A 230,686-nucleotide genomic window follows, 5' to 3' on the forward strand; every position below is an offset into this window, starting at 1 on the left:
TTATTCCCTCTATAAATTAAGCGCATGAAAAACCCATGGAGGTTATAATAGATACAAAGAAGAACCGATGTTTGCTAACCAACAGTACAATAGACCCCGTATCTTACGATGGGTGGGGTCTATTTTTTTTGGCGTAAGGCTGTAATGGAAAAATTGTGGAGTCGGTATTATTGAAAGGTGATTTAAATGTTAAAAGCTTATGGTTGGCTCACTTTTTGTGTAGTCGTATGGGGCAGTAATTTTGTGTTTGGAAAGATCTTAGTTGAGGACTTCTCCCCCGGTCTATTAACTTCACTGAGGCTTTTATTTATAGTGTTATGTCTAGTAGGAATAACGGCTAACAAAAAGAATTTTAAGCTGGTGAGTAAATCGGATGTATTCCTAATTTTATCGCTAGGTGTTATTGGTGTGTTTATTAATCAATGGTCCTTTTTTAAAGGGCTGCAAACAGCTGATCCAACAACATCTGCAATCATTTTAGCTATGACTCCTATTTTAACTGGTTTGTTAGCGGCAGTTTTTTTAAAGGAAAGATTAACGATCCGTATGTTGATGGGGGCTATTCTAGCGATCATAGGCATTTATTTTGTCGTTGTAAAAGGGGGATCCTCCTCTTTGCATTTTGATAAAGGACTACTGTGGATTGTTGTAACGATGATAACCTTCGCCATTATGATTATTATGACTAGGGTACTCTCACAAAGAATAGATCCGCTCACGATTACTTTATATTCGAATCTGGTGGGCTTTATTGTATCGATCCCATTTGCCTTCTCGCTAGATACACCTTTACGAATGAGCTCGAATATTACAGATTGGGCTCTTCTGATCGGAACAGCTGTTGTTGTACATGGTGTAGCTACACTGGTTTGGAATAACAATATTCGCCATGTTGATGCTTCAAAAGCGTCTGTATTATCTAATTTAGAGCCTTTTGTAGCTATGATCATGGGATTGATATTACTGCATAAACCGATCACAGGTGTAGAAATATTAGGGTCTTTGTTCATTCTAGCAGGAGTTATGCTATCTACGTATCAACGAAAAATGCGATATAAGCAAACAATAGGCTGATTTTCTGAGTCTTTAGATGTTCTGAAGTTAATCAAGCAAATAAAACCATTTTATGGTATGTTTTTTGCGATGGATGTTATAACTTGGGAGCTGCATAAGGATGATAGGGAATACGACAGGGAATGCGACAGACAAAGAACGGACGATATTTGATCATGCTGGAAATACGATTAAGACAGAAGATCGAGAGATTCGAATTCTTGCCAAGTATGAAGAACCGCTGGTTGTCTTGCTAGGAAATGTGCTTAGCGATGAGGAGTGTAATGAGTTAATTGAATATTCTAGGCAACGATTGCAACGTTCAAGAATTGGTGAAGACCATGCGGTCAATCCGATTAGAACGAGCAGTGGTGTGTTCTGTGAGGAGAATGAGACGGTTACAAGAATCGAGAAACGATTCTCTCAAATTATGAATATTCCTATCGAGCATGGTGATGGCTTACAAGTTCTGCTGTATATCCCTGGCCAAGAGTATTTACCCCATCATGATTTCTTCACTCAAACGAGTCGCGCAAGTAGCAATAATCGAATTAGTACGCTCGTGATGTATTTGAATGATGTGGAGGAAGGTGGAGAAACAGCTTTCCCTATGCTTAATTTAACAGTGAGTCCTAACAAAGGTATGGCGGTCTACTTCGAATATTTTTACGATAATCATGAATTAAACGAGTCCACCTTGCATGCAGGTACGCCAGTGATCAAAGGCGAAAAGTGGGTTGCAACGATGTGGATGAGAAGACAAGTCCTTCGCTCATCATAGAGGTATGAACAGATACTATGTTCCACATGGAGTATCAGTAAAGACACCTTAAAAGGTGTCTTTTTTCATTTTAACGGCAATGTCTACTCCACCAAAACGCCATTAATGAACGTCATAGTTTTATCTTTGAATTCAAGGATAAATTTGTTTGGAAAATCCAGATCGGTTTGAATCTCCGTCCCCAACATAACTTTTTTTCCTACATCATCAAAGGGATTGTGAATCAAGCCTCTAGGGGTATACCTAGTTTCGGAACCGATCACATTATTATTTTCATCGCGGATAAATTTAGTTTTTCCTGAGAACACCAAGTCCTTGCCGTTTTCCAAAGTCAGATGAACCTCCAAATGAGTCTTTGTCTTCTGATAATCGATGGTCACATCTTTAGAGGACACAGGGAAGCCAATCACAAAAAGTCCAATAAGAGCTGCAGCCAGTATGATTACCGATAAGATGGAAAGGACGATTACCTTTATGTTTTTTGATTTCACCTTTTTAAAATAATTAAGATTGTTAACTTCTTCTTTATCAACAATAGGCACGTTTAGATTTGCTGTTGCGGTCATTTCATGATATGACTGAAGGCAGCTTTCGCAGGTTTGCAGATGTTTTTCAATCTCTTCGTTGCTATGTAAAGAGGTTAGCTTTTCGATATAGGAGGGCAATAAATCCTGAATGATCTCGCATTTCATGAAGATCTTCCTTTCATTAATTTTTGTTTTCCACGGTAAAAGGTAACTCTTGCCCAGGTTTCATCCCTTCCGAGAATTTCGCCAATTTCCCGAAAGCTGAACTCTCCGGTCAAACGCAGATACAATACTTCCTTGGTATTTGGATCAAGTAAATGAAGCTGTTTAAATAACTCCATTTTGTCTTGAGCTAAAATGAATTCAGTTTCTGTTGAATTTGTGTTAGAAAAAGGAGGGTCTTCTAATTCACAAGTCTTCCTTTTGTTCTGCTTGTCCAGTTCCTGATACCACACATGCTTAGCAATCTGACAAAGCCATACATATACTTTGCAGGTTCCATCGTATTTGTGTATGGACTTTATAGCTCTATAAAAGGTTTCTTGGGTGATTTCTTCTGCCAGTAAGTGATTATGACAAAAACTAAATACGAATTTATATACTTGGGTTGAATATTCCCTGTATAATTCCTCGTTGTCCTGCATCCGTTCACCTCCTCACTTTATATATCCGTAAAAAGCTATAAACGTTACAGCCTTTCTAAAATAATTATGAGTATAACGAAATAACGCCTCGGGTGTGTAGTATGATAAAAATCCTTAGAAATGTAAAAAAAGAAGGACTGCTTTTCCTCTATAATTAGATGAGATCTTATTGTACAAGTTACAAGGGGGCTCATAAATGACAATAAAGGTGAACCGACAGTTAAATGAAGGTCCTAAAATTCAAAAAGAACAAGATATTGTCACGAAAATGATTCGTATATATTGTAAGAAAAAACATCACCATAAGGGGCTTTGCAACGAATGTCAGGATCTAAACGATTATGCTCTGAAGAGGTTAGCTTATTGTAAGTTCGGGGAAGTGAAAACGGCTTGTGCTAAATGCCCTATTCATTGTTATAAACCGGAGTATCGTCAAAGAATAAAAGGGGTTATGCGTTTTTCAGGTCCATGGATGTTACTGTATCATCCCATTGAGTCAATTAGGCATATTCCATTACCCAATAAGCTGAGGAAATAAGTAAAAAACGGACATCATTTGATGCCCGTTTTAAGATCTAGCATTTTACGTTCTATTTTCCACTTGGCAGTAGTTTATTCAATAAGATCGCTGCCAATGAAGCCGCTAGGATAGGTGAGCCCAATAAATATTGCACGAATGAAGGTAAGGAATGCAAGTAGTCGCCAGGAATGAGTACCAAAGCTAACGTGATAATCATCGGTATTGCGATAATATACATTTCTTTCTCGCCAATCGTTACGTTCTTCATCACCTGTACACCATTAATTGCAATGATCCCGCAGACGATAGCGAAGACGCCGCCGATTACAGCGGATGGAATGGAAGAGATCAGAGCAGCTAATTTACCAGAACAACCGAAGAGGACAAACCATCCTCCTACTGCGAGGAAAACCCGGCGGGAGGCAACACCTGTGATGGAGATAATGCCCGCATTGGTAGAATAGCCTGTAACAGGTGTTGAACCGAGTGCAGAAGCAATAAGACAGCCAATCCCCTCACCGATAACCCCTTTATTAATATGTTCGTCTGTTAAAGGTTTATTGATTACGTTGCTGACAGCAAACCAGGTACCTGTTGTTTCAGCTAGCAGTACGAGATAAATAATAACCATGGTGATAATAGCCGAAAAGTTGAACGAGAATCCGAAATCTACAAAAGCGATACGAGGCATGCTAAACCAGTTCGCTTTGCTAATCGCTGAGAAATCTAACACACCCATCAAGTTAGCAGAGATACATCCAACTACTAACGCCATCATGACGGAAATAATTCGGAAGATCGATCCTTTATTACGGAACATAGAACCGAGAATCACGAATAAAAGGAGTGTACCTGCTGAAATAAGGGCTAACAAAACGTTCTGATTGATTGAAGCGCCTGAAGCTCCATAGATATTGTCTCTTATAGCAACAGGTAATAAAGAAAGACCAACTATGAATATGATCGTACCACCTACAATGGGTGGGATAAAGTTCTTAACGATTTTATTAAAGATCCCCACATAGCCCAAAATAATAACTAGAACCGCACCGATTAAGCTGGCACCTAACACGGAACTCCAACCCAGCTCCCCGCCGCCACTAGCGGCATAAATACTGACAATCGCACCAAGGGGAACATAAGATGGACCTTGCGCGATAGGAAGCTTCATACAGAAATAAGTCTGCACAATCGTTGCAAGTCCAGCAGCAATAAAGGTAGATTGAATCAAGGCGCTTGACTGATTCGGTTGTAAGCCGATTAACATTGCAATCAGGAAAGGAACTACATAAACGTCCATTGCCAATACATGTTGAAAGCCTAGGATGATGGATTTACCGAAGGAAACTTTTTCATCGGGTAGAACGGTTAATAGTTGTGACTTCAATGGCGCTTGATCTTGTACGTTTGCTTGTGTTTCCACTCAGATGCCCACCTTATATTTTCTAGTTTTATCGATCCTTAACGTGAATGAACCTTTTCACCCTGTACCCAGACTTCACGGATATTCTCAGGTCGAGCTAAATACATCATCTTTTGAAACACGTCCTCTAAATCTTCATTCCCATCAAAAATAGGCAATTTAGCCGATGGTAATTTCGTATCAATAATTTGAACATCCCATGTATAGCCTTCTAGTATCCGACCGATAGGTAAGCTTAAACTTTTACCACCGCCAGCAGTAGCAAGATAGAAAGCTTCATCAATCTTAATCCGTGATCCTAGTAATCCACGCTCTTGTGCAGGAAGGGAAGGATTAACGCCATCCTCTAGCATTCTTGAAGACATTACAGCCTGTCTTATGTTATCGAAGAGACTAGGTGAAAAACCGCCAGAAATATCAGACCCTAAACCAATCTCTACACCTTTGGAGTGGAAATGAGCGATAGGGATGACACTATTGGCAAAATAAGCGTTTGATATTGGACAATGCGCAATAGCCGTTCCTGTCTCCGCAAATAACTCTACATCCTCTTCTTCTAAAAAATTACAATGTGCCATTACAGATTTATCACGGAGTAGACCGAAATCATGCAAGGCAAAAGCATCGTTCTTCTGGAATCGTTCTTGTACATAACCATGTGCCCAATCACTTTCACTACAGTGCGATTGAATATGAGTATCATATTTGGCGGCTAAGTCTCCTAAACCTTGCAAAGCCTCATTTGTACAGCTAGGAATGAACCTAGGTGTCACTACTGGATAAACGCCTTGCTTAGTAGATTTGGCTAGTTCTTTTACCGCTAGTATAAATTCTTCTGTATCTTTAATTGCGGTGTCGGTGTCAGTGTCGCGATAGTATTCTGGATTTCCTTGAGGGTCGTCCATTACCACTTTTCCAACGAGTCCGCGTTGCCCTTTATCCGCACATATTTGGGCTAATAGTAAACTGGATTCTTTATGCACCGTTGCAAAATAAAGGGCTGTAGTAGTTCCGTTCGCGAGTAAAGTATCAACCACATCAGAGTAGACCTTTTTAGCAAAATCCAGGTCCGAAAACTTAGACTCCAGTGGGAAGGTGTACGTATTTAACCAATCATAGAGTGGAATATCTAATGCAGTTCCAGATTGAGCCCACTGCGGGGCGTGAACATGCAAGTCGATAAAGCCAGGCAAAAAATACTGACCTTCAGCTAATCGATGGAAGTTGTCTTGGTCTTGATAAGTAGCTAGTAAAGTTTGATAGTCGGGTTCTTCTGGTGAAACGATCTTTTCTATCATTCCATCTGTATTAATGCAGTAGAGATGGTCTTTTAAAATTTGAATTTCCTTTGGTGATTTGCTTGAAAATGAAGTGCCTAGGAATATTTGCATATATTCAGTCATGATTTCCGCCTTAATGTTCGTCTTTTGGTGTTCGTTTGTTATTATAATCCGTAAAAAATGATAAGTCTATACCTAAAGTCGAACGAACAAGGGGGTTAGGCGCTGAATTATGCTCTGATTAGATCAAAATTGTTAGGATTACGTAAAATGTATGCGGTTACTTACTTATGCTATAATACATATAGATAAATAAGGTTAAGCGCTTAAGAAAAATGGGTTAGGAGTGTTACTGAAATGAGAAGATATAACTTTTGGCGTCCGATCATGCTAATTATTGTCGCGTTGCTTACGAGAAGCCTGGTGACTAACGTATGTATTTTGTTTGGTATGCAGACTGAAGTAGCGAGTAGTATAGGTACGCTGGGCATGGTCATCGCCGGTTTAGTGATGTATAATCGCATGAACATTCGTCGTCGAAAATAACGAACAGATTTCTAGAATCCGATCTATTTGGTTAATTAATAAGATATGAAATTAGCGCAGGAGCATTTGCTGACCCGTTATACATAAAAATAAATCCATCGGGATTTGTTTTTAGGACATAGCCAGTATCATAGAAAATAATGAAAAGGACACCCTTAAGGGTGTCTTTTTTGGGTTGTTCAAGTAACTATACAAAATAATTATAGTCATTCTTTCATCTTTACCACTGTAAATATATGTGAGTAAATAGGTGGGTAAAGAAAGGGGAGAAAAAGAATGCCATATGTTGATAAACTTCCCAAGTCTATAGAAATGCAGCTTACGGAACAACCGTTATTCCACTTTGGATCTGATTTAATGAAAGATGGACAGTTCGGTGAGCAATGGCTTGTATTGACAGAGAAGGAAGTGTCCGTTTGGGGAACGGACGGGAGAATGGTTTCGAAGTTTTTTGTTTCGAGCATAACCGATGCTCGAGTAGTAGGTGGGGTAGGAGGCGGTTCGTTACTTGTAGATACTAAAGAGGGTCCAATCATTCTTATACGTTATACCGCATCGCTTACCTCTATATTTGGATATGCGTCTAAATTAATTGCTGCTGTAGCTAAAGGGGAGGAGCGGCCAACGGCTTCTGAAAAAGAATTTCCAAGACATTGTCCGAAATGCCGCAATCCGCTACCTGACGATTCTCAGACCTGTCCGGTGTGTAAAAGTAACGGCAAGGTTCTATTTCGAATGTTAGGTTACGCTAAGCCGTATAAAATCCAAATGATCGCAGCAGCGATTATGCTGATTTTCACTACATTGATAGAGCTTGTTCCACCTTTTTTGACGAAAATGATTGTAGATAACGTGCTAACAAAAAAGGACATGGGTTCAACGTTGCTATGGATTGTAATTGGGCTTGCAGCCACCTCTCTGGTGGTTACTCTAATGCAGACTGTACGTGGACTTATCGGAGTATGGATTGGCTCAAAAATTATGGGTGATCTGCGTCATGATGTGTATCATTCCTTGATGAAATTGTCGTTATCTTTCTTCGATCGAAGACAGTCTTCGCAATTCATTGGACGGGTAAATAATGACTCTGAGGCGATGCGGCAATTCATGACAGATGGCGTAATATGGGTCTCAGGTGAATCATTAAGGGTGATCGCAATCTTCGCCATTATGTTTAGTATGGATTGGAAGCTAACACTGCTAGCCATGCTGCCTATGCCGCTTATGGTAGTACTATCGACTGTATTATGGCCGATGATTGGCAGACGGTGGTACCAGCAGTGGAGATCTATTTTTAGACTAAACGCTCTGGTTGGCGATTCTTTGCAGGGGATTCGTGTGGTTAAAGCATTTGGTCAGGAAACTACGGAAATGTCACGTTATACTGTCGCTAATAAGGAATTGGTGCGGCACAATATCCGGATTGAAGGCTTGTGGCAGGGAATGTTTCCCGCCTTTGCGTTAGTTGCTGGCGTAGGTACGCTATTAATTTGGTATTACGGCGGCAGAACGGTGCTTGATGGACAGTTATCTATTGGTACACTAATCGCTTTGGTGACTTACCTCGGGATGCTCCTCGGACCTTTGCAGTGGGTAAGTCAAATGATCAATTGGGCCAGTCATGCGATTTCAGCTGCAGATCGGGTTTTTGAAATTATGGATACACCATCCGATGTGCCTGATACTACGAACCCAGCTGATATTGGTCGTGTTAATGGTGAGGTAGAGTTTAAACAGGTCACTTATGGATACGAAAAGCATCACCCTGTGCTCAAGAACGTGGATTTAAAAGTAGGTGCAGGAGAGATGATTGGTCTGGTCGGACATTCAGGTGCTGGGAAGTCGACCTTCATCAACATGATTTGCCGATTCTATGACACAGATGAGGGTACCATCACCATCGACGGGGTGGATATCCGAAATATTAGCCAGTCTGACCTTCGGAGTCAGATCGGTGTAGTGCTGCAGGAGACATTCCTGTTCGACGGCACGATTGCTGAGAATATCGCTTATTCTAAACCGGACGCTACAGAGCTGGAAATTATGCGTGCTGCTAAAATTGCCAATGCACATGACTTCATCGTTCAGCTACCTGATGGCTATGACACAAGGGTAGGTGAACGTGGGCATAAGTTATCCGGAGGGGAGAAGCAGCGAGTGTCTATTGCCCGAGCAATAATTCACGATCCGCGGATTCTAATTCTGGACGAAGCAACGGCTTCTGTGGATACAGTGACTGAGCGGCAAATCCAAGAAGCGATCTCGCGTCTGGTTAAAGGTAGAACGACATTCGCCATTGCTCATCGATTGTCCACTTTAAGAAATGCCAATCGGCTCGTCGTGCTGGAACGCGGTAAGATTATTGAGGTGGGTACGCATGAAGAATTGCTAGCAGTAGAAGGGGCTTACTTTAAACTGGTCGAAGCACAGAAAGAAATGTCCCAGATCAAGGGGGTAGAAGTGCATGAGTGATCCAATCAGCGTCAGTGATGAATTGAAAGCTCAAGATAAAGATCCCTATGAAATTAACATTTTTGAACCGGGTCTGATTTCCTTTAGCCGTAGTCAAGGTGGGGTGTTTCAAGGGGTAATAGAAGGTAAGGTTTATGAAGAACTAATCCTTTTTCGTATATTTCCTTTTCAATACAACACCCAGTATATTTCTGTGAGAAATTCTAAGAGTGAGGAGATTGGTGTCATTCGTGACATTGATCAGCTGGATGAGGAAAGTCGGGGGGAAGTGGACAAAGAATTGCAGCTGCGATACTTTCTTCCCGTTGTGACCCGAATTGATTCCATCAAACAGAAGGCAGATATGTGGATTTGGGAGCTACAAACGAATCTGGGGCAGACCCGTATCGTTATGCGTAACCTGCATGAGCATATGCAATACCCGAGTCTTTACCGCATCATTCTTACTGACGTCAACGGAAAAAGATGCGAAATTCGTGATTATTCCACTTTGGATATTCAGAGTCGGAAAAAGCTGAAAGACGTTTTATAGTGGAAGAAGCAAAGTGCTTGGTAGTTTATACTACTGAGCACTTTTTTGAACTGTGTAAACATCCGCGGTTATCCCTTCTTTATGATGAGGAAACGCATTAGATTGGAGCAAATTTGTCACTAAACTTCCAGTATATGTGGTAATATATTACAACTAGATGATTACTATATGGGAGGTATGTGAGTGAAGCATAAATGGATGAACTCGCCGTACACCTTTGCATTAGGGATGTTTGCGATGATGGTTCCCAGTCAGGCTTTTAGTTCTTTTTACAGTTATTTTTATGTGGAGAAATTGGGCTTGGGCATTGGACTTGCTACACTGGCCAGAACAATCTTTCTGATCTGGGATGCGGTGAATAATCCGCTGTTTGGATACTGGTCAGACCGCACAAATACCCGCTATGGTCGGCGTAGACCCTGGGTGTTCGGCTCGATTCCGCTATTTATGCTGGCGTTTGTGCTGGTGTTCTCTCCACCCGGCGGATTATCTGAAAATGGACTCTTCACTTGGTTTCTAGTGACGCTTATTTTTTATGAGGCTGTGGCTACGGTCTTATGGGTGAACTATGGCGCACTGCTTCCGGAGCTCTTCCGTGGAGATCGTATTCGGGCGAAAGCCTCTGCGATTCAGCAAGGGTATCAAGTGGTTGCTCTGTTAATCGGTACGGCTCTAACGCCAATCCTTTTCGCAGCGATTAACTTCTCTAATATGGCTATTGTGTATGCCTGTGTCTTCGGCGTGTTTATGTTTTTATGTATGATGAATGTCCAAGAGAAGAAAGAGACTACTAAGACCGAACCTTTAAAGCTCATTCCGGCTTTTCGGGAGACGATTCGGAATAAGAAGTTCTGGGTGTTTAATATTTCGAACTCTTTTGCCCAAACGGTTAATGGACTTGTAAGCTCGATGATTCCCTTTTATGCAAAATATGTTCTACATATTTCAGAAGCACAGGTATCTATTATGCTCGCGGCTGTCTTTGTCTCGGTCATTCCGCTAGTGTTTGTGTGGTACTGGATCATTCGTAAGATGGATGGGGTCAAGGCATGGCGGCTATCGCTTATCCTATATGCTTTATCTGTCATTCCGCTATGGTTCGGTTATGATCTCGTAAGTGGTGTGGCCGCTGGCATTGTTGTCGGTTTCGGATTAGCAGGATTTCTAGTAACCCCAGCGATCGTAGGTGGCAAAATTATCGATGAGGATGCAGAGAAGACCGGTCTGAGAAGAGAAGGTATCTATACTGCGGTAAGCGGATTCATCACTCGTTCAAGCGGATTAATCTCGGCGTTGGCCTTTTTTATAGTAGGAATGATCTTTGGTTATAAGGGTGGCGATGACCCAGGGTCTGATCCAGAAGCAACGTTCCGGTATTTAATAAGTGTAGTGCCGTTATGTCTACTAGCCATATCTGTTATCATATCTTTTACTATTAAATTTACATTTACGGGGCAATTGAGAGGTGATGCTGACTATGAGCAAAAGATTAATCATCAATTGTGATGATTTTGGGCAAAGCCCTGCCATGAATCAGGCGATTATGCATCTATTAGAAGAGGGAAAAGTATCTTCAGCGACGATAATGGCGGTGGCCCCTGGATTCGAGGAGGCGGCTAGATGGTGTAGCCGTAGGCAACAACGAAATGTGGGCCTTCATTTGACGATGACTAGTGAGTTTGAGGCTTTACGCTGGAGCAGCCTGACGGGGGACTCTTCACTACATGACGATGGCGGGCATCAATATAAGACGGTAAAAGAGTTTGAGCAGGGGGCGCAGACAAAAGCTGTGCTGAAGGAGATTGTTGCGCAGTATGAGAGAGTGAAAAAATCGGGAATAGTGATTAGTCATGTAGACAACCATATGGGAAGTTTATATGGCATGGAAACGGGACGTAGCTTGCTCCCGCAGACGTTGTGGAGAATTTCGCGCTGGGGATTGCCATCACGGTTCTTTCGATACATCCATCCAGAGGATCCTCTTCTGGGATCGTTGAAAAATATTGAACGTCCTGTTGCACTTGGATCCGGGCTGGCCGATACACTTGGAGTCCCGATTCCTGATTACTTGTTGTCGCATCCTTTTGGTGTGGAAGAGGGTGAGACGTACGATCGTTTCAAACAATCCATTATTGCCAAGATGTATTCGCTACCTGATGGTGTTAGTGAAACCTATATTCATCCCGGAATCGACGATCCGTGGATGCTTGCAAATATACCACATTGGGAGAAGCGAGTCTGGGAATACCGTCTACCCTTTGATGATGATTTTACCTATGCGATTCGTGATGCTAGTGTTGAATTAACGGACTATCGCTATGTACAGGAGCATTTGAAGCGCCCACGAGTAAAATCTGCGGGGAGACTGTTGAAGAAACTGATAAGTTCATGAGGAAAATAAAAAGACACCTTGAGGGGTGTCTTTTGACTATCCCATTAAACCCTTCAGTCCATTCAAGAATGGAGAAATAGATTTAATCATATTATAGCCCATTTTCACAACCGGCATGGTTCTTTGGATCATCCCTACGAAGCCCATAATTCTACCGAATCCTGAAGCGCCTGAACTTGCAGCCTCGGCAGCCCCTGCAGCTCCTCCTCCCATTCCAAAAAGTGAGCCGAATAACGGCATGAGTCCTGATACGTTCGCTTTCCGGGAGCGGGAAGAAGTGTGTTTTTTTGATTTTTTGTTTTTATTTTTACGTGGTTTGGAGAGGGTCAATCCATCCTTATCGAGGCCAGTTATCCATCCTACATACGTACGTCCATCATGAAGCGTAACGCACACAGGTCTACCCTTGAGCTGTTCAGCTCGCTTGCGAATTTTTGCTCTGTTTGACATTTGTGGATCACCTCATTGGTCTATTTAATTATATATTACTCAGATATTCCGGTGTTGCTTGTGCGGGTTCATCATTAATATGAAAAGAAAGTCCAAAAAAATGGATGAGAAAAATTTATACACAAATATTGATCTCAAAGGTCTCTTATTATAGTCAAAGCAACAGAAGCTGATAGATCGAATGAATGAACAACGCTATAGTCCCAAGTATCTCTCGTGAAAGTCCATTGCATTTATAAAGGTGTTCTTCCGCTTATACGATTCGAATACCAATTAGTGAAGGGGGTGGAAGGATGTTATCTGCATGGATTGGGAGTATTACTTTTGCGGGAGCGGCGATTCTTTACATATTACTGTCTTTAGGATTACCTTATGGTGAATTTGCAATGGGTGGCAAACATAGAATCATGCCCTTACAGATGAGGATTGCGTGTGCGATCTCAGTTGTTATACAACTGATTGCAATCTTGTACTTGTTGCAGGCAGGCAACGTGATTTCTATTGGATTACCTTTTGATAGAGGCGTATGTTACTTTTTTACAGTCTATCTAATTCTCAATACCGTAATGAATATATTATCGAAGAGTAGAAAAGAAAGACTTGTGATGACACCTTTGTCTTTAATCACGGCAATTTGTTTTGGGTTTACTGCCATCATGAGTGGGTCTTGAGAGAGTTATTATCAGATAAAGATTCGACGTGTTTTGATTTTATGTATGCGCTTTCTTGGGACGCACCTATATAAGGTGTGTTTTTTTATATGTCTAGAGACTCTTGATCTAATAAAATAACAATGTGACCTAGGTCTTTCTTCACACGTTAATATATTTGACACGAATATATATTAATTTTACAATCCTATACTTTTTCGTCATGTTTGTGTGATATAATATCACCGAAATTATGTAAAAACTACTAGGGGGAATAAATCTTTATGGGATGGAAGACACGATGGAACAAGCCTCTCGCTTCTGTACTAGCAACTGCAGTGCTTTCAGCACAGGTACTAGGTGGAGTCGTTTTGGGTACGGTTTGGAGTCCGGATAAAGCCGAAGCCGCATCCGATGCCACAGCCAAACTCCGGTTGATGAGCACCACGGACGTACACACCAATGTCTACGGCTGGGACTATTTTAAGAATGCAGCCTCTACAACTGTAGGACTCGATCGGACAGCTACGTTGGTTACTTATGCTAGAAGCGAATATCCTCTTAATAATCTTCTGCTCGACAACGGGGATCTGATTCAAGGTACACCATTGGGGACTTACATTGCGAACGAAAGTAACCTTATGGAATCAAAGACCAAGCTACACCCTATGATTGCGGCTATGAATATTATGGAATATGATGTTGCGACTTTTGGTAATCATGAATTCAACTATGGGCTGGATTTCTTGAAACGTACTATTAAGGGCAGTGCTAATAATCCATTGAGTGGTGCCGACTTCCCCTATGTAAATGCCAATATATATATTGATGATAAAGATGGTAACCCAGACAATGACGTAAATGCTTTTGAACCTTATGTCATTATCGACAAGACTATTATGGATAGCGATAACCAACCTCAGAAAATTAGGGTCGGCGTGCTTGGCCTTGTAACCCCTCAGATTATGGAATGGGACAAGGTTAATCTGGAAGGTCATGTCATCGTCAAGGACATTGCAGAAACTGCAGCGAAATTTGTTCCTATCCTGAAGAGTGAGAATGTCGATGTAATCGTAGCAATGGCACATACCGGCTTCGATGCAACTGCAGTTGCAGGTACTGATGCAGAAAATGCTATTAATCTTTTAAGTAAAGTTGACGGCATCGATGCGATTACCTTCTCACACACCCACAAAGTGTTCCCGACAAGTGATAATAAATCCCTCGATGCTTCTTTCAAGGACCCACTAACGGGACTGCCGTATAATAGCGCTCAATCTGTTGTTGATAATGTCTACGGCCACATTAATAGTACTCCAGCTGTGCAAGCAGGTTATGGTGGAGGTTATCTGGGGCTGATTGATCTTAACCTAGTGAAGGAGAACGGCAAATGGAAAGTCGACAAAGAAAACTCTAAAGCCTCGACCCGTTCCATAGCCGATACAAAACCAGATCCTGCTATAGATGCTGCTGTTGCAGCAGACCACCAGGCAACTATTGACTACACAGGTCAAGAGCTAGGCGTTACTACTGCTTCGATGAATAGTTATTTTGCAATGGTTCAGGACGATCCTACAGTGCAAATCGTTACCAATGCCCAAAAGTGGTATGTGGAGAAGTATATTAACACTAACCTTCCACAGTATAAAAATCTTCCGATTCTTAGCGTAGGTGCTCCTTTCAAGGCTGGACGTAACGGCCCTTCGGAGTACACGAGTATTGAGAAAGGTCCACTGACGATTCGCAGTGCAAGTGACTTGTATCTGTATGACAACACGCTGAAAGCTATTAAAGTTAAAGGGTCTGTTGTTAAGGAATGGGTTGAAATGAGTGCGGGTGCGTTTAATACCATCAAAGTGGAGAGTGCAGCACCACAAAGCCTGCTTAATGACAAATTTGCTGTATATAACTTCGATGTTATTGATGGCATTAAGTACACAATTGATGTAACCAAAGCTGCAAAATACACTCCTTCTGGTGAGATTAATGATGCCTTATCGAGTCGTGTGAAGCAAATTACTTATAAAGGTAAAACTTTGGATCCGAACCAAGATTTCATTGTTGTGACTAACAACTACCGCGCAAGTGGTGGAGGGAACTTTCCGGGTGTGAAAGGTTCAGAGATTCTAGTCGATTCTCAGGATGAGAATCGTCAGATCCTTATGGACTACATCAGAGAAGTAGGTACCATTGATCCTTCTGCGGATGGTAACTGGTCATTGGCACCTATTTTAAAAGATGTGAATATCACCTTTACTTCATCACCAGAAGCGGCAAAAGTTACTATGCCAGCCAACATTGAAGACACTGGCGAAAAAGATATTAAGGGGTTTAGTATTTATAAGCTTGCTCTCCCAGCTAAGGATGTTGAAGTTCACCTACTCGGAATCAATGATTTCCACGGACAACTGGATACAGTTTCTGTTGTGAATGACAAAAATGTGGGAACAGCTGCAATTCTTGCAACTTATCTGAATGAAGCACAGGCTAAATATGACAACTCCTTGCTCTTTCATAATGGGGATTCTGTTGGTGCGTCAGCTCCAGTATCTTCACTTGAGCGTGATGAGCCAACGATTGAGTGGATGAACATGATGAGATTTGATGTTGGATCATTGGGGAACCATGAATTTGACCAAGGTGTCGATGCATTAATGACACAATTGAACGGCGGAAAAGACCCTAAGGACAGTAATGTTATACACAAGGGTACAAATTTTGACTATGTCAATGCAAACGCGGTGAAAGCCGACACCCGCGAACCGATTATTAAACCTTATGTAATCAAAGAAGTGGGTGGTGTAAAGATCGGCTTTATTGGACTTGTGACGAAGGCTACACCAAGCAAAGTTTCACCTTCCGGCACAGAAGGTGTATATTTCCTCACACCTGATGAGGAAGTAGCGGCTGTTGAAAAATATGCGAAGGAGCTCCAATCTGAGGGCGTAGAGACGATTGTTGTGCTTGCACATGATCCTGCCACTACTAAAAATGGAGTTACTACAGGTGAAGCTGCTGATCTGGCCAGAGCACTTCCTGCTGATTCTCCGGTTGATGTTATCGTTGCTGGTGACAACCATGGTCTGGCAAACGGAACTGTAAACGGTAAGCTGATTGTACAAGCGTATTCTTACGGTATGGCATTTGAAGATATTAAGCTGACCATTGATCCTAAAACGGGTGATGTGAAGGACAAGTCTGCTGTAGTAACGTACACCAATCACGATGGTGTAACACCAGATCCGGAAAGTGTGGCACTGGTAAATGCTTACCTTGAGAAGCATCCTGAACTTACCCAACCAGTGGGTACAACAGACGGAACTATCACTCGTACCGATGCTTACACCAAAGAAAGCGCACTTGGTAATTTGATCGCTGACGCTATGCGTACTGCTGACTTCGATGACAAAGCAGGTGCTGCTGATTTTGCCTTTATGAATCCAGGTGGTATCCGTGCAGATCTTCCGAAAGGCCCTGTAACCTTTGGCGATCTCGCTAAAATCCAGCCATTCGGTAATACACTAGTGAAGCTGACGCTAACTGGAGCACAGATCAAAACATTACTTCAGCAGCAATGGAATGTGACAGCTGACGGAAAACCAGATATCAAGACGTTACAAATTTCCGGACTGAAATATACAGCGAATATGTATCTTCCAGTAAAGGATCGTGTTGCGAATCTTACTTTGACTAATGGAACACCAATTGATCCTATGCAGAAATATACGGCAGTAGTGAATAACTTTATGGCTGCGGGTGGAGATAACTACAAGGTTCTGACTGAAGCGAGTGATTCTCTGGCTGGTCCGATTGATTTGGACGTATTCTACGATTACATTGTGAAGACGTTTGATCGCAAAGAGATCAAGGCGGCAATTGAAGGTCGTATTACTAACAAAGAGAAGGCTGATGATACGGGATCAGGCAATGGCGATGGAGGTTCTAATGTTGTAACTCCAACACCTACTCCAACCGTGAAACCAACAGCAACACCAGCACCAACAGCAACACCAGCGCCAGCGCCAACTACTGCTCCAGCAGCAAGCTTCAAAGATCTGGGTAAGGTAGCTTGGGCGCAAGAAGCTATTCAAGCATTGGCTGCTAAGGGCATTATAAAAGGATTGGATGCAAATACTTTTGCGCCAACTAAAACAGTGACTAGAGCAGAGTTTATTACTATGCTGGTACGCGCACTGAATCTGACGGGTTCGGCAACAACCAGTTCATTCAGCGATGTTAAGCAAGGAGTTTGGTACACGGATTCTATCGCCCTTGCGGTCAAGGCCGGACTTGTAAAAGGCTCTGGAAATGGTAAATTTGAACCGGGTCGTGAAGTGACTCGTGAAGAAATGGCTATTATGATTGCTAATGCATTGAAAGATAAACTACAGCCGATTGATAAGAATGCAGCGCTGGGCAAGTTTGCAGACAAGTCCAGTATTGCTCCTTACGCACAGGACGCTATAGCACAACTGACCCAATTGGGGATTGTTAACGGTGTTGAGGGTGGTAAATTTGCACCTAAGGGCATAGCTAACCGCGCTCAAGCGGCAGTCATTATCTACCGTATGCTTGAACAAGCTTCATAATCCGATAGTTCTTCTAAAAAGTGTATCGATGATCCCTAATAGGGACTCGGTACACTTTTTCTTTTTACATTAGGTATTGCCCTTTGCGCTAATATATGATAATTTAGTTCTGCACTGCATGATTCTTTTATATTTTGTGCGGTCGTGGCGGAATTGGCAGACGCGCACGGTTCAGGTCCGTGTGGGTTAATCCCCGTGGAGGTTCGAGTCCTCTCGACCGCATACCTAAGTGCTTATAAATTAGCTGTACTTTTGAATTGCTCTTCAACCTGAAGAGCCTTTTTCTATTTATAAGGATATTTCAGATTTGGATAACTCTAATGTAAAAGAAGTGAAGCGAAGATGGAACCTAATGTAAATGTCAATACGAAGCGAAGTGTGAGGTTTCTTGAAAAATATTTTTCAGGAGAATCGTTAGATTATCGCCATATGATTGCTTTATTTATCCCTATTCTGGTAGATCAAGCCTTTATAGTGGGGCTAAATCTAGTGAATACGGCTATGATCAGTTCGTCTGGTGTGGCGGCTATCAGTGCGGTGAACATGATTGATTCCCTTAATCTTTTTCTCATTAGTGTGTTTATCGCGGTATCAACAGGTGGTACGGTTGTCGTAGCGCAGTATAAAGGAAGCGGTAATAGTCTTATGGTATCAAAAGCTACCGCAGGCGCGACTTCATCAGTTTCCCTTATGGCTTTTGTTATTGGTATGTTTGGTATTCTTTTTCATAATCCGCTGTTGAACTTACTATTTGGAGCAGCTTCACCCGAGGTAATGCACAACGCCCGAATCTATTTGATTGGAAGCTGTATCTCCTATCTTGGAATAGCTGTGGTAGAGGCAGTGTGTGGTGCTCTTCGGGGAATCGGAAGGACGAGAGCCTCGCTTGCGCTATCGCTCATTATGAATTTAGTTTACGTCCTCTTGAATCTCGTATTTATTAACCTTTTGCATATGGGCGTTCTAGGAATGACCATTTCTATAAATATAGCTCGATATTTGGGCGCGATATGCGCTCTGTATTATCTGTTCCGGATGGACAATGAACTGCATATTCGAATTCGTGACTTACTGGTGGTTCAATTCTCCATGCTCAAAAAAATAATGTTCATCGGTATGCCGTTTGCGGCGGAGCAGATGTTCTTTAATGGTGGTAAGATTCTGACGCAAGTCTTTATCGTCAGTCTCGGTACTTACGCGCTTGCTACAAATGCTATCGCCTCTTCCTTTGCGGGGATTATGCAAATTCCGGGTAATGCGTTGTCTTTGACGATTATTACAGTGGTCGGACAATGTATGGGAAGCAATAATGTTAAGGATGCTCGGAAATTTATTAAATCGTTTCTCGTAGCATCTTCCCTTTCCTTTGTGGTGATGGGATTGTTAGTTATGCCTTTCTTCCATCCGCTAGTGTCGATGTTTCATCCACCTGCGGAGATTGTGAGGGATATTTTCATAATTGTACTTATCAATACAATCGTACAAATACCGCTGTGGTCTGTTAGCTTCATAACACCGTCAGCGCTTAGAGCGGCGGGTGATTCCAAGTTCACATCCATGGTGTCTATGTTAAGTATGTGGTTGTTCCGTGTAGTACTCGGATACATCTTAGGTATTGTTCTTGATTTCGGTCTACTTGGGGTTTGGTTAGCTATGAACTGTGAGTGGGGAATTAGAGGATTCATATTTCTACGGCGCTTCATGGGTAAGAAGTGGGTTCAGCATCGTGTTATATAGTAAAAGTAAAAGACACCCCATGTGGGTGTCTTTTTGTTTGCCATGCATGTAGTATTATTCTTTGATCTGTGAGAACAAATCATTCAAAGCTTCACTCATTGTAGGGTGAGTAAAGATATGATCTCTCAAAAAGGTAAAAACTTGCCCTGTTTGTATTGCCATGCTCACGATATTAATCACTTCGCTAGATTCCGCACAGAACATTGTAGCTCCTAGGATTTTATTGGTTTTTGCATCCACAATTGCTTTTAGGAAGCCCTCGGTTTCGTTAATTAAGCGAGCACGTGGAATAGCTGCTGCAGGCAACTTAGCGACTTTAATTTCAAGTCCTTGTTCGACGGCTGCTTCTTCACTTATTCCTACTCTGGATAGTGGGGGATCAATAAATACACTGTATGGAACAACGTCACGGTCATTTGTGGTATGGGAATGATCGCCGAAGAGATCATTTCTTACAATTCTATAATCATCTAATGAGATGTAGGTAAACTGTAATCCACCTTTGACATCTCCGAGGGCCCATATATGGGGAACGGTGGTTTTTAGGGAAGGGTCCACCTTAATAGCGCCCCGATCTGTAACTTCTACACCGGCTGCTTCTAAATTTAATCCCTCAATGTTTGGTTTTCTACCTGTCGCAACCAGAACAGCATCGACTTTCAATTCTTGAATAGCACCATCTATCGAAAAGGAGATAACTGCTCCATCTTTAACATCCTTCAGTCCTATAACCTTTGCATTCAGTTTGACCTCAATGTTCTTCTTGGTAAAGGTTTGGAGGATGGCGTCCGCGACATCGCGGTCTTCTTTAGGAATGAATTTCGAGGAACTCTCCAGCACCGTAACCTGTGAGCCGAATTGACTGTAGATCGACGCGAATTCCAATCCAATATAACCACCACCAATGATGGCTAGTTTAGTTGGGAGCTCCTTAAGATCCATAATGGATGTGCTGGTATATACGAACTTACTATCTTGTATCCCATCAATAGTAGGAATGATGGTTTCAGCGCCCGTATTAATGAAGATTTTATCGGCGGTCAAGATTTTCGTCTCACCGGCATCCTTTACTTGGACTTCGTGATCCGATAAGAAGGAAGCTTCACCATTGATAACTTCTATATTCTCGTTCTGATTTAGATTATCGTAATTTTTTTGGCGTAGACTTGAAATAAGCTGATCCTTATTATGGACCGCTTCTATATAATCTTCCCCTTGATGGGCTTGATAAGCTAAGGATTTCGTAGGGATACAGGCGATGTTAATGCAAGTTCCACCGTACATTTTCTTAGAGCGTTCAATCACGGCTACTTTCCATTTTCGATTAGCTAGTTCTGTGGCAAGGGTCTTTCCGCCTTTACCGAAACCAATAATAATAGCGTCGAACTTGTTCATTTTAATACCTCCGGGTCACACAGGGTGTTTTAAATTATGCATTAAATAGCATGTTGCTTTATTATTACCCTAAATCCGAAGGCCATTAAACGAACGATAAAGAGATTTGAAGACGAAAAAGAGATCTCCTCTAAATGGAGTCTCTTGATGGTAAATATCGATCTGCCATCGATCATGATTGTTTGACCCGTAATATAGTCGGAATCTTACTATGTCATTTCTTCGATCGAACTCATTCTAGATGCATGTGCATTGCCGCCTTCTTTAACAATGAAAGAACTGAGTTCGAGGTACTCAGGAGGATCGCTTTTTGGTGTTCCGCTCGACATGAAACTGTCTAGGTAGGGGAGAGTGTAGGGAATCCCATGGTGATCACTGCACCGCCATCCTTACGGTTCCCTGCCGAAATCAGACCTCCTGAGCGCTCAACGATCGCACGGGATATGGCTAGTCCTAGCCCTGATTCGCCATCTTTTCCTTTTACAAATCGGTGGAACAGGTATGGAAGCAGATCTTCTGATATGCCAGGGCCATCATCACTAACGGAGAGCAGAACCTGATCATCTTTAACCGAAGCATGAATATAGATATGCTGGTTAGCATAACGAGTTGCATTGGAAACTACATTAAGCAGCGCCTGCAATAGCTTATCTCTATCGGCCCGGATCGTAAGCGGCTCGCAGTCATCGTAGGATACATGTAGGGTCAGTCCCTTTTTCATCAAAAGGGGGTTCATGCGTTCAATTGTTTCTACGACTAAATCGTCCAGAGAAAGCTCGCTAGTTCTAAATATATCCTCCTCACTATCCAGCTTCGCAAGCAGGGTCATTTCAGTAACGAGCTTCTTCAGACGACTACTCTCACTCATAATAATATCCAGACCTTTATCGATCCCTTCCCCCTCGAAGATACCATCCTTAATCCCTTCAGCATACCCAGAGATAGACATTAGTGGGGTCTTTAATTCGTGTGAGGCATTCTGGAAAAATTGCTTCTGTACGTGGTTAAAACGATTCAATTCGCCAGCCATGTCATATACCGACTTAGCGACAGCGCCAATCTCTCCGCCAGCTTTGATTAGCTTAACATCCGAAAAGTGGCGTTCCTTTACCTTTTTCAGCTCTTGCTGCAGCTTCATTAGAGGTTGGATTAGCTTTTTCGTGATAAACAGGCCAAATAGGAGCATGAATGCCCCTGCTGCACCGAAAACGATTAGAAGTCTTTTGAGCAGAGCTTGTTCAATCGTTGTAACTGCGCTCATAGGTGTAAGCAGAGTTAGCGTGCCTATCGGGGTGGACTTCACTTCCGTTATATATCTTGCATCTGTTCCATTCCATATGTTCTGGAGATCCGAGGTTTGACCTGCGACAAACTGCGTATTGGAGTTTACCGCGATTGAACTCATGTTCGATGAGGTGGACAATACTTTTCCTGTCTCATCGCTAAGAATGGCCTCGACGCCTGCAGTACCAACAGTAGAAGGCATGATCACGGGTAACGCATGGAGTTCAGTCCCCATGTCGCCCTTGTACGTGCTTCCCTCAATCATAGTGGCTGACATGGCAGAGCTAATGGTTCGCAATTCTGCCTTTTGTGTACCGACAAAATGATTGAGCAGTACAAAGTGGATCACGACAGCGGTAATAGACAGGAGCAGTACCAATACGATGCTAAAGGCTATATTAATCTGATGTGCTAGCTTCATTGATCTCCATTCCCTCCTCAATTCGCATACGATAGCCATGTCCCCAAACGGCTTCAATCGGCAGCAGGTCTAGTTTTTTCCGCATTCGTTTAATTAAATGGTCCACGGCGCGGTCGCTCCCGAAATAGTCATCTCCCCAAACATAGGTTAACAGCTCATCTCTTGTAAATGCGCGGTTTGGAGAAGCTGCAAAAACTTTTAGAAGGGTGAATTCTTTGCTGGTAAGTTCAATTTCATTTCCGTGCCAGAACACACGTCTTTCCTCCAATAATAACTGTAGGTGGCTAACTTCAATTTGCGTCGATGGGTGTGGGGTGCTAATTGCGGGTTCCACGGGATTACTCATTTTATACCAGCGTTGTAACTGGCGTTTAATGCGAGCAACTAGCTCCCGGGGGCTAAATGGCTTGACCAGATAATCATCACTGCCAAGCTCTAAGCCTAATATTTTATCCACTTCATTATCTCTTGCGGAGATCATAATAATCGGTACCTCGGCTTCATTGCGAATCCGCCGACAAAACTCGTACCCGTCCATGCCAGGCAACATTACGTCGAGCACCCACATATCCGGTGGGCTTGTCTGCCATAAGGTCCATGCTTCCTCAGCGCTGCCAAGGCCGATCGTGCGGTAATTTTCTTTTTGTAAATAGGCTTCTACAAGATTACGTATATGCTGATCATCGTCTACTACGGCAATGAGATAGTTGGTATTCATTTCGTTACCTCCAGAGTATTCTTCTGCAATTATATCAATCCATAGGTGGGTATAGGGGTCTGCCATCGTTTTTCCACAAATTAACCAATGTTATGCCACACCCATTTTGTAAGCTTGGACTTGTAAGATCATTCAAATCGACGAGGAGTGTTGTATTTATGAATCAACAGATGATATTTAAAAAGTTAGCGTTGTCCGCCCTACTAGTGTCCGCAGTTGCCGCACCGACTGCAGTGAACGCAGCTAGTGGAGCAAACGATCAAAGTGCGAAGACAACAGCAGCAGCCGTGGTTACTCCAGCAAATAGTGGATCACTTTCTGCAAGCTTAATAAGCTTTGATTGGGTAGATCCCCTGGAACTGGCTAAAACATACGCACCTAATACTCTGGAAGACTGGAAGAAGACTTTGGATCAATATTATAAGGCTGCTGGATTTAGTATTACCGCAGTTTCTGAGCTTGTACCTTCTGAGCAGGCGGAGGGAGTTAAATTATCGAAAGAGATTGGATCAGCTGAAGCTCTGCCCGTGAGTTACATTGAAGCGGGTCGCAGCGTTGATATCCAATTACCTGAAGCTCAGAAGATGGAGAGTGTTGTCTCTACTTCAATTAAAGGTGTAGCGGCAATTGCGGCTGTAGAAGCGACTGGAGCTACGATTTCAATTCAAGAACTTAGTGAGGCTGATAAAGCCTTCTTCAAAGCCCAAGAGGATCTGAATAGCGCGGCTAAAACCAAAGATTCCACTGTGATTAAGGAAGCTTTAACTAAACTATTGGATCAATATAAAGAGAAAATCAACGCGTTAGAAACGTCGAAGTAACAGTGATAACCGCAGCTTGATACAGAATAGAGAGAATGAAAAGGTAAAAGCAAAAAGACACCTCGAGGGGTGTCTTTTTGTTACGTAAATGTATCTAGTCCAACCCAATTTCGCTTTTTGCTTGAACCCTTGCCCTTTTCCGCCAATTCACTCCGATCACCCCGGCAATGATCATCACCGTGCCGGTCCAATGATACCATTCCAGCTGTTCATTCAGCAGGAGTACACCGCCAAGAATAGAGACAACCGTCGAAAGACTGCCGAAGATACTCACGCGTGAAGCCTCCATTCGGGATAAAGCATAGTTGGAGAGGAAGGAGGTCACGAGGGAAGATAGCACACCGAGATAAATCATGGAGAATATGAATTTTGGCTCCTGAAAAGGTGTGAAATATTGATTCAAGGTTCCTGCCGATCCATGTTTAATGATCGACAATCCATTAAAAAATATAAATCCAAATAAAGTAATCATATAAGTGAGCTCTTTAGGACTCCAAGTTCGTGTCAGCTTTCGGGCCGCAACATTATAGCCGGCAAGGGATAGCGCTGAGATAAGGATGAGTAAGACGCCCCACAGACTGGAGGAAGAAATACTCACGCCCGGAATGGCAAAGATAAGAATGATGCCTGCAACCGAGATTAAGGTGGAGATCTTCTGGAAACCGCTCGTAGTTTCTTTCAAGAACATCGCTGCTAAAATGATGGTGAAGATGGGCATGGTCGCCTGAATAATGCCCGCTACAGCAGATGTTGTATGCAGAAGTCCAAAGGCTTGAAGTGTAAAGTACAACGATGGGTATAGTAGAGCAAGTGGGATTACCACTGCTGCCTTGGAAATACCAAACTTCACCCGCCCCCATCCTGGAAAAGTAAATAATGAAGCGGCAAGGAAAGATAACGTGAAGCGGTGAGCTAACGTATCGAATGGGTCCGAGACGGTTAAAGCCATTTTTACAAATATAAAAGAAAACCCGACAATAATAGCATTCAAGACAGCAGCTACTATCGCTTTTTGAGTAGAAGATGTATTCATCTATAAGACCTCCAAAGTGTTGCGCGCATTTAGGACCGGTCCTGTTATGCTCTTTATTCTAAGGCTAGAACAGCTGTGCTACAATGTAATTATTGTTCATCTGTACCGGTACAAAATAGACTCGGAGGTAGGTGAAGGGCATATATAAGTATTCGGAGTTAATCAACGATCTGGAATTACAAATCGCTGAAGATACATATCGTGAGGGCGACAAGTTACCTTCTATTCGAGAGCTAGCGCTACGTTATGACTGCAATAAGAGCACGGTTATTCGAGCACTCCAAGACCTTCAGGACAAACATCTAATCTATGCCGCGTCAAAGAGTGGATATTATGTCATGAAACGCAGTGGGGAACAAAAAGAAGAGGGGGCGCACTGGATTGATTTTACAGCATCTGCACCGGACCCGGATATTTTTCCGTATCTAGATTTTCAACATTGTATTAATAAGGCGATCGATATGTACCGTAAGGATTTGTTTATCTATGGAACGCCGCAAGGGCTGCCGTCTCTGATCCGTGAAATGCAGCGGCAACTGGCCTCTTATCAGGTATTTGCTGATTCCAAACAGATTTTTATCACCTCTGGTGTGCAGCAAGCACTTGGACTCTTAACCCGTATTCCTTTTCCAAATAGCAGGGAGCGTGTGTTGATTGAACAGCCGAGTTACCCACTGTTTATGGAGTATTTGAAGACGTACGACATCGAGACAGAGGGGATACAGCGTTCGGATGACGGGGTGGACTTGAATGAATTAGAGCGGTTATTTAAGACGGGCCAGTTCAAGTTCTTCTATACCGTTCCACGGTTTCATAATCCGCTTGGCGTTTCCTATACCCGCAACCAGAAGAAGGCGATCGCCCAGCTTGCAGCTAAATACGATGTGTATATCGTTGAGGATGACTACATGGCAGATCTGGAGCAGGATACGAAGCAAGATCCGATTTATTCCTATGACAATACATCACACGTTATCTATTTAAAAAGCTTCTCCAAGATTATATTCCCAGGTCTGCGCGTTGGTGTGGCTGTACTTCCTGAGGTGCTCTGTGAGTCCTTTAACCGATTCAAAAGACTGATGGATATAGATAGTTCTATGCTGTCTCAAGCTGCCTTGGAGTTGTATTTAAAAAGTGGAATGTTCGAGCGCCACCGAAAAAAGATGCGTTCCTGCTACGGAAAAAGGTCCATGCTCCTCCATGATTCGATTATGAGGGAGGCAAATGCAGCGTCTGAACAGCATTATTCCTATGTTCCTGCCAGTCAGCTGGGCGTGCATACGTATCTGAAATTGGAGGATAACTTTAGAACAGAGCAGATGATCAAACGGCTGCAAAAAAAGTTCATTCGAGTGGAGATGGCGGATAGCGGTTACCTTCCCTATTTTGCGAAAAAAGAGAGAATTCTAAAGCTCAATGTATCTAGTGTAAAAGAGCCTGATATTTCTTCTGGCATTGCACAGGTGATTCGAGAAATACGCTGAAGTAGCATCTTATGAATGTTCTATCTTAATAAGATCCATCAGTTGAGAGGCGACCTCCAAGCTGTTATCTTCCCCTCAATTATGCCCCAATCCTCATTTCTCGTAACCCATAGTTTTTCTCTATCCTCCATTCAGTGAATTAAATAGGTGTTTGATTCTCCTCTAACAGGAGGTTTTATACTTGGTTCAGGTCGGCGGCCAGAAGAGAAATCCAAGGAGGATTATAGATTATGAGATGGATTGAGATCATGCTTGTCTTATTTAATGTATTGATGTTGGGTGGGTTAATGCTAGGACGCCCTAAATCACAACGCGGGTGGCTGATAGGCGGCGGAATTTCTGCTGTTTTACTGCTTGTCCACGCTTTCGTGGAAGGATTGCGGTGGCCGATGATCCCAATGTATCTGGTCACACTATGGGCGATTGTAGGAGGGGTAATACCTTTCTTACGATCCACAGCAAGGATAGAAAGAAAGTCGCGACAGCGCTGGAAGACACTAATTATTGGAGGAGTTGGAGTGGTTTATGCTGCTGTGTCCATTGCGCTGCCGCTCCTATTCCCTGTATTTTCTTTTGCGGAGCCCACAGGTCCTTACAAGATAGGAACCATTACCTACCATTGGACCGATTCTGCAAGAGAAGAAAAATTTACGAAAGCATCCGGTGATTCCCGCGAATTAGCGGTGCAAATCTGGTATCCGGCAAGTTCGGAGGCTACTGGAAAAAAGGCGCCCTATTTATCTGATCCTGCTCCCTATATAGAAGGATTGCATGAATTTTTGCACCTGCCGGAGTTTTTATTCTCAGGGTTTAAGCTGGTCAACACCCATGCTATTGCGAATGCCGGATTAGCGGATACAGAATCTAAATATCCTGTGCTTCTATTTTCGCATGGATTTATGGGCTACAAGAATCAGAACATGTTTCAAGTCGAGCAATTGGCAAGTCACGGCTATATTGTCGTAGGGATTGAACATGCTTATAGCAGCGTGGCTTCGGTATTTCCAGATAAGCCTGTGGTGAAGTTTGATTCAGAAGGAAAAATGGGCTATGAGCAAATGAAGTATTCTTTTATGGATCGGCGTAATGAAGTTTGGGTAGAAGATGCGAAGTTTGTGCTTGATCGAATGGAGGCCTTGTCTGCGAACGACCCTAGTGGTCTGTTTACTGACCGGATCGATCTTGAACATATGGGCATGTTCGGGCATTCCTTTGGGGGAGCCGCGACGGTGCAAATGCTGCTGGATGATCAGAGAATACAAGCAGGCATCGATATGGATGGGGTACTTTACGGTGAAAAGCGGATTCCTACAGACGGCCTAAAGAAGCCTTTTCTGCTCATGAGTGCCGATGACACATTAAAAGGAGTAGACCAAACCACTGATGCAGAAATCACCGCGCTTGGGACGAACAGAGAAGAAATTACAGCCTACTATAATGAGCTGTTTGCCCGTTATGAGCCGGTAACCGCAGGTGGAAACTATTGGATGACATTCAAAAAAAGCACTCATATGAGCTTCTCCGATCTATATCTGCTCACCCCGTTGTTTAAATGGATGGAGGGTGTGGATGTGAGCGGAACGCATGAGCTGATTAATGAGTACACGCTTGATTTTTTTGACCATTATTTAAAAGGGCAGTCCTTGCAATATTTGAACATCAACCTGGGAGACCATCCGAAGTTCATACTTCAACAAGGCGCAGAGTGAGAGTTCTCCTGCCCGAGTTTCCATTGTAATCCTTGCATCAGCAAGGTATTTCCTTCTACAATAACATCCCATTTGGGATTGAGAAGCAAGCACAGTTTATTAAAGCGTTCTATCCGTTCGGTAGGAGCAGTGTGCATGCATTGAGCATATTGACGGAAAAAGGCAGCTTTATCGCGGAACTGCTCTGGATCTGCATACAGCATCACAAAATCTTCAACAATAGCCTGTACAACAGCGCTGTCTGCTGATAATTTGTGTTGCAGGGCTGCTTCCACCCGGACTCGGATACTCTCCAGCGTTCTGATCCAGGACGCAGCGGGAACACGAGGGTGTCTGACCATATTGAGGAAGGGCAGTTCGAATCGGACAAGCTCCTCCATGTACTGCGCATCATTCATTAGCGCTTGCAGCTCATTCCAAGCTACGGTTTGCCCAGCTGTCACTTTGACTTCATTGATAATATATTTATTGAACAAATATAAAAAAGTATTCTGCCATTCGGATGGCAATTGACTGAACGGTTGCATTTCTTCTATTTTACTGGAGATGAACTCGTTTCGTTTAGCGGTATTCATGGACAAGGAGTCAGCCAGCTCATTCATGTAATCCATGGAATTGCCTGATGAATCATGCGCTTGGGCTTGGCGCAGAATCGAAATCATATTAGTCAGCGTATTAACCTGCGTCTCCAGTGCTTCGATTTGCCAGTTGAGTGCTGTATTGAGCTGAATCTCTCCAGCGATGACTTGGCGGATCTCGTCAATGCCAAAGTCCAAATAACGCAGTGTTGTGATCAGCCGCAGGCGGGAAATATCTTCGGGAGTATATAACCGATGTCCACCTTCGCTGTGACTCGATGGTTTCAAAAGATCAATGTCGTCATAATAACGGATGGTTTTAATGGTTGTGCCCAGCAGCTTAGCCACCTCGCCGATGGTTTTGGTATCTTTACGCAAGAAATCACCCCTTCTGATGGAATCATACGATGTTGGAATTGATTGTACCGAAAGGAACAACAACTTTCAATTAGAGCTTACATTTGGATGATTGTAGGGCAAACTGGGATTACGGCGTTTACTGCTGGGAGGTTTACCATTCCCATAACGCAAAACAGCGATCCACCAATAACGGGGGAGCGCTGTTTTTTACCGCAACTATTTATCGGTATAGATGATGTCTCTTATTGATCTTCTACTATCTCTGACTGCCAGCCTAACTGTCTGCACATCTCGCTCATTTTGCGAATATTCAGCCTAGCCTCAATCCGGGTTAAGCCCAATCTGATCGAAGTATCCGCAGCCCAGCGAAGCAAATATACCAAGGTATCAGCCTGCGCTTCTTTAGCCGCATAATCTAATAATACAAGGGTATTGTCTACGACACCGGCGCGTACATATCCCCAATAGCTGCCATCAAATTGCCGTATGGTAAACAACTCGCGATCCTCTGTCACTCCAACCTCTTCTAGTGGACTCTCCAGATGCTCCAGCCACTCCTTTTCAGAAGTGAAATGTAGTGTATATTGCGGAATGTTCCACTCAGTTGTCTGGGTCGCGAGGTCGGCAAGCTGCTTACTATTTTCTAAAGGGATCCAATTTTCCAAGGGATGATCTAACTCTGCGGGAACGTCTACGACTATTTTCCAGGGTCTGTGGTTTACTTCTACGCCAATGGACCCAAGGATCTCAGGTATGCCGACACTTTCCAAGCCTCTTTGCTTGGCGATCCGAATAAGTGCTCTCAGTGCATCCGGTGAACCTTTTGCAACATCATTACTATGCATGACTACAATGGTTCCATTCTCAAGCGTAGGTTCAACTCTGGCAACGATCTCTTCAGCAGTAATACCAGACCAATCTCCGCAATCAAGGCCTTCAATATCTAGATAATCGCCCCATTCTGTCAGCCACTCGAGATTTTCTTCCCGGAATGAGCAATATGGAAAACGCATGAAATTGGGAGAAGGGAGACCCGTTGCGTCCTGATAGGCCAGCTCAGTCAGCTTCAACTGCTCTAAGAATACCGCCTTTGGTACTTGGGCCATTCGCCGATGATGATACGTATGCGGAGCAAGCACATGACCCCGGGACAGGATCAATCTCGCCTTCTCTGGATAGCGATCCATCCATTCCCCAGTGAAGAAAAAGGTGCCGACAGCACCTTCCTCCTCCAAAACATCAAGCCATAATTCAACCGGAAGCTGGGAAGGCCCATCATCAAATGTAAACGCGCAGATGGCTTGGTTCACATCGCCTTTCCAAACCGCTTTAGCTGACATATTGACGCCTCATCTCTATGGTTATTTAGTAAAAAAAGTTCGGCAAGAACTCTTTATTGGCTTCCAGCATTTCATCCAGCATACGAACCGCCACATCTACAGATGGAACGAGTGGATGATGCACCATTGCCTGAAGGGCAAGCGCACGGTCACCGGTCACAGCGGCATCAATGGCCAGCTGCTCGTAGGTTTTTACAGCATGAATAAGCCCTTTGGCCATCGGTGGAATCTTAGTCAGTGGTAGAGGTAGTGGTCCGTTCTTGGTGACAACACAGTTCACTTCAATGCTTGCATCATCTGGCAAGAAGTCCAGTATGCCACGGTTAGCAACATTCAAGGTCTGGATGTCGTTTGAACCGTTATAGAGCGATCTCATGAGATTAACTGCTGCTTCTGAATAGAAAGCACCACCGCGTTGTTCTAGCTGTTTCGGTTTCTCGCTCAGCTCTAAGTTGGCGTATAGCTCAAATAGCTCTTCTTCTACGCGTTTGACGACTTCAGCGCGGTTGATACCTTGCTTAAACGATTCCATCTGCTCTTCGAGCATGGCATCCGTCATATAGAAATATTTCAAATAGTAGGAAGGCACGGCGCGAAGAGATTTTAGGAATTCTGGATTCCACTCTCGGGCTGGCACGTTCTTGGCACTGTAGCCCTCTGTGAGCATATCATCCAGCTTATCTTCACCTTCAACGTCGATTCGAGTAATCCAGTGTAAGTGATTCAGACCAACGAATTCGGCATAAACACGGTCGGCAGCTACGTTATATTTGGAGGATACTTGTTTGATCAGACCGATAGGTGCATTACAGAGACCGATACTCTTTACTTTGGAGTATTTCAGAACAGCCTCAGTGACCATTCCTGCAGGATTGGTGAAATTGAGCAGCCATGCGTTAGGAGCCAGCTCTTCGATATCCCGGCATACATCCAGAATGACAGGGATCGTACGCAGTGCTTTCATCATTCCGCCAGGACCTGTCGTTTCTTGACCAATGACACCATATTTAAGAGGAATCGATTCATCACGTGCGCGGGCGTCAAGCATACCGACACGCATCTGAGTGCTGACGAAGTCTGCACCTTCGATAGCCTTCCGGCGGTCTGTTGTAAGATGAACTTCAATCGGAAGCCCGGATTTCTCAACCATGCGTTTAGCGAGATTTCCAACGATATTCAGCTTGCGAAGTCCAGGTTCGATATCTACGAGCCATAGTTCACGAACAGGAAGCTCCTTGTAATGAAGAATAAATCCCTCTACCAATTCGGGTGTATACGAAGAACCCCCACCGATAACTGCGATCTTTAATCCTTGATTAGTTGCCAAGATCAACCACTCCTGTCTTTTTTGTTTGTTGGATCGATTCATAATCTTGAAATTGCCGCATGGTCTCATACGCTTCACTACTAAGGGTCAAACCATCTTGATCCATCGCGGACCAAACGGCACCTACTACGGGCTCTGTGGCAAGAGTCACCACAGTTGCTTGTGGAGCTGCGGCTTGTACAGCTTTCTCAATAGGTCCGCGAATCCAGCCGCGATCCCCACGGGTTAGCAGACTTCCCGCCAGAACCACATCGAAGGTGTCCTGCTCCATCCCAAGCTTGTGGATGACTGCAGCAGCGGACTTCCCTAACTCAACGCCTTGCCGATTTAGAATCTCTAAGGCTACAGCATCTCCTTCAGCTGCTGCCTCGAAGAGCAATCGAGCAGCATGAACAGGGACCCTTTTCCAATGATTGAGGAAATCATTAAACATATCTGCAACTTCCTCATAACCTAGTAAGTTGAGTAGAAGTCCGGTTAAGAGGGTAGGTTGCTCCCGCCCATCCCAAGCTCTTATGACAGAACGAAAGACTTCAATGTTGAGAGCACCGCCACCACCGAAGTCACCGTACATGTAGTCAAAGCCACCACACTGATAGTGCTCTCCTTGCGTGTTTCTGCCTGCCGAATTGGTGCCTGTGCCACAGATTAGTGCAACTCCATAAGGGCGAGTCGTCCCTGCACGTAATCCGATCATGGTGTCACAGTTAATGGTGTAATTGATAAATCCGATCTCGCGAATCATTGGATGGAGAATGAGATAATCGGCCTCTCGGTCAGCACCGGCAAGCCCAAGATAGGTATGTTGGATGTCCTCCAATCGGAGTCCAGCCTCATCTAGTGCCCCGAATGTGGCCTCTCGAATGCTGTTGGCTGCCTCAAGTGCGCCTGTCTGGTGGTTGCCGTTACCGCTCCTGCCCTTACCGAGAACATTGCCATGTTCATCGCATAGCAGAGCATAGGTTTTGGTGCCTCCACCATCGATCCCCAAGTAGTAAGTCAATGGTTGTCACTCCTTGTTTATATGATTTAATTAATTGGAAGTAGTAGATTCCCGTACAATTAACTCTGGGTCAATCTTTACTCCAGCTCCGCGCTTCATCTTTCCAGAGATACGCTTTAAGAGCATTTCGGCAGCTGCTAATCCAATTTTGTCCGAAGGCTGACGGATCGTTGTTAAATATGGATGAAGCTGTGAAGCAATATAATGATCATCATAACCAATCACAGCTACTTGTTCGGGTACCCGAATGCCAGCTTCCATTAACGCGTTGATGACGCCAAGGGCGATATTGTCATCGCCAGCGAATACCGCAGTAGGTAATTGTCCTTCGTTCAGCCAACGCTTGCAGGTTTCGTATCCCATTCCAATTTCGAAATCACCATGTACAATCTCAAATGGAGTAAGACCTTTTTCCTCAAGCGCTTGTAGGAATCCGGCACGCCGCTCCCGCGTACTACGGAACATCTCCTGTCCACATAGATGAGCGATTGACGTATGACCGAGCGCTAACAGATGACTGGTAGCCATGTAGCCACCTTTGAAGTTATCAATCGTGATAGAGTAGGTGTCATTCTCAGGCTTTTGGTTATCAATCAGCACATAGGGGATGCCGCGCCGTTTTAATTCCACAATATAATTATCCTCTTCCATCGGAGAGAGTAGAAATAAACCGTCTACACGATCCTCCTGGATTAAATAATGGCTATCATCCGATTCGATGCCTGCTGAGATGGAGATGGCCAAAAAATAACCATGCATCGCTAAGACTTCATTCAGCTCTTTGACCACTGCGTCAAAAAAAGAATCCTGCAGGGTCGTGACAATAATCCCGATAATTCCCGTCTTACCGCTTGCCAGACTGCGTGCAGCTGCATTAGGGCGATAATCCAGCTCTTTAATGGCCTCCAGCACCTTCTGGCGATTATTCTCGCGTACCGATTCGGCCCCATTTAAGACCCGGGATACGGTTACAACCGATAATCCTGATTTTTTGGCTACATCAAAAATACTCACTTTCATCTCTAGTTCTCCTCGCGGCAGATTTTCCGATCCTGTTTTCTACCTTTAGTATACAGGGTTGGCAGACTGTCCGCTAAACGTATGATTTCAAACAGGTATACCGTCCCTAAAGGGACGGCATATCTGCCAAATATTAACGATGAATGATCTCCGTAACTTTTTTCTGAATCGTCGTCATCACCTCTTCCACCGTCTTATGTCCAGTTTCTACTGGCTGCAATTCATTAATGAACATGTCATTAATTTGCGAGTAGTTGGTGATCAAATGGTTGTAGGATTCGAAGCCATAGTTCACAGCACCCTCGTAGACATTTTTGATATCTTGTGGATCGATGCCATCAAAATGTTTATAGTAAGCTTCAGCAGCTTCGGTGTTGACTGGCGGGTTACCGCCACTAAGCTCAATGGATTTCTCCTGCACTTCGGTAGTGATCAAATATTTGATCCATTCCAAAGCTTCCTTCGGATGTTTGGAGTCCTTCAAGATCAGCAGCGGATCGACGTAAAGTGTGCTGCGTACCTTATCGTTGCCTCCCCATGGTACAGCGGCTACGCCGATTTTGAAGGGAAAGTCATTCGCACCTGCAAGGTTCCATGAGCCACCGATAGACATCCCGATTTTGCCTGCAACAAAGGGATCACCGTTCTGTCCAGCTACGCTTTTGCTCCACTCGGAGGAAGGAGAGACTTTATCTTTGAAGACGAGATCAAAGAGTTTGTTGTAGGCAGCAATCACTTCAGGGGAATCAAAATAAGTCTCGGAAGGCACGCCGCCATTCGTCCATGTATCCTCTGAATAAGGCTGCGCTCCAAAATATAATGGCCGCATATCGCGTTCAGACCAGGTGAAGTCTACGCCATATTGTGTTTTGGCAATATCATCGGAGACGAGAGTCATTTGTTTAGCCTGGTCGACCATCTTTTCAAACGTCCAGCTCTTATCTTCATAATCGCTTGTTGGGTAAGTCAGTTTGGCAGCATCAAACATGTCTTTGTTATAGAGCATCAAGGTGACATACATATTAACTGGGATACCATATGTGTGATCTTTAACCTTATAAATGTTCATCAGGTTCTCTGGGATGTTGTAATCCGCTGCCTTGAAACCATCTTCTTTTAAAAGGTCGGTCAAATCGAGCAGCATATCCTTGTTGTAGTATTCTGCGAAACCTCCATAACCCCAGTGACTTGTCACATCGGGTGATTTGCCACCGGCAATTAGCGTTTGCAGCTTGCTGTCGAACTGCTCATAAGGTGCTTTTTCCACTTTTACTTTAATGTTCGGGTGCTGCTTTTCGAAATCAGGAATTAATTTCTCGACAAATGTCCGGTCTTCTGAATCTATTGTGTAATGGGTGATGGTTACCGTTTCTGCTTTGCCTCCTGAATTAGTCGAGCCACCAGTTCCTTCAGATAGAGTGTTACCTGCCGATTTGCCGCCGCTACAGCCTGACAATGCCAGAACAACAAGCATGGTTGTTGCAAGTAAAAGCGCACTACTTTTCCTGTTCTTGTTCATTAGCTAAACCCCCATGATTTCAAGTATATTTGGCCGCCCGGATGGCGGATTATTACTTAATCCCTGTAAGTACAATCCCTTCGACGAACTGTTTCTGTGCTACAGCAAACAGCGTTACGATAGGAACCATAGCTAGAACCGAAGCGACCATCAGCAAATGCCAAGGTGGAATGCGGAATCTCGATGAGGTGAGAGAAGCCATCCCGACGGGTAGCGTGAACTTCTCTGACGAGCTTAGGTAAAGCACCGGTGTAAGCAGATCGTTCCAGTTGTAGATAAAAGCAAAGATAGCTACAGTTGCAAGGGCGGGTTTGGAGAGTGGGAGTGCTATAGTAGCCCACATCCGTATTTCGCCGCATCCATCAATGCGTCCGGCATCAAACAGCTCTTCAGGCAACGTGGAGAAGAATTGGCGCAGCAGGAAAATGTTATAAGCTGAGCCGAAAAAAGCAGGCACAATCAAGGGTAGGAAGGTGTCGATCCAGTTCATTTGCGAAAAGAGTACGAATTGCGGAATCATAATGGCTGGATAAGGCAACATCATTGTGCTCAACAATAGGATGAACCATATCTGATTCCCTCTACCTCTGAATCTGGCGAATCCATAGGCGACCAGTGCTGAAGAAATCAAGGTGCCTACAACGCTGAGGCCGGCAATAATTAAACTATTTTTGTAAAGCGTACCGTACTGCAGGGTATCAAATATTTCTGTGTAATTACTCCACTGCCAGCTCTCTGGAAGAAAGGTGGGTGGGAACTTCAGCATCTCACGTTTGGACTTAAGTGAAGTGGAGACCATGAAGAACAAAGGAAGCAGCATCAGAAATGTTGTAACTACTAAAGTAATAAAGCTAAAAATCTTAACAGGCTCCACTTTCCGGCGGCGTTTGGTTCCTTTAGTCTGGGGGCTTAGCGCTCTGACTGTACTCATTTGCGTCCGCCTCCTTCGTAGTGAACATAACGGTTAGACAATTTCATAATTAGTGCGGTGCACAGCATAACTACGATGAGGAGCACCCATGCCAAGGCTGAGGAATAACCGGCACGATATTCTTTGAAAGCACTGGTGTAGAGATTATAGACATAGAACCAGGTGGAGTAATTTGGACCTCCTTGAGTCATAACAAAAGCTTGGGTAAAGACTTGGAAGGAATCGATCAGTCCCATAATTAGTTGAAAAAGCAGCACGGGAGAGATCATCGGTAAGGTAATGTTCAAGAAAATTCTGAATCGTCCGGCACCGTCAAGGTTAGCGGCTTCGATCAAGCTAGCTGGTACGCCTTGCAGACCTGCGAGGAATAAAATCATTCCTGAGCCTGCTGTCCAGAACGTCATGATGATCAAGGCATATAGTGCAGTGTCGGGGTTCATCAGCCAAGCCGGTCCATGAATACCGAACCAGGAAAGGATGTAATTGAAGAGCCCGATCTGCGGGTTGAAGATCCAGTACCATAGGAGGGACATGGCCACGCCGGATACCATGCTTGGAAAATACATGGCCGTTCGGAAAAAGCCGCGCAGGGGAATGGTCTGGTGAAGCAATAGCGCAAATCCAAGACCGAGAACAAGCTGGATAGGTACACCGATGAAGGTATATCTCAGCGTGACAACCACCGATTTCCAGAATAGGTCATTGTGAAACATCTCTGTGTAGTTAGCGAGCCCGATAAACTTAGGTGGGTGTATGATGTCATAATCAGTAAAGCTGAAGTAAAGCGATGATAAGATAGGATAAAGGGCGAATACTAGGAAGCCGATAATCCAAGGAGAAATGAACAGATACATGTAGAAAGTCTGCCGCCTGTTCTCGCGATTGATCATGACACACCAACCTCTCATTTTAAAGTATAAGCGCTTTAACTTTTGGTCGTGCTAATACTATTAAGTAGCAATAATAATAGATACCTTGGTATTAAAGTTTAACCGCTTTAACTTTTTTGGTTCGCTTGATAAGCTTATCATAGAGGATGATCACTAAATAATCAATACTTATTTTTAACTATAAGAGCGCTATCAGTCATTAAACATAACATTAACCCTATTATTTTTTTGAAAAGTCCCTCGAAAAAGACTTCTAAGGTTTTTATGATAGTAATTATAACATGTCAATGTTATTTTCGATTGATATTTCTCATGCTATGATTAGGTTTGGTCATATTTTGTTAGAAATGAGGAAACTGAATGACGACTAGACCTTACTTGAAAATGATCCAGCATTCTGTTACAACCTCAGGGATTACCTTTGAGGAAGTTACACCGAATTTCGTATATAGAGCTACGTGTGGATTGAAATCATTTGTGATGGTAGACGCTGAGATCGGACTAAACAACAGTGCTTCTACGATCATTGCTATGAGTAAATCTCTAACTTATGACGTTTTGCATAAGGCGAATATCCCCGCGGTAGAACATATTTATTTGCCACATCCTGACTCCAAATTTAACAACTTAAATCCTTATTCATTGGCTGAACGTTATTTCCAAACGCTCAATGGGGTGGTAGTTATGAAGCAGGATAACGGGGCACAGGGAAATCATGTGTACAAAATTAATGAGATAGCCGATCTGCACGAAAAGCTGGATTTATTATTTTCTTTACAGCTTAATGGGGCAATAGGTCCCTATTATGAAGCGGAGATTGAGTATAGAATCGTAACTTTTAATCACCAGGCGCGTGTATTCCTTGGCAAAAAAAGAGTTCGCTCTTGGAAGCACAATTTGATTAACGGGGCTGTTGCTATTGAGGTTAGCGATCAGGCCAAACGAGCGGCGCTTGCGGCGCTTGCTTCCGAGACCTCTAAAGCGATGGGCCTTGATTTCTGCTCCGTGGATATTTTGGAGACAGATCAAGGCCTCAGGGTGATCGAAGTGAATCATAAGGTTATGCTAGATGAGTATTGTAAGCAGAATCCAAGTGAAGTGCCAGCGCTATCTGATCTTTATCAGGAAGTCATTCTCCAGCGCTTTGAGAAGCTATAAGCCGATATCGAGCAGCGATTGCCCGAATAATCTTTTGGCATTTCCGATAAAGGTTTGCGTGCCGACAATTACAATAATCTCGGAAGACGAGCGAGTTTGTATGTGCGTTAGAGCGTCCTCTAAATAGGGGAACTCGTAACTTTGTTCGATAAATCGGTTGGCAACATGGAGTGCATCTGTAGGAAAAGAAAGATGACTAATATCGGGCTTTGTGATGATTAATTGATCCGAGACCGAACTCATCACTTCGATAACCCCTGGGTAATCTTTATCTTTAGGGACACCGATAATTGAAGTTACAGCTCGGCTGCGGTCAGGATTCACCAGTTGAATAAGCTCAGCCAAATAGCATGCCGACTCTTTATGAATTGCTCCGTCAATTATCGTTAATGGATCATGGCAGATCACTTCACAGCGACCCGGCCATTGCAATTGTGCAAAGCATTTGAGAACGAGTTCCCTATTCAGAGGACCACTTGTAATATCCTCACATAGTGCGACTGCAGTGGCTGCATTTAGAGCTTGAAATTGCCCCAATAACGGAATCGTTAAGGACGGGTAAATTGCTTGATTTGTCTGAACATTAAAAGTAGTTCCAACGGGTGTTATTGCAATAGAGTCAGCCTGGAACTGCTCCTCATAATACTGGACAGTGTTGGAAGTGAGGTTCGCTTTTATAGTCGCAAGTACGCTCGATTTCTGTTTGCTAATATAGACGTTAGTAGCCTTGTTTTTGACGATACCCAGTTTATGTAGTGTAATGCTGTTCAGGTCAGGTCCCAAATTAGCTACATGTTCCTCCATAATCGGAGTAATGACAGCCCAATTATTCTTCAGGACATTCGTGTCATCAAACCTTCCGCCTCTTCCACATTCAATTACATTGAAATCGGTATGATTCTCCTTGAAGTACAACGTCGCAATCGCCAGACCCACCCCAACAGGACCTTGATACTCATCAGCGGCAAGCTGATCTTCAATCGTTTGAAATCCCTCGCGAACCACATTTCCTAATCGTACAAAATCCTCTGCGGATATGGCCCGCCCGTCAATCCGTATTCTTTCGTTGAAATCCACCAGATGAGGGGAGGTAAACAAGCCCACTTTATAGCCTAGGTGACTTAACAAAGAAGAGATAAACCTTGAGGTGGAGCCCTTACCTTTACTGCCTGTGACTAGTATGTATTGTTGATCTCGATCCGGATTTCCGACTAGTTCCAGCAATTCTCTGGTTAATTCCGGTCGTCTAACTTGTCCATCCAAAGTTTCTGTGATGTTGTTAATGGCTCTTAGATAAGAGCTGTAGATCATATCTTCTACCTGGGCTTGTGAAGTGAATTCCACGATCATCGCTCCATTTAGTTAATTTTTGCTCGTTCTTCAGATAGTGTCGTGTAGATGATTATCGGAAGTAGTATCAGAGAAATAGCAACGGTCAGAGCGATGCTCCAGCTCAAATCCTTATACAGCTGTACTACTGTAAACAATAGAGCAATTACAGGCAAGACCAGCTTATTTAAGTGTTTTAAGAATAGGGAGTTCATGCTTCTCTTTACGGTAACCGATGTGCCGATACTGGGGATTTCTAGTTCATTTCGTGACAAAGCGGTGATTCCGATAAATAAGTGGCTGTCGATAAATTTGAGCTGATCATCCTCCTCATTTAGCTTGATCAACTGGGCAATATGCTCAGTGTCTATATCTAAGATGGGGACGGTGATTTCTTTGTTGTTATAGGTGATGACGATTTTGTCGGTCTCTTCCATACCCAGCAGCTTTCTAACATTGGGGTGAATTCGGCATAGATTTTGGTGCTCATCAAAAGGGTAGGGATGCCCTACTCTTAGTGTAAGCTCTCTTTTGCCAATAAAAAGATTTCCTAATGCGGTTAAGGGCCGTTTGATTCCCAAATGTATAAGTTTATGTATGCCTGGCTTGGACTGAGGACTTGTTCTTGCACGGGTAATAATTAGTTGATCATCCTCAGTGGCATGAGTCTCAAGTAACAACATGATATATCTGTTGAAATATAGTGCATTCGGCTTGGCTGTGTCATCCTCTTTTAACGTTAAGTTTACCCGAAAGCCATTCTTAGGATTAATCAGCTCTACATGGTTCGAATACTTGCGGACGAGCGTTGGACAAGCTTTGGCATAAGGTTTGGCAATCTCGTCCACTTTAGGAATTCCCCGAAAAATCGTGTTGTACTCAGGTTTAGTAATGGTTAATCCTGTTATGGGGCAATCTCCTAGCTTGTCCTTTGCTCTTTTAGATAATTGAATACTGCCTCTAGGGATATCACTTTTAGATAAAAGCAAACAGCTAACCTGAGCATCATTCTCTGCTTTAAGCTCGACAAAGATATGGTGGACTAAGCCTAATTCAGCCAGCTCATCGGGGTTCATCGTGAGTTCTTCCCGGGCAGTATAGCTTTGTTTGTCCAATAGGGTGAAGGTCTGCTCGATATTTATGTTAGGCACCTCCCAATTGATTGATGATTTGTTTGAGGGAATGAATGGTTTTTTGGAATAAATCAAATGATTTCGGGTTACGATAATTTCGATTAATTTCAATTTGAATACTTTGAACTAACAGCTCTTTGGTGGAATACGATGTGACCGTTCCCGGATGAGATGCAGAAAATGTATGGTTTTGATGAACATTGGTAATACCATTATTGAAAAAAATACGTACGACTTCATTTATATTATTTTCTTGTATGGAAGTTCCGTGTAATGTACCTAAATCAATATCAAATTCCCTATCCTTAGAGGCACCATGCAAGTCTATAACAAAGTTAATTTGATGTTCTTTGACAATTGTTCCAAGTGCAGTCTTATATTCTCCGCCAAGGATGTAATTGGGGTCTTCTTTGGAGAAGCTATTGGAATAGATACAGTGACAATTGGTGAGCTTTTGTAACAGCAGCGCAAGAGAACCTGTATACATGTCCGCAGGTTTTACTGCATGCTCTCTATAGTGGTTAATGGCATGCGGAGCAGACACAAGGACAGGAAGAGTACCTTCTACAATGGAGTAAGAGGGCTCTACCCCGATATCGCCAAAATAATTATTATTAGAGAATTGTAACTCATACTTTTCGATCAGAGATAAGATATGCCATCACCTATTCATAGTTATTTTAAAAAATATAAGAAAGTCGAAGGCGTTTATACTTGTCTATTATAACGTTTGAAGATTTGTAATGGCGAGTTTCTGCAATAAAATGGTTATTGAATTGTTCCAAACGGTGTGCTAATATTTCAATTGAAAACGTTACCGATAAGGATACCGGAAAAAGCGGAGAATATTTAAGTGAAATGAAAACGCTGACATTATTCTCGGTTGAGCAAGCTCGGAGACGTCTTTAAGAGAAGTGATTTAATAAAAAGTTCGAGGGGGAAGAAAAATGAAGAATATTAAAAAATATCTAGGGCTCATGTTGGTAATGTCTATGGTTGTAGTCTTGGCAGCAGGGTGTGGGAATAAAGAGAACAATACAGCAACCAATGCTGGAAACGCTTCATCTGGTAAAAATGGATCGGTTTACTTTTTAAACTTCAAGCCTGAAATTGCAGAAATATATGAAAAAATCGCTAAGGATTATGAAGCGGAGACAGGCGTTAAAGTAAAAGTCGTAACAGCTGCAGCAGGTACTTACGAAACCAAATTGAAATCCGAAATTTCTAAGTCCGATGCACCTACGATCTTCCAAATTAATGGACCTGTTGGTTTCCAAGCGTGGAAAGATTACACCTTGGATTTGAAAGATACTAAGCTATACAGCTACTTGTCCGACAAAAGCTTGGCTGTAACTGAAGGCGAAGGCGTGTATGGTATCCCTTACGTAGTTGAAGGATACGGTATTATCTACAACGACGCCATTATGAAGAAATACTTCGCTTTAGCTGACAAAGCTGTTTCGATCTCTTCCACAACTGAAATCAATAATTTCGAGACTTTGAAAGCAGTAGTAGAAGATATGACCGCTAAAAAAGATCAACTGGGTATCAAAGGCGTATTCGCCTCGACTTCCCTCGCTGCGGGTGAACAATGGAGATGGCAGACTCACTTGGCTAACTTGCCACTGTACTATGAATTCAAAGACAACACTGAGTTTGATAACACAGTTCTTGCCGGTCTAGCTTCTAAGGAAGTTGAATTCAAATATAACGATAAATTCAAAAACATCTTTGATCTTTACATCAAAAACTCTGTGACTAAAGAATCCCTTCTGGGTAGTAAATCTGTAGCGGACTCCATGGCTGAATTCGCACTTGGTAACGCAGCGATGGTTCAAAACGGTAACTGGGCTTGGTCACAAATCAATGATGTAGATGGTAACGTAGTTAAAGCTGAGGACATCAAATTCTTGCCTATCTACACAGGTATGGAAGGCGAAGAAAAACAAGGTCTGGCTGTAGGTACAGAAAACTATTTGGCAATCAACAGCAAAGCCTCTGCTGAGAACCAACAAGCTTCTATCGCATTTTTGGAATGGTTGTTCTCCAGTGAAAAAGGTAAAGCTTATGTAACGAACGACTTAGGTTTCATCGCTCCATTCAACACGTTTGAAGACAGCGAAAAACCAGCAGATCCACTGGCTAAAGAAGTATCCGCTTGGATGGAAAAAGATCTGACTTCCGTAGCTTGGACATTTGCGGCATTCCCAAGTGAAGAGTTCAAAAATGTCTTTGGTGATGCGCTCTTGCAATATGCTCAAGGCAATAAAACCTGGGATGAAGTTGTAACCATCTTTAAGGACACTTGGAAGGCTGAAAAGGCAAAATAATAAATGCATGGAAAAATGATTGAATAACTCTCAGTTGTTATAAAGATAAAAGCTTAGTGCCACTGGATTCCCTTTGGAATTTCAGTGGCACTAAGCAACAATTCGAGTAAATTCATCTGTTTCATCATTTTCCATACTGAGATAGGAGAAGACTCCATGGAAAAATCGATAAGAAAATATTTTGCTCTTTTTGCATTACCGACCATAATAGCCTTTGGGATCGCGTTTGTTGTACCTTTTCTGCTAGGTATATATTTATCCTTTACAGAGTTTACTACAGTCAATGATGCAACATGGATAGGGTTTGGCAATTACGCTAAAGCATTTTCAAATCAAGAATTTCTAAATGCACTAGGCTTTACTGTTAAGTTTACAGTTCTATCTGTTCTTACGATCAATGTATTCGCCTTCATACTGGCGATGTTGTTAACTAGAAAGCTAAAAGGGACTAACGTATTTAGAACTATTTTTTTCATGCCTAACTTGATAGGCGGTATCGTATTAGGGTACATCTGGCAGCTGATCTTTAATGGAATCCTGTATAAATTTGGAGTTACTTTGACCTCTGACGCAACTTATGGATTTTGGGGATTAATCATCCTTATGAATTGGCAATTGATAGGTTACATGATGATTATCTATGTTGCAGGTATTCAAAATGTGCCTAAGGATATAGTAGAAGCCGCAAGAATTGATGGAGCTTCACGTTCAAAGATTTTACGTAATGTGACGATTCCACTCGTAATGCCATCCATTACCATTTGTTTATTCTTAACGTTATCGAATTCATTCAAATTGTTTGACCAGAACTTAGCGTTGACTGCTGGTGCTCCTTCTAAGCAGACCTCGATGTTAGCACTGGATATCTACAATACCTTCTACGGAAAAACAGGATGGGAAGGTGTCGGTCAAGCGAAAGCCGTCGTATTCTTTGCACTGGTAGCCTTAATCGCCTTAGTACAACTTGTCATTACTAGAAGAAAGGAGGTTGAGAACTAATGCAACAGACTAAAGCAAAAGACTATTCCATATTCACTATTTTGTTGGTCTTGGCCATTGCGTTCTTATCTCCGATCTTTATTGTTCTGATGAACTCCTTTAAAGGGAAGTTCTACATCAGTGATACACCTTTCTTATTCCCTAATGGAACTACTTTTGTTGGTTTGAAGAACTATACTAGCGGTATAGCGAAGATTGATTTCTTCAGTGCTTTCGGAATGTCCTTGTTTATCACGGTGTGTTCGGTTGCTGTAATCGTGTTATTCACTTCCATGACCGCATGGTATATTACTCGGGTAAAATCAAAATTCACGAACTTGATGTATTACGCATTTGTGTTCTCGATGATCGTACCCTTCCAAATGGTAATGTTCACAATGACTAAGACAGCCAATGTACTGCATCTCGACAATCCGATTGGGATTATCTTGATCTATCTGGGATTTGGTTCAGGGCTATCGGTATTTATGTTTAGTGGATTTGTGAAGTCCATCCCACTGGAGGTTGAAGAGGCGGTTATGATTGACGGATGTAATCCACCGCAGGCGTTCTTTAAAGTGGTATTGCCCATCCTTAAGCCTATAGCTGTAACCGTAGCGATCCTTAATGTAATGTGGGTATGGAACGATTTCCTGTTGCCTGACCTATTGATCGGTACTGAATACAAAACCATTCCTATTGCGATACAGTACCTAAAAGGTGGATACGGATCGATTGATATGGGAGCTATGATGGCGATGCTAGTTCTAGCTATTGTACCCATCATCATTTTCTACCTCACCTGCCAAAAATATATTATCGAAGGTGTCGTTGCAGGAGCCGTTAAGGGTTAAATAGAATATGTATGTAGAAGCGAGTAGGGTGCTTTTCTTGTGGAGTCTTCTCTTCAAGAATCCCCTACTTTCTTATTTAACGTGTAAAGGAAAGGTAGAAATGGAGAGATTGACTATCATAGATATCGCCAAATTATGTGGGGTTGGCGTGACTACAGTATCTAGAGCTATAAATAATCATCCGGATATTAATGAAGAAACAAAAGCGATGGTTATGAAGGTCATCAAAGAAAACCATTATGTACCGAATAACAGTGCCAGAAATTTAAAACGTTCCGATTCGAAAACGATTGCAGTATTGATCAAAGGGATATCAAATCCATTTTTCAGCCCGATGATTAAAGTATTTGAAAAAGAGATCCAGCGAAAGAAGTACTCCTTTATCCTACAGCGAGTCGATGAGAATCAAGATGAGATCGAAGTGGCAATTGAGCTGGAGAAAGAAAAGCGCCTGAAGGGAATTGTGTTCCTGGGGGGATTATTCTCACACTCTCAAGAAAAATTACAGCAATTGACGGTTCCATTTGTCCTCAGCACGATTGGGATGACGGAAGAGTTTGATCTAAGTAACTATTCCTCCGTATCTGTAGATGACTTTAATGAGAGCTATAAAATTGTAGACTATTTATGTAATCTGGGACATGAGAAAATCGCAGTTATTACCGCGCCTGAAGATGATGTGAGTATCGGTAAATTAAGATATGAAGGATATAAAAAGGCTCTTTCTGATCATGGAATAGCTTATAATGAACGGCTAGTACGGCGGATGAAAGAGAATATTGACAGCTATAGTATGGAAAATGGATATGCGGTTACAAAAGAGTTGCTAGAGTCAGGGGAAGAGTTTACTGCTATTTTCACCTTGTCAGATAGTATGGCCATCGGTGCTTGTAAAGCCATATTTGAAGCAGGCAAGCGAGTTCCTGAAGATTACTCTGTGGCAGGTTATGACGGACTGGATATTTCCTTCTATTATAATCCTTCTATTACTACCATCAAACAGCCAGTAGTAGAAATTGCGGAAGCGTCGATTAAGATTTTGTTTGATCTCATTAATAAGAAGGTAAATCATGCGCATCAGATTTTCCCTGCAGAATTAATCGTTAGAGAATCTACGAGATCTATATTGTAGTCTCAAAAAATTTTATAGGTTTATGTTTATTTACGAATCGGGGTGGGGAGATAGAGCCGCAAGAGATTAAACTTAATGAATCAGCAACATCACACGGTCTCTCGCCGCATTCGGTGACCCTACTCGGATTCGGATTGTTATTAGGTAAAAAAGGCCGCTCCTATTTAATTCCGAAATTTCAAGTCTTTGCTCAGTGCACTTCGAAACATCCCCACACTTAACAATACCAAGGGTAGAAATAACCCGAAGGTTATAATGTAGTACACCCAATAATTATCAAACACCGCGTTGTAATAGGTGTAATTCGGAGCAATGAGAGGTGCTAGTGCGATTAGGATCATCCCAGTAGGCAGAGTTAGCACCCGAAACTCTTTTAAGTTTAATAATTGGGATAACCCTAGGACGAAAGCATAGAAGTATAATGTTACTTCTATAAACAAGGTTAACATCCACATTAGAGCTATCATGGCTTCAACCCGCTCAAAGATCCCACCAACCGATATGCGTCTTGCTATGTTATAACTGGGATATATATCTCTGGTCGTTAAATCCGGACCTAGTACTAATACGGAAACAGTGACTGTCAGGAAGATGATAATCCCACCTAGGAAACAGCCCTGTAATAAGGCTTTTGTTATTTTTTTTTGTTGATTTACATAAGGGAGGAACATTAGAAAGACAACGGGTTCTAAGAAGGTGTAAGCCGAAATGGAGATGGACCCTCTTAGCACTGGCTTTATTCCGTCCTCCAATATGGGCAGCATTCTGACTATTTCCATCTGAGGAATAATGGCGACCGTTAGGATTAGAAATAGGATTATAACCATGGGAGTAAAGATCTCACCCGTTCGTCCGATAACCTCAATACCGAGTCGTGTTGCCATAATGACAATCAGTATAAATAAGATTAGAATGGCCGGAATGGGGGTTCCGGGTAACATTTCCGAGGTCACGAAATCAGCGACTTCCCGCATACTTCCTACGGTAACAATGAGAAAATACATTAAGGTCAAAAGAGATATAATAGTCCCTATCCATTTTCCAAAAACCTTTTGAATCACTTGGATAAGCGTTAGGTTGGGGTATAACTTTGCGAATTTGCTGTACAAAAAAATGGCTAGTAAACCTACGATCATTCCAATTAAGGAGGAAATCCAGGCATTTTGTTTGGCGTAGTGTGTAGTGGAAGGGGGGATTACAAGAATGGAATCCCCAATGGTAAGAAGCATAACAAGAATGGTAAGTTGACGAATACTTATTTTACCCTTTTCGAGCATGGCTTTGTTCCCTCCAATTTATCACTTCGTCTCTTCCAAGAAAGAGTTAGTTACTTTCCCTAACTGGCGAATCTCTATGTTCATCTTTACGTTTACTGGTAAGTTAACAAAGGTTTGATCCCAATTATCCTTCAGTTTTTTCCACGCCTGTGGGTTAGAGCGATGGATGACCTCGCCAAATCCAAAAATATCGGATTTGTATTCTTGTTGTACTTTTTTAATCGTAGTCTGGAATAAATGCTCTACTTTCACGTTAGCGATTTGTTCTAATTCGGTGATGGTCTTTGGATTGGTGAGGTCTAGATTTCTACATTGAACTTCTCCTAAATCTGTTTCTATATGTTGCTCGATACTGATTTCTGGGTTGTTGCCATTCATGCTGCCTTTTACTTTTGATTCGGCCTTAAATATATCAAGAGATATCTTTTTATCTTTATCTCGGGGACAATTAATGAAGGAAATCGTACTCTTTACCTTATTCGTTAAATAGTTATACACTTTTGATTCCTCTTGGTTTAGCCAACCGATCAATTTGTCCTCTTTGAATACGGCCAATCCAGAGTATTTCAATTCTGTTGGAGAATCTACGGTTTCTACATTCTTCGGAGTTTCTCCTGCATCTACATTTCCATTGATGACAACCCCTGTTAAGACTGGATTCTTACCCCTACTTACAAGTTCTGTAATCAGTGTTCCTAATGTCACAGTAGATGTAGGTGCCCATTTTTTCTCCGATGTTTCCAGGCTGGAAAACAATCGCACAGCAGGAATCTTTTCGAGGCTAGTTAATATTTTCAAAGTATCTTCTGCCCGTGCATCCTTTGCCACCACAATAAAGTAATCATTTCGCGCTTCGGTATCTCTTGACATGAAATCAAGAACGTCATTGATTCCCTCTTTAGCCAGAGCCTCGCTAAGGACTAAGATCCGCAGATGAGAGATGTAAATTTTACGTGGACTAATGGTTGTGATCTTCCTAAGCGCTTCATATACAGTATTTCCTGTCTCTTTGTAAAGGTTAACGGGTGATTGAGGACTTCCCCCTTTTGAGCCAGCGATTTGACTGGGTAAAACCACTTGTGCAGAAACTTGATATTGATCTCCGATCTTATCGATGCCGATCCCTACGGCAATCGCGAGATCATTCATTTCCTGTCGACTCCAGCAACCAGTTAACCCAATTTGTATGAGAACAAGAAGACAAAGTAGAAGTGATCTTCGTTTCATGGTGTATTCCTCCGTTAGATCTCTCGGGTTTAGTCCCATTATTTTTAAGATAGCCAGGCATTTACCATGTCGGCTACAGGTTTATAGATGAACACCATCCAGGCTAACGGGTCTGAGATCGAGATATTCATGACGTAAATCAGACTAAAAAAAGTTCCCAGCAACAGAAGAAATAAAAAAACCCAAAATTCCTTGATTAAATTTTTCCTCAGCATAAGAGGCACTTCGAAGGCTATAATAACGGCTACAATGATGAGGATCACTACTATACCCAATGTTCACAACCTCCCAAACAATCTTTAGTTCCGAGATGTTAAGTCTTTGCTGAGTGCTCTACGAAAGATGCCCATACTTAATAACACAAACGGTACAAAAATACCGAAGGTTATAACATAGTACACCCAATAATTATCAAAAATAGCGTTATAATAAGTGAAATTCGGAGCAATGATTGGAGCGAGTGCCACTAAAATCATCCCTGTGGGTAAGGATAACACGCGATAATCTTTTAATTTTAATAATTGGGACAACCCCAGAACGAAAGCATAGAAGTACAAAGTTACTTTTATAAACAAAGTTAACATCCATTGTAGAGCTATCATGGCTTCAACCCGTTCGAAGAATCCGCCAACTGATATACGCCTTGCGATGTTATAACTGGGATAGATATCTCTAGTCGTCAGATCCGGACCTAACACCAGGATGGAGACGGTGAGCGTAATAAAAATTACAATACCGCCTAGAAGCGTACCCAGTAAGAAACTCTTTGTTATCATTTTTTGTTGATTTACATAAGGAAGTATCATGAGAAAGACAACTGTTTCTAAAAAGGTGTAAGTAGTGATGGAGATAGCCCCTCTTAGAACAGGCTTTATTCCGTCCTCCAATACGGGCAGTATTCTGACAATTTCCATCTGGGGAATAATAGCAATCGTCTGGATTAGGAATAAGACAATGAACATAGGAATGAAGAGCTCGCTAGCTCGCCCTATAACCTCAATACCGAGTCGTATTGCCATAATCATAATCAGTATAAACAAGATTAGAGTGGCCGGAATAGGGGTTCCAGGTAACATTTCCGAGGTCACAAAATCACCGATTTCTCGCATACTTCCAACGGAAACCATAAGAAAATAGATTAAAAATGTAAGGGATATAATAGTTCCTATCCATTTTCCAAAAGCCTTTTGAATCACTTGAATAAGCGTTAAATTGGGATATGACTTTGCGAACTTGCTGTACATATAGACTGCTAATAAACCTGCTACCATCCCAATTAAAGTGGAAATCCAGGCATTTTGTCTGGCGTATTCTGTAGTGGAAGAGGGAATTATAAGGATAGAATCGCCAATAGTAAGGAGCATGACAAGAATGGTTAGCTGACGGGCACTTATTTTTCCCTTTTCTAACATGGTTTCGTTCACTCCTAATGATTACTTCATTTCTTCCAAGAAAGAGTTAGTTACTTTCCTAAACAAGCGAATTTAACAAAGATTTTCGTTTCATAGTTTATTCCTCCGTCAGATCTCCCGGTTTTTCCGGCGGTGTACTCTTTTCCCGAACGAGATTTTTTTGATTAATTAGCTTAGGACGGGTAAACATAGCCCAACGAGGCATTCGGAAAAAGGTGTCCTTTTGATCAACAAGATTAAACGGAGCTAGCGGGCTCATATAAGGAACTCCAAAGGAGCGTAAACTGCACATGTGCAGAACAATCGCAATAATTCCGATAATGATCCCGAACAATCCGAAGGAAGCGGCTAGAAACATCATTGGGAAACGAAGCATTCTGACCGTCAAGGCGAGATCAAAGGCTGGTAGAACAAAGCTGGAGATTGCCGTGACAGCAACGACAATGAGCATGGCGGCAGAAACAATGCCAGCATCTACTGCAGCCGTTCCAATGACTAGCGTTCCCACTATAGAGACAGATTGGGCTATGGTTTGAGGCATACGCACGCTGGCTTCTCTTAGAATCTCAAAAGCAAGCTCCATTAAGAGGGCTTCAATAAACGCTGGAAGCGGTACGCCTTCCCGTTGAGCAGCTAAGCTAATGAGTAGGGTTGTAGGCAACATCTCTTGATGGAAAGTAGTAATAGCTACATATAAGGATGGGGCTAAAAGAGAAATGAATATACAGAAATAACGGAGCATCCGAACTAAGGTACCAACATCTGCACGTTGGTAGTAATCCTCAGCGGTCTGCATGAAGGAAACGAATGTAGTAGGAACCGTCATGACTATAGGCGTTCCATCTACTAAAATAGCTACTTTTCCTTCCATAAGCGCAGCTGCAATAACATCAGGTCGTTCGGTATGATGAATCGTTGGAAATGGAGTATAGGTTTCATCCTCAATTAATTCCTCGATATAACCACTCTCCAAGATGCCATCGATGTCGATTCGATCTAAACGTGTATGTACTTCTTGTACAACCCCATCATCTACAATTCCTTTGATATACATAATGGATACATCGGTTTGGGTCACACGTCCGATTTGTTGTGTTTCTAACCACAGATTAGGATCTTTTATTTTCCGCCGGATTAATGCAGTGTTGGTACGCAAGCTTTCTGTGAAGGCTTCCTTAGGTCCGCGGATCACCGTTTCTGTAGCACTTTCCGTGACACCACGGTCTTTCCAACCACGCATGCCAATCGTGAAACCCTTAGCGTATCCATCTAGTAAAAGGATCACATCTCCTGATAATAGGGAGTTTAGCAAAGAATGGAACTCCATCGCATCTTTGATATCACCTACGGTAAGCATGTGATTTTTTAATAAGGAATAGTTGTCACTATCAGGCTCTAAGCTCAAATCTGGAATTTCTAAGACAAGAGACTCCAGAATGAAATCCTGAATAGCTTTACTGTCAGCAAGTCCATCTGTATAGAAAATAGCGGCTTTCATTTGTTGCTTGGAGCCAATGAAGAAATCTCTGATCACAAGGTCTGTGCTATTGCCGAGCGCCTTTTTTATATGTTCAATATTATCTTGAAGGTTTTCTTTGAGAGGTTCTTTAGGTAATTCTCTAGTGGGGTTGGGGTGCCCTAATGTAGGGTTTTTGAATATTTTAGTGATTGTTCTGTTTAGAAATCCCATAGTTGTTATCCCTCTTCCGCAAGCTGCTGTGAAATTAGCTATTACCAAAATGCGGTGGGATTATTCTTTGAATAATCAACTGCAGGTTTGGGGATGAGCATGCAAAAAAAAGCCGTCGAGAGAATCTCGACAGCTAGGGCTAGAACTAGGTATTTAAGAGCTTTAGGACGTCCAGTCGTTATATAAATGTTTCTCAGTTAGGATGGACAACAACTGGATACCGACCTCATTATGGCCACCTTCAGGGATGATCAAATCGGCGTATTTTTTGGATGGCTCAATAAAAGCTTCGTGCATTGGTTTAACCGTGCTCAAATATTGGTGATGGATCGATTGAATGCTCCGACCACGTTCCTCGATATCTCGGAGTACCCGGCGGAGGATGCGTACATCAGGATCAGCATCAACAAAGACTTTGATATCAAGCATATCGCGGAGGTTCTCGTCGGATAGAACATGGAGTCCCTCGATGATTACAATATTGTTGGGTTTCAGTTCTACAGTCTCCGTAGTGGAGCGGGCATGAACTGTGAAGTCATACACCGGTGCATATGCGGCCCTATCTTCTCGCAGACATTTAAGATGCTCAATAAGCAGCTCGTTATCGAAAGCGAAAGGATGATCGTAATTGATGGATTCACGTTCAGCGAAGCTGAGGTGTGAATGATCTTTATAGTAGTTATCTTGAGATATGAAAGTTACCTTTCCCGTTCCAAGACGGTCAATGACGGAGCGGGCTACGGTTGTTTTTCCCGAGCCGGTGCCGCCGGCGATACCAATGATGAGCATGTGATTCAATAACCCTCCCTAAGATTGCCGTTGCAATTCCAATATTGTAGCACAGCGCTCATGTTTTTTCACCTTAGATCGGGTAAAATTAAGATGGGATTTTTTGAAATTCGTCTATATTAGGGACAAGGCAAACACGGAAGGGGCAATTCTACCAATGAACGGAAAAAAATCAGTGCAAGAGGCGTTTAATGAAACGACTTATCGAATCGTAGGACATGGAGATCGAGATGTTCAAGTCTTAAAGGAAGCCTTTGAAGCTGTGGAGAATAGTACACCATCTGATATTTATGGATCGGGAAAGGTGATTGAGGATTTCCAGTCGGAAATGGCGAAGCTTTTGGGAAAAGAAACAGCAGTCTTCTTTCCGAGTGGAACGATGGCACAGCAAATCGCTTTAAGAATATGGTGTGATGAAAAAGGACTCAAGAGCGTCGCCTATCACCCTTTATGTCATTTAGAGATCCATGAGCAGGATGGGTTGAAGGAATTGCATCAAATCGAGCCTGTCCTACTTGCGGATAAGAATCGACTAATTACCTTGGATGATGTATTACAAATGAAGGAAGATATTGCTTGTCTGCTGCTTGAATTGCCACAGCGTGAGATTGGCGGACAGTTACCAGAGTATCAGGAGCTTGAAGCGATTTCTGCACATTGCAGTGCTCGGGGAATTAAGCTGCATTTGGATGGCGCAAGATTGCTTGAGACGCTTCCCTATTATGGAAAGACAGCTGCTGAGATCTGCGCCCTCTTTGATAGTGTCTATATCTCACTGTATAAAGGAATCGGAGGAATTGCTGGCGCGATTCTTGCAGGCGGTGAGGAGTTTACGAAGCAATCGAAGATATGGAAACGGCGGCATGGTGGTGACCTAATCAGTCTGTATCCATACATTATTTCCTCTGATTATTACTACCAGCAAAGAGTAGATAAGATGCAGCAGTATTATGAAGGGGCTAAAGAGCTTGCTGCTTTAGTTAATCAATGTCATGCGGTGACTACGTTACCTGCTGAGCCTGTCTCCAACATGTTTCATATGCATTTTCAAATGTCTAGGGAGAGCATTGAACCGATCCTGTCTTCTGCATATGAGGCAACAGGAATCGGTTTAAGCGCAGCGATAAGACCAACGGGAGAACATAGTTCTTATTGTGAGATCAGTATTGGAGACAAGTACGCCGACATCCCTAAAGAAGAGGTAAAAGGATTCTTACTGCTGCTCGATAAGCTAATGCGTGAATCATCTTCCGAGCAGCGTCCGAAGTAATGAGATCCGTAATAATTGTTTTTTAATAAGCTTTGTACGGAATTCATTTCTTAATTGATTGTAGATCGGCGGGCAATGGTTAAGGGCCCAATGATACATGAATTTAAAGTCTGTGGCGTCTTTCGCAGAATTTAATAAATAGTATGAGATCGTATCATATGCATTATGGTTAAACCATTCCGTCATTTCCTGCTCGTGATAGCCATATTTCTGAACGGCCATATTCTTAATTAACAGCTTCTCCTCCAGATTCTCAATTAAGAATCGCTGACTCAAATTAAAAGTAATGTTGTCCCCGTGTAATCTGTACACACCGGCAAGGGTATCTATGAAGCCAGCATCACCGATGAGCAAGGAACGCAGATAAATAGAAGCATCGTTAACCATGTTCATATTCAGGATATCCATAGCCATTAAAGCCTCACGCTTAAAGACAGTTGTTAAGGTGGAGGAGGGCTTCGGATATCCTTTTTTCTCGAAATTCATGAAATAATCCTGCTTCTTAATAATCCTGCTTAGCTGTAGGCTACTGATCTTCAGTTGCTTGGCCTTTGAAAATTCAAGAAACACATTAGCAGCCACAAATGATATTTCGGGATGGTGATTGTGAAAGTCCACAGCCTTACTTAAATAATTCATATCAATCAGATAGTCATCATCATCGAGAAAAAGAACGTACTCCCCATCACCATGAGCAGCAAAAGCCTTACGGCGATTATTTCCCGGGCCGCTATTCTTTTCGTTCCGCATATATATTACCCGTGACTCGCTTCCGAAGCTTTGATGCATTAACTCTTCCGTGCCATCTGTAGAGCAATCATCAATAACTGTGATCTCTATATAAGGATAGTCTTGCTTTAAGATGCTTTGGATCGCTTGATATAGAAATGCCTTTCTATTGTAAGTAGTGATAATGACACTAACCTTGGGATAATCGGCAAAGGAAAGGAGTGCTGAGTGTGAAGTATCCGTATGGGAGGACTGATGTTTCATTGCAACGATCCCATGGATTAACCTGTCAATTTCTTCGTTCACAATACTGAATTGCTCTGACAGATAGAACCTTAATGCATCTTCTGAAGCTCTCCCTGTGAGATAAGCACGGATCACCTCAGATAAGATTTCTAGATAGGTTTTAACTTGCGGATTTTGTTCTTTAGCTATGATCAGGCGGCATCGTTGGAATATCTCTTGATCATCCAATTGAAGGGCAGATGAATGGTTGATTTCATCATTAAGGTCATTTAGAAAGACGTAACAGGCTTGCTGCAAAACCTCGCTATGATCCATTTGGGTCCTCCTAATGTGTTATTTGGATAAACTACTTACCTCAGGTCTAGCAATAACCTTATTTTTGAGCTTTGTTCGGTATATTTTGAGATGCCCCCACGTATACAGGAATACTTCCCGTTCCATCAAGGAGGCGATTACGAAATAAACAGGCAAGATCACAAGTCCTAGCAGTACACCCCACAACATAATTCCTGCATAGGAATGGATGGGGATATTGATAGCGCTAGAGATCAGAATAATGCCCACAAAAACCACTGCATTCGTTAGCCATCTTTTAAAGGTGACCCAAGGACTCCGATTCAGCAGATGTCTGCTAGCATAGACCACGATATCTATGGAACGGTACAAGAGAGCGGCTATCGTCCCCATCAATACACCGTAAATCCCCATAAAGATAACGAAGACAATAGATGCGACTAGATTGATAGCGGATTCTAGAATGGAACGGTTCTGTGTGTTCTTGAAATGTCCGGCGATCGTAATCACATTATTGGAGGAAGCTCTGGCATTGGTTAATAATTTGATGACTACGAACAGGATCGGCAGCCACATATCGATATAATTCACGTCATTTACCCCAGCAGTATACAGTTTCATAAAAGGTAGAATTAGAATGTAAGCTACCGTTAGAATCGAGAAAATGAGCCCCATAAAATACACTTCGTAAGCATCATAAAATTTAATAAAGGCTTCTTTACTCTCATGAAAGCTCTGGCCGAGAGCAGCCTTCACGCTTCCGTTTATGGTTTGGACGATGTTATCTACAATCGTAAAAATCATGTTGTACATGACATAAATGCTGACGATCTTTAAGTTCGTAAATATAGTCAGGATCAGCACGTCGGTATTTCTAAACACTAAGTAGGAGATCTCATGGACTAAAACAGAATTTTTTTGACCAATGGCTTCATAGTCTGGTTTAAGATTTAGGTTGATCCATTTGTAATGCTTATTGATATAAATATAGAAGACGACGATTTGAAGTATGGTCAATATGAAATAGGAAGCTTGCACAGCAATGATGTTAACGCCTTGAAGTAATAACAGAATCCGAATTACATTGTTCAGAATATTAGCTACGGTGACTATAGAAGTCTCTACATAGCTTTTTCCCTCTGCAGCGAGAAGCACTTTGAATTTCCCTTGGAAATAATAATTGATCGCTCCGCCCATTCCTGTGAGTAAAATAATGAGCATAATCGATAATCGATCGATGTCAGAAGTGATCACTAATGGATACACGGTGGCGATTAAAAGGACGGCGAAGAAATAATAAATGCCTGTTTTTTTATAATAGCTAGAGGTGGCGGCCAAAATAGAGTTGATGTGGTTCTTATCATCCGAAGCTACTGGCTTATATAGGGCTTGGATCGAAGCGGCGCCTACGCCGGCTTCCAGCAGTGCCAAATAACTAATAATTTGTACAATAGAAGCGATTAAACCATTGGCCTCTGAGCCATAGTTGACCATAATCAGCCGGGGGATAAAAAAACCGAGGATGATCGTAATGAGCTGACTCCCAAGTCCAAAAGATAAGTTAAGAATGCTCCGCTTGGCTCTCATAACGTATCCTCCTTTCGTAAAGCGATAAATACGTATCCAGATGCTCGAAATGCCTTTCGGCATGTTTGGCTTGCGGCGTGACATCCATATAGTGAGTAGTCATACTTTCAAAAACCTGCGCAGGCTGGAGCTGCTCCAGTGTAGTGAAATCGGTATATAGCCCTTTGAACTGGGCATCTTCCATTACATTGATCATTTTTTTGCTGTAAGCGACGGGAAACACTGGTTTACCCAATACCCAACCCAGGATCATCGCATGGAATCTTGAAGCTACGATAAAGCTGGAATGGGCTAGAACGGCCAAGACCTCTTCCATATTCGTTTTGTATAAATGCACTTGGATGGAATCCTCATAAGAGGGGCCCATAAGACTCCGGATTTCCTCAATCGCCAGCTGATCTCCTTCGTGTTCGCAAAATGACATAAAATGAACAGCGTAGCCTTTTTCAATGAAATAAATTGAGAGTTCTTTCATTTTTTCATAATAGAGGTTGTCAAAACCGTTCAGACCTTTAGCAGAAGGCTTAATGACGGATAAGACGATATAATCCTCTGGTTCGGTTTGAAGATCTGACGGGTTAAGCTGAAAAATAATATCGGGTGCTAAACGGACATTGTTCAGATCCTCAAATAAATCATAAGAGTACTTTTCTCTGAAGCAAATATCTGTATAGTCCGTGAAGATCCGCTTATGTCCCTCATAGTATTCATCGTCTGTGTAAGGACCAAAATTCGATCCTAATAAATAGTAGGGCTTATTCTTATTCCGAATAGCTTCTGCGTTCTTAAAATGCTCCTCCCAATGCTCTGCCTGCATAAAAATCGAGCCGCCGATATGAACAACACCATCCGAGCGATTTGCCATGAATTTTTGCGCCAGATTATGTATCTTTAACCTTCTGCAAATAAAGGCAATGCCTCTTAAGAAAATGGAATCGGAAGGAATCACTTTGAGATTCTTGATCTCTTTGAAGCATAGCTTGTATAGGTGTGGAGCGCAGATTCTGAACTCCGTATCCGGATATCTCTCACACAACACCTTTATGAATAAATCATCGCCCAAATTAAATTCGGTATAGGCATAGATCAGCATCTTTTTCATATTCTAGATTCCCTTCGCTTGAACCTGGATAAGCTTCTCTCCACAGTAATGAATCTGTGATATAGAAGCGGGGAGATTAAGAATGCTCGGATATAAAGGGCTAATCTTCGATCATTGCCCCTATAACGTCTTATGAGTTCATACATTTCTTGATTTAGTTCAGGATAGGTATGATCGATGTCGCGAAGTAACTCCTGAATGCTTACCCCTTCTGTCTCATTTAGACAGGTCTTTATGTTGAAAAAGTAATTCTCGATCAGCTCACGATTTCTTATATAAGGGGATATCGTATCCAACTGCTCAAAGGGATGTGCCTGAAAGTAGGCATCGACCCGTTTGAATACATCGACGACATCAAATTTTTTCACATTATAGCTGTTGGAAATTGACGTGTTTCTTTGTAAATAAAACGATAGAATATCCGGAAGCGTGACAACTCTGGTGGCTCTGGATAAGGCTTTGTAGATGAATTCCTGATCTTCTCCATTCACACAGCATTCCGTATATTGGAGATCATGAAGGAGTAACAATTCCCGTTTGTACGCAATGCTCCCTGTCCATATTCGTAAGCTTTTGTCCACAAAAATATGAGTCAGCGCTTCACTGCCTGTTATGTCGCTATAAGCGGATGTATAACTCAAAGTAGTGACTCCATCCTCTGAAACATGGTTATAACCCCAGCAGATAATCTCGGGGCCAGCGTCATGGATATAGGTATGAATGGTCCGCACTAAGTCTGCAGAAATATAATCATCTCCATCCAGAAACAACACATAATTCCCTGTGGCTTCTGCTAGGCCTCTATTTCTAGCCGAACTAACCCCCTGATTCTCTGTTCGAATGACTTTGCAGGAAAGGGTGGGGTGAAGTGCGAGAATATTTGCTATAACGTTGTAAGTGTTATCCGTAGATCCGTCATCCACGATAATAACCTCGAAATGCGGTTCACTTTGGGTAAGGAGTGAATTAAACATAGGGGTTATATAATGTTCTATATTGTATACTGGGACCACAATGCTTAGATTCATGTGCTGCTCCTTTCCTTGGTAGAACTGGATAAATAGCTATCTTAAGCTTACCCTCCGTCTCAAAAGATTGTATATACTACTTTAGTTTACTTATTGCTACCTCTATTTTGTTGTAACATTACGCGAATAATAATTATTACAGTATGTAAAATGAAAATAAAATGGATTGGTATAACATATATAAAAAGCCATAAAATCATAAACGCTCGAAGCGGAGGGACCTACGATGCAATTGCAAAAAATATTCGTGAACGGTGAGAGATTAAAGAATACGATTGAGGCATTTGCGAATTTTGGGCGTACAGATAAAAATGGCGTGACCCGGTTATCGCTGACGGAAGAGGATGTTAAGGTTCGGAATTATTTTTGCGCTTGCTGTGAAGAGCTGGGGATGTCTGTGAAGATGGACGACATGGGCACGATGTACGCTACGCTTGCGGGTGTAGCATCTGGGCCTCCTATTGTGATTGGTTCGCATATGGATACTGTGAAAAAAGGCGGCAGATTCGATGGTATCCTTGGGGTAATCGCTGGACTAGAGGTAGTCCGCACACTCGTGGATCACGGAATAAAGCCGAGGCTACCAGTGACCATTATGAATTTCACAAATGAAGAAGGGGCTCGCTTTGAGCCTTCGATGATGGCTTCTGGTGTGCTGGCCGGTAAGTTCGACAAGGCAGAAATGTTGAATAAAAAAGATCCGGAGGGCATTACCTTTGGCGAAGCGCTGGAGGAGAGCGGCTATAAGGGAGAAGCGAGCAATCGAATTACCGAAGCCGCTGCTTATTTGGAGCTTCACATCGAGCAAGGTCCCGTGCTAGAACAAGAAGAACTGTCGATTGGTCTGGTGGACTGTGTAGTTGGCATGGCCTGTTATGAGATTGAGGTGACGGGGGAATCGGATCATGCGGGCACTACGCCTATGGCAATGCGCAAGGATGCCTTGTTCGCTGCCACGGATTTGATCACGGAGCTTAGAAGCAAGCTTAGTGCGCTCGATTCTGAACTGGTGTATACCATGGGCAGAATGAATGTGTTTCCTAATATTCATACCGTCATTCCCAATAAAGTGATCTTCACCATTGAGGCTAGACATAAAGATATGGAGATTGTCCGTGAGGTGGAAGCTATTATTCATAGCTTGCCGGAGATGCTACTGGACTGCGGAGTAAGTAAGACCAAGCTTTGGGGTAGAGAGACTGTTTGGTTTGACCGGGGGATATGTGATTTAGTGGAGCAAGCGACACAAGTCTTAGGTTATTCTAATCGGAAGATTGCTAGTGGCGCAGGGCATGATGCTCAGTTTGTAGCTAGCTTTCTGCCATCTTCGATGGTGTTTGTACCTAGTGTGAAGGGAAAAAGCCATTGTGAAGAGGAGCTTACCTCTTATGAAGACTGTGAAAAAGGGGTAAATGTAATCTTAGAAACGGTGATGTTATTGTTGTCAAAGTAATACGCGTTATTAAACATAACATTCCAATATGGAAGTAGTGCTATAATTTCATACAAAATCGTCAAAAAGACACTTTAAGCAGTGTCTTTTTTTATGAGATAATGATTAGGGTTGTGTTGGGTACCAAATGACATAAAGTTACTGGGCGGTTTAAGTCGAATCCTTTGTGTAAAAACACAATGATGATAGATAATATTTTAATTTTTTACCAAATTGGGAATACTAAACGTATGTTATCATTCTTTACATAAGGGATCTACATTAGACGGGAGAGATGAATGATGATTATCGGAGTGCCTAAAGAAATTAAAAATAATGAGAATCGTGTAGCCATAACGCCTGCGGGTGTAGTTAGCCTTATTAAAGAAGGACATCAAGTGCTGGTGGAAGCTGGGGCTGGTGTGGGAAGTGGATTTCCGAATGAAGAGTATGCTTCTGCCGGAGCGAAGCTAATTCAGGACGCAGCTACGGTCTGGAGCTCTGCCGAAATGGTGATGAAAGTGAAAGAACCGCTGGAAAGCGAGTACCCTTATTTCCGTCCAGGCCTTATTTTGTTCACATATCTGCATCTTGCGCCTGAACCTTCTCTGGCCGCTGCGCTCAAAGACAAGGGTGTCTTTGCCATCGGGTATGAGACGGTTGTTCATGAACGTACCTTGCCGTTATTAACACCGATGAGTGAAGTAGCGGGCCGGATGTCTGTTCAGCTTGGCGCTCAGTTCTTGCAAAAAAACTATGGCGGACAAGGGATTCTTCTCTCCGGTGTTCCCGGGGTTAGTCGTGGCAAAGTTAGCATTATCGGCGGTGGAGTAGTAGGTACAAACGCTGCAAAAATGGCTATCGGTTTGGGTGCTGATGTTACAATTGTTGACCTCAGTGCTGAAAGATTGCGTCAATTAGATGATATTTTTGGGGCACAGATCAATACGCTGATCTCTAACCCTTATAATATTGCCAAAGTGGTAGCTGAGGCAGACCTGTTGGTAGGTGCGGTGTTGATTCCGGGTGCGAAAGCACCGAAGCTGGTTACAGAAGAAATGGTCAAGACCATGAAGCCGGGATCGGTGATTGTCGATGTGGCCATTGACCAAGGTGGTATCGTAGAGACGATCGACAGAGTGACAACACATGATAATCCTGTATTTATCAAGCACGGCGTGCTGCATTATTCTGTTGCTAATATGCCGGGCGCTGTGGCCAAAACTTCGACGATCGCTTTAACCAATGTCACCGTTCCATACGCCCTGCAGATTGCCAATAAAGGCGTGATTAAGGCGATTCAGGATAATGCCGGCCTAAGAAGCGGCGTAAATGTCGCCAACGGTAAAATCACCTGCCAAGCCGTGGCTGAAGCACTTGGCGAGAAACATTTTACGGTAGAACAAGCTATGGAGCAGACGTTCACGATGAGCTAAATAGAGCTAAATTGAGATGAATAGATGCGTTCCAAGTGAGTGGTGATATTTAGGGACAATAGACAGCGAATTCCCGCTATGGGAGTTTGCTGTTTGTTGTTTCTGGGAGTAATATTTTTGGCTCCTTTCGATGTGGGGGAGATCCAGCAGAAGTCTACTAGTTCGGTGTAAAAGGTTGTAGGACTGCGTTATGAAGATGGTTGGATCGGGTGGATGTGTGTTGGTGGGTGTTAAAAGTAGCTGAGTTGTATAGTGGTGTGCCTAGATACAGTGGATGTTACTAGCGCTGTGCTAAAGGTGGATAGACAACGTAGAAGTTGGTTGGAATTCGATCAAAACTAGCTAGTTTCAACTATGTGCAGCTTGATTTGGCTAGTTACTGCTTAATTTAGTTAGTATTTGTTTTTTTGTTACAGTGAGAGATTTGTTGAAGAAGATTTTTAGGGAAATCCTCCCTAAAAATTACGCGAAAATAGCTTGAAACGCTATAATTAGGGAATTTATCCCTAAAATTACGAAGAATATGCCCAATAATAACCTGATCGGTTGAATATTAGGGAGTTTTTCCCTGATTAGTAGTATACCAAGCCTGAAATACAGAATTTTAGGGAGGAATTCCCTGAAAACTATAAGGGGGCTCTCTCAAGTAGCGGTTTAAGTGTTGTCGCGCCACTCCGTCACCTCGCTTCCCGTAATCCGCAGCAACGTAACCTTGCAACTCCGTTCCACGCCACTCCATAACCTCGCCATTTCGCAACCAACGTAACCTGTACTCAGCAACTCCGCCCCCATGCAACTCTATAACCTCGTAACTCCTCCACCCGGCGACCTCAAGGTCCCGCCATCTCGCCCCATCCCATTATCTTATAGTCAGCTGGGAGCACGCATACTATAATAAAATCACTCTAGAGTACATGGTTCGGCTATTTTTTCAGGCAGGGGTGGGGCTAGTGACGGAAAAGGATCCATTGTTTGATCGTTTCTTCGATAGTATGGAATCGTTGGCGGATGCGATTAGTGAATCTCTTCAATCCCAAGTTACGATTGAGGACAGCAATCATCATGTGATCGGATACAGCTCCCATCAATTTGAGAGTGATTCCGCGAGAATTTCGACCATTATTGGAAAGCGCGTGCCTAACGCTGTCATTATTGGCTTGCGTAAGAAGGGGATTATGCAGCAGCTTGAGAGCGCTACACGTCCGATTCGGATTCCTGCGGTCATGGAGGTAGGTCTTGGCCCCCGACTCGCTATTTGCATCAAACATCAGAAGGAAATTCTCGGGTACATATGGGTAGTAGATGCAGGCAATCTAGTTGAAGGACACGCAGAGAATATTGTAGAGAAAGCGGCGGCCATCGTTGGTCGTTATATATTGAAGCAACGGGGTTGGAAGACGAAGCAGGAGAAAACGCAGGAGGATTTTTTCTGGAAGCTGCTCACCTCCCATTATGACAATGAAGCGAATATCAAGCAGGACGCGGAAGTTTGGTCGATTCTTTTGCCGGACAAATATTATATTAGCGTGTTTGAGAGTGACAAGGTCATCAATGACCACTTCGTACTTCGGTTTCGGCAAACTATGACCTCCTATCCGGGGCTGAAATTATTATTTCTGACTGCTGAGCACAATCGGTTAATTATATTGTTTTCATTCAGCTTTCGCATGGAAGGTACGGGTGGTCTGTATTCGTTCATGCACAAAATTATCGAGGATATGCGTAAGAGTGAGAGCTGTATGCTGGCTGCAGGCTGTAGCCTGGATTACACTGAATATATGTCGGCAGCCATTGCGTACTGGGAAGCGGGTTCCATTCTGGAAATCAAGAAGCTGCTGCCTTTTCATGGCCGAGAGTTACTATTGTATGAGGATATTGGATTTTGGGCGTATGTTCCGGCTATTATAGAGCAAAAACGTAGTCGGACCCGTAAAAGTCCTTTACTGTATCCGCTAAAAGAGCATGATCGCGAGCATAAAAGTGATTTTCTAAAAACGATTGCCGTTTATTTATCACTCAGTGGAAACTTGAAGGAATCCGCCGCTTTTTTACATATTCATACCAACACATTGCTGTACAGATTAAATCGCATAGCAGAGATTACGGGAAAAAGCTTAAAGGATACGGGATACCGCACTTCTTTATATTTGGATATTTTGACGGAAGAGACCAGGCAGCTCAATCAGTGGTTTGTTGAGTCAGGGGAATAAAATGAATTAAGCACCAACTGGGCAGCGAACACGTACAATAACCTATATTTAGAACCTATAATATTGGAGGGACTAAGCATGGTGAAGGAAGTTCGTTCACCCGATGCCCTTGACTTTGAACGGAAAATGAGAGACAGCATCGTGGAATCGGCGGAAGCTTTAAATAACAGTGGAGCGGATTTTGCAACATTTGATGAGTCGCGCTGCAACCCGCAGTTTTGGACGCGTACAGATATTGGAGGACTACAGCTGAACGCTGGTGTGGCGCCTTCGGTGGGGATTAAAGACATTTTTCAGAACGGACATTTATATGCCTTCGAATGCGCGACAGCGATGGTCATTGTTATGTACAGGGCGACAATTGAAGCTATAGGTGAAGAAGCCTTTAATAGGTATTTTAAGGATTTATTCTTATGGGATTGGAACTACGACGAGAATCTGCGCTTAGTTACGAACTATAATAAGGATCAGATGCTGCGGGGAGATATTGTGTATTTCAGGAATCCAGATCATGCGCCTAGCAAGCCAGAATGGCAGGGTGAAAATGCTGTTAAGCTTGAAGAAGACCTGTATTATGGCCACGGCATTGGGATAACCACTGCAGAAGTCATCATAGCCTCTCTTAATGAGGAAAGATCGCCCGGAAGCAATACCTCAGCTTTTCTTACGAATGAGTCGATACATCCTGATTTTAATTATTTACAGCGACTATCTACAGGTTCTGTCTTACCCATGGCGGAAAATAGAGGCTCTGAGTGCACTGTGTTTTCAAGAATAGGGACTAGAAGCTACATTTATAAGATTTAACAGCTAAGAGAGTGCTAAGAAGAGCTATCTTCCTGAAAAAAATTCCGGACCTCCGATAAGGTCCGGGATTTACTATGTCTAATAGCCTAAAGCTCAACAAAGTCGTTGCGGAATTTCTCGAAATCAGATTTTCTACATTCTAGCGCAAGCCGTGTGCCTGTTTCTTCATAGCTAGTGGATTGAACATGGGCATGCTCGTTGAAATAGGAGACCACATTGCCGCGATCAAATGGAATCAGAATTTCACACTGTACATAATCCGTAAACACATGGCTGCGAATTAGATCTGTAAGTTCAGCTATTCCGCTATTTTGTTTGGCAGAGAGATAGACATTGTCACCCTCAAGGTGAGGGTAAGGCAAGTCAGTTAGGTCAGCTTTGTTGTAGGCATAAGCCGTTGGAATTTGGTCTGCGCCGAGCGCTTTCAAAGTCTCATCAGTGACGGCCATATGCTGCTGATGCTGCGGATCGGAAATATCGACTACGTGAATCAATAAGTCAGCTTCGGTCACCTCTTCGAGCGTGGAGCGGAAGGCTTTGACCAGGTGATGGGGAAGCTGGCTGACGAATCCGACGGTATCTGTTAATAAAAAGGTTTTGTGATCCGGTAGCTCAATGCTCCGAACGGATGTCTCCAGCGTAGCAAATAACATATCCTTGGCGAACACCTGCTTATTAGAGCCGGGATGATACGTCTCCACGATCACATTCATTAAGCTGGACTTGCCGGTATTCGTATAGCCGACGAGACAGACGACCGGAACCTCATTCTTATGCCGCTGCTTCCGCTGAATTTGGCGTCTGGCTACTTGCTGTTGAAGCTCAACTTGTAACGCTGAAATACGTTCTTCTATTCTTCTGCGATCCAGCTCCAGCTTCGTTTCACCAGCGCCTCTGTTCTTAAGCCCAGCACCACCGCCTTGTCTTCCGAGGGATTCTCTGAGACCTGTCAGGCGGGGCAGCATATACTGCAGCTTGGCTACTTCTACTTGCAGCTGTGCTTCTTTGGTCTTCGCTCTTTCTGCGAAAATATTCAAGATCAGAATCGTTCGATCAATGACCTGACGGCCTAGAGAAGACTCCAAATTGCGAATCTGTGAAGGAGACAGCTCATCATTAAAAATAACAATAGGAGCATCATGCGCTTCTAAGAGCGCAGATAATTCTTGGATTTTGCCTGTGCCGATATAGTGGGAAGGGTTGATCCGGCTTGCCTTCTGACTAAGTTCTCCGACAACTTCTAGGTCACAGGCAGCTGCCAGATTAGTGAGTTCTTCCATCGAATAATCGAAGTTTGTTTCGTTTTGTAGCTGAACACCGACTATAATAGCTTTTTCTCGTAGTTGTTCCATATATTTATTCATCCTCCAATAGTAAATAGTAAACGCAAAAAAACACAGGACATCTGCCTGTGCTTACGGTTCGTTAGAGGACGTCAGAACAAATGTGTAAGGAGAAATCTCCGTTACGACATTAGGGTCTTCCATAGGTATATCGAAGCAAACAACGGCTCGGTCATAGGGGAATGATAAATTAATCCCTTACGAGTAGCAGTTGGTTTAAATTATAAGAAAGTATAAGTTTCACGATATACTTTATCCTTATAATTCTCACATAAACGCTACCGTCCTTATAAGGACGCCGAAGGCGTTTTAGTTTGTTGGCTTCTATGGAGTTAAATGGGTAGACCAATCCTGAGTCCTCTGCACATGGGCAGAGCTTTAGCGCTATTCAATTAGCCGCGCAAAGTTCTAACTCGGATAAAGTCTATCACACGTAACCCTCCGTTCATAAAAAGTTAAGTCGAGTTTACCACATCCTTTATTTGGTGGCAAATCTGTATTTTATGCTCGGTGAAGCACTTCTCTATTTTAGTATCATCCAAGAATTCTAAAAAATGATTGCATACCATATATATATAATTTGATATGAATAGGAGGTGTGAAGACATTGCCTGTCCTCTCTACAAACACCATCATAAATTTACCTGTCGACGGTACTCGTCCAATAGATCAAGTTGTGATCAAAGTGGTTAACAATGGATCAGCTGGCGCGGCTTGTTATTTAACGGGTTTAGCCAATAGTGCAAGTCCTCAGACAGTCTTTATTGAAGAATTATTTGAGCTGCAATATCGGGAAACGTCAAGCAAGACCTACACTATTGTAGAGGATTTATTCCAATTTAATTTTGTGTATTCACAGGAACAATTGAAGATTCAGGTTTTTCTTGTGGATGTGAACGGTGTCTGGACAGCTGTTAATCTGGAAGTGTTTCAAGTAAGCCGTATAACCTCGGAAATCCGTGATAACGTATCGGTTACATCGACTGACTTCGCGGCGATTAGCTTTATGAGGAGTTCTACCTTTACTATTCCACAAGGTCTTGCGGCTGAGATTAGACCGGCGGCTTTAGATATTCTATCCAAAAGACCTGTGCGATATATGGTCGTCGCAGGTGGCACTCTGGATGGGACATTCGAAAATTTCCCAACGCCAACTACGGATATTCCTGTCACGGACACGGCATTGCTGGTGAATTACACCTGCACTACGGTCACGGGTGGAAAGGTGATTATGCAAGGTACAGGATCGGGAATCTCCGGTGCTTATGCGAATTTGGCTGTTAATTTGCTTAACGAGCGACTCTCTTACGAGCTTCAGAATGAGCCGGTTACTTTGGTGGTTAACTCACTTTCAGGTGATGATGATCTCGCAGTCACCTTTAAGATGTCCGAGCAATGGTGAGCGTTCTTTAATCCAGTACTGAAGATAAATTCTAGTGATTGAAAAAAGGAACATCCGCGTAGATGCGAATGTTCCTTTTGATGGTCGTTGCAAGCGTTAAGATTAGTCTGTTAAGCCTCTCCGTAATGTAAATAGGTCTTTCAAAGCCTCAGTAGACAGCTCGGTAATCCAGCCTTCGGAGCTGGAGATGACATTATCACTTAGCTGCTGCTTACTCTCCAGCATCTCATCAATCTTTTCTTCGAGCGTCCCGAGAGCGATGAACTTATGCACCTGTACATCACGCGTCTGGCCCATCCGATAGGCGCGGTCCGTCGCCTGATTCTCAACGGCCGGATTCCACCAGCGATCGAAGTGGAATACGTGATTGGCTGCGGTTAAGTTCAGACCGACACCTCCGGCTTTGAGAGAAAGGATGAATACATTCGGCTGATCAGACGGTGGTGCATCTGGACGTCTGGACCCTTCGTCCGCGGAAGGTGCAGGCGTCTGGAATCGCTCAATCATTCGGTCACGCGCCTGTTTGGAGGTGCTTCCGTTCAAATAAAGGACAGGCTCCCCAAGCTCCTGCTGTAGAACAGCCTGAAGCATTTTTCCCATCCCGACATATTGCGTAAAGATGAGACAGCGCTCATCCTCTGCACGCAGCTCCTTAACCATATCCAGCAGTCTTTCAAGTTTAGATGAACGGTTAATGAGTAGACTGGTATCCAGTTTATTATCCGAATCGGTTTCAGGGAGGGCCTCCTTAGTCACAAGCATCGGGTGATCACATAGCTGCTTAAGTCCGGTCAAAGCCCCAAGAATAGCGCCCTTACGCTCAATACCTTCCAACTTCTGCATACGGTCGAGCAGTCCGTTTACGGTCTGGTCATAGAGCGCAGCTTGTTCAGCTGTCAGATGGACATAGGTCTTCATCTCGTTTTTATCTGGAAGATCGAGCTGAATGTTAGGATCCTTTTTCTTACGGCGTAGCATGAACGGCTTCACGAGATTCTGTAAGTCCGCTGTACGCTTCTCATCGCGTTCCTTCTCAATGGCATTACTGAATCGGTCGTTAAAGGCTTTGGCGCTACCCAGATAACCTGGGGTTATAAAATCATAAATGGACCACAGCTCGGATAATCTGTTCTCTATAGGTGTTCCTGTCAGCGCAATCCGGTGTAAAGCCGGGAAGCTGCGCACAGCTACCGACTGCTTCGTTTGAGCATTTTTGATATTCTGTGCTTCGTCCAGGCAAATCGCCGCCCAAGTGAATTCCTTCAGCAACTCCTGATCAAGCGCTGCAGTCGCATAAGAGGTGAGTACCACGTCAGCTTGCGAAGCAGCACCATAGAAGAATCCTGCGTCCAAACGGCGACTTCCGTAGTGCAGCATCACATTCAAAGAAGGCGCGAAGCGCTGCAATTCCTTCTGCCAGTTGCCCAGCACGGAGGTAGGGCAGATGATCAGAGCAGGCCAACCCGGAGGGTCGGTCTGGCGACGGGATGAGCTCGGATCGGTATTTTCTTTGATATGAAGTAAATATGCGATGAGTTGGACGGTCTTGCCAAGCCCCATATCATCGGCTAGACAAGCCCCCAAACCGAATTGACGCAGGAAAGTCAGCCAAGCATATCCTTCATGCTGATAGGTGCGTAGCTCTGCCTGGAGTCCTGCGGGCACTGGAGGCTTCGGCCACTGTGAGCGCTGGCCGAGCTGACCAATGAGGCTGATCAAATGCTCGTTTAGCTCTACCTCGAGCCGCAGGCGCGCAGCATCCTCTTGAAGCTGCTCTTCTGTAGCCTCAGCATCAGCTTCCTCACTCGCTTGCAGCAAATGAAGCTGAAGCACATCTTGGAAAGACAAGCCTTGCGACTTGTCCATACCAGCCATGGCTCTTTGGATTTGCGCCAGCAGCGCGGGATCGAGCGAGACCCATTTGCCTTTGAAGCGGACGAGTCGTTCTCCTCTTGCGACCAGCTCGGCAAATTCAGCTTCGGTGAGGTCGACGTCGCCGATGGAGATTCGCCAATCAAAATCGATGATCGAATCGAGGCCGAACAGCGACTCGCCGCCGCTGCGTTTGTCCTCGCCGGAGCTGATCTTGGCGCGGAGGCGCGGTTTTTTCCGGCTGGCGGCTTCCCACCACGCCGGCAGCAGCACTTGCCAGCCTGCTTCCAGCAGCCGCTGGCTCTCGGCGGTTAAGAACCGCCAAGCGATGGCATCGCTGAGCGGTTCGGCCAGCACGTCGCCGCCCGCCGCGAAGCGCTCGGGCGGCAGACTGCCGCGGAGGCGCTCCAGCCATCCCGCGGCGCGTTCGTGCACGTGGGCCGACCATGCTGTCGGCCACAAGCCGTGCGGCTCGCCATCATCGGCGAGCCTGATGGGGACAAGCGCGGATTCATCGCGCTTGTCCTGAAGGATCAGCTGCAGCCGCCAAGGGGATTCATCCCCTTCCGGCTCCAGCAGCTGAAGTGCAGGCCGGAAAGGCGCGGTATCCGCCTTCCAGCCAATGGCGATAAGCCATGCAGCGGTATCCATGCCCGCTGCAAGGGCCCCGCTTCTATCGAATAGAAGCGGGAAATCGCTCCGGAGGTCGCCTGCTTCGGCCTCCGTGCTGTAATACCTCTGCGATACGGCGGCGGAGAACGCCGCGCGTAACCCACGGCTAAATTCGCTGCCGCCATTTAGCGCCTCAAGAGCCCCTTTGGCAGTGTCATTCTCCACTGCCACCTGCGCAAAAGCGCCCTCATCCCAGGTCCATTGCAACCTCCCAGCGCGATAAGCGGAGATATCTGGAATATACTGTTTGTTCTCCAGACATATAGTCAGAAGTGGCGCCAGTTCAGTCAGGTAAGCCGCATCGCCCTCCCAGTTCCATTCGATATGCGCCAGCAGCTTCTGCTCTGTAAAGAAAGGGATGACCTGCTCTGCAGGTAGAATCACTAGCTCTACACCTTCGCCAGCTGGTTGAACCGTTAACTCCGTTCCATAAAAAGACGCCTCATGCCAGGCGAATAACCGCTGTTTAAGCTGCAAACCGGGCAAGAGATCTTCTCTTTCATTCATTCCGTATATTAAAGCGTCGCCATACTGGCTTAATGCAAGCCGGATGGTCAGCGTGCGCAAATGCATGTTCATGGTATTAGCTTTCCTTTCCGAAGCTCCTCTTGCAGCGCACGGAGTCTGCTGTGCTTTGTGGTGAAGGCAATGAGGAACTCTTCCCACCGTTCTTCTTGTTTCATTTTTTTATACAGCTTGGATAATCGCTTCAATAGTTTCACAGCCGCCTTGTAGCTATGTCTATTCTTATCCAGCACAAATCTTTCGACGGCCTGATGGTAGAAGGGGAGCAGAACTTCGGGTGCGTTTTTCTCCATAGGCTGGAGGTCTGTAACACGAAATTCGGAAGGCAGCTTACCGATGGACAGTTGATAATCCATCCATGTCTGCCATTTTTCATAGGTAATTAACTTCTCTTCGTATACTTCTCCAGAGATAGGTAACATGGTGGCTAATGTATTCCACATTTGCGGCTCAGCTTCAGGAAGATGGCGAACGGCCTCTTCCCATCTGTTCGAATAGTTATTCAGATTATAGAGTCTGCTGCTCAGCAGTGGACCGATCTGAGCAAGCCAGCCCACCAAGCGTGACCATTCACCTGCATCCAGAAGCGGGGAGGTGAAGCTCATAAGCTCATCAGGATGGAGACCTGGGCGCTCGGCAGCTTTATTCAGTAATTCCCATGCCTTTGGGTCATCCTTCAGATAAAAATACATGCGGCTCTGGGCTAACAGCCACGCATGGCGTGACAGGGAAGCGCCTAATTCACTTTCTGCCTGCTGAAGCTGTTTGATTTCATCCAGATAAAGCTTAGTTCCACCTGTATTCGGATAAATCCAGTTTCTCCACAGCAGGTCATAGCACAGTGAAAAAGAGGGCTGATCACGCAAGCGATCGCGCGACTCCGTCAACATCTCACGCCGCAAGTAGGAGAGGGTCTCGACGATATGCGGCCAAAGATCGTATTCCTGCTCTTGCTCGGGAGACAGCGGGAGTGTGCTTTTTAACAGACGTGTGATTGCTTCCTGTAGCTCAGAGACCGCTACTTGCGTGTAATAGCCGAGTGATGAGGTGAAGGCGACCTGACCGGGTAGATTGGCGGAAGGCTTAGCCAGCTTTTCTAGAAGAAAAAGATGGGCATGCAGGGTAAATAGCTTGTCCATTTCCGGTGATAACTTCGGCTTAAATTTAGTAATGGAAGATAATGCTCGATCCACATATTCAGGATTCCGAGTGGTATGTGCCAGAGGCGTGATGCAGAACGCAAAATACTCGCGCCACTCCGTGATGCCTCCGTCAGCGATCCGGCTGGCATGTTCTTTTAGCTGCTGCTGGTGCTTTCCATCGGTTCCGACAGGTGAACTACTTGATGTTTTTGGGAGAAAAGATGCGGCTTTGGCGTTAGCTAGAACTTGTACAGACCTATTCTGTTGTTCAGCAAAACTGAGCAGCACAGCGGCCATATGCTTGCAATGACCTGAAACAGGGCAGTTGCAATGGCACCGAGTGAAGCTGTCCAGATCAATAGTAACGCGGTAATCCTCTCTACCTTCAACAAGGGCATTGATCTTAGATGGCTCCGTCATAGTGAACGAACGAATACGGCTTTGCTTATAATATTGGAACCCTCGTTTGAGGGTGAGGTCATCGAAATAATAGGCGACATTCTGGATGAGCTTACTCCACTGCGTATCATCCATAGTATAGGTTGGTTGCATACAATTGGTCTCCCGTAAGAAAAATGGTCGTTATTTGACCTTCATTATATCATTTCTTTTTGAGTAGGATGTTTTGGCGTTGTAATGAAAGCGAAATTGCTGGCTTGTATGGAACGTGGGGCCTAAACATATACTAATCGTGCTGAATTTTGAAGTATAGATCAAACGAAGGTCAAAAAAGGTCAAAACATTAAAAATATTAAAATTTGTAGCATTAAATCAGCTGATTTGCCTGAATTTGACCGGAAATTCGCTTAAATCGGTTTTGTTATTCCTCTGATAGGGGACTATAATAAGGTCATAGGTCAAATAAAGTCAAAGTCAATGAGAGGAGAATGGATAATGTTTGATTTGGTTCCTTTTGGTAAACGTAGAGATGATGCTTTTGGTATGCTGGCTAAGTCTTTGAATGATGTTTTTAATGATGATTTTTTTGCACCGATCAAGAGCTCCACGATGTCCTTCAGAACGGATATTCGCGAGAGTGAGCAGGCTTACCTGATTGAAGCTGAACTTCCTGGCTTTAAAAAAGAAGAAATCGACATTGATTATGCCAGCCCTTACTTGACGATTAAAGCGGTGCGGAAGGAAGAGAATGCGGAGGAGAACAAGGATCATCAAATTGTACGTAGAGAACGTCGATATGGTGAATATGTTCGCAGATTCTATGTTCAGGATATTGCAGTGGAAGAGATTCGCGCGTCTTTGAAAGACGGATTACTGAAGCTGGAAGTTCCAAAACAGCAAAAACCACAAGGGAAACGCATTGAGATTCAAGACGGAGATTCTAGCGCATCGCAGTCTGAATAAGCATAATTTAGGCGGTAATAGTTTCCGCTCAGCATCTTAGAGATAGGCAGCGAGCTTTTAATATAGTGTTATGAATAAAAGGCGCATTGTAGTGGAGGATTCCGGCTATGGTGCGTCTTTTCTCGGAATCGTACGATGAGTTGTATTTAATAAAGCGTTGAAAGGAGGAATCCGAATGGCTAACAAAAGCTATTATGATGCTTTGGGTGTGAGCAAAACAGCAACTAAACAGGAAATTAAAAAGGCTTATCAAAAGCTGGCCAAGAAGTGGCATCCCGATGTGAACAAAGCCTCTGAGGCAGAGGCGAAATTCAAAGAAGCGGCTGAAGCCTATGAAGTGCTGGGCAATGAGGAGAAACGCAAGCTTTACGATGAGGAGCTGCTTTATGGGGCTCAGCGTGGTAGAGCTGGTGGAGGTGCGTCGAGCGGGGCCTCTTCGTGGGATTCAAACTTTGGTGGAAACTGGAACGGTGGGACTTATTCTGCAGGAGGTTCTGGCATTTCGGAGGAAGATTTGTTCGGAATGTTTTTTGGGAATCGGGGATCGGCGGATCGCGCTGGCTTTGATTTCTTTTCTAGTAGTAGTAGTGGGCGTGCGAACGGCAATCCATGGGGTGAGGCGCGCAGTACGACGCAGGCGCAGCTGGATATTACGTTGGAGCAGGCCTATAAGGGAGCAACTGTAAGAGTGCAGATCGGTGATAAAACTGTGGACGTTCAAGTTCCCCCGGGTTCTAGTGAAGGCACGATTTTAAAAATCGCAGGAACCACTCAGAGTGGCATAGCTCCGGGTGGCCATATACTGCTGGCACTTCATATTCTTCCTCATGATATATACGAGCTTCAAGCTGGCGATTTATACGGTGTAGTTGAAGTTGCTCCATGGCAAGCGGTATGGGGTGGTGAGGTGAAGGTTCCATTACCGGGTGGCGGTGCTGTGAAATTGAAGATTCCTGCAGGAATTCAAAGTGGTAAAACGCTGCGCATCCCAGGCAAAGGTTTGAAGCGTGAGAATGGTGCGAACGGTGATATTTTATTTGGTATTGAGATTGTTGTCCCTGAGCCAACCAGCGAAGCGGAGAAGAATTTGTACCGTAAACTGGCTGAATCCAGTAATTTCGAGGCTAGAGCTAAACGTCAAAGCGCTAGTGCGCAGCGTCCGAAGGCAAAAGTGGGTAATTAATAGGTAGGTAGAGGTAACTTTGTATGTTCGTGATCGATTTTGGCTGGTGAATAAGGTGAATAGAGTGCTAGTAGTAGAAAAGTAACTTAATTAGAAACTAACTATAGTAGAGACCTGTAAGAAGTGTCGGGAAAAGGAAGGGTAAAAGTGTTCTAAAGGTGCCGATTTCGGCTCGATGAGCGAAAAGAGGGGTAAAAGTACCCCAGACTGCGCCAATTTCGGCTCGATGAGTGAAAAGAGGGGTGAAAATGCCCCAGAATGAGCCGTATTGGGCTCGATGAGCGAAAAGAGGGGTAAAAATACCCCAGAATGAGCCGTATTGGGCTCGATGAGCGAAAAGAGGGGTAAAAATACCCCAGACTGCGCCGTATTGGGCTTGATGAGCGAAAAGAGGAGTAAAAATACCCCAGAATGCGCCGGATTGAGCTCGATGAGCGAAATGAGGGGTGAAAATACCCCAGATCGTGCCGAATTTGGCTCTGTGAGCGAAAAGAGGGGTAAAAATACCCCAGAATGCGCCGAATTCGGCTCGATTAGCGAAAAGAGGGGTAAAAATACCCCAGAATGAGTCGAATACGGCCCATCCGTCCAAATGAACGGTATTAATCCCGCAGATAGCGCCAAATGATGTCATCCGTCCAAATGTGCGGTATTAATCCCGCAGATTACGCCAAATGTGGCTGATCACTCGAAATGAACGGTATTAATCCCGCAGATAGCGCCAAATGGGGCTCATCCGTCCAAATGAACGGTATTAATCCCGCTAAATTAATCTATCCCGGCCAAAACGGCCGATCCTATATAACATTCCTAAATAGAAAGGTGAGAGAGCTATGGATTTCAATAAACTTACTCAAAAGCTGCAGGAAGCAGTGGCTGCGGCGCAGTCGCTGGCTTCAGAAAGCGGACATCAGGAGATCGATAATCTCCATCTGTTAAAAGCGTTACTCCAGCAGCAAGAAGGCTTGCTGCCAAGATTGCTGCAAAAGATGAACGTCCCCGTAGCTGAGCTGCTGCGCAGCACGGATGAACTGCTTGGGCGCAAGCCGAGCATAAGCGGATCAGGAGCAAGCACAGTACGGCGTTATGCCTCGCAATCGCTGATCCATCTGCTGGAACAGGCGGAGAAAGAAGCGGCGAAGATGCAAGACGAGTTTGTTTCGGTGGAGCATGCCGTGCTGGCCATGGTGTCGGATTCGAGCAGGGATAATCGTGAGCTGCGTGATCTTTTTGTCAGTCGTGGATTAACACGCGAGAAGCTGATGTCTATACTTGCTGAGATTCGTGGGCATCAGCGTGTAACGAGTCGGGAGCCGGAGGCTACTTATGAGGTGCTGGAGAAATACGGACGTGATCTTGTAGCAGAGGTTCGCGCGGGTAAGATCGATCCAGTCATCGGACGTGACGCTGAGATACGTCGTGTGATCCGAATTCTGTCCCGTAAAACGAAGAATAACCCTGTGCTGATCGGTGAGCCTGGTGTAGGTAAAACAGCGATTGTGGAAGGCTTGGCTCACCGGATTGTACGCAAAGACGTACCAGAGGGGCTGAAGGACAAGACGATTTTCTCGCTGGATATGAGTTCCCTTGTAGCAGGCGCGAAGTTCCGAGGTGAATTCGAGGAACGCTTGCAGGCGGTACTTAGGGAAGTTCGTGAAAGTAACGGCCGTATTATTCTTTTTATTGATGAGCTGCACACGATTGTAGGGGCAGGTAAAACCGAAGGCTCGATGGATGCGGGCAATATGCTGAAGCCGATGCTGGCTCGCGGCGAACTGCACTGTATCGGTGCCACAACGCTCGATGAATACCGCAAGTATATAGAGAAGGACCCTGCGCTGGAGCGCCGTTTCCAACAGGTGCTGGTCAGCGAGCCGGATGTAGAGGATACGATCTCCATTCTACGCGGTCTGAAGGAACGGTTCGAAGTCCATCATGGAGTCAAAATCCATGACAGCGCCCTCGTCGCTGCAGGCGTTCTGTCTAACCGCTACATTACGGATCGTTTCTTGCCGGATAAAGCGATCGACTTAGTGGATGAAGCCTGTGCCATGATCCGTACGGAGATTGATTCCATGCCGGGTGAGATGGATGAAGTGACCCGCCGTCTGATGCAGATGGAGATTGAGGAAGCAGCGCTAAAAAAAGAAACGGATGACGCCAGCAAACGCCGTTTGGAAATCTTACAACGTGAACTCGCCGATCTCAAGGAGAAGCAGCTTGGGATGACCGCACGTTGGGAGAAGGAAAAGTCAGCGATTCAAGGCATCCGCGACCTCAAAAAACGGCTGGAGCAAGCCCGCAAGGATTTGGTCGATGCACAGGAGGAATACGATCTTAATAAATCAGCCGAATTGAGCTACGGCATCATTCCTGATCTGGAGCGGCAATTGAAAGCAGCGGAAGAAGCGGCACAGCAGGATCAGGATACAAGATTATTGCGTGAAGCTGTAACTGAGGAGGAAATCGCAGATATTGTATCGCGCTGGACGGGTGTGCCGGTTAGCCGACTGGTTGAAGGCGAACGGGATAAGCTGCTGCGTCTGGAAGAAACGCTGCATGAACGAGTTGTGGGCCAAGATGAAGCTGTCAGCTTGGTGGCCGATGCCGTGCTTCGGGCAAGAGCCGGGATCAAAGATCCGAATCGGCCGATCGGTTCCTTCCTGTTCCTCGGTCCGACTGGGGTAGGGAAGACGGAGCTGGCTAAATCACTCGCGGTCTCTCTCTTTGATCGCGAAGATGGCATGATCCGTATCGATATGTCGGAGTATATGGAGAAGCACAGTGTTTCTCGCCTAGTCGGTGCACCTCCGGGATACGTTGGATATGAGGAGGGCGGCCAACTTACAGAAGCTGTACGGCGTCAGCCTTACACAGTAGTGCTGCTCGATGAAGTGGAGAAGGCGCATCCCGATGTATTTAATATTCTACTGCAGCTGCTTGATGATGGACGTCTGACCGATTCGCAGGGCCGGATGGTCGACTTCAAGAACACGATCATTATCATGACCTCAAATATCGGTTCACCACATCTGATTCAAGGCACCGATGAGAAGGGTCAGCTTACGGAGGCTGCCAAGGATAGCGTAATGAAGGAACTAACTGGTCATTTCCGACCAGAGTTCCTGAACCGGGTTGACGATATTGTGATGTTCAAGCCGTTGACCCTGGGCGAGATTGAGAAAATCGTGGACAAACTGGTGGACGGATTACGTTTACGTCTTGCTGACCAGGAGATTGGTCTTGAGTTAACTGAGCCCGCGGTACGTTTTATCGCTAAGGAAGGTTTTGATCCAGTGTATGGGGCGAGACCGCTGAAACGCTTCATCCAGCGAAGTCTGGAGACCCGTGTGGCACGTGCGATCATTGCTGGAGAAGCCGCAGAAGGTACGGTGATTCAAGTAGACGAATCCGGCGGCGGCCTGACGGTGAGCATTATAAAGCCAGATGTTGATACTATGTAAAAATAAAAGGCGTCCACAAAGCCACTAAGGTTTTGTGGACGTCCTTTTTATGATTACCCTCATTCCACCCAAGGTATTAAATGAGGGTGTTCATCCAGAATGGACAGGTATTGCTCCTTCCAGCCGTATTGGCCATCGGGATCAAGGAGCATGTAACGCAGATATTTTTCTAAGCGGAATTCTGCCTTCGACCAGCCTAGATGCTTGAGTCGCAAGTTGCTTAGCTGGTGGGGAAGCTCGAAGACATTCTCCGGGAATCGCCCACAATGCTGTGGAGATTCATTCCATACATAGTTGAAGTCTTCTTTATAACGAAGCAAAAAAGGACGGTAATTCAAATGAGAGCGCCAGTAAATATCTTCTCTGTAATGGGTGGCGTTCCATAAATCATAGAGACGGAAACAGAATAAATCGACCTCGTCAGCGTACAGCAGGGGTTCGATATTTGCCGCGAAGCTCGCTTCAAAGATTTCGTCTGCGTCCAGACTTAGAATCCACTCGGGCTTCGTCTTCAGAACCTCTTCCCATTGCTGCTTTCGCAGCTCGATTTCATTGCTGAATTTGGATATGGTATTGTGCACGAGATGAACGGGAATGCCTTCAAGCACCTCCAGGCAGATAGCTGCTGAATTATCGGTGCTGCCATCATCGATAATGACGGCCTCGTCGATGTATTTGCGATGCTCTTCCAGAACCTGCCGCAGAAAGCGTCCACTTTCATTTTTCACAACCATGGTGAGGGTTAGCTTGGGCCGCTTTCTGGCTGGGGGGACTGTCTCCTTGGAGCTTTCGTTGTCTGGGTTGTCTGTGGTGGGTGTCGGCATTACTGATGCAGGTAATTCGTCCGTAGATGAACTGTTCTCAGTATCAGTGGCTTCAGCTTTGGTCTCCGTAGTTTCTTTGATAAAATCCTCTACTTTACTCAAATCACTGTCTCTATACAAGTGTAGCGCCGGATAATGGGTATCGACGAATAAGGGGATGCCAAGGGCAGCGGCACGAATGCAGAAATGACGGTCTTCTCCCCAGTATGAAATGTTGCGAATTTGATTATAGCTGACTCCAGCTTTTATCGCATGCTGACTAATCAGTGTACAAGCCCCGAGTCCGCCCACCTCATAGATTCCGGGAATCCGCATCTTTGCTATGAATTCATGAAATCTGCGATTAATCTCCTCTGGTTGCAGTTTTTCACCGGGCAGTAGCTCCCACTGATTGTATTCGTCGTGCATCCATACCTGCGGCTGAAACATAGTCTCTGGCTGCCACTGTGTCCAGAACACCTCTGAAATAATATCCTTGTTCGTACCTATTAGATGTCTGAGGGTATCAGGATGGAGGATGAGATCAGAGTCTATAAGGAATAAATAATCATAGTTCAAGGTTTGGGCGCGGTTGATCATGAGATTTTTAAAATTGGCTACTTTCCAGACTAAGTTGGTATTCCAAAAGTGGGTAGTATCATTGCGAATATACGCATCGTGAAAGCCGGAGCTCTGAAGATAAATATGATCACCCATGCTTTGGAATTCCTGGAGCAGCCGACTTGACTCCTCATCATCATTATCATCAACTAGATGGAAATCCAGCTCAATATCGGCAATATTCAGACGAAGCAGGGAATTCAGAAATTCTTTTAAAACCATAGGCTTCTGGTGGATTGGACTGCCAATCAATACGCGAACCTTGTTTTCCGTCATTGCCGCCTCCTTGGGGAACGCCCCTCTTTCCTTGGATGATCCTTATGTTCTCAATATATTTACAGGAGAGCGGCAATAATCCTTATTTTTCAAAGTTCTGTAAAGTAAATGAGTATTAGATGTATTAATTCGTAACGATCTGCTGTACAATAACCGAATAATTAGATGACAATATGAACAGCAAAGGATGAGCGCTATGGATAAACCATCAATCGATTCCCTCAATATTACATTAATGTGAAATGCTATCCATTGTAATTCCTAGTATTCCGATATACAATATAAAAAACACAAGCAACGCAGAACATAGAATACGGGGGAGAAACTTATGCGTAAAGGATTATCTGGAGTTATTACTTTGATTTTGTTAACATTTTTGATTAGTGCGTGCTCCGGAGGGAACACCGCCACTTCTACAAATAAAAATCAGACACCTGCTACTAATGATGGAACGACAGCAAGCACTGAGATAAAAGATGGAGGCAACTTGATTATTGGAGTCGCTGCTGATCCTGTTATTCTAAATCCGAACTACGCGGGTGACCGTGTCAGTCTTACGATTGACCAAGCGCTCTATGCTCCACTGTTCCAAGTAAATGATGGTAAGAAGACCTTCTACTTGGCAGACAGCCTGACCCTTTCAGAAGATAACCTGACTTATACGTTGAAGCTGAAAAGCGGACTGACATGGCATGACGGAGAAAAGCTTACTGCTGACGATGTCGTGTTCACGATTGATAGCATCCTCGATGAGAAGCAAAACAGCATGTTGAGAGCGAACTTATTCATCGGTGATAAACCCGTTAAGGCCGTTAAGGTGGATGATCTGACCGTAGAGTTCAAGCTTCCGCAGGTCAGCCCAGCTTTTGAAGCTACACTAGTGCAAGTATTTCCGATTCCAAAGCATATTTTTGAAAATGAGACGGATCTAGAGAAAAGCACCAAGAATGCTAATCCTGTTGGATCTGGACCATTTAAATTTAAAGAATATAAAGCGGGCGAATATGTTACATTAGAAAGATTTGATAACTACTTTGGCGGCAAACCACATCTTGATTCTGTTACGTACCGGATTGCTAAAGATACGAATGCTGCGAATCTCGCACTTCAGAGTGGTGAGATCAACATTAAATATCTAGATCCACAGGATGTTGGAACGATTGAAGCTTCGAACAATTTCGAAATTCTTCCTTATAGTGAAGGCCGATTGTCGTACCTGTTGTTCAACGCGAACAGCGATAGAGGTGCTCTTGCTAAAAAAGAAGTTCGTCAAGCCTTGTCTCTAGCACTAAGCCGTGATGAAATCATTCAGGCTGCTTATTCCTCTAGCGAGTATGCTGACCCGGCGAAGTCATTCTTGACTCCGGATGCATTGTTCTATACTAATGACGTACCTTCTTTCGATAATGATGTGGAAAAAGCGAAAGAGCTTCTGCAATCGGCAGGGGTTAGCGATCTGAAATTGAGATTGATTGTATCGAGCGGTAATAAAGCTCAGGAAGCCATTTCACTATACGTGCAGCAAAAGCTAAAGGCCATTGGCGCTGAAGTTGAACTGCAAAATATGGATGCCTCGGCATATGGTCAGAAGTTCAGTGATATGAATTCAACAGATTTTGAACTTGCGATTGCAGGTTATATTATGGGTTACGATCCTGATGCTTACAGAATTTTGTATACTTCTACTGCTGACTCTAACTACTCGCATTATAATAATGCTGAAGTCGATAAGTTGTTCAATGAAGGTGCAGGAGAAGCAGATGTGACTAAACGTGGTGAGATCTATAAGAAGATCCAAGAGATCATTGCTGACGATGCACCGATTTATCCAATTGCTAATACTAAGACTATTGTAGCTGTCTCCAAGAACTACGGCGGTCTGGAAGAAGCAGTCTTGAAGCCTGTCGTTATTTTTGAAGATTTATCGAAAATCTACCTTAAATAAAAACGGGAAAAAGTAAGCTGGGTTATCCAGCTTACTTTTTTACCGATACAGAACTGGGAGAATAAACGTATGAGACAACTTATCGTCCGAAGATTACTGCAAACCCTGCCGATGTTGTTTTTTGTTTCGGTTGTGTGCTTTGCGATGATTAAGCTGGCTCCGGGGGATCCGGTATTATCCTTCGTTACGCCGAATATGCACGCAGATGATATTGAGCGCATCCGGCATAACCTTGGGCTGGATAAGCCAGCCTACATTCAATATTTAATCTGGATTAAAGAAATATTGCAGGGGAATTTCGGTTATTCCCTAGTGAATCATCAGCCAGTATTGGATCAAATTCTAGAACGCCTGCCTGCAACGGCAGGTTTGATGGGTTCTGCGATCGGTCTCGCTGTTTTGCTGGCGATTCCACTCGGTCTTATTGCTGGAGCAAACCGGAACCGCTGGGTAGATAAGCTGATTAATTTCTTATCCTATGTCGGAATATCCGTGCCTTTGTTTTGGCTTGCCATCTTACTAATGTACTTATTCGCGATTAAGCTGCATCTGCTTCCTATTATGGGGATGCGAACGATTGGTGTGGAATCGGCGTTTGATGTATTCAAGCATGGTATCCTGCCTTGCACCGTGCTTGCTTTTGGATTCTTGGCTGGTTATGTGCGATACATTCGCTCTAGTACCATTGGACAGCTAAAAGAAGAGTACGTGCAGATTCAATATGCTTTTGGATCTAACAAGACAACGATTCTGTTTCGTCATGTAATGAAGCATGTGTTGCTTCCTGTAATTACATTGCTCGGGATGTCTATGGGTGATCTGGTGGCAGGTGCAATTGTTACAGAAACAGTATTTTCATGGCCAGGTATTGGCTCTTTGGGGATGACTGCAGTTAAAGGGATGGATTACCCCGTGATTATGGGAATTACTCTATTCTCCTCTTTAATGCTGATCATCGGTAATCTGGTCGCGGATATTCTATATAGCTTCGTGGACCCACGAATTAAATTAACGAGGTGACCTCATGAATCGCAGTAAATGGAAAAGTGTTGGAGATGAGCTATTTACGAATAAATTGGGCGTCGCAGCCCTCATTACTTTAATCATCTTCTCACTGGGCTCTATATTTGCTTTTTTATCTGGACATGATCCGAATGCGATGGATGTTCTGGCACGTCTGAAATCGCCGGGAGCCGATCACTGGTTCGGGACGGATGACTATGGCCGGGATTATTTTGCCCGCGCATTATATGGTGGCCGGGTATCACTGCTAGTTGGCTTTGCTTCAATGATCATTGCTACAGGCATAGGTGTGACGGTGGGCGTAATCAGTGGATTCTTTGGCGGATGGGTTGATAATCTTCTCATGCGGATGCTTGATGTAGTGCTGTCCATTCCTTCTTTCTTAGTTCTGCTGCTGCTTAGCGTATTTCTGAAGCCGAGTGTTGGGAATATCATCATTATTATTGCTCTATTAATGTGGATGAATATCGCCCGTGTCATTCGGGCAGAGACGATGACGATTAAGGAACGCGAATATGTACTCTATGCAAAAGCCTCCGGACAGAGCAATTTCGGAATTATTTGGCGTCATATTCTTCCGGGGCTAGTGCCTGTTGTCATTGTAGGTGCGACGAATAATATCGCTTCGGCGATAATGATGGAGTCGTCCCTAAGTTTCCTCGGGTTCGGGGTACAGCCTCCGAATGCGACTTGGGGCAGTATGCTTAACAATGCGCAGGGATATATCGCTCAAGCGCCATATCTGGCTTTATTCCCTGGATTATTGATACTATTAACGGTACTGAGCTTTAATGTTTTGGGTGATATTTTGCGGGTAGGCTTTGAACCGAAGCTGATCCGAAGATAGGAGTGTGAAGACATCATGACGGAACGGCTATTGTCTGTCGAGGATTTGAAGGTTTCGTTCCATACAAGGGACGGAGAGAATCAAGCAGTTCGCGGCGTTAGCTTTCATATAGATGCTGGTGAGACGGTAGGAATCGTCGGAGAATCTGGTAGTGGGAAGAGTGTAACTGCCAAGGCGATTATGTCGTTAATTACACCTCCGGGTAAAATTATCGGTGGAAATATTAATTTTCGGGGTGAGAATTTATCGAACCTTTCGGAAAAAGAGTGGAGAAAGCTACGCGGCAATCGTATAGCAATGGTGTTTCAGGACCCCATGACCTCTCTTAATCCTGTAAAAAAAATCGGCCAGCAGCTTACGGAAGTCATCCGTCGGCATCGGGGTTTAAATAAACAAGAAGCGCTTAAAGAGGCAGCAAGCATCTTGCGTCAGGTAGGAATTAATAATCCTGAACAGCGGCTGCAGCAATATCCGCATGAATTCAGCGGCGGGATGCGCCAGCGGGTCATGATCGCCATGGCTCTTTCCTGTAAGCCAGAGCTATTGATTGCGGATGAGCCGACAACTGCGCTCGATGTAACAATACAGGCGCAAATTCTCGATCTTTTTAAAGAGTTGAAAAATAATACCAGTACAGCTGTAGCGCTCATTACCCATGACTTGGGTGTGGTAGCACAGGTATGTACACGGGTTATCGTAATGTATGGTGGACTTGTGATGGAGGAGGGCACGGTAGAGGATATCTTTTATCGCCCACAGCATCCTTACACGAAAGGTCTGCTTCGCTCGATTCCAAAACGTGACGGCAAGTCGCGGGAACGCCTTGTCCCTATCGAAGGCACACCTCCGGATTTGCTGGATCCCCCTTCGGGCTGTCCATTTATGGAACGTTGCCCTAATGCTTTTGCCCGTTGCAGCGAACGTCCTCCGGTCATCGAATTATCGCCTGGCCATCGTTCGATGTGCTGGCTGGCAGACGGTGTGCAGGAGACTCCAGCCGTAGCTGGTGTTGAAGGGAGCGGTTCTGTTGAGTGATAATAAGATTCTAGTGGACGTAAATAATCTGAAGAAACATTTCTCCAAAGGCAAGGATATATGGGGACGTAACACATCAGTGCTTAAGGCGGTAGATGGCGTAAGCTTTCAGATTCGTCAGGGGGAGACCTTTGGACTGGTCGGAGAGTCGGGGAGCGGCAAGTCCACGGTTGGACGCTGCTTGCTGCGATTGTATGACTATACAGATGGTGAAGTGTCTTTTGACGGGCAGCCGCTGAGCAAGCTTGGAGAGAAGCAGCTTAAGCCTTTTCGCAGACGGATTCAATCGATCTTTCAAGATCCATATTCCTCGTTGAATCCAAGCCTGAATGTACTTGATCTGATCAGTGAGCCTATGAAAATCCACGGGATCCACGAAGGCGACGAGCGTATAGAGGCTGTTGCGGCACTGCTGGATAAGGTGGGTTTAAAAAGAGAGCATCTTTATCGCTTTCCTCATGAATTCAGTGGCGGGCAACGCCAACGGATTTCGATCGCTCGGGCATTATCTGTGAAACCTGAATTCGTAGTGTGCGATGAACCAATCTCAGCGCTGGATGTATCTGTTCAGGCTCAGGTAGTGAATATGCTGGAGGATTTGCAGTCGGAATTTGGGTTGACCTACCTCTTTGTTGCGCACGATCTGTCGATGGTACGGCATATTTCGGACCGGATTGGCGTGATGTATGGCGGTCGTCTCGTAGAAGTAGCCGAAAGTGACGAACTATACGAGAACCCTATTCATCCTTATACGAAGGCGCTGCTATCTTCGATTTTGGAGACGGACCCTAAGCGGGCTAATCAGAGAATTATTTTAGATGGATATTCGGCAGAGTACGGCAGGGCTGAGACCTCTACATTGCAGGAAGTTAGTCCGGGTCATTATGTTGCTTATGATTTCACGGAATAAGTAGAATCTATATACAGGTATGGGGGGAATCAGGATGTCAGACAGTTTGAACCGGGTAAAGTTATCCCAGTGGGATGCTTTACTGGTAGAATCACTTCGCGCTTTGGGCTGGTCCAATGAGGATATTCTTCGTAAAGTGGCGGAGGGCGATTTGCCCGTTGACGAGAGTGAATACGAATTTGATTATAAGCAGTTGACCACTTTACAAGCGGAGCAGCCAGAATTGTTCGAGCAAGCGGTGAAGACAGGCTATCAGATCAAGTACAACACGATTCGTGGCATTCGTAGCTGGATATGGGTTGTTCTTGGTAAAGAGGCAGAGTTGGAGCTTGAAGAGGGTAAAGAAGCCATAGAAATAGTATTGACGACAGCCGAGAAGAACCGGCTGGAATCTGTGCTGTCATTCGGCTGGCAGATTCACGGTGGAGCCGGCGTGGAAGACGGTGCCAGCGCTAACGCAAGCTACCGGATCGAGCCGATTCAACGATAGCCTCTCCGAGCAGAGAAGAAATAAAGAAAGAACGCCCTTACCTTTTCCTCATGGAAAGGATAAGGGCGTTCTTGGTTAGTTCACTTCAATCCGGCCACGCCGGAAGCTGATTTCTGCTTTGCCGGTGTGCAGCTGCCACATATGCCAGAATACAAACGGAACAATCATAATAAAGTTGATGATTCCCCAATAGTTCATGACGTCTGCATTGTACCACGATGAAGCATCCATTAGTGTCGGGAACAGGCTAACGAAGCATGCACGTAGAAGTAGATGTGCCGCTAATGTATAGACCCGCGCAATGATGTAGAGTTCTGGGCGGCGTTTGATGATGGGATAGAGCTCGGCTGCGAGAAGAATGCATAGCGAGCTTGCAAAGAACTTCGGACTCTCGGCATAGACGAAGGCTGCATTCCAAGTTGTATAGAGGAAGTTCCAGCCGATTGTCGTATATGCAATGAGATCGCCGTGTGATTCTGTAGAAATTTTCCAATATTTTGGCGCAAAAGGGATGGTTATACATAATAGGAGGCCGGTAAGCGCATTGAACGTATTCCCCATCGTAAAGTCTTTAATGGTCGCTTCCATGATATTAAGGAATAGAACGCCATATACGAACCACAATACCCAATCCTTCTGTAACCCATTCCAGAACGGTCCTTTTCGTTTCTCGTAGTTAGCAATACGAATGAATCCAACAAATATCGTAGGAAGAATTACACTTAAAATCTTTGCCCACCGAAACCAGCCTTCTACACCGCCCATAAGCCATAAGGGAAAGGTTAGTAAAGAAGCAATCCAGAACCAGTGGGCAAACTTATAATGCTTGCGCATGATACTGACAACAATAAGAAGCAGAACTATGTAGCCGATCATACTAACGCCGTACTGCCATGCAGGAATATCCATGATAAACCTCCTTTTTTGTGAAAGCGTAATCAATTTGTGCCGATACTGAGCTTCAACCCTACAAAGCTTGGTTAATTCATAAACATAACAACTGTTCGGTTTTATTGTATTAGGAATTAATTGGTTCTGTCTGTGCTAATTAACACACAAAAAACAAAGTAGATTCAGTACTCTTTTCATATAAAAATAATTCGCAACAAGCGATTTAGTTGGGCGGGGAGTTTATGTCTGAGGATAAAAAATTACATATTATTGAGGCGACGAATCGTGTTATCTATCGAATGGGTATTGCGGGTACGACTATGCGGAGAATTGCCGATGAAGCCGGGCTTAGCACGGGGGCGTTGTATCATCATTACAATAGTAAAGAAGAGATTCTTTATGATGCGATGGATCGCAGTCTATCCGTATCTACGAGAATTGCCGAGGAGGTACAGCAAGGGAAGTATAGCCGCGGGGAAGTTATTGAGCAAATCAGCGAGAATGTGAAAGATCGTTTTAACAAAATAGATGACAATCGAATGCAGTTCTATCTTGCCCAGGAAGCGATACTCGGGAACGAGGAAATCTCCAATCAATTGAAAGTTAAGTATAAGAAATGGATTGGTCATACCGAGGAGCTGTTACAACGCTTGTACGAAAAACAACCCGGGAAATACAATAAAGCCATTGCCTCATTGCTGATTGGAGCTATTGACGGGATCGTTATGCAGACGCTGCTGGGTGTGGCGAATACGGATGATATTGAAGATATTTCCGAGGTATACCACAAGCTTCTTGTAGAAGGCATTCCGAAGCTGTTAGCAGCATGGGATGAATAACGCAGAGCGTGGCGGTACGGCTAATCCTTCTGCGTGTAATTCACAGAATGAAACTCCCCGCAGCTTGCTGCGGGGAGTTTCATTATACGTTTACTGCTGTATAAGCAACCTCATATTGTGCAGCTTCAATCCAGGTTCCTGTCTTAAAGTCTCTGCCCCGGACAAGCACTTTATCTCTATATACTTCCACATAGAAGCCTTGGCTGCCTGTCTTATGCTTATCTTCGTTTGTCCAAAGGTAGGCGACAGAAGCAGCATTAAACATCGTTGCCATCTCTCCATGGCCAGGGTGCATAGTGTTGTCTACCTCTAGCTCCCAATGGGTGTGACCAGTGAATAACAAGGTCTGGGGGTGTCTCGAAAGAATCTCTTTTAATTCCTTATCTTGAGTGACACCATACCAATCTTGTGATTCTAACGATCCAGCTACTGTATCTTTAAGCGGTTGATGCAGGAAAAGAAAGATAGGCTGATCCGGTGAAGCTTGCTCCCCAAGCTTATGCTCCAGCCAATCAAGCTGCTTAGAGGAAAGATGACAGAATTTAGGCAATCCTTTTTCTGTACCTAGAAAAATAAAATGATAGCCATTAATCCAGTGATCATGATAGGGTCCAGACATTCCAGTCTGTGACGTATACATCCCTAAGCGAGACTTCCAAATCCCGAGGCCTACATCATGATTACCTAAAGTGAAAGTAATGTCGGGCAAGTCAGCCTTATGTTGATTAATGATACGAAGCATTTCTTTATATTCAGCAGAAAAACCATGGTTTGTGACATCACCGATATGCATAATCCCACTGCTGCCTTTTCCATGTGCGGCTATATCACGGAGCGCCAGCTCAAAGTTAAGATTGTACTCATGATTTCGGTCAGCGGTGACATGCGTATCCGTGATGATCTGAAAGGTAATAACAGGCTTCTCTTCAGGTAATGTGTTCGCACTCATGTTTAGGCATCCCCCTTCATCGTATGAATCTATGAAACACTCTTGCTGTTCACTAGTGCGTCTTCCCGCTAATGTTCAGTCCTATGATCCCGGTTAGGATAACGGCTATCCATAGTAGGGAGGACAGGGTTAGCTTTTCTTCGAAAAATAGGGCTCCTATGAAAGAAATGAGGATGATTCCCGCCCCTGACCATATCGCATAAGCAACGCCTACCTTAATAGAGGTGAGGGCATAATTCAGGGAGGTGAAGCTGGCTCCATAGAACAGGAACATGAGCACGGAAGGCCAGAGCTGAGTGAACCCCTGAGATATTTTCATTGAGATGGTCCCTGAGAGTTCGAACACAATCGCTAGCATCAGAAACATCCATGTCCAAATTCCTTCTATTTTCACAGGGAAGTAACCTCGATGCTGAGTTCAGCGTAAGATCGCACAATGAGATCTGCATCCGGGAGAATATGCGATGAAGCACTAATGTCTTCATTTTCAGTGATACCTATAGCTATCTGCACACCCGCTGCTTTAGCCATTCGCATATCCCCATTAGTATCACCGATAACTGCTGTGTGCGCGGGTTCAACGGCCAACCTTTCGCAGGCAAGCTGCACCATGTCGGGGAAAGGTTTACCCTGATCCACAAGGTCTGTTCCAATTACCTCGGAGAAATAGTGCCGTATGCCGAGCCATTGGAGATGTTTCTCTGCAGCATCTGTTTCATCTGCGGTCACCACGGCGAGAGGGATACCAGCACTCGCACACTCATCGAGAAAACGATGAATACCCGGCAACGAGTGAACGGGGCGTTTCTTTTCCAACATAACATCCGCTTCCAGACGGCACTGATGAACAAGCTCCATGGACTCCGCCCACGATAAACCTTGCAAATAACCCTGCCATGACAGGATGGCATAGAGATCACTCATAGTCCCCATAGCCAGGGGTCCGTTCCGATCATAATCGGTAATGCTTCCTTGGGAATTGTGTATAGTTCCCATTAATGCAGGGAGCTGTTCTTCTGGAATCTGTAGTCCTCTTTGCTTCATATCCTTCGTGAATCGCTCTAAAAAACACTCGCCCCAGCTGCCCCAGAGGGATACGAACTGGAGCAGCGTACCATCCTTGTCGAATAGAATAGCTGCTACAGCGTATCTGCCTTGTGGCGTGATGAGCTCAGACATGAACTCCACCGCCTTTATTTTAGTTTATCAAGCGCTGCTTGCGCTGTTTCCTGTGCTTCCTTAAGTGCCTGTGCTGCAGGAATATTCTCAATTTGCACCTTATCAGCGGCGATTTTCAGCGCATCGTTGATTTTGCCGCCAGTAGGATCTTGGAATGGTGCAGAGCCATGAGAAGCTTGCATCAACGGAACCTTAATCTGTGGATTGCTTTCACTGAATGACACAAACGCCGGGTCTTGCAATGCGGATTGGCGCACCGAAATATATCCAGTATTAATGGACCAAGAGGCAGTATTCTCGGCATTTGTGAAGTAGGTTAGCCATTTCATAGCCGCTTGTTTCTCACTGTCGCTTGCTTTAGATAGAATGCCGGCCATCAGTGCTTGGGCTACGGGTTTGCCCTCGCCAATCCCTGCCCAGCCTGGCTGCTCCATAGCAGAAACAATGCTAAAGTCGAGGTCACCTTGATCGCCACTGGAGCCGGTGTAGCCTGCGGATTGATTCTTCATTACATCATCAATTGTTTTGTACCAATATTCCCAGCCTTGACCCCCTGAATGAATCCGCATGATCTTATCCTCGTGGATCCATTTGCGGAACAAATCCCAGGTTTCGATCCACTCTTTAGAGTCGATCATGACTTGTTTCCCATCCTCGCTAAGAATAGTGCCTCCTTTGCTGAGCGCGGCATCAATCATGTTCCCTGAACCCCACATAGGCTCCCAACCGAAGAAGGTGGTTTTGCCGCCGTCTTTCACGGTCATTTTCGCAGCTGCGGCAGCTAGGTCTTCCCAAGTCTTCAATGTGCTCGCATCAATTCCGTTCTTCTCAAAAGCATCTTTGCGATAGTACATAATCTGTGTTGTTCCATACATCGGCAGGAAGTATTGCTTGCCATCAACCTGGCCCTGATTTAGAAAGGTTTGGACAAAATCCTCTTTATTAAAATCTGGCTGCAATGCCATAAGCTCATCTATCGGAGCGAAATATCCTTTGCGGGCCCAATCTACATTTGAGGAGAGAGCAGCAGCAGGCACTTTTCCTGTAGCAATGGCCGCTTGCAGCTTCTGCTCGGTTTCAGTGTAGTCTGCCTGCGCGATACCTTTGACAATGACCTCTTGCTGGGAGGCATTAAATTTCTGAATCAGTGCCTCCATATTCTCACCAAGCTTACCGCCGAGACCATACCAGAACTCAATCGTTACCGGTGCATTTTGTGTAGGTGCAGCCTCTGCGGAGGGGGAGGAAGAAGCTCCATTTGCCGCTGTAACATTATCTGTACTCGCATTTCCTCCACAAGCTGTTAACATTGTAAATCCGGCAACCAAAGATAGGGCGGACAGTCTCTTCAATACGTTCATCATCATTCTCCTCTTATTAAATAGAATAGTTAGCTTATCCTTTGCTGGAACCAGCGGTCATGTTGACGCTTTGCATGATCGTTTTCTGAGCTAGTAGAAATACTAGCAGCAACGGGGCGATGGTGAATGCGCTAGCGGCCATGATCAGCGGCCATTTCAATCCATAAGCACCTCCTTGAGTGAAGAAACTACGCAGACCGGCCGAGACCAGCTGTAGATTAGGATCTTTGGTGATGAGCATTGGCCAGAAATAGTTATTGTACTGATCAATGAAGGTGATCAGGGCTAGCACAGCAAAGGAAGACCGTGTAATGGGTACAAGAATGGTCCAGAGAATCCGCATATGCGAGGAACCATCCACTTCTCCAGCCTCTACCAGCTCATGGGGAACCTGAAGGAAGGCTTGCCGAATTAGAAAGATGGAGAAGACACTTACACAGTTAGATAGAATCAACCCGGCATATGAATCCAGTAGATGAAGCTGGGACAATACCAGATATCCGGGAAGATAAACGGCGGTGGCAGGGACCATATAGCCGAAAAGAATGACACCTGCGAACAGCCCTCTGAAGCGGAATTTCATATGCGTAAGCGCATAGGCCATCATCCCGGAATTTATCACCTGCAAAATAACAATAGAGACGGCGACAAATACGCTATTGCCCATATATCTAAAGAAAGGGGCTTCGTGCCAGGCGGCTGAAAAGTTACCCCACAGCGGCTCTTTCGGCCAGATCGTCGGCGGAGACTGCCAGATTTCATCATTGGTTTTTAAGGCGCTGGTGACCATCCAATAGAAGGGGAAGGCCATGATCAGTGCAATAGCTGCAAAAAATAGATGGCGGGCCAGTTTGCCCACTCGTACGGTCGTTGCATTCATCAGTCGATCTCCTTTACAGCAGTAGTTATTGATAATGGGTTGTCCGTTTACTAACCTCTAGTGAGATTACGGAGAGCAGCATACATATAAATACCAGAATCATTGCGACACTAGAGGCTTCTCCAATCTGAAAGGCTTCAAAGGCAGACTGATAATACATATAGAGCAGGGTACGTGTTGATCCCGACGGTCCACCTTGTGTGAGTACGTTAATCTGGTCGTATGCCTGTAAGGCACCGATGATCTGTACGATGAACAGAAACAGTGTCGTTGGCGAGATTAGCGGTAAAGTAATACGGCTGAATTTTTGAACAGCATTTGCTCCATCCAGTTCAGCGGCTTCCAGCAGATCGGTAGGGACATTGCGTAGTGCCACCAAGTAAAAAATCATCGCCCAGCCTACCGATTTCCATATCGTCACGAGCAGAACGCCGAGCAGTGCCCATTTAGGATCTTGAAGCCAGCCGATTTTTTCTAGACCGAATAGATCAAGTACAGTATTGGCAAGACCGATTTCAGGTTCGTAAATCCAGGACCAGACAATGGATACCGCCACGGTCGGCGTGACCCAAGGGGAGAAAAGAAGTACCTGATAGAGGGTGGAGCCTTTCAGCTTCCCATTCATCAGGAGTGCTAGTCCAAGTCCGATCAGAATAACGGGCAGTACACTTCCCGCACAGAATAACAAGGTTACTCTTAGCGCTTTATAGAAGGCGGGATTGCTGAACAGATCCAGATAGTTGGTTAGTCCGACAAAGGTTTTCTCGGGGCTCATGAAGTCCCACTCAGTAAAGCTGAGATAAAATACATAAAGTAATGGCGCGAGCCAAAATACCACGAATGGAATCATTGCCGGCAAGGTGAAGAGCACCGGTTTCAACTCACCTATAAATCTTGTGCGTTTCATTATTCTGTCGATACCCCATTCCATCTTCTGTTTTTTGCGGTATAATTCTGAGGAAAGCTCCTCCGTTCAAAAAAAATTGTACACTCATCGAGCAGCTGCGTGGTCAAGCGGGCGTAAAGATCGATGCGAGATTATGTAAAAATTTAAGAGATTAGCGAAAGTAGTTGCTATTTTGTGTAAAATAGAAGGTAGATTCTAAGTGGAATGAAGGTGCAGCTATGAAACAGGTAGCCTTTGGTGAAGAGAATAGAGACTTATCTCCACGCGAGCAGCTGCTGCGTCCGATGATTGATGCAATTGCTCAGACGATGGACTTATATGGTGCCAATTACTCATTCGGGCAGCTGTATGGAATTATGTTCTTTGAAGACCGGCCGATGACGCTTGAAGAGATGAAGAATGTGATGAATATGAGTAAGAGTAATATGAGCTATGGAGTCCGATCTTTGATGGCTTCCAAAATGGTGACCAAGCTGGAGGAGAAGCGGGAGCGAAAGGATCTGTATGCAGTGGAAACAGATTTTTTTCAGACCTTTAAGAACTTTTTTGGAATGAAGCTGCAGCGGGAGATTGATGTCATGAGGCAAGCCTTGGATGTTGTTATTCCTGAGCTGGAGGGATTGGTTCATGCCGTGGATACGCCTGAGGAGGAGCGGCAATTCTGCCTGAAGGATCTGGAGAAGCTGGAGCATGCCGTTCAATATTATGATTGGCTGCAGCAGTTTGTGGACGAGCTAGGGGAAGAAAATTACTTTGTAGACAAGAGAAGGTCCTAGACCGTCTACAATTACACATAGATGTACATAATTATATATAGATCTCCATGTGAGGGAGGTGTTCCTTAAGCCAGTTCAGGCTTAGGGTTCGCCTCCTATTTTTATGATAAGAAACAAAATAAAAAAGAAAATGTAACCAAAAGTAGGTGGAACTGTCACCAAATATGTAGTTACATAGTGAATAAAAGATCTTTTTAAGGAGATTCAGAGATTGCATACGAAAAAATATATGATACTTTTAGTCATTGTTCTGCTAATAAGTCTTGCTGCTATTTTCAACAATCAACACGAGTCTTCTGCAGTTACTATAGATGTGAACGGTCAAATCATTAAGACAGTAGCTACATATCCGGGCTCGCCTGATGAGCTAATGATTCCCAAGGCTGCAGCAGAACAGGCCCTTAATATGCATATCGGCTGGCAGAAGCAGGGGGCACTTCCGAAAGGTATTTACTATAGAGACCATGTAGCTGTGCTGATGTACCATCATCTTTCAGAGAAGCCAATGCCGCAGTTTCCTTGGATCTTATCTGCCGATCGGTTTGATGATCAAATGAACCTGCTGAAGCAAGAAGGGTTTCACGTGATTACGATGGAACAATACCGTGAATTTATGCTGAATGGAGGCACGGTTCCAGATAATGCGGTGCTGCTGACTTTTGATGATGGATATGAGAGCTTTTATGAGTTGGCTTTTCCTATTCTCAAAAAATATGGCTATACGGCAGTGAATTTTGTTATCGTATCTACGATTGATCACCCAGATCCGAATAGTGTGCCGAAGCTCAATTGGGAGCAGATGCGGGAAATGAAGCGGGACGGAATGGGATTCTATAGTCACACGTACGATTTACACCATTATGGTATCGTGGATGCTGAGGGTGGGGAGCGGCCAGCCGCCAGTGCTTTGTTATATATCGATGATGAGAACAGAAACGAAATGAATACGGAGTACTACAGCAGAGTTACTCGTGATTTAGCCAAGGCGGAGCAAAGACTGAAGGAAGAGCTGGGGAATACCGATTCAGCGATTGCCTTTCCTTATGGATCATACAATGACCGATTGCTATCGGCATGTGATTCACTCGGAATTTCGCTAACATTTAAAATCCAGGATGGGATCAATGCGAGAACGGACCGGAATGCCTCCCGGATCAACGGGGGAAGTCAGAGTCTAACTGCAGTCCAAACTCTTGAGCAGGTTAAACATATAGATTCACCTATGGAATTAACCTTGAATAACCAAAGAGTAGCTCTGATAGGAAGTGCGCCCGAAATGAGGAAAGGGACCCTGATGGTTCCGTTTATACAATTATGCAAGGATCTACATATTGATCTCAACTACGATCAGAAGAGTCGAATCGTTAAGTTAATGAACACAACGGGAGGCTCATAAACGGCTAAGGAAATGTATGGAATGGATATCAGCTTTCCCTATGTTCATTAGGAGTTTACAAAAAGTGAGAAATTTCGCCAATTTGGGCGAATCACTAGTTGCTATAAGTGAATTCCTTACTGTAGACTATAATTAGAGTACTAATTGGTAGGCGAATGGAGAGAACAGATGGAAGTATTTAAGCGTTATTACGCGAATTTAACGGTCCGGCGTTTTTTTATTTTGGGGCTGGTTGCCCTGCTGCTATTCAGTATTAGAGATATGCTCAATTTAGTACTGTTAACATTTCTGATTGCTTATGTAATGAACAGCTTTCAGGTGCTGCTCACGAAGCGAATCAATAAATATGTTGCGGTCAACAGTAAAGTCATTATTGTTATTTTGTATTTAGCTCTGATTGCTCTGATCGTAGTGACCTTAGTGAATTATTTACCGAAGGTCTTCACACAGATAAAGCAGTTAACTAATTTTCTGACCAGTTTAACCCCTGCAAACATTCCGCAGAACGAAATCGTGCAGTATTTATTTGCCCAGCTTAAGGATTTGAACTACCAGTCTTATGTGAAAGATGGTCTTGAATACGTCCTGAAAATAAGTAATTGGGGCACAAGCTTCGTATTATCCACCATTCTGAGCTTTGTCTTTATCCTTGAGAAGAACAGAATTGTCAGTTTCACTGCCCGTCTTAAAGAGAGCAAGATTTCCTGGTTCTATGTTGAGCTTGAGTATTTCGGTAGAAAATTCATCTCATCGTTTGGTAAAGTGATCGAAGCGCAAATTCTGATCGCGCTGTTTAATACATGCTTTACGGTGATTGGACTCTGGATCTTAGGTTTTCCGTATCTATTCGCCTTATCGATTATGATCTTCCTGCTTAGTTTGATTCCAGTTGTAGGCTTTGTGATCTCCTTAATACCACTTTGTATTATTGGTTACAACATTGGTGGTATAGCAATGACGATATATGTATTGGTTATGATCGCCATACTACATTTTGTTGAGGGTTACTTCTTAAATCCAAAACTGATGTCATCCAAAATGAACCTGCCTATGTTCTACACTTTTATCGTACTTCTCTTCTCTGAGCACTATATGGGCGTATGGGGTCTAATTCTCGGCATTCCAATTTTTGTATTCTTCCTGGATATACTGGAGATCAATAGAGATAACAAGATAGAGACTTAGGAATTCAGTTTAATAGCGTTGAATATACGAAGAGGGTGATCCGATAGCCATTCAATGGCTTTCGGATCACCCTCTTTATTTAAATATAAGAATTTATAATCTCCAAGCTATATATTATCCTTATATTTCTCGCATAAACGCTTACCGTCCATTAGGGACGCCCAAGGCGTTATAGCTTGGGCGCGGAGAAATGTTGTACGGCCAATGTATGTATCTTTCTTAGCCGAAAGAAGTGAGAACGCTCTCCGTAACGATGTCCCTCAGCTCCGCTTTGTGTGCTGCATACTGCTCGGCTGTAATATTTCCGGAAGCTAGTCGTGAATCTAGCTGTTCCGTTAGCTGGGTTACCTGTAGATCGATCACATCTTCAATATCTGTGTTTTGTTCTATTGCAATATCTTGAAGTGATTTGCCGTCATATAAGGCATCGTACAGATCATCATCTGTGGGTTGGTTAAGGGCTTTCAATAATAATTCGTCTTTATCCGCAACACTTGTGGTGGACCATTGAGTTGACGAGCTTGCGTTAGCAGTAAGGCTACTCCAAGCATTTCCGAAAGACATTACTATAACTACGGTTCCTACTATAATCACTCTTTTTATATCCATTAGAGTCCTCTTTTCTTATTTTACGAATAACGTTCTATGGTTTCTGTTGAAAGTGTCTGTGATGGTTGTGGTTTAACTTATTTCTATTATAACCCGGAAAGCTGAGCTGAAGCTTAAACAATATTTAAGATAACCTAAAGATTTAACATTGAAATGATATAGCGATAATATACCCCTAGTATAATTTCCAGATGATCTAAATTGCATATTTATGCAGAAGGGTCACAATCAAACTTACGGGGAGTGTTCGGAGTTTTGAGAATAACAGCAAAAGCTAAACGTTTTCTATCCAGCGTAATTGCAAGTAGTCTGATGTTGGGGATCATGGTTCCAGCAGGATATGCGGAAGAACAGCAGCCGGATACGGAGCAGACATCTTCCGAATTAGGAGCACATTTTGATGAACAGGTTGAGCTCAACACGCTTTTAAGTCAACCGACTGTAATGACAGATGTATACGCGACACCAACCAATCCAGGCTCTTTACTTATTACAGAGGTTGTTCCAGATACTAAAAATGTAAAAGGCGCGGATGGTAGCTCTATAGATGGTTACGAATTTGTTGAGGTTTACAATAATACGGACGAGCCGGTTAACTTTAAGGATTATTATTTCTTTTATAATGACAAAGATACTTGGACACCAAACGGCGATGCGGTCATACCGGCGCATGGAAATATCGTCTTCTGGATTATGAACGGCAATAATCTGAGTGTTCCTGCCGAGGATTTCATCAAAAACTTTAATCCTTCTGCATCTCTTCAGGAAGGTGTAAACCTGTTCCGTATTAACGGTGGCGGTGGTATGGCCAACGCTTCTGCGCGCAACTTACAAATTAAAAGTAAAGCAGGAGATGCTCTTATTGTCTCTGCTTCTTATGGAAAAGAACAGGTGAAGGAAAACAACGGGATTTTCTATAAGTATTCGCAATCCGACAGCTCTATGATGAGTCTCATGGCGATTTCGGGAACGGTTGCGGCTACACCAGGAACCGTAGATCCAGAGCAACTGCCTGAGCTAGTACCTGGAGACAAGCAACCGGTAATTGAACACCACTCGCAGAGCAGTGTGGATCCAGCGGATCTTCCCGTCACCGCGAAGATTACGAACCTAGAGATTGGACCAGACGGAACGCTACCGGTAGTGAAGTTGCAATACGGCTCTCCTTCTCAGGTGAAAGATACGGTAATCACCATGACCTCAAAAGGCGAGGGGGAATATACGGCCGTGATTCCTGCGGCTGCACTGGAAGAACCAGAACTGCACTACAGCATTCGTGTAAACAATGTAACAGAGAGCTATTCTGTTCATGTGAACCTGCCTGCATTCGATTCGAGTAATGTGCCGCCGCTGTTAATTACAGAGCTGCTGCCCAATTCGACGAATGTAAAAGGTACGAGCAGCGATGCTTTTGAATTCATTGAGGTATATAACAATACTGATGCACCGATTGATTTTAAAAACTACAAGATCTATTATCGCTATCCTGATAAAGGCAATGCTTCCGATGTGAAGTGGCCCTCTACGAAAGAGAGTTTTGTAATTCCTGCACAGCATTCCGTAGTGTTTTGGGTTATTAATAGTGCTAACAGTACATACACCGCTAGTGATTTTAATGCGGAATTCAACACTAATTTGATGGATGGCACGAATCTCTTTCAAATCAAAAGCGATGGGATGGCCAACTCTGGCCGCCGGGCCGTCGTAATCAAAAGTAATACCGAGAAAGAAATCTCCTCTGCGTATTATGATGCTGATCTTACCTATGATGGTGGGGCTAAAGGTGACGACACCAAAGAAAATAAAGCCCTTCTATACAAGTATCCTGTGAATGGGCAAAGTAAAATGCTCAAGATTAGCACAGGATCAGCGGTTCCGTCACCAGGGCAGGTAGATGTTGCACTGCTTCCTAACACACCGATCCATGTGGATCCGGATACCGAAAATCCGACGGTAAATGATCTGACTGCTGTAACGGAGATTGATCAGTCGATGAGTCTGGATTTGAAGGCTTTCGCGGATGACAATAAAGCTGTTACGTCTGTAGAAGTAAGGGTAGCTTCGGATAAGCAGCCTGATTTTGTCAGCCATAATTTATCCCAAGACTTTAACGATAGCTTGTATCATTATAAATTGTCGTCTGCTGATTTGATCGGCAGAAATGAAATACAGTATTATTTCGTCGTTTCCGATGGCACAAATGAGACTGAATCTCCGGTAATGAAAGTGAAAATTACGGGTGGTCCAGATCAATCATCACTTCGTTTGAATGTGAAGGATGGGCAATTCATTAATGGCTCTATGACGGTAAAAGGAACCTCTGCTACCGCAAAGGCTGATGAAGTGGGCCTGAGCATCGACAATAAGGTGCTTGGCAATAACGAGGTATATGCCGCGCTTGAGAATGATGCTTACTTTGTATTTGATGCGAAGAATGTAGATTATTATTTCAAAAACGGTATCACCATGGGACCAGAAGAATTAGGGGATGCGAGTATTCTATACACCTTTATGGACCCGATTACTACGTATACGACATTGACCTTCCCGATCTCCTCTGCCGCTTTGCAAGTGGGCAAGGATAATGTGATCTACATTCGGGCGGGCTCTAAATCATCGCCTTTTGACCCTCGTCCCGAGGAGAATAAAGATGATTTTGAAGTAAAGAATGTGCGCCTATTACTTGCAGACGGTACTGAAGTTTGGGACCCTGCTTATGCAGAACGTGATAAAGAAATTAAGATGGGGGACAGCGCAGGTAAGCATGAATCCATCGGCTTCCGGTTCGATCTGAAATCTGATTTGTTCCGTTCGAAGGCTTATAACTGGAATACTACAGAAGTAACGGACGGAGAACATAAAGTAACAGTGACCGAAGGTGGATCCAAGGTATCGTCAAACGTAGTTGTAGACAACACGCCACCATCTATTAAAGCATCGATTGAAGATGGAAAAACTTATCGTGGTAATTTCGTAATTACTGCTGAGATCAAGGATACTTACGCAGGTGTAGATAAAGTTAGCGTGAAGCTGGACGGCAATGTTATTGAACTGCCTTATGCTACTTCATCCGGAAAGTTGTCCGGTGGAGACCATACGCTTTCTATCACCGCATTGGATAAGATAGGTAATCAGGTGGAAAAGGTAATTACATTCCACGTACCGAATGAAAATCCATTTGCACCACTCCTGATCTCACCTCAGAACTGGGAGATTGGTGTGGGCACGAATCCAACTTTGAAGGTTAAGGTTGAAGATCCTAATCAGGATAAGATGGATGTTACCTTCTATAGAGGCTTCAAGTACGATGGTAACCATCCAGAGCAAGGATTTACTGGATTTAAGAACGCATCGGATACAGAACCGCCGAAGCAATCCGTTCCTGCGGGCGAAAAAGCGCTTAGCAGTGACGAATACAGCAAAATAAGTGCAGTTGACGGACAGTACTTAATTAACGATGCGGTTGAGCAATTCCCATATCAGCGCTATGAAATTAAGCTGGATGAATCGGTGAAGGCTTCAGATCGTGTGGATATTGAATGGAAGGGTAATTCACTTCCAGGTCGTAAAGTAAGTCTCTACGCGTGGAGTCCTGCTGAAGAGAAGTGGATACTGCTGGATCATTTGATTGCTGGTACTGAGGATTTTGAACTGAAATCTACGGTGACTGTTGGAGAATTCGCTAGCGGACATAGCATTGCTGTCATGGTTCAGGATGAGATTGCGTCCGCGACTAAGACTGCACCTACAGTTACGCAGGATACCTATGATTTTTCTTTTGTATGGATGTCTGATACGCAATATTATTCTCAAAGCTACCCTTACATTTATCAGAAAAATGTAAAGTGGATTGCCGACAATAAGGATAATTTGAACTTGAAATATGTAATTCATACCGGAGATGTAGTGGACAAATCCTATCAGGAATATGAATGGGAAGAAGCCGATCGGGATATGAAGGTACTTGAGGATGCAGGTATTCCATATGGTGTTCTTGCGGGTAATCATGATGTAGGCCATCAAACCGGAGATTACACGAAATTCTGGCAATACTTTGGGGAATGGAGATTTAAGGACATGCCAACCTTTGGCGGATCCTATGACAACAACCGGGGCCATTATGATTTAGTATCTGCGAACGGAAATGACTTCATTATCGTATATATGGGCTGGGGACTGGCTGAAGAAGAAATTGAATGGATGAATGAGATCGTTGCTCGTTATCCAGAACGTAAAGCGATTCTTTGTCTTCATGAATACCTGCTCGTATCTAATAACCGCGCACCGATTGCCGATACGATCTTTGAAAAGGTTGTAAAACCTAACAAGAACGTAATCGCAGCTTTGTCCGGTCATTATCATGATGCGGAGCTTAAGGTAGATGAGTTGGATGATAATGGAGATGGCATTGCGGACCGCAGTGTATATCAAATGCTGGCAGATTATCAAGGTGCCGAAGAGGGTGGACTTGGTTATATTCGTCTGCTTCAGTTCGATATAGCTAACAACAAGCTTCGTGTGAAGACTTATTCGCCTTACTTGGATGATTATAATTATTATGATGAAAATGAGTTCCCTGGCAAAGATGAGTTCGTACTAGATCTCGATCTGCAGCCTGTAACCAAACGTGTAGCTACCGATTACATTGGAGTTAAGGTTTACAGTGATCAGACAATCGCGACCCAACAGCAAGTAGAGAGCGGTACGGAGACTCAGGTCACTTGGAGTAAGCTTAATCCAGAAAGCTACTACCAGTGGTATACAAAAGTCGAGGATGATAACTCTGGTAGTGTGCTTTCAGACATTTGGGGCTTCTACACTGGAAAAGAGGATGTAAGACCGACGCCGACCCCAGAGGTATCGCCATCGCCAGAAGTGACGCCGACACCAGCACCAGAGGTGACATCGGCACCTCCAGTAGTTTTACCAGTGCCAACAGTGACTCCAACGCCTACAGCCACACCTGGAGGGGGAAAAGGAAACATTGAACTGGCATTAGGAAGTAATGGAACGTATACAGCTGATCCGTCAGCCTTGAAGAAGCTGATTGAGGAAGCTACGACAGGTGGAAATATCAAGATTAGCTTAGGCGGAGGAGCTTTGACTCAAGATCAGTTTAAACTTGCACTTGATGCAACGAGCATCCAACAGGCTGCCGACAAGAAGCTGAATCTGAATATTGTATCTTCCAGCGTTACATTAAGCGTACCAACAAGCTCTTTACCAGCGATCCCGGCCGGAAGTGACATGCTGCTGCTGAGCGTTGATACAACTACGACAGCTGTACAAAGCAATGTCGCTGGAATGAGTCCATCCAAGACAACCGTGACGCTGAACCTCAGTACCACAGCAGGCGGCAAAGAAACGGCTATTCATCAGTTTAAAGGTGCTGTTACGATTACCCTGACGCTGACGAAGGAACAGCTTGCTAAGCTTGATACAGATTTTGCGGGTGTCTATTATGTAAATGGCAGTATCTTGGAATATTTGGGTGGAGTGTTTAAAGGCAATACCGTTACCTTTACAACAGATCATTTCTCTTCCTTCGCGGTACTGGAATACCATAAGCAATTTAGTGATACCGCTGGTCACTGGGCAGAGCCGTACATTTCCAAGCTGACGGCTAAGCATGTGATTAAGGGTATCGACGATACGCACTATGGTCCACAAGCGAATGTAACCCGTGCAGATTTTGTTACACTAGCCATTCGTTCACTCGGATTGAATGAGACAAGTGAAACTACGGGGAATGGTGCTTTTGCAGATGTATCAGAAGATGCTTATTATGCATCATCGATAGATAAAGCTGTCCAGCTTGGACTTATCCAAGGCAGTGATGGCAAGTTCCGTCCTAAAGATGCAATTACACGTGAAGAAGCGGCTGTTGTCCTGCAGAAATTGATACAATACAAAGCTGGAGTGCAGTCTTCCATTGCTGCTACTGCAAGCTTTAAGGATATGAACAGCGTATCAGAGTGGGCGAAGCAAGCGGTAAGTGAATTGAAAGCTAAGGGAATCCTTGACGGTAAGGGCGACAATCATTTCGATCCTCGTGGCAAAGTAACCCGTGCTGAAATTGCAAAACTGTTATATGGAATAATCAATTTATAAGAATAGTATGGCAAAGGCAGGCAGAGGTAACTCTGGCCTGCCTTTGTCATTTTTTGCACTCTATATTCCTTTTCTTCTAGCAAAGCAGGAAATTCTTACTATTCATATGATTTTTCATATATAATATTTTTGAATAAATTTTTAATAGACATAATCTAGCTTCCTGCTGGCAGTCATAATGATATCTTTCGTTGTTACACTAGTTATTCACGATGATCCGGCAGTTATTCTCCTTGTTTACGGCACTTCTTCCAATTGGCGCAGGAATGGGTATTCATCCATGATTGCTTATATTCCTTATTCTGTTATCCACTGCCCCCTTCTTCTTTGCTTATCAATTACCAACGTATTTGAACGCTTATTATAGCGCTGGCTCGGACTCATTCCATAATACATAGATTGGAGAAACGAACCTTGAGAGTAAAGTTAGCACATATTTTGCTTCTACTTACGGTGATTTTTGCGGTTCTACTGTATAGAGGGAGTCTTGACTCCATTGATCATCTGTTACAAGACCGCGTGATGCAGCACGAGCGGTCTGTGGATACTACGATTGCTATCATCGGGATAGACGATCAGAGCTTGGAGGACTTTGGCAGCTGGCCGTGGAGCAGAAATGTTCATGCACAGCTGTTAGATACGCTCTCCGAGGGACATCCAGCAGTGATCGGTTTTGACCTTACGTTCCCTGTAGGCTCGGAGGACCCGGAGGCGGATACAGAATTCGCTGCGGCTGTGGCCCGTGCGGGGAATGTAGTTTTGCCGGTATATGGCACATTTGCGCCAAATACCGAGCAGGGAAAGATCGAAGCGCTGGAGCTATCCCAGCCGTTTGAGGCTTTGCGGAAGGCTGCGGCTGCAACCGCCCATATCAATACTATTACGGATACTGATCGAGTGGTGCGTAAGGCTCTTTATTCTTTTGACTATGAAGGGGAGTCTATTCACAGCTTGTCATGGACGGTCTACCAGAAATATCGAGAGGCGATGGGGGACACTGCTGATCCGCAGAAACTCCCACTGGATGACTTTGGGCGCTTTTATATCCCTTATTCAGGTGGCAATGGCGACTTTGAGGAGATTCCTTATTCGGCGGTTCTTAGCGGAGAGGTTCCACCATCTTATTTTGAGAATAGAATTGTGCTTATAGGGCCCTATGCTACAGGGTTTAAGGATGACTTCCTAACACCAATTAGCGGAAAAAATACGTTATATGGTGTGGAAATTCATGCAAATATCATTCAATCTCTACTGGACGATAATTATAAGCGGGTACTGGATTGGAAGTGGAACGAGGTAGTGTTGCTTTTTGTTGCGCTCCTAGCCTATCTACTATTCCGTAAAGTGAAGATGCTATATTCCTATGTGGTCATTGTGGTCATCATTGCCCTTCTTATCTTTGCAGGTCGTTTTTTCTATGACCAAGGGATAGTAATTTCACTGGGTTATGTGATTCCCTTTCTAATCGTTAGTTGTATTATCGTAATAGCTTTTCAATATTTAGAAGAACTGATGGAGAAACGTAGAGTTACGGATATTTTTGGTCGATATGTTGCCCCGCAGGTTGTCGATCAAATTCTCAAGAACGGTAAAGAAGGGCTGAAGCTGGGAGGAAGCCGCAGAGAGCTAACCTTGTTATTCGTTGATATTCGCGGGTTCACTCCGTTGTCGGAGGCTGCTGAACCAGAGGAGATTGTTGAGATTTTGAATGAGTATCTGGATCTGACTGCGGGTTGTATTTTTAAGTATGATGGCACGCTGGACAAGTTTATCGGGGATGCCACGATGGCGATCTTTAATGCTCCATTGCTGCTGGAGGATCATCCAATGCAAGCGGTGAAGGCGGCGTGGGCGATGAAGGAAGGCTCGGCTGCGGTGGAACAAAAGCTGTTCGAACGGTTTGGTCTTGTAGTGAAATTCGGTATCGGGGTGCATACTGGTCCAGCTGTATTCGGGAATATCGGCTCCAAGACCCGGATGGATTATACAGCGATTGGCGACACCGTCAACACGGCAGCCCGTCTGGAAAGCAATGCGAAGCCTGGACAAATCCTCATCAGTGAGGCTACCTACGCTTTTGTAAAAGATAGAGTATCAGCCGTTTCATTAGGAGAGATCAAGGTAAAGGGCAAGGAACAAGGAATCAGTGTCTATGAACTGGAGGGATTGAGATGAGGTCGTTAAAGCTTACACTGTCGTTTATGCTGTTGTTCAGTATTCTTTGGCCAGCAGTTGTCACAGAGGCGAAGGATAGCGTCAAAGTTGGGAAAATAACTGCGGTCTCAGGCAAGTCTGAAGTGAAAAAGAGCGGTGGAACGAAGAAATTCAACGCTTTTAAAGGAATGGCGATTATCCAAGGTGATACGATTATAACAGGCAATGATGGGCAAATTAGCCTCGATCTTGATGCTAACAAAGAAGTTACGATCGGAGCTAGCACTACGCTTACCATTAGCCAATTAGTAGAAAGCGCAAAGGCATTGGGTGGGAAAACAAGCCTGAAGCTGCAAAACGGGCAAGTCCTGATCAAGGTGAAAAAGAAACTGGATGGCGATTCTCGCTTTGAGATTGAGACACCAACGGCTATTATGGGCGTTATGGGTACAGAGTTTTTTGTTAGCGTTAATAGCCAAGGTAACGTAGTCCTTAATAATGGGATAGGGAATAACGGCGATTATCTGGGAGTTCTGGAAGGAACAGTTCATGTAGTTTCGACTATTGATCCCACGCTGATTGAGCGTATGATAACAGCCTCCCAGCAGTTAATTATGGAGAATCAACAATGGATAGAGTCGCAGTTGTCCCTAAATGCATTACCACAATTTGCGCTAGAGCAGCATTTGAAATATCTGAACGAAGAAGAGGTATTGGAATTCGAATCGGCTAAGAAAAAAATCGAGCAACTACTCGAGCAAATCAAAGCCACTATGCCCGTTCACTCAAGTCCGCCTATTCCAACAATTCCACCTCAGATTCACTATGATCTATCTAGTTCAGCTCCCTTAGATATGACGAGACCAACACCGCCGATGAGACCTACACCAACGCCGACACCGGAGCCGACGTCAACACCGACGCCGGAGCCAACAGCAACGCCGACGCTGGAACCAACACCAACGCCGACACCAACGGCAACGGCAACGCCAACACCAACACCAACGGCAACGGCAACGGCAACACCAACACCAACACCAACACCAACACCATCGCCGGTACCAACACCGGAGCCAACACCAAAGCCACTAGGTGCGCCTGAGTTAGACCAGCAGGAATTTAGAGAACATATCTATGACTATCTCGTCCGTGATAATGAGATTGTTTTGCCGTTTACTGCACCATTAGTCTTTAATATCACAGATGACTCTAATCCTAATGCTGCGAGGGATGGGGTGAGTGTTACTTTGAATCAAAGTGAGGACAAGCTCGATTTAGGTGAGGTATATATTCGAGAGAATAAGCTTCACATTCAGCTGCGTGAATCACTTCCTTATAGCTCTTTCGTTCAAATCAAGGTGAACGGCGGTTTGTTAAAGAATGCCCTTTCCGGGGGTGAAGTACAGGAAGAGGATCAACTGATAGCAGATGGCGGTTTTACCTACAAGGGAATGATCACTCCGAGTTATTTTAACCATACTGGCCCTATAGGTGAAGGTGAAGCACCAGAATTTATCATCCATTCGCTGGGTTATGATGTAGGGGAGATTAGATATCATTATGAATATTCTGAGGGAGATCCATCTTCACTAGAAGATACAGATTATGTACTGGAGCGGAACGGTGAGAATACCTTTGTGCTTAAACTTACTCCGGAGTTCTTGAATGGATTATTTCCCGAACCTTATATCGTTACCATTCCTCTCGTGAGGAATGAAGATACAGAAAACGGCCCTGTTGAGGTAGTAGTAGACAACCTCCAGATTAGATTATCTTTGTTATTTTAAAGGCGCAATAACCTTCGAGAGGAGAACAAACATAATGAAAAAGGAACTCATCTCCATCGTTTGTGGATTTATGCTCATAAGCGCAGTGCCATCTAGCATCGTTACCGCAGAGGCAGTACAACCCGTAAGCGGCAACGTTCAAGGGAGTATAAATCAGAATATCTCTTCTAACGCTGTACTCTCTCTTAAACAGCCATGGGGATTGACTGCTGTATCTGGCAGCAATGATCTCATTATCGTACAGTCCGGAAGCGGTACTATCAGCAAGTGGAGTAATGGTGAGCTGCAGACAGTGGCTGGACAAGGTGCAGAAGGATATATCGATGCGAATAGTGCAAAGGCCTTGTTTAATCATCCGACGTATACCGCTGCTGACAGTAAAGGCATTATCTATATCAGTGATACCGACAATCATGTCATCCGTAAAATTAAGAATGGAGAAGTATATACCTTCGCAGGAACGGGAGCGGCTGGCTATAAAGATGGACAACCCAATACCGCGCAGTTTAACGCGCCGGGTGGATTGGCAATAGACAATAATGACAATGTATATGTAGCCGATACGCTGAATCATGTGATTCGCAAAGTTACACCGGAAGGTATTGTGACTACTTTTGCAGGTCAGCAGGGTAATATTGGTGCTTATTTAGATGGTTCGGTAGCTTCGGCCAAATTTAATGAGCCCGTGGGTCTTGTGTTCGATGAAACCGGTAATCTCTATGTGGCTGACAGTGGGAATCAGATGATTCGATTGATTAAAGGCAATATGGTTGAGACCTTTGCGGGCAAAGCAACGACAGTTGATCCAGTGACTGGATATATGGCTGGAGGGTTCCGCAATGGAGATCGTCTGTCTGCGCTGTTCCATCGTCCTCGTGGACTCGCCTATGCCGATGGAGTCTTGCTGATTGCTGATAGTCTGAACCATAGGGTTCGGGCCATTCAGAAAGATGGAAGAGTCATCACAGTTGCAGGGCAGGGCACCTTGGGAGATCAAGTTGGAGCATTGGATAAAGTGATGTTTAATCAGCCTTCCGGTGTTGCGTTTGCTTCCGGGAAATTGTATGTGACGGATACGCTGAATAACAAGCTGAAGGTATTGAGTCTCGATTTGCAAGCCCTTAAGCCACTGCGTAGCGAGGGTGATCTGCTCGATGCAGTCTCGCTACTACCAGCGGGTAAGGACATGCAAGTATGGTTGGACGGAGTACAGGTGAAATTGAATACTAACAATCTACCACTTGAGCAATCCGGCAAAATTTATTTACCGGTTAGAGCGCTATTTAGCGCATGGGGAGCGGACATTCGTTGGGATTCGGCAAGCAAAGAGACGATGATTAGCAAAGGGGAGTGGACACTTTCCCTAAAGCCAGATGCAAGCCTTAATGTGCAAAACATAAAGGGCACTTTATATGTGGCAGCTGAATATTTGCCGACGGTTTCAGCTTTTATGCAGGTTTATGATGAGGACAGTCACGCAATTGTACTGGAAAGTGGTCAATAATGGTTCGTTATTATAAAAGTTAAGGCTGTCGAGAAAAATCTCGACAGCCTTTTTTTATGACGACAATCCTTCAACGACTTTATCAATATTCCATTTAATCATCTTAATGTATGTGTCGCCTTCTTCGCCTTTCTTAGCTAAAGAATCGGTGAAAATCTTAGAATGTATCGGTACACCCGTTTCATTGGAGATGGTTTCCATTGTTTTCGGATTAACGCTCGTTTCCAAAAATAAAGCCGGCACTTGATTTTCATCAATGATTTTAATTATATTTTTCATTTGTTCTGGCGTTCCTTGACTATCGGTATTGATTTCCCAAATAAATGCGGATTCAAATCCGTAGGCTTTTGAAAAATATTTAAATGCCCCTTCGCTTGTAACCAAAATACGTTTCTCCTGCGGGACTTTTTTTACCGCTTCTTTTGCATATTGATCCAATTCATTAAGTTTCTTAACATATTCTGATTGGTTATTCAGATAAAATTCTTTGTTGTCCGGATCTTTTTCGATTACATGTTTAGTGATGATATCTACATATTTAATAGCATTCTGAACATCAAGCCAGGCATGAGGATCTTCTTGAGTTTCTTTACCTTTTTCTGTTAGGTACATTGGAGTTACTTCATCTGAGACGGCAAAAGCGACATCCTTTTTATTAGTGACATCAAGAAGGTCTTGGAACCACCCCTTACCTGTTTCCAGGTTCAATCCGTTATAAAAAACTAAATCTGCACTAGATACTTTACTTGTATCCTTAGGTAATGGATCGTACATATGCGGGTCTGTTCCGATGGGAACCATGCTATAGACCTCAGCTTTTTCCCCTACAATGTTTTCGGTCATATCCGCGATAATGGAGTAGGTTGCAACAATCTTCAATTTGTCATGGTCTGCTTCTCCCTCACTAACGGTTGAACATGCGGTAAATAGCAAGATGAACATTGTCAAAGAGAGCATCTTTATTGTTTTTTTCATCCTTGTTTAACCCCTTTTCTTAGAAAATTATTTTTGGGCGAGATAATAAATGATATAGCAAACAAACTTACCCCTACTAGAACAATGGTGGCACTTGTAGGTAAATTGAATCTGAAGCTAATGATCACACCTATAATTCCAGATACAGCGCCGATGGTGGAAGCCAGGATAATCATATGGATCAGCTTATTTGTCCAAAGATATGATGTAGCTGCTGGAATAACTAGCATTGCAATCACAAGCACAATGCCTACTTGAGATAATGAGGACACAGTAACCACGGATAACAGCATCATCAATAAATAATGATAGAATCCCGTTTTTAAACCAAATGCCTTAGAGACGACAGGATCAAACGAGCTAATTAACAGCTCTTTATACAACAATGAAATGATGGCAATAACAACAAGCATGATAATAAATGATTGCATTAACTCGGACTGCGGGACGGCTAAGATGTTACCGAATAAAATATGAGTTAGATCAAGCCCGCTCTTGGCGAAAGTGATTAAGACAATTCCTAGAGCGAAAAATGAGCTGAGAATAATTCCGATCGAGGTATCACTTTTGATATTGCTGCGACTTGTTATGAATTGAATGAGGATGGCCGCTAAAAGTCCAAACAATGAAGCTCCTACAAGAATGTTGATCCCTAAAATATAAGATAACGCCACACCTGGTAATACAGCATGAGATAAAGCATCTCCCATTAATGACATTTTTCTAAGTACAATAAAACTTCCTAAAACCCCTGAAACAATGCCGAGAATGATAGCAGACAATCCGGCGTTAAGCGCATAGATCGGAATGTTTAATAATGATGAGAAATAATCAATCATTTTCGGCGCCCCCCATTCCTTTGATTACAAGATTACCTAAGGAAGCCCCGTAAGCATTGAGGATATTGTCGGCTGTAAAGGTGTCTTTCACATCGCCAAAAGCAATAAGCTTTTTATTGAGAATGATTACTTTGTCAAAGTATTCTTCGACTTCATGTAAATCATGATGAACGATCAATATGGTTTTCCCTTCTTCGCGAAGCTGTTTAAGCAGTTTTACAATGATTTTTTCACTGACTAGATCTATGCCGACAAAAGGTTCGTCTAAAAAAAATACATCCGCTTTTTGGGCAAGCGCTCTGGCAATAAAAACTCTTTGTAGTTGTCCTCCGGACAAATTACTAATTTGTTTATTTGCAAGATCACTTATATCTACCATGGCCATACATTCCTCGACGCGTTGCCGCTCTTTTTTCCCGGGGCGCTGGAAGATTCTTAAGTTTGGATAGGTTCCAGTTAGCACTGTATCGTTCACTGTGATTGGAAAAGTAAGGTCAATATCATTTTTTTGCGGTACATATGCGATCTTCCGTTTATACTCAGAAATGTCTTTTCCCTCTACCCTCACCGTTCCGCTTCTTTTCTTGATTACTTCTAACAATGACTTAATGAATGTCGATTTTCCTGCACCATTTGGCCCGATAATTCCGATGGTATACCCAAAGGGAATGTCGATATTTACATTTTCTAGCGCTGAATTACCGAAATAATCCACGTTTAGGTTTCTAATTTCAATCATTAAAAAGCTCCTCGTCTTGAAATTTATTGATTTGTTTCCTATTGGAAACATTTATTTTAATTATCTAATTTGTTTCCCTAGGTAAACATTTATTCTTAGGTACAATATATTTAACAATGGGCAAAATGTCAATGAAAAAGCTTAAAACTTATTTGATTTTGAATTAGTACAAGCATGCGATCTGCACCGGTATTGGGGTGATTTTTTTAGAATTAAAAATACATACTTGACAGGTAGGAATAAAGGGTTATATGATATCAGCAATACTTAAACACTAATTAAATGAACAGTGAAATAATTTATCTGAGCCGATTGGACCGCCAAAGGCTCCCGCACTTTTCCCTTGCCTGGGATATGTGCTGGGAGTCTTTTTTTGTTGGCTATGGAGAGAGATGAGGTAAGAATGAGCGATACGTATTGGAGACAGCTGGAGGAGACGGACTGGGTATTCCGCAAGATGGTCCGCAGATTTGTAAAGGAACGGGATAAGGTTGCAGTAGCAGGCATCTCTTTACCCGGCATGCTGATTCTACATAAAATCATTCGCGAGGGTGAACAGCGGCTTGGGGATTTAGCAGATGAACTGGACTTTACGTCAGGTGCGATCACAGCTTTGAGCGATAAGCTTGAGGCAGGCGGATTTACTGTACGCAGACGTAAGGAAGGGGACCGCAGGACGGTGATGCTGGACATCACAGACAAAGGCCGGAAGATGGCAGAGCTTAACAGCAACATTGGGGAACGATGTATTTCGCTTCTGTTTGAGGGGTTCACGGAAGAGGAATTGGTGCAGCAAAGTCACTTTTATCAGCGGATCATTAGTAATCTCGAAGGATTCTCAGACATCTTGCTGAAGCTGGTGAAGGAGAATGCTGAGGCTGAAGCTTCTCCAAACCTTGAACAGAAGCCACGAGCAGTCACAAAGAAAAGTAATTATCTTAGCTATTAAAATAAATTAAATGTAGGAGAGATGAACGATGGGACATTCAACCATATTTCCAACTGGAGCAACCGTATTTAATCCGAGCAAAGCGTGGAGTGGCTATACCGTATTTCAAGCGGGTGAAGAAGGTGTTGTACTGATTGATATGAACGGTAAAGAAGTGCATCTGTGGAAGGGACTGCTCGGGTTTCCGGCTAAAATCTTCCCTGGTGGTTATGTGCTAGGCAGTACAGGAAGGAGAGATCCCAAATTTGGCATTCAGGATAATGTAGATCTGGTGCAGGTCGATTGGGACGGTAACATCGTATGGAAATATAACAGCTATGAACATATAGAAGATCCGGGTTATGAACCGCTCTGGTATGCCCGCCAGCATCATGACTATCAGCGCGAAGGCAATCCGGTGGGTTATTTTGCACCAGGGCTAGAGCCTAAGGTAGACGGTGGCAAAACCCTAATCCTCGCTCACAAAAATATCTACAACCACCAAATCTCCGACAAGCAGCTGCTGGATGACACGATTATCGAAGTGGATTGGGAAGGGAATATCGTTTGGGAGTGGGCCCCGAATGAACATTTTGCAGAGCTAGGCTTTGATGAAGCGGCGAAAAACGTCTTATTCCGTGATCCTAACTCACGCTCCTTCGGGAATCTGGGGGGCGGTGTCGGTGACTGGTTGCATATCAATTCAGCTTCGTATGTAGGACCTAATAAGTTTTACGATGCAGGCGATGAGCGTTTCCATCCAGATAACGTGATCTGGGATGCACGGGAAGCGAATATTATCGCAATTACAGATAAGCGTACCGGGGCCATCGTGTGGAGAATTGGTCCAGACTACTCACTGCCAGAATTGAAGCATATCGATTGGATCATTGGCCAGCATCATGCGCACATCATTCCGAAGGGCTTGCCGGGAGAAGGAAACCTGCTTGTATTTGATAACGGAGGTTGGGGCGGTTATGGTCTTCCCAATCCATCTTCACCCTTTGGGCAAAAAAATGCACTTCGCGACTACTCTCGAATTCTAGAGATTAATCCAGTGACACTCGAAATTGAATGGCAGTATACCGCGGCAGAAGCAGGATTCTCTGTTCCGACGGATTCTTATAAATTCTATAGTCCTTATATTAGCTCAGCCCAGCGGTTACCGAATGGCAACACCTTAATTACAGAAGGATCTAACGGTAGACTTTTCGAGGTTACGCCAGAGCATGAACTGGTCTGGGAATACATCTCGCCGTATAACGATTCCAGAAATACAAACATGGTTTACCGTTCCTATCGTGTGCCTTATGCGTGGGTACCGCAGCTGGAGAAGCCGGAAGAACAAGCGATTGAGCCGATAGATGTCACGCAGTTCAGAGTACCAGGAGCTGCACCTAAGGGATCGGATTCGGTAGTGAACGTGGCAACAACCCTGCCGTTTGTTGAGGGGGCTGCTTGTGTGGCGACGACTGATGAAGGTAGTAGCCGCAAAGCCAACTAATACATTTGAGGGGGATGTCGTTGTGAAAAAGTCATGGATCAGCTCAAGCTTTCTGCTCTTATCCTTATCCGTTGTTATCCTATTATCAGGTTGCAGCTCCAAAGGTGATGCGTCGTCCTCTAAAGATGGAGCATTGAACGGCAAAAAAGAGACATTGAAGATTAAAATCGCTGACATCAATACGAATCCAACCTTTCGTGTGGCATTAGATAAAGGTATCTTCGCCAAACACGGGATAGACGCCGAACTAGTCAACTTTGGTTCCCCGGCAGAAGGTGTAAATGCACTCTTCATTAAACAGGTAGATGTGGCTTTCGGGGCCGATTTTCCCTTGTTGAACGCAGTGTCGAAAGGAGATTACGCTATCATCGCCTCTGCGGGTCTGGCGACAGATGAAGCTTCTACAGAATGGAAGCTGTTCGTACAGGATGATATCAAGACAGCTGAGGAATTGAAAAGCAAGAAGCTGAGCTTTATTCGTGGAACCTTCATTCCGTACCTTTGGGATGAATATTTAAAAGAGCATAACATCGCGCTCAGTGATGTGGAATTGATAGGGCAGGGAGCCTTTGACGAATCTTATATCGCTTTGAAGCAAGGGGCTGTGGATGGTGCATGGTTCTATGGTTCAGTTCTTAATGATAAGCTGGGTGCCCTTGCAGGCGTACATGAGCTGACGGATATGTCCAAAACAACCGTGCGGTTAGGGATGGGCATTGTAGCAGGGAATGATTTTGTAACGAAAAATCCAGAGGGGATCGCGAACTTTCTCGCAGCAGTGGATGAAGCAGGGGGCTATGCCCAGGCTCATCCAGATGAGGTTGCTGATTTGATGTACGAGGAAGTGAAGCAGCCTAAGGAATCGACGATCAAAGATCTTCCGAACAATCCATGGGCGCTCGGATTCACGCAGGCGGCTTATGACAGTCTGACGAAGCAGAAGAAATATATGGTCGACAATGGAATCATTGAGAAGGATTTTGATCTGGATAGCAAGCTGAATCTTGAACCGCTAACCAAAGCTTTGCCGGAAAAAGTCACGTATAAGAAATAGGAGGGTTCAGCATGTCATCACCTGCTAAGCAGCACACCATTCATATTGAGCAGCTTCGCAAGAGCTACAGTGAGTCAGCCGCTGGAGATGTTCATTATATTATTAAAGATGTGGATCTCGTAATCAAAGGTGGAGAGTTCTTCGTTCTACTCGGTCCAAGTGGCTGCGGAAAGTCGACGCTGCTGAATATGATCGCCGGATTTGTTTCCAAATCTGGCGGTAACCTTCGGGTGGATAACGAAGAGGTGAATAAGCCTGGCAGAGATCGGGCAGTTGTATTTCAGCAAGCAGATTCCTCTTTATTCCCTTGGCTAACGGTTCGAGAGAATGTGGAGTTTGGACTGCGAATGAAGAAAATCGCAAAGGCTGAACGGCGCACGATATCGGATAGGTTCATCGGACTTGTAGGACTGAACGGGCATGAGGAGAAGTTCCCGAAGGAGTTATCGGGAGGCATGAAGCAGCGTGTTCAGCTGGCACGGGTGCTTGCCAATGATCCAGCGATCCTGCTGATGGATGAACCCTTTGGTGCGCTTGATGCGATGACCCGGAGGACGATGCAGAAAGAACTGGTCAACATCTGGCAACAGACGCATAAGACGGTAATTTTTGTAACCCATGATATTCAGGAAGCCTTGCTGTTGGGGGAACGGATCGGCATTATGTCTGTAGGCCCTTCCTCTAACATCACGGACATTTATGACAATACGCTGCCTTATCCACGGGACGTAGCCTCAGCGGAATTTTACTCGCTATACAACCAGATTCAAAGCCATTTCGAAGAATAGGATAGGGTGGGACAGATGATGAAATGGGTGGAAAAGAAATGGGTTTCTGTATCCATACTATGGATTGCCGCACTCTGCGTCTGGCAGCTTGGGGCAGTGATCTACGGTCCTGATGTGATCCCTGGACCGTGGAGTACGCTTAAGGGTGGACAGGAACTTCTGGAAGACGGAACTTTGATGCAATATATCGGGATTAGCTTTTACCGGGTGCTAATTGGCTGGGTACTCGGCAGTTTAATGGCGATTCCCGTAGGTCTGATTATTGGAAAGGTGAATGTAATTCGTATCTTTGCAGAGCCTTTTCTGAACTTTATTCGTTTTATCCCGCCGATTGCATTCATTACATTGTTTCTAGTGTGGTTTGGCATTGGGGAGCAGTCGAAGATTGCGTTGATTATGTACGCTACCTTTTTTATTGTGGTGCTGAATACCTTGACCGGTGTGATGTCCGTAGAGGAGGATAAAATCCGCTCAGCCCGTAGTATGGGCGCCAGTGAGTGGCAAATTCTGATTCATGTGATCGTCCCGGCGACGATACCGTATATTTTTACAGGCATCCGGTTAGCGATGGGAACCTCGTATATGGCGATTATCGGTGCGGAAATGATTGCTTCGAACGAAGGTGTAGGTTATCTGATTTGGAATTCCAGATTGTTTTTCCGGACAGATTGGATCTTTGTAGGGTTATTCTGTCTTGGCTTTATGGGCTTTTTCACGGATCGGTTATTTGGATGGTTCGGCAAGAAAGTGCTCTATAGATACGGCGTGGTAAGTGTGGCGGCGCGTAGAAGGTAGTATAGCTTTAAGCATAAACACGAGAACCGCCTGAGTGAATCAGGTGGTTTTTTGGTATGTCTTACTTTTTATTTACAAATATTCCTATCCTCCTTAATGCCGCGAAAATAGTACACGCCTATACTGCAATTGGGTGCCTAACAGTTGGAGCATAGAGAAGCCCGCAAATAAGAAATAGGAGTGAAGGGGAAATCATGAAAAAAGGGATCAAAAATCAATTATCGATGGGTCTAATGTTATCCTTGCTCGTCCTGTTGCTTGCTGCTTGTGGAAATTCGGCTAAGGCTGACGAATCAACGAATGGAAATGCTGGCACCAAAGAATTAAGTCTGACCGAGATCGAGAGTAAAGCTAAAGAAGAGGGCAGTGTTATCAGCGTGGGAATGCCGGATTCCTGGGCGAACTGGAAGGATACATGGAGTGATATGAGTAGTAAGTATGGTCTTACACATTCAGATACGGATATGTCGAGTGCGGAGGAAATTGCCAAGTTTGATGCGGAAAAAGATAAACCAACGGCTGACATCGGAGATGTAGGGATCGCTTTTGGATCGGTTGCCGTGGATAAAGGAGTAACACAGCCTTATAAAACGACCTACTGGGATGAGATCCCTAATTGGGCTAAGGATAAGGACGGGAATTGGATTGTCGGCTATCAAGGGACGATTTCGTTTCTGACAAACACCAAGCTCGTGGCTAATCCACCGAAGAGCTGGGAAGATCTGAAGAACGGAAATTACAAAATCATCGTAGGTGATGTAACCAAAGCTGCTCAAGCGCAGATGGCTGTATTGGCCGCGGCGATTGCTTTTGGTGGCGATGAGTCGAACATTGAACCGGGGATTGCTTTTTTCGAAGATTTAGCTAAAAAAGGACGTCTCTCCAATGCAGAAGCTTCTCTTGCTAACATTGAAAAAGGGGAAGTAGAAGTTACCCTGCTGTGGGATTTCAACGCTTTGAACTATAGAGATCAGATCAACAAAGATGGCTTCGCGGTAGCCATTCCGAAGGAAGGCAGTGTGGTGAGCGGTTATGCAACGATCATCAACAAATATGCGCCGCATCCTAACGCCGCGAAGCTGACACGTCAATACATCCTTAGTGATGAAGGACAGATTAATCTTGCCAAAGGGTACGCTCGTCCGATCCGTGACAGTGTAATACTGCCGGATGATGTTGCGGCTAAGCTGCTGCCAAAAGAGGAGTATGTTAACGCTAAGCCTGTTGGCGATTACAAGGTATGGGAAGAAACAGCGAAGACCATTCCACAGTTATGGCAGGAACGTGTGCTTGTGCATTTGAACTAGAATTGTTCTTCCCCCAAAAAAAGAAACAGGGCGCCTTCGTTACGATGCCGTAAGGTGCCCTTGTTCTATTCCCGCGACAAGGAGTGAGGAAGTTGAAACAGAAAAGCCGCGGTGTGATCCTGGCACTCATTCCGTTTGCACTGATGGTGTTGGCATTTCAGCTGGTGCCTGTATTGTCCATGCTGACGGGAAGTTTCCAAAAGGCCGATGGAACTGGACTTACGCTAGGCAATTACCTGCATGCACTGCAAAGTGCCTATTACATGCAGGCAATCAAGAACAGCTTGCTGATCTCTTTAACCTCAAGTCTGATAGGGATCATTGTCGGACTTTTTTGTGCATATTGTATTACTCGGTTCACTCCGAGGGTAAGGGACAGACTCTTAATGCTGTCGAATATGACCTCTAACTTCGCAGGAGTTCCGCTAGCTTTTGCGTATATTATTTTGCTTGGTAACAATGGAGTGTTTACGCTCTTATTCAAACAGTGGGGCTGGAGTGTTTTTACCGATTTTGATTTATATAGCTGGTCTGGTCTGATTCTGGTGTATGTCTATTTTCAGGTTCCATTAGCCTTACTGCTCTTGTATCCATCCTTTTACGGAATTCGTGAGCAGTGGAGAGAGGCGGCGTCCTTGCTGGGAGCAGGACCGTGGCAGTTCTGGAAGACGATTGGGCTGCCAATTCTAACTCCGGCGATCTTCGGCACACTGGGAATACTGTTTGCCAATGCGATGGGTGCTTATGCAACGGCATATGCTTTGGTTGGCGGGAATTATAATCTGCTGGCGGTACGTATCGGTTCACTGGTTGCTGGAGATGTGGTTACTCAGCCAGAAATGGGGAGTACGCTTGCTGTTCTGCTGGGTCTGACTACGATTTTGGCCGTCTATTTGAATCATCTGATGGTTCGGCGAACGGAGAGATTTGGAGCTAAAGCGCTCAGTAAACCGGATGTGAAAACCAAATCTTCTCGGCGCTTGTGGACGGCAGCTAGTGAGGAGGTGGGGCAATGAATATACGTAAAGCAGGCTTCGCTCCGCGTACTTTCATGCTAATGCTCATGGTGTATTTATTACTTCCACTGCTAGCAACCGGTATTTATGCCTTCGCGCAGGACTGGCAAAATACCTTATTGCCTCAAGCTTGGACACTGAATTGGTTCGGAGAAATGTTTAAGGATATTCGTTTTTTGGAGGCGCTTTGGACTTCGCTGTATTTATGCCTGATTAGCGTGGTGCTGAGTCTGGCCGTGATGCTGCCAGCTGTTTTTGTCATCACTATTTATTTTCCGCGCTGGGAGAGCTTTATGAAAGTGATTGTTGTTCTGCCTTATGCGGTGCCTGGTGTAGTGGCTGCGGTGGGACTTATTCGTACCTATTCCTCTGGCCTCTTTGATATCGCTGGAACAGCTTATTTATTGGTGGGGGCGTATTTTGTGGTCATTCTTCCCTATATGTATCAGGGCATTCGCAATAGTCTGTTGACCGTTAACGCCGTAGAACTGCTGCATGCCGCAGAATTGCTTGGAGCCCGCCGCAGAACGGCTTTTATGAATGTGATTTTGCCAAATATCTGGCCTGGCGTTATCGTCTCTACCTTATTATCATTTTCCGTTCTGTTCGGTGAATTTGTCCTTACAAACATGCTAGTTGGCGGGCATATTCAGACGATTCAGGTGTATCTATATCAAAGAATGGGCGAAAGCGGACATTTAGCCAGTGCGATTGCCATCTCGTATTTTCTGTTTATTCTAGTCCTTTCGATGGTACTAATGAAGCTTGGCAAAAAGATGGGAGGAGGCGTTAAGGGATGAACGATTATCTGAAGCTGCAGGGAATACTCAAAATGTTTGGTGAGACCTGTGTGCTAGACAATATAGATTTGGAGATTCGTGAAGGGGAGCTTGTGACGCTGCTAGGACCTTCCGGTTGCGGGAAAAGTACGTTACTTCGCTGCATAGCTGGCCTTTCGGAGCTGGATGGCGGCAGAATCCTTCTAGAGAATAAAGATCTGGCAAATCTGCCGCCCCGTAAACGCGAGGTGGGGATGGTGTTCCAGTCTTATGCTCTATTCCCTAATCTGACGGTGAGCCAAAATATTGAGTATGGAATGAAGATGCGTGGTTTGTCCAAAGCCGCCCGACGTAGCCGCTGCGAGGAACTGCTGGTTTTAGTCGATCTAGAGGAGAAGCGGGATGTCTACCCGCAGTCACTCTCCGGTGGACAGCAGCAGCGGGTAGCGCTGGCCCGTTCTCTAGCCGTGCAGCCCAAAGTATTACTGCTGGATGAGCCCCTGAGTGCACTTGATGCCAAGATTCGTAAGAATCTACGTGCCGAAATTCGTGATATTCAGAAGCGCTTTAACATGACGACCCTATTCGTTACGCATGATCAGGAAGAAGCGCTGATTCTATCCGACCGCATCTGCATTATGAATGGTGGACGCATCGTCCAAGATGGAACACCGGAAGGACTGTACACCGCGCCGCGCACAGAGTTCGTTGCCCGGTTCATGGGCAGTTATAACGTATTGACTCGGCCAGAGGTGATGGCGCTGTTCCACGGAATAGATAGTGGGATGGACAGCTTTGCTATTCGTCCTGAAGCCGTAACGTTACTGCATGATGGGGCGGGTCAGCAGGAGGCTGCTGCCGGAGCACAACTGGTGAATGGAATGATTAAATCGGTGTCTGTGCTAGGCAATATTATTCGATGTACGGTTGAGGCTGAAGGAATCCGCTTAACGGTTGATCTTTTAAATGATGGACGCTGGCTAGGGGCTAGAGAAGGGGACAAAGTCACATTGGCGCTGAACCCTTCCGAGCTTTTACATTTAGAGCGAGAAGGAGCGTGAGTAGAATGACGGAAATGACCAATAAACTCATTGTGGTTGTCTTGGACGGACTTAGATATGATGCTGCTCGCAAATACATGGGGTATCTGGAGCATCTTGTGGAGCAAGGATCCTTATCTTGTTATCGAGTACAGTCGGAATTACCCAGTCTGTCGCGCCCGCTTTATGAAGTACTTTTGACGGGTACACCCGTGTCCAAAAATGGAGTTACGGCTAACCATATTGTGAGACCTAGCCATGAAGAAAGTGTATTTCATTTGGTAGTAGCCGCTAATTTGCGTACAGCTGCTGTCGCCTATCATTGGGTCAGTGAGCTTTATAATTCTGCACCCTTTGATCCACTGGCTGATCGCCATCAGCATAATGTGATGAAGCCAATTCAGCATGGCAGCTTTTATTTCGAGGATCACTATCCTGACAGCCATGTATTTGCCGATGCCGTGTATTTACGAAGTGCCTATGATCCGCATTTTTTATACATTCACTCCATGAATATAGATGACGCCGGGCATCATTATGGGGGGGAGAGTAAGGAATATGAGCTTTCCGTGCGTAATGCTGACGGTCTGCTAGCCACTGTTTTGCCTATTTGGATGGAGCAGGGGTATAAGATTCTGATTACGGCAGATCATGGAATGAACGCAAATGGGTACCATGGTGGGGTAACCTCTTCCGAGCGGGATGTGCCGTTATATACGTTCGGAGTAGATGTATTACCACTAGAAAAAGAGGATCAAGCAATTCCCCAGTTACGGCTAGCTCCGCTAATGTGCCATTGCTTAGGGCTTGCACCTTCGGCTGCAATGAGCAAGGAAGGACTGCCTCCTTTTGTGCAAAATCAACCACTTCATGAGGTGAATGAACCTGTGATTTTAGGATGAAAATAAAATAGTAAATCACGATAAAAATCATATACGGGAACGATGGTTTTTTGTATAATAAATAGTATATTTTACCTATTGGGAGGTTGTCTTTTGAGCGCTTCTAGAGCTTTGAAATGGATTACAGGCTCATTTGAAATTATTTTAGCAATTCCAATTCTGGGTGCTGCTATTGTAATTGGCACTGGGTACTCCGCACTGGGATTGATGTTTATTCTTCACCTGGTTACTTTGATTTTATCTTCAAAGAACCAAGAATCTATTTATGGTTCAGTACTCGGAATTGTAACTTCTTTACTCGCTTGGATTCCATTCGTGGGATGGGTACTACACTTGATCACAGGGATTTTGTTGATGGTAAGCGGTGGACAGAAGACTCGTCATTCTTCGAATCATACATATCCACATTAATTCAGACATCCTAATACAGCCCGATTCGGACGTTTGTCCGGTCGGGCTGTATTCATGTTATAATGAGGGCACATTTTAGCATGAAGTACATGAAAGGAGGCACATCCATATGGAAGTAACAGCACAAGATGTAGCGGAATGGATGGTTAAGGAAATTCGGTTTACGGGTACCTTGTATCAGACCGCGGCGATTGAATATGTGAAAGAGAATTTTGGGGAACAATTTGTATTTGTGAATGAGAATGGCAATGCCTCACTGTCCAAGGAAGTAAAGAAAGCTTTCCGGAAGCTGCACGGCGGCAAAATCGCGTGGGATCGCGATGGATTTTTGTGGGCGTGGACTTAAGCTGGAGGTGAATATATGCCGGTTATCCGAAGTAAATTAAGTGTGGTCATGGAGAATCATGATCCCAAACTCTCTATACGAAAGCTTGCTAAGGATATTAATTATCACTTTGATTCGGTTCGCCGTATGTATAAGGATGAGATGGTACAGTATCCCAGAGACTTGCTCTTAAAGCTTTGTTTATATTTTAATGTACAGCCTGGGGAACTCATTGGAATCGAAGAGTTGAATGAAAGTGTTTGTACAATAGAAGAAGTGATAGGTGAACATGGTTTAAGTAAGCGTTAAATAAATTGAGAAAGTGCAGTTGGGAAGAGTTGAGGAATGGGAAGTTGAATTCACTCAAGTCTTCTTTTTTGTATGGAAAAGGGGAGATTTCTGCTAAATTTGACTAGATTATATGGTCATGTTATACTTAGACTGACAAGAATTTATGGTCAAAGAGAGCAGGAAATAAAAAATGAGTAAATTTATTCAATTAAACAAGCGTACTGGCGAAACAAAGTCCCAAAAGAAATTAGCGAGAAAACAGGGACGTATCCCGGCTGTATTGTATGGAGTGGGTAAAGATACTCTGAACGTAGAAGTGGATGAAAAAGAGCTGTTGGGTACTTTGAAAAAAAATCCACGGGCTATTCTGCAAGCAAAAACAACGGACGATGAAGCAATGCCGATCATTGTTCAGCATATTCAAAAGGATTCTCTGTCAGGTAAGATCTTGCATATTGATTTCCAGCATGTGAACATGTCTGTAAATATGGATAGTAAAGTTACGATTCATTTTGCAGGGGAAGCAATCGGCGTGAAAGCCGGTGGCGTATTGCAAGTGGAATTGTATGAAGTAGAGGTTCGTTGTATGCCGGGCGTTTTGCCTACTTCTATGGAAGTAGATATTAGTAAACTTGATATTGGCGATCAGCTGCTAGTTTCTGACCTGATTTTCCAAGATGGAATCGAAGTGCTGACCGATCCGAATGCAGTAATGATTCAGATTAAGACTGTACATGAAGAAGTTGAAGAAGCAGTAGTAACTACAGCTTAAATATATATTTATATTAAAAAAAGCAAGTTTCCAGGGAAGAGGAAACTTGCTTTTTTTGCGTGTAAATCATACGGGAACTTCTCGCTGATCCTTTGCCATAGGTGAGCTGCATAAGGGGCAGGGCTTTGAGGTTAGATGATCCTCAGCTCCGCCAGCTTTCATGCGTGTCCAACCAGGACAACTGCTGCCCGTGCAGTTCCATACCGGAACGACATGGGTTTTTGTAGCGGCTGTTCGGCTGGTCGGCAAGGATCTTGTTGTCACGGTTCTACTCACCGTAGTTGCTGCTGTGGAAGAAACCGCTGAACGGAAGGCGGATAACATGAAGCGGGAGACCTCCGCTTTTTTACCCCGATGCTGTGCAGGTGAGCTGATGAATAGCTCCTCTCGGGCTCTCGTAACGGCCACGTACGCCAGTCTCCGTTCCTCCTCCAGTGCTGCTAAGCTTGAGGCTCCGCTGCTTCCGGCAGCAAGCTTGCGGTCTTTTAACCGGTCGCCCTCCAGTGCAGAGCTATGCGGAAGAATTCCCTCAGACGCTCCAATTAAAAAGACTACAGGAAACTCTAGCCCCTTTGATTTATGAATGGTCATTAATGCAATCCGATTGCCTTGCTCTTTAGTGCCTGGTTGGCGATTATGCTCGTTACGCTCCGTGACATTATCTATGAAATCAAGAAAGGCAGGGATGCTGTCGAAACGCGCCGCGGAGGATTCTAGCTCATCTAGCATTTCTTTTAACGTCTCTCGATGCAGCGTCGCTTGATGCCGTTCATTCGCTTCGATGAAATAATCATAGAATTGGGTACGAATCTGCCGGATTGCTTGTATTGGGGTCAGTTCGCGTATATTTCGGATTAGATCGAGTCGATCTCTTAGTTTAGTCCCTTTGAAGTCTTCCATGCCAGGCATAGACAATAGGTGGATTAACGGTCCTTGCTTGGGCTGTCTAGCTTCCATCTGGCGGATATGATTCATGCCTTTTTCACGGTTCATATATAGTGTCGGCAGGATATTCTCCATCGCTGCAAAATTTCGCCGATTCAAGGAGAGTCGCAAATGATCCACTACCGGAGAGATCAGCCAGTGCTCGTACAATAATTGCCCTTCTCCGTAATCAATATAGGGAATATCGCGTAAAAGGAGCAGTTCGAGAACGGCCCGATTGCTGCTCGAGGCCCGGTACAACATGGCGAAGTCGCTATATTCTCTTTTGCCGCTAGAGACCTCGTTTAAAATATGCTCGATCATCTGCTCGGCTTCTTCATCTGCAGTTTGCGGACGCATATATCGTGGCTGACTTCCACTACCTTTTGCGGCTTGCAGGGTTTTGGAACGCCGACGTGTATTGTGCTTGATAATGCCGTTGCCAAGTCCAACGATAGCTGGGCCTGAGCGGTAATTAATATCGAGCGTAATAACCCTTGCTCCCGGATAGAGCTTCTCGAACTCTAGAATGAACTCACTGCGCGCTCCGTTGAAGGAATAAATCGTTTGGTCATCATCACCAACCACCATTAGATTATGCTGTGGGTGAGCGACCATTTTGACAAGTTCGTACTGCAAGGCGTTTGTATCCTGGAACTCATCCACCATCACGTACAGATATCTCATCTGCAACTCTTGCAAAAGCTCCGGACGCTCCTTCAGCATCCGATAAGCAATTAAGAGGACATCGTCGAAATCGATTTTGAAATTGTCTAGCTTCCATTGTTCGTATATTTCCAGAATGGACTTCATTTCTTTTTCGGCGGTGGTGCCTTCTGGTAGATCTTCCACGGTGCCCATGTTCATTTTGCAGGAAGAGAGCAGAGAGAGTACGGTTTCCGGTGGATAAGCATCCTTCGGCAGTCCGAGCTCACGCATGATCTGCTTCAATAGGATGTGCTGGCGCCGTGTCTCACTGAAAATTTCCTGTTGCAATCCTTGTCTGCGCAAGAAAAATAAGAAAAAAGAATGGAACGTACGGGCCTGAAGTCTTGCAACGTCCGCTGTGCTAACTCCCGGGAGCAGGGCGATTCGTTCGCGCATTTCTGCCGCGGCTTTACTCGAAAAAGTCAGCAATAGCAGCTGACTCGGCGAGACGCCGCGCACGGACAACAAATAACCGGTTCTGCAGATCAGAACCGAGGTTTTGCCGGAGCCTGCACCGGCCAGTGTCAGCAGCGGCCCTTTATGATGCCGCACCGCAGCAATCTGCGGGCGGTTGAGCAGGATGCCGCCTTCCTCGAGCCTGCGGAAATAAGCGGAGTCCCCCTCCTCCCGCTTCACTAGCTCTGTGCTGGTCTGTGCTGAAGCTACTGCCGCTTGCGGGATGCGTTCGCCGGTTGCTCCCAGCGGGATATTATGAAATAAGAGCTTATTCAATAGATTCACCTTCATATATTTCTGTATAGAGTGAGCTCAACAAAACTAGTTGGAGAATGGTTGAGTTCATCTTAAAATGTGCCGATTAAAATACGCCGAAAATTTAGCCAATCTACAATATACCATCCCAGCCTTTTTACTGCACAGAAAAAAATGCTGGATATAGTATGGGGGAGTGTGGAGCTTGGTTGTGTGAATGGGGATTGGTGGGCAAGATGTACGGTATAAATCCCGTAGAAAAGCTGGAATCGGTCTCCGCGGGCGAAAAGAAGGGTATAAATCCCCCAGAAGTGAGCGAATTGGGCTCTGTGAGCGAAAAGAAGGGTATAAATACCCCAGAAAGGAGCGGATTTGGCTTTATGGGCGAAAAGAGGGGTATAAATACCCCAGAAGTGAGCGGATTTGGCTCTGTGAGCGAAAAGAAGGGTATAAATGCCCTAAAAGTGAGCGAATTGGGCTCTATGGGCGAAAAGAAGGGTATAAATCCCCCAGAAAGGAGCGAATTGGGCTTTATGGGCGAAAAGAAGGGTATAAATCCCCCCCTTGTCCTCTCTTAAGTTTACAGTAAAGCCCATTCCCTTTCCTTATTATCCTCATATCCTAAAGCAAAATCATGATATGGAGATGACCGTATGCCCTCGCCTAAAAAGGTCCGCATAAGACATGCCGTTACCATAGATGTACTGATTCCGGCTATCGAGAAAGATTTGGCTACACTCCCCTATGTTATTGACGCTGTCCGAACACATGTTAAGCATCCGATAGGTCGTATATTGATTGTTGCTCCAAAAAAGACACGTATACTGGATTTCTGCCGAAAAAAAGGCTGTACCTTTGTCGATGAGAATACAGTCCTCCCGATTACAAAAAAAGATATCCATTACCGTTCACGGAAATGGGAGAGATCCGGTTGGTTGTTCCAGCAATTGTTGAAGCTGAATGGTGACAAGCTATGTACGGCTGACTATTTTTTAGTCATCGATGCAGATACGGTCTTAATCGCTCCTCATCGATTCCGTGAGAAGGGAAAGACGATTTTTTACAGTCGTAATTGGAGTCAGCCTCAGTACTTTACAACCTATAGGAAGCTAATGGGTAAGAAGGCGGCATCTGCTTCTTCTTTTGTGACGCATTATATGCTGTTTGAACGCAGCCAATTGACTCAGATGAAAAGAGAGATTGAAGCAAAGCATCAGAAGCCTTGGTATTCGGCGATTATACACAGTATGAACCGAACTAAGCAATTTGCTTTTTCTGAATTCGAAACTTATGGGAATTACCTGTATTCGAAGGATCGTGGGGGCATGAAGATCCAAAAAGCACGCAATAAAGGCCTCCATATGAATGCAGGTCAGCTGTCCAAGCAGAAGCTGAATGAGCTGGCGGAAAAGTATAGATCATTGTCTTTTCATAAACGGAAGGGGTATGTGAGAACACCGAGTAGTAAGTCCAGCGCAGGGGGGCGATAGCGTTGCAGATCGTGCTCCTTTCAGGGGGATCGGGGAAGAGGCTGTGGCCGCTGTCGAATGAGATCAGGTCAAAGGCATTTTTAAGACTTCTCCCAACAGAAAATGGCGGCATGGAGTCGATGATCGAGCGAGTATGCAGAGGGCTGGATGAGGCAGGATTGTTAGATTCAAGCTGCATTGTAACCCATCGCAGTCAGGTGGAAATTACCCGCAAATCTGTTGGCAATCAGGTTGCTTTACTGGCGGAGCCACAGAAGCGGGGAACTTTTACTGCAGTTGCATTGGCGGCGAGCTATTTGCATTCCGTGAAGAAAATAGACTTAGAAGAGATCGTTGTGGTCATTCCGGTGGATTCTTATGTGGAGGCTTCTTTTTTCAGTCAGCTTCGGCAGTTTCCCAGCGTGCTGTCCGAATCACAAGCGGATATTGCCCTGATCGGTGTTACGCCTGAATTCCCATCCACACAGTTCGGGTATATATTGCCGAGTGAAGGTTCAGAAGGGACGTCTTTTCTAAATGTGAAGCAATTTGCAGAGAAACCAGACGAACTAGCGGCGGCCGAGTTCATTTCCTGTGGAGGACTATGGAACTGTGGGGTGTTCTCCTGCACATTAGGATACTTGCTCTCAACTATGGTGGAACGGAATCTTTCAGCAGATTACATGGAGCTAGTGGAGCGTTATGACGAATTGCCAGAACGAAGTTTTGACTATGAAGTGCTTGAGCATACGCAGCGAGCGGTAGTTATTCCTTACACCGGAGTTTGGGCGGATATTGGTAGTTGGGATGCGCTTACCCCTCATTTGCAGGAAAAGGTAATTGGCAGGGGGAGCATTTCTGAGGATTCAAAAGGAACCTATTTAGTGAACGAACTCTCTTGTCCCGTACATGTCATCGGTGCCCCAGGCTTGATTGTGGCGGCGGGTGCGGATGGTATTTTAGTTGCTGGGATCGAGCAGGCGAAACGGATTAAGCAGAAGCTGGAGGGTCATGCCGCGAAGCCGATGATTGAAGAAAAGCGGTGGGGGAGCTCACGCATTCTGGATTTCTCACGAACAGCAGCAGGAGTTGAGGTTACGACTTCCAAAATCACGATGTTGGCAGGGAAGCACACCAGCTATCATTTTCACAGGCATACCAAAGAAATATGGTCTTTTCTTTCGGGCAATGGAGAGTACCGTATGAACGGCGTTCTTCATGCAGTTGCAGCCGGAGACACAGTTATAGTACCTGCCGGTGCGAGACATGGTTTGCGGGCGATTACGCCACTCGAATTGATCATTATTGAACTGGTGACATCTTCTGATGTGGGGGATTATGTACGTGTTTCTGCTGAATGGGTGGGGGAGGAAAGCGCTCCTGATCATTTGTAATTCAATAGATTGAAAAAATCAACCGGGTTTAATCCAGCGTACATGTCCCGGTTGAATTTAATTTTAGAGTGTAACTAGTTAACATCACTGCATTTAAAAGAGTTATAGATTTGAGCCACCTTCGTATCTTTTGGATGGAAATCGAAATGTGACCTCCGTTCCCAGTCCTAGAATACTGGTAATGGACAAGCCGTACTCTGGTCCGTACATTAGCATAGCCCGGTCATTTACATTTTTGAGCCCATAGCCTATAGACTGGGATTTAAGCAGAAGATTGAGTCGTTCTTGTGGGATGCCAACGCCATTATCCTTTACTTTGAAGATGATACACTCCTCCACCATTTCTCCGGATAGAATAATTTTGCTTCCTTCTTCTTCTCTATTCTCAATACCATGAATAATAGCATTCTCAATTAGAGGCTGAAGCATCAGGTTAGGCATGTAATAAGAGAGAATAGCCTCGTCGATCTGATATTCTATCTCAAAGCTATTGCTATGCATGTTAAGCTGAATCTGTATATAAGATTGTACATTCAATAGTTCATCTGAAACCGAAATAATATTATTCCCTTTATTCAGCGTAGTCCGATAGAACGTGGATAGAAGCTGCGCCATTTCACTTATATCTGTTGCATGGATTCGGATGGCTCTCCAATTGATGAGCGAAAGAGCATTATATAGAAAATGAGGATTAATCTGAGCCTGTAGGGCTTTCATTTCATATTCTTTTCGTGAAATTTCCTCAATGTAGACTTTATCGATTAACACTTTTGTTTTGTCAACCATATTGCCAAAGCCTCTAATTAGATCCCCAATTTCATCTTTGGATGTGCTGGTGACGGTGACTTCCAGGGATCCCTCTTCTACGGTGCGCATATTATTGCGCAGACGCTTAATTTGTGAATTGAACTTTCGAGAAAATAGATTGGCGGTTATAGCAACGGCAGCAATACAGGCAACAATAACAAGCCCAACTGTCGAAAGGATTTTCCAAGCAGAATTCGTAATCATCTTCGTAGGTTTGCATAACATCACTGTCCATCCTGATATAGGAACTTCAGATTGCAATACAGTGTACTTTGTATTTTTCCATTGCAGCGTATCTAAGTTGTTTGTGCTATTGGAAGGAATATATCCTTCTATACCAGGCGAGGCATAGATCGACTTTCCATAAGCATCTTTGACGAGAATCTCTGAACCTTGAGAGAGTAGGGAGTCAAAAGGTGTGAATAACGAATCGTAATTCACACGTGCATACAGCACATTTTCTTTTGGATCTTTCTGTTTCGTATTAATAATGCGTCGAACAGCAAAAATCTCCTTATTATCCGTAAACCACAGGACATCGACTGACTTCATCAACGTCGGGTACCAATGTTTCTGTTTAATATCATTTAGGGCTCGGACAGTATTGCCATGTGCCAAAAGATTGGTTCCTGTATACAGAGTGATTTGTTCTACACCTGTATTTAGATACCGTGCCGTATTGAAATTTTGGTCAATCACATGGGTTAACTGATCATACATTTCATACATACTTGTGTAGGTATGATTAGCTGAATTAATAATTTCCTGATTAAAACTCAAGAAATTCATGAGTTTATTGTAGACATCCAGATGACTATTTAAAGCTAAAGCCCCTTGATTTAAGGCTGCTTTCAAATCAGATTTGGATTGCTTAATGAGGGATGATTTGGCTTCTTGATAGCAGAAGCTGCCCAATATAATCACAGGAATCATACTGATTAACATAAATGAAAGCATGATCTTGGTTTGAAACTTCAAGTCGCGAATATTTTGCTTAAGTGTCCGCCAAAGTTGCATGATGCTCCTCCCGATATACAGAGGACTTCTGATTATACTGTCTATATTTTTCTGGTGTGTACCCATAGAAATCCCTGAAATTTTGGCAGAAGTATGAAATATTGCGATAGCCCACTGCGGTGCAAATATTTGATATTTTTTGATGCGTATTTGTTAACAACTCTTTTGCGTTTTGCATGCGGACATTCTTAATATATTTATTAAGCCCACAGCCTGTCTGCTTCTTGAATATGGAGCTAAGATAATGTGGAGACAAATACACTTTAGCAGCAAGCATTTCCAGACTGAGATCATCTGCATAATATTGTTCAATATATTGTTTGACGGCATCGACATCACGGTTCTGAGTAGGCTCATGGTTAGTAGAGTTCTGATCAATCCGAGCGATACCTTCAAATATGATATCTTTGATATCCCGCAAATCTTCAGATCCATATATGATCTCGACGGCAGTCTGCAGCTCCATTTCTGATATAGGTGCAGCTTGTGTCATGATCTCTTGATAGATTGTGGAGAACATATACTTTACATATAAATGTGAATACTGTACTTGATGTACGTATTTTTGATATAAAATCTCAGTATTTGCTCGTAAGCTAAAAATATCTTGATCCTTCAGATTATTTCGAATCTGATCTAGTAGATGGCTATCTGTAAGGTCTGGATACAAGGCCTCAGAGAAATGTAAGTCATTTTGTGTATTAAACACAAAGGTATCTGGGAGAAAAAAACGATATTCCATCAATTCTTCTAATGAAGTCAAAAGTGAACCTAAATCTAGTATTGAGGTTACTTCCTCTTTCATAGCGAGATAACAATTTACTTTATATTTATCAAAGATGCAATGATGCAGGTGCATCGCTGAATTATTATCAAACTGGGAAGAAGGGGACTCTTGCTCGGGAAACAGTAGTAGACTTTGACATCCGTTTAGATTTAAGTAATCAGCAGATGTGTCTACTAAACCAAGAACAAACTCTTCGAACTCCGAATCCACAGATTCAAAAAATGGCTTATCGAATTCTAACAAAAGCATTTTATTGTAATGGCTGGGTAATTCAATAGACAGCTCTTGAAGAGGCGGCGGGCTTCCGATGCCATTGACTAGAGAGAAGAGTAGATGTTTTCTCACATAGCTTAGCTTTCTTTGTGACGCTTCTTCTTTTTGTTGCTGGTTCTTTAATTCCTGAATAACTTTTTCTAAAGTAGTTTGGAATGCTTCAATGTTAACCGGTTTCAAAAGATACTCGGATACGCCCAGGGAAAGGGCTGTTTTGGCATACTCAAATTCAGCGAATCCACTGAACAAAATCACCTTTAATTTGGGGTGCAACTTTAATGCTTCCTTTGTTAGCTGTAATCCATCCATTATAGGCATCCGCACATCGGTAAATAGAATATCGACAGAGTGTGCGCTTACATATTCAAGTGCTTTACGACCGTTTTCTGCAACATGCAATTGGAGGGGGAAGCCAAGCTCCTTAATGAGGAAAGCAATCCCCTCTCGCTCCTCCTTATGATCATCTACCACCAATATGGATAACATTATTTACCACCTTTCGACATGTAGTGACATTGATATTGTAGTATAAGATCTTCGACCGTAGCAATTATTCCTCGATATTATCGTTAATGATGAGTATTTATTTGTGTAAAACATAATTTTTTTGCGTTTACGATGGATAGCAATAATCTATAAACTTAAGGAAGTAACAATATAAATTTTTTTGAAGCTGGCCGGCGCTTTGAAATCGTTTTCTAATACGAGTTTTTTTATAGAAAAAGGGAGGCTCTTATAATGAAACATAAATTGAGAAAATCAAGCTCCATAGTATTAGCATCACTATTAGCTGTTGCTATGGTAGGTTGTTCAAGTTCTAATAATTCTTCAGCATCTACCCCAAAGACAGATGCGAGTGATCCTGCATGGAAAGAAGCACAGACGACTCCATTTGGCGCCTATCCTGAAACAGTTACTTATTCTGTTGGACAAGTGGCAACGAGCTATTCAGCACTTGCAGGAACGCCTTATGAGAAAGATAATGCCACAAACAATGTGTGGACAAGATATTTCAAGGATAAGCTGAACATTCAAAATACGACCTCATTTGAGTCCAATGATGGTACAGACTATAGTCAGAAAGTTTCGATGGCGATTGTAAGCGGTGAAATCCCTGATCTAATGGTGGTTCCTGACTACGCGACATTGCAACAGCTTTATGAGAACGATCTGATTGCAGATCTGACCGAGGTTTATGAAAATACGGCCAGCGATCGAATTAAGGAAATTTATGATTCCTACGGTGGTCGTGTTCTGGATAGCGCAAAGTTCGATGGCAAGCTGATGGCCATACCAACTACTGAAATCTCACATGGTCCTGGTATCCTCTGGCTTCGCAAAGACTGGATGGACAAATTGGGACTTGCTGAGCCGAAATCAATGGCTGATGTCGAGAACATTATTAAGCAATTTGTAGAAAAAGATCCAGGTGGTAACGGAGCGGGTAAAACGCTAGGTCTTGTTGTCGATAATGAAAACGTTGCCGGTGTCTCTGGTGGACAATTCTCATTTAATAATATCTTTTCACTATATGGTGCGTATCCAAAACAGTGGATTGATGATGGAAGTGGAAAGGCTGTATACGGATCTGTTCAACCAGAGATGAAGCCAGCACTGACCAAGTTGTCTGAAATGTACAAGAATAACTTGATAGATCGTCAGTTTGCAGTACGTACTGGTGATGACCGCAAGGCGCTACTTACAAGCGGAAAAAGTGGGTCGTTCATGGATAACTGGTGGGGAAGCTGGACTGTGGCTGACACGCTTAAGCTGAATCCAGAAGCGGAATGGGTATCTTATGTTGCCCCACAATCAGAGGATGGCTCGCTTACAATGTTCACTGGAAATCCTTCCAGCAGTTATTTGGTTGTTCGCAAAGGCTTTGAACATCCTGAACTTGCAGCCAAGCTTGTGAGTGTTCAATATGACTATCAGCGTTACCAAGAAAAAGATGAAAAAGCTTTGAAAGAATTTGAAGATTATAAGAGTATGAATGTTGGCGGATCTCCGCTCGCTATTAATATCGATTATTATGACGCTTTCTATCGTAACGTTGACATCATGAAAGAAGCATTAGAAACAGGCGATACAAGTAAATTAACTAGCAATGAGGATTTAACGGCTTATAACTCCTATAAGAAATTTCTTGATAGTAAGAAGAATGGAGAAACACCAGACTCCAATGCATGGGCTGGATATACTTCCAGTATTACGACAGCTAGTTTGGTGAAAGCCTCTAATATTAAAGAAGTGAATCCATTATTCTTTGGAAGTACATCATCCATGACGTTGAAATGGCCAACACTTACTAAAATGGAACTTGAAATGTACTTGAAGATCATTACAGGTGAGCAAACACCTGACGCATTTGATAAGTTTGTAGAAAGCTGGAATAAAACTGGCGGCGAAGTAATTACTAAGGAAGTTAACGAAGCGATAGCAACCAAATGATGTTGAAAGAGATGATCCGTAAATGAAAAATAAAAAAGATCAGACAGCATTCCATCTCATGATGGCGCCAGGCATGATTTTCCTAATTATCTTTTCGTTTATTCCAATGTTCGGTATTATAATGGCTTTTCAAAATTATGTTCCGGCTAAGGGAATGAGTGGTTCATCCTGGGTAGGTCTTGATAATTTCAAATTTATGCTCCAAATTCCGGACAGCAAACAGATTTTCAGTAATACGATCGTTATCGCGTTATGGAAAATTATCGTGGGTACTTTTACATCCATCGTGTTTGCCCTGTTATTAAATGAAATTCGGGTAAAGTTTGCTAAGCGATTCATACAGACGGTTGTTTATCTGCCGAACTTCTTGTCATGGGCGATCTTAGCTACTGTAGTCATGAATATCTTCTCTTATGAAGGTCCTGTTAATGCCATGTTAAGTTGGTTTGGGATTGACCCGGTCTTGTTTATGGCCAGCAATACTTGGTTTAGACCGATGCTAGTATTAACAGATGTCTGGAAGGGTTTTGGGTACGGTTCAATCATCTACCTAGCTTCCCTGACATCCATTGATCCCGGACTTTATGAGGCGGGTTCCATTGATGGAGCCAACCGGTTTAAGAAACTGTGGCACATCACGTTGCCAGGCTTAATGCCAACTATTTTGCTGGTTACAACCTTGAACTTGCCGAATGTATTGAATGCTGGTTTTGATCAGATCTTCAATCTGTATAATCCTTTGGTGTATGAATCTTCGGATATTATTGATACCTACGTTTATCGGGTGGGTCTGGTAGAAAGACAATACAGCTTAGGTACAGCAGTTGGCCTATTACGGTCGGTCGTTGGTATCGTACTGATTCTTTCTGCGAATAAATTGGCCCAAAAACTTACGGATTATCGTATTTTCTAAAGAAAGGGGGGTTCTCCCATTTACGCATCTAACATCAAGGGTCGTATTGCAGATGTTATTATCTGGGTATTTGTTCTAGCGTTCGCCTTGTCCTGTCTCATACCGTTAGTCAATTTAGTAGCCATCTCTTTCAGTGATAATGCGGCGGCTTCCGCAAATCTAGTAAGTATATTCCCGGTTAATCCGACGTTTAGCTCCTATGAAAAATTATTGTCTGACAGCCAGTTTTGGCGTTCATTCATGATCTCTGTAGAACGGGTAGTGTTAGGTCTGCTTGTGAATATGGTATTGATGATTCTTACAGCCTATCCATTGTCTAAAAGTTCACGAGTATTCACGGGTCAGAAGGTTTATATGAATCTCGTTATCTTCGCGATGTTATTCTCAGGCGGATTGATTCCAACCTTTATGGTAGTCAAAGAGCTTAATCTTTTAGACTCCATCTGGTCATTGATCTTGCCGGGTGCAGTACCAATAGGGAATGTTATCTTGCTGATGAATGCATTCCGGGCTGTACCGAAATCTCTAGAGGAAGCTGCAAATATAGATGGAGCTTCACAGTGGAGAATATTAGGAACAATCTATCTTCCGATAGTATTGCCTACACTTGCCACCGTTACGCTCTTTACTATTGTGGGCCATTGGAATGATTACTTTGGTGCCCTGGTATATATTAATAAAACGGCGAATTATCCATTGCAAACCTATATCCAACAGCTTAGCGTTGAGGTTCAGAACATTACAGATCCTGAAAAACTATTGGAATTAGCAAAAGTTTCGAATAAGACTTTGAACGCTGCTAAAATCGTAGTTTCTACGCTACCATTGTTGTTGATTTATCCGTTTATGCAAAAGTATTTCGTATCAGGGATTGTCGTTGGTTCGGTTAAAGAATAAATATTAGTAGACAGCCGCTATGAAGCTTCATAGCGGTTTTCAAGTAGGAGGCTTACAATGAATAGTAATCAAGTTCATACATCAATTCTGGATGACATGAAGACATTTGTCTCTCAAGAAGCCAATCGGAGTATTTCATTTACGAATAAAGAGGCAGCATTTTATTTTACGCAATCCCATCATACGGATCATGTGGAACATGCATTTTTTGAGGGACTTAATATTGCTAAGAATAGAATTTTCGGTGGATACACCTTATTCGTAGGTGAACAGAAGCTAGACAATCGACAATCTGAAGTTTGGGCCTATCCTTATAAAATGGTGCGTAAGCACGCCGATCTTACAGAAGAGCTGTGGTTGTTGGATTATCATAATCTATTAGAAATTAGTCTCGCTAATGCTAAGGAAGACATAGGCATCGTTTTAAGGGGAGAGAATGTTAGCTATATAAACCAACAGGATCATATCGCGTTCTTTAGCGCTATCGAGGGAGATTGGGTGATTGCAGTTAGTGCTATCAACCTTTCACCTTTGCATATGGATAATGAAGTTCTAATTGCCGATGCAAACGCTGGGGGTTATTATCTCGCTGCAGGTAAGACATCCGAAGAAGCAGCAAACTTAGTCCTTAAAGCTAGACAAGATATTAGCACTTTGAAAGATGAACGTGTTAAGCGGATGGAAGATTTCTTACACCATAATGCCCATTTAACCAGCAGTGATGATACATTTACTTTAGCCATGAATTGGTTGAACATCACAATGGATCAGTTGGTTACAAGACAGCAGGGTGATGGTATCTATGCAGGGCTGCCATGGTTTAACGAATATTGGGGACGGGATCAATTCATAGCTCTTCCAGGCGCTGTGCTCGTTACAGGGCAATTCGAAACGGCTAGAAATATCTTGCTATCATTCGCAGAGTTTCAGAATACGGACGAAGATTCTAAATACTTTGGTAGAATTCCAAATATCTTGTCTCCTGGAAAAGTGGATTACCATACAACGGATGGTACGCCGCGATTCATTATCCAGTTGCAGGATTACGTTAAGTATTCAGGAGATACAGCGATCATTAAAGAGCTGTATCACAATGTACAATATAGTATTGAAGGTTCCATTAAATATTGGGTAGATGATAAAGGGTACTTGAAGCACGCAGATAATGAAACTTGGATGGATGCCCGGGATGGAAATTTGGAGTCATATTCTCCTCGGGATACCCGTGCCAATGATATTCAAGCACTCTGGTATAACCAATTGCTTGCTGGTGTTTACTTTGCTGAATATATGAATGACAAGGTGAATGCTGATAAATGGAAGGGCATTGCTGAAACCTTGAAGCGCCATTTTGAGGTCGATTTCATTGATCAAGCGCATCCTTATTTAGCAGACAGACTGGATGCAGAAGATAAGCCGGAATTCTCCCTGCGCCCAAACCAGTTATTTGCTTTTGAAATGTTTGATGATAACGATTTTAAGGCTAGAGCGATTCGTACCGCGTGGGAAGAGTTGGTCTATCCATGGGGTGTTGCTTCGCTAGATAGACATCATCCATTGTTTCGTCCGTTTCATTTAACATCTCATTATCCGAAAGACGAGGCTTACCATAACGGTGCGGTTTGGATTTGGCTTAATGGTATTGCGATGCAGCGTATGATTGAAGCAGGGCAGGAAGAAACGGCCTATCAGCTATTCAAGAATATGAACTGGCAGGCCTTGAATTTAGGTGTTGTTGGTGGACTTTGTGAGAATATGGATGCTTATCCTGAGGAAGATGAGAACTGGGCGAAGTTGACGGGTGCATACCTGCAAGCTTGGTCCAATGCTGAGCACCTGCGTGTGTGGTACCAATATTTCTTAGGTATCCGTCCATACCTGATTAACAATACACTGACAATTGCTCCAAGAATTCCGCAAGAGCTTGAATCCTTGGCTTATAATGTGAACATAGGAAAGGGACAGATCGAAGCCACGTATAACCGTGGACTTGAAATCACTTACGCCTATACATTCAAGAATGTGGGACTGGAAGTTATCATCGATATATCTCCTTTCGAAACGGTATCGCTTGAAGTTAAGCCCAATATGGAGCTGGTTGTAAGACAAGATGATCATACACTGGCAGTTACCTTATATGATGAGAATCGTCAAATGCTCAAGGAGATTCAGTCAGGGCTATCCGAATCACGTGTTATGCACAATAAGCGGAATAACGAGTTATTAAAAGACGTTGAGTTTGCCAAGCCATTGAGCTTGGACAATCATCCTTGTATAAAGCTGTAGCTATAACTAGTTAAGACAATCTTAAAAAAACCTCTAACCCATCCTCAGGATGATGTTAGAGGTTTTTTTGGCAGTTTATGATTTAAGCCAGGCATGTTGGTTCAGAATTTAGCCATAAGATGCTCAAGTCCTGTCGCCACTCCATCTTCGGCATTACTGACTGTAACAAATTCAGCCATTTCCTTTAGAATCGGTGCTGCGTTAGCCATGGCAATCCGGTAGCCTGCCACCTCGAACATCGGTTGATCATTATAGCTGTCACCCATTACGGCTACATCTGTTAGCGGGATGCCATAGTGGGCGGCGAGCATAGCTACACCGGAGCCTTTGTTGGCGTCCTCATGGTTAATTTCGATATTATTGACATGGGAGGCTGTAATAATAAGGCCAGGGATCGCGGCGAAGCGGGTGGAGGCTTCTTTGAGCAGTTCCCGGTCTAGAGAAAAGGCTAATGTTTTATAAATGACGTTTTCTTCTTTACTCCAGATCTCTTCCATACTTTCGACGTAAGTTACAGCCGCTTGTTGAAACTGCTGATCGATCATTGCTTTTAGCAGCCAGCTGACTTCCTCAGGTACTTCTTCTTCACTTAGTGCAGATAGTTTCTCTAATCTTACCCGTTTATTGAGCTCCACATATACGTTGTCCTCTGTGTATACCTCGTAATACAAATCCGGAATTTCGTTCATCCAGCGTAATGCAGGAATGATGTCTTCCTTCTTCAGCGGTTTACTTGCTGCCAGCGTGTGGTCAGACAATGTAACCACTGCGCCATTCAGACTGACTACAGGGCATTCCAGATCTGCCAGCCGCAGTTGTCGTTCCGCATCCATAAAAGAGCGTCCCGTAGCAATAATTACGATATGACCTAAATTTTGAGCCTTTATAATCGCCTCGCGGTTCTTTGGGCTAATTTGTCCTTCTTCGTTCAGCAATGTTCCATCCATATCTAAAGCAATCAGCATATTGTAAGATCTCCTTATCCAGTCATAGTTGTCCCCTTCGCGGGCTAGTGAGAACGTTAATTGTATCTTATCATTAATATTCTGAAAACCAAAAACACCTTTTCATTCCTAGTCTAATCGTATATTTTTAGAATATAGTTCAGTCGTGGTACAATAGTTGTTAAACTAATCGACTAGCCGAGTCTATCGTCAGTTCATGTTCGTGGGACGTGATCCGTCGGTATTTTTCCTGCGTAAGGACATCGGCAGCTGTGTATGTAAGGGGGACTAATCGTGAGATCCAAAAACTTGGCCACCATGTCACTAGCTTTTATGGCATGTGGGTTTCTGATTACACTATTTCTACCTGAAAATCTCGCTGTAATTCTACTAAGAGGTGGCTTTGAGGCTGGGCTGGTTGGGGGGATTGCCGACTGGTTCGCGGTAACCGCGTTATTCCGCCATCCGCTCGGGCTGCGTATTCCACATACCTCACTGCTGCTCAAGAATCGGGATAAGATTATTCAGTCGTTAATTACCGCTATGGAGACTGAGCTGCTGAACAAAGAGAGTATTGAGAACAAGCTGCGCAAGTTTGGCATTATGTCTATGAGTTCCAAGCTGCTGACGAAGTTCTTTAGCAAGAAGAAGGCGAGAGCCCAGATCCTAGAGCAACTTAGCGAATTCGTGTCACGTCTTCCGGTAGAGCAAGCTGTACCTTTTCTTCAAAAGGCAGCCTCTGACTATATTCGTGAAGCGGAGCTTGGAGTTGCGGCTGATAAGATTGTCACTAAATTAATGAACGACGGAAAAGATGTAGCGGCTCTGGATTATGCGCTGGAAGGGGTATCTAACTGGAGCGGTCGTCCTGAAACGAAAGCTATGCTGGGTAAGATCGCCAGCGAGAAACTGGCTGAAGTAAAGCTCGGTGGACTGAAAGGGATGGCTTTTCAGGCTTTCGTTGGATTCATGGATGCGGATATGCTTGGTGAAATGCTGCAAGGCATGCTGCAGTCCGGTATTCGCGATTTTCGTGAAGAGGATAGCCCTTATCGTGAAGAGATCATCCGGGAAATCCGGGTGGCGTTGTTCCAGATTGTTAATGATGAGGCTAGAATGACTTCTGTGAAAGAATGGGCACTACAAGAGCTTGAGGGAGAAGCAGTAACTGCTTTTCTGCATACTCAATTGGAGAACGTACGTAGTAAGGCACTCTCCTTATTAGAAGAGGACCGGGCAGCTGGCGGAAGAAAACTATTTGCACTATACACCCTTCTTATGCGCCGTATTAGTAAGGAACAAGAGTGGATCGGTAGCTGGGAGGAGCGGATTCGCGCTTCATTGATTGCATTTGTAGAGGCTAACCACTTCCGAATCGGTCTTTTGGTGAAGGAGAATCTGGATAGCATGGACGATGCTAGTCTAGTGAATATGCTGGAGGATAAAGTAGGTAAAGATCTTCAGTGGATTCGTGTGAACGGTGCCTTATGCGGTTTTGTTGTAGGGCTTGTACTTACAGTTGTTCAATTTATTTAAATCAAAGTAGTCCGTCTCCAGTGAATGGAGGCGGACTACTTTTTTATGTTTATAGGATCTATTGCTGTACTAAGGCAGCTTGATAAAGCCGTTCCAAATCAGTTGCTGTACGTTGCCAATTGAAGGCTTCAAGCGCATCCGATCGTCCTTGTTTCCCAATGGTTGCTGCTACCTCCGGATTCCGGCTTAGTCGCAGCAAATCTCTAGCAAAGGGCAAGGCCTCGCGATATCGTTCCACCAGATATCCGTTATGGCCGGAGTCGATAATCTCACGGATACCGCCATTGCTAGAAGCGATGACCGGTAGTCCCGAGGCCATGGCCTCTACATTAACAAGCCCAAAGGATTCATGATTCTGAGAAGGACATACGAAGCAGTCGGCTGCTTGATAAATGGTATGGATATCCTCATGAGCTACATTTCCAAGGAAGGAAACGGATACGCCTAGTCGCTGTGCAAGCAGCTTTAGCTGTCGCAAATATGACGGTTTCCCTTTGCCTGCAATTACAAGATGAGCAGGAAGGTGCTTATTTAAATGGTACATAGCACGTATCAATATGGGCACCCCTTTGCGGGGAATGACTCGACCGACGAATAAGACGGTAAAGACCCTCGGGAGTCTGTAAAGTTTGCGAAGATGGTATTTTTCCTGTAGCGCTACAGGAGTGAATCGATCAAGATCTGCTCCGAGCAGGACAATACGGATTTCATTGTTTAATTGAGGGAAGCGACGGGTTAGTCTTCGCTGTAGAGAGTGGCTGTTCGCAATAATCAGATCTGCTCTAGCCAAGGCTCTAGCAGTCTTAACTGTGTCCGGTGTGAATGTAAGAGAATGCAGAAATAGAAATACCGGAAGATGAGGGAGCCGTTTCTTTACAGCAGACATAAGATGGGGGCGATTATCGACCTGAACTATATCAAATGACTCATTCTGAATGTAGTCTAATACCGAAGTACGATAATGAACGGGAGTACTTGCGGGCAACCGAATGATTCTGACCCGCTCCAATATGGAAGCATCGGGCAGTCCCAGCACTTTGCGGCTCACAATGGTAACCTTATGTTTCTCAGCCAGCTTTCTGGCAATGGCCCAAATGCAGATTTCTACTGACCCGTCTCCCGGAACCGGGAGACGTTCCGGCGCAATAATACAAATATGCATGGTTCATGCCTCCTCTGATCCGCTAATGGTTATCCTCTTCCCACCATATGCAGCTTGAGTATCTGGAGATACATCTGAGAGCGGAGAGGGCGTTCAACCCATTCCATTCATATAGTCGGAGCATAAAATACTAAGGTTAAGCAAGGCTATGATCATTATTTGAGTGACAGGGGAGAGGGCAATTGGGAACAAAGTTAAAGTCTGCGTTGACCAGCAAATGGATTAAAACCAAGGTGCTCATGCAAAGTTCCGAGATTTCACCGCTCATTCCAGAAACAGTGAAGTTTAGTAAAGCAAACTTAAGAACGATGCTCTTGAAATATGGGATGATTTACGTTAAGCCGGAACATGGCACCTATGGTAACGGTGTAATGAAGGTTGAACAGAGTAAGGATTCTCATGGAACAGAATACAAATACCAAAGTGGAACAAAGATAAAAACCTTTGGAGCCTATGACACCTTTTATTCATCCCTTAAGAAAGCAACACGCGGACGCAGTTACTTGATTCAGAGAGGGATTGTTTTGCTAAAGCACGGAAAGCATCGTTTTGATATCCGTGTGATGGTCCAGCTCAGTCCGCGTGGCAAATGGGAAACTACCGGATTGATTGGCCGAGTAGCTGAGAAGGGCAAGATTGTTACCAATTATCATAACGGTGGTACGCTAATGTCTATGGAGAAGCTGCTGTCGCCTTATTTGAACGATGCTCAGCAAGCTCAGATGCTTAAGATATTGCGAAAGCTAGGTGAGGATACCGGACGTTTCTACCATAAGAAATATCCTGGCTTTAAACAGATTGGTGTAGATGTAGGATTAGATAAGCATATGACGCCTTGGATTATTGAAGTGAATACGAGTCCAGATCCATATATTTTCAAACATCTTTCTAATAAAAGCATGTACCGCAAAGTGATGGCTTACCGCAGAGCAAATGAGAAGAAGAAGTCCGCTAACTGATTTGCTTCTTCGTATTCGCAATAACAAGGGAAACCTTTTGTTCGAGCTCAATTATTTTTTGCTTATGGGTTGCGATCTGACGGTAACCGGAGACCAGTGCAGCTAAGGACTGGTTGGTTAGGGTAAGGTTTTGTTTGCGAATCGCTGCTTTAAAGTCAGTCCAATCTGCTGAGACACGTTTGTTTAACGAGGTGATTACGCTCTTGTTAGATTTGATCGTGATTTGAGGACTTTCAATACCAGACAAGGTTTTACGCGCTTCGGCTATCTTTTGGGAACGTTTCTTTTTCGCGGCGTTCAGCTGATTCTGCTTGTCACTGATCTCTTGGCGTGCCAACTGAACCAAGATCTTCATAGCATCACCTTGGGCACGCAGTACGGTATTCAAGGTCTTGTCCTTAAGTGACTTGGCGATACTAATTCGCTTGTTAAGTGCACTATACTGGTCAAATAAGGGCTGATAGCGCTGCTTGCTACTCTTAACGGTGGCTTCCAATCGGGTCACTGTTTCAAGATCAATTCCTTTAATTTGTTGACGAACCACAACTAGCGATTGCTCATTATTGTAGTGAAGGATTCGGATTTGCTCCTCGCGCTGATCATACTGCAGCTTTAAGGTGGATAAATCATTGTAAAGAGAAGTCAGCTTAACCCTGGCAGGACCTTCTGCCGTTGCGGCCGTCAGATCAAAAGCTGCTTTTATAGAAGGGGTTAATTCTGTTGTAGATGCAGCAATAGCTCCTGATGATGTGCTTAGCAGTAGCAGGATCGTAAGCAGTAGTAAGGGCACTGGCTTAAATATTTTCATTTATTCTCCTCCTAATTATCGAAACCTAATGGCAACAAAAAAAAGCACCCGTAGCAAAGGCAAAAGCCTTTATTACGGGTGCTTCCAGCGTAATAGGTCACGAACGATATTATTATGTTTAATAATAGTTTGCCCCAGGCCATCCAGTCAATATTTAAAATTAAGCTATTCACAATTCAAAATGATACGGAGGGCATTTCTATACTCACTTCTCTTATCGTATACTGAACTTAGGATGGAATAAAGGATGCAACGTTCGCAACAAAGGAGGTCTGGCGTAGATGGATAACGCGGTAGAATATAGCACAATGTTGGAACATGCATTTATGTGGTCCCCAGAGGGAATAGCCGTACTGTCTTTAAACGATGGTAAGGGCAACTGGCTGAAGGTCAATCCGGCTTTTTGCAATTTACTTGGCTTTACGGAAGCTGAGTTTCTTGCTGGGGCTATTTTTGCAGAAATGGAAAATAGACAGACGTCTTCGAAAGAGCTTTCCTATAGATTGGTGATGGACGAGCTTCAGAATTCTCCAGCAGGGAGCTGGAAGAAGGAAGAATGCTTTCACAAAGGGGATCAACCGGTATGGCTTTCCCTGACATTCTCAGGATTTGGAACAGCAGGACAAGCCCCTTCGTGTATTATTGTGTACGCCGAAGATATTACAGACCGAAAGATTGCAGACCAACAAATGGCAGATCAACGAGATCTAGAGGAACAGATTTATCAAAGTGAACGTAATTATAGATTGATTTCCGAGAATTCGCTGGATTTAATCTCGCGTCATGCAGTTGAAGAGCGCAAACAGTTCGAATTCAAGCTTCAGGAGAATGAACAGCGCTATAAATCCTTATTTGAATATAATCCCTCTGCTGTGTACTCAATGAATTTGCAAGGCGATTATTTAACAGCCAATGCGAATCTGGAGAAGCTGACCGGGTATTCGCTGGAAGAACTGATCGGAATGTACTTTGGTCCCGTTGTGCATGAGAAGGATATGGAGAAGACGCTGTATCATTTTAACTTAGCTGCTAAGGGCTATCCCCAAAGCTATGATCTGACGCTTATTCATAAAGAAGGCCATCTTGTAGAGATTAATACCACTAATATTCCGATCATTGTAGACGATCAAGTGGTTGGTGTATATGGTATTTCCCGTGACATTACGGAACGTATAAGATATACAGAACAAATTGAGAAGCTAAGCAATGAGTACACTCTTATATTAAATGCAGTATCTGAGGGTATTTTTGGACTCGATATGGAGGAGAAGGTGACCTTCATCAACCCTGCAGGTTTGCATATGCTCGGCTATGAACATGATGAGATCATGGGTCATACCTATCTAGATCATATTCAGCAGACAGCGCTTGACGGGATCCATTATCGGCCAGAGGAGTCGCCACTTATCAAAGCCATTAGGTCAGGGGGATCTTACCAGAGCAAGGATGCAGTTTTATGGCGTAAAGATGGTACAAGTTTTCTTGCGGAGTACCAAGTAACCCCTCTTTTTGATAAAGGTGAACCTAAGGGTGTTGTAGTCGTGTTCAGGGATATTACAGATGAGAAGGAGATCATTCGGGCGAAGGAATCTGCGGAAAAAGCGGACCAGGCTAAATCAGAGTTTCTAGCCATTATGAGCCATGAAATACGCACGCCTATGAACGGCATTGTAGGGATGACTGATCTGCTTGCCGAGACGGAACTAGATGAAGAACAACGTGAGTACACAAATATTATTAAGGAGAGCAGTAGCTCTCTTCTATATATTCTGAATGAAATTCTCGATTACAGTAAAATTGAGGCCGGAAAAATGATGATCGTACATGAGCCCGTACATCTTCGAGAGGTACTGGACAGTGTAACGGATCTGTTTATGGCTAAGGCTTTGGAAAAAAATCTTGAGCTGTCTTACAGCATGGCACCAGGAGTTCCTACGTTCATTATGGGAGATGCAGGACGATTACGTCAGGTATTGGTTAATCTGGTCAGCAATGCGATTAAATTTACTGACCGAGGTAAAGTCTGTATTTATGTGGAGCAAAAATTGTCCGTGGTTTCAAAGAAATCTACTTTGAAGTTTAATGTCAGAGACACGGGGATAGGTATTCCTTTAGAAAAGCAGCATCAGCTGTTTCAATCATTCTACCAGCTGCACTCCTCGTTTAATCGTAAGTATGCCGGGACGGGGTTAGGACTAGCCATTTGCAAGAAGCTTGTCGAGCTGATGGGCGGAGCCATTGCGGTGGAGAGTAGCGAAGGAAACGGCTCTAATTTCTATTTCACACTACAGATTAATCCTGAAAACAAATATGAGGGCGAAGAGGAAGATATTGCTCAGGCAGAGCAGAAGCCTGCACAGGAAATGGAATCACGATCTAATTCAGAGGGATCTATGGATGTTGGTGAAAATGTGATTTTACTTCCGGAAGGCCCTGCCCTTTCAGCTTCTAAGCCGAACTCTTCAAAGGGAGAACCATCCTGATGAGACATAGAAACTCCAGTCTTAGTAACAAACTATCGGTAGATCCATACACACAGTGGGAGGCTGGGGTTTCATCCCCGTCTTCTGCATGTGGACCAGCTACGCTGGCAGCTTTAACCGAGTATTGGAATACCCAGCTAGGAATGGACTTTATTCGTGGCAAAGGTCATTTTCACTCTAAAGCAGCTCATATTAATTACATATACAGTCATCACGGAGGTACCCCTTTGGGGATGAGTACACGTAGTTTTGTAAAGGGAATCACAGCTTATATCCACTCTTCAATCTCGCCAAAAGGGGGACATAAGCTTTCTGTCTCTACTTTTAACGATTTTGATGTGTATAAAGTGGAGATTGATGCAGGTCGGCCAGTAGCTGTTAAATTTGATAAATGGTTTAATTTTCGGTGGAGAGGGAATTTTGCTTACGATTACCATTGGGTATTAGGAATAGGATATGAAGTACCTGATAACGGGGATCTTCCAATCCTCATCGTTCAGGATAATGGTGTGAGGTATAAGGATGGAAGGATTGCTCTTTGTAAAGAACGCCGCATCCCATATTATGCAAATAAAGACATCATTACAATGGTGGGAATGAATATCATAGAAACGCCTAGTTAATCGTGATTTAGCTATGCAATTACCCTGGAAAAATGATCTGGTTATTTTGAGTCCAAACGTTTGCACAAATTCGAGGATCATACTATAATCCAGTTAATAACTGGAAAAGGGGATAGGTGCTTTGTCCGTACAAAAGGAAATGAAGGAACCGATTTATTATGGTGATCCTGCGACTACTAGAGGGATTTCCGTATTCGCTCAGGAGTTTGATCAGTTGTTTAGTTATGACGGGGATGATCTCGGACTTACATATTCATCGGCCTGTTCATCATTTTGCTTGTGGGCCCCTACGGCTCAGGAGGCAGAGCTAGTAATTTATGATTCATGGCAGGGAGCTGCGGGGTCTAAATATGCTATGATTCGCGATATTCGGGGAACGTGGAGAGCTACGGTTGACGGTGATCTAGATGGCAAGTTCTATACCTACCGAGTACATCTAGGTGAACAGTGGAATGAAGCAGCAGATCCTTACGCGCGTGCTGTCGGCGTGAATGGGGACAGAGGTGCTATTCTAGATTTGCGCAAGACGGACCCTGAGCGGTGGACGGAAGATAAGCCGTCGTTTGAGGATCCTGTAGACGCTATTATTTATGAGCTTCATTTGCGTGACTTATCCATTCATCCAGCCAGCGGTATGGCTCATAAGGGTCAATATCTCGCTTTGGCGGAAGAAGGAACCCGCGGACCAGAGGGCATTCTCACCGGACTCGATCATATCGCAGATCTCGGTGTAACCCACGTGCAGCTATTGCCTATTTATGATTATTCTACAGAGAGTGTAGATGAGACGAAGCTGGATGAGCCTCATTTTAACTGGGGTTATGATCCAAAGAACTACAATGCTCCTGAAGGCTCCTATGCTACGGATCCTTATGTGCCCGGACTACGTATTCAAGAACTAAAAACAATGATTCAAGCGCTTCATGATCGTGGACTCCGCGTCATTATGGATGTTGTTTACAACCATGTGTACGACGGATATCGCGTGAATTTCACTAAACTGGTTCCTGGCTATTATTTGCGTTATAAACAAGACGGAAGCCTGTCGAATGGCTCGGGCTGTGGGAATGACGTGGCTACAGAACGCTTGATGATGTCCCGCTTCATTGTGGAGTCCGTGGTCTATTGGGCTAAAGAATACCATATCGACGGCTTCCGCTTTGATTTGATGGGCTTGATGGATGTCGATACGATGCGGGAAACCCGGCGGCGTCTGGATGGAATAGATCCGTCTATCATGACGATCGGTGAAGGCTGGATGATGGGGACTGAGCTACCGATGGAACGGCTCGCTCATCAGAAGAATGCCTCCCTTATGCCGGGAATCGGACATTTTAATGATGATTTCAGGGATGCTATTAAAGGAAATATCTTTTTGTACGATCAGCCGGGCTTCATCAGTGGAATGATGGGTCTGGAGCCTGCGATCAAGGCGGGGATTGCGGGAGGAATTGACTTCAGCCCAGGAATTAAGCAATTTGCCGAGGAGCCTCAGCAAAACGTTAATTATGTGGAGTGTCATGATAATCATACCTTATGGGATAAAATCGTATTGTCCACCGAGGGTGAGACGGTTACTCAGCGCCGTTCCATGCACAGACTAGCTTCTGCGATAGTGTTCATGAGTCAGGGGATTCCTTTTATCCATGCAGGGCAGGAGTTTATGCGTACGAAGGACGGGGTGGAGAACAGCTATAAGTCTTCGGTTGAGATCAATCGTATGGACTGGGAATTGTGCGCCGCGCATCAGGAAGATGTGGCGTATATGAAACAGTTAATCGAATTGCGTAAAGCTCACCCGGCCTTCCGTATGCGAACAGCAGCTGACATTCGGAACCATTTGGTTTTTGAAAAAGCACCGGCAAGTGCAGTAGCTTACACGCTTCGTGGCCATGCTGGAGGAGATGCAGCGAAGCATATTTATGTTATTTTTAATGCGAATGCTGAACAGACTACTGTGGTTCTGCCGCAGCTTGGAGCATGGAAGACCATCTTCGGGGCTGATCTTACACAGGAGCTGACTGGAAATAAGCTAACTGTAAATGGAATTGGGACAGTAGTCCTGACGGCGAAATAAATAGTCTTTTACAAGATCATTATTGAAAAGCATGCGGAGTAACGTACTTTAATCAGGTACAGTACACTGTGTGCTTTTTTTTGTTTTTCCATTTTCTTAATTTGATTGTTTCATTTTACATAAAAAGGTGACATTACTCATTTTCGATGATGATATTGGATGTTAATATGAAGGCATTTACTTTGGCGCTTTAGAGTGGCATAGGCTTGGCAGCAGACAAACATAGCGCGTACTTTTCTTTTTTAACGGTTTAGGAAGTATATATTTGTGGGGATATTTAGAGAGGATGAGAGAGATGGGGAAAGCAACCGGATTTTTGGAATTTGAACGGCAGACGCCTTCGGAGTGTGAGGCGCTTGAGCGGATTAAGAATTGGGATGAATTCTCGATTCCTATGGATGAAGAGAATCTGCGCGAGCAAGGCGCGCGTTGTATGGACTGTGGTACGCCATTTTGTCATGTAGGACGTCTGTTGTCTGGTATGGCTTCCGGCTGCCCTCTACACAACTTGATTCCTGAATGGAATGATATGGTTTATCGTGGGAACTGGGAGGTTGCACTGAAACGTCTGCATAAGACCAATAACTTCCCTGAATTTACTGGACGTGTGTGTCCAGCACCTTGTGAAGGTTCTTGTACAGTAGGGATGAACGGCAAGCCCGTAACGATAAAGTCGATTGAAAAGTCGATTGTAGATAGAGGTTTTGAAGAAGGTTGGATTGTTCCTGAGCCACCGCTTACTCGCACAGGTAAAAAGGTAGCTGTAGTGGGCTCGGGTCCAGCAGGTCTTGCCTGTGCAGCTCAGCTTAACAAGGCAGGGCATTCGGTGACCGTGTATGAACGGGCAGATCGGATTGGTGGTTTGTTGATGTATGGTATTCCGAACATGAAGCTGGATAAGAAGACGGTTCAGCGCCGAGTAGACCTGCTGACGGCTGAAGGCATTACATTCGTAACTCGTACAGAGATTGGGAGAGATATCTCGGCGTCACAACTCAAGGCGGAGCACGATGCTGTTGTCTTGTGTGGCGGGTCTACGCAGGCACGGGAGCTTCCTATAGAGGGTCGTGAGCTGCGGGGCATTCATCAGGCGATGGAATTTCTGACACTGAATACTAAGAGCTTACTGGACTCAGAGCTTGCTGATGGTGAATACTTGTCTGCGGCAGATAAGGATGTAGTTGTAATCGGTGGCGGGGATACTGGCACAGACTGTGTAGCTACGTCGATCCGCCACAGCTGTCGTAGTGTGATCCAGCTTGAGATTATGCCACAAGCTCCACTGACCCGTCAGCCTAGCAATCCGTGGCCAGAATGGCCAAAGGTTCTTAAGGTGGACTATGGCCAAAAAGAAGCGGCTTCACTGTATAAGGAAGATCCACGTCGTTATCTCGTTTCGACGAAACGTTTTGTTGGTGATGATGGTGGACATGTGCAGGAGCTGCATACCGTGCGCATTGAGTGGACTCGCAATGAACAGGGACGGATAGTTCCGGTTGAAGTACCAGGCAGTGAAGAAGTTCTAAAGGCACAGCTGGTACTACTCGCATTAGGATTCACAGGGCCCGAAGAGATTGTGCTAGGTGAGCTTGGGGTGGCACGTGATGAGCGCGGAAATGCCAAGGCGGAGTTCGGAGCACAAGCGACCAATGTAGAGGCGGTATTTACAGCAGGTGATATGCGCCGCGGACAAAGCCTTGTAGTTTGGGCCATTGATGAGGGGCGTCAGACAGCCCGCGAAGTGGACCGATTCTTGATGGGATCATCGAATTTGCCGTAAGAATAGAGGCATATAGGGCAGGGCGTTCCTTTTGGAGGAACGTCCGCTTTTGCGTTGTTTGCCTATTCAAGGTTAAAATTGAAACCTAAGCACAAGATCTATTTAAGTCGAAAAGGAGAATACATGATGAAGCTAATGTTTATTTCCGATATTCACGGTTCTTTATTCTGGTTAGAACGGGCTTTGGAAAAGGTAGAGGAAGAACAGCCAGACAGTCTTGTAATCGTAGGAGACTTTTTATATCACGGTCCCAGAAATCCACTGCCGAAGGGTTATGACCCGCAGGGAGTTGCTAATAAACTGAATGAATATAACAAAAAGAAGCCTATAACGGCAGTACGTGGTAACTGCGATGCTGAGGTAGACCAGATGCTGCTGCAGTTTCCGATGATGGGCGATTATGTGATGCTCCTACATGAAGGCAGACGAATCTATGTTACACACGGTCATGGCTTTAGTATTGAGAATTTACCGGCACTATCTGAGAAGGATATCTTTATTCAGGGGCATACCCATCTTCCGGTTGCGGATGTAAAAGAGGGCGTATACGTGCTGAATCCCGGTTCGATATCGCTGCCTAAAGAGAATAATCCGAATTCCTATGGTATCCTTGAGGGTGGAGAATTCATCGTTAAGGATTTTGAGGGCGATGTGGTAAAAAGGATTACACTATAAGCTCAGTCAGATTACATGTGACCCGAATTCCTTCCAACATTATTAGTGTTCTAGGGAATTGAGCACTAGAACATATTATTGTATGATGAGGTAGGAGTTTTAGGGCAGGGCTGGCTCCAAATATAATAGTAAAGGTAGTTAACACATGAATCCTAAAGATTTGAACTATACAATGCCACCGGAATGGGGCAAGCATGAACGTACTTTTATCTCCTGGCCGGTGCAGGAATCTATGTGTTTCCCGGACAACCACGAGTCGGTATGCCAAGGTTATGCTGACATTATTACAGCTATTGCCGAGTTTGAACCGATTACGGTTATCGTTAACCCGGAGGACGTGGAAAAGGTAGAACGTCTGGTCAGCGGACCGAATGTAACGCTACTACCTATAAAGCATAGCGATGCTTGGTTGCGTGATAACGGGCCTACCTTTGTTGTTAATAAAGACGGCGTTCTAGCAGGCGTGAACTGGAAGTTTAATGCCTGGGGCGGTAAATATTCACCTTGGGATCTGGATGATGAGGTAGCTCCACAGATTCTCGAACACACACAAGTGACACGCTTTGATGCGCCGCTTGTGATGGAAGGCGGCTCGATCCATACGGATGGAGAAGGCACCTTGATTACTACAGAAGAATGTCTGCTCAATACGAACCGCAACCCGGATTTGAAGCGCGAGAATATTGAAGAGTACGTGCGCAATTATACAGGTACAGAAACTATTATCTGGCTTAAGCGTGGTCTAAGTGGTGATGAAACCGATGGTCATGTGGATAATATCGCTTGCTTCGCTGCTCCAGGTAAAGTCATTATTCAGGTCTGTGAGGATCCGCAGGACGAGAATTTTGAGATTACACAGGAGAATCTTCGTATTTTGGAGAATGCCAAAGATGCCAAAGGGCGTAAGCTGGAGATCATCAAGATTCAGCAACCACCACGGGTGGATCATGACGGCAGCCGTCTGACGCTCAGTTATTTGAACTTCTATTTCGTAAATGGTGGAATTATTTTACCTGTGTTTGGCGGTACAGCGGTGGAAACAGATAAAATTGCCGAGGAAGTACTGGCTGGTTTGTTCCCGGAACGTAAGATTCGTACAGTTAACGGTATGGCGGTCATCACCGAGGGCGGGAACGTTCACTGCACTACGCAACAAATGCCTGCTCAGCAATAATTGAAGGAAACTAAACGTCCAAAGGGACATTTATATATAAGGAGGACAGATTCTTGAGAAATGTAAAAGTAGCTGCGACGCAAATGAGCTGTTCCAGCAATATTGATGAGAATATCAGCAAAGCTGAAACATTGGTCAGAGAAGCGGCGGCACAGGGAGCACAAATTATTTTGCTGCAGGAGCTGTTCGAGACTCCGTATTTCTGTCAGAAAGAGAAGGCTGATTATTACGCATATGCAACAGAGCTTGAGCATAACAAAGCGATTAATCATTTCACAGCAATAGCCAAGGAACTGCAAGTGGTGCTGCCAATCAGTTTTTATGAGAAAAAGAACTACGCACGTTACAATTCACTAGCTGTAATCGATGCCGATGGAACGATACTGGGCAAATACCGCAAGAGCCATATTCCAGATGGCCCAGGGTATGAAGAGAAATTCTACTTCAATCCGGGAGATACTGGCTTTAAAGTATGGAACACTCGCTATGCCAAGATTGGTGTAGGGATTTGCTGGGATCAGTGGTACCCGGAAGCGGCTAGAGTGATGAGCCTGATGGGAGCAGAAATTCTGTTCTATCCAACCGCTATCGGATCAGAACCGCAGGATGGATCGATCGACTCTAAAGATCATTGGCAGACTTGTATGCTTGGGCATGCAGCGGCTAACCTTATTCCAGTCGTTGCCTCCAACCGTATCGGTGAAGAAATTGATGAAGATTCTAGCATTAATTTCTACGGCTCTTCGTTCATTGCGGGACCGCAAGGCAATAAAATTGTTGAAGCAGGCCGGGACGAGCAAGCTGTAATAGTGAGCGAATTTGATCTGGATGCTTTGGAAGTCGGACGGATCGAGTGGGGCGTCTTCCGTGATCGCCGGCCGGATCTGTACAAAATGATTGGTTCTTATGATGGGGACATCATTCTTTAAAAGAATTCACAGTTAAATGTGCTAAAGGCATTGCTAGAGAGGATAGAATCTCTGGCAGTGCCTTTTTTGGTGTTTCAACGAGAAATACGGGGGTTCTTTGAACAGAGGAGCAATTGTTCGGAAATCCTGTGCAAGATCGGACACAATCTTTTCTATCAAAAGTACTGTAAAAGTCTGGAAAAGTAGAATATTGCTATTTTATCAGGTATATTAGAAGAGTAAACCGTGATTCAGGGATCTACTATGAAAATTCTGTCGGATACGTGGAGAGGAGGCTCTGGGATATCTTTTGTTATCATAATCTTGCAGTGATAGAAGGAGAAAACGATGAGCACATTTAAAAACTGGTTGAATACAACCAAAAACGGACTAACAGAACAAGTAAAGAAATTCAAAAATAAAGATTTCATGAATGCGGTAGTTGCGGGCTGCGCCTTGGTTGCTGCTGCCGACGGTAAAATAGAAGAAGCTGAAAAGAATAAAATGGCTGGTTACATGAATATGAGTAATGAGCTTAAGGTGTTTGACATGAGAGATGTCATTACCCAGTTCAACTTTTATGTAAGTAACTTTGAGTTCTCACCAGAAATCGGTAAGCAGGAAGCACTGAAAGCAATCGGTAAGTTTACCGGTAAACCAGATGTGGGACGTGTAATTGTGGGTGTGTGCTCAGCTATTGGATCAGCTGATGGTGATTTTGATGACAATGAAAAAGCAGTTGTGCGGCATATTTGCGGTGTCTTGGGATTAAACCCTGGTGAATTCAGTTTATAAATGATGTAATACCATATACATGAGTTCGGATGAAACGTATTTAGTTCTTTAGCGTATCACTCATATAACATCCAAAAGCTAGACTAATAGATGGTGATTCTTTTTAGGGAATGGAGGTACGTAAAGTTGGCTGGAATTAATCTGGTAAAAGGTCAGAAGATTGATCTCACAAAAGGTAATGCAGGCTTATCTAACGTAATTGTAGGTTTAGGTTGGGATCCGGCTGAGCCAGCTCGAGGATTCTTCGGTGTGAAGAAACAGGCCAACGTGGACTGTGACGCTTCAGCACTGATGCTGAACGAGAATGGTAAGCTAGTTAAGAAGGGTAACCTGGTGTGCTTCCATAACAAGCAAAGTCCTTGTAACTCTGTCATTCACTCCGGAGACAATCTCACGGGTGATGGTGACGGAGACGATGAGCAAATCATGGTTAACCTGAATGCCATTCCTTCCGATGTACACAAGGTTCTGGTAGTTGTGAATATTTATGATGCCACGAACCGTAAACAGGATTTCGGATTGATTAAATCAGCTTATATCCGTGTGATGAACGCTGTAGGCAACAATGAGCTAATCCGTTTCAACCTATCTGATAATTACAATGGCTATACGGCGCTTATTTGTGGGGAACTTTACCGTCAAGGTGGAGAGTGGAAGTTCGCCGCAATTGGTGAGGGTAGTCACGCGGCACATATCAATCAACTGGCAGAACGCTACGTATAATCCAAATAAAAGAAAAGAGGAATGTTATCATGGCAATTAATCTATCTAAAGGTCAAAAGATCGATTTAACAAAAACAAATCCAGGTCTATCCAAAATCACAGTAGGTCTTGGTTGGGACACTAATAAATATGACGGCGGTAAAGATTTCGACTTGGACGTTTCCGTATTCTTGACTAATGCGAACAGCAAAGTTGAAAAAGAAACCAACTTCATTTACTTCAATAATAAACAGAACGAGAACGCTTCTGTTGTTCATACAGGTGATAACCGTACAGGTGACGGCGATGGTGATGATGAGCAGATTCAAGTGGATCTTTTGAGTATCCCAGCGGATGTAGAAAAGGTAGCTTTTACTATTACAATTTATGAAGCTGAAACAAGAAGCCAAAACTTCGGTCAAGTTTCTCGTTCTTATGTACGTATCGTAAATGATTTGAACAATGAAGAACTAATCCGTTTTGATTTGGGTGAAGACTTCTCTATTGAAACTGGTGTTGTTGTCGGTGAATTGTACCGTCATGGTGCAGAGTGGAAGTTCAATGCAATCGGTAGCGGCTACAAAGACGGCTTGAGCGGTTTGACTCGCGATTACGGCTTGCAATAAATCTTGTAGTACACAGTGAACTGAATCCACTCATGAAAGAAGGTTATGTCAGTGACGATCAGTCTTTCCAAAGGACAGCGGATTGATCTTACCAAGACTAATCCAGGTCTGACAAAGGTAGTAGTTGGATTGGGCTGGGACACTAATAAGTATAGTGGAGGTCAAGATTTTGACCTCGATGCTTCAGCGTTTCTGCTTCATGAAGACGGCAAAGCTAAAGGTACAGATGATTTTGTATTCTATAACAACCCAAATGGTGGCGCAGGCTCTGTAGTCTACACGGGAGATAACCGTACAGGAGAAGGCGACGGAGATGACGAGCAAATTATCGTTGATTTTAGCAAAGTCCCTGCCCATATTCAGCGTATTGGTATCACCGTAACGATTTATGATTACGAAACTCGTGCACAGAACTTTGGACAAGTCTCCAATGCTTTCGTACGTGTTGTGGATGCTTCCACAGATCGTGAAGTACTCCGTTTCGACCTGGGTGAAGATTTCTCAACAGAGACGGCAGTAGTATTCTGCGAATTCTACCGCAATGGTGCGGATTGGAAATTCCAGGCAGTAGGTAGTGGTTTTGGCGGCGGCCTTAGCGCATTGTGTAAAAATTATGGGCTGGACGCGCAATAGCATCTTCCGGGCGGGGTCATCACCGATCCTGCCCTTTTTTTAATTCTTTATGGATTGCCTCACAAAGGAAATGGAATGGGTCTCGAAGTATAAACTCCACTTTGTGGGGTTATTTAAAAATATAAGAAAGTATAAGTTTCACACGATACATTATGTCTTATATTTCTCGCTTAAACGCTTGCCGTCCTTATAAGGATGCCGAAGGCGTTTATGCTTGCTCCATTTATAAAGGTGGTGTAAGAATGGGTATTACAGTTGTCAAAGGACAAAAGGTTGATTTAACTAAAGGGAATCCTGGACTTGATTCTCTTATCGTAGAGATTGGCTGGCAATCGCCATCTTCACTTGAGATTGATACTTCTGCTTTTCTGCTTGGAGCGCAAGGTAAAGTAAGCAAAGATGAGGATTTGATATTTTATAATAATCCGTCTACACCTTATATCAGATATAAGGAAATGCCTACATCAAACAGCCTCAAGCAATTTGACGTGGAACTAAACAAAGTTCCTTCTGATGTGATGAAACTCGCGTTTACACTTACCATTTATGATGGCGAGAAGCGAGGTCAAAGTTTTAGGCAGGTAAATCAGGCCTATTTTCGGATTCTGAATCAAGTAACAGGTGCGGAGCTTCTCCGATGTGATCTTGAAAATCATTTCTCCGTGGAAACGGCTGTTGTGGTAGGAGAATTATATAGATATAACGGTGAATGGAAATTCAGCGCCATTGCCGCGGGTTTTGCTGGTGGTCTACAGGAACTGTGTAGGAACTTTGGGATAGAAGCGAACGATGAACCGGCACCGACATCAATACCAGTGCCTAAGCCTGCTGCTCCGCCGCAACCAGAGCTTAAACGTCAATCAGCGCCGGTAGCGGAGCCTAAGATTCAGATTCCACCTCCTCCTGCAGCTGCGCCTTCACCTGTAACACCCCCTCCGGTCAATCTCAACCTGAAGAAGATCGAACTGAAGAAAAAAGGTGATTCGATCAACCTAAAGAAATCAGCTGGTGGTTTGGGCGAATTGCTAATTAACCTCAACTGGAATCAGAAGCAGGGTGGAGGGCTATTTAATCGTAAAAATGGTGTGGATTTAGATCTTGCTTGTCTATATGAGTTGAAGAATGGCAGTAAGGGAGTAGTTCAGGCGCTGGGCAATGCTTTTGGCTCATTGAACCAACCTCCTTATGTCATGCTTGATGGAGATGACCGGACAGGCTCTGTAACAACCGGTGAGAATCTGCGGATTAATGGCAGCAAAATTGCTGATATTGAACGGATTCTAATTTTTTCTTTTATTTATAAAGGTGTTACCAATTGGTCAGAAGCTGACGGTGTTGTCACGATTACCCAGAGTGATGGCCCCGATATTATTGTCAATTTGGACGAGCATAACAACCGCAAAGGCATGTGTGCCATCGCGTTATTTCGGAATGTGAATAACGAGACATTCAGTGTTGAACGGCTGGTCCAATATTACAGTGGTCATCGGGAGATTGATGAGGCATATGGTTGGGGACTGCGCTGGGTTGCTGGCAGTAAATAGACGATTTTTTCGGAGGCGCAAGTGTAATGGATTGGTTCGCTGATTTTTTTAGGAATATTAGTGAGAACTACGGTCATTTTTTCTCATGGAGCGATGTGGTAGGTACGCTCTCAGACCCGGTTAGCTGGGGCATTATTGGTAGCTTAGTTCTGCTAGAGGGACTGCTCTCTGCAGATAATGCGCTTGTTCTCGCCGTCATGGTTAAGCATTTACCTAAAGAACAACAGAAGAAGGCGCTCTTTTACGGTATTATAGGAGCTTATGTATTCAGGTTTTTGGCTATCGGTCTAGGGACATTTCTTATTAAATTCATGTTGGTTAAGGTTCTTGGTGCAGCCTATCTCTTTTATATCGCTTATGGCGGGTTATTTAAGGGCGGTGGCGATGAGAAGATCGAGAATAAGGGGTTCTCTTTTTGGAAGACGGTTCTCCTTGTTGAATTAATGGATATTGCTTTTAGTATTGATAGTGTTATTGCTGCATTTGGTGTTAGTAACCAGGTTTGGGTGCTCTTTATGGGCGGAATCATAGGCGTTCTGATGATGCGGGGAGTAGCGCAATTATTCTTAAAGCTTATTGATAAAATTCCGGAACTCGAGCGTGCCGCTTTTGCGCTTATTGCCATTATTGCTGGTAAAATGCTCGCGGGCGCTTTTGGGTACGAAATGCCACATGTATTATTCTTTTCAATCATTATTCTTGTATTCGGTGGTACGATCCTTTACAGCGTACTGCGTAAGAAAAAAGAAGCCCATAGAAATGCTTGATTTTAAAGCTAGTTGAACACTGCTGCTTTCAGGTAATCGTATATGTTTATAGCGTAGGCCTTCACTTATATATGAGAGAACCGGATAGGGTATAGCTGGTTCTGCCACTCTCTATAGGAGAGGCCTGCGCTTGTTTTGCTTGGCTTCGCAAAACTATAAGGGGGAACCATCTTGAGATACTTCGATTACCTGACGAAAGAACAAGAAATAGCCTTATTTTATAATCCGCCGATTTCATTTAACCATAATACTACGAGTAAAGATTTGCTGGCTCATGCTGTTGGAGCTGCCCTTTATATGCCAGCAACTCGTGCTAGTGTTCCCGAAGACATTTTGAAGCTTAAAAGTGCAGGACTTGTAACCGTTATTATTGATCTGGAGGATGCGATCGGAGATAACGAGGTTGACCATGCAGAGGAGTCTCTCATTCAGCATCTTATTTTTCTCGCCGCATATGAGGAGAACGAGCCAAGCGGGAGTGATAGTCTTCCGCTTCTCTTCATCCGAGTTCGTAACCCGGAGCAGCTACAGCAGCTGATTTTTCGGTTAGGATCTTTGGTTACGATGTTAACAGGGTTTGTTTTCCCTAAGTTTTCGGTCGACAACGGAATCCAATATTTCGAGGCGATAGCCGATTACAATAGAACGCGCAGTTACTCAGACCCAGTGCTTTATGGCATGCCAATCCTGGAAAGTGCGCCTATTATTTACCGGGAGAGCCGGGTAGATAGTCTTTTATCTATTCGTAATTTGCTAGGCAACTACCGCGAATATGTGTTGAACGTTAGAATTGGAGCAACAGACTTCTCAAGTTTATTCGGACTGCGCCGTAGTCCTGATATTAGTATTTATGATCTTACCCCTATTCGAGACTGCATATCGGATATTATTAATATTTTTGGCAGAGTGGAAGAAGGGTATGTAATTTCCGGACCAGTCTGGGAATATTTTGCGAATAAAGGGCATCGGGTGCTCAGACCACAGCTACGGCAGACTCCGTTTGAGGACACCTATGGTAAAAACGGCCGCGACATGCGAAATAGTTACATTTCTAGCAGCATGGATGGGCTTATTCGTGAAGTGATTTTAGATAAAGAAAATGGAATCTTGGGCAAGACGATTATACATCCCTCACACCTCAGACCTGTTCAGGCCATGTATACGGTAATGCACGAGGAATATGTTGACGCCTGCAGTATCGTAGAGAGTAACGATGGCAGCCTAGGAGTCTTCAAGAGTCAATATTCTAATAAGATGAACGAGATTAAGCCGCATTTGAACTGGGCAAAACGGATTTTACTACGATCACAAATATACGGGGTGTTACATGAACAACAGCATTTTGTCGGATTATTACCCGAAAACGAATTTACACACGTATAACATAGTCGAGAACCTGCAGGTTACGGTTACCGAAACATCTAATCCCTTTCATTTGCCTGTGGATACTTTATTCTCCATGGCAGCCCGGATTAATAAGAAACGCTCCTTTTTGTTCGTCAGCAAGGTACTTGGTAAACATATCCCTGTTAATCCGTACACCTCTCTGCTAAGTGGTGCTGCATTAGCGCTGCTGTTATATCAGGAGATGAACGGTAATTCTGCGGATAATGATAGGATGGAAGATTTATTAGATAAAGCTGTACACGGACTGATGCACCCTGAGTCTGCCAAGGAAGCCTATGAGCATTTATTAGCGGCAAAATTAGTTCTTCCTAGGCCTGTTGTCTTTATTGGTTTTGCTGAGACTGCAACTGCGCTGGGTCACAGTGTGTACAACATGTTTGCCGATGCAGCATCATATATTCATACTACCCGTGAACATATCATCGATTTGGAGTCCATTGTTAGCTTTGAAGAAGAGCATTCACATGCGGTTGACCATCTATGTTACGCCTTGAATACTAAGCTATTATCAGGGACTGAGCCGATTATTTTGGTGGATGATGAGATTACAACAGGGAATACAGCAATTAATACGATCCGTGATATTCAGTCCAAATTCCCTCGGGAGGAATACGTAGTCGTTTCTATTTTGGATTGGAGGAGCGGTAATAATCTTCATACCTATAGCGAATTAGAACAGGAACTGGGGATTCGGATTAAGTCCTTATGTTTGCTTCAAGGAAGTATTGAAGTAAAAGGCACGCCTTTGCTAAATGCTAGGAATGACAAAGATTTGTTATCGTCTTCAGTGGAATCCGAAGTAGTGACTACTTATGTAGTGGACGGTTTAGAACGTCTACAGGCAACATCCGTAGATTCATATGGTGACACCAACTCGTCTCCTTATTTGAAGTACAGCGGACGTTTCGGACTGGAGTCGCTGAATAATGATGGTCTTGATGTAGGGGTAACCCGGATAGCCGCTCAGCTAAGAGAACTACGAGGGGGAGATTCTAAGACTCTAGTGATGGGTGTAGGGGAATTTATGTACCTTCCTATGCGGATAGCTGCTGAGATGGGGGAAGGCATTTCATATCAGTCCTCTACTCGCAGTCCAATCCACCCTGAACGTCGACCAGATTACGGAGTGCATAGTGCTGCCGCATATCCTTCAGCTAGCGATCCGGAAATTAAAAACTATATTTACAATGTGGATTCTGATCAGTATGATGATATATTCGTGCTGATTGAGCGTGATGTACCGCATGAACGAATGAAACCCATGCTTGATATACTGAAGACACTGGCCCGCCATAAAGTGCATCTTATTGTACTGACTCCTGAAGGAAGAAGTGGAGGCCTCCAGTATGAAGGGAACAAGTAATCATAAAGTCATGGACAAAAAAATAGCAGAACCGGTTGCGCTAGGTAGCTATCCACCGTCAGATGTTACGTTTCTGCTCAAGGATCTTAGTGACGTTTCGCTGGAGCTTGCGACAGAGGAAAGGGAGGAAGCTATTCAATCGGGTGTCCATTATTCTGAGATGTTGCCCGTTGAATATCAGCCTACCGAGCAGTATATCGACTTGTTTCATGAGACGCTGCAGCAATCGGCCAAGAAGGTAGCTTTAGCTGTTGCCATTGTTTCTGAGATGATTGTCTCAAGAAGAGGACTAAGTACGGTGCTTGTCTCTTTAGCTAGAGCAGGAACACCCATTGGTATACTGATTAAGCGTTATATAGCTGAGAGATACAAGGTAGACTTGCCGCATTATAGTATTTCTATTATTCGAGGAAAAGGTATAGATGAGAATGCGATACTCTACATTCTGCAGAAGCATGGACTTGATGCTGATTTGCAGTTTGTGGATGGGTGGACAGGAAAAGGGGCTATCCGTGGGGTGCTGATTGATTCTTGCAACACCCTCTATGAGAAGTATGGTATTCGCTTAAATGATGATCTTGCCGTATTGGCTGACCCGGGAAACTGCGCAGGCATGTTTGGGACTAGAGAAGACTATCTCATTCCTAGCGCCTGCTTAAACTCCACCGTTTCAGGGCTGATGAGCCGAACGGTGTTACATGCTGATCTCATTGGCCCTGAGGAATTTCATGGTTCAAAGTTTTATAAGGAGTGGCTGGATGCGGACGAGTCCAATGTATTTATTGATACGATTTGCCCGTATTTTCCTTCCATAGTAGCAGAAGCGAAGAATATTGCTGGACAGATGCTGGAGCATCCGCCAGAAATCACTTGGCAGGGTCTTCGTGATATTCAGAGTATTCAGGAGACTTTCGGTATAGATAACATTAATCTAATAAAGCCGGGAGTCGGCGAAACAACCCGCGTATTACTGCGCAGAGTACCTTGGAAAATTCTTGTCGATACTATGGATAATCCGAATCTAAAGCATATTCTTCTCTTAGCGAAGGACCGGGGCGTTCCTGTTGAGATCTTTCCTGGGATGACGTACTCCTGCTGCGGAATAATTAAACCGCTGAAGGGGGAGACAGAATGATATATGCTAGTGATCTAGATCGTACTTTGATTTATTCTTTAGGTGCAATAGGTGTGCCGGAGAATACCCCAGGTCTAATTCCGGCGGAAATTATAGAAGGAAAGACGAGATCTTACATTTCGCAGCAAGCATTAAATCAGCTGATGGATCTGAACACGCGGATTATTTTCATCCCGGTTACTACGCGTACGATACAACAATATAAGCGTATTAATCTGTTTCAAGAAACGGTCATACCTGACTATGCGGTTACAAGCAATGGGGGAAATATCCTAATCGGTGGAGTTGTCGATAAGGAATGGAGAGAATCAATCGATAGATTGGTAGCTCGTCACTCTGCTGGGGCTGAAGAGGTTAGATCATATATCAAAGCGGTTGTACGTGAGGATTGGATCATTAGTGAGAATTATTGTGATGATCTATTCTATTCCTTCATGGTTTATCGGGATCAGTTGCCTTTAGATGAAATCACTAATCTATCAGATCGGCTCTATAATCTCGGCTGGAGAGTTTCTTTACAAGGCCGCAAGCTGTACGCTGTGCCGGCTGCCGTGAACAAAAGCGATGCTATACTCCATTTGCGGCGCACCGTTCGCTCTGAACCAATGGTGGCCTCCGGGGACTCACTGCTAGATAAGAGTCTGCTTGAGAGTGCAGACTATGCTATTGCCCCTTGCCATGGTGAAATATTTGCAGAGCAACAGAGTGGTCTTGTAAAATCAAGATATCCATTTACGAAAGAATCAGGTGTATTTGCTGGAGATGAGATTTTGCAGTATGTAAATATGATCTATAATAATCTAACTGCATTGGGAGTGGGGCCACTATGAAAAAGGTAAATATTTATTTCAATCGTTGGTTTTCCGTGGCTTACCATTATATGAATCTCCTCCGCAATAACGAGGATGGTATACCGGTTCAAATCTTTGCGACACACCCGGATATCCGCCATATGTCGCTACAAGGTGCTGACTTTGCTGAAACCGAGCCGGCGCTGAAGGGAATAGAATATGTTCAGTTTTGCGTTGATTTCTGTCGGCGTAATGAGATCGATGTTTTTATTCCACGGTTGCATATGCTTGATATTGCTCTCCATGCGGCAATGTTTGATGCGATTGGTACAAAGGTTCTGGTCTGTAGAGATCTTGATTTGCTGGAGTCCATTATGGACAAAGGTAAATTTTACGAGAATGTTAGTGAGCAGGGCATTATGAGTATCCCGGATTATCATGTAGTTAGTACAGCGGAGCAGTTTAAAGACGCTTACGAGGACCTTGTTGCCAAGGGACATCGTGTTTGCTTTAAGCCTACTGAAACAGAAGGCGGGTTAGGCTTCCGTATTATCGACAATACCCGCGATCCTCTTCAAGAGCTTTTTGGGTATGTAACTCCATTGATTACGTTTGATGATGCCTATCGTATTCTTGCAAGCAAAGAGACCTTCCCTGATTTGATGGTGATGGAATTACTGGAGGGTTACGAGTATAGTATAGATTGTCTGGCAGATGAGAACGGTAAGCTGTTAGTAGCTGTGCCACGTCGAAAAGTGGGCGGTCGTCTGCGATTGATGGAGCATATTCCTGAACTGGAGGAGATTGCAGCTAGAGTTGCAGAAGTTTACAAGATCCCCTTCAATTTCAATATTCAAATGAAATACAATGGAGATACTCCAAAGCTGTTGGAAATTAACCCACGAATGTCCGGTGGACTGCATATGTCATGTCTGTCAGGGATTAACTTTCCTTATTTAGCCGTCAAAAGCGCACTCGGTGGCGAGGTTCAGCCTATAAATTTTGAAGGTGATGTATTGGCTAGCCATCTGGAGCAACCGATGATTATGAAAATAAACGGCCAATCTGTCATTCCGGATGCCGTGAATTGAGCGTTCATAAAGTCGCTCACAAGAGGTGAGAACAATTCAGTTTAAATCGAAAGTATTGCTTTACGCCGGTATCGGCTACGTTGTTGCTGTATTAACGAGTTCTTTTCTTCCCGAATTCATCTCTCTGCTGTTGCCTTTAGCGGGTGCGGGGATAGGTGCTCTGGTAACGAGAAGTCCAAAAACCAATCTCCCAGCGGAGGTGTTGCCAGCAGGCCCTGTGACGACACCTATTGCTCCTACACCCGCTGCGAGTGCTCCTCAATTAAGCAACACGACAAATGATACTACATCAGGTAATCACAGCTATGACGGTAGAACTGAGAGCGCGGTGAAGATTGGACCGGAGTTCGCTCCGGTTGTGGAGTATCTTAGCATTCTGGAAGATATGATTATCTCAGAAGGGCAGAAGGATACGCTGGACAATGAAATTGTCGAGAAATCATTGGCGCTCTTCGCGAGGCTTCAACGTGTAATTCCACTGCTGCAGGAGCTGAATAACGGCGAGATTAATCATACGGTCCGCAGATTGATTCTGAAGGATTTGAATGGTGTAATCAACCCGTTCTTACGCCTAGGCGGTGAAGCAAAGACGAAGAATCGGAGAATGCTGCTGAACGGTCTAAGAGATGTCGATTCCAAAATATCGGATATTGCGTCCACGATCGAACATAAAGACCTGATGGAACTTCAGACGAAGGCGGAACTGATTCATCAGCGGTACAGCAGTTCCGAACTATAGGAGGGAATCCCATGTCCACGCAGTTGATCCAATTAAAAAAAGAAGATGAACAAAAGGTAGTCGAGGAAGCGGCACAATTAATTGAGAAGGTATCCCAAACGGATACTGTTACACTGGATTCCTTGATGGATGATATCGGTAAGCTTGGGGTTAAGACGCAGGAAAAAGCAGGACAAACCTTGAAGCTGCTAGATCGCCCGGTGAATGACCTGATGTCTGGTAAACGCGTTGAAGTGCCTAACATGATTATGAAGCTGCGGAATGAGTGTGAGAATCTGCAGCAAAGTAAGAATGTGAGCTTCTTTGGCAAGATGCTACGCAAGAGTCCGATGAAGAACTATGTGTACAAATATCAGTCGGTCCGTACGAACATTGATGCCATTGTTACAGGGCTTCGCGATGGTAGAGATACCCTCGAAGAGAGCATTGTGAATATGCGTCAGCTGAAACGTACTTCCATGGAAGAGATCTATAACCTACAGACCAAAATTGCTTTCGGCACTAAGTTGAAAGAGTTGTTCGAGGTAGAGATCGCGAAGCCTGAGAATGAGTACCGTAAAGCTTATCTGGAGCGCGGTTTGCGTAAAGTGATGGTTCGAATTCAGTCGATGACAGAAATGATTCTGCTGTACAATCAAGCGATTGCTGCTACAGATATTATTAATGACAATAATGACAAGCTGATTGATTCCGTGAATAACGCTATTGATAAGACCTCTAATCTGATCACGGTGTCGGCAATGATTGCGATGTCTTTAGCGGATCAGGAGAACGTCATCAATGCTGTAGAAGCGACGAATAAGACGATTGAAGATCAATTTAAAGAAAATGCACGTCTGCTGCGTACCACTACAGAGAAAACAACCGAGTTGCTGTCTAAGCCTTCTATGTCTATGGAAGCTGTGAATCAAGCGATCGGTGATCTGCTTAGCGCATTAGACACTTCAGAACAGTCCAACCGTCGCATTATTGAGAGCTGCCAGGATTATACGTCTAAAATGACGGCAATCAATACTCAACTAGGCAATCGTTTAGGACTAAATGAGGCGGACAAGCCTCAGGCACTGAAGCAAGGAGAGGCTGAGAGTCAACTGAGCAGTTTCTTGAACTAAATTTGTTTTGACAATAATAAAAATACAGAGAATAGATTGAGAAGCCTGTTGAATTCATTCAACAGGCTTTTTTAAACGCCAATACTCAATCATAAAGCCCTATCTTCACACATAAGTTGTCACAAGACTACATGTGGAGGAAGTGAGGATAGGCATATGATCTTAGGGTGCTTGATACTCGTGCTTATCATCGTAGCCAGTAGTGAAAGAGCAGAAGCGATTGCAAAAATGAATGAGGACACTTAGGATTTTTACCATGATTTGGTTCAAGTAATTTCCAGCTGGTTATTGGGTATAATAACGCAAGATTGCACGATTAGCCCATAACTAGCTGGAAAACCCAAATTCCTAAGGAGGTCACATGGAGAACGAGGCGCTGCTACAGGTTGAACAATTAGCACTTAAGAAACAAAAGATCTATCGGCAAAGTATATTGCGCTATATTGCCAGAGCCATGCTGGCCAGTATGTTTATCGGGTTCGGCGTAATTGTAGCATTCAAGACAGGCAACTACTTCTATATGGAGCATTCACCATTTGCGTATCCAATGGCTGCGATTACTTTTGGAGCAGCGATCATCCTAATCTCATACGGGGGAGGGGACTTATTTACCGGAGATACTTTCTACTACACGTACACTGCTTTGAGACGCAAAATGAAATGGTCCGAGGTTGTACGCATGTGGATCATGAGTTATATAGGTAACATTCTTGGTGCTGCTGCATTTGCACTGTTGATTTTTTTAACAGGCCTGTTTTACAGTTCTGATGTAAATGGTTTTTTACTATATGTGGTTGAGCATAAAATGGAGGCTCCGGCAGGTCAGCTTTTTTTCCGTGCTATCCTCTGTAACTGGCTCGTTTGTATGGCTTTTTTCATCCCGATGAATATAAAGGGCGATGGGGCCAAAATGTTCGCAATGGTCTTATTCGTATTCTGTTTTTTCATCTCTGGTTATGAGCATAGTATTGCCAATATGTGTACCTTTGCAATTGCATTAGTCCTTGACCATCCCGGAACGGTTTCGTGGGGCGGTGTGGTACATAATCTTGTGCCCGTTACAATCGGAAATCTAATTGGTGGTGGAGTTCTGATGGGGGTTATGTATTATTATGTGAACAAACCTTTTCTGAATGATCCGAAACATTAAGAAGAAATAATGTGCATCCGCAACTTCGCTCTTTAAAAGAGCGGAGTTTTTTTGTGCTGCAAGAAATTTATTCGCATTGGGATATTTTGATTTTTTAGGGTTCAAAAGGATTAGGGGGAAAGAAGTAGAATACATATTAGTATTACAAAATTGAAGATTCATACAGAATGGGGTAAGGCTTTGGAAAAGACAACAGGGGTACTGACGGATGAGACTATCATTAAGGCTTCCAATCAGCATTGCATGGATCAAGGAATAGACCCTGAGCAGCCTCCTATTTTTCCAAAATGTTATGCTGCAGATGAACTGGGGTCACAACTCCGTGTATATAGTGAAGTGATTGAGGTTATTGATTTTTTTGTGACTAAGTTTCTTTCTTCAGTAAAAGGTAATCCGATCCTTGTTACGATATCGGATGATGCAGGTTATCTATTGGCGTTCAAAGGGGATCCGACAATTATTGATCTCGTTGGGCAGGTTGGCATCAAAGAAGGTGTGCAACTAAATAAAGAAGTGGGTACAAATTCAATTGCGTTGTGTCTCGAACACCAGCGGCCTTTTCAGTTGAAGGGACAAGACCATTATCATCAAATTCTTCATCGTTTAGTATGCTGTACGGCTCCTTTTTATAAAGAGGATGGACGAGAAATATTGGGGACGATATCATTTATGGCGGATATAGATGTGGCGCATCCCCACTTATTGCCTTTACTCTGTACCATGGCTGACTCCATCGAACGCGAGATTTTGCTGCGTAGAGGGAATGCTGAGCTTCAGCTTTTAAATCGAATCCTATTGGATACCAATTATTTGGGTGTTATTATAACGGATGAACTCGGAACGATCGTCAATATAAATGAGAACTGCTTAAACATGCTTCATTTGGATGGTGAACATCAAGAATCTGTTATCGGTGCCAGTGTCTTCGAAATTCGAAATGTGGGCTCTTATTTTCAGCATGTCATTCTTCAGCAAGAGGCATGTGCTGGGCTGGAAGTGATTCAAGAGAGCAACGGTTTGTTTGAACATTATATGCTGGATGTGCTTCCGGTTTATGATTCGAATGCATGTTTAGCTCGTGTGATTGGGAGTCTTCGTAATATCACAGAGATGAAAAAAACGGAAGAAGTGCTGCGCAATACAGAGAAGCTAGTGGTTGCTGGACAACTAGCCATGAGTATCGCACATGAGATTCGCAATCCGCTAACTACAGTCAAAGGAATGCTTCAACTGGCCAATAAAGATTCGCAACTGCTACATTATGATCTTATTATGTCAGAAGTAGAAAGAATGAACCTCATTGTGAGTGAGTTCCTCATACTAGGTAAACCGCAGGCCGCGCATTATAGGGTAGAACAATGTAGCACGATTCTGCAGGAAGTGCTCAGCATCTTTGCGATTCAAGTGGAGATGAATAATATATCATTGAACACGCAATTCCATTTTGATGCGAATATCTTGTGTGATCGCAATCATATCAAGCAGGTCTTCCTAAACATCCTAAGAAACTCAATGGAAGCCTTGCCCTTTGGCGGAAGCATTACAGTTGCCCTAGATGTGGAGAATGGATTCCAGAAGATTACCTTCACAGACAACGGAGAGGGTATGAACCGGGAAGTACTCGATAAATTAGGCCAGCCTTTTCACACGACCAGAGGTGATGGTAATGGACTGGGAATCATGATTGTTAAAAAGATAGTATCTGCACATAGAGGGCGAGTGGCCATAGCGAGTGAAGTGGGCGTAGGTACGGCCGTTACGATTTATCTGCCAATAAAATAAAGGGCTTGTCATGACTATTTCTTCGTCATGCAAGCAGTAATTCATAATAAAAGACTCTTCCGCCCAAGCAGGCTGGAAGAGTCTTTTGTTTGGAGATAGTCTACCACTTGGATCCGCCTGATGAATTTCGGCCGGACTTCCCTCCGCCGCCCCAAGAAGATCCGCCGGAGGATTTGCCACCGCTGCCGCCTCCACCCCAGGAGGAGCCACCGGAGGAGCGTCCTCCACCGAATCCACCTGATGAAGGAGGGCCAGAGGACATTCGTTTGCGAGCCTGCGCGCGACGTTGCTGTTCTCTCATCATAGCTAATTGAGCTAGTCGTTCTTCTTCTTCCTTCTGACGAACGAGTCGGTTCGCTTCATTCACAAAGGAAGTGATCTGTGAATCATAAGAACGGCCAAGGGACTCCAGTTCCTCAAGATTATAAGGCCGGGATGCCAGGCGATGATCCAGTGCACTGTATTCCGGCAGTAAGGATAGCTCGAAGTGAATTCTAGAAGATAATCCTCTGCTATGCAGCATTCGCTGGGTCGTTTCCACCCGGCTTTGCCCTTCGGAAAAGAGGCGAGTGACCTTATCCAGTCTTTCATGAAGTGCATTTAGACTTTCTGAGACACCATCGAACTGTCTTGCAGCTTCATCTAGGAGGGACAGCAACTGTTCTAGCGCATTGTGGGCCTTATCATATTCGCCGCGCTCATCACTGGTCCAATTCTCAATCTGCGCCACTTCACTAGCACCTTCCCGAAGGCGTGTGCTCCACTCTGTAAGGATGTTCTCCACAGTTGACACATGCTGTTCTTCAAAATACATACGTGCTTCGGTAATCCGGCTTTGCAGTCCGTCTCGCCGCTGTTTTAATTGGCTCCATTCGGTGCGGAATGTCTCTAAATCTCTGCGGTTGTTCTGCCGAAGGAGTGCTTGTTGTTCTGTCATAGCAACAGCCTCATCCAGGAGAAGGTCAAGAGTGGCGCCAATCTTGCGCACCTCATCCATATCTCCAACACGCAGCGGCGCTTCAAGAGTCAGCGATTCTGCGCGGGCCTGCTCCAGACGGTCAAATGGTTTTACCTTCATGTTGTGGAGTGAATTCTGCTCGATGATGTTTGTGATTTTGGTACGGGCTGCAGCTAATACCGTAGGGAACTGGTTTAGCTTATCATCGTAGAGATCGACATCCTTCAGGTCTTGTTCAATCTTTTCTTGGCGATCTTGTGCATCCTCGGTAATTTCTTGTGCGGCGATAGGGTCAAAAAGCTCCAATTGATCTGCCTTAGAGGTCTCCTCGGCAAGCTCCTTGAGCTCTTCTACAATTTCTTGAAGTGCATAGCCGGTTTCTTTAACCGCACCTTGTAGCTGCTCTTCAAGCTCTGGTGCATCCTCTTTCAGCTCTGTAATTCGCTGTTTAACATTGCGATCAGCTTCACTGATGACAGCAATGTTCTTCTCTTCCTCCTCAAGCGCTGCGCGGAAGGAGTCCTCTGTCTGCTGTAATTGTTCCACGGCTGCCTTAAGGGCAGTCAAACGATAAAAGGGTGGCTGTACACCTTGCCCATCATTTTGCAGTGAAGAGATTTCAACGAGCTTTGCAGAGAGTCGTTTTGAAATGCCTTCTACCAGTACCTCGGTTTTTCCCTGAACGATCCCTTGAAATGGCTTTAATGACTCCAATGCTCGATTCGCCCGTACTAGCAAATCGGATAACTGCTCTTGTTGTACGTTTAGCTGTTTGCGTCGACGTAGACCTGTGATCACTAAAAATAGCACAAGTAGTATTAGTACGATTCCGATTAGAATGGCGGCAATCGTAAACATGGAGCTACTGGAGCGGCTTCCTGTACTGACCGAGTTCCCTGGTTTACCGGAGGTTCCGTTCCCTAAACCGCTATTCGTACTGCCAACTGCGCTACCGCTTCCTGCACTTCCTCCAGCATTTCCGGTACTCTCCCCGATGGAATGAACCGCTTTAATTAAAGCCTTTGTCCCTCCAGCGAAGTCTCCTTCTCTGGCATAAGGGATGAAATAAGTATCAAGCAGCGCTGTAATGGCAGCACTTCCTGATTTCCCTCCCTGATTTTGGGACCAGGCATTTAACGAGGTTTGAAAGCCAGGATTGTTAAAATTAAGTTCAATGGACTGATCGCCAGCAGAGATCAGCAAGAGAATATCGCGAGTGGACAGTCCCCATGAGGCGTAAGTATCCTCGGCGTATCTATCGGCCGGAGTGCCGTTTAAGGAATCTACGGTGAGTACATGCATAGTAACGAGATCTCCAGTGGCAGCAGCAGAAATGGACGTCGCTTCTGCGGAACTAAACATTCCAGCTTTATCGGTTACTAATCCCTGTTGAGCAGGGATTTCGGCGGCGTATGCAACGGGTATCCATAACACGCTGATCAATAAGAATAAAGCTAAATACTTTTTCAAGCTGACACGCTCCAATCTGAAGGACTTTGTATTCAATATATTATGCTGATAATTATACTATATCATTAACCCTCACGTGACGCGGGGATACTCCTATTCTTACATGGCTGCCAATCATACAAGCAAAAAAAGCCGCATTCCCTAAAGGAATGCGGCGAATATTCAGAAAGATTATCTTGTCGGCAGACAAAGAATGTATTGCAATCTGGATTTAATTTCTTTTTGCCATTTTAAATCTCCAACTTTAACGGCAAGATTGAGCAGATCCAGATAATCGTCAACCTGTAGTGTTGTTCGGGTAGAGGTAACGTTCATGGGTGATCAGTCTCCTTTTAACTTAAATATAGTAAAGTGAAATCAATAACTTATTTAATAATGATAATCATTATCAACTTGTATCATTATTGCTATTATCCACATTTTCCATCTAAAAAGCAATATAAAAATGTAGCATCCGTAATTTTATATAATTTACAAAGGGAAGGGTTCATTGCTGGGATTTGCGTATATTATGTGACGAGGAAAGAAAAAGCAGGGGTATTGCCATATTTTGTCGAATAACATTTAGGATATTACTGTAAATTCAGTAAAAAGGGGGAATGAGCGATGAAGCAGTACAGACTGTTGCTTCTGATTAGCATTCTATCTATGCTCTTACCTCCTACTGCCATTCACGCCGAAAGAAAGGAGATCGAATATCAAGTAGAGCTGGAATATCCACCTTATAAATATATAAAAGATGGGTACATGACCGGTTTTGATATTGAATTGAGTAATATGATCTTTGAGAAGCAGGATTACGATGTCCACTACAGTACAGGGAAGTGGCCTGATGTATATAATCGGCTCGTTCAGGGAGATATCGAAACAGCGGGTCTAATGGCAGTAACGGAAGGCCGAAAACAAGAGTTGTTATTTTCGGAACCTGTTTTCAAAAGCTATATTTCAATCTACGCAAGGCGAGGGCTTAAGGGTGAGATCGATTTAAATAAGCTTGGAGGTTATAAGATAGGTCTAGGAAACGGGCAGTATTCTGAAACAGTACTGAACGGGAAACTGGGAATTAATGATTACGTAGAATTTGCTACGATTCCTGAAGCCTTGGAGGCTTTAGAAAAAGGGGAGATTGACCTTCTATTTGAGAATCAGGAGGTGGTCGATTATCTGCTCGTTGAACAGGGGAAGACGGACAGTATTATTAAGAAAATGATTGATCTTTATCCCAGGGATGTGGCTTTTGCAATCAATAAGTCTACACCGGAGTTAGTTTCTTATGTTAACGAGAGATTGGAGGAATTACAGCATTCGGGTGCTTTTGAAGAATTGTACCAGAACTATTTCTTCGTTCATTCTGATTATTATAAAGGCATGATCCACAAAAGATGGGTTTACGGAGTAATCCTTCTATTCTGTCTTCTTATGCTGGGCGGAGTCCTGCTTAAAATGAATATTAATCGTTTACGGCGTGCTGTTTATTCAGAGCATCAATTTTTTGAGGATGTTATAGAGCATAGTGGCATGGTAGTTTGGGCGGTGCAGGCAGATAAAAAGGTAGTGCGGTTTAACAAGTTCGCTGAGCGGATGACGGGTTTAAGCGAAAAAGAGGTGCTGGGAGTAAATATTGAGGATATCGATGGTCTAAAAGGTAGTACGGCTGCAATCCGTGATCTTTTGATGCGGGCAATACGGAATGAATATGTTAACAACGTAGAAATTAAGCTCCCAGACCAGTCATCTGAAGCGCGATATTTCTCATTCCGGACAGCCTTATTAAAAGGACTTGATAAGCAAGCAGCCGATATCTTTGTACTTGTAGGTGTGGATATCGATAATCGTAAACAAAATGAGCTGAGGCTACAGCTAAGTTATAAGGAATTGGAAGCTACATACGAAGAGCTCTCAGCGACAGAGGTCGATCTACAGGAACAATTTAATAGGCTTCAAATCAGTGAACGACGTTTCCGGCTCACCACAGAAGGTTCTGGTGCATATATGTGGGAGTTTGATTTGGAGGCGAGACGATTTCATTTATCAGACCGATGGTATGACCTCATAGGTTACACGAAGGATGAAATCAACTCGTTTGAAGAGGGAGCTTTTAGTATTGTTCATCCCGATGACCTAGCTTCAACCCGTAAGCTTAAACATGATCACCTGGAGGGTGTTACACCTATTTTCGAAACGGAGTTCCGCATGATTACCAAAGACAATCAAATCGTGTGGTTTGAAGTTAGGGGTAAGGCTACCGTTAATCCAAAGGATGAAGTTTTGTTATTCATGGGCTCCTTGATTGATATCAGCGAGCGGAAGCAAGCGGAGCTTAATTTGAGCAACAGCTACCAAGAACTTGGGGCGACCTATGAGCAGCTCACGACCACTCAACAGGAGCTTCTGGTACAATATAATATGCTTCTAGACAATCAGAAACATATGCATCGTCTGGCTTATGTGGATGCGCTTAGTAACTTACCTAACCGTTTATGTCTGCTGGAGACCATGGAGAAGTATCTAAAGCATCCGGGAGGGAAATTTGCACTACTGTTTCTAGATTCAGATAATTTCAAATACATCAACGATACCTTAGGTCATAAATCCGGGGATGTACTCATCCGGAAGGCAAGTGAGAGATTGCAGTCACTGATGCGGGAAGGAGATATGCTTTCACGGCTAGGTGGAGATGAATTTGTCATTTTTATTAAGGATACTGAGGACCGTGAGGCTGTATTGAATCTGGCAGAGCGTATAATGAGAGCGTTCAGGCAGTCCTTTTTAATAGGAGAGAGTAATCTGTACGTCTCGCTAAGCATCGGAATCTCCTTTTATCCAGAGGATGGGGAGACGGCCGAGCAAATTTTGAGTAATGCGGATGTGGCGATGTACCGTGCTAAAGAGGATGGCAAGGGAACTTATGTAGTCTATGACAAATCGATGCATACAGCGTTTAATGAACGAATGAATATAGAGAAACATTTGCGCAGTGCAATGAACAATAATGAATTTGAACTGAACTATCAGCCCCAGATGGATATCGAATCCGGATTCATCTCAGGCTTTGAAGCTTTAATTCGTTGGAACAGCCCATCGCTTGGTTCTGTATCTCCACTTTCGTTTATAAAAATTGCTGAGGATTCCAGACTGATCATCGATATTGGTGAATGGGTGCTTCGCGAATCTTGCATCTTTATGAAAGGTATTCAAGATCGTACAGGTATTCCTTATAAAATATCGGTCAATATTTCGATTATTCAGCTATTCCAGAACGATTTTATCGAGATGGTACAGGATAGTCTGGCAGTAAGTGGCCTAAATCCAAGCTGTCTTGAGCTGGAAATCACGGAGTCTATTTTTATGAAATCATTTGAGAGTATTCTGGGTAAGCTGCAGTTTCTTAAATCTAAGGGCATTAGTATCGCCTTGGATGATTTCGGAACGGGTTACTCATCACTTAGCTATTTGCAGCAATTGCCGATTTCAACGCTCAAGATGGATAAAACCTTTATTGATTCACTCTCAGAAAAAGCTAACAGCCAGTCTTTTGTGCAGTCCATTATACAGTTGGGGCATAATATGGGACTAAAAGTTGTAGCAGAGGGTGTAGAAGAGGTTATTCAAATGGATTTGCTCAAGCAATTAGGCTGCGACAAGGTTCAAGGCTACCTGATTAGCAGACCTGTGCCGAAGCAGGCAGTCGTAGAGCTTTTGGAAACACAGAGGCGCTATGGGATTTAGCAGTCAGATTCAAACAGATGAACACAAACAAGCCCGTGAAAAGATCCGTGGGCTTATTTGTTCAAATATAAGAATTTATAAGTCTCACGCTATATATTATCCTTATATTTCTCGCATAAACGCTTACCGTCCATTAGGGACGTCGAAGGCGTTTTTGCTTGTGTTCGGTCTTTAGCTGATTACGATTTTGTTCTTCCCGGTGTTCTTAGCCTCGTAAAGTGCATCGTCTGCTTTCTGAAATGTAGAGTTTTTGGAATCTGTTCCTATAAAATCGTGCATACCGATACTGACGGTTACATTTTTATCGTTCATTTCCGCAAAGGGGGTATCGGAGATGGACGTTAGAATATGCTTCATAATCTCATGAGAATGATCAAGGGTTTTAGAAGTCAGAATGACGACAAATTCTTCCCCGCCAAAGCGAGCCGCGAAATCATCAGGACCGACATGCTCGAGGAGGATCGCTGCAACCTTTTGTAATACGATATCTCCAACGGAATGCCCATAGGAATCATTTACTTTTTTGAAGTTGTCGATGTCCATAACGGCTAGCTGCATGGGAAATGGATTACTCTGCTGATGATCGATCAGCCATCCTAAGTATTCATGAAACGTCTTATGATTATAAAGGTCCGTCAGAGGATCGATCTTGGATAGCCGATCCATGATTATATTCTGAATGCGTAATTCCTGTTCTGACTTTACGGAGTTCTCCAGTGATCGCATCAAATCACGCCCACGACCGATGACTGCAAAGCCTGCTAAAGCAGTAGCGGCAAAAATAAGAACAATAATGATAGTTTGGGTGATGGGGACATATCCGTGATTAGATGCCTTGATGAATAAAATGATCGTGTACAGTAGACAAACAGCAGAAGAGGCTATCATATAGCTAGACTTCATATAGATCATGGATACAAGCAGCGGCAGCAGCATAATTAATGACATTACATACAGTTCATCATTGAGATTGATGATAATCAGAAGCGCAAATAAATGGCTCGCTACTGTAATAGCTAGCTCGGACCATAAGGGTTTCCATCTATAGATAAATTCCAGAATAATGATCAAAGTCAATATGATGGAATCAGGAATCAGCGACTGAGTAATAAACTCTCCCATGGTTAGGGTATCCGAATGTTGGCCCCATAGGCATTGAGAAACAAACATATGAATACTTAAATCCACAATCAGGATGATCCAGAATGCATTAAGCAGCACGCGATTCCAATGGGTCTGACGAGGAGTTTGAGATGTAGTATGCATAATGTGTTCCTCTTTTCCAGTGGCAATTTGCTTATATATTCGACAATAATTACGGATTCCCTCTCGACCAATTATCTCCAAATATATTCGTATATTACGGTAACGTTGGTGTAGGTCCTCCAGGGATATGGATTTGCGTGTGAAAAGACTGATCGAAAAGGAATAGTATAGAAAGTATTTCCTTTAATTAACTCTGCTGATATAATGTTAGAATACATAACATCAATCGAGTGGAGTGGGAATAATGATGCAGATTCGCCCTAGCCAGATTTTTGTAGTCGTCCTGTTGCTCCTTGTCAGTGTTTACAGTTTGTTGATAGACATGTTCTGGATTCATAAGCTGGTAATCATCCTGCTTATGGCTTCTCTAGGCTGGGTCCTGCTAAATTTGTCCCGCTACGGTTATCGTAAAGAAATGCTGCTGAAAGAAGCTAATAGTAAAGTGGAGCTGCTTGGCAATGAGATTGTAGTTACTTCGGACCGACTGCATGGTGCACTCGAAGAAATCAGTCGTCATACAGAAGAGCTGCAGCAGACAGCAGATTATTCACATGAATACGAGATGGATTTGCGGATTCGCAGTAACGAAGCTAAAGCTAATATTGAAGGTGCTTATCAGACAATGGGCGGAGTAGCATCCGTTACCGCACATATCGAAGAGTTGACGGAGAGACTGGGGTCAAATATGAAATATGCTCGTCAAGGAATGACAACTATGATTGATTCCTTGAGCATCGCAGATACTGTGATGAAGGATTTACAGATGCAGAGCGGGGACATGTTAGCTAAGTTTACTATCTTGAGTAATCATATTGCGATGGTAGAAGAGATCAATACGCTTATTAACGGAATTGTGGATGAGACCTCACTGCTAGCGCTTAATGCTTCCATAGAAGCGGCCCGGGCCGGGGAACAGGGCCGCGGATTTGCGGTGGTGGCCAGCCGGATTCGGCAGCTGGCTGATCAAAGCAAGAGCTCGGTAGACCGTTCCTCTGGCATCTTGCTCGACATTAATAACGGAGTACAGCAGGTGCTGGAATCCGTGACGAAAGAGCAAGCTTCAGTGGAACGTGGGGTGAACGAGGTCGGCACTGTGAAGCTTCGACTCGATGATATCGCGTCGAGAGTCGATGAGGTAGGCAGCGCCGTAACAGAAACCATCGATGCTGCCGCGAAGCAGGGCAAGCTGATTGTTGAAGTGACGACGGAGCTGAGTGGGGCAGTGGCTATCGTGAATGAGACGATTGCCAATGTCGATCTTACGCTGGAACAAGTGACACGGCAGCGGAGCCAGATCGGGCAGCTGAACGAAGTCAGCGCTAATCTGTTAGCGGAGTCGCAATCGTTGCAGCAATCGGTTACCAGCATAGCAGCCCGAGAAGAAATCGAGATGAGCCAATATGCTGCCCGGCTTCAAGAAATGCAGAGTCTCTTGGAGAAAATTTCAGCTAAGGAAGAACTGTACGACCCGGATACTGAAGTTCATCAAGGTGTTTTGACCTCTTACATTAAAAAAATTCCGGATGTACAAGCCATTTGGTCCAATCGGACGGATGGGACCTTTATCTATTCCGAGCCAGCGGCTGGCCTCTTGAATGCCAAGCGACGTGATTGGTGGAATGGGGCCATAAATGAAGGTCAATATGTCTCGAAGCCTTATGTATCAGCGATTACGAAGCGTTCTTGTGTTACATTATCCAGAGCGATTAAGAATCGTCAGGGAGATGTCGTTGGTGTAGTAGGTATCGATTTGGCGGTGTAAAAAAACCAGAAAAGCAAGCCCTGCTATATTGGGGGCTTGCTTTTTGTTATTTTAGGTAGTGCTGATCTGCAACTGTTTCCACGTCGCCTGCCAGTTCTTTTTAATAACGCGTTGTTCATAAATAGGGAGTAAGCTTGGGTTTTCAGTAAAATGTGGGGTAGGTCGTAATACTACATGAATAACATCGGAAATTCCGTGTGGAGCGACTAGGATGATTTTACCTGTTGGATCTAAGGAGAGTCCAAGTGCTGTGGCGGTTTCCGGAAACTTGGATATCGCATCAACAGCTGATGTATAAGGTGGAAGTTGATTGACGGTATGCATTCTTGCTTCATTTTTAACAGACCAGGGAACATTGGGGTTTAAATCTCTTAGCTTCGCCTCCCAATCCTTCTCCACTTCCTCTTGAAGATTGCTGTCGTCATAATAAATAACATCAACATCTGGCAAAGGTGTCCGTTCTTCGAAGCCATGAAGGGTGTCCCAAATTTTTGCACGCACAAAGCCAGCGCAAACCCACCAGTCAGGTAACTGCAGCGATCTAGCATTTTCTAATATATCCATCATCCAGGGATCATTTTGTACAAGCTGTATGATATCTGCCTCGTGTTCTAATTTTTGCAAACCGCCCACCTCCGTATATGTATGCTTTTATTCTGTTCATATCATACAACAAGAGTTTCAATAGAGGTATTAAAGGATAGGCTGAATAGACAGAGGCATGAACTATCTTTATAATAAGTCGACATCTAGTCCTTTGGAGGCGGAGACCGTGCAATATACGTTTACGATTTTACTGCAATTATTCGAAAGAGCTGCACTACTGCTGATGTGTCTGTTCGTGCTGACTCGTCTGCCGCGGTTTAAAGAGATTTTTCAAAAAGGAACATACGCCCCGCAGGAGCTTGCCATAGCGACGACGATCTTCAGTTTATTCGCCATCTTCGGTACCTATAGTGGCATTAATGTGGAAGGCTCGCTTGTGAATGTGCGAATTATCGCCATCGTGTCTGGTGGGATTTTGTTCGGGCCATGGGTAGGACTCATAACAGGCATCATCTCAGGGGTTCACCGTTTTTTAATTGATATCGGAGGGGTAACCTCTCTTCCTTGTCTGATTACGAGTATTACCGCAGGGATTGTGTCAGGGGTAATATACCGCCGCACTTCTGGTGAACGTCGCTGGATGGCCGGTATTTTGGCCGGGATGGCCTGTGAAGCCCTGACGATGCTGCTTATTCTAGTGATGGCCGAACCGTCGTCACTGGGTGTGGATATCGTGTCCAAAATTGCTTTTCCGATGATTATGAGCCAGATTAGTGTCGGTCTGATTGTCATGCTAGTGCAGAGTGTGGAAGGTGAAAAGGAACGGATTGCGGCGAAGCAGTCCAAGCTGGCGCTGGATATTGCCAATAAGACCTTGCCTTATTTTCGCAATATTAATCCCGAGTCGCTTCGTACCATCTGCCAAATTATCAAAGAAGATATCGGTGCAGACGCTGTAGCTATTTCGGATACAAGACTCATTCTCGCTTACGTTGGTGTGGGAGAAGAGGATTATACTACGACCAATGAAATTATAAGTGAAGAAACTAAGGTGACGTTGTCCAGTGGTGAAATTACGATCCGTAACGACGATAGCGATTATGTGAATCCGGAGATTAAATCGCTGATTATTATTCCATTGAAGGAAAAAGGCGAAGTGACGGGAGCGCTCAAAATCTATTACACCAGAGCCCACAAGATCACTTATTCTCTACAAGCTATGGCTGTAGGTTTGTCGCAAATGATCTCTACGCTAATGGAAGTATCGCGGGTTGAGGGCATTAAAGAAATGGCGAACAAAGCGGAGCTAAAGGCGCTGCAGACAAGCATTAACCCACACTTTCTGTTCAATGCGCTGAACGCGATTGCGTCCTCGATTCGGATTAACCCGGATAAGGCGCGCGAGCTGATCGTGAATCTGTCCGGTTATATGAGATACAATCTGGAGCTAACGGATGAATTCATTGATATTAAGCGCGAGCTGCAACAGGTTCAACAATACGTAGAGATTGAAAAAGCGCGCTTCGGAAGCCGGCTTAATGTCCTCTATGATATTGATGAGGTTCAGGTTCGGATTCCGAGTCTAATCATTCAGCCGCTTGTAGAGAATGCGATCATACATGGCATACTGAAGGTACGAGGGACGGGAACCGTAACGATTTCAGTAAAAGATCAAGGCGATAATGTACGAGTTGGCATTCGGGATACCGGAACTGGCATCAGCGAAGAAACCATAGAGAAGGTCTATGCTGGTGATATGCCGGAGAATAAGATCGGACTGTTTAATGTACATCAACGGGTCAAGCTCATCTATGGAACTGGTCTTACGATTCAGAGGCTCGATAAAGGGACGAACATTTATTTTGATGTCAAAAAGGAGGGCCTATGAGAGCAATTATCGTGGAGGATGAAGAGCTAGCGAGACAGGAACTGGCTTATTTAATAGAGACTCACAGTGGAATCGACATTGCTGCACAATTTGAAGATGGGCTGGATGCACTAAAATTTTTACAGGTTGAGACGGTAGATGTGATTTTCCTGGACATTAACATTCCCTCGATTGACGGAGTCCTGCTGGCTCAGAATATTAGCAGATTCTCGGTAAAACCTTATATAGTGTTTATTACTGCGTATAAGGAGCATGCCGCTGAGGCGTTTGAGATTGAAGCGTTTGACTATATTCTTAAACCTTACAGCGAGGTTCGCATTAAGGCTATGCTGCACAAGCTAGAGGGGGCGTTCGCTGCTCGCGGAAGACAGGGGGAAGAGGAACGTAATCCAGTAAGTGATAAGGTGAATCTGTGGAAAAATGAGAAGATTATCGTAGTGAATGCTGATGATATTTATTACGCCTCCGCACAAGAGAAAAGTACGAGCGTAATAACTAAAGGTGAGGAATATAGTATGGCGCTCAGCATCAGCGATTTTTATAATCGACTGCCGGAGGATCGTTTTTTCCGCTGCCATCGTTCCTATATCGTTAACCTGTCCAAAATCAAGGAAATCATCCCTTGGTTCAACAATACATACTTGCTGCGCCTGCATGATTTGGAGTTTGAGGTGCCGGTAAGTCGAAGCAAGGTAAAGGAATTCAGGCAGATCATGCGCCTATAAATGCAGTTCATTCTTCATTTTCGTCATCTCATGCCAGATTTCTCTCAACATCCGCTGGTTTAGCTACAATAAAGAGGCAATAGAAGCTCTTGTAGCAGATCACGAGAGGGAAAGAAGGAATAGACCATGACTTCGACGATGGACAACAAAAACGCCAAACGGTGGCTTATCGTATTAGGAACAGTAATTATGCAAATGGGTCTAGGTACCATTTATACATGGAGCTTGTTCAATGCACATCTGGTAACAAAATTCGGCTGGGAGCTTAATTCTGTTTCGATTACGTTTTCGATCACGAGCTTTGCACTCGCTTTTGCGACTTTGTTCGCAGGGAAATTGCAGGATCGTTTTGGTCTTCGCCGGTTAACTGCCGCCGCAGGGATTGTGCTTGGTCTAGGATTGATTCTTAGCTCTCAGGCGAATTCGCTTCTAATGTTCTATGTATTGGCTGGTGTAATCGTTGGTTTTGCAGACGGAACAGCATATATCACTTCATTATCTAACTTAATTAAATGGTTTCCGAATAATAAAGGCTTAATCTCCGGTGTGTCCGTGGGTGCTTACGGAACGGGGAGCTTGATTTTTAAATATATCAATGGTAGTTTGATCGACTCGGTGGGTGTGTCTAATACGTTTATGTATTGGGGCATGATTGTTATGGTGATGATTGTAATCGGTTCCTTACTCGTCAGAGAAGCTCCAGTACAAGCGGCATCACTGGATGCAGCAGCAACATCGACTATCGCTAAACCAAAAGACTACACGGTAAAAGAAATGCTACGCACGAAAGAAGCTTATCTGTTGTTCATTATTTTCTTTACCGCTTGTATGTGTGGTTTGTATTTGATCGGTATTGTAAAAGACATCGGTGTGCAGCTGGCTGGACTTGATGTACAGACGGCAGCTAATGCCGTAGCGATGATCGCAATTTTTAATACAGCAGGACGTTTGATCTTGGGTGCCTTGTCTGACAAAATGAGCCGTTTGAAGCTGGTAGGCGCTTCGCTTGCAGTAACGGCAGCCGCTATGTTGACCCTTAGCTATGCGACGCTTAATTTCGGACTGTTCTTCACTTGTGTAGCTGCCATTGCATTCTGCTTCGGGGGTAACATTACAGTGTTCCCGGCGATTGTCAGTGACTTCTTTGGTCTTAAGAATCATAGTAAGAACTATGGAATCGTATATCAAGGTTTCGGTATTGGAGCCCTTTCAGGTTCGTTCATCGCCGTCTTCCTGGGCGGGTTTAAACCTACTTTCGTGATCTTTGGTCTCCTGTGTCTGCTGGCCTGTATCATCGCAATTACGCTAAAACCGCCGGTGGAGAAAGCGAAAGAGAAGAAAGCGCTTCGGCTCAAAGCTACAGAACGGACGGCTTAACCTTATCAAGTGCACCTCTTAGAATAGACATTGGAACAGCCTCCGGGTAAATCTAATGTCATTCTAAGGGGTGCATTTTTTGAGCTGACTATTAAGATTATCTGAAGTATCTTCCTGTAATAATTTGCTCCACTAGCATTGAAATTTCTGTAGGACTGTCAGAGGCGTTATTTTTGATATAGCGAGCAATCACTTCAACTAGTGCACCTGATATAAAGGCCATAGCATATTCTTGATCTTCGCGCTGTGGTGCATTTATGATGTTTCCAAATTGAATCAGATACTGCTCAAATTTATGGATCATAATATAGTTCAGATTATTTCTTACAAGTAAACTAATAAAATTCTTTTTACTAATAAGATAGGAAATAGCTGAATTACATACCTCGCTGACAGTGGTTTCTTTTGTTTCTTCGAATGGTTGTACATAGTCAGCAAACAGCTTGTCAAAATATAATTCAATAACCTGTTCCTTCGATTTAAACAATGAATAAAAGGTTTGTCTTGAAACAAGTGCCTTATCGCATAGTTCTTTAATATTTATTTTGGAAAATTCTTTATTCTCCATGAGTAAGAGGAGCGCGTCCGTAATCATTTTTTGGGACTGTAAGGCAATCGGATTGTTTCTTGTATACATTGACAGATTCTCCTTTATGTCTAACTTATTCGAATAACATTGACAGGTGTAAAGGCTATCTCTATTATAAATTAACGTTGACACCTGTCAATGCTAATTAGATAAAGGAGGAAGCAATTCTGATGGAATTATTCTTAACGTTATTAAGTGGGATAGGATGGATTATCGTATACGAAGAATGTATACGACTTGGCTTTAAGCATAAATCATACGCTATGCCACTTTTTGCCTTGGGGCTTAACTTTGCATGGGAAGCCATTTATGGATACTCGGATCTATTTTTAGAGGCACATGGCCCTAATCCCGGGATTCAAGCATACGTTAATGCATCATGGGCTTTTCTAGATATTATTATTCTCGTTACCTTTTACAAGTATGGAAAGAAAGAATGGCCACAAGCACTAAGCAAAAAGTTATTTGCACCATGGCTGCTATTGGTTTTAGTGTGCTGCTTTGCGTTACAGTTGGTGTTCATAGAAGAATTTGGATTCGTAATGGGAGCTCAGTATTCCGCATTTTTACAAAATCTTTTGATGTCCATTATGTTTATCGGGATGTTCGTTAAACGAGGTAGTATGGAAGGACAGTCATTACTGCTAGCATACGCAAAATGGATTGGTACTCTTGCTCCTACAATTTTAATGGGAGTTATAAACTATAATCCCTTGGTTCTTGTATGTGGTATTTTCTGTACCATATTCGATGTTATATATATTGTATTACTTACACGTACCAGGAAAAATATAGGGGGTTATCACCCTATGCGAGCATCGCGATGAAAAAGTTGTAGCTGAAATCGTAGCATTTCATAGATATACTGAAAAGGCATCTGATCATTATCAGATGCCTTTTCTTTTTTTGTATCGCAACGTTAAAAAAACTTCGAGCAGGCACTTTTTTCGCTGCCCAAGTGTTATAGAAGATATAAAGGTTAAGGAGGTGCTTACATCGCCACAGGATTCGCTAGACCCAAAGGAGCTGGAAGAGTTAATCATTAGTATTCAAAAGGGGAATATCGAACGGTATGCTTTTATCGTTAGAGCTTTCCAAACGCCAATCTACCGCTATTGCTATCGTTTGTTAGAAAACAAGCAGGATGCGGAGGACGCAGTTCAGGATATTTTGGTAAAAGGCTATCAATCTATCCATCAATACAAGCCGCAGATGCATTTCTCGGCATGGCTCTATCGAATCGCGTATCATCATTGCTTAAACCTGCTACGCAGACGGCGTTTGCAAAAGCGAGTCATGAGTATCTTCAAGCCTGATTTTATGTCTGCAAGTCCTGAACAAGAGCTGGATGATCGGTTGTTTAATCCCTCATTGTCAGCCGCTTTAGCACAGTTGTCGCTGGAAGAGAGGAATATGCTTATTCTGCGGGTGTTCGAGGAAAAAACTTATGCGGAGATAAGCGAAATTCTTGGGGTCAGTCCCAATGCACTGACGAAGAGAATGAACCGGATCAAGCGGAAGGTGCAGGAAGATATGAAATTGGAGGAGGAGATCAGATGGAACGAACCACAATCAGCGATGAATACCAAAATATAATTTATGCCTCAGCCGGGAATGAACTTCTGGGTGAGATCGATGTAGAAGAGAAGGTTATGGGACATATCCGTGGCATATCAGATCGAAAGCGATCGTTCTCGCTCTCGCTGAAGACGATGAATAAAACAACGGCAGTTGCCAGTATGTTAGCTTTGTTCCTGATGATCTCAGTGACAGCGTATGCTGCATCGGAATATATACAGATCCGCAATAGTGAAGGCGTAGTAAAGGTTCAGCATGTTGCGCCGAATGAATCTGCAGGAGTAGCCTCCTATGATAAGTATGCACAGAAAGTAGATGCTTTCGATAAACCGGGAGAATTGATCGCCTATCTTGTGAACAATAATGCAGGTGCAACAGAATTGTCTTTTAAGTATAAAGAGCAGCGGATAGGCGCATATTCTGATTTCTTGAAGGAAATCAAACGGACAGGGGCGCCGATGCTTCCTGCATTGGCAGCAGGGTATGCTTTTGAATATGGGGTTATAAACCCTAATCATCCGACTACGGATGCGGAGAAGAACAGTTCTCTATATCAGGAGACGTTACAAGATCTTACTGCCCAAGCCAATAAAGAGAAGGGGAGCGGTAAGTTATTCATGATGGCTATACCGTGGTCGGAGCCCGGTTGGATAAGCGCTACTTATTCCAAGGATAACGCTTATATAGGTATCTCTGCATCGATCATGCATGGTGGCAAAATGTTTGTGGAGCAAGAACCGGAGAATCAAGCGGATAAGATTTTGGTGGCAGGCACAGAAGTGATCTATAACAAAGTAGTGAAGGAAGAGGTCAGCTACGATTATCTGAATTGGTATAACGAGAAGCAGGATGCGTTTTATACACTCAGCAGCTACGGAGATAAGATTTTGAGTAAGGAGCAATTTTTACAGTTGGCTGGGGAGCTGTTGAAGTAGATTCTTATAGTCTTGTAGTTGCATGCGCTAAGTTAGTTGTACTATATACAATTAAAGTTAACTAATACGTTTATATAAGCCCTGTAGTTGTATTTAATACAGCTATTACTGGTTAGATTAGTGGAAATAAACGTTTTTACGGATTTTAGTTGTAGAGAATGCAATTAAGGAAGAGGATATGGGAGATCAGAAATAAATAAGTGTATAAAATACAGTTAGATCATATGCAAGGTAGGAAGCATCCCCGACAACGCCGGACTTTCTAACCTAGGGATTCATGATTCACCTTGTACTTATGAAATACTTCATCTCAAAGTTGATTCAGATATAAAAGAAGGTATCCCTAATGCGAAGCTTTAGGGATACCCTCTTTATATTCTTAAGTCGAAAGATCGATCGGGGTTAGCCTTCCAGCAGCAGTGCTTCTGGATCTTCCAGCAATTCCTTCACTTTGACAAGGAAGCTAACCGCTTCAGAGCCGTCAACGATCCGGTGATCGTAGGAAAGGGCGATATACATCATTGGACGGTTAACGGTTCTTTCTTCGTCCAGCGCAATTGGACGCAATTGAATCTTATGCATCCCTAGAATACCTACTTGAGGGGTATTCAGAATCGGGGTGGATAATAGGGAACCGAATACACCGCCGTTGGTGATAGTGAACGTACCGCCTTGAAGCTCGGAGAGACTAAGTGTATTAGCGCGTGCCTTGGAAGCGAGTTCGCCAATCTGACGTTCGATTTCCGGGAAACTGAGGCGATCTGCGTCACGGACAACCGGAACCACCAGACCTTCCTTAGCCGCAACGGCAATACCGATATCGTAGAATTTCTTAACGACCAGATCTTCACCGTCAATCTCTGCGTTCAGCAGAGGGTAGGTCTTCAGCGCACCGATCACGGCTTTGGTGAAGAAGGACATGAAGCCTAGTCCTACTTCATGCTTCTCTTTAAAAGCATCCTTGCGACGCTTGCGGATGTCGAGGATCGCTGTCATGTCCACCTCGTTGAAGGTGGTCAGCATGGCCGCGGTCTGCTGCGCTTCTACCAAGCGGCTGGCAATCGTGAGCCGTCTGCGCGACATGCGCTTGCGCTCCACGTTCTTGCCATCCTCCGGCGCGGCTTTGCTCGCTGCCGGCTTCGCTGGCTCCGGCTTGGCTTGTGCCGCCGGAGCTACCGGTGCAGCGGCCTGTGGCGCTGCTGCACCATGACCCGACACATCGGCCTGACCAATCCGGCCGATAGGATCACGGGCGCTAACATCGCCGAGGTCGATGCCGCGCTCCCGTGCCAGCTTGCGTGCGCCCGGCGATGCCAGTGCAGCGGGGCTTTCGCCACCCGCTACAGCGACTTCGGGCGCTGCTACAGGTGCGGCTGCTGCGCTGCCGCTTGCCGGTGCCGCTTCAGGCGCTTTGCTCTCAGCGGCCTGCGGCGTACTGCCGCTAGCGGCTCCAATGATGCCGATGGCTTCGCCAACGGCTACGTTCTCGCCCGCTTGACGTAGGATGGAGGAGATGACACCCTCCACCTCCGCACTAATTTCTAAATTGACTTTATCCGTTTCTAACTCAGCAAGCACATCACCTTGACCTACCGTGTCGCCTTCTTTAACCAGCCATTTGTAGATGGTTCCTTCGGATATAGATTCTCCCAGATCGGGTACTAAGATTTCTGACACAGGCCGTTACCTCCCCAAACATAATGGTTTACGCTATTGTGATACCGTCCTCTTAAGAGGACGGTACAGCTGTTTGTACTTGTGAATTTGCTTTTAGGGCCTCTGAAACAATTCTACGCTGTTCAAAGCTATGAACATCTGCATAACCACTTGCAGGACTGGAACGTTCAGGACGTCCGATATATCTCACGCTAGTGTTTTGCGGTGCGATGGCCCGTAACCGAGGTTCGGTATAACTCCATCCGCCCATATTCTTCGGCTCTTCTTGCACCCAGACAATTTCCTGAAGGGATGTGAAGGAGCTTAAGTGAGCACTCAGTTCATGTTCTGGGAACGGATAGAGTTGCTCTAAGCGCAGTACATGTAGCCACGACCAATCTTTGTCTGAAGCAGCTTCTAGCTCTGTTTGGATGTCGATAGCTACTTTACCGCTGCAGACTACTAGACGTTTGACCTCCCCTGGCTTCTGGCCTAGTAGGGGCTCTGCTAACACAGGCTGGAATTGTCCGGAGGCGAGCTCAGTTCCGGCAGATGTGCTGCGCGGATTACGAATGAGACTCTTCGGTGTCATAATCACCAGTGGTTTAGCGTCTTCCTGTCCACATAAAGCAGCTTGGCGTCGCAAGACATGGAAATATTGAGAAGCAGTGGTCAAGTTAGCAACGGTCCAGTTCTCTTCCGCGGATAACTGTAGGAAGCGTTCCAATCTACCACTGGAATGCTCGGGTCCCTGTCCCTCGTAGCCATGCGGTAACATGACGACGAGATTGCTGCGCTGCGTCCATTTCGCACGTCCAGCGGCAATGAACTGATCAAATATAACCTGACCTGCATTGGCGAAGTCGCCATATTGTGCTTCCCAGATGACGAAGGTTTCTGGTGCGAACACATTATAACCATACTCAAAGCCTAACACAGAAGCTTCAGATAGCGGACTGTTATATACGCCAAAGGAAGCGCGAGAATTACTTAGCTGATGAAGCGGAGAGAATAATTCTCCTGTCTTGCTGTCGTGCAGCACCAGATGGCGGTGTGCGAAGGTGCCGCGCTGTGCATCCTGACCGCTAAGTCGAATTGGCGTTCCATCCTTCAGGATGGTTGCGAAGGCTAGGGACTCAGCGAGTGCCCAGTCGACCTTTTCACCCTCATTCAGCGCGTCCTTGCGACGCTGCAGAATTCGCTCCAGTTTCGGATAGACTTGGAATCCATCAGGTACGCTCAGTAGCTCACGATTAATCTCTTGCAGACTGGAGATCGGTACGGCTGTAGTGCCTGCCGCTGAGCGATCTGTATGAAGAGGAATGAAGGCTTTTGGTTCTTTTTTCTTATGATTGCCTTCCTTCATACTATCGTACGCACGTTGCAATACGCCTTCTGTTTCAACGTGCATCTTTTGTACATCTTCAGCTGTAAGAATTTTTTCACGCTGTAGCCGCTCCGCATACACCTTGTAAACGGTTGGATGATTGCGTACCTTACCGTACACGATAGGTTGTGTAGTTTCAGGATCATCCATTTCGTTATGTCCATGACGACGATAGCCGATGAGATCAATAACGAAATCCTTTTTGAATTGATTGCGATATGCACTAGCTAAACGAACGGCTGATATACAGGCCTCAGGATCATCAGCATTGACATGGATAATTGGAATTTCATATCCTTTGGCGATGTCACTCGCATAATGCGTTGAACGGGAGTCTTCGCTTTCTGTCGTAAAGCCGATCCGGTTATTAACAATGATATGGATCGTCCCGCCATTCTGATAACCTTGAAGTTTGCCAATATTAAGTGTTTCTGCAACAATCCCTTCACCTGGAAAAGCAGCATCGCCATGCATCAGTACCGCCATAGCTTTACTGGTATCAATCTTCGGCAATCCGGCTGTGCTCCGATCTTCTTGAGCAGCACGAGTGAAGCCTTCCACGACAGGATTGACGAATTCCAAGTGACTTGGGTTATTCGCTAGTGTTATTCTTGTGCGTACGGTTTCTCCTTCACGGACAGCGCGATCTGCACCCAGATGGTATTTCACATCACCCGTCCAGCCATAGTTAATGCCTGTAGAGCCTTCGGAAGGGAAAAGCTCCTTGTTCGGAGAATGATGAAACTCTGAAAATATAATGTCATAAGGTTTGCCCAAAATATGTGCAAGAACGTTGAGGCGACCACGATGCGCCATGCCCATCAGAATATGCTCTGCGCCGTCATGCGCAGCAGCGCGTACGATTTCATCCAGCATCGGTACGAGTGCGTCATTGCCTTCCAAGCTGAAACGCTTCTGACCCACAAAGGTTTTGTGAAGGAAGGTTTCAAATTGCTCTACTTGGATCAGGCGGTTTAGCAGCTCTTTACGTTCTGCATTATTTAAAGGCGCTGGTGAGCTTGTGGATTCTGCCTGTCTGTTCAACCATTTCAGTTCTTGTTCTTCATGCACATGCCCGAATTCATAGGCGATTGTCTTGGTGTAAGCCTGACGCATACGCTGAACTGCATCCCATCCGGTATGCACATCATTCGGCGCATTCTCCCAAATGAGCGTGGCAGGTAGTGCGAGCAGATCCTCACGAGTCAGCTCATAGGTTTCGAGTTCAAGATATTTAGCCATGGGATTGTGATCGCGCTCAAGCGGATCAATATCAGCGGCCATATGGCCATATATACGAATATTAGCGATTAGCTTGGAAGCTCTTACTGCCTTTCTAAGCCATTCGGTGTCTCCCGAAATGCGAGGCTGTGGAGCCGGTTCGCTATCCGGTGTTAGGGGTGGGGGACCCGAATTTGTAAAAAGCTCGCGATAATTATTCTCTACGGTGGAAGGATCTTTCACAAACTGTTCATATCTTTCTTGAATGTAGCCTAAATTGGGTCCGTAATACTTACTCCAAATGGATTCGTTATAGGGCTCTTTGGCTGCCATGAATACATCCTCCTTAACGGATGAACTCCATACGTGACATTTTGTGTCAACGCTTACTGGAGCTGTGATGATTGCGGTTTCATTTCTCATCTTATTGTGCTACTTTCCACACGTGTAATCAATTCATTCTTTCGTCCAATACGTTCGCAAAATGGTATGGGTTAGCTTGTTCTAATGAAAAGAACGCTGTTTCTTCTCATTACCCATTCCTAAGGCCCACTAAAATGATTCTAATATCCTTATTTTTAACTAATAGGGAAGGAAGTATCATTATATTGGCTTAATTAATTTTATGAATGGGACGAGTATCGTGTTAATAGGACAAGATATCGCACAAAAGCGCTTCTATTTTTTGTTTTTTAATGGAAAAACTAATCAGAAATCGACACACTTTTCCACTTTAGTATAGTATAATGTTATTGCAGTTAGCGATTTTCATATATTTCAAAGTAGATCCTTTCGTGTAAAGGGTCCAGTAAAAGGTAAACCTGCCGAAAGACAGGGGCACAAAGTCGCGGGTCTAAGGTAGAAATACTATGACAGCCGGATTGCCTGGGGACGTAAAATCTTAGGAGGAGATTTTTTGGACAAGTCCAACCAGGGAAGCAACAGAGAACAGCAGGTCATTGATCTAGACGTTGAGTGGGTACATTTATTATTAGCAGCTAAGAAGGCTGGCATAAAGGCAGATGAAATTCGTCGATTCTTTCATGAGAAGACTGTGCAAGCCGTGCAGTAATACATTTAGTGCGTTATATTTTGAAAAAGGGCCCAGCAATAACTCGCTGGGCCCTTTTTCGGTATATAAGAAAGTATACAAGATAAATAGTCCTTATATTTTACTAGAATATAAAACGCCTTCGCGGTCCATGTTAGGAGGGCGAGGGCGCTTATGTTTAATAGTATGAGTAGAAGAGGATCTTATCAGGTCAGGTGGAATATTAATCCTTCTGATCAAGGCGCCATTTCTGGTAGTCCAGAAACTCCTTGAATTCGCGTTTGCTTATGCCTGAGGCCATAGCTTCCTGCACCAATCGGAACCATTCCGAATCTAAAGGTGACTCCTCAGCATCATTAGGTTCTCCATAGAGCAAAGCGTGGATGGATACCTGAAGCGCATCGGCGATCTTTTCGATAAACTGGATTGAAGGATTGGATTGGATGTTTCTCTCCACATTGCTAAGATACGACTTAGCAACATCCGCTCTGTCCGCAAGCTCAGATAGGGACAATCCCTTTTCTAGGCGGAGATGCTGGATACGTTGGCCCATATTTTGTGACACTATGCTGACGCCCCTCCGTAATTTTTGTTATTAGTATAGCAAATATCATTAAATTCGACAAAGTTTATTGTAAAGAGAAGAGCAGCATCTACTTATCCGCTTTCCGGAATCAGGATCTGCTGCTCTTCGAGTATTATATTAAATTATTCTATTAATCTTAGTAATCTTTTTTAGCACCTTGTTTAGCTACGAAATCCCATGTCAGGGTTATGCTATCGCCTTGGAAAATATTTTGATCTTGGTTATTTTCCACAAATTCGAATTGGACGGAGAAGCTGTCATTGGTGCCGGCTTTAATACCAGATGCTTCGGTGAAGAGTTGATCCCAACCAGTATTTTTTACGAGATCCGGATGTTGAGATTTTAAATCAGCAAGCGTAGTTTGATAGACTACATCTTCTGGAGAAACTACGGTTCCTTTATCGTTATTTCTAAGGAATTTGACCTTAATGAATTGGGCTAAATCCAGGTAGTTGTCACCTTTAGCATCCGTAATTTGAGTGGAAGTGTTCAGAATAATAGATCCGATATCGAGCGAACCATCGTTTTTCAATTTGAAGGATTTGGTTACAGTATCACCTGGTTTTAGGTTTGGAATATTTACGATAACTGAAGGGTCGGAGTTCAAATCGAGTGTACCTGCAGCAAATGTAGCAGTGCTTTGTGCAGTGTCACTAAAGTAAGCGAAGGTTCCTCCACCAATCAATGATAAACCCAGTGCTGCTGATGCTACGCCAAGACCCAATGTTTTTTTGATACCCATAATTAAAATTCCTCCTCGGTTTTGTGGTTTTTTTTATAAAAGTTATATATTGTAACTTCCGGTTCGTAAGCGGAAGCGGACAATCAACGAATTACTGTATTTCAGTTGGGGGTGGAGAGGCGGGCAGTATAGCAGCATTTTTCTTTTCGAGTGCAGCTACAGCCTTCCATGACGAATACAGAGCATAGAGCAGGAGCATCAAGCCTGGTACGATCATGAGCATGACACTTCCAGCTTTGGAAACTGCGAAATTCATAGCGTAACCTACGTAAGGTACGGTGACCCCGGTATACTCAGCTACAACATTCGTGGAACTGGTAGGGTTCATATCAGGCGCATCATTGTTATCGCCTTTCGTGCGATACATGGCTTCACCAGTAGCGTTGTTCATTGTTGCTTCTACAACACGGTGAGTAATGAGCAGGTTTTCTTCATTTCTAAAGGTGATCACATCGCCTTTTTTGAAGCGATTCATATCTCCTCCGGGTTTTAAAGCGACAATCGATCCGGTTTGAATCCCTGGTTCCATCGAACCTGAGAGTACCGATTTGATCTGGTATCCGAAGAAGGCAGGTTCACCGCCGGAGGCCTTTGATAAAACTACGGCTACCACCAGCAGAATGAATATCACAAGCATGATGCTCGATAATGTATTGTTGATCATTTTTTTAATCCGCATATTATTCGCCACCTTTAACTTGTTGAGGGTCCGAAGGGGCTGGTGTTGCTACCGGTGGGGAAGTGGTTGTATCTTCCGCTTTTGGCGCCTCCTGAGGAACCGCTTGCTGTGGTACATCTTTTGGAATCGTTAGCTCTTCACCAATTTCCGGAACGACCGGGTTAGTGGCTGGGGCTTCAGGCTGTTCTTTATTTATGTTCTCTGGAGCAGCTTCACCTGTCGGTGGAGTCACTTCCGATTTTGCTTTCTCCTCAGCTTCAGCTTTCGCTTTGTCCTCGGCTTCTTGCTTTTCTTTTTTCTCAAGTGCCAAACGTTCTTCTTCTTTCTTCGTTTGTTCCAGCGCCTCTAGTCGGGCTTTCTCAAGTGCTTCCAATTGTTGTTCACGGGTTTGACTGATCAATTGGAGCTGACTCTGAAGATTGCTGATTCCTGAAGTAGCCGATTCTTTAAGACCATTCATTTCAGTATTGAAATTTTCATAAGTGGAGGTAAGTTCGCTAGAGATATTGCCGGCCGGCTGACTAAAAGGAATCAGGAAAGGTAACGGCTGCTGAAACGCCTCGTTGCGTAACTCGGGTTGTCCATATACATCACTGGTCACTACCGAAGCAAATGGAAGCCCGATGTCGTGTATGGAGTTTAGATATTGGATGACTCCCTTTAAGGAAGCATTCAGGGATTCAGAGATTACACCGCTTTGATTCAGGCTGCTTTGCAGCTCTCTGAAGAATTGTTCATCCTTGATTTCTAGACAGTTTGAATCTAGAGAGGTCATATATCCTCCAATCTGGAATAGGACGGCTGCTGCTGCGTTCAGCTCACCATTGATTTCGTTCCAAATTTGGCTGTTGGTGGCCAGTTGCTCATTCACGCCATCGATTTGAGATTGAAGCGCGGAGATTTGTGTGGAAATCTCTTGCGCTGCGACATCAAGCTCATCCAGCGTCATGCCTTCTATTCCCGAAACGTCTGAGAGACTGCCTGAAGGGGTATAGCTTTGCAGCGATCCTTTTAAAGCAGTAGCTCTTTCGATATGATCTTTGAGTTCTGTTAGAAGCCCCTTGATCGAGTTTGGAAATACTTCGCAAAAGCTAATTGTGCTAGTGGTTTGCGTAGTAGCTCCAAAACCACCATAGGTACTACCCACTTGCTGTGAGGTAGTCAGAAACAAGACGGAGACAGCCATTCCTGATTGCAGAACACGTAATCCGATTTGATTCTTTCGTTTAGGTCTTCTTTTTGCTGATCTGGGTCTCAGAGGAATACCTCCCCTCAATGTCTTGAGTTTCTTTGGTTCGTTATTATTGTTCTTTATTGAGAACAACTTCTGTAATGAATAATACATGGAATAAATTGAAAAGAAAACTGTCAATAAGTCTCGTTTGTGCTCTATAAAGAACAAAAATGTTAATTTATCTCTATTTATCTCGGTTTATCGCTTGATATCTATTTTTATTCGCAATAGAGAACGATGCATAGGAGGGGGAAGTATTAAAAATAGCCTAATCATGCGAGAGGCACGATTAGGCTATTAAGAATTCTTGCGAGTTTAATTGTGGGCTTAGTTAGGGAAGACGAGTACCACGTGAACTAACATATAGGTCATACCATTCTTTACGAGTAAGCTCCAGCTTGTCCGCATCGGCGCAGGCAGCGATGCGCTGCGGATTCACAGTCCCAATCACAGGCTGAATAGCTGCCGGATGTGTCATTAGCCAGGATAGCACTATGGCTTCGGGTGTTGTTCCTTTTTCGTCTGCAAGTTGTTTAACCATGGCAGCTGTCTGGACGATATTCTCTGGTTGATCCTCTAATGAACGTCCGCTAAATAAGCCTTGTGCGAGTGGGCCCCAAGCTTGAAGCTGAATGTTCTCCATTCGACAATGTTCAAGGGTTCCTTCGGGAAAGGTAATATCCTTCCAAGGTTCACGGTTTACACTGATTCCAGCATCGACCCAGCTGAGCTTGGCTAGGCTCATGTGTAGCTGGTTTACGATAAAAGGTTCATCGCAATAGGCTTGCAGCATTTTGATCTGCGCTGCGCTCATATTGGAGACGCCGAAATGACGAACTTTACCTGTTGCCTTTAATTGATGCAAAGCAGAAGCTACTTCCTCTGGATCCATTAGGGGGTCAGGCCGATGGAGCAGCAGAATATCAATATACTCCGTTCCTAGTCGCGACAATATTCCTTCTACACTGCTTAGAATATGCTGGCTTGAGAAGTCAAAGACATTAGAGCTGTCTCCAGGCTCCATTAGCTTAATACCGCACTTCGATTGAATAATGATTTCTTCGCGGAGTCCTGGGCGTTCTTTAAAGATTTGACCGAATACCTTCTCTGCTTTACCACGGGTATAAATATCTGCGTGATCAAACATATTGATACCAATAGATAGTGCTGCGTCGACGGCCGCATGTCCTTGCTTAACATTCTCGGCGGTAATCGGTTCATGATCCCAGCCCCCACCAAATCCCATACAACCTAGAGCAATACGGCTGGCTGGTATACCGCGCTTGTTTAAAGGCAGCGTTCTCAACATTGTGATTCCTCCTAGGAAAATATGATTGCGTACACGTACATATTGTACACGCTTAGATTGTAGTATGGTATTTATTGTCTCTGCAAAAGCGAAAAAAAAGAGTAGAGGTCCTAAGGACTCTACTCTGTATTAAGTGGTGTTCCAATGTCATTCAACTTGCGTGCTACAACATCATCATAGAGACGTTGTAGCCATTTTAGTTCAATAAGGGTGTGTTCATAGGTACCGTACATGAGATGAAGGGCGGAACGAGGAACAATAGGAATATGTTCTTCATATACCTGATAAGCCAGATTCACCTGATGTTCGGTTTCCCGAATACGTTCTTCGAGCAGCTTCTCCACCTTGTTTTGATCAACATGACGGGACATGGCTAGAGCCATATACATCGGATGATAGAAGGGCTCGTTCTTTTTAATTTGCTGTAGAATTAACTGCTCGAATAAATTTTTACCTTGCTCAGTAATACCGTAAATGGTTTTGTCAGGGCGATCACTGCTGCTAATCACTTCTAAAGCTTCGATATAACCATCTTGTGCAAGTTTATCGACAGCATAGTAGAGAGACCCAAGCTGGAGCTTTGTAATCCGGTCCATGGAGCGCTCTTTCATGACTAGTGTAATTTCATAGGGATGCATGTTTCGTTCAAGCAATAGTCCGAGAATAGCCAATTTCATCGACATAATCGTTACCTTTTACCCTCGGACGCCTGAGCAGTTTTACTCGGAATGGTGAGGCGGTCTTTTGGCATAAGCAGCACAAAGACTAAACCAAGGACGGCAGGAATCATGGCCCACATAAAGGTATGTGCGATTGAAGAGGACAGTGCACTAGATATTTTCTCTAAAATTTCAGGTGGAATCTTGGCTCTTGCTTCAGGTGTCAGGGCTGCCCGTGGATCGCCGAAGGCTGCTGACTGCTCACTTCCGCCAAAAGCTTCGCTAATGCTGCTAGTGAAGTTGTTACGCTGAATAATACCGAAGATCGTAATCCCCAACGTCATCCCAAGCGAGCGCATAAAGGTACTTGTTGATGTTGCCGAACCGCGTTGGCGCATATCGAAATTATGGATAGCTGCCATGCTTAGCACGGAGAAGGAGAAGCCCACGCCGAATCCAGTTAAGGCCATGAATACATTAAGCATGAGACGGGAGGTATCTGGTGATAAAGTGCTTAGACTGTAGACGCCTGCTACAAAACAGACTGCGGATAGGATCATAATGTTGCGGAAGCTGGTTTTGGTTGTAAGTAGCCCACCGGTCTGACTGCCCACGACCGTACCGATCATCATCGGCATGAGGATCAGTCCAGAATTCGTAGCGGAGCCGCCAAATACGCCCTGTACAAAGATAGGAATGTAGATGGTGGCTACGATAAAGGCAGAGCCATAGAACAAGGCTGTCACACTACTTGTTGCAAACAACCGTTTACTGAACATCGCGAACGAGATAACAGGTTCAGCCGCCACTCTCTCAATGAGGATGAATGCCAGCAAGAGTACAGCGAAGCCGGCGAATAAGCCGAGAATGACACTGGAATCCCAAGCGTATTGATTGCCTCCCAGTTCTAGCGCAAACATTAGGCAGATAATGGCGCCGACGAGAGTGAAGGCTCCGCCCCAGTCGATGCGCTGTTTAGCGTGAGAGATCGATTCTTTGTAAGAAGTTGCAATCAGAAAAAGTGCAATAATTCCGAGCGGAAGGTTAATGTAGAATACCCATTGCCAGCCTACATAGTCGGTAATATATGCACCCAATAATGGTCCGAGTACACTGGAGATTCCGAAGACCGCTCCGAAAAGGCCGGTCAGCTTTCCTCTTTTTTCAGGAGGGAAAATGTCGAAAACGATGGTGAAGGCGATAGGCATTAGTGCACCGCCGCCGATTCCTTGAATTGCCCGGTAAATACTTAGTTGTGTAATACTGGTTGCAGTACCGCACAGTGCTGAGCCAATCAGGAATACAATCAGTCCGAACATGAAGAAACGTTTACGTCCATACATATCCGAGAGCTTGCCGAAGATAGGGGTTCCAGCCATTACCATGACCATATAGGCCGAAGTGACCCATACGATTTTGTCCAGACCGCCAAGGTCGGAAACAATGGTTCCCATAGCTGAAGCTACAATGGTATTGTCCATCGCGGACATCAGAATACCGAGCAGCAGGCCGATAACTACGAGTTTAAGATTACTTTCTTTAGTATGCATGCTTCGCAGGCTCCTTTTTCTAATAGTGATAAATCCGTTCAAAAAATGTTCATAGGTTAGAAGCAAAATTTATTATATTCAAATTTGAATAGGGTAGCAATAGTTTTTTTCAAATATAAGAAGTATAAGTTTCACACAATACTATATGTCTTATATTTCTCGCTTAAACGCTTACCGTCCTTATAAGGACACCGCAGGCGTTTAAGCTTGAAAAAATGGGATTTGGGGGATAGGAAATAAAGAACGCCTCTTGACATACCCTACGGGGGTATATTATATTATTGGCAAGGAGGCTGATTCTTATGTCTACTAGTAAGCAAGAACAAACTGAGAAATCCTGCGAAGCTGACTGTCATTCTTCAGCATCTGGAGAACGAATGAGTCATCATTCGACAGATTTCAAAAATGGTTTGAATACTCGCCTCAACCGGATTGAAGGCCAGATCCGCGGGATAAAGGGTATGATAGAGCGGGATACTTATTGTGACGATGTGCTCAATCAGCTCGCAGCGGTTCAAGCGGCACTAAACGGTGTTGGTAAGATGCTGCTGGAAGGGCATATGAAGAGTTGTATTATTGAACGAATCGAAGCCGGTGAACATGAGGTTATCGATGAGCTGCTAATTACGGTTAACAAATTAATGAAATAATAAGCTAATGCTCCTTGAGCATGGCTTCATAACATTTACTGGAGGTAATTATAATGTCGAACGCTACATTAAACGTTGAAGGAATGTCTTGTGGTCACTGTGTCAACTCTGTAGAGAAGGCTGTAGGTAATCTTGGAGCTACTGCTAAAGTTGATCTTGCTGCTAAAAAAGTTTCCGTTGAGTATGATGAGAACAAGGTGAGCCTTGGAGCTATTAAAGAAGCTATTGAAGAGCAAGGGTATGATGTAGTTTAATTTGAAGCAAAGTAATAAGGCTTGGAGCTGTATGGGAATGCCATAAGCTCCAATGCCTTTTCTTTTTATAGAAATTATCATACTCTATAGGGGTATGAGGAGGCTTTGGAATCATGGATAAGTTAAAAATAACAGCTTCACCCAATGAACAGCAAGCGACCGTACAGATTACAGGCATGACCTGTTCTGCTTGTGCAGCTCGAATTGAGAAAGGTTTGTCCCGGATGGAGGGTGTTTCTCGCGCAAATGTAAATTTAGCCTTGGAACAAGCCACTGTCGGATTCGATCCTTCTGTATCAGGGTTACCACAAATTGAAGATAAAATCCGCGCTCTTGGTTATGATACCGTCAAAGAGACCGCGGATTTTGATATATCAGGCATGACCTGCGCTGCATGCTCGGCGCGGATCGAAAAAGTGTTGAGTCGTACGCCGGGGATCGCAGCAGTGAATGTGAATTTAGCGCTGGAAACGGCACATGTAGAATATACTCCCGGTAATATTAGTCCAAGAGAGATCATGGAGAAGGTAAGCAATATCGGATATAAAGCTACTCTTAAAGAAGACCGCAAGGATCATGTGGATCGTCGTGTACAGGAAATTCAGCATAAGAAGTGGAAGTGGATCATTTCTGCTATTCTTTCTTTCCCATTGTTATGGGCGATGGCAGGTCATTTCTCATTCACAAGCTGGATTCCAACACCGGAGTTATTTATGAATCCTTGGTTTCAGCTTGTTCTGGCGACCCCCGTACAGTTTATCATCGGTTGGCAGTTCTACGTAGGCGCGTATAAAGCACTTCGTAACGGAAGTGCCAATATGGATGTGTTGGTCGTACTGGGGACATCAGCAGCGTATTTCTACAGTCTTTATCTGACGATTGATTCATTAAGTATGAAGGGAATGAATCATACCGCCCCAATGTATTATGAGACGAGTGCTGTACTCATCACGCTCATCCTCGTCGGTAAATGGTTCGAGGCGCTAGCCAAAGGACGTTCCTCTGACGCTATTAAGAGCTTAATGGGGCTTCAGGCAAAGACGGCTCTCGTGATCCGCGATGGGAAAGAAATGAATATTTCGACAGATGAAGTGATTCCCGGTGATATTGTATTGGTGAAGCCTGGAACAAAGGTGCCGGTGGATGGCGAGGTAGTAGAGGGTTCCTCTTCTGTGGACGAGTCTATGTTGACCGGAGAAAGTATTCCTGTAGAGAAAAAACCTGGAGATACCGTTATCGGTGCTACATTAAATAAGAATGGGATTTTAAGAATTAAAGCCAACAAAGTAGGAAGAGACACTGCTCTCGCTCAAATCATTAGAGTAGTGGAGGAGGCCCAAGGCTCCAAAGCGCCGATCCAGCGGATCGCGGATGTCATCTCAGGTATTTTTGTACCGATTGTTGTAGGCATTGCGATGATCACTTTCTTGGTCTGGTACTTCTGGGCAGCACCTGGTCAATTTGCCGATGCCCTTGAAAAAGCTATTGCGGTGCTCGTAATCGCTTGTCCATGTGCGTTAGGTCTTGCAACGCCGACCTCCATTATGGCGGGATCGGGCCGCGCTGCGGAGCTTGGTATTCTGTTCAAGGGTGGTGAGCATTTAGAAGGCGCACAAGGGATTAAGATCGTTGTTTTGGATAAGACAGGTACGGTTACAAATGGTAAGCCCGTGCTGACTGATATCGTGACTACCACTGGAATTGCCGCTTATGGTAAAGAAAGTGCAGAGAATCGTCTATTAGCTTTAACTGCGGCAGCCGAGAAATTATCAGAACATCCGCTTGCGGAAGCAATCGTAGCAGGAGCCGCTGACAGAGGTTTGATCTTACCCACCGCTGAACAGTTTGATAATGTACCTGGACGGGGAATTATGGCTGTTGTCTCCGATCAACAAGTTAGGGTGGGTACACGGCGTATGATGGAAGATCATCAATTGGACATCACAGAGTGGACCCCAGTCATGAAGAGACTGGAAGAGGCAGGAAAGACAGCTATGCTTGTAGCGGTGGACGATGATATTGCCGGGATTGTCGCTGTGGCGGATACGATTAAGCCAACCTCTAAAGCAGCTGTAGCTGCGCTTCATGCGATGGGCATAGAGGTCATTATGATTACAGGTGACAATAAAATCACCGCAGAAGCTATTGCGAAGCAAGCAGGTATTCGAAAAGTGTTAGCAGAGGTTCTACCCGAAGGCAAAGCGGAGGAAGTTCGTAAGCTGCAGCGGAATGGGACAAAGGTAGCTATGGTTGGGGATGGCATCAATGATGCTCCTGCACTGGCTACTGCAGATACGGGCATGGCGATTGGTACAGGGACGGATGTAGCAATGGAGGCTGCAGATATTACACTGATGCGGGGAGATCTGAAGAGCATACCCGATGCCATTATGATGAGCCGTAAAACGATGAGTAATATTAAGCAGAATTTGTTCTGGGCACTTGCATACAATACAATAGGTATACCGATTGCTGCACTCGGATTTCTGGCTCCATGGCTAGCTGGAGCTGCGATGGCATTCAGTTCTGTGTCCGTCGTCTTGAATGCACTTCGTTTGCAGCGGGTAAAGCTTTAAGAGAAACCTAACTATGTAAGGAGTGGCCGCTGTGCAAGAAAACAACGAGACAATATCTCTATTAATGAACCATGCATCTGTCCGTAAGTATCAGGATAAGCCAGTAAGTGAAGAGCAGCTTGCAGCTATTATTGAAGCAGGCCAAATGGCTTCGACTTCCAGCAGTGTACAAGCCTATAGTGTTATTGCAGTGACTGACCCGGCTCTAAAAGCAGAGCTTGCCGGATTAGCGGGTAATCAGGCTTATATCGAACAATGCCCAGTCTTTTTGGTCTGGTGCGCGGATTTATATCGGCTGCGTGAGGTCACAAAACCTCATTTGCAGGGAGAGACATCGTATGAAGATTCTACGGAGAACCTTATTGTAGCTACCGTTGATGTTGCGCTTGCTGCTCAGAATGCTGCTGTGGCTGCGGAATCACTCGGGCTCGGGATTGTTTATATCGGCGGAATCCGTAACCGGATTGCGGAGGTTTCTGAGCTGCTTGGACTGCCCGAATTGGTTTATCCGATATTTGGAATGTGTGTGGGCTATCCTGATGGAGCCACAAGCCTGCGTCCGCGTCTGCCATTAGAGGCTGTTCTACATCGCAATCGCTACAATGCCGAAACGACAGTGGAGCAGGTCAAGACTTACGATAAAGTCTCTTCAGACTATATGCGTGAGCGGACGCATGGTGCCAAGGATACACCTTGGTCTGTGATTATGGCAGAACGGTTGGCACAGCCAGCGCGAATGCATATGAAGGAATTCCTGCTCGGAAAAGGATTCTTTAAGAGGTAATCTAGTATTTTCGATTAAAGAGGTTGCCCTATTCGTAGTTAAAACTACGGGTAGGGCAACCTCTTTTTCGTACCCTGAGGCATGAAGGTGACAGTTGTCATCTTAAAGAAATGACAGTCCATACTAATGTCAGGTCTCCTTTTTCCATATGATTGAAATAGATCAAACGCATTCGGAATCGGAGGGGTTACGAAATGGACAGTGTTATTGAGATGAATGGAGTTAGCAAATTATATAAGGATAAGAAAGCAGTAGATAATATCAGCTTCAACATTGCCAAAGGTTCGATTACAGCTATTCTTGGACCAAACGGAGCAGGCAAAACAACGGCATTGGGAATGTTATTGGGGCTATTAGAACCCACTGAAGGTACAGTGAAAATATTTGGACAACATCCAAAAGATAAAATGGTACGTGAAAAGACCGGTGCGATGCTGCAAGAGGTAAGTGTGATGGATCGGCTGAAGGTTCGGGAGATCATTGCTCTGATCCGTAGCTATTATCCACAGCCGATGGATATGGAGTTTCTAATTAAAGCTACAGGGCTTGCGCCAGCGGATCTGAATAGATACGCCGAGAAGCTCTCGGGCGGTCAAAAGCGTAGTCTAGGCTTCGCGCTGGCCCTGGCTGGTGATCCAGAGTTGATCTTTTTCGATGAACCTACGGTTGGACTTGATATTACTTCCCGGCGGCGGTTCTGGGATACGGTTCGTGGACTTGCGGAGCAGGGCAAGACGATTGTGTTCACGACACATTACTTACAGGAAGCTGAAGATATTGCGGATCGTATTCTGTTGTTTAGCAAAGGCCATTTAGTTGCAGACGGAAGTCCAGATGAGATTAAATCGCGGATTGTGAAGCGTTCGCTGTCCTTTTTGCCAATAGGTGATCGATCAAAATTACGCAGGAGCCTGCTGGAACTAACCGCTATTGAGGGTTGTTATGAAAAAGAGGGCCGAATTCATGTGACGACAGACGATACGGATGAAGCGCTGCGAGCGATTTTTGTTACTGGACTTCCCGTGAAGGATGTTCGTATAGATCAGGGACGTTTGGATGACGCTTTTGAACAATTGACCATGAACCAAGAGGAGGCTATCTAAAGATGAGATTAATTACTGTACAGTGTAAAGCCGAGATGCTGAGGATCATCCGTAATCCTTATTACGTATTCTGGTCATTGCTCATGCCCATTATGTTCTACTTCATCTTCACCCGCGTGGTTAATACAGGTAATGATGACCCGACTTGGCGCGCTCACTACTTAATGTCGATGGCAACCTTTAGTGTAATGGGCTCTGCGATCATGACGCTAGGCATCCGTTTAGTGCAAGAACGAACACAAGGCTGGACTACCTTTATTCGGATTACCCCGCTACCGGGTTCCGTCTATTTCTTCGGAAAAATGTTCGGGCAAACGATGATGCATCTGTTTTCGGTCATTTGTATTTTTGCCGCAGGATATTTAATCAACGGTGTCTCCTTATCTGCGGGTCAATGGGTGCTTAGTGGGCTATGGATTCTGATCGGTTCCCTTCCATTTTTGGCGATTGGTACGCTTGTGGGTGCTATGAAACGGGTGGATACGGCTAGTGGAGTCAGTAACGTGATTTATATGGCGCTTGCTGTAGCGGGGGGCATGTGGATGCCAATTGAGATTTTACCACGTTTAATGCAGAAGATTGGTCATTGGTTACCTTCTTATAACTATGGAAATGGGGCGTGGGAGATTGTACGTGGTTCAGCCCCGCATTGGAGTAATGTCTTGATTTTGCTCGGATATTTGGTAGTTTTTATGTTACTATCGGTTTATATTCGAAAAAAACAGGAAGCGGTGTAAAGTAATGACTGAGCGTGGAAAGTTCCAGTTATTTCCGAGAAGTCAGGGGTTTTTCCCTTATGTATGGGCTGTATATCTGATTTTGCCCATCCTGAATTTGCGCGGGGAGACTGGAGTGAAGCTCATTCTAGGTGGGATTATGATAGCGGTGTTTGCCATCAGCTATCGCCAGCTGTATTGGGTTCGGGGTGGCGTGTTTAATGTTTGGTTAACGACTCAAATGGTGATCATCGTGGTGCTTAGCTTGTTCTATACGCCCTTTAATCTGTATATGGGCTTTTTCACCGTGAATTTTATAGCTTATTATACGGAGAATAAAGGGTTTAAAATTGCATTTACTTCTTTTGTGGTCATGGTACTTTCGGTGCTGGTCTTAGTAGGCCGTGAGTTGGAATGGGTTAGTATTATGTTCTTAGTCCCGTTTATCGTTATTATGCTGATTATGCCATTCGGCGTAAGATCCATGCATCAACATCAGAAGCTGGAGAAAGAGCTAGATCAAGCTAATGAGGTGATTAAAGAGTTGGTGAAGCGTGAGGAACGCATGAGAATCGCTCGTGATTTGCATGATACCCTCGGGCATACGCTGTCCTTAATTACATTAAAAAGCCAACTCGTAGAGAAGCTGGTGACCAAAAATACGGAGCGAGCCCAAGAGGAAGCGCGGGAAATTCAGCGTACTTCGCGGGCTGCGCTCCGACAGGTACGTGAGCTAGTGTCGGAAATGCGTGCGATCTCAGTAGCAGAAGAACTGGCAGAAACCGGGGAGATGCTGCGCACGGCGGAGATTGCCTTGGAAGTGGAAGGGGACATCTCGCTAGAGGGAGTATCCGATCTGACGCAAAATATTCTCAGCCTCTGTATCAAAGAAGCAGTGACTAACATTGTGAAGCATAGTAGAGCGGATAAATGCTTCATCGGGGTGGCAAAGACCGCCGGAGAAGTTCGAGTTACCGTTAAAGATAACGGAATTGGTCTCCAGAACGGTGAGAGATGTAATGGTGGGCTTAGTGATGGAAATGGTATGAAGGGGATGGCGGAACGTCTATCCCTGATTGATGGCTCTCTGTCGCTAAGCTCAGAAGAAGGTCAGGGAACTACGCTGATCGTTATGATCCCTCTAATCGTTAAGGAAGCAACAGGAGGTGAGAGTGCATGATAACCATCGTTATAGCGGAGGATCAACGTCTGCTTCGGGGAGCGATGGCATCCCTGCTGGATCTTGAGGATGATATCGAAGTCGTCGGAGAGGCTTGTGATGGAGCTGAGGCGTTAGCTTTAATCGACAGGCTTCAGCCGGATGTATGTCTCATGGACATTGAAATGCCGTTCAAGAGTGGGCTGGAGGTTGCAGAAATATTGCGGAGTAAAGGTTGTCCGACTCGAATTATCATCTTGACTACCTTTGCCCGTCCGGGCTATTTCGAGCGTGGAGTGAAGGCTGGTATACAAGGGTATTTGTTGAAGGACGAGCCTGTAGATAAGCTGGCTGAATCTATTCGCCGTGTCATGGCTGGACATCGGGAGGTATCCCCCGAGTTAGTTTTTGGTAGCTTGCGGGAAGAGAATCCACTAACAGCACGGGAACGAGAGATTTTAAAGCTGGCTGGTGAAGGGCAAACGGCGGCGGAGATCGCTTTTTCGCTACATCTTTCTTATGGAACTGTTCGCAATTATATTTCAGAAATACTCAATAAGCTGGAAGTGAAAAGTCGAATTGAGGCGGTACGACTGGCAGAGGAAAAAGGCTGGATTTGAGGGGAGCAGGGCATTATTATGCAAATATTTCTGATTCGTCATGGTGATCCGGACTATTCCATAGATGGTCTAACAGAATTTGGGCATCAGGAAGCAGCAGCACTAGGAAAACGCATGGCATCTATCGGTCTGGATGAACTATATGCTTCACCACTGGGTAGAGCACAGACAACAGCCAGTTATGTGGCCAAAGATACGGGACTTGTAATTCAGACAGAACCTTGGACTTGTGAACTGGATTGGACAGAGATTATGTTAGATGGGCAATTGTCGTCTATTTGGGATAGCCCCGGAGAACATATTAGCGAACTATCGAGTGGAAAGAGAGTATGGTCTGATGAAACAGATCATTGGTTGAAGCAAGAGGAATACAGATTGCGGTTCAGCGAATTACAAGCGGCTTCAGATCAATTCTTACTCCGACACCATTATAAAAGAGAAGATGGCCTGTATCGGATCCTTGAGCCTTCTACCAAGAAGATTGGAGTAGTATGCCATGGTGGCTTTGGTCTCGCATGGCTAGCTCATTTATTACAGATTCCTTTAGCTTTGGCTTGGTCCGTATTTTGGTTAGCGCCAAGCTCGGTAACGACGATCTTGTTTGAAGAGCGCAGCGAGCACTTTGCGGTTCCTAGATGTATTGGACTAGGAGATGTCTCCCACCTTTATGCTGGCGGCATGAACTATCGCCCGAGGGGATTAATGGGCAATCATGTTTAAAGTGAATGCTTAAGAGTGAGTAAGAACATTGCCTATGAAGTGAAAGGCCATCCCACAGAGGATGGCCTTTTTACTAGCTCTATTTGATCGGAGCGAATAGGCCACTCTTCACCGTGGATTTAATTTCACCTGTGAACCTTTGCCGCCTGTCTGGATGCCAGTGTCCTTCGTTCCAACTTCCTTCAAGTCAGTCACTAGTCGCTCCAATACGGCCTTGGAGGCAGCCGCTTCTTTGGCGCCGGATGCCTTCACGACTAATTGCACCGGCTTGCCGGAGCGGAGATGCTTCTCAGCCTGACGGAGCTTCGTATCGTAGTCATGCTCTTCAATATGAGCCGTGAAGCGGAGCTCTTTGACCTTCTCCTTGCTGCCGCCCTTTACTGCTGAGCCACCACTAGCCTTGCGTGCTGAGGCTGCTTCTTTCTGCGCGGCCGCTTTTGCTTTGCCCTTTGCAGTTAGGCTGCAGGGCGGTGGGCTGCTCATTAGTGAGGTGCATACCAGATCAGCACCTGCTGAACGAGCCATGGCCAGCGCCTCTTCTCTGGACACAATCCCCAGCTTCTCACCTCTAAGTCCAGTAAGTACTACTTCGGATGCTCTAATTTGTTCGTTAATTAATACAGCCACTTGGGTGAATCCTCCCTGAGAACAATGATATAGCTATCATATATGGAACTAGCTTGAGGTTCAAATGTGGAGCGTAGGATTAGCGTTACTAATCCTCTCAATTTCTTCTTTTATGATTTGTAGGATTAGTTTTTTAGATGATGTTGCTAGATATTCTCGGTTGCGCCGCTGTAATATACCCACTTGAATGAACGGCTCGCTTAGTTCAACATCTATTTTTACGATATCTGTCATTAATGCTGTCGAATCAAGCACTACCCCCACCCCAGGGTTCTTTCTTACAAAATGAGGAATAGCAGAAATTTGGTTTATGGTTGATAAAGTGGGCTTTGATTCGAATCTCGAAAATTGCTTAGCTAACCGAAGGTAATATAAGCAAGTGCGTCCTCCAGCTATAATTGGATATTCAAGAATTTCTCGAAATGAAATATCGTCTCGTCCGCTTAAAGGATGATTTTCATCTACTATAAAAGCGATTTTCTCGTGATAGAGCGGTTCGAAATAAAAGAAAGACAGGTCGGACGGCTCACCGCAGATGGCGAAATCCAGTTCACTTTGTAGAACAAGTTGTGAGAGCGAATCAGTGTTACCCTGAATGAAGTTACATGCCATCTTTGGTTTTTGCTCATGAAATTTTCGCAAGGCATTCGGTAGGACGGATTCCATCATGGATTCAATGCCTCCGATATGAAGTGTGCCAATTTCGTCATGCTGTAAAGCCTTGGTGAGTTCTGATACATAGTTCCAATGTTGAATAAGGTTATCGATTTCTGCTGCAAAAACTTGCCCAGCACTTGTCAGTTCTACTTCCCAGCCTCTGTGAAAGAGTTGTATGCCCAGTTCTTTTTCAAGTCGTTGAATTTGGTTGGTAATGGTAGACTGCGCATAATTCAACTTTTCGGCAGCACGTGAGAAAGTGCCTTCTTGAAGGATGGTCTTAAAAGCCATCAGTTCTTTTAGATCCATCGATTATCACCTCTATCGGTATAATTGATTAAGATTATTATCTTATTCAATTATATAAATCAAAATACTGAGAGTACAATAAAAGAATTCCAAAGAAGGAGTGAATTAAAATGCCATTCATTAGAGTCAGTTATCTGGAGCAACAATACGACATTCATCAGCTAGAAGGAATATGTAGAGCGATTATGAGCGCGTTAATTCAGCATTTCCATGTACCGGAGGATGATCTGTTTCAGGTTTTTCATGCGCATAAAGCGGGGGAGTTTTTTTATAGTAAAGATTATTTAAATATTGAACGAAGCGACGGACTGATATATATCCAAGTTACGCTAAAATCCGGAAGATCGACGGAGCAGAAAACAAGCTTTTACGCGATGTTAGCCGAGGAATTATCGATGACGCTAAACATCAGAAAAGAAGATATATTCATTGTGCTCGTCGACACGGAATTCGAAGATTGGTCGTTTGGTAACGGTGTTGCTCAAATGCTACAACCTCCGGTTAGGGAGGTGTAATATGGCGCATCGGAAAATCGTCACAAATGTACGGGAATCGTTAGGGGAGTTCGCTCCAGCATTCGTCGACTACTCGGAAAATGTGTTATTTGGGGACTTATGGAGACGGGAGCAGTTATCACTTCGGGATCGTAGCATGATTACGATTTCTGCTTTGGTGATGGGGGGCATGACGGAACAACTCCCCTATCATTTGCGCTTGGCTTTAGAAAACGGATTACAACTTGAAGAAATCGTGGAGGCCATTACCCACCTTGCTTATTATGTAGGCTGGCCGCGAGCCTCTTCAGCTTTAGAGATTGCAAAGGATGTAATCGAAAAAAATAAATAACGTCTGACTTTTTTAATCTCATCCGTAACCTTTGGGGACTTCATTGGCACTTGTATATAATACGGAAGAAGGGAGCGGGGGAGAAAATGCTTCAGTATATCGAAGAGGCTAAACAAGGAGATCGACAAGCTTTTGAACAGATTGTTAGGCACTTTACACCGATGGCAAATGCAGTTGCGTTCGAAAAGCTCCACGATTACCAATTAGCGGAAGATGCTGTGCAGGAAGCTTTCACAGAAGCCTTTTTGCATTTGAATAAATTACGAGCAGTAGAGGCATTCCCGGGCTGGTTTAAAGCTATTGTGGTGCGGCAATGTTATCGTATCTTGCGAAGAAAGCAGCATCCTGCATTACCCTACGATGAAGCTGCGCAAGCGACAGAATCTTCATTTAGTGTGGCGGACATTATTGAGAAAAAAGAAGCGCGGCGACTGCTTCACGAGTCTATAGCTGCTCTAACGTCCAATATGCGGATCGCCGTTCAATTATATTATTTTCAGGGATATTCCCTTCAAGAGATTGCTGACTTTCTGGGGACCTCAGTCCCGGTATTGAAGAAACGCCTCTTTGATGCCCGCCGCAAACTGAAAGGTGCATTGCCTGTGGCAGATGTTCTTTCCGTATTCAACCATTTGTACGAAGGGGGAAAAGGTGTGCTTCATATTGTAAACGGAGATGTAGTGGGAGAGAAGCTGCGTCAGGGAATTGTACAAGGGGATGTATTAGTTTGGAGAGAGGTCTACTCACATGGGCCGGTCTTTTTAGAGCCTGCGGAACAGAATAACCGCTTAGTAAGAGCGCATTATTTAGAACAAACGATGGGGATTCCGCAGAAGGAATTTATACAGATCAGTAAGGAACAGGAAAAGATCTTAGCTGATTTTCATAAATATGATGAAGTTGTATTATGGTTCGAGCATGATCTATTCGATCAGACGATGCTGTGCTATTTGCTCCATTGGTTCTCGAAGCAGAAGAAGGGATCCACGAAGCTAAGTTTATTGTGCATTGGAGAATATCCCGGCATTGAGCTGTTTCGAGGACTTGGACAACTATCTGTAGAGCAAATGGAGACTTTATCAGGAACGTGGAAGTTAATCGGCGACAAGGAGCTAAAGGTAGGCCAAGCACTCTGGGAAGCCTATGTATCACCGAATCCAGAATCATTACAACAGCTACTAACTAAGGATACGTCCGCATTACCATTTGCATATGACGCCTTCATAGCGCATTTATCTCGGTTCCCATCGACCTCTAATGGACTTGGTATTGTTGAACAGATGACTCTGGAGATGATTCATGCTGGAATTAACTCCCCTTACGGGTTGTTCAAAAATGTGGGAGATAAACTTCATATCTTAGGCATGGGTGATCTGCAATATTGGCATATTCTAAGACAGATGGCACAAGATCCATATCCGTTACTGCAAACCTATGGGTTCAATGATTTTCCTGGTTATAACGATCCAGTAATGCCATTCAAAGACTGCGAGCTTGCATTAACCGAGCTAGGCAAAAGTGTATTGGCTGGAAATGAAGACTGGGTTCAGAAAAAAGGAATCGATGAGTGGTATGGCGGGGTTCATCTGCAAGGATCAACTCCGCGCTGGCGATGGAATTCTTCTTCGCAAACGATTCAATAATATAGAGAATGTAATTTAGAGAAGGGGCTGTCTCAAAAGTAGTGAATGCTACTTAGAGGCAGCTTCTTTTCTTCAATCATTATTCATAAACGTCTTATGATAGGCGTTGCGATATTGGGTCGGTGTCATGTTTTCGTATTTTCGGAAGAGTCGCATGAAATATTTATCGTCGGTGAACCCCGTCTCTGTCGCGATTTCCCTCACGCTGAGGGCGGTTCTGGTTAGCAGCTCCTTCGCTTTAGTCACACGTACTGAATGAATATACTCCAAAGGCCCCATCGAGGTATGCTGTTTAAATAGCCGGGCTAAATAATCCTTGTTGTAATTGAATTTCTCCGCGATGATTGCCACCGTAAGAGGTTCACTTGCATGTATTCTTGTCCACTCGGCTATTTTTACAAAGGTGACATCTTGCTGCGCACGGATTAGCTTACTGGCGAACGGCTGAAGTGCATGCTCGGATAGCTCAATTAAGAGTGAGGTCAACAAATAATTAACGCTGGAATAGGTCAAATATCCAGAGTTAGCCACATGGAGGATTTGATTCGCCAGGATATGAATCCGGTCACTGTGCTCGATCTTTATGAACTGTGGTAGATATAGATCATGTACGGACCATAAGCGCTGTGTGCGCGAAAAGATTTCTTCTGCCTCAGGCTTCATTTCCTCCTCACTCAGTAATAACCCCTCGGTTGTCAGTTCGAAATGAAACCAATAAAACTTAACCCCGGGTCGTGACTCTCTATAGCCGACATGTGTGCGATTAGGCATAAGCAGAAGAGCTTCGTCAGGACCTACTTCAAATTGTTTGTTTTCCTCACTCAAATATACCGTTTCGTTCACGCCAATGATTAGTTCGTAGTTCCCCATAACACGCTCCACATGCTTCCATGGCGTTTCAGAGATGAATTCACCTGCCGCAGTAAAATGAACAGGTATATCTGCATTTATTTTCAAATAGGTCATGCGGTCCTCCTAGCAATTAATAAGTCGGATTTGTCCACCATTTGTATGGCTGATCTACCGACAAATCAACGTTCCGATGTTATCTTATGGATACAAATATACACTTGTCATATCACCCTGACAAGATTGCGAGGGAGCGATTTCATTGAAGACGCAAGCTTTTGATTTGCAGAATGTACGCATTGATTCAGGTCCACTTCTCCATGCGATGGAGTTAAATACGGATTATTTACTCAAGCTTGAGGCAGATCGGCTTCTGTCGCGTTTTCGCCAATATGCTGGCTTAGAGCCTAAGGCTGCTCATTATGAAGGCTGGGAATCTCAAGGCATTAGCGGCCATACGCTAGGCCATTATATCTCTGGATGTGCGTTAATGTATGCCTCTACAGGGAATGAAGAGCTGCTCACCCGCGTGAATTATGTAGTAGACGAATTGGAGCATTGTCAGGATGCGCATGGTAATGGCTTCATTTCCGGGATTCCTCGTGGCAAAGAGCTGTTTGAGGAAGTGAAGGTAGGCGACATTCGCTCACAGGGCTTTGACCTCAACGGTGGCTGGGTACCGCTGTACACGATGCATAAGCTGTTTGCGGGACTTCGTGATGCTTATCGATTGGCCGGAAATCAGAAGGCGCTCGTTATTGAAACGAAGCTTGGAATGTGGCTTGAAGATATTTTTGCAGGGCTGAATAAAGATCAGATCCAAGAGGTGCTGCGTTGTGAATTCGGCGGTATGAATGAAGTCCTCACAGATTTGGCAGAGGATTCTGGCGATGACCGTTTCCTCACGTTAGCGGAAAGCTTTTATCATGGGGAAGTGCTAAATGATCTTGCTATAGAAAAAGATACCCTAGCTGGAAGACATGCTAATACACAGATTCCAAAAATCATTGGAGCTGCTAGACAATATGAGGTAACAGGGCAGGAGCATTATGCAGGTATTTCCCGCTTCTTCTGGGATCGGGTCGTGAATCATCATTCATACGTGATTGGCGGCAACAGCTATAATGAGCATTTCGGCGAACCGGATAAGCTGAACGACCGATTGGGAGAGGGGTCATGTGAGACGTGTAATACCTACAACATGCTGAAGCTGACCAAGCATATGTTCCAGTGGGATGCTTATGCCGCATATGCGGATTACTACGAACGTGCAATGTATAACCATATCCTAGCTTCTCAGGAGCCGGTTGATGGACGTGTGTGTTATTTTGTATCCCTCGAAATGGGTGGAAATAAGTCGTTCAACTCCCAGTTTGAGAGCTTTACATGCTGTGTAGGCTCAGGAATGGAAAGCCATTCTATGTATGGCTCAGCGATTTACTTCCATAGTGAAGATGAGCTGTATGTGAATCAGTACGCACCTTCAACAGTGACTTGGAAAGAGCAAGGCATTAGTTTGAAGCAAGAGACCAAGTTCCCTGAAGAGGGACTAGGCACCCTGCGTATCAGCACGGAGAAACCAACTAAATTCACATTGAAGCTAAGATACCCCTACTGGGCTGAGCAAGGCATGAGCGTTAAAGTAAATGGTGAAGACATTCAAGTGAATGTGGGCAAATCCAGCTACCTAGCTTTGGATAGAGTATGGCAGGATGGGGACGTTGTCGAATATGATATTCCGATGTCGGTAAGAATCGAGTCCATGCCGGATAATCCAAACCGAATTGCATTCCTCTATGGACCGCTTGTGCTTGCAGGTGATTTTGGACCTATAAATGCTGAGCTAGGCAGTGATCGTGCCCTTACTTCTGTATTAATTGGAGATCGCGAGACGCTAACGGATAGCTTGATTCAGTCTAACGTTAGCAAAAATGTGTTCCGGATGAAAGGTTTAGGATATGCAGGAGACCATGAGCTTCGTCCGTTCTACCCTATGCATGATCATCGTTATTCGGTGTATTGGGATTTGTTCACGCCAGAGGAATGGAAGCTGGTAGAGGTTGAATATCGCGAGGCCGTAGAGAAGAATTTGCTGCTTGAGCAGCTAACCGTCGATTCGATACAACCTGCTGAAATGCAGCCCGAACGCGACCATAATTTCGAAGGAGAGTATGTAGGCTTAGGAAAAATCTACAACCGCAAGTATCGCGACAGCTGGATCAATGGCTGGTTCTCCTTCACGATGGAAGTCTTGCCAGAGGAGCAAGTAGATCTGGTAGTAACGTATTTGAAGTCCAACGATACTTCGGTGGCCTTCGATATTACGGCAGATGGGGAGCAACTTGGGCTAGGCGTCCTTGAGTCTGAAGAGATGAACAAGCTGGAGACCATTCGTTACGAGCTTCCGCAGACGATCACGAGGAGCAAATCAGCGGTTACGATCAAGTTCGCTTCGCATGAAGGATATAAGGTGGGCCAAGTGGCAGGACTACGTATCGTCAAACGTAATTCTTGAAATATATGGATTAGAGAATTATAATAGGAACAATTCTTTTAATTGGGGTGAAATGGATGTCTTTCCGTATCGTTCGAAGTAACTAGTTATCGGGCTGGGTCAAACGCGTACCAGCTATCAAGGGGGGAGTCTACCCTTTTGATTACATTAACTAGAGCTTTGAACGGTGCCATAGGCAGCTTTTTGTATAGAGCCAGGCACTTAACCTATTTAACTTTGAGAACCGTTTAATTGTGGATGGTTTTTTACAGTTGGATGGTGGGGTTGCCTGGCTTTTTTGCATTCAATTAAAAGATAGGGGATTAACGATATGTTGAAAAAGAGTCTAGCTCACCTGAAATGGTGGATATGCGGTTATATTTTATTGGGTTTTACTATTCAACTGCTGAGTAGTTTAGGCATTGTAGTGTTTCAAAAAATATTAGACAAGGTCACGGTGATCAACAGCTTTGGTGAGCTATTTAATTTAATCTTGGTGTACGGCCTTTTGCTGGCTGGGGTGGTGATCCTAAATTATGTGGATGAATACCCTAGTGTGTATTTATCGAACAGTATAACGGAGAGGTTAAAGATACTTGCACTATCTAAAATATCCAAAATCGACTATCAAGCCTATCAGGATATGGGCACAGGTCAGATGATTAAAGTGATCGAGAATGGAGCAGCGGCTGGAAACAGCATGATTTTCTCCTTTTTCCTCAAAACATTACATGAGTTATTGCCCACTCTTCTGTTCAGTCTTATCTTTATCAGTTTCTATGATTTAAGGATCATGGTAGTGATTGCTGCTGGCTATGTGGTCGTCTTTTTGATAACGAATCTGCTGTTGAAATTTCTGTATGCGAGGAAGGCGGCCATTCTACAGGAACAAGAAAAGATGTCCAGATTCTCTATCCGTGGATTTATGGAATTAGTCGTCTTCCGAACGAACAAAAGATATGAGAAAGAGATCGATAAATTAAGCCAGACTGCACGCACTATCATTCAAAAAAATGCTCAGTTACAAATGATCCATGAAGCTTTTTTCGCGATATTCGAGTTGTTTGTCACGATTATTAAAGTCGTTGTTTTAATTTACGGTGTGAAAAGCATTGTCGTAGGTGAGACGTCACTTGGTGTTGTGGTCGCTTTGTTTATGTTTATTGATAAGATTTATTCGCCGATTGCTATCTTCAATGTCCTCTTTGTAGATTACAGACTGAATAGAGTGACCTACAAGAGATTTGAAGAGTTTATTCATGCCCCAGAAGATAAGAATCTAGAACGAGGAGAAGTTATCACTGAGATCCACGGTAATATTGAATTTAGGGATGTATCTTTTAACTATGGTAATGTGGGAATTCTGAACAACCTGAGTTTTTCCGTTGGGCGAGGAACGTCCGTTGCTATTGTCGGATTAAGTGGGGGCGGGAAATCAACTCTGATTAAGTTAATCGTAGGCTTATTAAAAAAGGACAAAGGTGAACTCTTATTGGACGGTAAGGATATCGATGAGATCCATCTGGATAGCTACTATGATCATATCTCTTACTTATCACAAGACACGCCGATTTTTGACGCTACGATTAGGGACAATATTATATTTGATGAGCATTCCTTGTCCGATGAAGAGTTGTATGAGATTTTGGAAAAGGTTCATCTGCAGGAAAAGGTAAGCCAATTACCGGATCGTTTAGATACTTTGGTAGGTGAAAAAGGGGTTAAATTATCAGGCGGGGAGAGACAGCGATTAGCTTTTGCTAGAATCATTGCTCAGAAAAGAAACATTCTAATTCTAGATGAACCTGTTTCTGCACTTGATAATATTACGGAGCAAAGCCTTATGGAGACGATTTTGCAGGAATTTAAGGATAAAACCATCATTATTGTTGCCCACCGACTAAATTTTATAAAAGACGTTGATAAGATACTGGTAGTGGACCAAGGCTCGGTCGTGGGTGAAGGAAAGTTTGATGATTTAATAGAACATTGCGAAGCTTTTAAAGCGTTATGGAATAGAAAAATATCGTTTACAAATGCTGATTAAATTGTTAACCTCTTTTAAAAAGAGGTGCAGTCTATGGCTTGGCCAACACATATTGTAGCGGCAGGTGGATTCGCAGAAAATGAACAAGGAGATATCCTTTTAGTAAAGACGCATGATGGTGGATGGGTATTTCCTGGTGGACAAGTAGAGGTCGGAGAGAACCTGGTGGATGCATTAATTCGAGAGATTAAAGAGGAAAGTGGAATAGATGTCACGGTATCTCAATTGATTGGTGTGTATTCCAATACAGGCATTCATAAATGGTATGACGGTGTAACCGATGTTCCTACCAAGGTCATGTTTGATTTTATCTGCAAGCCCGTGGGTGGGGAATTATGTACCTCGGAGGAAACCTCTGAAGTGATGTGGGTGGCAAAAGAGAAAGTGCTTGATTGGATTACACAACCGGCTATTCGTACCCGTTATCAAGCTTATTTGGATTACGATGGGAATACGAGGTATATGGATTATGTAACTGGAGACACGTTTGAAGTTAATTTGGATCGAACGGTGTAAATATAAGTGATAGGCCATCCTGCAAAGGATGGCTTTTTAAAATATAAGAAAGTATAAGTTTCGCCAAAGGCTTTTATGCTCGTTATGCTTTGATGCCCTCAAAGGCAGAGGTGATCAAATATTTCACAAAAGCTTCGTCTAGCTCATCCCCTGTGATCAGAAGCCGATAAAATATTGGTCCATACAGCAGATCAATCGTGATCCCAATATCCAGATCCGCTTTTAATTGGCCTCGGGTCACCCCACGCTCCAACAACTGTCGCGCCTCTTGGCGGCGGGGAGCGAAAAACCTCGCACGATAGGCCTCAGCAAGGCCGGCATCAAATTGACCTTCGCCGATCAACTCGGTAATGATCTTTCCTTCTCTGCTGCGAAGAAAACTAGCCAGATTTGTAGCATGGATCATAATATCATCCATGACCGAACCGGTGTCCGGCACTGGCAATCTTGCGGATGCTGCAGAGAGGTAGCCGTCCATGACCACAGCTGCTTTGTTAGGCCACCATTTATAAATGGTCGCTTTACTTACCTTAGCCCGTTCCGCGATTTTCTCTACGGTCACCGCCCCAAATCCGGTCTCCAGCAATAGATCATACGATGCTGCCAGAATAGAAGCCTCGGCTTCGCTATTGCGCGGCCGTCCTCTTTTTTTATCCATCAGAGATCCCTCCCGATTAATCTATCCTTTATTTAACTTGCGATCTAAAAAGAAACTATACGTTCATTATACAAAAGGTTATGTGAAGTAGCCAATCGCCTATTTACAAAACTGAACGTTCAGTATATATTTAAACTAATTAATGAACGTTGCGTTCAGTATTTAGAATCGAAGGGTGGAGAAATTATGAATCAAGGAAGACGAATGAATCCTGTAAGTTCAGGAAGTTCAGTGAATTCAGCGATGGAGCATGCGGAAGGAAAGACGATCCCTGGATGGATTATATTTCTATTAGCGGCCTCCTGCGGACTAATTGTGGCCAATCTGTATTACGCCCAAACCCTGATCGGACAGATCGCCCAAGCTACGCAGCTTTCTTCTGGGGCAGCGGGTCTGATTGTAACTTTGACCCAGGTAGGATACGTTCTTGGACTTTTGTTCGTAGTACCGCTTAGCGATATTATTGAGAATCGCCGCCTGACAGTGGTGTCGCTGGCTATGGTGGTGGTATCACTGGTAGCAGCCACACTAGCTCCGAATGCAGCGATCTTTTTGGGAGCATCCCTGTTCATTGGTCTCGGTTCCGTAGCTGCCCAGATTCTTGTGCCGTATGCGTCTTTTCTGGCTGCTGAAGAGCAGCGCGGCCGGGTGGTCGGTAATGTAATGAGTGGGCTGCTGCTCGGTATTATGTTCGCCCGGCCACTGGCCAGCTTTGTCTCTGGATTGTGGGGTTGGCATGCGATTTATGCCATATCCGCCGTAGTGATTGCCTTATTAACACTTCTATTGTCCCGTGTGCTGCCGCAGCGTCAACCTGTGCCTACAATGAATTATGGCGGATTGATCCGTTCTCTAGGTACTTTACTGAAGAGTACGCCAGTGTTACGCCGCCGGGCGATTTATCAGGCTTGCCTGTTTGGAGCTTTCAGCCTGTTCTGGACGACGGTCTCTTTGCATCTGGCCGATACGTATCATTTAAGTCAGCAAGGCATTGCCTTGTTTGCGCTGGCCGGTGTGGCTGGGGCTATCGCTTCTCCCATCGCTGGGAGATTGGCTGACCGGGGCTGGACCCGCCCTTTGACCGGACTTGCGTTTGTGCTGGCAGCTGTGGCTTTTCTTCTTGCTTACTTGTTTCAGAATGATTCAAGAGTGACGCTCGGATTGCTGGTTGCAGCAGCTATTATGCTGGATATGGGGGTATCGGGTAATCTGGTGCTTGGACAAAGGGCAATTTATTCCCTTGGCAACGAGGCGAGAGGACGTTTAAACGGATTATTTATGGCGATATTTTTTGTAGGCGGAGCCGTTGGCTCTTCACTAGGCGGCTGGGCATATGCGTACGGAGGCTGGAGTCTGACCAGCTTGATTGGTCTGGCGCTGCCGATCTTGGCCTTCTTGTACTATTTAACGGAGAAGAAGCAAGCGTAAGGCGTTCCAATAAAGCCGGTACTTACAAGGACTGCTCTCCGGGCTGGATATAGTCAGCCTAAAGAGCAGTCTTTTTTTGAAAAATCCTAAACGGTATAAGGATTTAGGCGGATCATTTGAATAAGGTTTGCCGCCGAGGCGGATAACGGTTCATTTTTTCGCGTACAGATCGCAATGCTGTTCTTCAGATGTATGCCTTTAACATAAACTCGGCATAACTCTCCACGTTCAACATATTCGCGAACAACGAGTGAAGAGACGAAGTTGGCGCCATACCCGGCGATAACGGCTTGAATCGCTTCATGAAGTCCGTTAAATTGCAAAGAGATCGTGGGAGCTGGCGTATTATATGTACGGCATAACGATAATAATCTCTCTCTCGTCGAACTCCCTTCCTCACGCATGACAAAGGGCTCCTTCATCATTTCGGATAAAGAAATTTGCAGATTTGCATAGGGGTGATGGGGTGCGACCACAAACCATAACTCATCCTGAAATAACTCTTCTGTCCGGATCGTATCTGGATAGGCCTCGGTAATCCCTCCGTAAATCGCCATATCCACGTCTACATTTAACAGCTGCTTCAGGGCATCGCTTGAATTGGTGGTAGTAATCACCATTTCCACTTGCTCATATTGTTGCTTGAACTTTGCGATCCAGGTAGGAATAAGGAAATGAGCAGGTAAATACGTCGAGGCTAGGCGGATACTTCCATTCGTGCCGTTAACGTAATCATGCGCGAATTGTTCGATCTGCTGTTCAACGGCAAAGAGTCTTTTGGCGAGCAGAGCAAGCTCTTCACCCGCATCCGTTAAAGCAATTCCTCTACCTTGAGGCTTAAATAGGGTGAAGGATATTTCCTTTTCGAATTTCTTGATCTGAGCCGTAATCGCAGGCTGACTGATATTTAAAGTTTCTGAGGCGCGTGTCACGCTACCCGTTGATGCGATCACATGGAATAAGCGTAAAGCATGTAGATTCATGATAAGCTCCTATCTGTTATCGTTTAATTCATATATATAATATATAGTTTAGTTTTAAAGATATATTATATTTATGATTATAACTGATTTACAATACAGGTATAAAGTTGAAGTTGAACTTGAAGTTGAAGTTGAATATGAACTTGTATTTTGGACTTAAATCTTTAGTTAGGGAAAGGGAGTAACGAAGAGGAGGTTTGGAACTGTAGGAGCGTTAGCGACCGCCTTTGTCTTTGGATTTCACCCACTATCAATTAGTAAATTAAAGAAATCTGAAGACAACAGCGGCCGGAAGTCCAAACACTCCTCGTAGGTACGAACGATCCCTAATTGTGGGTTGGAGTGTTCTTTTCAGTAAAGTAATTAAAACCAAAGGAGAAGTGATAAATATGAATCAACCGACTACATGGGATAAAGTCGATCAGTACATTACAGAACGTCTAATTCCGCAGGACTCCGTGCTGGAGGAAGTGTTGTCCGCGAATCAACAGGCAGGACTGCCGCCCTTTGATGTCTCACCTAGTCAGGGTAAATTCCTTAACCTATTGGTTCAAATGAAAGGTGCACGCCGGATTCTGGAGATTGGCACTTTGGGTGGATACAGTACAATTTGGATGGCAAGGGCGCTCCCGTCTGACGGACATATCGTTACCTTGGAGCTAGATCCATCGCATGCTCAGGTGGCTGGGGCCAATTTCGCGCTTGCTCAGGTAGATGATCTGATAGAACTTCGTATAGGCGATGCTTTGGGGCAATTGTCTCAGATGAAACAAGAGGGTGTGGAACCCTTTGACTTTATATTCATTGATGCCGATAAACCCAACAACCCTAACTATTTACAGTGGGCGCTTCAATTTTCCCGGCCCGGTACAGTGATTATAGGCGATAATGTGATTCGTGAAGGCGAGATCATTAACAAGAATAGCAAAGATCCTCGTGTAGTAGGCGTACGGGAATTTTATGATCTGTTGGCTGAAGAGCCTAAGATTTCGGCTACTGCCATTCAGACAGTGGGAAGTAAAGGGTATGATGGATTCGTATTGGGGATTGTGAATAGCTGATATATGTATTGCAATATCCAACAATTGTAATATAATCTATTGAAAATCCAATAGTGAGAGGTACTTTCTATGCAACCTACATTTGAAACACAAAGGTTAATACTAAGACCGTTTCAATCCACAGATGCAAGTAAAGTTCAAGAGCTTGCTGGGGATATAGAAGTAGCTAGAACAACGCTGTCTATTCCTCATCCATACCCTGATGGAGTGGCTGAATCATGGATTGGTGCCTGTAGGAAGAGCGCAGACGAAGGGGAAGGATTTCCTTTTGCTTTAATTAGTAAAGTGAGTAATACCTTAATAGGCTGTATGAGTCTAAATATAGACAAATCGCATCAAAGAGGTGAGCTTGCTTATTGGGTAGGAAGATCTTTTTGGGGAGATGGCTATGCGACTGAAGCAGCTAAGCGATTAATTGATTTTGGATTTGAAGACCTCGTATTAAATAAAATATGGGCAGCGGCAATGACTAGAAATCCTGCCTCCTCTAACGTTATGAAAAAAGCTGGAATGAGATTTGAAGGAGAATTTAAACGGCATATTTTAAAATGGGATAAATTCGAGGATATAGTCTTCTACGGGTTAACTAGAATTGAATATGAAGATAGGAGATAGGAGATAGAGGTATGATAACAACAAGGGGTTCCTAAGCCATGCTGGCTTGTGGAACCCCTCTTTTTTTAAAGTGACTCTTTAATTACCTTTTTATAATAGAACACGGATAGCACTGCAAAAATCGAATACAAAGCGGTGTATAGCAGCATCACCAGAATCATCGGTGTCATGAGCTCTGTACCGAAGAAGAACCATCCTGATTTTACGGCGAAGTAACTGTGAAGCAATCCAATGACTAATGGAATCCCAAAATTAAATAATTGTTTCGCCTGAATCCCTCTAAGCAGATCCCCTTGCGTGAAACCAAGCTTTCTGAGGATCGTGTAGTTGGGCTTTTCATTCTCACTTTCATCCATTTGTTTAAAGTAAAGAATGCATCCAGAGGTAATCAGGAACGTTAACCCCAGAAAGGCCACGATAAACATGATAAGTCCCATAGTTTGCTTTTGATTGTTCATCGTCTCCAGTTGAGAGTCGGTTATGTGGCCTTTTGCAAATTTCATGTTCTGAAAAAGCTCATTAGCCTGCTCAACGCTTGCCCGTTCTTTCATATCGATGCCGATATTAAGAGAGGACTTTCTTTGAAGGGCTGGATCTAGATCCTTCTTTAAGCGTTCAAAGGTCGTGTCGTCTACAATAGCAAGGGGTAAGCCACCACCTGTGAAATTGTATAAAACGGGGGCTTCCATATCAATTCTTTTATAAAACTGCGGAATGACTTCATGTTGTCCCTTGAATTCAATGCCACCCTGGTCCTTCATAGAAATCAGATTCTCCATTGCACTACTTGTCTTCGTAAAATAGGCCTCATCAGGGGATAGATCAATGCCCTCCAGCGAATTTTCACTGATGACGGGAAGAGTCATATTATTCGACATCATACCGAGCGACTTGGAATTTTCTGCCAGAATCTTCTCTATATTTACATCCACTTGAATGACTTCGGTTATTTTTTCCGTAAACAGCAAATTTTCAGTCGTTAATGCCTCTTTAAATTGTTTAGCATCCTGGATATCCGTAAGAATAAAATCTGACGGAACATAGAGCTTCGCACTTTTCTCAGCAGAGTAGAACGAAATATAACTCAAGGATAATAAACCCAGCGCCAGAGCTGATACCGTTGTAATGATGGTTAACAGTACGGCATTTGATTTCATTCGGAACATAATGGAGGAGAGAGACAACACCTCTTTAATATTCAGATACCCGTTTTTCTTTTTACGAATGAGATGAAAGATAAAGCTTACCGAGCCTTTATAAAAAAGATAAGTCCCGATGATAACTGAAGCCAGAATAGTGATCATGGATATAGATAGCTCAGTCATTGATGTTAAGTCTCCACTAAATAATCGAGATGAAATCGAATAGCCAAGCAGAATCAATCCAATCCCAACGATCCCTATAATCATTTCAAAGAAGGACAGCTTTTTCACGTTGCCTTCTGTGGTTGAGGTCACCCGGAATAAGGATAGAATGCTTTGTCTTTTAATAAATCCATAATTCATCAGCATGATCAAAAGATAGATTACAAAGAATACGATCAGCGTTTGAACCAGGGCTGGGGTAGAAAAACGAAGGGATGCTATCGCATCGATCCCCATTATTTTAAAAAGAATCATAAGAATTAATTTGGAAATAGAAAAGCCCACGGCTATTCCTAGAATTAAAGAACCAAAATATAGGATGAAATTCTCTGCCGAAAGGATTCGGAATATTTTACTTTTGGTCATCCCTATTAACTGGAACAGACCAATTTCTTTTCCCCGGCGTTTGATGAAGATAGTGTTTGCATATAACAGGAAAATGGATACAATCGCGACCAGTAAGACCGAGGCAGCCTTGATTGCTGCGCCACCTTTGATCGAGCCTTCTACTGCATCCATCGAGGGATCGTATTGCAACGTAACAAAGGCGAAATATAAGGCCACGCTAAAAACGAGAGCAAATACATACAGATAGTAATTTCTGATGTTTTTTCGCAGATTTCGAAGCATCAGTACATTAATGCTCATTCTGCACACCACCCAGTACACCTTGTGTTTTTATGATGTCATTAAAGAAGACTTGTCTTGATTGTTCTCCTTTATTTAATTGCGTATAGATCGTACCATCCTTTATAAAAATAACTCTACTGCAATAGCTAGCTGCCACTGGATCATGTGTAACCATAACGATCGTTGCTTTTCGTCTTTGATTTAGTTCACTCAGCTTGTTTAACAAATCAGAAGCAGATTTAGAGTCCAAGGCTCCTGTAGGTTCGTCAGCAAAAATAATGCTTGGATCATGAATGAAGGCTCTAGCTGCAGAGGTGCGTTGTTTTTGACCCCCAGAGATTTCATTCGGGTACTTATTTTTCAACTCTAAAATCCCCAGCTCCCTCGCGACGTTTTCGAATTTCTCATTGGCAATTTTCTTAGGGGTGTTGGTAATGGATAGAGGTAACAGGATGTTCTCCTTCACCGTCAGCGTATCTAAGAGATTGTATTCTTGAAAAATAAATCCTAAATGATTTTTCCGGAATTCAGCTAATTGCTTTTCTTTCATATTAGAAATTTCAGTACCCTCAATGGTAATCGATCCGTTGCTGATCTGATCAATTGACGAGAGAACGTTAAGTAGGGTGGTCTTTCCTGAACCGGAAGAGCCCATGATCCCAACAAATTCGCCTTCTTCTATAGAAATATCCAGTCCACTCAACACGGATTGTTTGTTTAATTTATTTCCGTAGCTTTTATGAATTTTAGTGGCTTCAAGAATTACCATAATGATTCACTCCCTTTTTATACTCGTTCTTTTTGTATAGCTTTATTATAAAAGGCTTTGTCGTTCTTATCCTTCGATTGCCCGAACAAAATAAAAAAGCATGTGACATTGTTGTCACACGCTTGAGAGCTTCACAAATTCATTTTTAAGCGGAAAGGTTAAAGTGAACGTCGTTCCTGATCCGAGCCTCGACTCAACTCCGATGACGATCAACAAGGATTGCGCCGCTTTTTTGGCTAAATATAATCCCATACCTGTGGCGGCATTGTCGCGATGCACGGTGGTGGAAGTAAATCCTCTATCAAATATCCGAGGCAGATCCTTGGGATCTATCCCGCGCCCGCCATCCTTCACCTTAAGAACGATATGCTCAGCTTGCTGATAGCTACTCACTGCAATATCTGAAGCCTCACTATATTTTACGGCGTTGGTTAGTAGTTGTCGGATAATAAAAGCCAGCCATTTGGCATCACTAAGCACTTCAGCTACTTCCAAGTTCAGCTCAAAGCCGATCCCCTTCTGAATACACCAGGATTGCAACGTCTTAATCTCCCCGAATATAAGCGTTTCTAAATCGATATGTTCTATATACAGATCATTTTCGATAAAGGGAATTCGCCTTTGATGTAGCTGTTGATCCAGCAGAAGATGTATGCGCAGCCATTCATAGGTCAGATGTTTCCTCATTACATCATCTTCGATTCGCTCAATCATTAAATGCATCGCTGTCAGAGGGGTCTTCACTTCATGAATCCACGATAATAGTTCATCTTTTTCCTGTTCTAACGTCATTTGATTGTTCGAGGCAGCCTGTTTTAACCATTTAGCTTGATTGATAATACTCTCTTCAATAATATGCTCAAACGGGCTTTCGGGGGTGGCGATACTCGTTACATCCAGATCATCATCTCGCTCAACCAAGCTTTTATAGAACCTGGTTTCTCTGGGATAGCGAAGGATTAAGAACATCACAAAAAAAAGCATCGACAAGGAGACCAGATAGAGAACTGAAGAGAATGGGATTGATGAATCCATATAGGTGACAAAAAGTATAAAAAGATTGGTAAAGAGGACTAGTAGGATCCAGCTACTTCTTTCCAAGAGATACTTTTTAATCATAGTGCTTCCTCTTCGATGGCCATATACCCTTGTCCTACTTTCGTTTCAATGAAACTACCTAAGCCTATCTCATCCAGCTTTTTTCGCAGCCGGTTTACGTTGACGGTAAGGGTGTTGTCACTTATAAAACGTTTATCATCCCACAAGCTATTGATTAATTCCTCGCGGGTGACGATTTTATTTTTTTTCTCAATAAGCAATTTCAATATAAAGATCTCGTTTTTCGTAAGCTCAATCGATCCCATATCATGCGTCAATACATTTCTCTCATAATCCACGGTTGCTCCACACCATGTCTTGAGCTCAAGGTTATCCGTGTTGTAATTGTAGACGCGCCGAAGAATCGCTTGTACTTTGGCAATGAGTACATCGAAATGGAAGGGCTTTTGAATATAGTCATCGGCTCCAAGTTGCATCGACATTACCATATCCGTAGGATGATCCCGGGATGATAAGAAGATAATCGGAAGGTTAGAGTGGGAACGAATCATTCGGCACCAATGAAACCCATCAAATTTAGGTAATTGGATGTCGATGATGACTAAATCAGGTTTGATCTCTATAAATTCCTGCGTGACATTGCTGAAATCTTGAATGCCATACACATCATAAGACCACTGGGTAAGTCGCTCCTTGATCTCATTAAACAGCGTTGAATCGTCTTCGATTAATAATAGCTTGAACAAATGCTTCACCACACTTTTAGTTAGCTTTACAGCATTTTAGATAATACATCCTGATAATGCTTAAACTCTTTGGCTTCATTTAGATTAGGACATGTTCTTAAGGATAGCAGAGCACTTTCGATTAAGAACTGTCTCGGTTCCTTGTTGTTCATGATTTCTTCCTGGATAAAGTATAACAGCTTTAGATAATTAGTGAGGTTCGCATCACCAGTTGTAAATGATCTCTCTATTACTTTTTTTAAGCTGATGGTCGCAAAGGATAAATCATTATTGAAAAAATCACTGTATTCCGCTGCGGGTAATAATTTGCCCACATGCTCTGGTGAGATGAGTTGAATGCCCATTTGACTTACTTCTTCAACAATGGTTTGGATAAGCGTAGTGCAATAATCAATGATCTGCTTAGAGGTGATGACTTCATTCATAGCACTGTTGATTTGTAGCATATTTTGTAGAATTCCTGTAAAAATGATGGCTCCGTCCAGTAAATAGGGTTTCTTATCCTCAGGGAAAATATGAAGGAAACGTTCATGTACCCAGGTAAGGAGGTTGAACTTTGTTTTTTTGATAAACGTTATTAAGTCTGGGTCATTGGAGACCAAAGCATCTTCTACGAGCTGTAACAATTTATTTTTCTTATTGATTTTCATGACCAGCTGAATCTGCTCGGCAAATATCTTAATGTCAGAAGGATCTTGACCTATGAGCAGGGAATTTCGCCCTTCTTCAAGTCGATCGTGAATGGACGTAAATACAGCCTTAAAGAGATCCCCTTTTGAAGGGAAATAGTTATAAAAAGATCCTTTGGAGATCCGGCTATGATTCAAAATATCCTGAATGGATGTGGCGTGGTAGCCTTTTTCAATAAATAATTCATGCGCTTTATGAACCACTTGCTCTTTTCGTTTATTTATCATCTGAGGTGCCCCTTTAAGCTGAACTCTTTGTTCCAATATAGACTAGCGTATATTTCCACTTAATACAATTTCAATTTTAAGTGATTTTTGTCTTGCCAAGCGAGAAATAAGGGAGTAATATATTCTACACCGGATTATAACACGAGTTCAATTTTGAACCGTTAGTATGATTATAGAATGGAGGATTCCAAAATGAAAGCAAAAGAAAGTAAAGCATCTTACGGGATATTGGCAATCCTCATGATTGGTGCATTTGTTGCTTTACTGAGTAATACCCTACTCAATATAGCTTTACCATCGATTATGAAGGATTTTAATGTCAGTGCCTCAACGGTACAGTGGCTATCAACGGGCTATATGCTGGTGAACGGGATCATGATTCCTTCAACAGCTTTTTTGATTCAAAAGTATACCGCGAGACGGTTGTTCTTAATCGCGATTGGATTATTTGCGATAGGAACCTTTATCGGCGGATTAGCACCAAGCTTCCCTGTGTTGCTGATCGCCAGAATGGTTCAGGCTTCAGGGGCTGCGATCATGATGCCATTATTAATGAATGTGTTGTTCACTACCTTTCCACCTGAGAAACGTGGTTCAGCTATGGGGATGTTCGGGCTGGTTATGATTTTTGCACCAGCTATCGGACCTACATTATCTGGATGGATTATTCAGCACTATGAATGGCCTGTACTATTCTTTATGATTGCCCCAATCGCCGTATTGGTGTTCATTCTGGCCTTCTTCAAATTGCATGATCCTAAAAAAGATGTGGCTATTAAGATTGATTTCTTATCTGTAGTTCTATCAGCGATTGGTTTCGGGGGTCTCCTATACGGCTTCAGTTCTGCTGGGAACAAAGGATGGGATGATCCAATGGTCTACTCCGCGCTTATTATCGGAGCGATTGGATTAGTGATCTTCATTATGCGCCAAATGAAGATGAAGGAGCCTATGCTTAACTTCAGAGTGTACAAATATCCGATGTTCGCTTTATCCTCAGCGATTTCGATTACACTGAATATGGCAATGTTCTCAGCGATGATGCTAATGCCGATTTACCTGCAAAATATTAGAGGGATTTCACCACTGGATTCGGGACTTCTAATGTTGCCTGGTGCGTTAATTATGGGTGTTATGTCTCCAATCACAGGTAAATTGTTCGATAAATTCGGCGGTAAGGTATTAGCGCTAATTGGTCTAGCGATTGTAGTGATTAGTACGTATTTCTTTAGTGATCTGACTGAAACGACTAAATATTCGACCCTCATGATTCTATATTCGGTGAGAATGTTCGGGATCTCTATGGTGATGATGCCAGTTATGACCAATGGTTTGAATTCTATCCCAGCCAAATATACGCCGCATGGTACAGCTATGAACAGTACGATTCAGCAAGTATCAGGGGCGATAGGTGGGGCACTGCTCGTAACCATTATGTCTAACAGTACCACTTCACATGTGAAAGATATGGTCGCTGATGCTGTAAGTAAATTAACGGCTAAACCTTCGGCAGACCAATTGCTTGGTATACAAAATCAAGTCATTGCGAAAGCTACTATTGAAGGAATTAACGATGCATTCTTGGTATCTGTAGGCGTAGCGATTATTGCATTTATTCTAGCCTTCTTTATTAAAAGAGGTGTACAGCCTAAGGAAACGGCAGAAGAGAAAGTGACTGCAAAGAAAGTAGCTGCTAAGCAAGTTACAACGCATTAGTCTATATTCAAAAAGGCGCTCACCTTATAGGTGAAGCGCCTTTTTTTGCAAATATAAGAAAGTAAAGATTACTTATAATGATGTGTTAATCTTGGACCATCCTGAATGACTGTGATGGAATTGTCGTTTGCGACATATAACCTGTTCGTTAGTGGATTAAGTGCGATGTTTACGCCTGTTACGGAGGGGAATACCGCGATTCTTTTAAACGTACTGGCGTTATACACGGACATTCTGTTCTTATTGAAATTACTGACAAATAAATGATTTGTAATCGGGTTGATGAATGTGCTGGAGGAGGAAGATAACACTCTAGTTGCAATCACTTTATTGGTATTTCCATTAAGCACAAAAAGCTTCCCTTGTTTAACCTGTTGAGCACTGGACACGTAAACACGGTTTGTAAGCGGATTAAGGATGACCTCGCTTTGTAACCGTCCAAGCTGTACATTCTTGAGGAGCTTGTTGGTGCGGCCATTGATCACGGAAAGAAAGCGGCTTAAGTTGTTCGCTACATAAATACGGTTCGTAATCGGATTTAGCGCAGGTGTGATTACTGGGTTGTTGCCAACCTTGATGGTTGCTATTACAGTTTGTGTACTACCGTTAATGACAGATACGGAATTGTTTATCGTATTCGTTACATAAATGCGATTGGTACGTTTATTAATGACGATAGCGGAAGGGCGGCCGCCGATCTGGATAGTAGTCCGAATGCAGTTCGATCTGCCATCGATGACGGTTACGATGCCAGAGGCACTCGACACATAAATCAGGTTCGTTCGAACATTAACGTTAACACTATCAGGGTTCCTGCCCACTTGGAGGGTCTTGATTACACGGTTTGTCCGTCCGCTAATTACAGATACCGTTCCATCGCGGAAGTTAGTGACGTACACACGGTTTGTTCTTGGGTTGATGGCAAGCTTGAGCGGAAATCTACCTACTTGTATGGTTGCAATGATCCGATTGGTCAGGGTACTTAATACACCAACAGTTCCGGCTGTAGTGTTAGGATTTACGAAGTATACCCGATTGGTGATGGGATTTACCTCAATATCTCCGACAGGTACGGATGTAGGAACTGTGGTTATGATGGTGGGTAACGCCATGATATAACCCCCTCTTCAAATGACTAGATGATTCATTATATTTGGGCAAGGGCAAAAGGGTACTATATATCGTTGCAAGATGTATCTCTAGAGTATAGAATGATATTCCAAAATCCACATTTCAGATTAAATGTAAGCGCTATATTTACAAGAGGATTGAGATCGATTGGAGGCTGATGGATACGATGATGAAATCAGTATTGTCGGATATTTTACTAACACCTGATAAGTTGCTACTTCATCGCGAATTACTAGAGGAGATTGGAAAGTTCATTACGAAAGAGATCCTAAATCATCCGTTATTGCAAGAAGATCGTCAGAGGGTAAGCATTATCCTAGATGGATCGACCGCACTCGGGGTGGTAGATGGGCAGTCGGATGTAGATATAATCATTATTTGTGAGGATGAGTCTTACAACAGTATTAATCATCGGTTCGAGGAAGCGGGGCTAATTCCGGAGCACAGTAGTTTTTTTATGGATTTAAGGCTTCCGAGTGGGAAGACAGGGCATTATACACTCCATAAAATATCTGATATCAAAGAAGCTTTAATGAGCGGGGATATGGAATGGCTGTGGAATGCATCAGTGTCCTATATTTACTACGATCTGCTGGATCTGAAGTCACTTTTTCATTCCTATGTTCCACTCCAATCTGAAGTGTTAATGAAAATTCGTAAGAATTCATACATACAGCTAAGAAGCTATGCTAGAAGTCTAGATAATCCTGTAGTTCGTGGCGACGCCTTTCCAATCTTGTTCTTAGCGGTTTCCCTTTATAAAGAGGCTTTACGCTGTGCAATCACTATTGAAGGTTATCCGTATCCCTATGACAAATGGCTTGTTCCCGTAGCGCAGCAAACGGTCGTAGGTCGAAAGATTTTGGAGTGTGCAGGCGATTTTTGGAGTTATCTTAGAGAGGATGAATCCTTTGCTCCCATGTACCAGGAGGACAATAATTTTGTCAAAATGGAAAAACAATTTCGAAAGATACTTTTGGAGGAATTCCGCCTGCGGGGGATCGATGAACCTTGGTTAATAGAGTGGTGGAAGTTTTTGGAGGAATAAACGGAGTAATGACGCTGACTATCCTTCTTGATTACGGTAAGGTATACTGGAATGAACTTTTCAGTAAGAGGTGATTAAATGGCTGGGACAGTCTCTATATTAGGCGTTCCTTTTTCAAAACTAACACTAAACGAGACAACACTTCATCTAACAAAACATATTCAATCCGGAGAACCGAAGCTATTTCATTTGATTACGGCGAACCCGGAAATTACGATAACAAGCCAATCGGATGAGCTGCTTCGAACCATACTCCATGAGGCAGATTTGATTACTCCTGATGGGATTGGCATTGTGCTGGCATCGAGAAGAAAAGGTGACCCTATAGCTGAACGAGTTACGGGGTATGAACTACTTCTTGAGCTGCTCGCACAAGGGAATAAGCTGGGCTGGAGCTTTTATTTCTTAGGCACGGATGAGCATACCAGCTGTAAAGCGGTCGAAAAGATTACAGAGCTATATCCGAATGTGAAAATTGCCGGAAGACATAATGGTTTTCTTGCTAAAGAAGAGGAACCGGCCATTGTGGCAGAGATTCAGCACGCACAGCCAGATTTCCTGATTGTCGCGATGGGGGCTCCATACTCTGACAAGTGGGTTTCTAAGCATAAACAGGCGCTTTCTCAGGTTAAGGTTGTGTTTGGCGTGGGGGGAAGCTTGGATGTTATAGCGGGAAAAGTGACTCCAGCCCCTGCGATATGGAAGAAACTCAATTTGGAGTGGCTGCATCGACTCTTATTCGCACCTGTGGCCAAAGGACAAAAGTCGCGCTGGCGCAGGCAAGCAGTTCTTCCTAAATTCGTGTATCGAGCTATGATTAGGAAATAAGATACAGCAGTAAATATCGTCTTTCACTATTTCTGCAATTTGTAGAAATAGTGAAAGACTTTTTTTGTTATCGCTT

General features: G+C 44.0%; 194 protein-coding genes, 1 tRNA gene and 1 riboswitch. Of the genes, 118 read left to right on the forward strand and 77 right to left on the reverse strand.

The window, feature by feature from the left end; genetic code table 11:
• Positions 1–186: 186 nt before the first annotated feature.
• Together ACQKMP_RS18275 and ACQKMP_RS18280 are read left to right on the forward strand one after the other, a co-directional pair.
• Positions 187–1,074 carry a DMT family transporter gene (locus ACQKMP_RS18275; RefSeq protein WP_427470329.1) on the forward strand — a complete coding sequence of 296 codons (888 nt, stop codon included), beginning with the start codon at positions 187–189 and terminating at the stop codon, positions 1,072–1,074.
• A 103-nt stretch (positions 1,075–1,177) separates the two neighbouring features.
• Positions 1,178–1,834, forward strand: a complete 657-nt coding sequence (locus ACQKMP_RS18280) for a 2OG-Fe(II) oxygenase (RefSeq protein ID WP_371915751.1) — start codon at positions 1,178–1,180, stop codon at positions 1,832–1,834.
• Positions 1,835–1,917: 83 nt separating this feature from the next.
• On the opposite strand, the gene ACQKMP_RS18285 is transcribed toward ACQKMP_RS18280, so the two are convergent.
• Together ACQKMP_RS18285 and ACQKMP_RS18290 are read right to left on the reverse strand one after the other, a co-directional pair.
• The gene (locus tag ACQKMP_RS18285; RefSeq protein ID WP_427470331.1) at positions 1,918–2,526 is read right to left on the reverse strand and encodes a zf-HC2 domain-containing protein; all 609 of its coding nucleotides are present in this window, start codon (positions 2,524–2,526) and stop codon (positions 1,918–1,920) included.
• Positions 2,523–3,005, reverse strand: coding sequence for an RNA polymerase sigma factor (locus ACQKMP_RS18290; RefSeq protein WP_379424849.1), 483 nt, complete (start codon positions 3,003–3,005; stop codon positions 2,523–2,525). Before ACQKMP_RS18290 ends, ACQKMP_RS18285 begins: the two co-directional genes overlap by 4 nt.
• A 196-nt stretch (positions 3,006–3,201) precedes the next feature.
• Between ACQKMP_RS18290 and ACQKMP_RS18295 the strand changes: the two genes are divergently transcribed.
• Positions 3,202–3,543, forward strand: a complete 342-nt coding sequence (locus ACQKMP_RS18295; RefSeq protein WP_076299956.1) for a nitrous oxide-stimulated promoter family protein — start codon at positions 3,202–3,204, stop codon at positions 3,541–3,543.
• Between the two features lie 52 nt (positions 3,544–3,595).
• On the opposite strand, the gene ACQKMP_RS18300 is transcribed toward ACQKMP_RS18295, so the two are convergent.
• Together ACQKMP_RS18300 and guaD are read right to left on the reverse strand one after the other, a co-directional pair.
• Positions 3,596–4,948, reverse strand: a complete 1,353-nt coding sequence (locus tag ACQKMP_RS18300) for a uracil-xanthine permease family protein (RefSeq protein ID WP_042184073.1) — start codon at positions 4,946–4,948, stop codon at positions 3,596–3,598.
• Positions 4,949–4,986: 38 nt separating this feature from the next.
• Positions 4,987–6,351: a guanine deaminase gene (gene guaD, locus ACQKMP_RS18305; protein ID WP_427470334.1), complete on the reverse strand. Its 1,365-nt coding sequence runs from the start codon at positions 6,349–6,351 to the stop codon at positions 4,987–4,989.
• Positions 6,352–6,585: 234 nt separating this feature from the next.
• On the opposite strand from guaD, the gene ACQKMP_RS18310 reads away from it, so the two are divergent.
• The 5 genes from ACQKMP_RS18310 (at position 6,586) to ACQKMP_RS18330 (ending at position 12,170) form a co-directional block, all read left to right on the forward strand.
• Positions 6,586–6,774, forward strand: a complete 189-nt coding sequence (locus tag ACQKMP_RS18310) for a hypothetical protein (protein WP_042184077.1) — start codon at positions 6,586–6,588, stop codon at positions 6,772–6,774.
• 276 nt (positions 6,775–7,050) lie between these two features.
• A complete protein-coding gene (locus tag ACQKMP_RS18315; RefSeq protein ID WP_339244301.1) occupies positions 7,051–9,246 on the forward strand; it encodes an ABC transporter ATP-binding protein in 2,196 nt (731 codons plus the stop codon).
• On the forward strand, positions 9,239–9,778 hold the full coding sequence (locus ACQKMP_RS18320) for a DUF1854 domain-containing protein (protein ID WP_042184081.1): 540 nt from the start codon (positions 9,239–9,241) through the stop codon (positions 9,776–9,778). Before ACQKMP_RS18315 ends, ACQKMP_RS18320 begins: the two co-directional genes overlap by 8 nt.
• A 183-nt stretch (positions 9,779–9,961) precedes the next feature.
• On the forward strand, positions 9,962–11,284 hold the full coding sequence (locus tag ACQKMP_RS18325; protein WP_427470337.1) for an MFS transporter: 1,323 nt from the start codon (positions 9,962–9,964) through the stop codon (positions 11,282–11,284).
• Entirely contained in the window at positions 11,256–12,170 is a 915-nt protein-coding gene (locus ACQKMP_RS18330; RefSeq protein ID WP_427470339.1) for a polysaccharide deacetylase family protein, read from the forward strand. Before ACQKMP_RS18325 ends, ACQKMP_RS18330 begins: the two co-directional genes overlap by 29 nt.
• Positions 12,171–12,206: 36 nt before the next feature.
• On the opposite strand, the gene ACQKMP_RS18335 is transcribed toward ACQKMP_RS18330, so the two are convergent.
• On the reverse strand, positions 12,207–12,620 hold the full coding sequence (locus ACQKMP_RS18335; protein WP_427470341.1) for a hypothetical protein: 414 nt from the start codon (positions 12,618–12,620) through the stop codon (positions 12,207–12,209).
• Positions 12,621–12,913: 293 nt separating this feature from the next.
• On the opposite strand from ACQKMP_RS18335, the gene ACQKMP_RS18340 reads away from it, so the two are divergent.
• The 4 genes from ACQKMP_RS18340 to ACQKMP_RS18355 all read left to right on the forward strand — a co-directional run bounded on the left by ACQKMP_RS18340 (position 12,914) and on the right by ACQKMP_RS18355 (position 19,596).
• Positions 12,914–13,291 carry a hypothetical protein gene (locus ACQKMP_RS18340; RefSeq protein ID WP_042184089.1) on the forward strand — a complete coding sequence of 126 codons (378 nt, stop codon included), beginning with the start codon at positions 12,914–12,916 and terminating at the stop codon, positions 13,289–13,291.
• 263 nt (positions 13,292–13,554) lie between these two features.
• Positions 13,555–17,859, forward strand: coding sequence for a bifunctional 2',3'-cyclic-nucleotide 2'-phosphodiesterase/3'-nucleotidase (locus ACQKMP_RS18345; protein WP_427470343.1), 4,305 nt, complete (start codon positions 13,555–13,557; stop codon positions 17,857–17,859).
• Between the two features lie 138 nt (positions 17,860–17,997).
• Positions 17,998–18,081: transfer RNA gene (locus tag ACQKMP_RS18350), tRNA-Leu, on the forward strand.
• A gap of 120 nt (positions 18,082–18,201) precedes the next feature.
• Positions 18,202–19,596 (forward strand): MATE family efflux transporter, encoded by a 1,395-nt coding sequence (locus tag ACQKMP_RS18355; protein WP_042184093.1) that lies wholly within the window; start codon positions 18,202–18,204, stop codon positions 19,594–19,596.
• Positions 19,597–19,650: 54 nt separating this feature from the next.
• Here ACQKMP_RS18355 and ACQKMP_RS18360 read toward each other — a convergent pair whose 3' ends face one another.
• The 3 genes from ACQKMP_RS18360 to ACQKMP_RS18370 all read right to left on the reverse strand — a co-directional run bounded on the left by ACQKMP_RS18360 (position 19,651) and on the right by ACQKMP_RS18370 (position 23,414).
• Positions 19,651–20,991 carry an FAD-dependent oxidoreductase gene (locus tag ACQKMP_RS18360; protein WP_427470345.1) on the reverse strand — a complete coding sequence of 447 codons (1,341 nt, stop codon included), beginning with the start codon at positions 20,989–20,991 and terminating at the stop codon, positions 19,651–19,653.
• A 337-nt stretch (positions 20,992–21,328) separates the two neighbouring features.
• A complete protein-coding gene (locus ACQKMP_RS18365) occupies positions 21,329–22,696 on the reverse strand; it encodes a HAMP domain-containing sensor histidine kinase (protein WP_339244312.1) in 1,368 nt (455 codons plus the stop codon).
• A complete protein-coding gene (locus ACQKMP_RS18370; RefSeq protein ID WP_339244313.1) occupies positions 22,674–23,414 on the reverse strand; it encodes a response regulator transcription factor in 741 nt (246 codons plus the stop codon). Before ACQKMP_RS18370 ends, ACQKMP_RS18365 begins: the two co-directional genes overlap by 23 nt.
• A 158-nt stretch (positions 23,415–23,572) precedes the next feature.
• Here ACQKMP_RS18370 and ACQKMP_RS18375 point away from each other — a divergent pair, with 158 nt between their 5' ends.
• A complete protein-coding gene (locus ACQKMP_RS18375; RefSeq protein WP_427470347.1) occupies positions 23,573–24,235 on the forward strand; it encodes a hypothetical protein in 663 nt (220 codons plus the stop codon).
• 94 nt (positions 24,236–24,329) lie between these two features.
• Here the strand turns inward: ACQKMP_RS18375 and ACQKMP_RS18380 are convergent, their stop codons facing one another.
• A complete protein-coding gene (locus tag ACQKMP_RS18380) occupies positions 24,330–25,268 on the reverse strand; it encodes a DMT family transporter (RefSeq protein WP_042184104.1) in 939 nt (312 codons plus the stop codon).
• 140 nt (positions 25,269–25,408) lie between these two features.
• Here ACQKMP_RS18380 and ACQKMP_RS18385 point away from each other — a divergent pair, with 140 nt between their 5' ends.
• Both ACQKMP_RS18385 and ACQKMP_RS18390 read left to right on the forward strand, forming a co-directional pair.
• Positions 25,409–26,752: a PLP-dependent aminotransferase family protein gene (locus ACQKMP_RS18385; RefSeq protein WP_427470667.1), complete on the forward strand. Its 1,344-nt coding sequence runs from the start codon at positions 25,409–25,411 to the stop codon at positions 26,750–26,752.
• 230 nt (positions 26,753–26,982) lie between these two features.
• On the forward strand, positions 26,983–28,461 hold the full coding sequence (locus ACQKMP_RS18390; protein ID WP_427470348.1) for an alpha/beta hydrolase family protein: 1,479 nt from the start codon (positions 26,983–26,985) through the stop codon (positions 28,459–28,461).
• Here ACQKMP_RS18390 and ACQKMP_RS18395 read toward each other — a convergent pair.
• From ACQKMP_RS18395 to ACQKMP_RS18430, 8 genes are all read right to left on the reverse strand, one after another.
• On the reverse strand, positions 28,443–29,417 hold the full coding sequence (locus ACQKMP_RS18395) for a MerR family transcriptional regulator (RefSeq protein WP_262495650.1): 975 nt from the start codon (positions 29,415–29,417) through the stop codon (positions 28,443–28,445). The two genes, ACQKMP_RS18390 and ACQKMP_RS18395, sit on opposite strands and share 19 nt — an antisense overlap.
• Positions 29,418–29,641: 224 nt before the next feature.
• The gene (locus tag ACQKMP_RS18400; protein ID WP_042184106.1) at positions 29,642–30,739 is read right to left on the reverse strand and encodes a polysaccharide deacetylase family protein; all 1,098 of its coding nucleotides are present in this window, start codon (positions 30,737–30,739) and stop codon (positions 29,642–29,644) included.
• A gap of 25 nt (positions 30,740–30,764) precedes the next feature.
• On the reverse strand, positions 30,765–32,108 hold the full coding sequence (locus tag ACQKMP_RS18405) for a 6-phospho-beta-glucosidase (RefSeq protein ID WP_339244320.1): 1,344 nt from the start codon (positions 32,106–32,108) through the stop codon (positions 30,765–30,767).
• The gene (locus ACQKMP_RS18410; protein WP_339244321.1) at positions 32,056–33,069 is read right to left on the reverse strand and encodes an N-acetylglucosamine kinase; all 1,014 of its coding nucleotides are present in this window, start codon (positions 33,067–33,069) and stop codon (positions 32,056–32,058) included. The genes ACQKMP_RS18405 and ACQKMP_RS18410 overlap by 53 nt, the downstream gene beginning before the upstream one ends.
• Positions 33,070–33,099: 30 nt before the next feature.
• Positions 33,100–34,089 carry a LacI family DNA-binding transcriptional regulator gene (locus ACQKMP_RS18415; RefSeq protein WP_042184112.1) on the reverse strand — a complete coding sequence of 330 codons (990 nt, stop codon included), beginning with the start codon at positions 34,087–34,089 and terminating at the stop codon, positions 33,100–33,102.
• A gap of 133 nt (positions 34,090–34,222) precedes the next feature.
• Positions 34,223–35,608: a sugar ABC transporter substrate-binding protein gene (locus ACQKMP_RS18420; RefSeq protein ID WP_339799748.1), complete on the reverse strand. Its 1,386-nt coding sequence runs from the start codon at positions 35,606–35,608 to the stop codon at positions 34,223–34,225.
• Positions 35,609–35,660: 52 nt separating this feature from the next.
• Entirely contained in the window at positions 35,661–36,539 is an 879-nt protein-coding gene (locus ACQKMP_RS18425; RefSeq protein ID WP_427470352.1) for a carbohydrate ABC transporter permease, read from the reverse strand.
• The gene (locus tag ACQKMP_RS18430) at positions 36,536–37,429 is read right to left on the reverse strand and encodes a carbohydrate ABC transporter permease (RefSeq protein ID WP_042184117.1); all 894 of its coding nucleotides are present in this window, start codon (positions 37,427–37,429) and stop codon (positions 36,536–36,538) included. The genes ACQKMP_RS18425 and ACQKMP_RS18430 overlap by 4 nt, the downstream gene beginning before the upstream one ends.
• Positions 37,430–37,789: 360 nt before the next feature.
• On the opposite strand from ACQKMP_RS18430, the gene ACQKMP_RS18435 reads away from it, so the two are divergent.
• On the forward strand, positions 37,790–38,587 hold the full coding sequence (locus tag ACQKMP_RS18435; RefSeq protein WP_427470354.1) for an ATP-grasp domain-containing protein: 798 nt from the start codon (positions 37,790–37,792) through the stop codon (positions 38,585–38,587).
• On the opposite strand, the gene ACQKMP_RS18440 is transcribed toward ACQKMP_RS18435, so the two are convergent.
• The 3 genes from ACQKMP_RS18440 to ACQKMP_RS18450 form a co-directional block, all read right to left on the reverse strand.
• Positions 38,582–39,931 carry a bifunctional folylpolyglutamate synthase/dihydrofolate synthase gene (locus tag ACQKMP_RS18440; protein WP_427470356.1) on the reverse strand — a complete coding sequence of 450 codons (1,350 nt, stop codon included), beginning with the start codon at positions 39,929–39,931 and terminating at the stop codon, positions 38,582–38,584. The two genes, ACQKMP_RS18435 and ACQKMP_RS18440, sit on opposite strands and share 6 nt — an antisense overlap.
• Before the next feature lie 14 nt (positions 39,932–39,945).
• A complete protein-coding gene (locus tag ACQKMP_RS18445; protein WP_427470358.1) occupies positions 39,946–40,992 on the reverse strand; it encodes a hypothetical protein in 1,047 nt (348 codons plus the stop codon).
• Positions 40,993–41,059: 67 nt separating this feature from the next.
• Positions 41,060–41,593, reverse strand: coding sequence for a hypothetical protein (locus tag ACQKMP_RS18450; RefSeq protein WP_427470359.1), 534 nt, complete (start codon positions 41,591–41,593; stop codon positions 41,060–41,062).
• A 403-nt stretch (positions 41,594–41,996) separates the two neighbouring features.
• Here ACQKMP_RS18450 and ACQKMP_RS18455 point away from each other — a divergent pair, with 403 nt between their 5' ends.
• The 4 genes from ACQKMP_RS18455 to ACQKMP_RS18470 all read left to right on the forward strand — a co-directional run bounded on the left by ACQKMP_RS18455 (position 41,997) and on the right by ACQKMP_RS18470 (position 46,343).
• Positions 41,997–43,379 (forward strand): ABC transporter substrate-binding protein, encoded by a 1,383-nt coding sequence (locus ACQKMP_RS18455; RefSeq protein WP_427470361.1) that lies wholly within the window; start codon positions 41,997–41,999, stop codon positions 43,377–43,379.
• Between the two features lie 156 nt (positions 43,380–43,535).
• Positions 43,536–44,378: a carbohydrate ABC transporter permease gene (locus ACQKMP_RS18460; RefSeq protein WP_060626540.1), complete on the forward strand. Its 843-nt coding sequence runs from the start codon at positions 43,536–43,538 to the stop codon at positions 44,376–44,378.
• Positions 44,378–45,211, forward strand: coding sequence for a carbohydrate ABC transporter permease (locus ACQKMP_RS18465; RefSeq protein ID WP_379424862.1), 834 nt, complete (start codon positions 44,378–44,380; stop codon positions 45,209–45,211). The genes ACQKMP_RS18460 and ACQKMP_RS18465 overlap by 1 nt, the downstream gene beginning before the upstream one ends.
• Before the next feature lie 100 nt (positions 45,212–45,311).
• Positions 45,312–46,343, forward strand: coding sequence for a LacI family DNA-binding transcriptional regulator (locus ACQKMP_RS18470; protein ID WP_042184130.1), 1,032 nt, complete (start codon positions 45,312–45,314; stop codon positions 46,341–46,343).
• 164 nt (positions 46,344–46,507) lie between these two features.
• Here ACQKMP_RS18470 and ACQKMP_RS18475 read toward each other — a convergent pair whose 3' ends face one another.
• From ACQKMP_RS18475 to udk, 6 genes are all read right to left on the reverse strand, one after another.
• Positions 46,508–47,620 carry a GerAB/ArcD/ProY family transporter gene (locus ACQKMP_RS18475; protein ID WP_076286656.1) on the reverse strand — a complete coding sequence of 371 codons (1,113 nt, stop codon included), beginning with the start codon at positions 47,618–47,620 and terminating at the stop codon, positions 46,508–46,510.
• Positions 47,621–47,641: 21 nt separating this feature from the next.
• Complete coding sequence (locus tag ACQKMP_RS18480; RefSeq protein ID WP_339244334.1) at positions 47,642–48,847, reverse strand: Ger(x)C family spore germination protein; 1,206 nt, start codon at positions 48,845–48,847, stop codon at positions 47,642–47,644.
• A gap of 44 nt (positions 48,848–48,891) precedes the next feature.
• Positions 48,892–49,122, reverse strand: coding sequence for a hypothetical protein (locus ACQKMP_RS18485; protein WP_339244335.1), 231 nt, complete (start codon positions 49,120–49,122; stop codon positions 48,892–48,894).
• Between the two features lie 24 nt (positions 49,123–49,146).
• Positions 49,147–50,259: a GerAB/ArcD/ProY family transporter gene (locus ACQKMP_RS18490; protein WP_076286653.1), complete on the reverse strand. Its 1,113-nt coding sequence runs from the start codon at positions 50,257–50,259 to the stop codon at positions 49,147–49,149.
• 97 nt (positions 50,260–50,356) lie between these two features.
• Complete coding sequence (locus tag ACQKMP_RS18495; protein ID WP_427470366.1) at positions 50,357–51,949, reverse strand: spore germination protein; 1,593 nt, start codon at positions 51,947–51,949, stop codon at positions 50,357–50,359.
• Between the two features lie 162 nt (positions 51,950–52,111).
• Positions 52,112–52,738 (reverse strand): uridine kinase, encoded by a 627-nt coding sequence (gene udk / locus ACQKMP_RS18500; protein WP_042123429.1) that lies wholly within the window; start codon positions 52,736–52,738, stop codon positions 52,112–52,114.
• Positions 52,739–52,895: 157 nt separating this feature from the next.
• Here udk and ACQKMP_RS18505 point away from each other — a divergent pair, with 157 nt between their 5' ends.
• Positions 52,896–54,008 carry a threonine aldolase family protein gene (locus ACQKMP_RS18505; protein WP_427470368.1) on the forward strand — a complete coding sequence of 371 codons (1,113 nt, stop codon included), beginning with the start codon at positions 52,896–52,898 and terminating at the stop codon, positions 54,006–54,008.
• Here ACQKMP_RS18505 and ACQKMP_RS18510 read toward each other — a convergent pair.
• From ACQKMP_RS18510 to ACQKMP_RS18525, 4 genes are read right to left on the reverse strand one after another with little or no spacing between them, the layout of a single operon-like run.
• On the reverse strand, positions 53,982–55,298 hold the full coding sequence (locus ACQKMP_RS18510; protein ID WP_427470370.1) for a glycosyltransferase family A protein: 1,317 nt from the start codon (positions 55,296–55,298) through the stop codon (positions 53,982–53,984). The genes ACQKMP_RS18505 and ACQKMP_RS18510 overlap by 27 nt on opposite strands.
• Before the next feature lie 18 nt (positions 55,299–55,316).
• The gene (locus tag ACQKMP_RS18515; RefSeq protein ID WP_042184142.1) at positions 55,317–56,864 is read right to left on the reverse strand and encodes a sugar isomerase; all 1,548 of its coding nucleotides are present in this window, start codon (positions 56,862–56,864) and stop codon (positions 55,317–55,319) included.
• Positions 56,839–57,966 (reverse strand): polysaccharide pyruvyl transferase family protein, encoded by a 1,128-nt coding sequence (locus ACQKMP_RS18520; protein ID WP_427470373.1) that lies wholly within the window; start codon positions 57,964–57,966, stop codon positions 56,839–56,841. The genes ACQKMP_RS18515 and ACQKMP_RS18520 overlap by 26 nt, the downstream gene beginning before the upstream one ends.
• Complete coding sequence (locus ACQKMP_RS18525) at positions 57,963–58,994, reverse strand: glycosyltransferase family 2 protein (RefSeq protein WP_427470375.1); 1,032 nt, start codon at positions 58,992–58,994, stop codon at positions 57,963–57,965. The genes ACQKMP_RS18520 and ACQKMP_RS18525 overlap by 4 nt, the downstream gene beginning before the upstream one ends.
• A 226-nt stretch (positions 58,995–59,220) precedes the next feature.
• Between ACQKMP_RS18525 and ACQKMP_RS18530 the strand changes: the two genes are divergently transcribed.
• Both ACQKMP_RS18530 and ald read left to right on the forward strand, forming a co-directional pair.
• The gene (locus ACQKMP_RS18530) at positions 59,221–60,447 is read left to right on the forward strand and encodes a Zn-dependent hydrolase (RefSeq protein ID WP_427470377.1); all 1,227 of its coding nucleotides are present in this window, start codon (positions 59,221–59,223) and stop codon (positions 60,445–60,447) included.
• Between the two features lie 281 nt (positions 60,448–60,728).
• Positions 60,729–61,862, forward strand: a complete 1,134-nt coding sequence (gene ald / locus ACQKMP_RS18535; RefSeq protein WP_042184149.1) for an alanine dehydrogenase — start codon at positions 60,729–60,731, stop codon at positions 61,860–61,862.
• A 654-nt stretch (positions 61,863–62,516) separates the two neighbouring features.
• On the opposite strand, the gene ACQKMP_RS18540 is transcribed toward ald, so the two are convergent.
• Complete coding sequence (locus ACQKMP_RS18540) at positions 62,517–62,654, reverse strand: hypothetical protein (protein ID WP_379424871.1); 138 nt, start codon at positions 62,652–62,654, stop codon at positions 62,517–62,519.
• A 158-nt stretch (positions 62,655–62,812) separates the two neighbouring features.
• Between ACQKMP_RS18540 and ACQKMP_RS18545 the strand changes: the two genes are divergently transcribed.
• Positions 62,813–64,072, forward strand: a complete 1,260-nt coding sequence (locus ACQKMP_RS18545; protein ID WP_339244343.1) for a PucR family transcriptional regulator — start codon at positions 62,813–62,815, stop codon at positions 64,070–64,072.
• Between the two features lie 78 nt (positions 64,073–64,150).
• Complete coding sequence (locus tag ACQKMP_RS18550; RefSeq protein ID WP_076286645.1) at positions 64,151–64,879, forward strand: protein-glutamine gamma-glutamyltransferase; 729 nt, start codon at positions 64,151–64,153, stop codon at positions 64,877–64,879.
• An 86-nt stretch (positions 64,880–64,965) separates the two neighbouring features.
• Here ACQKMP_RS18550 and hflX read toward each other — a convergent pair whose 3' ends face one another.
• Positions 64,966–66,231 carry a GTPase HflX gene (hflX, locus tag ACQKMP_RS18555; RefSeq protein ID WP_427470380.1) on the reverse strand — a complete coding sequence of 422 codons (1,266 nt, stop codon included), beginning with the start codon at positions 66,229–66,231 and terminating at the stop codon, positions 64,966–64,968.
• A gap of 589 nt (positions 66,232–66,820) precedes the next feature.
• Between hflX and ACQKMP_RS18560 the strand changes: the two genes are divergently transcribed.
• Positions 66,821–67,624, forward strand: a complete 804-nt coding sequence (locus ACQKMP_RS18560; RefSeq protein WP_427470382.1) for a hypothetical protein — start codon at positions 66,821–66,823, stop codon at positions 67,622–67,624.
• 102 nt (positions 67,625–67,726) lie between these two features.
• Here ACQKMP_RS18560 and ACQKMP_RS18565 read toward each other — a convergent pair whose 3' ends face one another.
• On the reverse strand, positions 67,727–70,747 hold the full coding sequence (locus ACQKMP_RS18565; RefSeq protein ID WP_427470384.1) for a DEAD/DEAH box helicase: 3,021 nt from the start codon (positions 70,745–70,747) through the stop codon (positions 67,727–67,729).
• Positions 70,744–72,387 (reverse strand): SWIM zinc finger family protein, encoded by a 1,644-nt coding sequence (locus ACQKMP_RS18570; protein ID WP_339268259.1) that lies wholly within the window; start codon positions 72,385–72,387, stop codon positions 70,744–70,746. Before ACQKMP_RS18570 ends, ACQKMP_RS18565 begins: the two co-directional genes overlap by 4 nt.
• A gap of 342 nt (positions 72,388–72,729) precedes the next feature.
• Between ACQKMP_RS18570 and ACQKMP_RS18575 the strand changes: the two genes are divergently transcribed.
• From ACQKMP_RS18575 to clpB, 3 genes are all read left to right on the forward strand, one after another.
• The gene (locus ACQKMP_RS18575; protein WP_076299931.1) at positions 72,730–73,197 is read left to right on the forward strand and encodes an Hsp20/alpha crystallin family protein; all 468 of its coding nucleotides are present in this window, start codon (positions 72,730–72,732) and stop codon (positions 73,195–73,197) included.
• 175 nt (positions 73,198–73,372) lie between these two features.
• Positions 73,373–74,380, forward strand: a complete 1,008-nt coding sequence (locus tag ACQKMP_RS18580) for a DnaJ C-terminal domain-containing protein (RefSeq protein WP_427470387.1) — start codon at positions 73,373–73,375, stop codon at positions 74,378–74,380.
• Positions 74,381–75,213: 833 nt separating this feature from the next.
• Complete coding sequence (clpB, locus tag ACQKMP_RS18585) at positions 75,214–77,844, forward strand: ATP-dependent chaperone ClpB (protein ID WP_427470389.1); 2,631 nt, start codon at positions 75,214–75,216, stop codon at positions 77,842–77,844.
• 59 nt (positions 77,845–77,903) lie between these two features.
• Here clpB and ACQKMP_RS18590 read toward each other — a convergent pair whose 3' ends face one another.
• Positions 77,904–79,544 carry a glycosyltransferase family 2 protein gene (locus ACQKMP_RS18590; protein ID WP_427470391.1) on the reverse strand — a complete coding sequence of 547 codons (1,641 nt, stop codon included), beginning with the start codon at positions 79,542–79,544 and terminating at the stop codon, positions 77,904–77,906.
• A gap of 328 nt (positions 79,545–79,872) precedes the next feature.
• On the opposite strand from ACQKMP_RS18590, the gene ACQKMP_RS18595 reads away from it, so the two are divergent.
• The 6 genes from ACQKMP_RS18595 (at position 79,873) to ACQKMP_RS18620 (ending at position 85,794) form a co-directional block, all read left to right on the forward strand.
• Positions 79,873–81,489, forward strand: a complete 1,617-nt coding sequence (locus ACQKMP_RS18595) for an ABC transporter substrate-binding protein (protein ID WP_042184171.1) — start codon at positions 79,873–79,875, stop codon at positions 81,487–81,489.
• A gap of 69 nt (positions 81,490–81,558) precedes the next feature.
• Positions 81,559–82,509 (forward strand): ABC transporter permease, encoded by a 951-nt coding sequence (locus ACQKMP_RS18600; protein ID WP_042123467.1) that lies wholly within the window; start codon positions 81,559–81,561, stop codon positions 82,507–82,509.
• 4 nt (positions 82,510–82,513) lie between these two features.
• Positions 82,514–83,359: an ABC transporter permease gene (locus tag ACQKMP_RS18605; RefSeq protein ID WP_042184173.1), complete on the forward strand. Its 846-nt coding sequence runs from the start codon at positions 82,514–82,516 to the stop codon at positions 83,357–83,359.
• A gap of 15 nt (positions 83,360–83,374) precedes the next feature.
• Positions 83,375–84,394 (forward strand): ABC transporter ATP-binding protein, encoded by a 1,020-nt coding sequence (locus tag ACQKMP_RS18610; protein WP_042184174.1) that lies wholly within the window; start codon positions 83,375–83,377, stop codon positions 84,392–84,394.
• Complete coding sequence (locus ACQKMP_RS18615) at positions 84,384–85,304, forward strand: ABC transporter ATP-binding protein (protein ID WP_143759515.1); 921 nt, start codon at positions 84,384–84,386, stop codon at positions 85,302–85,304. The genes ACQKMP_RS18610 and ACQKMP_RS18615 overlap by 11 nt, the downstream gene beginning before the upstream one ends.
• A gap of 34 nt (positions 85,305–85,338) precedes the next feature.
• A complete protein-coding gene (locus ACQKMP_RS18620; RefSeq protein WP_042184176.1) occupies positions 85,339–85,794 on the forward strand; it encodes a hypothetical protein in 456 nt (151 codons plus the stop codon).
• A 75-nt stretch (positions 85,795–85,869) separates the two neighbouring features.
• On the opposite strand, the gene ACQKMP_RS18625 is transcribed toward ACQKMP_RS18620, so the two are convergent.
• Complete coding sequence (locus ACQKMP_RS18625) at positions 85,870–86,703, reverse strand: hypothetical protein (RefSeq protein WP_042184178.1); 834 nt, start codon at positions 86,701–86,703, stop codon at positions 85,870–85,872.
• Positions 86,704–86,927: 224 nt separating this feature from the next.
• Here ACQKMP_RS18625 and ACQKMP_RS18630 point away from each other — a divergent pair, with 224 nt between their 5' ends.
• Complete coding sequence (locus ACQKMP_RS18630; protein ID WP_042184180.1) at positions 86,928–87,524, forward strand: TetR/AcrR family transcriptional regulator; 597 nt, start codon at positions 86,928–86,930, stop codon at positions 87,522–87,524.
• An 82-nt stretch (positions 87,525–87,606) separates the two neighbouring features.
• Here the strand turns inward: ACQKMP_RS18630 and ACQKMP_RS18635 are convergent, their stop codons facing one another.
• The 6 genes from ACQKMP_RS18635 to ACQKMP_RS18660 are packed head-to-tail and all read right to left on the reverse strand — an operon-like array spanning position 87,607 to position 92,800.
• Positions 87,607–88,473, reverse strand: a complete 867-nt coding sequence (locus tag ACQKMP_RS18635) for a metallophosphoesterase family protein (protein WP_042184182.1) — start codon at positions 88,471–88,473, stop codon at positions 87,607–87,609.
• Positions 88,474–88,525: 52 nt separating this feature from the next.
• The gene (locus ACQKMP_RS18640; RefSeq protein ID WP_427470396.1) at positions 88,526–88,867 is read right to left on the reverse strand and encodes a DMT family transporter; all 342 of its coding nucleotides are present in this window, start codon (positions 88,865–88,867) and stop codon (positions 88,526–88,528) included.
• Entirely contained in the window at positions 88,864–89,652 is a 789-nt protein-coding gene (locus tag ACQKMP_RS18645) for an HAD family hydrolase (protein ID WP_042184184.1), read from the reverse strand. The genes ACQKMP_RS18640 and ACQKMP_RS18645 overlap by 4 nt, the downstream gene beginning before the upstream one ends.
• 14 nt (positions 89,653–89,666) lie before the next feature.
• Positions 89,667–91,013: an ABC transporter substrate-binding protein gene (locus ACQKMP_RS18650; RefSeq protein ID WP_081951003.1), complete on the reverse strand. Its 1,347-nt coding sequence runs from the start codon at positions 91,011–91,013 to the stop codon at positions 89,667–89,669.
• Between the two features lie 34 nt (positions 91,014–91,047).
• The gene (locus tag ACQKMP_RS18655) at positions 91,048–91,893 is read right to left on the reverse strand and encodes a carbohydrate ABC transporter permease (protein ID WP_042184188.1); all 846 of its coding nucleotides are present in this window, start codon (positions 91,891–91,893) and stop codon (positions 91,048–91,050) included.
• Between the two features lie 25 nt (positions 91,894–91,918).
• Positions 91,919–92,800 (reverse strand): carbohydrate ABC transporter permease, encoded by an 882-nt coding sequence (locus ACQKMP_RS18660; RefSeq protein ID WP_042193124.1) that lies wholly within the window; start codon positions 92,798–92,800, stop codon positions 91,919–91,921.
• A 218-nt stretch (positions 92,801–93,018) separates the two neighbouring features.
• On the opposite strand from ACQKMP_RS18660, the gene ACQKMP_RS18665 reads away from it, so the two are divergent.
• The 3 genes from ACQKMP_RS18665 (at position 93,019) to ACQKMP_RS18675 (ending at position 96,157) form a co-directional block, all read left to right on the forward strand.
• Positions 93,019–93,576, forward strand: coding sequence for a GbsR/MarR family transcriptional regulator (locus ACQKMP_RS18665; RefSeq protein ID WP_042184190.1), 558 nt, complete (start codon positions 93,019–93,021; stop codon positions 93,574–93,576).
• A 211-nt stretch (positions 93,577–93,787) separates the two neighbouring features.
• Complete coding sequence (locus ACQKMP_RS18670; protein ID WP_052404114.1) at positions 93,788–94,972, forward strand: polysaccharide deacetylase family protein; 1,185 nt, start codon at positions 93,788–93,790, stop codon at positions 94,970–94,972.
• Positions 94,973–95,140: 168 nt separating this feature from the next.
• A complete protein-coding gene (locus tag ACQKMP_RS18675; protein WP_042184192.1) occupies positions 95,141–96,157 on the forward strand; it encodes an AI-2E family transporter in 1,017 nt (338 codons plus the stop codon).
• A gap of 219 nt (positions 96,158–96,376) precedes the next feature.
• On the opposite strand, the gene ACQKMP_RS18680 is transcribed toward ACQKMP_RS18675, so the two are convergent.
• The gene (locus tag ACQKMP_RS18680) at positions 96,377–96,766 is read right to left on the reverse strand and encodes a hypothetical protein (protein ID WP_042184194.1); all 390 of its coding nucleotides are present in this window, start codon (positions 96,764–96,766) and stop codon (positions 96,377–96,379) included.
• A gap of 255 nt (positions 96,767–97,021) precedes the next feature.
• Between ACQKMP_RS18680 and ACQKMP_RS18685 the strand changes: the two genes are divergently transcribed.
• The 4 genes from ACQKMP_RS18685 to ACQKMP_RS18700 all read left to right on the forward strand — a co-directional run bounded on the left by ACQKMP_RS18685 (position 97,022) and on the right by ACQKMP_RS18700 (position 108,322).
• On the forward strand, positions 97,022–102,877 hold the full coding sequence (locus ACQKMP_RS18685; RefSeq protein WP_052404115.1) for an S-layer homology domain-containing protein: 5,856 nt from the start codon (positions 97,022–97,024) through the stop codon (positions 102,875–102,877).
• 414 nt (positions 102,878–103,291) lie between these two features.
• Positions 103,292–105,052 (forward strand): CHASE2 domain-containing protein, encoded by a 1,761-nt coding sequence (locus ACQKMP_RS18690; protein ID WP_052404116.1) that lies wholly within the window; start codon positions 103,292–103,294, stop codon positions 105,050–105,052.
• Positions 105,049–106,818: a FecR family protein gene (locus ACQKMP_RS18695; protein WP_427470401.1), complete on the forward strand. Its 1,770-nt coding sequence runs from the start codon at positions 105,049–105,051 to the stop codon at positions 106,816–106,818. The genes ACQKMP_RS18690 and ACQKMP_RS18695 overlap by 4 nt, the downstream gene beginning before the upstream one ends.
• 34 nt (positions 106,819–106,852) lie before the next feature.
• Entirely contained in the window at positions 106,853–108,322 is a 1,470-nt protein-coding gene (locus ACQKMP_RS18700; protein ID WP_052404117.1) for a stalk domain-containing protein, read from the forward strand.
• A gap of 54 nt (positions 108,323–108,376) precedes the next feature.
• Here the strand turns inward: ACQKMP_RS18700 and ACQKMP_RS18705 are convergent, their stop codons facing one another.
• From ACQKMP_RS18705 to ACQKMP_RS18715, 3 genes are read right to left on the reverse strand one after another with little or no spacing between them, the layout of a single operon-like run.
• Entirely contained in the window at positions 108,377–109,297 is a 921-nt protein-coding gene (locus ACQKMP_RS18705; RefSeq protein ID WP_042184197.1) for a metal ABC transporter substrate-binding protein, read from the reverse strand.
• Positions 109,294–110,136 carry a metal ABC transporter permease gene (locus tag ACQKMP_RS18710; RefSeq protein ID WP_042184200.1) on the reverse strand — a complete coding sequence of 281 codons (843 nt, stop codon included), beginning with the start codon at positions 110,134–110,136 and terminating at the stop codon, positions 109,294–109,296. Before ACQKMP_RS18710 ends, ACQKMP_RS18705 begins: the two co-directional genes overlap by 4 nt.
• A complete protein-coding gene (locus ACQKMP_RS18715) occupies positions 110,129–110,872 on the reverse strand; it encodes a metal ABC transporter ATP-binding protein (protein ID WP_197071295.1) in 744 nt (247 codons plus the stop codon). The genes ACQKMP_RS18710 and ACQKMP_RS18715 overlap by 8 nt, the downstream gene beginning before the upstream one ends.
• A 406-nt stretch (positions 110,873–111,278) precedes the next feature.
• On the opposite strand from ACQKMP_RS18715, the gene ACQKMP_RS18720 reads away from it, so the two are divergent.
• The 14 genes from ACQKMP_RS18720 (at position 111,279) to ACQKMP_RS18785 (ending at position 122,787) form a co-directional block, all read left to right on the forward strand.
• Complete coding sequence (locus ACQKMP_RS18720) at positions 111,279–111,824, forward strand: MarR family winged helix-turn-helix transcriptional regulator (protein ID WP_042193136.1); 546 nt, start codon at positions 111,279–111,281, stop codon at positions 111,822–111,824.
• Positions 111,825–111,852: 28 nt separating this feature from the next.
• Entirely contained in the window at positions 111,853–113,307 is a 1,455-nt protein-coding gene (locus ACQKMP_RS18725; protein WP_339244383.1) for an aryl-sulfate sulfotransferase, read from the forward strand.
• 22 nt (positions 113,308–113,329) lie between these two features.
• Positions 113,330–114,361, forward strand: coding sequence for an ABC transporter substrate-binding protein (locus tag ACQKMP_RS18730; RefSeq protein WP_076285212.1), 1,032 nt, complete (start codon positions 113,330–113,332; stop codon positions 114,359–114,361).
• An 11-nt stretch (positions 114,362–114,372) separates the two neighbouring features.
• Positions 114,373–115,149, forward strand: coding sequence for an ABC transporter ATP-binding protein (locus ACQKMP_RS18735; RefSeq protein ID WP_042184205.1), 777 nt, complete (start codon positions 114,373–114,375; stop codon positions 115,147–115,149).
• A gap of 18 nt (positions 115,150–115,167) precedes the next feature.
• Entirely contained in the window at positions 115,168–115,944 is a 777-nt protein-coding gene (locus tag ACQKMP_RS18740; RefSeq protein WP_427470671.1) for an ABC transporter permease, read from the forward strand.
• Positions 115,945–116,138: 194 nt separating this feature from the next.
• Entirely contained in the window at positions 116,139–117,251 is a 1,113-nt protein-coding gene (locus tag ACQKMP_RS18745) for an ABC transporter substrate-binding protein (RefSeq protein ID WP_042184209.1), read from the forward strand.
• Positions 117,252–117,343: 92 nt separating this feature from the next.
• Positions 117,344–118,267 (forward strand): ABC transporter permease, encoded by a 924-nt coding sequence (locus ACQKMP_RS18750; RefSeq protein WP_042184211.1) that lies wholly within the window; start codon positions 117,344–117,346, stop codon positions 118,265–118,267.
• Positions 118,264–119,067: an ABC transporter permease gene (locus ACQKMP_RS18755; protein WP_042184213.1), complete on the forward strand. Its 804-nt coding sequence runs from the start codon at positions 118,264–118,266 to the stop codon at positions 119,065–119,067. Before ACQKMP_RS18750 ends, ACQKMP_RS18755 begins: the two co-directional genes overlap by 4 nt.
• Positions 119,064–120,107 (forward strand): ABC transporter ATP-binding protein, encoded by a 1,044-nt coding sequence (locus ACQKMP_RS18760; RefSeq protein ID WP_379424889.1) that lies wholly within the window; start codon positions 119,064–119,066, stop codon positions 120,105–120,107. Before ACQKMP_RS18755 ends, ACQKMP_RS18760 begins: the two co-directional genes overlap by 4 nt.
• A 5-nt stretch (positions 120,108–120,112) precedes the next feature.
• The gene (locus ACQKMP_RS18765) at positions 120,113–120,988 is read left to right on the forward strand and encodes an alkaline phosphatase family protein (RefSeq protein WP_379424890.1); all 876 of its coding nucleotides are present in this window, start codon (positions 120,113–120,115) and stop codon (positions 120,986–120,988) included.
• Between the two features lie 93 nt (positions 120,989–121,081).
• Positions 121,082–121,399 (forward strand): hypothetical protein, encoded by a 318-nt coding sequence (locus ACQKMP_RS18770; protein ID WP_042184217.1) that lies wholly within the window; start codon positions 121,082–121,084, stop codon positions 121,397–121,399.
• Between the two features lie 109 nt (positions 121,400–121,508).
• On the forward strand, positions 121,509–121,745 hold the full coding sequence (locus tag ACQKMP_RS18775; protein WP_042123499.1) for a DUF6953 family protein: 237 nt from the start codon (positions 121,509–121,511) through the stop codon (positions 121,743–121,745).
• A 15-nt stretch (positions 121,746–121,760) separates the two neighbouring features.
• The gene (locus ACQKMP_RS18780; RefSeq protein WP_042184219.1) at positions 121,761–122,033 is read left to right on the forward strand and encodes a helix-turn-helix domain-containing protein; all 273 of its coding nucleotides are present in this window, start codon (positions 121,761–121,763) and stop codon (positions 122,031–122,033) included.
• Between the two features lie 172 nt (positions 122,034–122,205).
• Positions 122,206–122,787 (forward strand): 50S ribosomal protein L25, encoded by a 582-nt coding sequence (locus ACQKMP_RS18785; RefSeq protein ID WP_042184221.1) that lies wholly within the window; start codon positions 122,206–122,208, stop codon positions 122,785–122,787.
• 66 nt (positions 122,788–122,853) lie between these two features.
• On the opposite strand, the gene ACQKMP_RS18790 is transcribed toward ACQKMP_RS18785, so the two are convergent.
• Positions 122,854–125,151: a UvrD-helicase domain-containing protein gene (locus ACQKMP_RS18790; protein WP_042184223.1), complete on the reverse strand. Its 2,298-nt coding sequence runs from the start codon at positions 125,149–125,151 to the stop codon at positions 122,854–122,856.
• A 215-nt stretch (positions 125,152–125,366) separates the two neighbouring features.
• On the opposite strand from ACQKMP_RS18790, the gene ACQKMP_RS18795 reads away from it, so the two are divergent.
• The 3 genes from ACQKMP_RS18795 to ACQKMP_RS18805 all read left to right on the forward strand — a co-directional run bounded on the left by ACQKMP_RS18795 (position 125,367) and on the right by ACQKMP_RS18805 (position 127,993).
• On the forward strand, positions 125,367–125,708 hold the full coding sequence (locus tag ACQKMP_RS18795) for a hypothetical protein (protein ID WP_427470410.1): 342 nt from the start codon (positions 125,367–125,369) through the stop codon (positions 125,706–125,708).
• 75 nt (positions 125,709–125,783) lie between these two features.
• Positions 125,784–126,620 carry a DUF6492 family protein gene (locus tag ACQKMP_RS18800; protein WP_042184227.1) on the forward strand — a complete coding sequence of 279 codons (837 nt, stop codon included), beginning with the start codon at positions 125,784–125,786 and terminating at the stop codon, positions 126,618–126,620.
• A gap of 11 nt (positions 126,621–126,631) precedes the next feature.
• Positions 126,632–127,993 (forward strand): sugar phosphate nucleotidyltransferase, encoded by a 1,362-nt coding sequence (locus tag ACQKMP_RS18805; protein WP_231573461.1) that lies wholly within the window; start codon positions 126,632–126,634, stop codon positions 127,991–127,993.
• 102 nt (positions 127,994–128,095) lie between these two features.
• Here the strand turns inward: ACQKMP_RS18805 and ACQKMP_RS18810 are convergent, their stop codons facing one another.
• Together ACQKMP_RS18810 and ACQKMP_RS18815 are read right to left on the reverse strand one after the other, a co-directional pair.
• The gene (locus ACQKMP_RS18810) at positions 128,096–129,817 is read right to left on the reverse strand and encodes a sensor histidine kinase (protein ID WP_042184231.1); all 1,722 of its coding nucleotides are present in this window, start codon (positions 129,815–129,817) and stop codon (positions 128,096–128,098) included.
• Positions 129,795–131,363 (reverse strand): response regulator, encoded by a 1,569-nt coding sequence (locus ACQKMP_RS18815; protein WP_339244400.1) that lies wholly within the window; start codon positions 131,361–131,363, stop codon positions 129,795–129,797. The genes ACQKMP_RS18810 and ACQKMP_RS18815 overlap by 23 nt, the downstream gene beginning before the upstream one ends.
• A 252-nt stretch (positions 131,364–131,615) precedes the next feature.
• Here ACQKMP_RS18815 and ACQKMP_RS18820 point away from each other — a divergent pair, with 252 nt between their 5' ends.
• Genes ACQKMP_RS18820 through ACQKMP_RS18835 form a run of 4 tightly spaced genes read left to right on the forward strand, consistent with a single transcriptional unit; the run spans position 131,616 to position 137,424 of the window.
• A complete protein-coding gene (locus tag ACQKMP_RS18820) occupies positions 131,616–133,328 on the forward strand; it encodes an extracellular solute-binding protein (protein ID WP_052404119.1) in 1,713 nt (570 codons plus the stop codon).
• A gap of 22 nt (positions 133,329–133,350) precedes the next feature.
• Positions 133,351–134,241, forward strand: coding sequence for an ABC transporter permease (locus ACQKMP_RS18825; protein ID WP_042184236.1), 891 nt, complete (start codon positions 133,351–133,353; stop codon positions 134,239–134,241).
• Between the two features lie 18 nt (positions 134,242–134,259).
• Entirely contained in the window at positions 134,260–135,138 is an 879-nt protein-coding gene (locus tag ACQKMP_RS18830; RefSeq protein WP_042184238.1) for a carbohydrate ABC transporter permease, read from the forward strand.
• A gap of 57 nt (positions 135,139–135,195) precedes the next feature.
• Positions 135,196–137,424 carry an amylo-alpha-1,6-glucosidase gene (locus tag ACQKMP_RS18835; protein WP_427470413.1) on the forward strand — a complete coding sequence of 743 codons (2,229 nt, stop codon included), beginning with the start codon at positions 135,196–135,198 and terminating at the stop codon, positions 137,422–137,424.
• 101 nt (positions 137,425–137,525) lie between these two features.
• Here the strand turns inward: ACQKMP_RS18835 and ACQKMP_RS18840 are convergent, their stop codons facing one another.
• The gene (locus ACQKMP_RS18840; protein WP_042184240.1) at positions 137,526–138,389 is read right to left on the reverse strand and encodes a Cof-type HAD-IIB family hydrolase; all 864 of its coding nucleotides are present in this window, start codon (positions 138,387–138,389) and stop codon (positions 137,526–137,528) included.
• Positions 138,390–138,662: 273 nt separating this feature from the next.
• Between ACQKMP_RS18840 and ACQKMP_RS18845 the strand changes: the two genes are divergently transcribed.
• Positions 138,663–139,904, forward strand: a complete 1,242-nt coding sequence (locus ACQKMP_RS18845) for a DUF445 domain-containing protein (RefSeq protein WP_427470415.1) — start codon at positions 138,663–138,665, stop codon at positions 139,902–139,904.
• A gap of 58 nt (positions 139,905–139,962) precedes the next feature.
• Here the strand turns inward: ACQKMP_RS18845 and ACQKMP_RS18850 are convergent, their stop codons facing one another.
• The gene (locus ACQKMP_RS18850; protein WP_427470417.1) at positions 139,963–141,066 is read right to left on the reverse strand and encodes a glycosyltransferase family 4 protein; all 1,104 of its coding nucleotides are present in this window, start codon (positions 141,064–141,066) and stop codon (positions 139,963–139,965) included.
• Positions 141,067–141,248: 182 nt separating this feature from the next.
• On the opposite strand from ACQKMP_RS18850, the gene ACQKMP_RS18855 reads away from it, so the two are divergent.
• Positions 141,249–142,025, forward strand: a complete 777-nt coding sequence (locus ACQKMP_RS18855; RefSeq protein ID WP_231573370.1) for a YheC/YheD family protein — start codon at positions 141,249–141,251, stop codon at positions 142,023–142,025.
• Here the strand turns inward: ACQKMP_RS18855 and ACQKMP_RS18860 are convergent.
• Positions 142,018–142,833 carry a hypothetical protein gene (locus tag ACQKMP_RS18860; protein ID WP_427470419.1) on the reverse strand — a complete coding sequence of 272 codons (816 nt, stop codon included), beginning with the start codon at positions 142,831–142,833 and terminating at the stop codon, positions 142,018–142,020. The two genes, ACQKMP_RS18855 and ACQKMP_RS18860, sit on opposite strands and share 8 nt — an antisense overlap.
• Before the next feature lie 281 nt (positions 142,834–143,114).
• On the opposite strand from ACQKMP_RS18860, the gene ACQKMP_RS18865 reads away from it, so the two are divergent.
• The 22 genes from ACQKMP_RS18865 to ACQKMP_RS18970 all read left to right on the forward strand — a co-directional run bounded on the left by ACQKMP_RS18865 (position 143,115) and on the right by ACQKMP_RS18970 (position 168,190).
• Positions 143,115–145,316: a PAS domain-containing hybrid sensor histidine kinase/response regulator gene (locus tag ACQKMP_RS18865; RefSeq protein ID WP_052404121.1), complete on the forward strand. Its 2,202-nt coding sequence runs from the start codon at positions 143,115–143,117 to the stop codon at positions 145,314–145,316.
• Positions 145,316–145,939 (forward strand): C39 family peptidase, encoded by a 624-nt coding sequence (locus tag ACQKMP_RS18870; RefSeq protein ID WP_052404122.1) that lies wholly within the window; start codon positions 145,316–145,318, stop codon positions 145,937–145,939. The genes ACQKMP_RS18865 and ACQKMP_RS18870 overlap by 1 nt, the downstream gene beginning before the upstream one ends.
• A 121-nt stretch (positions 145,940–146,060) precedes the next feature.
• A complete protein-coding gene (pulA, locus tag ACQKMP_RS18875; RefSeq protein WP_427470421.1) occupies positions 146,061–148,016 on the forward strand; it encodes a type I pullulanase in 1,956 nt (651 codons plus the stop codon).
• Between the two features lie 295 nt (positions 148,017–148,311).
• Complete coding sequence (locus ACQKMP_RS18880) at positions 148,312–149,796, forward strand: glutamate synthase subunit beta (RefSeq protein WP_341126413.1); 1,485 nt, start codon at positions 148,312–148,314, stop codon at positions 149,794–149,796.
• A gap of 126 nt (positions 149,797–149,922) precedes the next feature.
• Positions 149,923–150,471, forward strand: coding sequence for a phosphodiesterase (gene yfcE / locus ACQKMP_RS18885; protein ID WP_042184252.1), 549 nt, complete (start codon positions 149,923–149,925; stop codon positions 150,469–150,471).
• A gap of 145 nt (positions 150,472–150,616) precedes the next feature.
• Positions 150,617–151,645, forward strand: coding sequence for an agmatine deiminase family protein (locus ACQKMP_RS18890; protein ID WP_427470424.1), 1,029 nt, complete (start codon positions 150,617–150,619; stop codon positions 151,643–151,645).
• A gap of 53 nt (positions 151,646–151,698) precedes the next feature.
• Complete coding sequence (gene aguB, locus ACQKMP_RS18895; RefSeq protein ID WP_076285125.1) at positions 151,699–152,574, forward strand: N-carbamoylputrescine amidase; 876 nt, start codon at positions 151,699–151,701, stop codon at positions 152,572–152,574.
• A gap of 327 nt (positions 152,575–152,901) precedes the next feature.
• Entirely contained in the window at positions 152,902–153,348 is a 447-nt protein-coding gene (locus ACQKMP_RS18900) for a tellurite resistance TerB family protein (protein ID WP_042184258.1), read from the forward strand.
• A gap of 126 nt (positions 153,349–153,474) precedes the next feature.
• Positions 153,475–154,071, forward strand: coding sequence for a TerD family protein (locus tag ACQKMP_RS18905; RefSeq protein WP_076285126.1), 597 nt, complete (start codon positions 153,475–153,477; stop codon positions 154,069–154,071).
• 29 nt (positions 154,072–154,100) lie between these two features.
• Positions 154,101–154,676 carry a TerD family protein gene (locus tag ACQKMP_RS18910; RefSeq protein ID WP_042184261.1) on the forward strand — a complete coding sequence of 192 codons (576 nt, stop codon included), beginning with the start codon at positions 154,101–154,103 and terminating at the stop codon, positions 154,674–154,676.
• Positions 154,677–154,727: 51 nt separating this feature from the next.
• On the forward strand, positions 154,728–155,309 hold the full coding sequence (locus ACQKMP_RS18915; protein ID WP_076299900.1) for a TerD family protein: 582 nt from the start codon (positions 154,728–154,730) through the stop codon (positions 155,307–155,309).
• A 242-nt stretch (positions 155,310–155,551) separates the two neighbouring features.
• Positions 155,552–156,853, forward strand: coding sequence for a TerD family protein (locus ACQKMP_RS18920; RefSeq protein WP_427470427.1), 1,302 nt, complete (start codon positions 155,552–155,554; stop codon positions 156,851–156,853).
• A 26-nt stretch (positions 156,854–156,879) separates the two neighbouring features.
• Positions 156,880–157,620, forward strand: a complete 741-nt coding sequence (locus ACQKMP_RS18925) for a TerC family protein (RefSeq protein ID WP_042123539.1) — start codon at positions 156,880–156,882, stop codon at positions 157,618–157,620.
• Between the two features lie 171 nt (positions 157,621–157,791).
• Positions 157,792–159,003 carry an HpcH/HpaI aldolase/citrate lyase family protein gene (locus tag ACQKMP_RS18930; protein WP_256716336.1) on the forward strand — a complete coding sequence of 404 codons (1,212 nt, stop codon included), beginning with the start codon at positions 157,792–157,794 and terminating at the stop codon, positions 159,001–159,003.
• Entirely contained in the window at positions 158,948–160,390 is a 1,443-nt protein-coding gene (locus ACQKMP_RS18935) for a phosphoribosyltransferase family protein (RefSeq protein ID WP_427470430.1), read from the forward strand. Before ACQKMP_RS18930 ends, ACQKMP_RS18935 begins: the two co-directional genes overlap by 56 nt.
• Positions 160,374–161,525, forward strand: a complete 1,152-nt coding sequence (locus tag ACQKMP_RS18940) for a cysteine protease StiP family protein (protein WP_076285129.1) — start codon at positions 160,374–160,376, stop codon at positions 161,523–161,525. Before ACQKMP_RS18935 ends, ACQKMP_RS18940 begins: the two co-directional genes overlap by 17 nt.
• Positions 161,522–162,355 carry an HAD family hydrolase gene (locus tag ACQKMP_RS18945; protein WP_076285130.1) on the forward strand — a complete coding sequence of 278 codons (834 nt, stop codon included), beginning with the start codon at positions 161,522–161,524 and terminating at the stop codon, positions 162,353–162,355. The genes ACQKMP_RS18940 and ACQKMP_RS18945 overlap by 4 nt, the downstream gene beginning before the upstream one ends.
• Positions 162,352–163,407, forward strand: coding sequence for an ATP-grasp domain-containing protein (locus ACQKMP_RS18950; protein ID WP_427470432.1), 1,056 nt, complete (start codon positions 162,352–162,354; stop codon positions 163,405–163,407). The genes ACQKMP_RS18945 and ACQKMP_RS18950 overlap by 4 nt, the downstream gene beginning before the upstream one ends.
• Before the next feature lie 34 nt (positions 163,408–163,441).
• Complete coding sequence (locus tag ACQKMP_RS18955; RefSeq protein WP_076285216.1) at positions 163,442–164,146, forward strand: hypothetical protein; 705 nt, start codon at positions 163,442–163,444, stop codon at positions 164,144–164,146.
• A gap of 11 nt (positions 164,147–164,157) precedes the next feature.
• Complete coding sequence (locus tag ACQKMP_RS18960; protein ID WP_042184271.1) at positions 164,158–165,258, forward strand: toxic anion resistance protein; 1,101 nt, start codon at positions 164,158–164,160, stop codon at positions 165,256–165,258.
• A 361-nt stretch (positions 165,259–165,619) separates the two neighbouring features.
• Complete coding sequence (locus tag ACQKMP_RS18965; protein WP_427470435.1) at positions 165,620–166,408, forward strand: formate/nitrite transporter family protein; 789 nt, start codon at positions 165,620–165,622, stop codon at positions 166,406–166,408.
• A 180-nt stretch (positions 166,409–166,588) separates the two neighbouring features.
• Positions 166,589–168,190 carry an ATP-binding protein gene (locus ACQKMP_RS18970; protein WP_076285217.1) on the forward strand — a complete coding sequence of 534 codons (1,602 nt, stop codon included), beginning with the start codon at positions 166,589–166,591 and terminating at the stop codon, positions 168,188–168,190.
• A gap of 100 nt (positions 168,191–168,290) precedes the next feature.
• Here the strand turns inward: ACQKMP_RS18970 and ACQKMP_RS18975 are convergent, their stop codons facing one another.
• Positions 168,291–170,618: a septation ring formation regulator EzrA gene (locus tag ACQKMP_RS18975; protein WP_427470437.1), complete on the reverse strand. Its 2,328-nt coding sequence runs from the start codon at positions 170,616–170,618 to the stop codon at positions 168,291–168,293.
• A gap of 171 nt (positions 170,619–170,789) precedes the next feature.
• A complete protein-coding gene (locus tag ACQKMP_RS18980) occupies positions 170,790–170,933 on the reverse strand; it encodes a hypothetical protein (protein WP_167348483.1) in 144 nt (47 codons plus the stop codon).
• Positions 170,934–171,224: 291 nt separating this feature from the next.
• Here ACQKMP_RS18980 and ACQKMP_RS18985 point away from each other — a divergent pair, with 291 nt between their 5' ends.
• Positions 171,225–174,347 carry an EAL domain-containing protein gene (locus ACQKMP_RS18985; protein WP_427470440.1) on the forward strand — a complete coding sequence of 1,041 codons (3,123 nt, stop codon included), beginning with the start codon at positions 171,225–171,227 and terminating at the stop codon, positions 174,345–174,347.
• Positions 174,348–174,518: 171 nt separating this feature from the next.
• On the opposite strand, the gene ACQKMP_RS18990 is transcribed toward ACQKMP_RS18985, so the two are convergent.
• The gene (locus ACQKMP_RS18990) at positions 174,519–175,613 is read right to left on the reverse strand and encodes a GGDEF domain-containing protein (protein ID WP_076299893.1); all 1,095 of its coding nucleotides are present in this window, start codon (positions 175,611–175,613) and stop codon (positions 174,519–174,521) included.
• A gap of 244 nt (positions 175,614–175,857) precedes the next feature.
• On the opposite strand from ACQKMP_RS18990, the gene ACQKMP_RS18995 reads away from it, so the two are divergent.
• A complete protein-coding gene (locus tag ACQKMP_RS18995; RefSeq protein ID WP_427470443.1) occupies positions 175,858–177,375 on the forward strand; it encodes a methyl-accepting chemotaxis protein in 1,518 nt (505 codons plus the stop codon).
• Positions 177,376–177,426: 51 nt separating this feature from the next.
• On the opposite strand, the gene ACQKMP_RS19000 is transcribed toward ACQKMP_RS18995, so the two are convergent.
• Positions 177,427–177,942 (reverse strand): nucleotidyltransferase family protein, encoded by a 516-nt coding sequence (locus ACQKMP_RS19000; RefSeq protein WP_042193171.1) that lies wholly within the window; start codon positions 177,940–177,942, stop codon positions 177,427–177,429.
• Positions 177,943–178,204: 262 nt separating this feature from the next.
• Between ACQKMP_RS19000 and ACQKMP_RS19005 the strand changes: the two genes are divergently transcribed.
• The 3 genes from ACQKMP_RS19005 (at position 178,205) to ACQKMP_RS19015 (ending at position 181,911) form a co-directional block, all read left to right on the forward strand.
• Positions 178,205–179,809 carry a LytS/YhcK type 5TM receptor domain-containing protein gene (locus tag ACQKMP_RS19005; protein WP_427470674.1) on the forward strand — a complete coding sequence of 535 codons (1,605 nt, stop codon included), beginning with the start codon at positions 178,205–178,207 and terminating at the stop codon, positions 179,807–179,809.
• Positions 179,806–180,534, forward strand: coding sequence for a LytR/AlgR family response regulator transcription factor (locus tag ACQKMP_RS19010; protein WP_042184277.1), 729 nt, complete (start codon positions 179,806–179,808; stop codon positions 180,532–180,534). The genes ACQKMP_RS19005 and ACQKMP_RS19010 overlap by 4 nt, the downstream gene beginning before the upstream one ends.
• A 138-nt stretch (positions 180,535–180,672) precedes the next feature.
• Complete coding sequence (locus ACQKMP_RS19015) at positions 180,673–181,911, forward strand: L-lactate MFS transporter (protein ID WP_427470676.1); 1,239 nt, start codon at positions 180,673–180,675, stop codon at positions 181,909–181,911.
• Positions 181,912–182,008: 97 nt separating this feature from the next.
• On the opposite strand, the gene ACQKMP_RS19020 is transcribed toward ACQKMP_RS19015, so the two are convergent.
• Entirely contained in the window at positions 182,009–182,548 is a 540-nt protein-coding gene (locus ACQKMP_RS19020; protein ID WP_379424900.1) for a TetR/AcrR family transcriptional regulator, read from the reverse strand.
• Positions 182,549–182,670: 122 nt separating this feature from the next.
• Here ACQKMP_RS19020 and ACQKMP_RS19025 point away from each other — a divergent pair, with 122 nt between their 5' ends.
• From ACQKMP_RS19025 to ACQKMP_RS19035, 3 genes are all read left to right on the forward strand, one after another.
• Entirely contained in the window at positions 182,671–183,327 is a 657-nt protein-coding gene (locus ACQKMP_RS19025; protein ID WP_379424901.1) for a hypothetical protein, read from the forward strand.
• A 160-nt stretch (positions 183,328–183,487) separates the two neighbouring features.
• Positions 183,488–184,096 (forward strand): RNA polymerase sigma factor, encoded by a 609-nt coding sequence (locus ACQKMP_RS19030; protein WP_379424902.1) that lies wholly within the window; start codon positions 183,488–183,490, stop codon positions 184,094–184,096.
• The gene (locus ACQKMP_RS19035; RefSeq protein ID WP_427470449.1) at positions 184,057–185,013 is read left to right on the forward strand and encodes a hypothetical protein; all 957 of its coding nucleotides are present in this window, start codon (positions 184,057–184,059) and stop codon (positions 185,011–185,013) included. The genes ACQKMP_RS19030 and ACQKMP_RS19035 overlap by 40 nt, the downstream gene beginning before the upstream one ends.
• A 402-nt stretch (positions 185,014–185,415) precedes the next feature.
• Here ACQKMP_RS19035 and odhB read toward each other — a convergent pair whose 3' ends face one another.
• Together odhB and ACQKMP_RS19045 are read right to left on the reverse strand one after the other, a co-directional pair.
• Positions 185,416–186,690: a 2-oxoglutarate dehydrogenase complex dihydrolipoyllysine-residue succinyltransferase gene (gene odhB, locus ACQKMP_RS19040; protein ID WP_076299889.1), complete on the reverse strand. Its 1,275-nt coding sequence runs from the start codon at positions 186,688–186,690 to the stop codon at positions 185,416–185,418.
• A gap of 52 nt (positions 186,691–186,742) precedes the next feature.
• On the reverse strand, positions 186,743–189,610 hold the full coding sequence (locus tag ACQKMP_RS19045) for a 2-oxoglutarate dehydrogenase E1 component (RefSeq protein ID WP_042184285.1): 2,868 nt from the start codon (positions 189,608–189,610) through the stop codon (positions 186,743–186,745).
• Positions 189,611–190,081: 471 nt separating this feature from the next.
• Positions 190,082–190,166: riboswitch (cyclic di-GMP riboswitch) on the forward strand.
• A gap of 27 nt (positions 190,167–190,193) precedes the next feature.
• Between ACQKMP_RS19045 and ACQKMP_RS19050 the strand changes: the two genes are divergently transcribed.
• Entirely contained in the window at positions 190,194–190,349 is a 156-nt protein-coding gene (locus ACQKMP_RS19050) for an anti-repressor SinI family protein (RefSeq protein ID WP_231573373.1), read from the forward strand.
• A 202-nt stretch (positions 190,350–190,551) separates the two neighbouring features.
• Here ACQKMP_RS19050 and ACQKMP_RS19055 read toward each other — a convergent pair whose 3' ends face one another.
• From ACQKMP_RS19055 to ACQKMP_RS19085, 7 genes are all read right to left on the reverse strand, one after another.
• Entirely contained in the window at positions 190,552–190,881 is a 330-nt protein-coding gene (locus ACQKMP_RS19055) for a helix-turn-helix domain-containing protein (RefSeq protein WP_042131791.1), read from the reverse strand.
• Between the two features lie 169 nt (positions 190,882–191,050).
• Positions 191,051–191,656 carry a TasA family protein gene (locus ACQKMP_RS19060; RefSeq protein WP_042184288.1) on the reverse strand — a complete coding sequence of 202 codons (606 nt, stop codon included), beginning with the start codon at positions 191,654–191,656 and terminating at the stop codon, positions 191,051–191,053.
• A gap of 91 nt (positions 191,657–191,747) precedes the next feature.
• Positions 191,748–192,335: a signal peptidase I SipW gene (sipW, locus tag ACQKMP_RS19065; protein ID WP_149646254.1), complete on the reverse strand. Its 588-nt coding sequence runs from the start codon at positions 192,333–192,335 to the stop codon at positions 191,748–191,750.
• A gap of 1 nt (position 192,336) precedes the next feature.
• Positions 192,337–193,611, reverse strand: coding sequence for a hypothetical protein (locus ACQKMP_RS19070; protein ID WP_427470452.1), 1,275 nt, complete (start codon positions 193,609–193,611; stop codon positions 192,337–192,339).
• 289 nt (positions 193,612–193,900) lie between these two features.
• On the reverse strand, positions 193,901–194,878 hold the full coding sequence (locus ACQKMP_RS19075; protein WP_042184293.1) for an aldo/keto reductase: 978 nt from the start codon (positions 194,876–194,878) through the stop codon (positions 193,901–193,903).
• A gap of 119 nt (positions 194,879–194,997) precedes the next feature.
• Positions 194,998–195,561, reverse strand: a complete 564-nt coding sequence (locus ACQKMP_RS19080; protein WP_042184294.1) for a PadR family transcriptional regulator — start codon at positions 195,559–195,561, stop codon at positions 194,998–195,000.
• 5 nt (positions 195,562–195,566) lie between these two features.
• Positions 195,567–197,087 (reverse strand): MDR family MFS transporter, encoded by a 1,521-nt coding sequence (locus tag ACQKMP_RS19085; protein WP_042184296.1) that lies wholly within the window; start codon positions 197,085–197,087, stop codon positions 195,567–195,569.
• A 377-nt stretch (positions 197,088–197,464) separates the two neighbouring features.
• On the opposite strand from ACQKMP_RS19085, the gene ACQKMP_RS19090 reads away from it, so the two are divergent.
• The 9 genes from ACQKMP_RS19090 (at position 197,465) to ACQKMP_RS19130 (ending at position 205,669) form a co-directional block, all read left to right on the forward strand.
• A complete protein-coding gene (locus ACQKMP_RS19090) occupies positions 197,465–197,737 on the forward strand; it encodes a metal-sensitive transcriptional regulator (RefSeq protein WP_231573462.1) in 273 nt (90 codons plus the stop codon).
• Between the two features lie 53 nt (positions 197,738–197,790).
• Entirely contained in the window at positions 197,791–197,991 is a 201-nt protein-coding gene (copZ, locus tag ACQKMP_RS19095; protein WP_042184300.1) for a copper chaperone CopZ, read from the forward strand.
• A gap of 113 nt (positions 197,992–198,104) precedes the next feature.
• Positions 198,105–200,567 (forward strand): heavy metal translocating P-type ATPase, encoded by a 2,463-nt coding sequence (locus ACQKMP_RS19100; RefSeq protein WP_042184302.1) that lies wholly within the window; start codon positions 198,105–198,107, stop codon positions 200,565–200,567.
• Between the two features lie 31 nt (positions 200,568–200,598).
• Positions 200,599–201,351 carry an oxygen-insensitive NADPH nitroreductase gene (gene nfsA, locus ACQKMP_RS19105; RefSeq protein WP_081951009.1) on the forward strand — a complete coding sequence of 251 codons (753 nt, stop codon included), beginning with the start codon at positions 200,599–200,601 and terminating at the stop codon, positions 201,349–201,351.
• 194 nt (positions 201,352–201,545) lie between these two features.
• On the forward strand, positions 201,546–202,454 hold the full coding sequence (locus ACQKMP_RS19110) for an ABC transporter ATP-binding protein (RefSeq protein ID WP_042184304.1): 909 nt from the start codon (positions 201,546–201,548) through the stop codon (positions 202,452–202,454).
• Between the two features lie 2 nt (positions 202,455–202,456).
• Positions 202,457–203,191, forward strand: a complete 735-nt coding sequence (locus ACQKMP_RS19115; protein WP_042184306.1) for an ABC transporter permease — start codon at positions 202,457–202,459, stop codon at positions 203,189–203,191.
• 4 nt (positions 203,192–203,195) lie between these two features.
• Complete coding sequence (locus ACQKMP_RS19120) at positions 203,196–204,350, forward strand: sensor histidine kinase (protein ID WP_042184308.1); 1,155 nt, start codon at positions 203,196–203,198, stop codon at positions 204,348–204,350.
• Entirely contained in the window at positions 204,347–204,949 is a 603-nt protein-coding gene (locus ACQKMP_RS19125; protein WP_042184310.1) for a response regulator transcription factor, read from the forward strand. Before ACQKMP_RS19120 ends, ACQKMP_RS19125 begins: the two co-directional genes overlap by 4 nt.
• An 18-nt stretch (positions 204,950–204,967) precedes the next feature.
• Positions 204,968–205,669 (forward strand): histidine phosphatase family protein, encoded by a 702-nt coding sequence (locus tag ACQKMP_RS19130; protein ID WP_427470457.1) that lies wholly within the window; start codon positions 204,968–204,970, stop codon positions 205,667–205,669.
• Between the two features lie 108 nt (positions 205,670–205,777).
• Here the strand turns inward: ACQKMP_RS19130 and infC are convergent, their stop codons facing one another.
• Together infC and ACQKMP_RS19140 are read right to left on the reverse strand one after the other, a co-directional pair.
• Entirely contained in the window at positions 205,778–206,296 is a 519-nt protein-coding gene (infC, locus tag ACQKMP_RS19135; protein WP_339244450.1) for a translation initiation factor IF-3, read from the reverse strand.
• A gap of 60 nt (positions 206,297–206,356) precedes the next feature.
• The gene (locus tag ACQKMP_RS19140; protein ID WP_339244451.1) at positions 206,357–207,262 is read right to left on the reverse strand and encodes a LysR family transcriptional regulator; all 906 of its coding nucleotides are present in this window, start codon (positions 207,260–207,262) and stop codon (positions 206,357–206,359) included.
• 110 nt (positions 207,263–207,372) lie between these two features.
• Here ACQKMP_RS19140 and ACQKMP_RS19145 point away from each other — a divergent pair, with 110 nt between their 5' ends.
• The 3 genes from ACQKMP_RS19145 to ACQKMP_RS19155 all read left to right on the forward strand — a co-directional run bounded on the left by ACQKMP_RS19145 (position 207,373) and on the right by ACQKMP_RS19155 (position 209,751).
• Positions 207,373–207,777, forward strand: a complete 405-nt coding sequence (locus ACQKMP_RS19145) for a tautomerase family protein (protein WP_341127021.1) — start codon at positions 207,373–207,375, stop codon at positions 207,775–207,777.
• A 1-nt stretch (position 207,778) separates the two neighbouring features.
• Positions 207,779–208,108: a carboxymuconolactone decarboxylase family protein gene (locus ACQKMP_RS19150; RefSeq protein WP_427470460.1), complete on the forward strand. Its 330-nt coding sequence runs from the start codon at positions 207,779–207,781 to the stop codon at positions 208,106–208,108.
• A gap of 86 nt (positions 208,109–208,194) precedes the next feature.
• The gene (locus ACQKMP_RS19155) at positions 208,195–209,751 is read left to right on the forward strand and encodes a sigma-70 family RNA polymerase sigma factor (protein WP_427470462.1); all 1,557 of its coding nucleotides are present in this window, start codon (positions 208,195–208,197) and stop codon (positions 209,749–209,751) included.
• A gap of 72 nt (positions 209,752–209,823) precedes the next feature.
• Here ACQKMP_RS19155 and ACQKMP_RS19160 read toward each other — a convergent pair whose 3' ends face one another.
• The gene (locus ACQKMP_RS19160; protein WP_427470464.1) at positions 209,824–210,717 is read right to left on the reverse strand and encodes a helix-turn-helix transcriptional regulator; all 894 of its coding nucleotides are present in this window, start codon (positions 210,715–210,717) and stop codon (positions 209,824–209,826) included.
• Between the two features lie 145 nt (positions 210,718–210,862).
• Between ACQKMP_RS19160 and ACQKMP_RS19165 the strand changes: the two genes are divergently transcribed.
• The 3 genes from ACQKMP_RS19165 (at position 210,863) to ACQKMP_RS19175 (ending at position 215,657) form a co-directional block, all read left to right on the forward strand.
• The gene (locus tag ACQKMP_RS19165; protein WP_339244457.1) at positions 210,863–213,115 is read left to right on the forward strand and encodes a beta-L-arabinofuranosidase domain-containing protein; all 2,253 of its coding nucleotides are present in this window, start codon (positions 210,863–210,865) and stop codon (positions 213,113–213,115) included.
• A gap of 310 nt (positions 213,116–213,425) precedes the next feature.
• Entirely contained in the window at positions 213,426–215,141 is a 1,716-nt protein-coding gene (locus ACQKMP_RS19170; protein WP_427470467.1) for an ABC transporter ATP-binding protein, read from the forward strand.
• 33 nt (positions 215,142–215,174) lie between these two features.
• On the forward strand, positions 215,175–215,657 hold the full coding sequence (locus ACQKMP_RS19175) for an NUDIX hydrolase (RefSeq protein WP_094869671.1): 483 nt from the start codon (positions 215,175–215,177) through the stop codon (positions 215,655–215,657).
• A gap of 82 nt (positions 215,658–215,739) precedes the next feature.
• Here ACQKMP_RS19175 and ACQKMP_RS19180 read toward each other — a convergent pair whose 3' ends face one another.
• A complete protein-coding gene (locus tag ACQKMP_RS19180; RefSeq protein ID WP_427470469.1) occupies positions 215,740–216,315 on the reverse strand; it encodes a TetR/AcrR family transcriptional regulator in 576 nt (191 codons plus the stop codon).
• A 243-nt stretch (positions 216,316–216,558) separates the two neighbouring features.
• Here ACQKMP_RS19180 and ACQKMP_RS19185 point away from each other — a divergent pair, with 243 nt between their 5' ends.
• A complete protein-coding gene (locus tag ACQKMP_RS19185; protein WP_427470678.1) occupies positions 216,559–217,743 on the forward strand; it encodes an MFS transporter in 1,185 nt (394 codons plus the stop codon).
• A gap of 86 nt (positions 217,744–217,829) precedes the next feature.
• On the opposite strand, the gene ACQKMP_RS19190 is transcribed toward ACQKMP_RS19185, so the two are convergent.
• On the reverse strand, positions 217,830–218,726 hold the full coding sequence (locus ACQKMP_RS19190) for a LysR family transcriptional regulator (RefSeq protein WP_427470471.1): 897 nt from the start codon (positions 218,724–218,726) through the stop codon (positions 217,830–217,832).
• A 389-nt stretch (positions 218,727–219,115) separates the two neighbouring features.
• On the opposite strand from ACQKMP_RS19190, the gene ACQKMP_RS19195 reads away from it, so the two are divergent.
• The gene (locus ACQKMP_RS19195) at positions 219,116–219,787 is read left to right on the forward strand and encodes an O-methyltransferase (RefSeq protein WP_427470473.1); all 672 of its coding nucleotides are present in this window, start codon (positions 219,116–219,118) and stop codon (positions 219,785–219,787) included.
• A gap of 69 nt (positions 219,788–219,856) precedes the next feature.
• A complete protein-coding gene (locus tag ACQKMP_RS19200; RefSeq protein ID WP_427470475.1) occupies positions 219,857–220,402 on the forward strand; it encodes a GNAT family N-acetyltransferase in 546 nt (181 codons plus the stop codon).
• Positions 220,403–220,467: 65 nt separating this feature from the next.
• On the opposite strand, the gene ACQKMP_RS19205 is transcribed toward ACQKMP_RS19200, so the two are convergent.
• The 5 genes from ACQKMP_RS19205 to ACQKMP_RS19225 form a co-directional block, all read right to left on the reverse strand.
• Complete coding sequence (locus tag ACQKMP_RS19205; RefSeq protein ID WP_427470477.1) at positions 220,468–222,414, reverse strand: FtsX-like permease family protein; 1,947 nt, start codon at positions 222,412–222,414, stop codon at positions 220,468–220,470.
• Complete coding sequence (locus ACQKMP_RS19210; RefSeq protein WP_149646232.1) at positions 222,404–223,165, reverse strand: ABC transporter ATP-binding protein; 762 nt, start codon at positions 223,163–223,165, stop codon at positions 222,404–222,406. The genes ACQKMP_RS19205 and ACQKMP_RS19210 overlap by 11 nt, the downstream gene beginning before the upstream one ends.
• Positions 223,166–223,279: 114 nt before the next feature.
• Positions 223,280–224,284, reverse strand: a complete 1,005-nt coding sequence (locus tag ACQKMP_RS19215) for a sensor histidine kinase (protein ID WP_339244465.1) — start codon at positions 224,282–224,284, stop codon at positions 223,280–223,282.
• Complete coding sequence (locus ACQKMP_RS19220; RefSeq protein ID WP_042193184.1) at positions 224,281–224,970, reverse strand: response regulator transcription factor; 690 nt, start codon at positions 224,968–224,970, stop codon at positions 224,281–224,283. The genes ACQKMP_RS19215 and ACQKMP_RS19220 overlap by 4 nt, the downstream gene beginning before the upstream one ends.
• Positions 224,971–224,996: 26 nt before the next feature.
• Positions 224,997–225,887 (reverse strand): TetR/AcrR family transcriptional regulator, encoded by an 891-nt coding sequence (locus tag ACQKMP_RS19225; RefSeq protein WP_256716355.1) that lies wholly within the window; start codon positions 225,885–225,887, stop codon positions 224,997–224,999.
• 192 nt (positions 225,888–226,079) lie between these two features.
• On the opposite strand from ACQKMP_RS19225, the gene ACQKMP_RS19230 reads away from it, so the two are divergent.
• On the forward strand, positions 226,080–227,603 hold the full coding sequence (locus ACQKMP_RS19230) for a DHA2 family efflux MFS transporter permease subunit (protein ID WP_076285163.1): 1,524 nt from the start codon (positions 226,080–226,082) through the stop codon (positions 227,601–227,603).
• Between the two features lie 68 nt (positions 227,604–227,671).
• On the opposite strand, the gene ACQKMP_RS19235 is transcribed toward ACQKMP_RS19230, so the two are convergent.
• Positions 227,672–228,715: a YncE family protein gene (locus ACQKMP_RS19235; protein WP_339268378.1), complete on the reverse strand. Its 1,044-nt coding sequence runs from the start codon at positions 228,713–228,715 to the stop codon at positions 227,672–227,674.
• Between the two features lie 185 nt (positions 228,716–228,900).
• On the opposite strand from ACQKMP_RS19235, the gene ACQKMP_RS19240 reads away from it, so the two are divergent.
• On the forward strand, positions 228,901–229,782 hold the full coding sequence (locus ACQKMP_RS19240; RefSeq protein ID WP_427470481.1) for a nucleotidyltransferase domain-containing protein: 882 nt from the start codon (positions 228,901–228,903) through the stop codon (positions 229,780–229,782).
• A 78-nt stretch (positions 229,783–229,860) separates the two neighbouring features.
• Positions 229,861–230,610 (forward strand): WecB/TagA/CpsF family glycosyltransferase, encoded by a 750-nt coding sequence (locus tag ACQKMP_RS19245; protein WP_427470483.1) that lies wholly within the window; start codon positions 229,861–229,863, stop codon positions 230,608–230,610.
• Positions 230,611–230,686 lie beyond the last annotated feature (76 nt).

It is taken from the genome of Paenibacillus sp. NPDC101420 (assembly GCF_050277435.1).
In the GTDB taxonomy this organism is placed as follows: Bacteria; Bacillota; Bacilli; order Paenibacillales; family Paenibacillaceae; genus Paenibacillus_AQ.

Excerpts from the sequence above, each read along its gene's own strand:
- ACQKMP_RS18275 (WP_427470329.1), top strand. The coding sequence starts at position 187 with ATGTTAAAAGCTTATGGTTGGCTCACTTTTTGTGTAGTCGTATGGGGC.
- ACQKMP_RS18285 (WP_427470331.1), bottom strand. The coding sequence starts at position 2,526 with ATGAAATGCGAGATCATTCAGGATTTATTGCCCTCCTATATCGAAAAG.
- ACQKMP_RS18290 (WP_379424849.1), bottom strand. The coding sequence starts at position 3,005 with ATGCAGGACAACGAGGAATTATACAGGGAATATTCAACCCAAGTATAT.
- ACQKMP_RS18295 (WP_076299956.1), top strand. The coding sequence starts at position 3,202 with ATGACAATAAAGGTGAACCGACAGTTAAATGAAGGTCCTAAAATTCAA.
- guaD (WP_427470334.1), bottom strand. The coding sequence starts at position 6,351 with ATGACTGAATATATGCAAATATTCCTAGGCACTTCATTTTCAAGCAAA.
- ACQKMP_RS18310 (WP_042184077.1), top strand. The coding sequence starts at position 6,586 with ATGAGAAGATATAACTTTTGGCGTCCGATCATGCTAATTATTGTCGCG.
- ACQKMP_RS18315 (WP_339244301.1), top strand. The coding sequence starts at position 7,051 with ATGCCATATGTTGATAAACTTCCCAAGTCTATAGAAATGCAGCTTACG.
- ACQKMP_RS18320 (WP_042184081.1), top strand. The coding sequence starts at position 9,239 with ATGAGTGATCCAATCAGCGTCAGTGATGAATTGAAAGCTCAAGATAAA.
- ACQKMP_RS18330 (WP_427470339.1), top strand. The coding sequence starts at position 11,256 with ATGAGCAAAAGATTAATCATCAATTGTGATGATTTTGGGCAAAGCCCT.
- ACQKMP_RS18335 (WP_427470341.1), bottom strand. The coding sequence starts at position 12,620 with ATGTCAAACAGAGCAAAAATTCGCAAGCGAGCTGAACAGCTCAAGGGT.
- ACQKMP_RS18340 (WP_042184089.1), top strand. The coding sequence starts at position 12,914 with ATGTTATCTGCATGGATTGGGAGTATTACTTTTGCGGGAGCGGCGATT.
- ACQKMP_RS18345 (WP_427470343.1), top strand. The coding sequence starts at position 13,555 with ATGGGATGGAAGACACGATGGAACAAGCCTCTCGCTTCTGTACTAGCA.
- ACQKMP_RS18355 (WP_042184093.1), top strand. The coding sequence starts at position 18,202 with ATGGAACCTAATGTAAATGTCAATACGAAGCGAAGTGTGAGGTTTCTT.
- ACQKMP_RS18360 (WP_427470345.1), bottom strand. The coding sequence starts at position 20,991 with ATGAACAAGTTCGACGCTATTATTATTGGTTTCGGTAAAGGCGGAAAG.
- ACQKMP_RS18365 (WP_339244312.1), bottom strand. The coding sequence starts at position 22,696 with ATGAAGCTAGCACATCAGATTAATATAGCCTTTAGCATCGTATTGGTA.
- ACQKMP_RS18370 (WP_339244313.1), bottom strand. The coding sequence starts at position 23,414 with ATGAATACCAACTATCTCATTGCCGTAGTAGACGATGATCAGCATATA.
- ACQKMP_RS18375 (WP_427470347.1), top strand. The coding sequence starts at position 23,573 with ATGAATCAACAGATGATATTTAAAAAGTTAGCGTTGTCCGCCCTACTA.
- ACQKMP_RS18380 (WP_042184104.1), bottom strand. The coding sequence starts at position 25,268 with ATGAATACATCTTCTACTCAAAAAGCGATAGTAGCTGCTGTCTTGAAT.
- ACQKMP_RS18390 (WP_427470348.1), top strand. The coding sequence starts at position 26,983 with ATGAGATGGATTGAGATCATGCTTGTCTTATTTAATGTATTGATGTTG.
- ACQKMP_RS18400 (WP_042184106.1), bottom strand. The coding sequence starts at position 30,739 with ATGTCAGCTAAAGCGGTTTGGAAAGGCGATGTGAACCAAGCCATCTGC.
- ACQKMP_RS18405 (WP_339244320.1), bottom strand. The coding sequence starts at position 32,108 with ATGAATCGATCCAACAAACAAAAAAGACAGGAGTGGTTGATCTTGGCA.
- ACQKMP_RS18415 (WP_042184112.1), bottom strand. The coding sequence starts at position 34,089 with ATGAAAGTGAGTATTTTTGATGTAGCCAAAAAATCAGGATTATCGGTT.
- ACQKMP_RS18420 (WP_339799748.1), bottom strand. The coding sequence starts at position 35,608 with ATGAACAAGAACAGGAAAAGTAGTGCGCTTTTACTTGCAACAACCATG.
- ACQKMP_RS18425 (WP_427470352.1), bottom strand. The coding sequence starts at position 36,539 with ATGAGTACAGTCAGAGCGCTAAGCCCCCAGACTAAAGGAACCAAACGC.
- ACQKMP_RS18430 (WP_042184117.1), bottom strand. The coding sequence starts at position 37,429 with ATGATCAATCGCGAGAACAGGCGGCAGACTTTCTACATGTATCTGTTC.
- ACQKMP_RS18435 (WP_427470354.1), top strand. The coding sequence starts at position 37,790 with ATGACGACTAGACCTTACTTGAAAATGATCCAGCATTCTGTTACAACC.
- ACQKMP_RS18445 (WP_427470358.1), bottom strand. The coding sequence starts at position 40,992 with ATGAACCCCGATGAGCTGGCTGAATTAGGCTTAGTCCACCATATCTTT.
- ACQKMP_RS18455 (WP_427470361.1), top strand. The coding sequence starts at position 41,997 with ATGAAGAATATTAAAAAATATCTAGGGCTCATGTTGGTAATGTCTATG.
- ACQKMP_RS18460 (WP_060626540.1), top strand. The coding sequence starts at position 43,536 with ATGGAAAAATCGATAAGAAAATATTTTGCTCTTTTTGCATTACCGACC.
- ACQKMP_RS18465 (WP_379424862.1), top strand. The coding sequence starts at position 44,378 with ATGCAACAGACTAAAGCAAAAGACTATTCCATATTCACTATTTTGTTG.
- ACQKMP_RS18470 (WP_042184130.1), top strand. The coding sequence starts at position 45,312 with ATGGAGAGATTGACTATCATAGATATCGCCAAATTATGTGGGGTTGGC.
- ACQKMP_RS18475 (WP_076286656.1), bottom strand. The coding sequence starts at position 47,620 with ATGCTCGAAAAGGGTAAAATAAGTATTCGTCAACTTACCATTCTTGTT.
- ACQKMP_RS18480 (WP_339244334.1), bottom strand. The coding sequence starts at position 48,847 with ATGAAACGAAGATCACTTCTACTTTGTCTTCTTGTTCTCATACAAATT.
- ACQKMP_RS18490 (WP_076286653.1), bottom strand. The coding sequence starts at position 50,259 with ATGTTAGAAAAGGGAAAAATAAGTGCCCGTCAGCTAACCATTCTTGTC.
- ACQKMP_RS18495 (WP_427470366.1), bottom strand. The coding sequence starts at position 51,949 with ATGGGATTTCTAAACAGAACAATCACTAAAATATTCAAAAACCCTACA.
- udk (WP_042123429.1), bottom strand. The coding sequence starts at position 52,738 with ATGCTCATCATTGGTATCGCCGGCGGCACCGGCTCGGGAAAAACAACC.
- ACQKMP_RS18505 (WP_427470368.1), top strand. The coding sequence starts at position 52,896 with ATGAACGGAAAAAAATCAGTGCAAGAGGCGTTTAATGAAACGACTTAT.
- ACQKMP_RS18510 (WP_427470370.1), bottom strand. The coding sequence starts at position 55,298 with ATGGATCATAGCGAGGTTTTGCAGCAAGCCTGTTACGTCTTTCTAAAT.
- ACQKMP_RS18515 (WP_042184142.1), bottom strand. The coding sequence starts at position 56,864 with ATGAGAGCCAAGCGGAGCATTCTTAACTTATCTTTTGGACTTGGGAGT.
- ACQKMP_RS18520 (WP_427470373.1), bottom strand. The coding sequence starts at position 57,966 with ATGAAAAAGATGCTGATCTATGCCTATACCGAATTTAATTTGGGCGAT.
- ACQKMP_RS18525 (WP_427470375.1), bottom strand. The coding sequence starts at position 58,994 with ATGAATCTAAGCATTGTGGTCCCAGTATACAATATAGAACATTATATA.
- ACQKMP_RS18530 (WP_427470377.1), top strand. The coding sequence starts at position 59,221 with ATGCAATTGCAAAAAATATTCGTGAACGGTGAGAGATTAAAGAATACG.
- ald (WP_042184149.1), top strand. The coding sequence starts at position 60,729 with ATGATTATCGGAGTGCCTAAAGAAATTAAAAATAATGAGAATCGTGTA.
- ACQKMP_RS18540 (WP_379424871.1), bottom strand. The coding sequence starts at position 62,654 with ATGGGGGCGGAGTTGCTGAGTACAGGTTACGTTGGTTGCGAAATGGCG.
- ACQKMP_RS18550 (WP_076286645.1), top strand. The coding sequence starts at position 64,151 with ATGGTGAAGGAAGTTCGTTCACCCGATGCCCTTGACTTTGAACGGAAA.
- hflX (WP_427470380.1), bottom strand. The coding sequence starts at position 66,231 with ATGGAACAACTACGAGAAAAAGCTATTATAGTCGGTGTTCAGCTACAA.
- ACQKMP_RS18565 (WP_427470384.1), bottom strand. The coding sequence starts at position 70,747 with ATGAACATGCATTTGCGCACGCTGACCATCCGGCTTGCATTAAGCCAG.
- ACQKMP_RS18570 (WP_339268259.1), bottom strand. The coding sequence starts at position 72,387 with ATGCAACCAACCTATACTATGGATGATACGCAGTGGAGTAAGCTCATC.
- ACQKMP_RS18575 (WP_076299931.1), top strand. The coding sequence starts at position 72,730 with ATGTTTGATTTGGTTCCTTTTGGTAAACGTAGAGATGATGCTTTTGGT.
- ACQKMP_RS18580 (WP_427470387.1), top strand. The coding sequence starts at position 73,373 with ATGGCTAACAAAAGCTATTATGATGCTTTGGGTGTGAGCAAAACAGCA.
- clpB (WP_427470389.1), top strand. The coding sequence starts at position 75,214 with ATGGATTTCAATAAACTTACTCAAAAGCTGCAGGAAGCAGTGGCTGCG.
- ACQKMP_RS18590 (WP_427470391.1), bottom strand. The coding sequence starts at position 79,544 with ATGACGGAAAACAAGGTTCGCGTATTGATTGGCAGTCCAATCCACCAG.
- ACQKMP_RS18595 (WP_042184171.1), top strand. The coding sequence starts at position 79,873 with ATGCGTAAAGGATTATCTGGAGTTATTACTTTGATTTTGTTAACATTT.
- ACQKMP_RS18600 (WP_042123467.1), top strand. The coding sequence starts at position 81,559 with ATGAGACAACTTATCGTCCGAAGATTACTGCAAACCCTGCCGATGTTG.
- ACQKMP_RS18605 (WP_042184173.1), top strand. The coding sequence starts at position 82,514 with ATGAATCGCAGTAAATGGAAAAGTGTTGGAGATGAGCTATTTACGAAT.
- ACQKMP_RS18610 (WP_042184174.1), top strand. The coding sequence starts at position 83,375 with ATGACGGAACGGCTATTGTCTGTCGAGGATTTGAAGGTTTCGTTCCAT.
- ACQKMP_RS18620 (WP_042184176.1), top strand. The coding sequence starts at position 85,339 with ATGTCAGACAGTTTGAACCGGGTAAAGTTATCCCAGTGGGATGCTTTA.
- ACQKMP_RS18625 (WP_042184178.1), bottom strand. The coding sequence starts at position 86,703 with ATGGATATTCCTGCATGGCAGTACGGCGTTAGTATGATCGGCTACATA.
- ACQKMP_RS18630 (WP_042184180.1), top strand. The coding sequence starts at position 86,928 with ATGTCTGAGGATAAAAAATTACATATTATTGAGGCGACGAATCGTGTT.
- ACQKMP_RS18635 (WP_042184182.1), bottom strand. The coding sequence starts at position 88,473 with ATGAGTGCGAACACATTACCTGAAGAGAAGCCTGTTATTACCTTTCAG.
- ACQKMP_RS18645 (WP_042184184.1), bottom strand. The coding sequence starts at position 89,652 with ATGTCTGAGCTCATCACGCCACAAGGCAGATACGCTGTAGCAGCTATT.
- ACQKMP_RS18650 (WP_081951003.1), bottom strand. The coding sequence starts at position 91,013 with ATGAACGTATTGAAGAGACTGTCCGCCCTATCTTTGGTTGCCGGATTT.
- ACQKMP_RS18655 (WP_042184188.1), bottom strand. The coding sequence starts at position 91,893 with ATGAATGCAACGACCGTACGAGTGGGCAAACTGGCCCGCCATCTATTT.
- ACQKMP_RS18660 (WP_042193124.1), bottom strand. The coding sequence starts at position 92,800 with ATGAAACGCACAAGATTTATAGGTGAGTTGAAACCGGTGCTCTTCACC.
- ACQKMP_RS18665 (WP_042184190.1), top strand. The coding sequence starts at position 93,019 with ATGAAACAGGTAGCCTTTGGTGAAGAGAATAGAGACTTATCTCCACGC.
- ACQKMP_RS18675 (WP_042184192.1), top strand. The coding sequence starts at position 95,141 with ATGGAAGTATTTAAGCGTTATTACGCGAATTTAACGGTCCGGCGTTTT.
- ACQKMP_RS18680 (WP_042184194.1), bottom strand. The coding sequence starts at position 96,766 with ATGGATATAAAAAGAGTGATTATAGTAGGAACCGTAGTTATAGTAATG.
- ACQKMP_RS18695 (WP_427470401.1), top strand. The coding sequence starts at position 105,049 with ATGAGGTCGTTAAAGCTTACACTGTCGTTTATGCTGTTGTTCAGTATT.
- ACQKMP_RS18700 (WP_052404117.1), top strand. The coding sequence starts at position 106,853 with ATGAAAAAGGAACTCATCTCCATCGTTTGTGGATTTATGCTCATAAGC.
- ACQKMP_RS18705 (WP_042184197.1), bottom strand. The coding sequence starts at position 109,297 with ATGAAAAAAACAATAAAGATGCTCTCTTTGACAATGTTCATCTTGCTA.
- ACQKMP_RS18710 (WP_042184200.1), bottom strand. The coding sequence starts at position 110,136 with ATGATTGATTATTTCTCATCATTATTAAACATTCCGATCTATGCGCTT.
- ACQKMP_RS18720 (WP_042193136.1), top strand. The coding sequence starts at position 111,279 with ATGAGCGATACGTATTGGAGACAGCTGGAGGAGACGGACTGGGTATTC.
- ACQKMP_RS18725 (WP_339244383.1), top strand. The coding sequence starts at position 111,853 with ATGGGACATTCAACCATATTTCCAACTGGAGCAACCGTATTTAATCCG.
- ACQKMP_RS18735 (WP_042184205.1), top strand. The coding sequence starts at position 114,373 with ATGTCATCACCTGCTAAGCAGCACACCATTCATATTGAGCAGCTTCGC.
- ACQKMP_RS18740 (WP_427470671.1), top strand. The coding sequence starts at position 115,168 with ATGAAATGGGTGGAAAAGAAATGGGTTTCTGTATCCATACTATGGATT.
- ACQKMP_RS18745 (WP_042184209.1), top strand. The coding sequence starts at position 116,139 with ATGAAAAAAGGGATCAAAAATCAATTATCGATGGGTCTAATGTTATCC.
- ACQKMP_RS18755 (WP_042184213.1), top strand. The coding sequence starts at position 118,264 with ATGAATATACGTAAAGCAGGCTTCGCTCCGCGTACTTTCATGCTAATG.
- ACQKMP_RS18760 (WP_379424889.1), top strand. The coding sequence starts at position 119,064 with ATGAACGATTATCTGAAGCTGCAGGGAATACTCAAAATGTTTGGTGAG.
- ACQKMP_RS18765 (WP_379424890.1), top strand. The coding sequence starts at position 120,113 with ATGACGGAAATGACCAATAAACTCATTGTGGTTGTCTTGGACGGACTT.
- ACQKMP_RS18775 (WP_042123499.1), top strand. The coding sequence starts at position 121,509 with ATGGAAGTAACAGCACAAGATGTAGCGGAATGGATGGTTAAGGAAATT.
- ACQKMP_RS18780 (WP_042184219.1), top strand. The coding sequence starts at position 121,761 with ATGCCGGTTATCCGAAGTAAATTAAGTGTGGTCATGGAGAATCATGAT.
- ACQKMP_RS18785 (WP_042184221.1), top strand. The coding sequence starts at position 122,206 with ATGAGTAAATTTATTCAATTAAACAAGCGTACTGGCGAAACAAAGTCC.
- ACQKMP_RS18795 (WP_427470410.1), top strand. The coding sequence starts at position 125,367 with ATGTACGGTATAAATCCCGTAGAAAAGCTGGAATCGGTCTCCGCGGGC.
- ACQKMP_RS18800 (WP_042184227.1), top strand. The coding sequence starts at position 125,784 with ATGCCCTCGCCTAAAAAGGTCCGCATAAGACATGCCGTTACCATAGAT.
- ACQKMP_RS18810 (WP_042184231.1), bottom strand. The coding sequence starts at position 129,817 with ATGCAACTTTGGCGGACACTTAAGCAAAATATTCGCGACTTGAAGTTT.
- ACQKMP_RS18815 (WP_339244400.1), bottom strand. The coding sequence starts at position 131,363 with ATGTTATCCATATTGGTGGTAGATGATCATAAGGAGGAGCGAGAGGGG.
- ACQKMP_RS18820 (WP_052404119.1), top strand. The coding sequence starts at position 131,616 with ATGAAACATAAATTGAGAAAATCAAGCTCCATAGTATTAGCATCACTA.
- ACQKMP_RS18825 (WP_042184236.1), top strand. The coding sequence starts at position 133,351 with ATGAAAAATAAAAAAGATCAGACAGCATTCCATCTCATGATGGCGCCA.
- ACQKMP_RS18835 (WP_427470413.1), top strand. The coding sequence starts at position 135,196 with ATGAATAGTAATCAAGTTCATACATCAATTCTGGATGACATGAAGACA.
- ACQKMP_RS18840 (WP_042184240.1), bottom strand. The coding sequence starts at position 138,389 with ATGCTGATTGCTTTAGATATGGATGGAACATTGCTGAACGAAGAAGGA.
- ACQKMP_RS18850 (WP_427470417.1), bottom strand. The coding sequence starts at position 141,066 with ATGCATATTTGTATTATTGCGCCGGAACGTCTCCCGGTTCCGGGAGAC.
- ACQKMP_RS18860 (WP_427470419.1), bottom strand. The coding sequence starts at position 142,833 with ATGAAAATATTTAAGCCAGTGCCCTTACTACTGCTTACGATCCTGCTA.
- ACQKMP_RS18865 (WP_052404121.1), top strand. The coding sequence starts at position 143,115 with ATGGATAACGCGGTAGAATATAGCACAATGTTGGAACATGCATTTATG.
- ACQKMP_RS18870 (WP_052404122.1), top strand. The coding sequence starts at position 145,316 with ATGAGACATAGAAACTCCAGTCTTAGTAACAAACTATCGGTAGATCCA.
- ACQKMP_RS18880 (WP_341126413.1), top strand. The coding sequence starts at position 148,312 with ATGGGGAAAGCAACCGGATTTTTGGAATTTGAACGGCAGACGCCTTCG.
- yfcE (WP_042184252.1), top strand. The coding sequence starts at position 149,923 with ATGAAGCTAATGTTTATTTCCGATATTCACGGTTCTTTATTCTGGTTA.
- ACQKMP_RS18890 (WP_427470424.1), top strand. The coding sequence starts at position 150,617 with ATGAATCCTAAAGATTTGAACTATACAATGCCACCGGAATGGGGCAAG.
- ACQKMP_RS18900 (WP_042184258.1), top strand. The coding sequence starts at position 152,902 with ATGAGCACATTTAAAAACTGGTTGAATACAACCAAAAACGGACTAACA.
- ACQKMP_RS18910 (WP_042184261.1), top strand. The coding sequence starts at position 154,101 with ATGGCAATTAATCTATCTAAAGGTCAAAAGATCGATTTAACAAAAACA.
- ACQKMP_RS18920 (WP_427470427.1), top strand. The coding sequence starts at position 155,552 with ATGGGTATTACAGTTGTCAAAGGACAAAAGGTTGATTTAACTAAAGGG.
- ACQKMP_RS18925 (WP_042123539.1), top strand. The coding sequence starts at position 156,880 with ATGGATTGGTTCGCTGATTTTTTTAGGAATATTAGTGAGAACTACGGT.
- ACQKMP_RS18935 (WP_427470430.1), top strand. The coding sequence starts at position 158,948 with ATGAACAACAGCATTTTGTCGGATTATTACCCGAAAACGAATTTACAC.
- ACQKMP_RS18940 (WP_076285129.1), top strand. The coding sequence starts at position 160,374 with ATGAAGGGAACAAGTAATCATAAAGTCATGGACAAAAAAATAGCAGAA.
- ACQKMP_RS18945 (WP_076285130.1), top strand. The coding sequence starts at position 161,522 with ATGATATATGCTAGTGATCTAGATCGTACTTTGATTTATTCTTTAGGT.
- ACQKMP_RS18950 (WP_427470432.1), top strand. The coding sequence starts at position 162,352 with ATGAAAAAGGTAAATATTTATTTCAATCGTTGGTTTTCCGTGGCTTAC.
- ACQKMP_RS18960 (WP_042184271.1), top strand. The coding sequence starts at position 164,158 with ATGTCCACGCAGTTGATCCAATTAAAAAAAGAAGATGAACAAAAGGTA.
- ACQKMP_RS18965 (WP_427470435.1), top strand. The coding sequence starts at position 165,620 with ATGGAGAACGAGGCGCTGCTACAGGTTGAACAATTAGCACTTAAGAAA.
- ACQKMP_RS18980 (WP_167348483.1), bottom strand. The coding sequence starts at position 170,933 with ATGAACGTTACCTCTACCCGAACAACACTACAGGTTGACGATTATCTG.
- ACQKMP_RS18985 (WP_427470440.1), top strand. The coding sequence starts at position 171,225 with ATGAAGCAGTACAGACTGTTGCTTCTGATTAGCATTCTATCTATGCTC.
- ACQKMP_RS18990 (WP_076299893.1), bottom strand. The coding sequence starts at position 175,613 with ATGCATACTACATCTCAAACTCCTCGTCAGACCCATTGGAATCGCGTG.
- ACQKMP_RS18995 (WP_427470443.1), top strand. The coding sequence starts at position 175,858 with ATGATGCAGATTCGCCCTAGCCAGATTTTTGTAGTCGTCCTGTTGCTC.
- ACQKMP_RS19000 (WP_042193171.1), bottom strand. The coding sequence starts at position 177,942 with ATGATGGATATATTAGAAAATGCTAGATCGCTGCAGTTACCTGACTGG.
- ACQKMP_RS19005 (WP_427470674.1), top strand. The coding sequence starts at position 178,205 with ATGTGTCTGTTCGTGCTGACTCGTCTGCCGCGGTTTAAAGAGATTTTT.
- ACQKMP_RS19010 (WP_042184277.1), top strand. The coding sequence starts at position 179,806 with ATGAGAGCAATTATCGTGGAGGATGAAGAGCTAGCGAGACAGGAACTG.
- ACQKMP_RS19015 (WP_427470676.1), top strand. The coding sequence starts at position 180,673 with ATGGACAACAAAAACGCCAAACGGTGGCTTATCGTATTAGGAACAGTA.
- ACQKMP_RS19020 (WP_379424900.1), bottom strand. The coding sequence starts at position 182,548 with ATGTATACAAGAAACAATCCGATTGCCTTACAGTCCCAAAAAATGATT.
- ACQKMP_RS19025 (WP_379424901.1), top strand. The coding sequence starts at position 182,671 with ATGGAATTATTCTTAACGTTATTAAGTGGGATAGGATGGATTATCGTA.
- ACQKMP_RS19035 (WP_427470449.1), top strand. The coding sequence starts at position 184,057 with ATGGAACGAACCACAATCAGCGATGAATACCAAAATATAATTTATGCC.
- ACQKMP_RS19045 (WP_042184285.1), bottom strand. The coding sequence starts at position 189,610 with ATGGCAGCCAAAGAGCCCTATAACGAATCCATTTGGAGTAAGTATTAC.
- ACQKMP_RS19055 (WP_042131791.1), bottom strand. The coding sequence starts at position 190,881 with ATGGGCCAACGTATCCAGCATCTCCGCCTAGAAAAGGGATTGTCCCTA.
- ACQKMP_RS19060 (WP_042184288.1), bottom strand. The coding sequence starts at position 191,656 with ATGGGTATCAAAAAAACATTGGGTCTTGGCGTAGCATCAGCAGCACTG.
- sipW (WP_149646254.1), bottom strand. The coding sequence starts at position 192,335 with ATGCGGATTAAAAAAATGATCAACAATACATTATCGAGCATCATGCTT.
- ACQKMP_RS19075 (WP_042184293.1), bottom strand. The coding sequence starts at position 194,878 with ATGTTGAGAACGCTGCCTTTAAACAAGCGCGGTATACCAGCCAGCCGT.
- ACQKMP_RS19080 (WP_042184294.1), bottom strand. The coding sequence starts at position 195,561 with ATGTCGATGAAATTGGCTATTCTCGGACTATTGCTTGAACGAAACATG.
- ACQKMP_RS19085 (WP_042184296.1), bottom strand. The coding sequence starts at position 197,087 with ATGCATACTAAAGAAAGTAATCTTAAACTCGTAGTTATCGGCCTGCTG.
- ACQKMP_RS19090 (WP_231573462.1), top strand. The coding sequence starts at position 197,465 with ATGAGTCATCATTCGACAGATTTCAAAAATGGTTTGAATACTCGCCTC.
- copZ (WP_042184300.1), top strand. The coding sequence starts at position 197,791 with ATGTCGAACGCTACATTAAACGTTGAAGGAATGTCTTGTGGTCACTGT.
- ACQKMP_RS19100 (WP_042184302.1), top strand. The coding sequence starts at position 198,105 with ATGGATAAGTTAAAAATAACAGCTTCACCCAATGAACAGCAAGCGACC.
- ACQKMP_RS19110 (WP_042184304.1), top strand. The coding sequence starts at position 201,546 with ATGGACAGTGTTATTGAGATGAATGGAGTTAGCAAATTATATAAGGAT.
- ACQKMP_RS19115 (WP_042184306.1), top strand. The coding sequence starts at position 202,457 with ATGAGATTAATTACTGTACAGTGTAAAGCCGAGATGCTGAGGATCATC.
- ACQKMP_RS19120 (WP_042184308.1), top strand. The coding sequence starts at position 203,196 with ATGACTGAGCGTGGAAAGTTCCAGTTATTTCCGAGAAGTCAGGGGTTT.
- ACQKMP_RS19125 (WP_042184310.1), top strand. The coding sequence starts at position 204,347 with ATGATAACCATCGTTATAGCGGAGGATCAACGTCTGCTTCGGGGAGCG.
- ACQKMP_RS19130 (WP_427470457.1), top strand. The coding sequence starts at position 204,968 with ATGCAAATATTTCTGATTCGTCATGGTGATCCGGACTATTCCATAGAT.
- ACQKMP_RS19140 (WP_339244451.1), bottom strand. The coding sequence starts at position 207,262 with ATGGATCTAAAAGAACTGATGGCTTTTAAGACCATCCTTCAAGAAGGC.
- ACQKMP_RS19145 (WP_341127021.1), top strand. The coding sequence starts at position 207,373 with ATGCCATTCATTAGAGTCAGTTATCTGGAGCAACAATACGACATTCAT.
- ACQKMP_RS19150 (WP_427470460.1), top strand. The coding sequence starts at position 207,779 with ATGGCGCATCGGAAAATCGTCACAAATGTACGGGAATCGTTAGGGGAG.
- ACQKMP_RS19155 (WP_427470462.1), top strand. The coding sequence starts at position 208,195 with ATGCTTCAGTATATCGAAGAGGCTAAACAAGGAGATCGACAAGCTTTT.
- ACQKMP_RS19160 (WP_427470464.1), bottom strand. The coding sequence starts at position 210,717 with ATGACCTATTTGAAAATAAATGCAGATATACCTGTTCATTTTACTGCG.
- ACQKMP_RS19170 (WP_427470467.1), top strand. The coding sequence starts at position 213,426 with ATGTTGAAAAAGAGTCTAGCTCACCTGAAATGGTGGATATGCGGTTAT.
- ACQKMP_RS19175 (WP_094869671.1), top strand. The coding sequence starts at position 215,175 with ATGGCTTGGCCAACACATATTGTAGCGGCAGGTGGATTCGCAGAAAAT.
- ACQKMP_RS19180 (WP_427470469.1), bottom strand. The coding sequence starts at position 216,315 with ATGGATAAAAAAAGAGGACGGCCGCGCAATAGCGAAGCCGAGGCTTCT.
- ACQKMP_RS19185 (WP_427470678.1), top strand. The coding sequence starts at position 216,559 with ATGGAGCATGCGGAAGGAAAGACGATCCCTGGATGGATTATATTTCTA.
- ACQKMP_RS19190 (WP_427470471.1), bottom strand. The coding sequence starts at position 218,726 with ATGAATCTACATGCTTTACGCTTATTCCATGTGATCGCATCAACGGGT.
- ACQKMP_RS19195 (WP_427470473.1), top strand. The coding sequence starts at position 219,116 with ATGAATCAACCGACTACATGGGATAAAGTCGATCAGTACATTACAGAA.
- ACQKMP_RS19200 (WP_427470475.1), top strand. The coding sequence starts at position 219,857 with ATGCAACCTACATTTGAAACACAAAGGTTAATACTAAGACCGTTTCAA.
- ACQKMP_RS19205 (WP_427470477.1), bottom strand. The coding sequence starts at position 222,414 with ATGAGCATTAATGTACTGATGCTTCGAAATCTGCGAAAAAACATCAGA.
- ACQKMP_RS19210 (WP_149646232.1), bottom strand. The coding sequence starts at position 223,165 with ATGGTAATTCTTGAAGCCACTAAAATTCATAAAAGCTACGGAAATAAA.
- ACQKMP_RS19215 (WP_339244465.1), bottom strand. The coding sequence starts at position 224,284 with ATGATTAAAAAGTATCTCTTGGAAAGAAGTAGCTGGATCCTACTAGTC.
- ACQKMP_RS19225 (WP_256716355.1), bottom strand. The coding sequence starts at position 225,887 with ATGATAAATAAACGAAAAGAGCAAGTGGTTCATAAAGCGCATGAATTA.
- ACQKMP_RS19230 (WP_076285163.1), top strand. The coding sequence starts at position 226,080 with ATGAAAGCAAAAGAAAGTAAAGCATCTTACGGGATATTGGCAATCCTC.
- ACQKMP_RS19235 (WP_339268378.1), bottom strand. The coding sequence starts at position 228,715 with ATGGCGTTACCCACCATCATAACCACAGTTCCTACATCCGTACCTGTC.
- ACQKMP_RS19240 (WP_427470481.1), top strand. The coding sequence starts at position 228,901 with ATGATGAAATCAGTATTGTCGGATATTTTACTAACACCTGATAAGTTG.
- ACQKMP_RS19245 (WP_427470483.1), top strand. The coding sequence starts at position 229,861 with ATGGCTGGGACAGTCTCTATATTAGGCGTTCCTTTTTCAAAACTAACA.